This window comes from Methylophaga sp. F-2, from assembly GCF_056859315.1.
In genome coordinates this window covers 1-230,686 of record NZ_JBSXOF010000018.1, presented here as the reverse complement: position 1 = coordinate 230,686, position 230,686 = coordinate 1, and the positions used below count along the sequence as shown (strand labels likewise).

The following is a 230,686-nucleotide window of genomic DNA, read 5'->3' as shown; positions in this document are numbered from 1 at the left end:
GCATTATTCTTGTTTGCCCCTGCTTTATTAGGCTTTTTGGGTCTGCGTAGAAAAACAGCTGTTGCAGCATAAAAACAATGTTTTTGATAAAAAAGGGAGCTTAGGCTCCCTTTTTTATATCCATTAGCGAATTGATTTTAAATTCCAATAGCAAAATTGTACCAAGGTACAATAGACACGGGTGGACAATGCTCCATATCATTCACTCATCTGAAAAAGTCAGATAGGTGATTATCATATCTTATGGATATGGTAATTTAACAAAAGCCAAACTCGTCGTGAGGCGGGGTCGGAAAGCCACAGATCTTTAATTTAAAGATGGCTGGGTTGCATTGCTTGTTTTTTCAACTTATGCATAAGGAAGTTTATTATGAAAAAGGCGATGCTATTTTTAGTAGCTCTCATGTTTTCGGTTGGTGTCAATGCTGCAACATTGACTCTTACTGGTATCGGATCAAGTGGCGCAACACAATCTGTTGATGTAAATAACAACAGTACTGTACTCGCTGGTGGTACTGTAGGTGAGGTTGGTAACTGGTATTCACAATTTGATCTTACCTCTGATACAGCTACCAACGTGAAAATTGAATGGTCTTTCAATCCATTCACAGCTTTAACAGGCGCAACAGTAAAATTCGGAGAAATCACCGGCCCTAACGGCAGTTACTTACCAGGTGCACAAACCTTTGTTATCACTGGTGATTTTAGTTTCACTGCATTTTTAGCTGCGAACGTTTTCTACGGTTTAGATATTATTGATGCTGCATCTAACATTTTGAAATATGATGTATCAGTATCTGCTGTACCAGTACCAGCCGCATTATTCTTGTTTGCTCCGGCCTTATTAGGTTTCTTAGGGCTTAGAAGAAAATCAGCAGTTGCTGCATAAGAACTAAGATTTAAGTTAACAGTAACTTAACTGTTACAAATTGAAAGGGAGCAAAAGCTCCCTTTTTTTTTGAAAAATAGAGTGTTAATATCAATTTTGAATGTTAATTATAGATAAGGATTTTCCCTCATGCTTAAGCGCTTCCTTGTACTTTTTGTTGCACTTTTTTCTCTATTTTCTTCAACGACGTTTGCTGCAGAACGCTATTTATTGAATTCAGGCGACGTCTTAGACATTTCAGTATGGAATGAAGAGTCTTTGCAAAAACAAGTAACGGTCCTGCCTGATGGAGTTATCACCTTTCCTTTAGCAGGCGAAGTTGTCGCTAAAGAAAAAACGGTGGCAGAAGTTGAAGAAGAATTAACTAAAAAACTCAGTGAATACCTGGCAGATCCGGTTGTTACGGTCTCTGTCACAAATGTTGAAGGTAATAGAGTTCATATTTTAGGGAAAGTACTCAACCCAGGCTCTTTTGTGATGAATCAACCGTTAGACGCCATGCAAGCGCTAAGTTTAGCCGGTGGTTTATCGCCTTATGCAGAAGAAAACAACATTATCGTGCTTCGCAGAGATGGGGCTAAGCAACAAGTCTTACCCGTGAAATATGCAGAGATAAAAAAAGGCAAAGCACTAAATACCAACATTACATTGGAAAGTGGCGACGTTATTATCGTACCTTAAGCAAAATAGCCGAGACACATGTCCATGAGAAAATATATTCCGCTATTATTGCCTTGCCTGCTGATAAATACAGCATCAGCAGCAGAATGGGTATTTAATGCACAGGCTGATCCTAAGTTTAAATATGACGATAATGAGCTACTTCGTGAAGATAGATTAGATGATTTCAGTTTAAATATTGATCCTACACTAAGCTTAACGCGATCATTAGAAAACTCAACATCAGAAGTTCGTTTAGGTTATAGAATAAGCAGATATCAAGATCTAAAAGACCTCGATAAAGAAAATCCCTTCGCCAGTTTTAGTACCTCTTATGCTAATGAGAGAAGTACCTATGGTCTCAATTTAAATTATGCAGAACGTGAATCACGCGATATTGCAGAAGAAGATACGGCCGATTTTAGTAACACATCCACCACAATTACGAAAAGTATCTCGCCATCATATAGCTACAGATTGACGGAATTAGACACAATAAGTTCTAGCTTCTCATACCAAACTCGAAAACAGTCAGATTCAGGAAGCAATAACACTATACTGGGTTCATCGTCTAACCTAACAGATAATGAAACGGCTAGTCTTAACCTGGCCTGGCAACATCAATATACAGAACGGTTAAACGCGGGTTTGTCAGTCAGTTATGTTAACTATCAAGCTGAGTCTGACAGACTGGATAATGAATACGACTCTTACTCATTAGGACTCACAAGTGAATATCAATTGTCTGAACTTTGGTCAGTAAATGGTTTATTGGGTGCACGTTATTTGGATAGCGAAAATAACCCTGCAATTGGTCCGCAAACATCTGATCAAAGTTCAGGTTTAAATTACTCAATCAGTACAACAAGAGAAGATGAGTTAAATAGTTACACATTTTCAGCAAGTCGCTCATTAACGCCATCAAGTGAAGGTGATGTAAATGAACAGGATGCCTATACGTTCACATATCGGAGGAGCTTTACCGAGAAAGTTTCTGGAAGTTTATCAGCAAGCTATCGTAAATATCGCAGCGCCGATGATTTAGATAGTACAGAGACAAAATACATTGATTTTTCACCCAGTCTATCGTGGAAACTAGCTGAAGACTGGGCACTTGTTTTTTCATACCGATATCGTAGTGTTGATGAGTCAGATGGCAAGGATGTCGACAGCAATGCGCTTTCATTCAACATCGACTACAATTGGGATGGAATTCGTTTTTCTCGCTAAATCTACAGCAAAGAGCAATAATAAATGGAAGAAGAAGTAAAAGGCTTAGGGGATTATCTTAATCTTCTCTGGCGCAGGAAGATTTGGGTTATTATTCCTGCTACGTTGTTAGCCATAGCGACATTTATAGTGGTATTTTCACTCCCTGCCACCTATAAATCTCAGGGCACCATCCTGATTGAATCACAAGAAATTCCAAATGATTTAGTTCGTTCAACCGTCACAAGTTATGCTGACCAACGTATCGAAGTCATCAAACAACGATTGATGACGACTTCCAGAGTGATGGAGATGGTCAGTAAATATGATCTATACAGGCCTGAACGTCAAAAAACGGCAGCTACTTCTACTATTGTAGAGTTGTTTAAGTCCAATGTCAGTGTGGATTTAGTCCAGGCGAATGTTACTGATCCAGTGAGTGGTCGTGCTAAAAGAGCCAGTATCGCTTTTACCGTCTCGTTTATGGATAAATCGCCCCAAAAAGCACAACAGGTCGCGAATGAGCTGGTTACTGAGTTTTTGAATGAAAACGTCAAAGCCCGAACAGATCGTGCGGCAGAAACGAAAGACTTCCTGAAAGAAGAAGGGGATAAGTTTCAGGCAAAGGTGCGTGAACTGGAAAAACAAATTGCAGAATTTAAAGACCGCTACAGTGGCAGCTTACCAGAGTTATTACAGTACAACCTTTCAATGATTCAAAGATTAGGAGATGAACAAACCTCCAATCAAAACGAAATATTACTATTAAAAGATCAAATCACGACTCTGAGTTTGCAACTTTCAACTGTCCCGATGTATTTGCCTTTAGGTGTGACAGCAAGCAGTTCGAATGAACCAAGCAGTTCTGAAGTGAGGCTAGAACAATTAAGAATTGAATATAGCACCTTATTATCAAAGTATGAGCCAACTCATCCTGATGTGGTAAGAGTCAAGCGACAAATTGATGCGTTAGAAAAAGAATTAGGTGTCACGGGCAATGATGCTCAAGTGATTCAGACTGAATTAGAACAGGCTAAAACGGAGTTGAATACTCTAAGTGAAAAATATGCTGATAGTCATCCTGATATAAAAGCGCAAAAAAATAAAATTGCCAGTCTTGAGGAGCGCCTTAAAAAAGCAGATAGTCAGCCTGCTGAAACAAAATCATCTAATGACCGATTGAACCCAGCCTATGTACAGCTTAAGTCAAAAATTGACTCTACTGAGAATGAGGTGTCTAGGCTTCGTAGCAGGCAAGAAGAAATTAAAACCAAACTGGCCGAGTTTGAGCGTCGGGTATCTGAAACATACCAAGTACAACGCGCTTATGATGAGCTGACACGTGATCATGAGAATACTGTCGCAAAATATCGTGAGTTACGCTCTAAGCAGTTACAGGCTGAGCTGGCTCAAAATCTTGAGTCTGAAAATAAAGGTGAAAGCTTTACCTTGATTGAACCTCCTGCGGTTCCATCAAAAGCCGAAAAGCCCAACAGACCAAAATTGTTAGTGTTGGGATTAGGCGCATCAGTAGGTGTAGGGCTTGGGTTGGCATTTTTAGTTGAGATGTTTTTTGGTGGTGTCAGAGGCTACACACAGGTGGCCCATATAGTGGGGAAATCGCCACTTGTTGTGATTCCGATGATTACGACCACCAGAGAGCTTGCTCGTAGGAAAACATTAAGAAACCGCTGGATTATAGTGGCTATCATCCTCACGATAATTTCAATCATTGCAATACATTTTTATGTCATTAATCTCGAAGTGCTCTGGTATCGGTTGATGCGTAAAGTCAGCTTGCTGTAATCGTGACGTTATACTTCTGAGTAGGAAATAAGAATGGATAGAATTCAAAAAGCCTTAGATAAAGCCAAGCAGAAGCATGCGGGGATCGAGGTCGAACCAGATAACACAGTCATTCAAACGGAGACACAGGAAAAGACATCTTTTCCCGAAGATCCGCTAGCGCCACCTCTACAGAATATTGAATATACGCAAACAAAAGTCGTTAAAACGCCTCAAAGTGTTTTAGAAAACAATAGAGTCATCGCTGGACATTACAATAATCCACAATCCGCTGTCTTCAGGATGTTGCGTACCCAGGTTTTGCAGAAAATGCGTCAGAATGATTGGCAGACAATAGCCATTACTTCCCCCACTGCGGGAGAGGGTAAATCATTGGTTTCAGCTAACCTTGCTGTAGCAATTGCCATGGAGTTAAACCAGACAGTCTTGCTGGTAGATATGGATTTAAGAAATCCTTCCATTGCCAGCTATTTTGGCTTAAATGTGGAAGCGGGCTTAAAAGAATACCTGGAAGACGATTTGTACCTCCATCATGTTCTGGTCAACCCTGGAATAGAAAGACTGGTTATCCTACCTGGTATGGGAAGGGCTGAAGACTCTGCCGAGTTATTGTCCAGTCCGAAAATGGCCTCGTTAGTGAAAGATATTAAGTCACAATACAATTCACGTTTGATTATTTTTGATGTACCCCCTCTATTACAAACGGATGATGTATTAATGTCCTCAAACTATTTTGACTGCACATTGTTAGTACTGGAAGACGGTAAAAACAATGAAGAGAACATCAAAAAGTCATTGCAGCTTTTAGAGGGCACGCACCTAGTCGGTACTGTTCTTAACAAGGCAGAAACACATCCAACCCATCAGAATTATTGATTCATGTATACAGAACATTTTGGTCTGAACTTCAAGCCATTTAACCTGGTACCCGACCCTAAGTTTTTATATCTTAGCCCAGTACATAAAAAAGCTCTGACCATGTTGGAATATGGCTTGATGAGTCAGGCTGGCTTTACTGTGGTCACCGGTGAAATTGGTGCAGGGAAAACAACCTTAGTGCGCTCCTTGTTAAACAAATTGGATGACGAATATCTCATTGGGCTGATCAATAATACCAGTGAGTCTTTCGGACAATTAATGGAATGGGTGCTTGATGCTCTGGAGATCCCCTCATCTGCTACTGATAACGCCGGGCGTTATCGTGACTATGTCGACTTTGTTATTGAACAACACGCTAAAGGTAAAAAAATTGTTCTGATCGTTGATGAAGCACAAAACCTATCGGTTAAAGCACTAGAAGAGCTAAGGCTACTATCAAATGTGAATATCGATGCTGATATTTTTATGCAATTGGTATTAACGGGCCAGCCTGAGCTCAGTGATAAATTAAACCTACCTGAACTTGAACAGTTCGCACAGAGAATTGGTGTTGAGTATCACTTGAGAGCTTTAAGTTATCCTGAAACGCAAAAATATATTGAGCATAGGATGGAAGTTGCTGGCGCTGATCACAAAATTTTTACCAATGAAGCCTGTGCTGCCATTTTTTGTTATAGCGAAGGTGTTCCAAGACGTATTAATAACTTATGTGATTTTGCTTTGGTCTATGCATTTGCTGACGACTCTAAAGAGGTGAACGTCAATACGGTGATTGACATGATCAAAGACAAGCGATCATCTACGATTATTAAAATGAAAGAAAGCCAAAACCCTGATGTTAAACGTGTTCGTAGTTGGCTTTTAGAGCTTTACAATATACATTTAGTCTAATGTCTGACCATGTGTGAAATAGATCACATATAACAGTAACTAAGCACGATAAATTATCACTGTAGTTAAAAAAACTTTCTGCCCCCCAGAGAGTTTTTTAGCCCGGTGGTGACACCGGGCTTTTTTTGAATTGAAGCTCGAACTTAATATCCATTATGTGATGGTGAGATTATTAATAACCAGTTTTATTTTTACAATAAGAACTTCTTTGCGGATATATAAATAATGCTTCAAGTCGACATTGGCGTTTTTGTTCATAACGAAGAGAAAAATATTATTCGGATGATTCATGAGTTATCTGAACAAGATATTTTAGAAGATAAGCATTTTTCTGTACGTGTTACTTTCTTGGCAAATGGCTGTAACGATAATTCTGTTCCAATAGCGATTAACTTAATTGAAAAGCTTGGTTTGAATGAAACCCTTCAAGTATTAAATTTTGACGAGGGAGGGAAGTCCAGAACTTGGAATAAATTTGTACATGAAGTAAGCAGAAAAGATAGTGACTATCTCATCTTTGCTGATTGTGATATCTATTTTACCCGAAGTGATGTTCTGTCAGCACTTGTTAGAAAGCTCGAGTCTGATAGTGAATTAAAAGCAGTCAGTAGTCGACCAGTAAAAGATCTTGCTATAACAGAGCAGCATTTATCCCTGCTTGATAAAATTATTTTATCTTCCGGGGGAGCTTTAAATGACTGGCGACACTCAATTTGTGGTCAGTTGTACATTACAAAGGCTATTGTGGCAAAAAGTGTTTATATGCCAATCGGTTTGCCTGTTGAAGATGGATATATGAGAGCAATGATCCTCACTGATGGATTAAAGGCCGAAGAAGACACAACAAAGATTGATGGTGATGAAAATATTTTTCATGTTTACGAGTCAGAGAGAACAATAGGAGCTCTCATAAAACATCAATCAAGAATCGTTATTGGCAGTGCTATCAATGCTGTTATATATAAACACCTTAGATCGTTTAAAGCTTCTGAAAGACAAGAAATATTAAAACAAGCAAGTATGGATGAGCTTTGGCTGCAATCGCTAATTAAATCTGAATTACCAACTTGGCCATTTGCGTGGGTGCCTTTTTCTTTTTTAACCAAAAGATTACGCCGAGCTTTGGAACAACCGACGCTTATAAATACTCCAAAAAAAATAATAACGCTCTTATTCGGACTTATATTCGATGCCGTGGTTTATTTTCTTTCTCAGTATAAAATGGCCAGGGGCAATGGTGTTGGATATTGGTAAAGATTTGTTATTAAAAGTGTCGATAGGATCACTAATTTTTATTGTTGATACACATAATATTGACGATAAGCTTAGTACTCAATCACTGAGTCAAGCAATGTAGTGTGGGGGGGAATTATGAAACACTATCTTACAACAGTTTTTGTTATTACTTTATTAGCCTTATCATCACCAAGTTTTGCGACTGACTATTATGTCTGTGATTCTGGTGGAGACGATGGTAACTTTGGAACAACGGTCGACAAACCATTTAAAACTTTTAGTAAAGCTTCCGAAATTATTCGTTTAAAAATGAAGGGAGGCGATACCTTATCCTTTTGTCGCGGGGGTAAGTTCGAAGTTACTGAGTATAAACCATTTGACTTATATAAGGTGTCAGCTGATATTCCCGGGGAAATAAAAGATTATTATCCACCGGGTTCTAGTACTGAGGCTCCGCTGCCTATCATTTACAATAACTCAGGTGGTGCACTTTATTTTGGTAACAGAAATTATGAAAAACCTAATGGAGGTATCATTGTAAGAAATTTATATTTATTAGGTAATGGTGATGGCGTTGGAGTCTTCTTCTATAATGGCTTTACTGATGCTGTTTTTGATAACGTGATTATTGATGGTTTTAGCGTTGGATTCAGTTTAGGGGGAGGAAGCAGACTCAGTAATAATATAATAATAAAAAATTCACAAATATTAAATAATCACTTACAAGGTTTGCTGGGCGGAGCTAACAACCTAAGTTTGATAAATAATCAATTTGTGAATAATGGCTTTGGCGGCGCTAAAGAATCTTTCCTTTATCATAATATCTATTTGAATGATCCTTCAGCAACTTTAGAGCCAATCCAACAAATAAAAAATGTCAAGATCATTGATAATTATCTCACTCAGTCTGCTATGGATAATGGTCAGTGTGGCGGTGCTTCTTTAGCTATTCACGGACGCGTCGACAATATAATTATCAAAGGTAATGTTGTTGAGGAAGGTGTCGGTAAGGCTAATAAATATTGCTATGGTATTGGCCTGGGTACTGGATATTCGCGAGGTGAGTACTTTAGAAATGCTGTAGTCGAAGATAATATAATAAAAAATGTCGGTGGCATAGGTCTGGCTGGCGGGGCTATCCAGAACTCAGTCTTCAGGAATAATGACATCATTGATGAAGGCGGAGCTGTATTATACGGAATAGCCGTGCCAGATAAGCCTGATAAATTGCCTGATGCAATTACTGAAAATATTGAAATTACAGGAAATAATGTTGCTCTTTCTAATCCTTCTGGAATCGGTATAAGAATTGGGGGGATAAACCCAATATCAACACTTTCCAACCATATATACATGATTCAAGATAGTGCTGCAAAATGTTTCAAAGATATTGATATTAATAGCATTGTTACTGATTTTTCAGCCAATTCCTGTTTTTTGCAGCAAAGCATTGTGATTAAAGATGCTAATGAACAGAATCTTACTCCTGTTGCTGAAGCAATAGAAAAGACGGTTGAAGAACAAAAAACTTCAGAGCGTACTATTACTAGCGGTCAAGTAAGTAATGTTAGTGATCCAAATGCTAAAGTTAGAATATCTGATTCTTATGATAGGCATAGTCCATCAAACACTGGAACTTCTGGAACGGTTTCTTCAACAATTAGTTCAAGTTCAAGTTCAAGTTCAAGTTCAAGTTCAAGTTCAAGTTCAAGTTCAAGTTCAAGTTCAAGTTCAAGTTCAAGTTCAAGTTCAAGTTCAAGTTCAAGTTCAAGTTCAAGTTCAAGTTCAAGTTCAAGTTCAAGTGATCCATACTCAAGATATAGAGACACTAACAATGTAGAAAGCACAGCAACGGTTTTGTCTAATGAAGTTGAAATAACAACAGAAGAGACAACTCTGAGCCCATCTATAGTAGATGGTCGTTATGACAGAGGGAGTGGGGCAAAAAGCACAATTAAAAGTGTGACGATTGGGGATGTTCTAGAAGCTACAAGAGAAGACAAAGCTGATGTCGATGTTTCTACCTGTAGGGCATATTCTAGAGGTGTATGTCTAATGCGTTAGTTTCTTATGTTTTACCTTGAATAAGATTAGAAAAATGCCCACATGAATTTGTGGGCATTTTTATTTAGTTAATTACTAGAAAGATTCTTTTTCAGTTTTATTCCACGGTTTTTCAGTCACTATAAATAGAATGTAAAGTGGGTCCACCTTTGTTACTTTCACAAGGTGCCAAAAAAACTTTGCAACTTCGTTTGGCCTATATGATAGGTGATAATAGAATGTAGAGAACCAGTATCGGTATCTATGCTTTTTTAGCCTTTTATCTAATAATTTAGATACTTCATAAGAATTTGAGAATTCATTTTTTAACTTTCTTATAAGTTTAAGGGCATAGTAATGTAGTTTTCTTCCATTCTTGGTTATGGAATTCTCAACTGGCCGATATGTTGCGTAACCTCCTTTAGTTCTGACTACTTGACCTTTATTTAGAATAATTCTTATACGTAATATAGAGTCAGCAAAAGCTCTCATCTCCTCATCATAGCCTCCTAATTTTTTTACAGTTGAAGTACGATACATCTCACATGCTGGAAAGGGAGGTGGGGAGAGAAGGAATAGTTCTAATGGGGTGGATGGCTTTTCAGGCCAGTTCGACTTTTTTATTGTGCCGTTAATGCTTGCCGCACTGGTAGAATCAGCACAACTTATATCAATATTTTCGTATTGTTTAAATGTTTTTACATGCTGCTCTATAATGTCATTTGACAGCCAATCATCTGAGTCTAGAAAAACCAGTAGTTCTCCTTTTGATGCCTGAATGCCTCTGTTCCGCGCAGCACTAACCCCAAGGTTTTTTTGTTTTATGAGAGAAATTTTTGGTAAATAGCTTTCGACTACTCTAACCGAGTTATCTGAAGAACCATCATCTATGACGATGATTTCAATATTCTGATATGTTTGTGTCAAACAACTATCTATAGCTTGCGAAATATACTTCTCTCTGTTGTAGCATGGGATAATAATACTGACTAAAGGTAGGTTTTGCATAAGGGAGTTTCTCGCACTAGAAAATTGATTGTTAAAAGTTCTTTTAATTCTGGAATGTCTGTTTTTATCTGCTCTTAAATTTGTATATATACTGATATCTAGAACTAGCACCATTCTTCTATTGGATTTAAATGTAAATGACCGGTATTGAAATCAGCAAGAAAATCATCATTATAAACTCAATAAGTTCAGCTCTAGCGCTGCTTATAAATATGTCGGTGCTGATTTGGCTTCAACAATACCTTTTAAATCATATTTCAGCTAGTGAATATAGCCTGATCCCTATAGTGTTGTCAGCAATGGCATTTGCACCGCTTTTAACTACTGTCTTGACAGGTGGACTGTCAAGGTTTGTTACGGCGGCTTATGCTAAAGGTGATTTGGAGCAGGTAAGTACGATATGTTCGACCATGTTTCCCATATTGTTACTGGCTGGGGTATTCTTTCTTTCAGTGGGTTGCTGGGTTGCTTGGCATATTGATTCTTTTCTTAAGATAAGTCCTGAATATTTAACAGACGCCAAGCTAATGCTTGCACTAATGGTTTTTTCAACTGCCATTAGGCTTCCTTTATCTACTTTTTTGTCTGGCTTTATGGTTAGACAGAAACTAGTTTGGCAAGACTTGATAGATATTACATGTAATGTTTTTCGAATTATTTTGCTATTTATTCTTCTATTTGGTCTAAGCACGAAAGCTTTATGGGTTACCGTTGCATTAGTTTGTAGTGAACTTTTAAATTTGGCTATTTCCACCCCTATTTCTTTAAAGTTGTTACCGGCGCAAAAAGTTTCGTGGAAAAAGTTCAAAAAAACTCTAGCTAGAGAGATTACGTCCTTTGGTAGTTGGTGGTTTATTGGTAGTCTCGCTGATGTAATAAAAAAAGCGATGGATCCATTAATTCTCAACCGTTTTTCGACAGCTGTAGAGGTGACTATATTTTATGTGGCTGACTTGGTCCCCAGAACCATGATCCAAATTCTTACACCGATTAGTAAACCATTCTTCCCTGTGCTCGCAGGGATGGTCGCTACAGAAGATTATACAAGATTGAGAAATACCTACACCAGGACATCTCGATACCATACTTGGGTTGTTTTAATGATAGCTATTCCTGCAATGAGTTTTAGTACTGAACTAATGCATCTCTATCTGAATGGTAAATATGATGATGCGGGTGGAGTAATGAGCATTCTATTGGGTGTAAGTATAATGAATGCATTAAATGCATTAGGCTCTGCTGTTGCTCTAGCTTCTGGTGATATGAGGGGGCTGTCCCTTCGAGTAATAATTATTCAAGCCACAAATTTGCTTTTGACTTTTCTTTTCGTTGTGTATTTTGAGCAAGGCGCTTATGGTTCAGCTTATGCGTCCATTATTGCTGTGGTGATACTTGACATAGCATTAAAATGGCCTTTTTGTCGTAGACTCGCGCATACTCCTTTTTTATATTGGTTCAAAGAGACTGTATTACCTACTTTTGTTCCAGCAATTCCAAGCTTTATTTTTTGCTTAATTGTTAAGTTATTTATCGATATTAATAGTTGGTTTATGCTTTTAACAGTTTCAGCAATAAGCGCTATTATCTATATTTGTTTTATAGTTCAATATGGATTGAGAGAACAAGATAAGGTTGATTTATCGCGTTTGTCAGATGTGGCAAGAGTACCATTACCTCTTAGGAGATTACTTAAGCATCTAGCAAGTTAATTACTAAATATAATTTAAAGAAGAAGCTATTAAGGATGAAAACTGAACAAAAAAGTGTATTAGCTTATTTGCCACATCATGTGAAGTCTTATGGGATTGGTTATGCTGCTCATTCAATTGCTATGAGGATGAATTCAAACTCCTTAGTTTCAGAACTATTATCAGTTAAGTCAGATTTTGCCCAGCTTGATAGACATGTTAAGGAATCATATCCAATTAATTGGTTATATAAGTTAGCTGTTCGATTTCACGACGAGCAGCATTTAATAAAAAAGTCCGAGCGTATATTAAGAAAAATTTCTGATAATTATTCCGTATTGCATTTGTGGCCAGGAAGTTCATTAGAAACGGTTAAATATATAAAAAATAATGGTGTTAAGTTAATAATAGAAAATATCAATTGTCATCATAAATCCTCAATTTCTATATTAAATGATGAATATAAACGGATAGGACTGGATGACAGCTATAATATCCCTGAGTCGAAATTAATATCCGAAAACGCTATTTTAGATCATGCAGACTTTATTTTTAGTCCTAGTCCGCAAGTGACAAAATCTCTTGTGGAGGCTGGCATTTCTCTTGAAAAGATATTAAGCACTTCTTATGGGCTTGATACTGATGACTTAGTATCAACAGTTGGAATAGAGAGTAAAAGCCATAATGAGTTCACAGCACTATTTGTGGGTAGTGTTATTCCTAGAAAAGGGGTTCACCTTCTTCTGGAATACTGGCAAGCATCTAAGATTAAAGGAAAACTGAAGATTATAGGTAAAGTTGATAGCGTTATGAAGCCTATCCTAGCAAAATATGAAACTGATCCATCAATAGAGTTTATATCTTTTACGAACGATTTAAAATCTCATTACTCAACTGCCGATGTGTTTCTTATGCCAAGCTTAGAAGAGGGAAGCCCACTTGTGACTTATTTAGCGATAGGGGCTGGGGTACCATGCTTAGTTTCCCCTATGGCTGGCGAAGGTATCATTAGAGAAAATATCGAAGGTTATATTATCGAGCCTCATAATAAGTTAGGTTGGATAGATAAATTGCAAACGATCTATGAAGATAGACAAATAAGAGTTAATTTAGCACTTGCTGCTAGGCAGCGGGCTCAAGAGTTTTTATGGACCAATGTAGCAGCTAAGAGAGCTCAGCAAATTCTAACTAAAGTGATAAGCTAATTGTGAATGTTTTAATATTGGGTGGGACAGGTTTTCTTGGGAGCCATGTAACTGATGCCATCGTTGCCCAGGGACATAATGTTCGTTTATTTGATAAATCAGTTATCGAACGCGGTGATGTAGAATTTATTAACGCCGATTTCTCAGACAGAATGGCTTTATCAGAAGCATTGATAGGTATTGATGTCGTCATTCATATGATCAGTACATCGGTGCCAAGTACATCTAATCATGATCCAATTAGTGATATAAATGGTAACTTAGTAAACACTGTAAATCTTTTGGACTTGATGCGGCAGTCAGATGTATCCAATCTTGTCTATTTCTCTTCCGGCGGAACCGTTTATGGTATTCCTGACTATTCACCGATGGATGAAAGTCATAAAACAAATCCGATTTGCAGCTATGGTGTCGTTAAGCTAGCAATAGAAAAATATCTCTATATGTACCATTCTTTATATGGGATAAGCTCAACTATTTTAAGGCCATCTAATCCTTATGGCCCTGGGCAGAAACGAATGGGGGTCCAAGGGTTCATTGGTACCTGCCTTAAAGCAGCAGTTAACAATTCAAAGCTGACTGTTTGGGGCGATGGCAGTGTTATTCGTGATTATATTTATGTATCAGACATGGTAAGTGCAACCATCAAGGCGATGGAGCTACTGCCTCAGGGAATTTTTAATATAAGTAGTGGGGAAGGATACTCAATTAATGAAATTATTTTGGCGGTTGAAACATTAATCCAAAGAAAAATAAATGTTGAATATCAGCAACATCGAAACTTTGATGTGCCAGAAATGATTCTTGATAACAGCAAAGCGATTAAAACCTTAGATTGGAACCCATTAGTCAGTCTTGAAACTGGCTTGACACAATCTTTAATTTTTTTTGAAGATCACTAACTGATGCCTAATTTTTTTGCTTATTTTGCTATATGTTTTTGGCCTTTAGTTATTATTTTCCTGATTCGACGTTATGGGTATGGAATAGGCAGCTTTCTGAGTTATCTCTTGGGATATATGTTTTTGCCGGCATCTTTTGCTATCAATCTGCCGGGAATGCCATCGCTTGATAAATTTACCATAACCAGTATCACGATTATTATCTATTTTTTAGTGAGCGGGAAACGATTAGGCTTTCATTATCTAAATAAACCGATGATGGTTGTTTTTTTTAGCTTTATGGTTGCTCCATTTTTTACTTCACTCACTAACAAATCCCCATATTTATTTATGCCAGGCTTATCAATGTATGATGGGTTAAGCCAATCAATAATGGGGTTCTTGTATTTCTTTCCCTTTTTTATTGGAATAAGCTTTTTCCGTGATGAAATAAATCAAGTAAAGTTATTTCAGTATTTAAGCATAGCAGCCTTTTTTTATGCGTTTTTAGCCTTGTATGAGATAAGAATGAGTCCACAATTACACGTGGACTTATATGGTTATTTTCCACATTCATTTCTACAGCAATACCGTGAGGGCGGTTTCAGGGCTGTCTTATTTATGGGGCATGGGCTTTTGGTCGCCATGTTTCTGGCTCTTGGGTTTGGAACAATGGGGATTCTGAGAAAAGCTAAAATTAGAATCTTTAACTTTAGTACAAACCTTGCGATAACATTACTTCTTATTACTCTAGTTTTATCCAAAAGCTATGCGTCATTTGTTTTTGCATTATTTGTCTATCTATCAATCCACTTTATTAATACAAAATGGATACATCGTGCATCAGCAATGATTGCAATTATGTTTATTACCTATCCATTTTTAAGTACGGTGAATTTATTTCCTCATGATGGAATCGTTAAATTCGCAGAATATTTTAGTAAAGATCGAGCTGGATCTTTGGAATTTCGCTTTAAGAACGAAAAAGCCTTACTTGCCCATGCGAATGAAAAATCATGGTTTGGTTGGGGGGGCTGGGGGCGAAATAGGATTTACGATGAAGAATCTGGAAAAGATATAAGCGTTACAGATGGAACATGGATTATTACATTAGGAACATATGGTTGGTTAGGTTTTTTATCTCGCTTCTTATTTATTGTCGTCCCGTTATTATATGCGTATAGAATACAGCGACGAACTCAAAATATCACTGAACGAGAGAAGCTTCTCCTTGCCGGGCATTCTCTTCTTGTATCAATTATTTTATTAGATCAGATTCCAAATTCCTCACTCAATTCACTCTACTGGCTTATCGTTGGCAGTTTGTTTGGACGGGTTCAGTCTATATCTGAGAAGCCAAAGAGTTCTGATTTCACTTTAAAAAAACCGAATCATGTGAATGCCGAACATCAGGGAGCGTATATAAAGTAATGAAAAAAATCATAAATTACATCGTGATGACAACTGGCAGGTTTAAAAAGGTTTGGCTTAAAGTTTATAAACCATCTGGTGAAGAATATGCTGATTATTTACGGAAATAGGGAAAGTTTTACGCTATAGGTGAACACTGTGCGATATACCCATACACAAATATTACCGATCCAGAATATGTTTTAATTGGGAATAATGTAAGGTTATCGAACTGTACTGTTCTTGGCCATGATGCTTCTGTTGTTATGTTAAACCGAGCCTTTGGTACAAATCTAGATAGAGTCGGAAAAGTTGTTCTCAATGACAATGTCTTTGTTGGTCATGGGGCAATCATTCTTCCAGGAGTAACTGTTGGTCCTAATGCTATTGTTGCGGCTGGTGCAGTTGTTAGTAAAGATGTACCAGAGAATAGTGTTGTAGCCGGTGTTCCTGCTAGAGTTATTGGTGATGTAGATCTTCTGGTAAAAAAACTAGAATTAGAAACAAAGAAAGTGCCTTGGTATTCTTTGATTATTGAACGAGGGAATTGTTTTGACCCCAAAATCGAACCTCAATTAAAAGAGTTGAGAGTAAAATATTTTTTCTCTAAAGATAATAACTAGTCTGTTCAAATTTTAATATGGATCGTTTTTGTGGGGAGAGGGAGGAATGAAAAGATGGCAGTCACTGGATCTTTTAAGAGGGTTTGCCGTCATTTTTATGTTGGTTAATCACTCATTAGTACAATGGTTAAATAAATCTGACTTTAATTATGAGTATATAACCAGTATTAGCTTTATTAGTAGTTTCGCTCCTGTTTTGTTTTTCTTTGCAACTGGTGTGGGGTTTGGTCTTGCTCATGAGCAAGGACGACCAGCAGCAATACGGCCGCTTTTGATTAAAGTCATTATTTTGATTGTGGCAGATATTTTTATGCGAGGTGGTGACCTACATTCTTTTGGCTGGGATTTCCTAGCATTTATTGCATTTTCTATGCTTTTTCTTCATTTCTTTCGTGGGAGAAACAATGCCATAATTAAAGCTTTTATCTCCATATTAACCTTATTTATTATCAGATATGGCGTGGGGGGGCTATTATAGTGGACATTATAGCAATAACGATTGGATAGCTGTCATCATTGGAATAAAAGCTATAGACGGTGTCTCCTATTGGTTTACACCATGGTTAATATATCCTTTGATAGGCTTCATATATGGGGCGATGTATAAATTTCATAATGAAAAACATAAACGGTTATTGTTGCCATTAATTTCATTAATGCTAATGTCTGGACTAATAATTAGCTTCATTAGTTTTGTAATGAGTAATCATGGTTCTATCTACTTCAGATGGGGCACCGTATCTGTTAATTTCTTTATAGCTAGCATTGCTTGTCTCTTATTTTGCGTAGCCTTAGCTAATATAATCAGCGAGTTCTTCGCTATGAGATTTATTTCAACCAGTTTGTCTATGCAAGGAGTAAGTAGTTTAGCTATTGTCCCTGTTCATTATCTATTTCTAAACATCACAAATATCCTAGATGTGAAAATGAGTGCCGAGATATATTTATTTTCTCTTGCTCCGTGGTTAGTCGTTTGTTTTTATATTGCAAAGCGTACGGATTCTTTTGCAAAGTATTTGGCTTTGAAGCAGAACAATACATATATATTCTTTTTTTGTTTATGTATTCTTATTTTCGCTATTCTTTGTAGTACGTATCCAGAATTTAAGGGAGTATTTTTATTAATGTTTTTAGCACAATATTTATTATGCTTGATGTTGGCATTTTCTTATTCAAGAAAATACTCGAATAACACTAGGTGAAATTATTTTTTTAGAGTGATACATTTAAGATTCCATGGCGTAGCTGTTTTGAATTTTGATAAGGATTTTATATGTGGGAATTGGTTAACCCGATTAATGTTGAAGAATTCAAAAATAGGGTACAAAATGCACCGGAATTTCCCCATTTTTGTTTAGATGACTTTCTCAAGGAAGAGTTTGCTGAAGCAATATTTGAATCTTTCCCCGATTACCAGTATGCGCAAAAAGTTGGGCTAGAGTTTAAGGCAGTCAATGAGAAGAAAAAAGTTCAAATAACCGATTCCAAGCTATTTCCTCCCCCGATTAAACAATTGAATGACCTTTTAGCATCTGCTGAATTTGTCGAAATGCTGAGCTACGTTTTTGATATAGACTCACTTCAATCTGATCCGACCTTAATTGGTGGGGGCATACATCAAACTGACTCCGGAGGTCGCTTGGATGTTCATGTCGATTTTAACTTTGTTGAAAAGAATCAAATGCATAGAAGGCTCAATCTTCTACTCTATTTCAATAAAAATTGGAAAGAAGAATATGGTGGATATCTTGACCTATGGGATAAAGATGTAAAAAATAGAATAGGTTACTTTGAACCAAAGTTTAATCGCTTATGTGGCTTTGTAACGAGTGATATTAGTTTTCATGGAGTAACTCCAATTCATTGTCCTAAAGGTGTTGTAAGACAATCGTTTGCTACATACTATTACACAAAAGATGCACCAGAAGGGTGGGATGGTAAAAAGCATTCAACAATCTTTAAGCCAAGACCAGATGAATTTATCAGAGGGCATGTTTCTATGCCTATCGAAAAACTGGGCAAACGCTTTAAAAAAATCATCAATGCCATTAAATATAAACTTATTAGCTAGCTATATTAGTATTTTGTTCTGATTATTTTTAAACTTATGCCTGGAAATTTAATGTATTTAACACAGGCTGTCATTGCACTTTAAACTTTAGGCTGATAGTTAAAAATGGAAAGCAATTTAGAAACGTTTCGATTAGCCGTAAGTATTGTTAACTATAAATCATCGCAGCTGGTATGTAATCTTCTACCAACACTTATTTCTCAACTTGATCTAGATACTGATCGTATTATTATTATTGATAATAAGTCACCAGATAACTCTGTATCTGAAATACAAAGTTTTATAGACAGAAGTAATTGGCAGGAATTTGTGAAGCTTATTCCTGCTGAAGTGAATGGTGGATTTTCTTATGGCAATAATCTTGCGATAAAGACTGCAATAAATTTTTACAATAAAAAGCCATTATATGTATGGTTTGTGAATCCTGATACACAAATTAAATCAAATGCTTTGAAGGCCTTATTGGCTTTTTCTGACGAAAGCCCCAAAGTTGGGATAATTGGAAGTAGGCTTGAGAGTGAAAATGGTTCAGTTCAAGATTCCGCATTTAGATTTTGTAGCATTTCTAGTGAATTATTATCTTCATTAAGCATTGGTATTCTTAATAAAAAATTTCAGCGTTACCTTGTCAGCCTGCCTGAAATGCCGGATACGAGCATTGAATGTGATTGGGTTGCTGGTGCCAGTATGTTTGTCCGATATAGAGTGTTTGAAAATGCAGGAATGATGGATGAAACGTACTTTCTCTACTTTGAAGAAACGGATTTTTGTTTACAGGCTAAAAGAGCTGGATGGGAATGTTGGTATGTACCAGAAAGTCGTGTTTTGCATTACGTCGGACAAAGTACTGGAATTGTAAGTGGGGATGTTCAAAGAAGAAGACGTCCTAAGTACTGGTTTCAGTCCAGACAACATTATTTTATAAAAAATCATGGCATTATCTACACGATGTTTGCTGACTTAGCGTGGGGACTTGGGTTTAGCTTATTACAGCTTCGATATCTGATACAGGGAAAGAAAGGAACTGATCCCGAATACATGCTCAGAGATTTTTGGCGAAATAGCATTTTTTTGTCATGGTTGGATAGGTTCTAACATGGTTTTCTCTAATATCAGGGATGACCGTGAAGCAAATAATAGAGCGATTAACCATGCTGGTTTTAGAACATTAATTGTTTATCGCTTTGGCCGCTGGCGTATGTCTGTTCAGCCTCGTTTCTTAAGAGCTGGGTTGAGTCTGATATATCGAATGTTGGAAAGGCATGTCCGATTTAAGTATGGCATAGAATTACCTTACACAGTAGAACTAGGTAAAAGAGTTGTGTTTGAACATCAACACGGCATTGTGATTCACGGTCAGGCCAAAATTGGTGATGGGTGTATTATTCGCCAGGGCGTCACTATTGGAAACAAAAGTCTTGACGCACCACATGATGCGCCGATTATCGGCAATTATGTGAATATTGGCGCTGGAGCTAAAATACTCGGTAAAGTGACTATTGGACATCATGCCAGTATTGGTGCCAATGCTGTTGTAACACGTGACATACCTGATTATGCTGTTGCTGTTGGTATTCCTGCGGAGGTAATAAAAATAAAAGTCAGAAGTGAGGAGATATGAATAATATCTCATCTGACATACCTGACTGGACACGTGAAAAGCTTGGATCTTTTTGGTCACCTTCAAAAAAATTATTATGTGCAATACGGGATTATCAGAGATATACAGCCAAAACAGGGTTTTTGAATAAATTATTAAAAAAACTTGCTGTTTTACGTCACAGGTTCTGGACGGTGATTACTGGAGCTGATATTCCATTGAATTGCCAGATAGGTGGCGGTGTGTTGATGCCGCATCCAAATGGGATTGTTATTCACTCTGCAGTTATCATTGGGCCTAATTGCCTGATTCATCAGCAAGTCACGATTGGTGTTAAGTCTAGCAATGACGGTGCACCTAAAATTGCAGGGCATGTGGATATTGGGGCAGGTGCAAAAATAATCGGGCACATCACTATTGGCAAACATGCTCAGATTGGTGCTAATGCAGTAGTAACGAAAGATGTTCCAGACTTTGCTATTGTTGCTGGTGTTCCAGCAAAGGTCATTGGTTCTACAAAAGAAATGGATAGTTGATTTTGAATAACAATTCGATAGGTGCTGTTGTTATAGGTCGAAATGAAGGCGAGCGCCTGAGAGTTTGTCTCGAGTCAATTAGGGAACAGTTGAAATATGTTACCTATGTAGACTCGGGCTCTACAGATTCTAGTGTCGAATTAGCCCAGTCATTAGGCGTTCATGTAGTTAATCTTGACCTTACTATTCCATTTACCGCTGCACGAGCTCGTAATGAAGGGGCAAAAGCTTTACTAAAGATCAACCCACAAATTGAGTTTATTCAGTTTGTCGATGGTGACTGTGAGGTTCAAGCTGATTGGCTAGACAAAGCATATGCTTTTCTTAAAGAATCAGATCCTTATGCGATCGTTTGTGGAAGACGCCGGGAACGCTATCCAGATGCTTCGGTATTTAATCAACTTTGTGAGATTGAATGGAATACGCCTGTCGGTGATGCAAAGTCTTGCGGTGGTGATGCTCTGATAAGAGTTAAAGCATTCCAGCAAGTGAATGGCTATAACGCAAGTCTGATCGCGGGTGAAGAGCCAGAAATGTGTTTTCGTCTACGTCAGCAGGGTTGGAAAATTAGGCGTTTAGATGTTGAAATGACACTGCATGACGCTGCTATGACTAAAGTCTCACAGTGGTGGAAACGTCATAAAAGAGCTGGTCACGCTTATGCTGAATCGTTTTATCTTCATGGTGGTACTCAAGAGCTGTTTAGATATAAAGAAGTCAGAAGTAATATTTTTTGGTCGCTCCTTTTACCTACAGTGCTCTTGTTCTCATTATGGCAGCCGTTGATGTTATGGCTTTTGTTTGTATATCCGCTGCAAATATTAAGGCTGACAATACGTGACAAGAGCAAGTATGCTTCGATTTCACTATCTTTTATTGTTGCCTGTTCAAACGTATTATCTAAATTTCCACAAACATTAGGCATCATGACGTTTTATAAAAACTTTTTAACAGGTAAACGACAGAAAATCATCGAATACAAATAACTCTCAGATTCGACTGAATTTCCGACTACTTAAATATAATGAGAATAATTTATGAGTTATCTACTGGTTTCACCGTGTCGCAATGAATCTGACTATATGCGGATAACATTGGATAGTGTCGTGAATCAGTCCATCCAGCCTGATCTATGGGTGATTGTTGATGATGGTTCTACTGATGCGACGCCACAAATTTTGGCTGATTACGCAGAGAAATATCCATTTATCAAAGTGATAACACGTGAGAATCGAGGCCATCGTAGTGTCGGTCCTGGTGTGATCGAAGCCTTTTATTATGGCTATGATCAGGTGGATGTCAGTCAGTTTGATTTTATCTGTAAGTTTGATCTGGATTTAGATTTACCCCCACGTTATTTTGAGATTTTGATTGACCGCATGAAACAAAATCCACGTATTGGTACATGCAGTGGTAAAGCGTATTTCAGAGATAAAAAATCTGGTGAGCTCATTAGTGAAAAATGTGGTGATGAGATGTCCGTTGGTATGACAAAGTTTTATCGCCGAAGCTGTTTTGAAGAAATTGGTGGCTTTGTACGCCAAGTGATGTGGGATGGAATCGACTGTCATAAGTGCCGTCAATTGGGGTGGATAGCGGTGAGCTGGGATGAACCTGATTTAAAATTCATTCATCTAAGACCTATGGGCTCAAGCCAGAAGGGAATATTTACCGGGCGTATGCGTCATGGGTTTGGTCAGTATTTTATGGGAACTGGACTGATTTATATGACCGCTTCCTCGATCTTCCGTATGTTGCATCCTCCTTATTTTCTTGGTGGTGCTGCTATGTGGTGGGGATATGTGAAAAGCATGCTGACCCGGCAGCCACGCTTTGCTGACAAGCCACTTGTTACGTTTATTCGTCATTACCAATGGCAATGTCTTGTCAAAGGGAAAGCTGAAGCAACTCGACAGTTAAACGAACAACAAACAGTTGTTTGGCAACAATCTCACGGTTAGAAGGGAATACGTTTGAAACTGGCATATCTGGCACCTGAGATTCCTGCGTTATCCGCCACATTTGTATATAACGAAATTCTGGCGTTGACTGAACTAGGCCACGAGATAATACCGTTCTCTGTGCATAAACCGATCATGCCAGCCACTGATCAACACCTTGATGAATTGAGGTCGAAGGTTATATACCTTTATGCGATGCCAAAAAAGACTGTTTTTTTTAGTCATCTCAAACTACTGACTAAAAAACCTATTCACTACATCAAAGCACTTAGTGAGTGTGTGAAAGATATGTTCCAAGTGAACATTCTATCGCGTGATGCACGAGGTCTTTTTTATCGCTTCTTCTATGCAGCTAAGCTGGCACAAGATTTATTAGACAATGATATTCAGCATTTACATGTGCATTTTGCACATGTGCCCACTGATATTGCGATGTATGCCAGTATGCTTTCAAGTATTCCTTTCAGTGTAACAGCTCATGCCAACGATATATTTGAGCGTGGTTTATTGTTAGATAAAAAGGTCGAAAGGTCAGGTTTTTTTGCCACAATTTCTGATTTTAATCGTCACTACATTCAGCAGACCTATCAAGTTGATCCTGGTAAATTAGAAATTATTCGCTGTGGCGTAGATAGCCGTGTGTTCACTCGCAAGACTTCAATCGCATTATCAGATCCTGTTCGGATCGGTGTGGTCGGCAGGTTGGTAGAAAAAAAAGGCATTGATACGCTTATTTCTGCTCTAGCTATTCTGCAAACTCAATTTTCTGATTTTAAAGTGGAGATTGCTGGTTCAGGTCCACTGGAAGAGCAATTAAAACAGCAAGTCAACCAACTTGAGCTGACCGATAAAGTTACATTTTTAGGGGCATTACCTCACGATCAGGTGGTTAAATTTGTTACTGGATTGGATTTGTTTGTCTTACCCTGTAAAAAAGACAAACAGGGTGATATGGATGGTATCCCGGTCGTGCTGATGGAAGCTATGATGGTGGGGACGGCCGTTATATCCGCAAAGATTTCAGGTATTCCTGAGCTGGTGGTTAATGAACAAACCGGTATGCTGATTGAGCCTGACAACAGCGAACAATTGGCTGTAGCGATGCTCGGGCTAATAAAGGACGAGGCTTTAAGGACGACACTGATCAGTAATGCTGAGAAAAAAGTTCAACAAGAGTTTGCACAGGATATCAACGCCAGGCGTTTGCAGACATTATTTACTGAAACAATCGGTCGTTTTTAGATGCAAAAACAGGGACGGTTTTTCAGACGACGATATATTCTTGTTCCTACGCTATGGACAGTGATTATTACTATATTGTTATTGCTTAGCATAACCGTATTTCTTGTAAACAATGTTGCGTTCTTTTTAGCGAAACAAGAGCCAGTTGAAGCTAATATTCTAGTGGTAGAAGGCTGGCTTGAGCCAGCCGCACTCAGTCAGGCTTACACTGAATATAAAACAGGTCATTATGATTTTGTCATTACTACCGGTGGCCCTGAAGCAAGAAATTTTACCGACCAGTTCGATTCATATGCCGAACAATCGGCATATCAGCTAGCCTTATTGGGGCTTGATGAGAATAAGTTACAGGTTGTTGCCACCCCAGCTTCTGCTCAGGATAGAACCTATTTAAGTGCCGTTATGGTGAGAAAGTTTATTGAGTCATCAATTGTCGGAGATAAAGTGATAGGCATTAATGTATTTTCTGCTGATGTTCACAGCCGTAGAACTCAGTTTTTATATCAACAGGCCTTTAATGCTTTGCCCATACCCATTGGTATTATCCGTGCTGTGCCTGAGGACTTCACTTTGCAATATTGGTGGCAAACCAGTGCCGGAGCCAAAACGGTACTGGTTGAATTAATCGGCTGGATTTATGCACATTGTTGTTTTGATTTACCAGCCAAGGATTCTCACCAAGAAATGTGGGGGAGGAACAATGAAACAAAAAGATAATAATGTTGGTTTATTTATTATTTCCAATTTTAGTGGGTGATATGTATGCTCAAAAAAATCATAAGAATGGTGGCATTCAAAACAGGCAGGCTTAAAAGTCTATATCTGAAAATTTGCAAACCTAGTGCTGCTGAATATTCAGAGTATATAAGGAAATGGGGCAATCTGTATCACATGGGAAAAGATGTAGTGTTATGGCCATATACAAATATAACTGACCCTGAATATACATCTCTTGGTGATAACGTAATGTTAACAAATTGCACAATATTGGGTCATGATGGCTCTATCGCTGTATTAAATAAGGCTTTTAATAAAAAGTTAGACTCAGTCGGTAAAGTGGATATTAAAAATAATGTTTTCGTTGGTCATGGAGCAATAATTTTACCTGGAGTTACCATTGGACCTAATGTTGTAGTTGGGGCCGGTGCTGTTGTAACTAAAGATATTGAAGAAGACTCTGTTGTAGTTGGTGTTCCAGCAAAAAAAATATCAACATTAGAGCAGTTTGTAGAAAAGTTGGAGAAACAAACCGATAGCTATCCATGGAATTATCTAATTCAGATGCGTGATGGAGATTATGACTTATCTATAGAACCAAAACTTAAAAAGATGAGACAGAAATTCTTTTTTCCAGAACAACTGGATCAGTAACAATGAAAATAGAGGCTAAGTTAGCCAAGAATTGCCCTAACCCTTCGAGAAACCGGAGGAAACAATTTGTTTTAATGGGGCTACCTTTTGATTTTGTCAGTATTGCTCAATCTGCAAAGCTAATTGAGCAAGCCATTTCATCTAACAAACGCTGTTTTCTATCGACGCCGAATATCAACTTCACGATTGCTGCACACGAGGATGAGGCTTTTTATCAATCTGTTGCTATTAGTGATTTGTCTGTCATTGATGGTATGCCTTTAGTGTGGTTAGCCAAGATAATGGGCTTACCTATCATGGAACGTGTAGCCGGCTCTGACTTATTTCAATTTTTGTCTGACACTCATCGACACCAACCGATACGTGTATTTTTCTTTGGTGGCGAACCAGGTGTTGCTGAACAAGCTCATGAGCAACTCAACAGTTATTCTAAAGGTATGGTGAGTGTCGGATTTTATGATCCTGGCTTTGTGAGCATTGAAGAGATGAGTCAAGACAACATTATTGAGAATATCAATGCCTCTCAAGCTGATTTTGTGCTTGTCGCGCTGGGTGCCAAAAAAGGTCAGGCCTGGATTATGAATAATATGGCGAAGCTAAACGCGCCAGTGATTAGCCATTTGGGGGCGGTGATTAATTTTGTGGCTGGTTCAGTTGTCAGAGCGCCTGAGAAATGGCGTAAATTCGGACTGGAATGGCTTTGGCGTATAAAACAAGAGCCAAACTTGTGGAAACGGTATGTAAAAGATGGCTGGAGTTTGAGTTGGTTATTACTGACAAAGCAACTTCCCTATTATTTTGTGAATAAAAAGTATAGGCGTGGTGTGAGTCAGGATAATGTCGTCAACTGGCAGCCAAACACATACACCTTATTTTTAGCCGGCTGTTTTCAGTCTGATAATCTTGAAAAATTAGATGCATTGATAAGTACCATGGTGCTAGCTAATCATTCTCAATTAAAGATCGATTTGTCTGGTGTTAGCTATATTGATAGTAAATTTATGGCGAAGTTATTGACACTTCAGGGCAAGCTTAATTTGGCAGGTTGTGATCTTATTGTTTTGAATCCCAAACAGAAAATAAAACGATTAATGTCATTAGCTGGTGTTTTAAAACGATTCAAGGTAATCTCAGGCTAATTCATTACATGAAACAGCAAGGAGCGGGCACAGTGTTAAGCTATCAAAAAGCAAGTGTATTTATAGTCACGCTTGTGTTGGCTTTTATCACCTATTGGGGGGGGATTGCTGAAGCATATACGCGGTGGAATACACAGGAAGAGTATAGTCATGGTTTCCTCATTCCATTGGTCAGTCTGTATATACTTTGGGAGAAAAAAGATCTGATTCTCTCATCGGTCACTCGGCCTATGTGGAGTGGCTATTTTTTAATTCTTCTCTCACTACTCGTATACATACTTGGAGAATTAAGCGCCTTATTTATTCTGATTCAATATTCCTTTGTTCTGACTCTGGTTGGCTTGTCCATGATTTTTCTTGGCAAAGCCAGTCGATATACACTTGCTCCTATCTTGCTACTGTTATTTGCCATACCTTTACCTTACGTCATTGAGGTTGTGCTGACGGCCAAATTGCAGTTGGTGTCATCCTGGTTAGGGGTTCAGGTCATTCGCCTTTTTGATATTCCCGTGTATCTGGAAGGGAATATCATTGATCTTGGCGTCTACAAACTTCAGGTGGTTGAGGCCTGTAGTGGTTTACGCTATTTATTCCCGTTGATGAGCCTTGGGTTTATTGCCGCTTATTTTTACCGTGCCAGCTTCTGGAAAAAAGCCGTCGTTTTTCTGGCAACCATCCCCATCACGATTTTGATGAACAGTTTCCGAATTGGTGTGATTGGCGTGCTGGTGGATAACTGGGGTATTGCCCAAGCAGAAGGTTTTTTACATGATTTTGAAGGCTGGATTATCTTCATGGCCTGTGCTGGTCTGCTTGCATTGCTGATTTGGTTAATGGAAAAGCTGACAACGGGCTATTCGTTTGCCGATGTCTTCGGGGTAGAGCAATACAATAAAACCAAACCAATATTTTATGAAAATAATGCTTCGTCATCGGGTAATCTGATAATTTTTTCTCTGACAGTTCTCACCCTTTTATCCAGCTATGGTGTAACACACTATATTGATAATCGTCAGGAAATCATTCCAGAACATAATGCCTTAGTAAATTTTCCGATGAAACTGGATGAGTGGACAGGATATCAAATGCCTTTGGATGACAGGGTTGAGTCCAAATTGGCCATGACCGATTATTTATTAGCAAACTATCAAAATAAGCAGAAACAAACAGTCAACTTTTATGTGGCTTATTATGAAACGCAACGTAAAGGTGAGTCACCGCATTCACCACGCGTATGTATTCCTGGCGGTGGTTGGGAGATAGCTGCATTTGACCGAATCGAAGCGAATGGCCACCCCGCCAATCGTGTGATCATTAAAAAAGGCACACAAGAACAACTCGTGTATTACTGGTTCCAGGGGCATGGTCGTATTGTCGCGAATGAATACATTAACAAGTGGTATTTATTACAAGATTCAATCATTAAAAATAGAACTGATGGCTCATTGGTGAGAATGGTCACCATGGTGGCGGACAATGAAACAGTGGCGCAGGCAGAACAACGAATATTGTCGTTTATGCAGGTCGCCGAGCCAAAGTTAAAACAATATATTGCGGAATAAGGTAGGGATATGAAAGCGAGTAAAGGTTTATTGCTGGTATTGATGCTGGGGATGGCAGCGGGATGTGGAAGTTCTGCTGATAGTGCAGCGGATTATGTTGAAAGTGGTAACGAGTTTTTTGATAACGGGAATTATGACAAAGCTCGGTTAGAATATAAAAATGCTATTCAGATTGATCCCCGACAAGCAGAACCATACTATCGATTAGCCCTGTTAGACGAGCAAAGCAAAAACTGGAAGCAAATGTTTGCTAATCTGACCACGGTTGAACAGCTGGACCCCAACCATGTAGATGCTCAGATTAAACTTGGAAGACTTTACCTGCTGGGCGGTAAACTCGATGAAGCGATGACCAGAGCCGACAAAGCGCTGTCTTTAAAACCTGAGAGTTTTGATGGTCGAATTCTCAAAGCCTCTATCCTGGCTAAGGAGCAGAAGTTTGATCAAGCATCCAAACTGCTTACTGAAGTAGCAAAAGATTATCCTGATCATAAAGACATTCTGTCTTTAGAAGTTTTAATCCTGAAAGACAAAGGCCAGTTACCTGCCGCACTGGCAAAAGCTCAAGAGGCTGTTGAAAAATATCCTGAAGATCTGTCGTTGCGATTAATCGAATTAAGTCTTTATAACGAAATGAAAGACTACAAGGGTATGGCTAATGTCTATGAAGAGATTTTAGAGCGAAAGCCTGATGAACGCGAAGTGGTATTGTCTTACGCTAAACTTTTAGTCTCACAGTTGGATAGATATGACGATGCGCTAAACATCTTACAGTCTTTCCTGAAAAACCATCCTGATGACGCTGAAGCTCAGCAATTTTTACTGGGACTAATTAATCAGAAAAATCCTCAAGAAGCACTCACTAAACTGGACGAGATGATTAAAGCCGCACCCGAGAACTATGACTTGCGTTTTGCTAAAGCGGCCTTGTTAGATAAAAATGGTGATGTGGATGGTTCTGTCAGCGAACTTAACCGTATTGTTGAGGAAGACCCTCAGGGTATTAACGGAAATAAGGCGCGGGTGATGTTAGCGTCTTACTATGCGTCAAAACAGGATTTCAACAAGGCACGTGAATTAGCACAGGCGGTTCTTGATGTTGCTCCTGAGGAAAGTGGTGCATTGTTGGTCAGAGCCAAACTGGACTTAATCGATCAAAAGTATGATCAGGCAGTCACGGATTTAAGAACCGTATTAAGAAACTCGCCTGATTCTGATGAAGCTATGATATTACTTGCACAAGCCTATCAGAAACAAGGTTCTGAAGCTCTGGCAGAAGACAGCTTCCGACAAGCTTTAGCAGCCAACCCTTATAACGCAACTGCTGCATTAACAGTATCGAGTATGTTGGTTCAAGAAAGTAATTACGATAAGGCTGAACAAGTTTTGGTGACGGCTTTAGACAAAAATCCGACCAACGCTACATTGCTGCAACAACTGACAGAGGTCAGAATTCTTAAGAAAGACTGGAAAGCAGGCATTGAAACCATTGACCTTCTTAAAGACCAGCAAGGTGATACCTTACTTTCCCATTTATTATCTGGACAGTTATACGAAGGGCAGGGTGACTACGCGCTTGCCAAGGCCGAGTATGAAGCTGCTCTTGAGTTGGAACCTAATTCAAGTCGTGCAATGCAGGGACTGGCTACCAGTATGGAAGCATTGGATGAAAATGAACAACTAGAAAGTTATTTGAACAATTTCAACCAAAAATACCCTAATTCGATGAATGGTTATGCCACTCTGGCTATTCACTACTTTAGGGTCGACAAAGCGGAACAGGCTGTCAGTATTCTTGAGAAAAAAATTGCTGAACAGAAAAACTGGACGCTGGGTTACTCGCTCTTAACAGATTATTACTTACGTAATGACAAATTAAATGACGCTGCAAAGGTATTGAAACAAGCGGTTGATAATATAGATGACAATATCCGTTTTTCACTACAACTGGCTTCTATTGAAGAGTCGCGAGGTAATTATGGTGAAGCACGTAATTTGTATGATGCAATTCTGAAAAAGAATAATAATGTGGATATTGCTGCTAATAATTTAGCCAGCTTATTAACCGATCGGTTCGAGTCGCCAGAAAACTTGAACCGTGCGTTGGAAATCACCCAACGCTTTAAGTCTTCAACACAACCTTATTTTCTGGATAGTTATGGTTGGGTCAATGTAAAACTGAATAAGCTCGATGAAGCAAAACCCGTGCTGGAACAGGCGGTTTCATTAGAGCCGAATGTTGCGGTATTTAATTATCACCTCGGTGTTTTACATGCGAAACAGGGCAATGATGATTTAGCCAGACAATATCTGAACACGGCTAAGCAACAAGCATCACAAGATAATGATAGTACTTTAATGGCCGATATTGACACGGCATTGAGTGCACTAGATAACTAAAGCTATTAACTTGTTAAAGCGGAATTTTAAATGATACCTGTTGTAATGTCTGGAGGAAGTGGTACGCGTTTGTGGCCACTTTCACGTAAACATAAACCCAAACAATTTTTGAATTTGTTTGGTGATGACTCTATGTTTCAACAAACTATTCTTAGACTGAAAGGTTTAGATAGTGCATCTCCTATAGTGGTATGTAATGAGAGTCACCGGTTTATGGTGGCGGAGCAATTACTAGAAATTGGTATTGAATCTCCCAGTATCTTACTGGAGCCTGCTGGTAGAAATACAGCGCCTGCTATTGTGAGTGCTGCATTTCAAGCACTTTCTCGTGAACAGGATCCGGTACTGTTAGTTTTGGCTGCTGATCATGTCATCGCCGATATTGAAGCCTTTCATCAGGCAATAAAAGTTGCTGAACAGCAAGCATTAGCGGGAAATTTAGTGACATTTGGTATTGTTCCGAATTGTGCCCATACAGGTTATGGCTATATACAGGCTGAAGAAAAAGAGACGATTTCTGCAGTTAAACAATTTGTTGAAAAGCCAGATTTAGAAACCGCTGAGCAATACCTGGCCTCTGGCGAGTATTACTGGAACAGTGGGATGTTTATGTTCAAAGCTTCGCTATTGATCGAAGAAATGAACAAATTCAATCCTGATATCGTTGAAAAATGCCGTTTAGCCGTATCACAAAGTGAACAGGATTTAGATTTTGTCCGCTTGAATAAAACCGCTTTTGAAGCCTGCCCATCGGACTCCATTGATTATGCTTTGATGGAGAAAACCAATAAGGCCGTCGTCGTGCCGCTTGATGCTGGCTGGAATGATGTCGGCTCCTGGTCATCGTTGTGGGAGTGTTCACAACAGGATGAGAACAATAATGTACTGAAAGGCGATGTCGAAATACAGAATGTGAAAAACGCTTATATTCATAGCGAGCACCGACTTGTTTCCGCAATTGGTGTTGAAGATCTCGTAATTGTAGAGACGGCGGATGCGGTGATGGTCGCCAGTAAAGCACAGGCACAGGATATCAAAGATATCGTTGCAAAACTCAAATCACAATCACGCCCTGAAGCTGAAAATCATCGTCTTTGTTACCGCCCGTGGGGATATTATGATTCTATTGATTTGGGTGAACGGTTTCAGGTCAAGCGTATCCGAGTAAAACCGGGTGCATCACTTTCTCTGCAAATGCATCATCATCGTGCTGAGCATTGGGTGGTAGTCCAGGGGACGGCTGAAGTAACCAGAGATGATGAGGTTTTCTTACTTTCTGAAAATGAATCAACTTTCATTCCTGTCGGACAAAAGCATCGACTGCATAATCCGGGGCGAGTGCCTTTAGAAATTATTGAAATTCAATCCGGTGGCTATCTTGGTGAAGACGATATTGTTCGCTTCCAGGATAATTACCACCGCAACTAAACTATCGAGATGAAAATTCATATTGAACAATTGATGTCAGAATCTGGCGTCAAATTTGGTACCAGTGGTACCCGTGGTCTGGTTACTGATATGACAGATCGTGTTTGTTTTGCTTATACCGCAGCATTTTTGCAGCATCTGATTGCTGGTAATCAGATACAAACAGGTGATGAGTTCGGTATTGGTGGCGATCTGAGGTTAAGCAGTCCGCGTATTATGAATGCCGTGGCTAAAGCCTGCCAGTATTATGGTTTACGTCCCGTTAACCTGGGGTTTATTCCGTCTCCAGCGGTTGCTTTGTACGGTATCCAACATAAAATGCCGACCATTATGGTGACCGGAAGTCATATCCCTGATGACCGCAATGGCATGAAATTTAATTTGCCGATTGGGGAAATACTTCAGGCGGATGAACAAGCCATAAAACAACAGTTTGTTGATATTCCTGATGAGTTGTTTAATAACGACGGTCAGTTTATCAAACAAGATGATGTTTTTGCTGAGCCATCTTTATTAGCTGAAACGCTCTATATCGAACGCTTCTCACATTTTTTCCCAGAAAATTGCTTGTCAGGCATGACTATTGGTATTTACCAGCATTCTGCTGTGGGTAGGGATTTACTTCAACAGATTTTATCTGTGTTAGGTGCAAACACTATTTGTCTCGGGCGAAGTGATCAATTTGTATCAGTGGATACTGAAGCGATTCGTCCTGAAGATGTTCAACTTGCTCAACAATGGGCTTCTAAACATGAGCTGGATGCGATTGTGTCCACGGATGGTGATAGTGATCGACCGCTTATCAGTGATGAAAAGGGGCGTTGGCTTAGAGGTGATATTGTCGGTTTGTTAACGGCGATCTATCTTGCTGCTGATATTGTCGTGACCCCTGTAAGCAGCAACTCCGCTGTCAATGCTGACTTTTTTGAGCAGGTCATACGTACCCGAATAGGTTCACCTTATGTTATTTCAGCCATGCAAACGGCCGTCGCAGAATCAAAAAAACGTATTGTGGGTTATGAAGCCAATGGTGGTTTTTTACAGCAATCAGCCATTGAATTAGCAGGAAATACATTAAGCCCTTTGCCTACAAGGGATGCGGTTATCGTTATTTTAAGCGTGTTGTTATTGGCCAAACAACGACAACAGAGCGTGTCTGAACTGAATTCTTCTATGCCTGCGATTTACACCAGTAGTGATCGACTGAAAAACTTCGCACTGGAAAAAAGTCGTTTACTGCTTGAAACATTATTACCTGATAATGAGCTGAGTCGAGAGCAGGTTAAAAAGCTATTTCCATTCATGGGTGAGGTCAAAGCTGTTGATACAACCGATGGTGTGAGAATGTCTTTTGCTGATGATGAAATCATTCACATCAGGCCCTCTGGCAATGCCCCGGAACTGCGTTGTTACATTGAAGCCAGTCACGAAAAACGTGCAATAGCGTTAAACCAGCAGGCTTTAGACGCCATACAACACTGGGCAGGGTCAGTTTAACTTGTACCTGTTTAGGGTGACTCAACTGAGCTTAGTGTTTGATAGATTTTTCTATGGCTTGGTTGATAGTTTCAATTAACAGTTCAAAGTTAAGCGGCTTAGTCAGATAATAATCAAAACCTGCTTTCAAGCCTCTATCAATGTCTTCTCGCATGGCGTTAGCACTTAACGCAATTGTTTTGATATCGCGAGTGATGGCAGAACGTTTCAGGTCTTTTAATGCCTCGAAGCCATTTTTGCCTGGTAAGTTAATATCCATCAGAATAACTTGAGGCTCAAATTGTCTGGCTATTTCTAATCCTGATTCTGCATCGGCGGCGGTTAACAAAACAAATTGCGAGTACTGTCTAAAAAACCGCTGCATCAGGTTTAAGTTGGTAGGATTGTCTTCTATACATAACACTTTGATATGCTGAGTCTGCTCACCATCCAATTGATCAGACTGGTTATTTGCAGCTGATAATATCGAGCTATTGTTGACGGATGAGCGCTGAAGCTCTATCCAGAATGTCGATCCTATATCTCGCTTGCTTTCAAAGCCAAACCGTCCATTCATTAGCTTAATCAGTTCACGGCTAATAACCAGCCCTATTCCTGTTCCCTGTATATCAGAGGTGTCTTTATCAAGACGGTCAAAGGGCTCGAAAAGACGTTGCTGTAAATTCTCATCAATACCGTAGCCCGTGTCTTTGATAGCAATGCGTATCGAGTCACTATCCGTATGGCTGACAATAATTTCTATACTTCCATTAGGCTTATTGTATTTTGCCGCATTGGATAATAGGTTAAGCAATACCTGTTTTAATTTAATGTGGTCGGCACGGACAAATAGAGAAGAGGCTTGTTTTGGGTAACTTTCGGTAATACGTAAATCAAGCGCACTAAGTTGATTATGAATGAATGGTAAAATATGTTCGATGAGTGGTTTTAGTTCGACATCTTCCACTGAGACTGACATATGACCACTCTCTATACGTGACAGGTCAAGCACCTCATTGATTAATGACAGCAAATGATTACCTGAGCTTTCAATCATACTGACCGATTCGCGTTGATCATCATTTAACTTATCCATCTGTAACAGCTGAGAGAAACCGATAATGGCATTGAGCGGTGTTCTCAGCTCATGACTCATCTTGGCAAGAAACTCACTTTTAGCCTGATTAGCATGTTCAGCCTGCTGCATGGCTTTGATCAGTTCTTGCTGATATTGATAACGTTCAGAAATATCACGAATCACGCCGATATAAAATTTACGATGGCCAAACTGCATCGGGCTGACATTGAGTTCAATCGGAAATTGACTACCATCTTTCCTGCTCGCTGATAATGAGCGGGTCCGATGAATAATTTTCGGTTCATGTATATCAGCTTGTTTCAGATAATTATCATGTTTATGTCGCTGTTCTTCATCTATTAAAATAGATACCGGCTGGCCAATCAATTCGGCTTCCTGATAGCCAAATAGTAAACAGATGGCGGGATTGACCATGGTGATTCTTCCCTGATCATCGATGGTGACAAAACCATCATCTGTTTGTTTAATAATGGCATCTCGTTGTTGCAGTGAGACAATTTGTTGCTGGGTGGAACGGCGATAGAAATAGGTACCAAATGCCGTCATAAAAATGATAAACACAATACTGACAATGACGCTGAATAACAGCGAACGGTATAGTTTGTATACTTCGGAAACCTCTGTTTCTGTGACAATCCCCATATTGAGTTGCTCATCCCAGCGCCAGCTGCCGATGACTTTGACGCCACGATAATCACGATAGCCTTTCAGGTTGACTCCAGTTTTATGCTGAGTCAGCGACTTAGCCATCAGTGTCAATGGCATAGGGCTTTTCACTTTTTTGTCGGGTGACTCCAGTAAATCAAAACCGGGGTCACGGACTTCGAGTTTCAACTCAGTGAGCGGATTCGAAGCATCGATTAATCCTGCACGAATTAATTGGTTAGTAAATTTACTTTGGGTCAGCATCCGCCCTTGTTCATCTATGGCATAGGCTTGACCGGTTTGTCCGACCTGATTTTCATGAAAAGCCGGGTTAAACAGCTTGTCTGGATTAATTTCAAACGCAAAAAAAGCGACTGTTTTTCCCGCCCAATCATGGATAGGAGCAATAAATAACATGGTTGGTAAGGGATATTGATGACGTAACGTTGATTGCCATACGGATGAAGGCATAAATGGATGAGAGGTATAGACATCCTTTTTCGATAATGCAGCAAGAATATTATCTGGCAGGGTAATATTCTTTTCAGGCTTTGCGAAACCGCTGATGCCTGACAAAATCAACTCACCGTTGAGGTTAAATAATTTGTAGTCTCGGTAACCTTCATTGGTGATCGTTGCTTTCAGACTGCCATCAACGAGTTGATATAAATCCTGCTGCATCGCTCTGTTTTCGTGTTTATTAGCCAATAAACACTATTTCGCTGGTGATTGGTGAAAGATTGTTTGACTCTGTTAATGGAAGTAACTAATGCCGTATTTAGACGTGACGTGACATCCTCCTGAATCAGTGAGAATAAATGTGAAGCTGCCACACCAGCAGCTATTAAAGCCGCTAATAAAATGATGATCGCTACCACAACAGGTGTACTTAACCACTTATTCTTATTCACCTGAAATGATGCACCTTATTGTTTTTTTATCTGAGACATTGGTTGAATGGGAATTGAGCATTGCTCAAATCAAAGTAAGGCATATTCGAGCACAATCTATTCAGTTCTGTCCAGTCTCATAAGCTTGGTAAAAATCGTTATTTATCAAATATTGTGACTTCTCATCAGCGTTTTTAGTGTGTAGTATCAATCCTGATGATTGCGGTCATAGTTGATAATGCAATCAGGGGCATGAGCAGTGACGCAAGTCCCTCATGCTGAGTTGTCGAGACATCGTAAGGAAGCGCAGCATGCTGGAGAATTATCTCCCGATTTTGTTGTTTATCATTATCGGCATCGGCTTTGGTGTTCTGCCATTGCTGGCTGGTTTTGTATTAGGACCTCGTCATCCGGATAGTGAAAAACGCTCAGCGTATGAATGTGGGTTCGAGCCTTTTGAAGATGCTCACATGAAGTTTGATGTTCGTTATTATCTCGTCGCTATTCTCTTTATTATCTTCGATTTAGAAATCGCATTCCTGTTCCCCTGGGCCATCGTATTAGATGAGATCGGTGTATTCGGACTCCTAGCCATGTTCTTATTTCTGGGTATTCTGGTGGTTGGGTTTGTGTATGAGTGGAAAAAAGGAGCGCTGGAATGGGAATAGAAGGTGTTCTTGAAAAAGGCGTTGTCACCACCTCTGCTGACAAGCTGATTAATTGGGCAAGAACCGGATCCTTATGGCCAATGACATTTGGCCTGGCCTGCTGTGCTGTGGAAATGATGCACGCGGGTGCTGCACGTTATGATCTGGACCGATTTGGCATTGTATTCAGAGCCAGTCCTCGTCAATCTGATGTAATGATCGTTGCCGGTACACTGGTAAATAAAATGGCGCCGGCACTTCGTAAAGTATACGACCAGATGTCTGAACCACGCTGGGTGATTTCAATGGGTTCCTGTGCTAACGGCGGCGGTTATTATCATTACTCTTATTCTGTAGTCCGTGGTTGTGACCGGATTGTACCCGTAGATATCTATGTTCCGGGCTGCCCCCCAACGGCTGAGGCATTACTGTACGGAATATTACAACTGCAGAAAAAAATTCACCGTACTAATACCATAGCCAGACAACCCTGAAAGCGACCTGTTTTATGATGCAAACCCTAAAAGCTAAACTTGAACAGGATTTTTCAGAAGCCTTGCTGGACTGTGAGCTGGTTCGAGATGAAATCACTTTGCATGTGGCTGCAGAGCACCTTATCAACGTTTGCACAACACTACGCGACGACTATCAATTTGAGCAATTGATGGATTTGGCGGGAGTGGATTACTCAGAGTACGGTGGTAGCAGTTGGGAAACGAAACAATCAACAGAGTTTGGCTTTAGCCGGGCTGTAGATGGATTGGGTCATGCAGAACCGGTGACGGATGGTTATCGGTTTGCTGTGGTTTATCAGTTGCAGTCAATCAAACATAACCAACGCTTACGATTAAAAGTCAGACTGGCTGCCGAACAACCCCTCGTCGACAGCGTAACAAGTGTCTGGGCAAGTGCGGATTGGTATGAACGTGAAGCCTTTGATATGTTTGGTATTTTATTTGAAGGTCATCCTGATTTACGTCGCATTTTGACCGACTACGGCTTCGTCGGCCACCCGTTTCGCAAAGACTTCCCACTTATTGGCAATGTTGAGATGCGTTACGATGAAGACAAGAAACGCGTGGTGTATGAACCGGTCAGCATTGAACCAAGAACCCTGGTACCCAGGGTGATTCGTGACGATAACCGTTATCTCAGGGATGAGAAATAATGGCTGAGATAAAAAATTTCACACTGAACTTTGGTCCGCAACATCCGGCTGCGCATGGTGTGCTTCGCCTTATTCTGGAAATGGATGGCGAAGTCATTGTCAGAGCGGATCCGCATGTTGGTCTGCTGCATCGGGGTACCGAAAAACTGGCTGAATCCAAGCCGTTTAATCAAAGCATCGGTTATATGGATCGTCTCGATTATGTATCGATGATGTGTAACGAACATGCCTATGTGATGGCTATCGAAAAACTGATTGGTATCGATGTGCCCATCAGAGCGCAATACATCCGCGTCATGTTTGATGAGATTACCCGGGTGTTAAATCATTTGATGTGGCTGGGAGCGCATGGCCTTGATATTGGTGCGATGACTGTTTTTCTTTATTGCTTTCGTGAACGTGAAGATTTGATGGATTGTTACGAGGCGGTATCTGGGGCAAGAATGCATGCCACCTATTACCGTCCCGGCGGCGTTTACCGCGATTTACCCGATAAGATGCCTCAATATCAAACATCTAAATGGCACAACGAAAAAGAGATAAAGAAAAAGAATCAAAACCGAGAAGGCAGTCTGCTCGATTTTATTGAAGACTTCACACAACGATTTCCTCATTGTGTCGACGAATACGAGACCTTATTAACCGACAACCGTATCTGGAAACAACGCACTGTCGGTATTGGTGTGGTTAGTCCGGAGCGAGCCTTGCAACTTGGTTTTTCAGGGCCAATGTTACGAGGTTCAGGTATTGAATGGGATTTACGCCGTAAACAGCCTTATGAAGTCTACGACCAATTGGACTTTGACATTCCGATAGGTAAGGAGGGCGACTGCTACGATCGTTATTTAGTCCGCGTAGCCGAGATGCGTGAGTCTAACCGCATTATCAAACAATGTGTGGATTGGCTTAAAGCGAATCCGGGGCCTGTGATCGTTGACGATACTAAAGTCGCTCCACCCAAACGCAGTACGATGAAAAATGATATGGAAGCCTTGATCCATCATTTCAAATTATTTACTGAAGGTTATTGTGTCCCTGAAGGTGAAGTCTACAGTGCGATTGAACATCCCAAAGGCGAGTTTGGTATTTATATGATTTCGGATGGGGCCAATAAGCCTTATCGTGTAAAAATTCGCGCGCCAGGATTCCCACATCTGGCGGCTATGGATGAGATGGCAAAAGGCCATATGCTGGCGGATGTGGTTGCCATTATCGGTACGATGGATATTGTGTTTGGTGAGATTGACCGATGACAGAAATGGTATTAACCGGACCTAAACAGACTTTATTCACGGAGCAGCTGCGTGCTGAGTTGGATAAGTGGATAGCCAAATACCCGATAGGCCGGGCTCAGTCGGCAGTCATTCCATGTTTACATATTCTGCAAGAAGCCAATGGTGGCTGGCTTTCCAGAGCCATTATGGATGCGTTGGCGGAATACTTATCCATGTCAAACATCAGTGTCTACGAGGTGGCTACCTTTTACAGCATGTTTGAAATGGAGCCGGTTGGTAAACACAAGATCAGCCTGTGTACCAATATCTCTTGTATGTTGTGCGGATCAGAGGAAATTCTTGAACATTTGCAGCAACGCTTATCCATTAAGCCAGGGGAAACAACAGAAGATGGTTTGTTCACGTTAAAAGAAGTGGAATGTCTTGGCGCTTGTGTCGGTGCACCAATGCTGTTGATGGATAAGCAATATCATGAGTACCTCACCAAAGAAAAAATTGATGCTTTAATTGACGGGGTTCAGTCATGAAGCTGGATCAAGTCTGCTTTCGTACCAGCCATCTGTCTCCTTCGTGGACCTTGGAGGCCTATCGTCAGGTAGGTGGTTATCAGGTGCTTGAAAATATCTTGAGTAATAAGCTCAAACCTGAATCTATCATCGAACAGATTAAAAACTCGGCATTACGTGGCCGTGGTGGCGCCGGTTTCCCTACCGGTTTGAAATGGAGCTTCATGCCCAGACGTTTGCCCGGCGATAAATATATTGTCTGTAATTCTGATGAAGGTGAGCCCGGCACCTGTAAAGACCGTGACATTCTCAGGTTTAATCCACACCAGGTGATAGAAGGCATGATTATCGCCGGTTACACCATTGGTGCCCAAACGGGTTACAACTACATCCGTGGTGAATTTTATGAGCCAATAGAACGCTTTGAGGCGGCATTGGAAGAAGCCAGAGAGGCAGGTTATCTAGGTAAGGATATTCTGGACAGTGGCTTTAATTTTCAGTTGCATACACATATCGGTGCTGGCGCTTATATTTGTGGGGAAGAAACCGCCTTACTCGAATCACTGGAAGGCAAAAAAGGTCAGCCTCGTTATAAACCCCCTTTTCCTGCCGGTTATGGCTTATATGGCAGGCCGACCACGATTAACAATACTGAAAGTCTGGCGTCTATACCCGTGATTTTGCAGCATGGTGCTGACTGGTTTCATGACTTGGGAACACCGAATAATGGTGGCAGCAAAATTTTCTGTATGACCGGCCATGTCAATAAACCCGGTAACTATGAAGTACCGCTCGGTACTCCCTTTGCTGAGTTATTGGAATTAGCCGGTGGCGTCAGACATGGCCATCAATTAAAAGCGGTGATTCCTGGTGGCTCATCCACGCCTGTGGTGCCCGCTGATATCATGATGGGACTGGATATGAGCTATGACGGCATTGCAAAAGCACGTTCAATGCTGGGTGCTGGTTCGGTGATTGTTATGGATGATTCAACTTGTATGGTGAAGGCCTTACAGCGTATTGCTTATTTTTATTATGAGGAGTCGTGCGGTCAGTGTACGCCATGTCGGGAAGGTACTGGCTGGTTATATCGGGTTGTGAAACGGATTGAAGAAGGCCAGGGCAGACAAGAAGATTTAGATCGGCTGGTGGATGTTGCTGAAAATATTAATGGCAATACGATTTGCGCCTTGGGTGATGCTGCCGCGGCCCCGGTTGTCAGTTTCATCAAACATTTTCGTGATGAATTTCAATACCACATCGATCACGGTCGGTGTATGGATAACACAGCGTGAAGGCTGAGTAGACATGGTTAATATCGAAATCGACGGTATTCCGCTGAAAGTGGATTCAACAAAAATGATTATTCAGGCTGCTGATGAGGCGGGCATTGATATTCCGCGTTTTTGTTATCACAAAAAGCTGTCGATAGCGGCGAACTGCCGGATGTGCCTGGTTGAAGTCGATAAGTCCCGTAAAGCGCTGCCAGCCTGCGCGACTCCCGTTACGGAAGGCATGAAGGTGTTTACTCATTCCAAAGTGGCGGTCAATGCTCAACGCAGTGTAATGGAATTTCTGCTGATTAATCATCCACTGGATTGCCCTATCTGTGATCAGGGGGGGGAATGCGAGTTGCAAGATCTTTCCATGGGGTATGGCGAAGGCGTCAGCCGCTTTACAGAAGGCAAACGTGTTGTCAAAGACAAGGATATCGGACCTTTGATTCGTACCGATATGACACGTTGCATTCATTGCACTCGTTGCGTTCGCTTTGGTGTGGAAATCGCCGGCGTTAAAGAGCTTGGGGCAACTGGGCGTGGCGAACATATGGAAATCGGTACCTATGTCGAGCACAGTCTGGTTTCAGAGCTATCCGGCAATATTATCGATCTGTGTCCTGTGGGTGCTTTAACCTCAAAACCGTTTCGTTATAAAGCCCGTGCCTGGGAAATGAAAGCCCATCCTTCTATCGCGCCTCATGATGCCATTGGTTCCAATATTGAGCTGCATGTCAGACAAAATGATGTGATGCGTGTGGTGCCAAGAGATAACGAGTCTATCAATGAGGCCTGGTTATCAGATAGAGACAGGTTCTCTTATCAAGGGTTGGCACATTCAAAACGACTCACTGATCCGATGATTAAGGTGGAGGGTGACTGGCAGGTGGTTGATTGGCAAATCGCGCTGGAAACAGCGGTAAAAGGTTTGCAAACCGTTATTAACAAACATGGAGCAGAAGAGGTGGGGGGCTTAATTTCCCCCACAGCGACCCTGGAAGAAGCGTTTCTTTTTCAGAAATGGCTGCGGGGCTTAGGTGTTGATAATATTGACCATCGCCTGCGTCAGCAGGATTTTTCAGATCATCCAGAACAGTACCCTCTGGATAATTGGACATTGGCAGAAGTGCAGGAAAGTGATGCTGTTGTCTTGATTGGCAGCAATATCCGGGCTGAACAACCTATCCTTGCTCATCGGATAAGACAGGCGGCCTTGGCTGGAGCGGCAGTAACTAATATCAACTTTTTCCTGACCGATATGCTGATGCCGGTTGAGTATGAAATGGCTGTTGATATCAATGCAATGCTCACAACATTAGCCGGTGTTGCCAAAGTATTATCGTCAATTGCCAATGACACTGATGATCAATGGCAGGCTTTATATCCGGAACGTACGCCCAGCGCGTTTGAGCAAAATGTGGCAATGCAATTATCCAATGCCACTAATGCAACACTTATTGTGGGAGATTTAGCCAATCAGCATCCCAATGCAGCGAAAATTCGTGCTCTAGTGCAGAAGATTGCCGAGTTATCTGGCAGCCGTTGTGTTGTGATGCCATCAGCCAATAGTCAGGCTCATTTGATTGCCAATACGCTACCCGGTGATGCAGCTAAGAATAGTCTGCAAATGTGGCAACAGAGTCTGCGGGCTTATGTACTGATGAACTTTGATGCATTACAGGATACTGCGGTGCCAGCAATAGCCAAACAGGCATTAAAACGCGCTAGTTTTGTGGTGGGGCTGCATAGTTTTGACAGTGAATTTTTAAGACAAACGGCCGATGTGATATTACCCACGGCCTGTTTTACTGAAACATCGGGCACGTTTGTCGGAATGGATAAACAATGGCAGCAGTTTGCTGGTGCTGTTGCCCCCAGAGGCGATAGTCGGCCTGGTTGGAAAATTCTGCGTGTACTGGGCAATGTCAGTCAAATTGAAGGGTTTGACTATATTTCATCACAAGATGTGGTGGATGAGATTCGACAAAGCCAGACCGACATACAGACTAAGACGGTTTCACCTTATATCCCTGATTCATTGACGGCAGAATCAGAGTTGATGATGATTTCTGAAGTGCCAATGTATCGGACTGATGTGTTACTAAGACACAGTGACGCATTACAAAAAACGCCTGAAACTCAGCGTGCCCAGTTTGCCCGTATCAACAGAAAAGAAGCAGAAAAATGGGGTTTGAACCATCAAACGCCGTTGACGCTGACACAAGAAGAGAAAGTGGTACGCTTACCATTAGAGATTGATGACAATATTGCAGATGGCTGCGTGTATGTCGCCGCCACTACAGATGCGGCTAACCGCTTAGTCAGCTTATTTGGTCAGGTCTTTGTTTCTCAAAGTGAGGCAGCCACATGATCGATATGTTTTTACAGGATATCTTGCCGAATCTGCTGAAGATCTTATTAATTATTGTGCCTTTAATGCTGTCAGTTGCTTATCTGACTTACGCCGAGCGTAAAGTGATTGGTTATATACAAACGCGGATTGGTCCTAACAGAGTCGGTCCATGGGGATTATTACAACCGATAGCAGATGGCCTGAAACTGTTACTTAAAGAAGTGATTTTCCCAGCAAAATCCAATTTATATTTGTTTCTGATAGCGCCTGTTTTGGCGATTGGTCCGGCGCTGGCGGCCTGGGCGGTAATGCCGTTTGATGATGGCATGGTGTTGGCTGACATTGATGCTGGTCTTCTGTACATCTTAGCGATCACTTCAATGAGTGTATATGGCGTGGTGGTGGCAGGTTGGGCATCTAATTCTCGTTATGCCTTTTTAGGCGCATTACGTAGTGCTGCACAAGTGGTGTCGTATGAAATTGCTATGGGATTTGCTTTGGTCGGTGTACTCATTGCGGCTGGTAGTCTGAATCTCGGTGAGATTGTGCTGGCTCAGCAAGGTGGCTTCTGGCACTGGTATTTCATACCGCTGTTTCCGTTGTTTATTGTTTATTTTATCTCCGGGGTGGCCGAGACCAACCGGGCGCCGTTTGATATTGCTGAAGGGGAGTCTGAAATCGTCGCCGGTTTCCATGTGGAATATTCCGGGATGGCGTTTGCTATTTTTTTCCTCGCTGAATACGCCGATATGATTTTGATTTCCATGCTGGCTGCGACGCTATTTATGGGCGGCTGGTTATCACCATTTGATGGTATCCCTGTGTTGGAAACGGCTTTTGCATGGGTGCCTGGTTTGGTGTGGTTATTAGCAAAAACCGCCATATTCTTGTTTATGTATCTGTGGTTTCGAGCAACATTTCCGCGTTATCGTTATGACCAGATTATGCGTTTGGGCTGGAAAATATTTATCCCGGTGACACTTGTTTGGTTGGTGATTGTATCGACGGCTCAAGTGTTGGATATCGGGCCTTGGTTTACAGAAAGTGCAGTATTAACTGCGGGAGGGGGATGATGTCAGGTCTCCGTCATTTTTTTAAAAGTTTTTTATTGTGGGAGCTCAGTCAGGGACTTCGTTTAACTGGGCGTTATTTATTTGCTGGTAAGGTGACGGTTCAATACCCTGAAGAAAAAACACCTCAGTCACCCCGGTTCAGAGGACTTCATGCATTAAGGCGTTACCCGAATGGCGAGGAACGCTGTATTGGCTGTAAATTATGTGAGGCTGTCTGTCCGGCATTAGCCATTACTATCGAAACCGAGCCCAGAGATGACGGCAGTCGTCGCACCACACGTTACGATATTGATTTGTTTAAATGTATTTATTGTGGGTTTTGTGAAGAGTCCTGTCCGGTCGATTCCATTGTCGAAACTCGTCATTTTGAGTTCCACTTTGAAAATCGAGGCGAACAAATTATGACTAAAGATAAATTACTGGCAATAGGGGATAAGTATGAGCCAGAGATTGCTGCTGATCGTGCGGCTGATGCACCATATCGTTAGGATGACTGACTAGTGGAAAGCATTATCTTTTATACCTTTTCTGCAATTTTATTGTTTGCTGCAACGATGGTGATAACAGTACGTAACCCAGTGCGGGCAGCGTTATTTCTGGTGTTAGCCTTTTTCACCAGTGCTGGTATCTGGCTAATGCTAGAAGCAGAGTTCCTTGCCATTAGTCTGGTCCTTGTCTACGTGGGGGCGGTGTTGGTGCTGTTTCTCTTTGTCGTGATGATGCTGGATATTGATCTGGCTCCACTCAAAGAAGGTTTCACGCGTTATTTACCACTCGGCATTATTGTGGCGGCGTTGATTGTGGTGGAGATGATTGCTGTGTTGAATGCTCCACAATTTAATATTAGCGCCGCTGCAGAGACTGATGCCAGCAATACCAAAATGTTGGGACGATTGTTGTATACCGTCTATGTGTATCCGTTTGAAATTGCCTCTGTCATTTTAACGGTTGCCATTGTGGCGGCCATCACACTGACATTGCGTGAACACCATCGTAAATTGCAGGATCCGGCTAAACAGGTGACAGTTAAATCTACAGATCGGCTCAGAATGGTGGATCTTCGGCAAAAACAGCAAGGAGAGGGGAGAGAGCCATGATTGTGTTATCTGACTATCTTATTCTCGCTGCCATATTGTTCAGCTTGTCTTTAGCGGGCATTTTTTTGAATCGTAAAAACATCATTATTTTATTGATGTGTATTGAATTGATGCTGTTAGCGGTAAATCTTAACTTTATTGCTTTTTCACACTTTCTGGGAGACCCCGCCGGTCAGGTGTTTGTGTTCTTTATCTTAACGGTGGCAGCAGCGGAAGCGGCTATTGGTCTGGCTATTTTGGTGGTTTTATTCCGTAATCTCAGCACCATTAATGTGTCTGACCTTGATAGGTTAAAGGGGTAACGAATGCCACAGAGCTTGCTGCTTGCCATTGTTATCGCGCCTTTGTTTGGCAGTATCGCTGCAGGTTTGTTTGGTCGCCATTTGGGACGAAGCTGGACGCATCGGATTACTATTTTTTCTGTAGGCGTTGCTTTCTTTTTATCTGCCTGGGTACTGAAGCTCGTTACTATTGATGGGTTGACCTATAACGGTATGGTTTATCAATGGTTACAGGCTGGCTCATTGCAGCTTGAAGTCGGTTTTATGATTGATAGCTTAAGTGCTGTGATGATGACCGTGGTGACCTTTGTTTCGCTGATGGTGCATATCTACACCATTGGTTATATGCACGATGACGATGGTTATTGTCGTTTCTTTAGTTATATTTCGTTGTTTACCTTTGCCATGCTGATGCTGGTGATGGCGAATAACTTTATGCAGCTATTTTTTGGTTGGGAAGCCGTAGGGCTTGTGTCCTACCTATTAATTGGTTTTTGGTATAAAAAACCGACGGCGATTTATGCCAATCTTAAGGCTTTTCTGGTCAATAGAGTCGGGGATTTTGGCTTTTTACTGGGCATTGCTGCGGTACTGATGTATGCCGGGAGTCTGGATTATGTGACGGTCTTCCAACAAGCGCCACACATGGCAGAAGAAACCATTAGCCTGTTTCCTGATGTGACATGGTCAGTAATGACACTGACCTGCATATTATTATTTATCGGTGCTATGGGTAAGTCTGCACAAGTACCATTACATGTTTGGTTGCCAGATTCGATGGAAGGGCCGACGCCTATTTCAGCACTGATCCATGCGGCGACCATGGTGACGGCCGGTATTTTCATGGTGGCGCGTATGTCACCTTTGTTTGAGCTTTCAGAAACGGCATTGTCATTTGTACTGATTATTGGCGCCATTACTGCCTTTTTTATGGGGCTGCTGGGGTTAGTTCAAAACGATATTAAGCGTGTTATCGCTTATTCGACCTTGTCACAATTAGGTTATATGACGGTGGCATTAGGTGTGTCAGCCTATGCCGCTGGTGTCTTCCACCTGTTGACGCATGCTTTTTTCAAAGCCTTACTTTTCTTGGCGGCAGGTTCGGTGATTATCGCTATGCATCATGAGCAGGATATGCGCAAGATGGGCGGGCTGAAAAAGTATATGCCGATAACTTACTGGACCAGCCTGATTGGTTCCTTAGCGTTGATCGGTTTCCCTGGTTTTGCCGGCTTCTTTTCTAAAGATGCCATCATTGAGGCTGTCCATGCTTCGAATATACCCGGTCATAGCTTTGCCTATTTTTCTGTGTTATCGGGCGTATTAATCACATCCCTTTATAGTTTCCGCCTGTTTTTTATGGTGTTCCATGGTAAGCCACGATTTAACACTGAGCACGGACATCAGCCTAAGGAGTCTCCATGGGTGGTCACCTTGCCATTGATACTGCTGGCAATCCCTTCGGTTATTGCTGGTTACTGGATCGGTAGCGTGGTCTACGGTGAGTTTTTTGCGGATGCTATTTATGTGGCAGCAACTCATGAAATTCTAGCTGAGCAGGCAACAGAATTTCATGGTGTGTTGAGCTTTATATTGCACGGGCTCACGGCGGCTCCGTTCTGGTTGGCCATGGCGGGTATCGTGATAGCTTGGTTTTTATATTTACGGCGACCTGATTTACCGGCTGTTTTACAGAATAAAGGTCAGTTTATTTATCAAATCCTGATCAATAAATATGGTTTTGATGACTTTAATCAGACGGTGATTGCTGGTGGCTCCCGTCAACTAGGCCAGCTTTTATGGCGAGTTGGTGATCGTATTCTAATTGATGGTGCCCTGGTGAATGGTTCAGCCAAGACGGTGGCATGGTGTTCACGTTTAGCCAGACAGATACAGACTGGCTATTTGTATCACTATGCCTTTGCAATGATTATTGGTGTGGGCCTGTTACTCACCTTTTTTGTAGCATGACAGGGACGGAATAGAAACCATGCTGACACAACTCCCATTGTTAAGTCTGATTATCTGGTTCCCCATTGCTGCAGGCTTGTTATGCCTGTTTTTGAATGATCGGGAATGCCTGAGTAAATGGCTCGCGGTGGGGACAGCGTCACTGACTATTTTATTATCCATCGCTCTGTATATCGGTTTTGACAATACCTCATATCAAATGCAGTTTGAGGAGTTGCATCCTTGGATTGCGACGTTTGCTATTAATTATCACCTTGGTATTGATGGGTTTTCTTTACCATTAATCATTTTAACAACGATTTCGACATTGCTGGTTGTAGTGGCGGGCTGGCGTGTCATTGAATATCGCTTAAATCATTACCTGGCAGCCTTTTTGATTATGGAAGGTTTGATGCTGGCGGTATTTTCAGCATTGGACGCCATATTGTTTTATGTGTTTTTTGAAGCCATGCTGATTCCATTGTTTTTGATTATCGGCATCTGGGGTGGGCCGAATCGCGTTTATGCCACGATCAAATTCTTTTTGTATACGTTTTTTGGTTCGGTGTTTTTATTAATTGCTCTGCTGTATTTGCATCACGTTGCAGGCAGTTTTTCATTGCTGGATTATCATGCGGTCACTTTATCCATGACCGAGCAAACCTGGCTGTTTTTTGCCTTTTTGATTGCATTTGCAGTCAAAGTACCGATGTGGCCAGTGCATACCTGGTTACCAGATGCACATGTTGAAGCCCCTACCGGCGGTTCAGTCATTTTGGCGGCTATTACCTTAAAGATTGGCGGTTATGGTTTTATCCGATTCGCCTTACCTATTACACCGGATGCCAGTATGGTTTTTGACTGGTTATTGATTACCTTGTCATTGATTGCTGTGGTTTATATTGGTTTTGTGGCACTGGTACAGAGGGATCTGAAAAAATTAATTGCCTATTCGAGTATTGCTCATATGGGCTTTGTGACGCTGGGCTTATTTATTGTTTTCAGAATATTTTTCAACTCAGCAACAGGTAGTGGCGCAGTGCTGGCAGTGGAGGGTGCCATGGTGCAGATGGTGTCACATGGCTTTATTTCCGCAGCGATGTTTTTGGCTGTCGGTGTGTTGTATGACCGGATGCATACCCGTGAAATTAGTGCTTATGGTGGGGTTATTAATACCATGCCGACATTCACAGCGTTTGCGGTATTTTTTGCCATGGCAAATGCCGGTCTTCCAGGCACATCAGGTTTTGTGGGTGAGTTTATGGTGATTCTGGCTGCTTTTCAGGCGAATTTCTGGTTTGCTTTTCTGGCAGCGACAACCTTAATTCTTGGTGCAGCCTATACCTTGTGGATGGTGAAACGGGTCTTTTTTGGTGAAGTGGCAAATCAACACGTTGCTGAACTGGAAGATATTAATACTCGTGAATTTATGCTATTAGCGAGTTTAGCGGTGATTGTTTTAGTGTTAGGTCTCTGGCCTGATCCATTGTTAGACGTGATGCACGCTTCTGTTGAAAATTTATTAACACAAGTGTCTCAATCCAAGCTCTAAAAGGACAACTCATAATGAACTACCAAGTGCCAAATATGTTGTTTGCATTACCTGAAATGGTCATGCTGGCAATGGCTTGTGTTGTCTTATTATTTGTTGCTTTTACCGGCAGTAGAAAAGTGAGTTGGGTCTATGGGCTCAGCCAGTTAAGTTTACTTGCTGTATTGATTATCCTGGTTTCTTCCTGGGGCGAAGCCGGAAAGACCTTTTCCGACACCTATGTCAAAGATGGCCTGAGTGATGTATTAAAAATAGCCATCTGTCTGGTGAATATGTGTGTCTTGTTATATTCCGTTGAATATTTACGGGTACGCCAATTACTTCAAGGCGAGTTTTATGTCTTAGCCTTGTTCGCCACGCTGGGTATGTTCATTATGGTGTCGGCGAATCACTTTCTGACTTTGTATTTAGGACTGGAGTTATTGTCCTTGTGTCTTTATGCCATGGTGGCAATGCATCGTGATTCGGCGATTGCGACTGAAGCTGCGATGAAATATTTCATCCTCGGTGCGATTGCTTCGGGAATGTTGTTATATGGCATGTCTATTATCTATGGCATTACAGGAAGTTTGATGTTGCAGGATATTGCTACAGCTGTGTATTCATCGTCCAGCAATGACACAATCCTAAGCTTTGCACTGGTTTTTATTATTATTGGTATCGGCTTTAAGTTTGGCGCGGTGCCGTTTCATATGTGGTTACCGGATGTCTATCATGGTGCACTGACAGCGATGACGCTTTTTATCGCCGCCGCACCTAAAATTGCTGCTTTTGCTTTGTTGATTCGATTATTAGTCGATGGACTGATAGACTTACAAAGCTATTGGCAACCGATGTTGATGTTGATGGCTGTTTTATCGATGATAATCGGTAATGTTGTGGCTATCGCTCAGACCAATATTAAACGCATGCTGGCGTATTCTACGATTTCTCATGTCGGTTTTTTATTGATGGGTGTACTTGCCGGTACGCAAGCGGGTTATGCCGCTTCGATGTTTTATACCTTGGTATATGCCCTCATGACATTAGGCAGTTTTGGTGTGATTTTGTTGATGAGCCGTTACGGCTTTGAAGCAGATAATATTGATGACTTTAAAGGACTGAGCAAACAACATCCGTGGTTGGCTTTGTTAATGCTGATTTTGATGTTTTCAATGGCAGGCATACCACCATTAGCAGGTTTTTATGCCAAATTAGGTGTAGTTAAAGCGGTGGTAGATGCAGATATGTTAGCCGTTGCGTTGGTTGCGGTGGTGATGTCAGTGATTGGTGCTTTTTATTATTTACGTGTCATAAAAGTCATGTATTTTGATGATGCCGAACACCATCATGAAGCGAATACCTCAGGTTCAGCTGGTTTTGTATTGAGCATTAATACTTTATTGGTGCTAGCAATGGGGATATTTCCAGGATTATTAATGTCGGTTTGTTCTACCGTTTTTTCTTAGGAAACAACATGTCTATTTGGCTTATGTTAGGGCTGTTTTTTATCTTGGCAAATCTACCGTGGATAGGCGAACGTGTATTTTTTGTTTATGCACTGGAACAAAAATCCAACTGGATACGGTTACTTGAATTAGTCGTGTATTTTTTTATCAGCCTGCTTATCGGTATTGCTTTTGAAATCCGCTTTTCCGGAGATGTTTACTCACAAGGTTGGGAATTTTTTGTGACAGTGTTGAGTTTGTTTTTGGTGCTGTCGGTACCAGGGGTTGTATATCGTTATCAATGGGTACCGATGCAACACAGGTTTAAATAGCCTTTATAGATTCCGCAAATAATTTAACATCACGCTGTCATTACCCGATAGTAGATTTATTGAATGGCGACATAGCAGTCTTTGTCGCTTTTTTACTTATAAATGTGTGCATATACAAAGATTCTAGTTTAGAATTGGCGGGTTTAACTCCGTGTAAATGCACGAATTGTTCATTTAAATAATAGAGACAGGATTATGGCTTCTGATTTATCCAAGTACAGAAATATAGGTATCTTCGCCCACGTTGATGCGGGTAAAACCACAACAACTGAGCGTATCCTGAAACTGACCGGTAAAATTCATAAAACTGGTGAGGTTCACGAAGGTGAATCAACTATGGACTTCATGGATCAGGAAGCTGAACGTGGTATTACCATTCAGTCTGCTGCTACCACGTGTGCATGGAAAGGTTACCGTTTAAATGTTATCGATACACCGGGACACGTTGACTTCACTATCGAAGTATATCGTTCATTAAAAGTACTTGACGGTGGTATTGGTGTTTTCTGTGGTAGTGGTGGTGTTGAGCCTCAATCAGAAACTAACTGGCGTTATGCTAACGAATCAGAAGTATCTCGTCTGATCTACGTTAACAAACTTGACCGTATGGGCGCAGACTTCTACCGCGTTGTTAAACAAGTTGAAGATGTTCTTGCTGCCACACCTTTAGTTATGGTTCTGCCTATCGGTATCGAAGATGAGTTCAAAGGTGTTGTTGACCTGTTAACGCGTAAAGCATGGTACTGGCCTGACGAAAAAGATCCTGAAAACTACAGCATCGAAGAGCCACCTGCAGAGATGGCTGACCAGATCGAAGAATGGCGTGAAAAACTCATTGAAACTGCGGTTGAGCAGGACGATGATTTGATGGAAAAATATCTTGAAGGTGAAGAGCCTTCTATTGATGAACTGAAAAAATGTATCCGTAAAGGGACATTAGAATTAGCGTTCTTCCCAACTTACTGCGGTAGCTCGTTCAAAAACAAAGGTCTTCAATTAGTATTAGATGCTGTTGTTGATTACCTGCCTGATCCAACCGAAGTGGATCCACAACCAGAAGTCGATTTAGAAGGTAACGAAACTGGTAAAGTCGCTACAGTTGATATTAACGGTCCATTACGTGCACTGGCATTCAAAATTATGGATGACCGTTTTGGTGCACTGACCTTCGTTCGTCTCTACTCTGGTGAAATTCGCAAAGGTGACACCATTCTGAATACCTTCACAGGTAAAACAGAACGCGTTGGTCGTATGGTGGAAATGCATGCGAATGACCGTAACGAACTTGATTACGCTCACGCGGGTGACATCATCGCTATTGTAGGTATGAAAGATGTTCAAACAGGTCACACATTATGTGATCCGAAGAACGCAGCAACACTTGAACCAATGGTCTTCCCTGATCCTGTTATCTCAATCGCTATTGCACCTAAAGATAAAGGTGCGGCAGAGAAATTAGGTATCGCTCTGGGTAAAATGATTAAAGAAGATCCTTCATTCCGTGTTGAAACCGATGAAGATAGTGGTGAAACCATCATGAAAGGCATGGGTGAGCTACATTTGGATATCAAAGTAGATATCCTGAAGCGTACTCACGGTGTGGACGTTATTGTCGGTGAACCGCAAGTGGCTTACCGTGAAACTATCACGCAACGTGTTGAAGACAGCTACACGCACAAGAAACAATCAGGTGGTTCTGGTCAGTTCGGTCGCATTGATTACATCATTGAACCAGGTGAACCAGGTAGCGGTTTTGCTTTTGAATCCACAGTAACTGGTGGTACAGTTCCTCGTGAATTCTGGCCTGCCGTTGAAGGTGGCTTTAAGAAAATGATGGGTAGAGGTGTATTAGCCGGCTTCCCATTACTGGACGTTAAAGTGAATTTATTTGATGGTTCATTCCACGCCGTTGACTCATCTGCCATCGCGTTTGAATTAGCCGCAATGGGTGGTTTCCGTCAGTCTATTCCTAAAGCGGGTCCTCAGTTACTTGAGCCGATCATGAAAGTTGACGTGTTTACACCAGAAGATAATGTCGGTGACGTTATTGGTGACTTAAACCGTCGTCGCGGTATGATCAAGTCTCAGGATGCGGGTGCAACGGGTGTCCGTATTAAAGCTGAAGTACCACTGAGTGAAATGTTTGGTTACATCGGTTCACTACGTACAATGACATCGGGTCGTGGTCAGTTCTCTATGGAGTTCTTACACTACATGCCATGTCCACGTAACGTAGCTGATGAAGTTATCAAAGAAACTAAAGAGCGTGAAGCTGCTAAGAAATAAGTTATTATTTCTAGAGAAAATAAAAAAGGGCTGATTTATCAGCCCTTTTTTTATGCTTTAGATTTAGTTAACTAGACTTTGTATCGGAGATGGAATACGCCCACCTAGTCGAACAAAGCGGTTCTCATGACTACCCATGTTAACAGCCATGACAGGGCCTTCACCTAATAAACCACCATAGACAACATGATCACCGGCTTTCTTGCCTGGCGCAGGAATCAGACGTGCTGCCGTGGTTTTTTTGTTGATAACACCAATGGCCATTTCATCTGCAATAATGGCTGAAATCATCTCTGCAGAGGTGTCACCAGGTATAGCGACCATATCCAAGCCAACAGAACATACGGCTGTCATGGCTTCCAGTTTTTCCAGTGATAATGTGCCATTCACTGCGGAATCAGCAATCGTCAAATCTTCACAAACCGGAATAAAGGCGCCACTGAGTCCGCCGACGTGTGAACTGGCAAACGCACCACCTTTTTTAACCGCATCATTCAACATTGATAAAAAGGCCGTACTACCCGGTGCGCCTATCGCAGGTAAACCGATAGCCTCAAAAATTTCACCGACGCTATCGTTTTTATTCGGCGTAGGGGCGAGTGAAAGGTCAACAATACCAAAGGGTAACCCTAATAATTGAGCGACTTCACGGCCAACTAATTCGCCCGCTCTTGTAAGGCGCGCTGCTGTCTGTTTAATCACATCTGCGGCACGACTTAAGTCCATGCCGTCTTCTTCTTCAAGAGCACGTTCCAGGGCCGCTTTGACGACACCTGGGCCACTAACACCGACACTGACAACGGCATCAGCTTCACCAATGCCAAGATAAGCACCGGCCATGAATGGCACGTCTTGTGGGATATTGGCAAACACAACCAGTTTTGCTGCTGCCAGGCCATCGTCTTTTGCTGTCATCTCAGCCGCTTGTTTGATGATGACGCCCATATCTTTGATGGCATCCATATTAATACCGGCACGGGTGCTGGCGACATTGACTGAAGAGCAGACGCGCTGACTTTCAGTTAATGCTTGTGGAATAGCATTGATGAGTGCTCTGTCACCATGTGTCATGCCTTTTTCCACTAGAGCGGTGAAGCCACCGATAAAGTCGATACCTAATTCCGAGGCAGCTTTATCAAGTGTGAGCGCAATTTCCACCATTTGATCAGAGTTAAAAGGGGCAGCCACTACTCCGATGGGGCTGATAGAAATGCGTTTATTAGCCACTTCGATGCCGTAGCGTCTTTCAATACGGTTACAGGTACTGACAAGATTGCCGGCGATACGGGTGATTTTGTCGTAGATTTTGCGTTTAAAAGTATTAATGTCGTCACTGACACAATCAGCAAGACTGATCCCTACGGTCACAGTGCGTAAATCCAGATTTTCTTCACGTACCATTTGTAAGGTAGAAATAATGTCTTTGGGATTAATCATTTTATGTCCTGATATGAACGGGTAAGAATATAACGGCGATTAATTAAGTATATTGCTCACGGAATCAAAAATTTTACGATGTTGCACGCTGACTTCCAGATCCAGTCGTTCTGAGATTTCTGCAAGCGCATCACGTAAATCATTCATGATCGTGGCTTTAGGTACATCAATTTCAAATACCATTAAATTATCCATCGGGTTTTTACCACCCTTGAAAATGGCTTGCATATTGGTGATATTCACACCGTGTTTAAACAGTTGTCCAGCCACTTCAGCCACAATGCCCTGACGATCTGGCCCAATAACCGTGACAATATAGGGTTGAACCTCAGGTTTATTTTGATACCAGTCTGATGCTTTTTCATTCCATGGATGTACACGGATGAATAGCCCCATGTTGTTACAGGCGTTTTCTAATGCTGTTTGAAGTTCTTCAGCCACTTCCTCATGCGGAACATCAACAAGTAATAACGCACCAAAAACAGAGTTGAGCAGAGTTTGACTCAAATTCTCAATATTGCCATTGCGCTGATTAATCACATCTGCAATAACGGCCATGATTCCGGGTTGATCACTTCCCAGAACAGAAATTAATACTTTATTCATTTTTCACCTTAGAGAGGTTTGCAGGATCTAGCGTTATATGATCGCAACATTATTGATCATAGACAAATACAAAAATGCCGGGATGAGTCCCGGCATCAAAAAATTTTCGATTTTGACGTGATGCCTTGATTACAAAAGGCATCATACTCGGTATTAACGCTTGGCAATGATCCATACTGCGTGAACAATACCTGGAATATAGCCGAGAATAGTTAGCAGGATATTTAGCCAGAAAGCACCACCGAAGCCGACTTGTAAGAATACGCCAAGCGGTGGTAACAAAATAGCAATCAGAATTCGTATTAAGTCCATAATAACTCCCTTTTATTGATAGTTGTTTTTCTTACTATGATTGAAACAATGCCGTCCAGATTAAGCTGATAATCCAGCCGACAAAGGCTACCGCCAGGCCAATCATGGTGATTAAGATAAGAATAATAGCGATATTTTCCAGCAGTGTTTTACGATATACCTGCCGGGGTTGCTGCTCATACTCGCTGAGTAGAGCGACATTTCTCCGGTTAGCTTTCCAGACAAAATCAAAGACATCACCAATGACCGGAATAGCACCTAGTGTGGTATCAATTAACATATTGATAGCCATTTTTAACAGAATCGTTTTTGGTGCACCTAGCTGATGAGCCTGATAAATAATCACACTAGAAAGCAGGCCACCAATAAAGTCACCAAAGCCAGGAATAAGACCTAGAAATCCGTCAGCGCCGATTTTATAGCCACCGGGTAAGGTGATCGATTCATCTAAAAACCAACTAAGTCGGTGTATAAACCGTGTTCGATTACTCATGCATCTCCATCCTTCGCATCTGGAACAACAACATTCAGGCTATCGCGTTTGAAACGATAGTGTAATGGTGGTTTGAGTTTGATTAACTCCCCATCAACAGCGACAGTAAGCCATTTCTTACGTGAACGCAGGGTCACTTTCACCTCGTCAATAATGGCATTATCGACAAGCTTTGCTTTTTTTAAGGGATCAATTCCCATTAACATCGCACTAAAAATGAGTTTGATAGCTGACCAGCTACTGTTGCAGCGAATAACAATAAGGTGCAGACCTTCACGGCCACCAGCTTTAACTTGTCCTGCTGATGGGATTTGAAGATCGCGTTCACCGACGCCAACAAACACCAGAGGCGTTTTGATTTTTTGTTCATTCAGAATAATGTGAGTATGGCGAAAATGGTAGAGTCTTCTGATACCTGCCAATATGCTGGCCATCATATATCGCATCTTTCGTTCCAGATACTCACGGGTGCGAACAAAAGTCACATAAGAGCCAACAGAGCTTGTGTTGAGAAATATCTGATCATTAACATAAGCGACATGTGTGCTAACCACTTTACCATGAATAGCCAGTTCGATGGCTAAAGAGGTGTCGGTCGGAATGGATAAGCGCTGGGCAAAATGGTTGAGCGTGCCACCTGGAATAATGGCCAGTTCAGTTTCAGTACCGGTGATTATCCCAGCAGCTAATGCCAGCGTACCATCACCGCCTGATACGATAATGCGTTTATGACCATCATCAATGGCATGTTGAATAGCCGTTTGCATATCGCTGGCAGATAAGCTGTGGAGAGTAATGCTGTCATGTGCTGTTAAGCTCTTTATAACGGCTTCAGCACTACCTGCGTGTTTATTCACAAAAACCGGTATTTTGGTTTCGGGCCTTGCGTTTTGATTAGGCTTCATGCCATCGCCCGTTTTTACGATGAAAAGCCTGTGACTGAGATAACTGAAATTCACCTTGCTGCCAATGGTGACGGGCAATAGTCAAACGGTTTTTATCACCTTGAATCATGTTAAAACTATTTGGCGTATCGGGTAGAAGTCTATCTGATGTGGTGGTGCCAGCATGAGAGATGATCATGCCGTCAAGCACGTGACAATAATCAATATGTACATGACCACTGAGTATTAAATCAAGACCAGTGCCTTTAAATGATGCTAACGCTTCATCGCGACCGCCGATGAGATGCCTGGCTTCATATTGCGGAGGTAGCCAGAAAGGGTGGTGTGCCACAAGCAGTTGAAGTTGGTGCTGCGGTGCATGACTCATCTGCTGTGTAATTTGTTGTATTTGTGAAGGACTGATTCGCCCTCTGGACCAATCCATATAAAAACCGGCTTTTCTGGCAGTGTTAATACCCATAAGCTGATAGTTTTCTGTTGAAAACTGGGGCTCTAAATCAGACTGAATCCACTTTTTCCAATTACGCCATGGACAGATAAATCGCTCGACAACTCGGAATGTACTGAGATCATGATTGCCGGGAACGATAAAATAAGGTGTATTGAGTGAGCTAAGAAAGTCAGCGGCTTGCTGATATTCTTTGGCTGTTGCACGCTGGGTCAGATCACCACTAATGATAATCATCTCGGGTGCTAAAACACGAATACTACGTTCTAAGCCTTCTAAAACATCAGTCAGAATACGTCCAAAGTGTAGGTCGGATATATGTAAAAGAGTTGTCATAGAAGGCTAACTACTAGCTTGTCGGTTTAGTCATGATGTTTGACCAGGCCATGTGTTTTGAGTTGTTTCACGGCTGACTCTTGTGAGAGTAAGGCAATCAACTCAACGGGTTCTAATGTCTTCTCCAGTTGTTGCAGAGAGGAGGCATGTCGAATTTTCCATTCGGCCGTTACTGTTGGTGCATGGAATTCGTCAGGCTTTGGCGCATCAATTAACGGTAACTGAGCCAGATGCCATTTACAGAGTCCGGCATGTTGATCCAGACAAATAAGCGGAGTATCAATAGGCTCTTGTTTAGGCGTGTTGTTAATCTGTTCAAGTAGGCTTTTGACAATGGCGCTAGGGCGTTTTTCTTCTGGTGCCCTTAGGAAGCCGAAAATCGTAAAGGGTCTCGCCCGTTTTGCTCCTCCACTTAACCATGAAAGAGGAATAGACAGCATCAGTCCACCGGATATGGGTAACAGCCAATAAAACATTTCGATGCTTAAGCCGTAAGAAATACCTGCCAGGATAAAACCAAACAAGGTATGGCCGCGGTGGGCACGGGTAACTTGTCCTAAACTCAGGGCACCATCATCTCGCGACTGAGGGTTCCAGCCACTGTCTTTGCCCATAAGGATATGACAGACAACACCAAACTGAGCAACCATCAGAATAGGCGCATAGAGTGCCGACATTAACGTTTCAAAAAGCGTACTCAGGGTTAATAAAATTGGTCCGCCAAATTGTCTGCAACGGCGCCAATTCACCAAAGCAGCAAACCAGCCAAACAGTTTTGGTGCCAGAACAATCGCCATAGACACAATAAACAGCTCCAGTGCACGTTCAGCATCAAATACTGGCCAGATAGGGAACAGTGACGGGTTTGCAAAATATTCGGGGCGAACTAACTGAGCCTGAACAGCAATGGCCAAACCGACCATGATTAACGATAACCAGAGCACAGCGCTGAGGTAGGACATCATGCCAGAGAAAATATGCAGTCTGGTTGGAAATGCCAGATCATGCGCAAGCAGAATGCGCCCATGCTGTAAGTTACCCTGACACCAGCGTCTGTCACGCACAATCACATCGGTTAATGACGGAGGTGCTTCTTCATAAGAGTGTTGAATATCGGTATCAAATCTGACGCCCCAGCCTGCACGTCGAAGCAGCGCTGCTTCTATAAAGTCATGACTGAGGATATGACCACCAAAAGGGGCTTTACCGGGTAATATCGGTAATGAGCATGATTCAGCAAACGCTTGAGTGCGAATAATGGCGTTGTGACCCCAAAAGTTGGAAGACAATCCATGCCATGCGGCCAGGCCTTCAGCGTAAATAGGACCGAAACAGTGATTGGCAAATTGTTGTAACTTGCCATACAGGCTACTGGCGCTAATTAAAGTGGGTAGCGTCTGGATTAATCCAACACCGGGCGCTGCTGCCAGTCTGCGAGATAATGTGAGCATGCTTTGTGCACTCATCAGGCTATCTGCATCCAGCACGATCATCGCTTCATATGCACCACCCCAGTTAGTGACCCAATGCGCAATATTACCGGCCTTACGCTCCTGATTATTCGCACGGCGGCGATAATAAACCGGGCAGTTTTCATCCTGCGTTTCAAATAATTCAATAAACGCTTTTTCTTCTGCCAGCCAGGCATTAGCTTGATTCGTGTCACTTAATATAAAAAAAGCATATTTACCGGGTGCCTGTTTTAATAAATCTTCACGCATGGCTTTTATTGCTGCCACAATTCGGCCGGGTTCTTCTTTATAGACGGGAAATAAAATGGCCGTTTTGAATGCGGGGTCTGTCTCGGCTTTTTTAATAAGGCGTGGTTTGAGATTAATTAAAAACCCCAATAAAGCCTGCGAGAAAGCAAATGATATCCAGATAAAGTTCAGACTGAACAAAAACAAAAACACCCACTGTAATGACGTAATGCTATTGGTGCTGAGCACGCCATGCATTTCGATAATACCGTAGCTCGATAAGCCAACCGTGACCAATAAAATAAATAACCGTGAAAAAACAGTACTTAATGAATAAAAAAAGGAGACTGAATTTTGACGTAAGGCTTGACCGCGTTCATTAACACGGTGACGTGGCATATCTAGTGGTGCGCGTTCAGGTAAAACTTTATGTGCTTTCATTATTCGCCTGTAAATAGACCTGGCTTAATCCAACGATATAGCCATGTTTCGCTGATAGGGATATTTTTATTCATTAATTGCAATCGTAATTCGGCAACATCTGCATTTTCCGGGTTGAAGGTCAAAAACACACGAGCACCGTCGATATTAGGGTTAGCTATCAGCTTTGTTTTAACAACTTTTCCATGATTGCTGGATGCATTAATGCTCAGCGTTTTCAATTGTTCGGCACTAATGTGACTAAAATCGATAATCATCACTCTGTTGCCATCTTCTGACGATTGTCCTTTGGTACTGCGCACAATCTTTGTTTTGCCGGGCATTGGATTGATATCGTTTAACCAGATAAGACGGTAGTTGTAACTAAAGGTCTGGCCTTTTTTTAATCCGCCTTCCGGGCGCCAGTAAGCCACAATATTGTCGTTGCTATCCGCATTAGAAGGGATTTCAAATAGTTGAACCTGACCCTTACCCCAGTCTTCAATAGGCTCTACCCATAAAGAAGGGCGAAGTTCATAATGTGCTTCTAAATCCTGATAATTCACAAACTGACGATCACGCTGAATCAGTCCAAATCCTTTGGTGTGTTCATCCATAAAGCCACTGATCTGTAGTGAACTAGGGTTATTCAGGGGGCGCCATAAATGTTCGTTATTCCCTGTGGTGATGGCCAATGCTTGTGAATTATGCACTTCTGGCCGGTAATCCGTTGATTTCGCAGGCACCATCCCGCCATGTAAGAACATTGAGGTCAGCGGTGCTAGACCAATATGTGGGATATCAGCACGTGGAAATAAAGTAACTTTGACATCCATATGGGTGGGATCATCAGGATAAATCCCAAAACGGTATGCGCCGGTGACACTTTTACTATTAAGTAGGGCATGAACAACGATCGCTTTTTGCTCTCTGCCTGGACGTTCTATCCAGAAGTGAGTGAACGTAGGGTGTTCTTCACCTTTGGGCTCTGCTACATCAATGGCTAAACCTCTGGCTGAAATACCGTAAAGCTGACCTTTTGAGACGGCTCTGAAATAGCTGGCACCCTGAAAAATAATGAACTCATTTTTATCCTGACTATTATTAAGCGGGTAGTGCAGACGGAATCCAGCATACTTCCCTACTTGAGCAAGCGCCTTGGCTATTTCTGGATTAGGTACTTTGAAGGAAGATTCGGTGACATTAATTGGTACACTTTTTCCACTTTCCACAATATCAATATTCACCAGGTTCTTGTATAAAAAACCGGGAGCAAATAGTTGGATAGAAAAGGGGGAGGGTGTGTTACCCCAAATAGCGGCATGTTGCTGGAAGCGAATTTTCTGATAGGTCTCGGCATCCAGGCGGGTAAGTGAAATGGGCGCTTGTTTAGGAAGCTTATAGGGCTCCTTAGCTAATTTTTTGGCTAAATCAAGCACTGTTTGATGACTGAACTTTGCGTCTTTGACATTCTCAGCTGATGCCAGGCTGGACAGGCTAAAGAAAAGCAAAAAAGCATACAATCCTGCTTTAATGAGAGCAGATAGAGATGGATATAGATGATTCACAGTCATCACGCTGTATTGTCTCCTTGATGAGATAATCTGAATACTAATGGCGTACCAACTGATGTATGAATTGACTCATGACCGTGAAGTATTGTCCACGACAGAGAATTCAATGCAATGTCATAGGTTAAAGTCAGTCAATCATTTCTGCATCAGCTGCCAGAGCATCCACCAACTGTTGCATATCATCAGGTAAATCGATTTGCCATGACACTTCTTCGCCAGTCGTTGGATGGATAAAGCCAAGTAAACCGGCATGTAACGCTTGTCTGCGGAAATTCTGAATGACTTCTCGGCAAGACTCGGTCATGCCTTTTGCCTGTTTAAATCGGCCCCCGTAAACCGGATCTCCTAAAAGAGGGTGTCGGATATGAGCCATGTGTACGCGGATCTGATGGGTGCGACCGGTTTCAAGCTTGCACTTAATCAAGGTATGCGCACGATAACGTTGTTCAACACGATAGTGGGTCACTGAAGGTTTCCCTGTTGCGCTGACTGCCATTCTTTTGCGATCAATACTATGACGACCAATTGCTTCATCAACAGTTCCTCCGGCGGTGAAAACACCACAGGCGACAGCCAGATATTCACGTTTAACGCTACGAGCCTGAAGCTGGGAAACCAGTGAGTTATGCGCAGTTAAGGTTTTGGCGATCATCAATAAGCCGGTTGTGGCTTTATCGATTCGATGCACGATGCCGGCACGAGGAATATTGGCCAGTTGTGGCGCATGGGCTAATAACGCATTGACCAGCGTGCCTTGGTGATTTCCAGCGCCGGGGTGTACGACCATACCGGCTGGTTTATTGATAATGATGACATCGTCATCTTCGTAGATGATATCTAAAGCAATTGTTTCAGCCAGCCAGCTTTCATCCTGGACTTGCAGTTCTGTACCGATAGTGACTTTCTCACCACCCTGAATACTTTCCTTAGGTTTAAGTAACTGCCCATTGACCAGCACATCACCGGCTTTAAGCCACTTTGTCAGTTGTCCGCGTGAATATTCGGGAAACATTTTGGCGAGCGCCTGATCGATGCGCATACCCATCAATTCATCCGGAATGATATCTTCTAATTGAATTTTTTCTGACATGGAAACTTAGCTGATGATTAAAGCGACATTATAACGTAGGCTTATAACTGGCGTTGGATTATGGAGACAAAAATGCGTTTTTCTCATTTTATGGTAGCTGGGATCATGTTGATTTCAATTCATACTGCACAGGCTGAACCCCGTAATGTCGCGTTATTGGCATCTGCATGTGCTGTTTGTCATGGTACCAATGGTCATAGTCAGGGAGGAACACCTAGCCTCGCTGGCTTAAACAAAAATTATTTTGTTCAGCAAATGCTGGCTTTCAAGCATGGGCAGCGAGAGGCGACTGTGATGACACAGCATGCTTCTGGCTATACTGAGGAAGAGATTCGTTTGCTGGCGCAGTATTTTTCCGAGCAAAAATAATCAGTGAGGCTGACATTGGGGGCAGAAATAAGTAGCTCTTTGCGCTTGTCTGATACTGTTTATCGGGGTGTGGCAGCGTAAGCAGGCTTGCCCTTCCCGTCCATAGACATGGAGTTCTTGTGCGAAATATCCCGGATTGCCATCACTTTTTCTGAAATCACGTAAGGTTGTTCCTCCTGCGAGCAAGGCTTTTTCCAATACTTTTTTGATGGCATCGACTAATTCAGCAAGTTGTTTTTTGCTGATCTTACCGGCAGCAGTACTCGGGTGAATGCCCGCCATAAAGAGGGCTTCATTAGCATAGATATTGCCGACGCCAACCACCACTTCACCATTCATGATAAATGTTTTTATAGGGCTGGTCCGACTTTTGGCACGCTGATGAAGATAGTTAAGATCAAAGGCATCTGACAAAGGCTCTGGCCCTAAATGGGCAATGAGTGGATGGTATTCATATGATTTCTCTGTCCATAAAACGGCACCGAAGCGGCGTGGGTCGGTAAACCTCAACACGTAACCGTTGTGAAAAAAGATATCGACATGATCATGTTTATTGATGTTGTCATCATTATCGAGCACACGTAAACGTCCGGACATACCTAGATGGATTATCAAGGTGCCGGTGTCACAGTGTAAGAGTAAATATTTTGCTCGGCGCTCAATTGTGTGCACAGTTTGATCTTTTACGATGGATTCCAGCCCTTCAGGAATCGGCCAGCGTAATCCGCGATGACGCACCACCATTTTGGTAATGGACTGGTTTTCAATAAAGGGCTGAATACCACGCCGAGTGGTTTCTACTTCAGGTAGTTCAGGCATAGTCGATTAATTTGTTTGAGTCGGTGTGTCCGGCAACAATTGCGTGCTCATTGCCATAGGGAAAATATATTCCAAACCTGAGTCTGGATTAATCAGAGTAAGATTATTATCTGTGGTTTGCAGGATAAGAGAAACAGGCTGTTGCTGATCCTTGAGCCATACGCGTATTTGAGGACTAGGCAACGCAGTTAAAGCCTCTGGCGCGAGTTTTCTTACCTGAGTGGCGTAGGCAAACTGCCAGCCATCTATCAGTATTTTTAATTGGTCAGCCGTGAGTTTTTTATCATCGCTATGCCATTGCCCATCGACATTATCAATCTGAACTATATCTGAGTTACTCAGTGAGTGGGGAAGGCTGAGTTTTTCAATCGTATTATTTTCAGTAATCAGTCTGTTATCAATAAAACTATCAGCACTTGCTGTTAATAAAGGGGTGACATCATCCTCAATCAGATAAATCATATGCTGATATAGAACATAACGTCGTTTGCTGATTGATTCCACATCACCAAAAGCAAAACTCTCATTATTCATGCTGACAATGACGGCGGGTGTATTCAGACCAAACTGGGCAAGTGATGAAGTGTCCATTGGCTGAAACTCGCCATGCACCGGCGTTTTTAACAAGCTCAGAATAAGATTAATACGAGTTTGACTCACCGGGGCAGGGTAAGGCGACATCAGTTGCCAGGACTGATTATTGCGTATTAGTTTTATATCGTCTTTTTGAGGTTGTTGGATATCAATCGTGTTGATATCTTCTGGATTTAAAGAGGTTAATAACTGAACTGAGTTGTCAGCTTGCTTGTTAGTGTTATGTTGCGAAAACCAGAACAACCCGACAACTAATAACAATAAAATGAAGTTTGTAAAATAGCTGCTTTTCATCGACGTTTTCTCCGCCACCACAAGGTCAGCCCGATAGTGAGGAGGAGTAATGGCACAGCAAATAAAAAGCCAAAACCAATAATAATAGATTGTGTTTTTGATAAGGTAAGCTGCGTGCCGATACTGGTTTTTATTGGAATAGAAATGAGACCATCATCTTCAACTAACCAATTAATCAGCGCCATACCTAAGTCCAGATTGGCAGCGTTACCGATATAACTATTGGCGACAAAGTCGGCATCACCAATAACAGCGACGCGCTGTTGCTGGCTATCATCCTTGTCTGTATCACGGTCAATTAGCATGCCGAGTGAAACTGGACCTGATACATCAGCACCCTCGTTATATTTTTGCTGGCTAAGATTGGCTTGTGTAATGGGTGTTGATTCTACCCAGGCGTTAGGCTGACTGTTGAGCAAATTAATGTAGTGCCACGGACTTTCTGTGTTTTCATCACGTTTTTGCATGGCTGTCGCTTCTGCCAATAAGGTCACACTTTTCACTGCCTGCCCGACAGGATGGTTCGCATAATCAGTAATCAGAACAAATCTTGGATCTTGAATTCCCAGCATGCTGGAGTTGGGATCGAGAACCGTGCCCGGCACGAATTCAATGCCTAACTGCTCAGCTAAAGGCGCTAATGATTTCGTCTGAGTCGGGTCGGCTAACCATAAGAGGTTACCGCCTTTATCTAAATAGTCACGAACGATTTTGATTTCACCTGGTAGCCAGTCTTTTTCTGGGCTGGCAATGACTAAGGCCGCTGTATTATCTGGTAGTTCGGGCGCTTCCAGAAGATTCTGTGACCGCAGTTTTATACCCTGACTTTCCAAGTTTTTCGCCAGTGTGTCGAGGCCAAAATCACTTTTGTCATAAGGGCTTCTCTCACCATGACCTTCGATAAATACTAACCAGGGTTGCGATTGTCTGGAGACAGTGACAATGGCATTGGTCAGTGATTGTTCCGAGAGATCAAATACATGCTGATTTTGTTCACCACGGCTGATGACCATTTCGCCTTGCTGTTGAATATTAAATTGTCTGACGATATCCGGTGAGAAGCTGGGATCAACAAACTGGATTTTCAGTTTATCGCTGTGTTTTTGATAACGTTGTAGCAACTCAACGATAGCTGAACGGTACTCATAGTCAGGGCTAACAAAGACCTGGATAGTGATGCTGTCTTTTAAGTTATGGAGAATAGTTAAACTGGTGTCAGATAAGGTATGCCGATGATTCTGAGTCCAGTCAAACTGTTTATTAGTTGAAATAGACAGCTGACTCAATAAGACCACAGCAGCAATTAATAAGGCATAGAAAACGATTTGCTGAAAACGAATCAGGTGTTGTGCGCGTTTGGTGATTTTCATTAGTCTAAACGCTCTCTATCCAGTCGACGTACAGTCAATAATAGAAAAGCCGCAATAATGATTAAAAAGTAGCTGATATCTTGTGTATTGATTTGTCCCTGCATCATCGGTTCAAAGTGCTTTAGCAGGGATAACCAACTAAACAGTGAGAATTCGGTGGTGCTGTGGCTTGCCCAATCGATAATCCAGAATAAAAAGAGAATGGCAAACGTACTGATGGCCGCGATAGTTGGCTGTCTGGTCAGACTGGACATATAAATACCAACAGCGGTAAAGCTGGCAACTAATAAAACAAGCCCTAGTACACCGGCGCTTAACTGATAAAAATCTAGTGTGGTGCCAACAGCCAATGAACAAATCATGAATACCGTGAGCAATGTCATTAATAGGAAAAAGGTTAAGGTACCAAAGAATTTTCCAATCACAATATCGAACATGCTGAGTGGCGCTGATGAAAGCAAAGGCAAGGTCTCGTTTCGTCTTTCTTCAGCAAGGGTGCGCATCGTTAATAATGGGCTGATAAGCAAAGCAATAATTGCGGCATTACTCAACAGAGGCATAGCAATAAGTTCTGTCACACCGGGAGCACCTGGAATAGCAGAAATTCGACTCTGGATGCTGTTGAAATAATCCATATGCGTTAAAAACAGGTAAGCCAGCAATAACTGACTCAACGCTAACATCACCCAGGCAAGTGGTGATAAAAACAAGCGATGTAATTCATTACGAGCAATGTTAAGCATGGGCATCTTCTTCACGAATAATTTTCATAAAGACATCTTCTAAAGAATGCTGCTCTGGTATTAATGACGTTAACGGCCAGTTATTTTCAACAGCATTTTTTAATAGGGCTTGTGTTGGGTTTTGCTCAGGAAGATACGCCACTCTGTAGCGATGACAATCCATTTTTTCTACATCGATCACACCAGGAAGTGAAGTCAGAGATTGTTGCCCAATACTTTGCGAAAAACCAACAACAATAGCGGTAGATTGCATTTGCTCAGTAAGCTTTTGCAGACTGTCATTAAATAATAACTGGCCTTTTGAAATGATCTGCACCCGGTCGCATAACATCTGCACCTCAGGCAGAATATGGGTAGACAGGATAACGCTGTGTTCATTGGCAATATCGCGGATAAGCTGACGTATTTCGCGAATTTGTATGGGGTCCAGTCCCGATGTCGGTTCGTCCAGTATCACTACGGCTGGTGAGTGAATAATCGCTTGAGCGATACCAACACGTTGTTGAAACCCTTTTGATAGATTTGCAATTAAACGCTTACTGACGTCAGCCAGACCACAACGTTCAATCACACTGTCGACAGCGGTTTTTTGCTGCTTTTTAGCTATGCCATTGAGGCGGGCACAAAACTGTAAAAATTCGGTGACAGTATGCTCTTTATATAGTGGTGGCGTTTCGGGCAGATAGCCAATGCAGGCTTTTGCCTGTTTGGGATTATCCAGTAAATCAATGCCATTGATAATTATCTGTCCATTATCAGGAGCAAGGTTGCCGGTTAGCATACGCATGGTGGTACTTTTTCCGGCGCCGTTTGGTCCCAAAAAACCAAGCACCTCACCTTGTTTGATATTAAAACTGACGTTGTTAACAGCTGCAGTATCGCCGAAAAAACGGGATAGTTCTTTCGCTTCGAGTAAGAGTATGGGATCAATCATTTACACTAAATCGTATCGAGAGTAATTGTGGCCCAGTGACAGGCTTCAGTATAGGCACTGCTCATCACTTCCAGTGATGGTCCGGTACTATCGGCTACCTTATTCCAATGTCCTTCACAATAATCAGTAACACAGTTTAATAGTTGACCTTTTATACCACCACGACTAATCAGTGCAAGGCTCGATTCATTACTGAGTGGGATTGATTTAATAATTTCGTCCATCGGTTTTGACAATATGGTGTCAATGGTTGAAAACAAGCCTAATAAAAAGCCACTATCCGGTGAGCAGCCAAATTGAGCTGCTATCTTTTCTGCCATTTTTGCTCTGACCAATGTCATATGGATTAGTTCTGCCGGTCCAGAACTCATTTCACTCATCACAATCAAAGTTGTCCAGGTTTTTATTGCTTTTAAACCTAAAATAACGAGGCCTTCACGCAATGAGTTTATCTGTCTTGGAAACCCTATTGCAGCTGAGTTGAGTAAACGTAACAGCTTTAAACTGAGACCAGAATCCTGACGAATGATTGCTTCTATCGTTTTAAATTCAATATCTGGATCTTGTAGTTTACCTAATAACTCGAGCAGTTTAATCTTATTATCAGGGATGGGATTATCTTTAATGATTTCAGGTCGACAGAAAAAATAACCCTGAAAATAGTCAAAACCCAATTCCATGCACAGTTCAAATTCAGCCTTGGTTTCAACTTTTTCTGCCAGTAGCTTGACTGGAAACGCTCGAAGCCGCTCGACATGATGCCTTAATTCAGACTCTGATAAAGAAAGTATATCGACTTTGATGATGGAAGCTAACTCAATAAGTGGCTGTAATGATTCATGGAAAATAAAATCATCAAGTGCGATGTGATAACCACTCAATGCTAGTTTTTTAACCGCATTAATCAGTTCTTCATCAACCTCAATATTCTCCAACACTTCCAGGACAACACGCTCACCACCAAAAGGTATTGGGTCATCACTTAGTATAAAATTCCGGGTCAAGTTGACGAAAGCCAGGTGATTGCCGATAACGCGCTCTATACCCAGTTCAAGAAAGCTGTAATTGATAACACGTGTGGTGGCGATATCGCCAGAGTAATAATCTAAATCAGCTGATTGTGATGTTTGGTGATTACGGAATAATAGTTCATAAGCATAAGTATTATAGTGACGATCAAATATAGGCTGCCTAGCGATAATGATAGAAGATAAATCAGCGTCGTCACTCATGTATCAGAACTTATAATAAAGAAATAACCATAATAGTGTGATTTCAGACATAAAAAAACCCGCGAAGGCGGGTTTTTCTAAAATAATATTGTGAACAACATTATTTGATTTTAGCTTCTTTGTACATAACGTGTTTACGCACAACTGGATCAAACTTTTTGATCTCTAGTTTTTCAGGCATAGTACGTTTGTTTTTGTCTGTGGTGTAGTAGTGACCAGTACCCGCAGATGAGACTAATTTAATTTTATCGCGCATGTCTTACTCCTAAATTTTTTCGCCACGGGCGCGGATGTCAGTAAGAACGGAATCAATCCCTCTCTTATCGATGATGCGCAGACCATGGTTGCTGACACGCAGCTTAACCCAGCGATTTTCAGACTCAACCCAAAAACGGTGTGAGTGAAGGTTGGGTAAGAAACGACGTTTTGTTTTGTTATGAGCGTGTGAAACATTGTTACCGCTCATAGGGCGCTTGCCCGTTACCTGACATACTCTGGCCATTTTAAAACCTGCTCCTGATACACTTTTACCACAGGGCGCCGATTTTGGTCCCTGCCTGCATTTACAAAGCCGTACTTTATACCATATAAGACTATAGAAGTGTAGTGTAAATGTATTAGAATTTGCTATAGCCCCATACTGCTGAGTTTCTCGCTGAGCATTTCTTTTGACACACTACCGATTTTGCGCATAACAACATCACCATCAGCGGAGTATAAAAAGTGAGTGGGGGTAACACGCACATTATTAAAAGCATCCGCCAATTCACCTGTTTTATCCCAGCTAATCAGATAAGGGATCTGTTTTTCAAGCCGCATTGCCAGTAAATGTTCAGGTTTATCATGTGCTAAAGCAATACTGACAACACCTAAGCCTTTAGGTGCGTACTCTTTATAAACCGCTTTGAGTTCGGGTAGCTCTTGGACACAGGCAGGACAATCCGTCGCCCAGAAAATAACTAATAATGGTTTCCCTTTAAAATCCTCAAATGAATGTGTCTTTCCATCCAAATCCGTAAAGGTTTGCTCAGGTAGTCCTTGTTTTGTTTGGACGACATTAAAAATAAGTACTGCGATGATCGCAAGAGCGATGACGCCAATGGCGGGTTTTATAAACTGTGTCATGTGAAATTAAATCGTTAAGGTTAGTTGGCCTAATGCTTCTGTTAGTTTGAGGTTCTCTCGATAATCAACCGGGCAATCAATAACCGTCACGGTATTTCTGTCTAAGGCTTCTTTTAGAATGGGCATTAATTGCTCTGTCTTCTCAACTCTGACACCAAACGCACCAAAAGATTGCGCGTATTGAACAAAATCCGGGTTGGTGAATTGTACATGACTGGTCCGGCCAAATTGATTTTGTTGTTTCCACTCAATCAGGCCATAACTGGCATCGTTCCATACCAGAATAACAATGGCAATATTCAGCCGCATGGCTGTTTCGATTTCTTGTGAATTCATCAAAAAGCCAGCGTCACCAGTGACGGCTACAACTTTGCGTTGTGGATTGGCTAACTTAGCAGCAATCGCCCCCGGTACGGCAATACCCATGCTGGCAAATCCATTGGATATGATGCAGGTGTTGGGGTATTCGCAGCGGAACATCCGAGACATCCACATTTTATGGGCACCGACATCACAGATCACAATATCCTGCAAATCCATCGCGGTACGTAGATCCCAGATAATTTTTTGTGGTTTAACCGGAAACTCAATATCGTCACGGTGAATATTCATCTCAGCGATCAGGCTGTCACGCAGGGTACGCATAGCCTTGCCCTGATGCGGTGTCGTTAATGCAGCCACTCGGTTGAGACTGTGGCGAATATTACCAACAACCGCCAGACTGATACTGTAATGTGCATCGACTTCTGCATGTGTTGTGTCGATATGGATGATGGTTCTGTCACGTGATGGATGCCATAGATAAGGGTGGTATTCCACAATATCGTAACCAATACAGATAATGACATCAGCATTAGCAAAACCACAGTTAGCATAATCATTAGATTGCAGGCCAACACTACCTAATGCCATTGGGTGACGAAAAGGAACAACCCCTTTCGCCATAAAGGTATTGGCGATAGGAATGCCCAATTTCTCTGAAAACTCGGCCAGTTCATTACAGGCATCGGCACGGATCACACCATTACCAGCGAGAATGATCGGGCTTTTTGCATTGGAAATCACTTCTGCCGCACGTTCAATTTCTTCTGCAGCAGGTTCCGGAGCGGAGGCATTTTTGACCCGTAATGGGACATCATCAATCTCCATCTCAGCAATATTCTCAGGAAACTCAATAAAGCAGGCTCCGGTTTTTTCTGTTTGAGCGACTTTAAATGCTTTTCGAACCACTTCTGGAATGACTTCAGGACTAACAATACGCGAGGCGTATTTAGTAATCGGCCGAAACATCGCTTCCAGATCTAATACTTGATGAGATTCTTTGTGCAGGCGGTGTGTGGATGCCTGACCAGCTATAGCAATTAATGGTGCGTGATCCATATTCGCATCCGCAACCCCGGTGATCAGATTTGTAGCTCCCGGACCCAAGGTAGCAATACAGACGCCAGCACGACCGGTAAGACGACCATAAACATCCGCCATAAAAGCAGCACCTTGCTCATGACGAGTCGTAATAAATTGGATATGTGAATCCAGCAAGGCATCCATCACATCCAGGTTTTCTTCTCCCGGAATACCAAAAATATATTCAACACCTTCATTTTCAAGTGCTTTGACAAATAGCTCTGCTGCCTTCATCGAGCGGTTTCCTCATACCCAGATTGATTATTCAAGCAAGAATAACAGAAATAGACCTGGCTTAGGCGTAGAAAAAAAGGGGCGATGAGCCCCTTTAATTTCTTATTTAAATGCATCCGGTATACGTTGATGCCAATCTGTTTCTTGTTGGTAACGATGACCAATATTTAATAATCTCGCCTCATCAAAATAGTTACCAATAATTTGTAAACCGACGGGTAAATTATCAACAAAACCAGCAGGAATTGACATGCCGGGTAAGCCCGCCAGATTGGTATTGATGGTGTAGATATCTTCCAGATACATGGCAACCGGATCATCGGTTTTTTCACCAAAACGGAAAGCGGGGTTGGTGGCTGTCGGTCCCATAATCACATCGACTTCTTTAAATGCTTCCTGGAAGTCATTACTGATAAGACGACGACATTGCTGTGCTTTTAGGTAATAAGCATCATAGTAACCCGCTGATAGGGCATAAGTACCAATCATAATGCGACGTTTGACTTCTTCACCAAAGCCTTCGCCACGTGAACGGGTGTAAAGATCCATTAAGTCTTTCGGATCTTCGGCACGGTGACCAAATCGTACACCATCCATTCTGGACAGATTTGATGAACACTCTGCAGGGGCAACCACATAGTATGTCGGCACAGCCAAACCGGTATTCGGTAAGGTAATTTCTTTTAATGTCGCGCCCATTTTTTCGTAAGTTTTGATAGCGGCTTCAACAGTTGCTGCTACACGAGGATCAAGACCTTCGCCAAAATATTCTTTAGGCAGGCCAATGGTCAGGCCTTCCAGTGAATCATTCAAACTGGCCGTGTAATCAGGTACATCACGATCCACACTGGTCGAATCTTTCTCATCAAAGCCTGACATAACGTTCATTAACCAAGCCGCATCTTCAGCACTGTTAGCCATCGGCCCTGCTTGATCCAAACTGGAAGCAAAGGCAATCATGCCGTAGCGAGAAATACGTCCATAGGTGGGTTTCAGACCAGTAAGATTACATAAAGAAGACGGCTGGCGGATGGAACCACCGGTATCAGTACCAGTGGCAATAGGCGCTAAACGCGCTGCCATAGCTGCTGCTGAGCCACCTGATGAACCACCCGGCACACGGTCAGTATCCCATGGGTTTTTTACTGGGCCGTACCAACTTGTTTCATTAGACGAACCCATAGCAAATTCGTCCATATTGGTTTTACCCAGAGTGACCATACCTGCCTGATCGATTTTTTCAACGACGGTGGCATCATAAGGCGCAATAAATTTATCCAGCATTTTGGAACCACAGCTGGTGCGGATACCTTTTGTGCAGAAAATATCTTTATGGGCGAGAGGAATCCCGGTTAGCGCGCCGGCTTTTTTTTCTGCCAGTAATTTATCTGCCGCTTTTGCTTGTTCTAGTGCGCGTTCTTCGGTGACCGTGATGAAAGCATTTAAGGTACCGTTGTGTTGATTGATACGGTTCAGATAATGCTGTGTGAGTTCAACACTGCTTATTTCACTGTTGTGCAGGGCTGCCGATAATTCTGAAAGTGATTTGTTATGCATGTGTTTGCCTGTGTTGCTTTATTCGATGACTTTAGGAACCAGATAGACACCGGCTTCAGTTTTAGGAGCAATCGCCTGAAATGCTTCGCGCTGATTAACTTCGGTAACCGCATCAGGTCGTAAACGTTGATGTGCATCAAGAGGATGGGCCATAGGAAGTATGTCGTTTGTGTCAGCTGCGCTTAACTGGTCAACTAAATTGAGAATATTATTTAAATCCCGTGCATAATGAGGGATGTCATCTTCCTGTATCGACAGGCGTGCGAGGTGCGCGATTTTTTCTACATCGTGTTTATCTAAACTCATCGACAGTTCCAAAGGTTAATTGCTTCAACAAAGCAGTAAGTTTAAATGATTAGTTGCTTGCCCAACAGCCCAGAGCATTGCTAAAGTATCTATTTTACCCCTTTCAGGTGTGGTTTCTTCAATGTTTGAACGTTTACGTGGAATTTTCTCCAACGATCTGTCGATCGATCTTGGAACAGCGAATACGCTGATTTATGTGCGCGGCAAAGGTATCGTACTAGACGAACCTTCAGTTGTTGCTATTCGTCAGGATAAAGGTCCGGGAGGCCCTCGTTCTATAGCTGCGGTCGGTGTCGAAGCCAAACGCATGCTGGGACGAACGCCGGGTAATATCACCGCAATCAGGCCATTAAAAGATGGTGTTATCGCTGATTTCACGGTAACGGAAAAAATGTTGCAGCATTTTATTCGTAAAGTGCATGAAGGGCGCTTCTTAAAACCAAGTCCGCGCGTTTTAGTTTGTGTACCCTGTGGTTCAACTCAGGTTGAGCGTCGCGCAATTCGTGAATCTGCCGCAGGTGCAGGGGCACGAGATGTCTTTTTGATTGAAGAACCGATGGCCGCAGCGATTGGTGCGGGCATGCCGGTAGATGAAGCCAGTGGTTCAATGGTATTAGACATTGGTGGTGGTACTACAGAAGTCGCTGTTATCTCATTAAACGGTATCGTCTATTCAGCCTCTGTACGTATCGGTGGTGATTTATTTGATGAAGCCATTGTTAATTACGTTCGTCGTAATTACGGCACGCTCATTGGTGAATCCACCGCAGAAAAAATTAAAAAAGAAATTGGTTCAGCCTATCCAGGTAACGAAGTTCGTGAAATGGAAGTGCGAGGACGTAACTTGGCTGAAGGTGTGCCGAGAAGCTTCACATTGAATAGCAATGAAATTCTGGAAGCCTTGCAAGATCCGCTTTCAGGTATTGTCGCAGCAGTTAAGACAGCGCTTGAACAAACGCCACCAGAATTAGGTGCTGATGTCGCTGAGCGTGGTATCGTGTTAACCGGTGGTGGTGCATTATTGCGCGACTTAGATAGACTGCTTATCGAAGAAACTGGTTTACCAGCAATAATTGCAGAAGATCCACTTACTTGTGTCGCTCGTGGCGGTGGTCGTGCACTTGAGATGATTGATGAAAAAGGTACTGACGTATTTACCTTTGAGTAATTGTGACTAGATTGAGTAGCAAGACCTTTGCAAGTGTTATTCATTTGCGAAGGTCTTTTAGTTTTTGGACTTTGAGTTATTAAACCTTTATTCGCCCATACACCTTCTTTAAATACCCGGATGATGCTGGCTGTTATCGCATCAATTCTGGTGTTTTTTCTCGACACACGTCTGGATTATTTCAAGCCAGTTCGTTCGGCTTTGTCGACGGCTGTTTATCCAATGCAGGCGGCTGCCTCCTTACCCACAGATTTAACGGATTGGGTTAATGACTTTTTTCTGGATCGTAAGCAACTGCGTGAAAAAATTACCGTGATGGAAGCGAATAACATGTTGCAGAGTATTCGTTTACAGAAACTACAGTCCTTAGAACGAGAAAATATGCGATTGAAAGAGTTGTTAGGCTCTTCATTTCGTCTCCAAGAGAGAGTTCAGGTTGCTGAATTGTTGACGATTGACCTTGATCCCTTTTCTCAACAGGTGGTGATTGATAAGGGTAGGAATTATGGTGTCTATGTTGGTCAACCGGTATTAGATGCCACGGGCGTGATGGGACAGGTGACGGAAACATCAGAAGTGTCGAGCCGAGTAGTGCTTTTAACTGATCCCAGCCACAGCATTCCTGTACAGATTAACCGTAATGGTTTACGAGCTGTCGTAACGGGACGTGGATTAGGTGAATATCTGCAGATGGACTTTTTGCCTCACAATGCGGATGTCCGTGAAGGTGATTTATTAGTGACATCTGGCCTGGGAGGACGCTTTCCGGTCGGTTATCCAGTGGGTAAAGTGGTGTCAGTCGAATTTCCCCAAGGTAAACCGTTTGCGGATATTAAAGTTGAACCTGCGGCGAAGCTGTCTACCAGTCGTGAGGTAATGTTGGTGCTGCCAGGTGAAAAAATTCAAACAGAGCGTTTACCAGCTAAACAAGCTGATGTTGAGTCGTCAAAAGCGGAGATAGAGCATGGCGACGACAATTAAAACGCGTAACGGCTTTGTGATCGTTATTACACTCATTATTGCCATTTTGATGATGCTTGTGCCATTACCTGATTATGCGCGTTTTTTTCGTCCGGAATGGGTCGTCATGACATTAATTTACTGGGCAATGGCTTTACCTCATCGTGTCAGTATCGGTGTTGCCTGGTGTACTGGATTCATAATGGATGTGACGATGGGCGGTATATTAGGCGTGATGGCTTTTAGTTATGCATTGGCCATCTATTTAATAGCCCGTTTCCATCTTCAATTACGTCAATATCCGCTATGGCAACAGGCTTTGACCATTCTATCTGTTGTATTTTTGGTTGAATTTATTGATGTGGCGGTAGCGCGGGCAACATTACATTGGGAAAGCTGGATGCCAGTGTTAACCAGTACACTTCTGTGGCCATTAATGTATGCGGTGTTACGTAAAATTCGTCGCACATTTCAGGTGACGTGAACTTGATATGGCATCAAAGTTCACCCTTAAAGATCATTTTCGTGAAAGTCGCCTGGTAAACGGACGTTTATTATTTTCCGGCCTACTCTCGGTCATTATTTTTGGCATCGTTATCTTTCGTTTGGTTTATCTGCAAGTGTTTGAATATGAACACTTTGATTCTTTATCAAACCGCAATCGTGTTGATATCGAACCGCTGCCACCACAGCGCGGACTGATTTATGATCGTAACGGTGTTCTGCTTGCCGAGAATATTCCAACGTTCAGCCTGGAAATGGTGCCGGAAAAAGTCCCAGATATTGACCAGACACTGAGAGAGTTAAGTCAGCTTTTAGCTTTATCTGACGAGGATATCGATGCCTTTAAAGACCGGATGAAACGTCAACGCCGTTTTCATCATGTAGTTATTCGGCAGCGATTGACAGAAGAGGAAGTCGCTAGATTTTCTGCTAACCGTTATCGATTTCCCGGTGTGGACATCGAAGGCCGGTTGATTCGTCACTATCCGCAAAATAATCTGTTTGCCCATGCTGTTGGTTATGTGGGCCGTATCAATGAACGTGATATGGAACTCATTGATCAGAAAGATTATAAAGGTACTTCTCAAATAGGTAAGACAGGTATTGAGAAACAATACGAAGATACCTTGCATGGCAGCGTTGGTTATCGTCAAGTTGAAACGAATGTGCAGGGGCGTATTGTTCGAGAATTAATGTCGGTACCTTCGCAATCGGGTGATGATTTATTTCTGAATCTGGATATTAATTTGCAGCGAGTGGCTGCTGATTCTCTGGGGGATTACAACGGCTCCATTGTCGCTATTGATCCGCGAAATGGTGGGGTTTTAGCCTTGGTCAGCAAGCCTGACTACAATCCAAATTCGTTTGTTTCAGGTATCAGTAGCAAGGAATATGGCGAATTGAGAGATTCGCCTGACCGTCCTTTATTTGACAGGGCACTTCGTGGGCATTATCCCCCTGGTTCAACACTGAAACCATTTGTTGCGCTTGCTGGCTTGGAACTTGGCGTTGTGGATGAGCATTCAAAAACCTATTGTCCCGGCTGGTATAGCTTGCCTGGCAGTAGCCATCGCTATCGCTGTTGGAAGAGTTATGGCCATGGCATGGTGGATATGAAGGATGCTGTTGCTCAGTCCTGTGATGTTTATTTTTATGACCTGGCGCATACATTAGGCATTGATCGCTTACATAACTTTTTAGACTATTTTGGCTTTGGGCATCGCAGTGGGATTGATTTACCTAATGAAAGTGAAGGCTTGTCACCTTCCAGCGAGTGGAAACGAGCCAGTCGTAACCAAGCCTGGTTTCCTGGGGAAACCTTGATTTCAGGTATTGGACAAGGCTTTAATCAAACCACCCCCGTACAATTGGCTCATGCTACTGCGACACTGGCCATGCGTGGGATTTCGATGCAGCCACAGGTAGTCAGAGCAACCCGTCCTGCCGGGCAAACCGATATGAATCTCAGAAATAGCGAGATCATGAACAATTTGCCGATGCAAAATAGTCAGAACTGGGAAAATGTGGTGCAGGCGATGGTAGAAGTGATTCATGGCGCGCGGGGCACAGCCAGATCGGTAGGAAAAGATATGCCGTTCAAAGTGGCTGGTAAAACGGGCACCGCTCAAGTCTTCGGTATTGCTCAGGATGAAGAATACGACGCTGAAACGTTGGAGCGAAAACTGCATGATCATGCCTTATTTATTGCCTTCGCACCTGCAGATAAACCCGAGTTTGCGGTCGCTGTTGTAGTCGAAAATGGTGGTAGTGGTAGTAAAGTGGCCGCACCGATTGCCAGAAAATTAATTCAACAATATTTTGGACTTAAAGTCGATGAGTAGCCTGCTAACAGACAGTAGAAAATCACAACAGTGGCAACTGTCATCGATGCTGAGACGTTTTCATATCGACCCGTTATTATCGCTTGGCTTGCTGGTTCTGATAGGAGCTGGTTTGATGATGTTGTTTAGTGCCGGAGGCCAGGACTTTGGCATCATTCTGCGGCAGCTGGTCAGGATAGGTATGGCCTTAACAGTAATGATAGTGATTGCACAGATTGATCCGGATCGGCTGCGCGATAATGCCTATTGGCTGTATGGGTTTGGTTTGATTTTGTTGATTGCGGTTTTACTATTCGGTCATGAAGGTAAAGGTGCTCAACGTTGGCTTAATCTGGGATTCTTCCGTTTTCAGCCTTCTGAAATTATCAAGTTAGCGGTACCTATTTTAATAGCAGCCTATATTGCTGAACGGCCTTTGCCGCCATCAGCCTGGCGCATTCTTTCTGGCTTGATACTGATCGGTTTACCATCATTCTTAATTGCCAAGCAGCCTGATTTGGGGACAGCCATTCTGATTGCCAGTTCGGGACTGATTGTGTTGTTTCTAGCTGGAATCAGCTGGAAGATTATCATTAGTTTTTTAGTGGCATGTGCATCAGCTGCGCCGGTTTTATGGTATTTCATGCACGATTATCAGCGGCGTCGTGTTCTGACTTTTTTAAATCCGGAAAATGATCCTCTGGGTGCCGGCTACCATATCATTCAGTCTAAAATTGCGATTGGTTCAGGTGGTTTATTTGGTCAGGGCTGGTTGCAGGGAACACAATCGCATCTGGAATTTTTGCCTGAACGATCCACCGACTTCATCTTTGCGGTCATCTCTGAAGAGTTCGGCCTGGTAGGGGTGGCCATTTTACTATTCATTTATTTATTGGTTGCCAGCAGAGGACTGTATATTGCCAGTCAGGCGCAAAGCAGCTTTGCCAGATTACTGGCAGGAAGTATTTCTATTACTTTCCTTGTCTATGTGTTCGTTAATGTTGGGATGGTAACAGGATTGTTACCCGTTGTAGGGGTGCCGTTGCCCTTAATCAGTTATGGGGGAACGTCTATGGTGACCCTGCTGGCAGGCTTCGGTATCCTGATGTCTATTCATACTCACCGAAGGATGATGTCACCGTGAAAAAAAAGCTATTCAGTTCTTTGCTGCTGCTTGCCAGTCTTAATTTGCAAGCCAATGACCAATTGCCAGATGTCGAGCAATTTATCGATGAAATGGTCGCTAAACACGGTTTTGATCGTGCTGAGTTAGAAAATGTCTTTGATCAGGTCGAAGTGAAGGATGCCATTCTTAAAGCTATTTCCAGACCGGCAGAAAAAAGTAAACCCTGGTATGAGTACCGGAATATTTTTATCACTGACTCGCGGATTAATGGCGGGTATGAATTCTGGCAACAGCATAAAGAAGCCTTGGAAGCGGCTGAAAAACAATATGGTGTGCCTGCAGAAATCATTATCGCGATATTAGGCGTTGAAACCCGCTATGGTCAGCATATGGGCGGATACAGAGTAATTGATGCCTTGTCGACCTTAGCTTTCCGTTATCCTCCTCGCAGTCCTTTCTTCCGTAGTGAGCTGGAAAAGTTTTTAGTTTTGACACATGAAGAGAAAATATCAGAGCTTGAACCCGTAGGTTCATATGCCGGTGCCATGGGGCTTGGACAGTTTATGCCAAGTAGTTATCTTGCCTATGCTGTTGATTTTGATGGTGATGGACATCGTGATATCTGGACGAACCCAACAGATGCCATTGGCAGTATTGCCAATTATTTGAAGTTACATGGTTGGGTGCCCGGTCAGTCGATTGTACATCCTACTCAAGCCAGTAAACTGCTTCCACAAGCGATGTTAGCTAATGATCTTAAGCCAGCGTTCACACGACAACAGCTGCAGGAAGCAGGCTTTTCACTGTCACAATTGCCAGCTGGTCAAGATGTTTTATCCGTTGTTGGTTTAACTCAACAAGACGGTGAAGAGTATTGGTTAGGACGTCAAAATTTTTATGCGATTACCCGCTACAATCACAGCCGAATGTATGCCATGGCTGTGTATCAATTAGCACAAGCTATTCGAGAAAAAATGGATAATACAAAATGAGGTTAGTGGTACACCGGTCAGCGATATTATTGCTGATCGGCTTTTTAACTTCTTGTGGTGGGGGTGTTGGTGTTGTCAAACAGGATCAGGATAGTGCACCGACTCGTGTTCCGGATCTCAGTAATGTGCCTGATGCCGTTCCTAAAAATGAACCCTTAAGTAAATATGGTAATCCACGTCAATACAAAGTATTAGGTAAAAACTATTACACCCTAAGTAGTGCAGAGGGGTACCATGAGAAAGGTATTGCTTCATGGTATGGCACCAAATTCCATGGACGCAGAACATCGAGTGGTGAAATTTACGATATGTACAAAATGACGGCTGCGCACAAGACTTTGCCGTTGCCAACTTATGTCGAAGTGACTAATCTGGAAAATGGTAAAAAAGCGATTGTGAAGGTCAACGATCGCGGTCCATTTCACGAAAACCGTCTGATTGATTTATCATATAGTGCAGCGACCAAACTCGGTATCATTGCGAAAGGTACTGGACTTGTGGAAATCCGTGCACTGACAACACCTGGCAAAGCCAATACGGTGACTCCAGTAGTAAAGGAGCCAGCATCTGAGGTGACTGCTTCGGTAAAGTCAATAAGCTCAGCAGAAATGTTCCTGCAAGTGGGGGCCTTCAGTAGCCTTAGCCGTGCTGAGCAAGTTAAACGGAAATTACAGCATGAAATTACAGGTGTGATTACGATCACGCTTTTTAAAAGTTCGCAGGGAACCCTATATCGTGTGCGTATAGGGCCATTAAGCAGCGTTGACCAAGGTGATAGCCTTGCAACGAAAGTCGCTGGTCTTGGCTTTCCCAATTCGCACATCGTTATCGATTAAACATTTAGATTCAGAGAGTTCAATATGCTGAAAAACACGAAAGTTGTTTTATTTCTGTCCTTTTTATTTGCTTTTACCCAGGTTTTTGCAGGTGCAATCACACCTCAGCCGTCTGCGCCGAGTGTCGCGGCAAAATCCTATATTTTGATGGATTACGATAGCGGTCGAATTCTTGCTGAAGAAAATGCCGATGAAAAATTACCACCGGCAAGTATCACCAAACTGATGACTTCTTATGTCGTGTCTCATGAACTACATGCAGGCAATATTCATCTGGATGATGAAGTGTTGATTAGTGAAAAAGCCTGGCGTATGCAAGGTTCACGCAGCTTTATGGAGGTTAATACTAAGGTCAGTCTGGAATCTTTAATGCGCGGTATGATTGTGCAGTCAGGTAATGATGCGGCTGTCGCTTTAGCTGAACATATTGCCGGTAGTGAAGAAACCTTTGCTCAGATGATGAATCAGTATGCTCAGCAGCTCGGCATGTACAACACCAACTATATGAATGCTACTGGTTTGCCTGACCCTGATCACTACACAACAGCTCATGATATTGCGATTTTATCAGCCGCTTTGATTCGTGATTTCCCCGAACATTACGAATGGTATTCAGAAAAAGAATATACCTACAATGGCATTACTCAGCATAACCGTAACAAACTGTTATGGCGTGATAATAGCGTGGATGGCTTAAAAACAGGTCATACAGAAGAAGCCGGCTTTTGTCTCGCTGCCTCTGCAAAGCGTGGTGATATGCGTTTAATTTCTGTGGTACTTGGCACTCGAAGCGAAAACGCGCGTGCACAGGAAACACAAAAATTACTGAACTACGGTTTCCGTTTCTTTGAAACACACCAGTTATACAAAGCCAACACCGGCATTATCGATACCAAAGTATGGAAAGGCGCAACGGATCAATTATCACTGGGCCTGGCTAAGCCATTATCGGTTACCGTACCTCGTGGTCAGTATGATCAGCTTCAAGCGACGACAAATATTCAGCAACCGGTTATTGCGCCTGTTAAAGCCGGTACAGTATTAGGTGAAGTCGATATTCGTCTTGGTGATGAAGTGGTAGCAAAACAACCATTAGTTGCATTAAATGATGTTGAGCAAGGTAGTTGGTGGCGTCGTCTGATTGATGAAATCATGCTGTGGATCTGGGGTTAACAGTCCATGGCAACGGTTTTCTTAAACGATACCTTTTTGCCTGCTGAGCAGGCAAAGGTATCTGTTTATGATCGGGGGTTTTTATTTGGGGATGGGGTCTATGAAGTGATCCCTGTCTATGGTCGCCAACCTTTTCGTTTAAAGGCACATTTATCCCGACTACAAAGCAGTCTGGATGGCATCCTTCTAACAAATCCGTTTGATGATGAGCGTTGGACACAATTAATCACGCAGCTGATTGAGCAGAATGACAGTGATAATCAGGCGATTTATTTGCAGGTAACACGGGGCGTGGCTCCGCGGGAACATGTCTTTCCGGAAGGGGTTAAGCCGACTGTATTTATGATGAGTAATCCGCTTAATTCGGTACCCGAGTCATACAAAGAACAGGGGATCAAAGCGATCACTGTCGACGATATTCGTTGGCAGCGCTGCGATATCAAAGCTATTGCTTTGTTACCAAACACGATGCTGAGACAGCAGGCGCACGAGAAAGGAGCTGGAGAAGCCATTTTGATTCGCGATGGTGTGATGACTGAAGGCTCAGCCAGTAATAGCTATGCTGTTTTTGATGGTGTGATCTATACGGCAGCAAAAGATAATACGGTTCTACCCGGTATCACCCGTGACTTCGTGTTAGAGCTGGCTGCTAAAGCCAATATTCCTTACAAGGAAGAATCGGTGACAGCAGACAGGCTTACCCAGGCTGATGAGATTTGGATTAGTAGCTCAACGCGGGAGTTATTAGCGGTGACGACATTGGATGATAAGCCCGTAGGGCATGGAATTCCTGGACCCCTCTGGCAGAAACTGGATGCACTATACCAACGTGATAAGTTGGAGGCGAATCAATGAGTGAACAAGAACAACAAGACACATTATTAGAGTTTCCTTGTGACTTTGCTATTAAAGCCATGGGGGAGTCTAGTGAAGAACTTGATAGCATCGTGGTGGAAATCGTCAGGCGTCATGTTGATGATATTGCTGAAGGAGCTGTCAGCCAGAAACAAAGTTCTGGTGGCAAGTTTACCTCGGTCACAGTAACAATAAGAGCGACAAGTAAACCTCAGCTCGATGCGATTTATCAGGACTTGAGTGATCACGACGCAATTAAATACGTACTTTAACGTTCATGCAGATTAAAGATCTGGGGCTGGTTGATTATCTGCCAACAGTTGATGCCATGCAGTCTTTTACGCTCGAACGACAGGCTGACACAGAAGATCAGTTATGGTTACTGGAACACAGTCCCGTATTTACCCAAGGGGCAAATGGTGATGCTGCCCATATTTTGATGGATTCTGCGATTCCCGTTGTATCCACAGATCGTGGTGGCCAGGTGACCTATCATGGTCCCGGACAACTGGTTGTGTATACCTTAATTGATTTGCGCCGAGCTGGGATTGGCGTAAGACAAATGGTGACGAATATTGAGCAGACAGTCGTGAATCTGATCGCGCAATACGGTGTTGATGCCTATGCCAGACAGGATGCGCCTGGTGTCTATGTTGATGAGCGAAAAATCGCTTCGCTGGGTTTACGAGTGAAACGAGGGGCCTGCTATCACGGCGTCAGTCTGAATATTGATATGGATTTAACACCCTTTAGCTACATTAATCCATGCGGTTATGCTGGCATGGAAGTAATTGATATGAGATCGCTGGGCATTGATATAACAATCACAGAAGCGAAACAACAATTTGTGTCTGCTTTTCAGCAGCAGACGCAATTAGGATAAAACATGACTGAAACACTTGACGGAAGACGAGATGTTCGCGCTCTGAAGGGCGAATCAAAGGTTTCCCGTATTCCCATAAAAATTGAACCGAGCGAGCCAAAACGAAAACCAGAGTGGATTCGGGCCAAATCGCACGGTGATCCGAAAGTAAAACATATCAAAGATATGTTACGTGAGCACAAGCTGCATACCGTCTGCGAAGAGGCTGCATGTCCTAATTTAGGGGAATGTTTTTCGCATGGCACAGCGACGTTTCTGATTATGGGCAATATCTGTACCCGACGCTGCCCGTTTTGTGATGTGGCGCATGGTCGTCCTGATCCATTAGATGAGAACGAACCAGCACATCTGGCAAAAACCATTGCTGCTATGCAACTGAAGCATGTTGTGGTGACCTCAGTCGATCGTGATGATCTACGTGATGGTGGAGCGGCCCATTTTGTTCGTTGTATCGATGAAATTCGTCAACAGTCACCGCAAACCAATATTGAAGTACTGGTGCCAGACTTTCGCGGTCGTATGGATGTGGCGCTCGATATTCTGAAACAAAGTCCGCCGGATATCTTTAATCATAATCTGGAAAGTATTCCACGATTGTATAAGGCCGTCAGACCAGGTTCTGACTATCAGTGGTCCTTGGATTTAATCAAACGTTTCCAGGAAATGCATCCCGATGTGCCGACCAAATCTGGTTTGATGCTGGGCTTGGGTGAAACCATCGATGAAGTTAAACAGGTCATGCAGGACTTACGTGACCATGGTTGTCGCATGCTGACTTTGGGACAATACCTGCAACCCAGCAGACATCATTTAGCCGTTGAGCGCTTTATTACGCCAGCCGAGTTTGATGAACTTGCCGTGACAGGTAAACAAATGGGCTTTGAGCATGTTGCCAGTGGTCCGATGGTACGTTCTTCTTATCATGCCGATTTACAGGCACAGGGTGAGCACGTTTCTTGATTAAGTAGGGGAGTTATTATGGCCATTAATCGCCGGCAAGTGATGAAAAGAGCTATAACGGTATCTGCGTTAGCCGCATTTCCGAATATAAGCTCAGCCATGATGACTCCGTATAGAAAGCCTCAACGTGTTGTGATCATTGGTGGCGGGTTTGCGGGTGCCACTGCCGCCAAATATTTACGCATGTGGTCACCGGATCTGGAAGTGATTCTGATCGAAAAGAAAAGCGCTTTTGTCTCCTGCCCGCAGAGTAATTTAGTGCTAAGCGGTCACCGAACTCTACAACAATTAACCTTTGATTATCACACGCTGACTTCTCACTATGGCGTTAAAATGATTCAGGCCACAGTAAATGCGGTTGATGTCGATAAGAAAAATGTTCGGCTCAGCGATGGTTCAGTCGTTGACTATGATCGTCTGATTGTTGCGCCTGGCGTTGATTTTATCTATGACCAACTGAGTATGCTGACGCCGGAGATTGTTGAGACCAAAATCCCTCATGCCTGGAAAGCCGGACCACAAACCCAGTTATTGCATGAACAATTAAAAGCGATGCCTAAAGGTGGAAAAGTGGTGATGACTATTCCACAAGCGCCATTTCGCTGCCCTCCCGGCCCCTATGAACGTGCCTGCCAAATAGCTTTATTTTTGAAACATCACAATCCTACGGCAAAATTAATTATTCTGGATGCTAATGGTGACATCATCTCAAAAAAAGCCTTATTCAAAGGGGTATGGGATGATTTATATGCTGATATCATTGAGTATCAGCCCAGCAATGCAGTTGAAAATATCGATGTTGATTCACTGATGGTTGAAAGCGTTTTTGATAGTGTTCAGGCGGATGTTTTGAATGTGATACCCCCACAAAGGGCGGGTAAGGTCGCTGAGCTGGCAGGCGTGATTAATGTGGATAAACGCTGGTGCGAGGTTGATTTCAGAACATATGAGTCAACCGCTGTTAAGGATGTTCATGTGATAGGAGATGCAGTAGCATCTACCTTACCCAAATCGGGTCATATTGCGAATGTGCAGGCAAAGGTATGTGCAGCGGCGGTCATTGCATTATTGCTTGAGCAGGATGTTGAACCTGAACCGGTATTTGGTAATACCTGCTATAGTTTTACTGACGGAGAAAAAGCAGGCCATGTCGCGGCTGTGTTCAGATATGATCCAAAGACGGAAAAAATGGCGGTGATGCCAGGTGGGGGGATAACACCAACACCTACGTTGTTAGAAGGCGAGTTTGCCGATGCGTGGGCACATAATATCTGGTCAGATATTCTTAGATAACCCCGTAAAATCAGTAGTTAAGAACATCGGTGATGCTGCTGTATCCGCAATGCAGTATAATGCCAGCTTTTCCGATAATCTCCACCATCAAGATAATTATGAGGTTGTAGATGAGTGATTTTTTACCAGGCCTGGAAGGTGTACCCGCAACAAAGTCAGCCATTTCATTTATTGATGGTGAAAAAGGCATACTGAGTTATCGTGGTTATCCACTCGAAACTCTTGCTGAAAACAGTACATTTGAAGAGACCACCCTGCTTTTATTAGATGGCGAGTTACCTACTAAAAAAGCATTAAACGATTTTTCCCAACAGTTAAAAGATAATTACCGCATCAAATATCACATTCGTCAGATGATGCGGCATTTTCCCCATACAGGTCATCCCATGGATATGTTGCAAACGGCTGTATCCAGTCTGGGAATGTTCTATCCAGGCACGGAATGTCTGACAGATGCTAACAGCTGTGAAGACTTGGATTACGTGCGTAATATGACGGTGAATATCATCGCTCAAATGGCACCACTGGTGGCGATGTGGGAACACATCCGTAATGGCTGGGACCCGGTTAATCCAAAGCACGATCTCTCCGTCGCAGAAAACTTGTTATATATGTTTAACGGTGAAGAACCGGATCCATTAATGGCAAAAATTATGGATGTGTGTTTGATTCTGCATGCAGAACATACCTTGAATGCTTCCACTTTTGCGGCATTAGTCGCAGGTTCGACACTTGCTACACCGTATAGTGTTATTTCAGCTGCTATTGGTACCTTATCTGGACCATTACATGGCGGTGCCAATCAACGTGTCGTTGGCATGTTGCAGGAGATAGGCTCACCGAAGAATGTCGAAAGCTGGGTTGATCAGAAGCTGAAAAACAAAGAAGTTATCTGGGGAATGGGCCACCGTGAGTACAAGGTCAAAGACCCACGTGCCACCATTTTGCATAAACTGGTTGAGCAGTTAGTGGCTGAACGTGGTGGTCATCTGGACGATATGTTTGATACCGCATTAAAACTGGAAGAAGTCTGTGCTGATCGTCTGGGACATAAGGGTGTTTACCCGAATGTCGATTTCTATTCAGGCATTCTTTATAGCGAAATGGGCATTCCTGAAGACGAATTCACCGCTTTATTTGCTGTCGCTCGCTCTGCAGGTTGGTTGGCTCACTGGCGTGAACAAATCTGTGATAATCGCATTTACAGACCGACACAAATTTATGTGGGTAGTGATATGCGTGATTACACACCAATAGACAAGCGTTAGTCTAGCTAATCACGGTTTTACTGGCTTCACCTTGTTGCTCACGTACCAGACGGGGCACAAGGTAGCCAGGCAATTGTTTTCTCAAAGTCTCAATCAAATTAACCGCTATTTGTTCATCCACATCAAAATGATGGGCACCTGCTACTTTATCCAGTAAATGTAGGTAATAAGGTTGCACATTGACTTCATTTAAACGTTCACTCAAATCTCCAAGTGCCTCAACAGAATCGTTAATCCCTTTTAATAAGACTGTTTGATTCAGCAATTGCACATCAGCTTGCCTTAGGGCGGACAGCACTTGTGCTGCTTCTTCATCAATTTCATTAGCGTGATTCGCATGAATCACCATCACCACTTTCAGATGGGTATTTTGCAGACAGTCCAACAGCGAGTCTGTGATACGTTCTGGCAATACTACGGGTAGCCGGGTATGAATTCGAAGCCGTTTTAAATGCGGGATTTTATTCAGATCGCTTATCGCCTTATTTAGTTTTTCATCATTCAGTGAGAGCGGATCGCCACCACTGAGGATAACTTCAGTAATTGACGTATCGGCTTTTAATACATCCAGCGATTGCTGCCATTGACCAGCCAGCGGATTGCTTTCTGAATAGGGAAAGTGACGACGAAAACAATACCGACAATGGATGGCACAAGCACCTGTCATCAATAATAAAGCGCGTCCCTGATATTTTTGCAAAATACCGGGGGACTTAACCGCCAAATGATCACCCACCGGATCGCTATAAAATCCATCGACTTCATAAGCTTCATCAAGCAAAGGAAATACCTGACGAAGTAGGGGATCGTTCACATCACCGTAGCGCATCTTTTTAATGTAACTGAGCGGAACGCGTACAGGAAACTGGCGTATTTTATCTTTATCAATCGCCGACAGTTGGCCGCTAAGCCCTAATAGTGCTAATAACTGGTCGGCATTGTTTACGGCGTTAGCAAGTGAGTGCTGCCAGTTTTGTTTTGTCTTTACGGTGGTGGTTTGCGGTATCATAGTGGCTTTTCTTTTGAAGCAAGCGAAGATCGTCCCCTAAAAGAGGTTAAGATGGCAAGTTATAGTACAAATGAATTCAAATCCGGCCTGAAGTTTATGCTTGATGGTGATCCATGCAGCATCATTGAAAACGAATTTGTTAAACCGGGTAAAGGCCAAGCATTTAATCGTGTTAAGTTCCGTAACTTGAAAACTGGCCGAGTGAATGAGCGGACGTTCAAGTCTGGCGATACAGTGGAAAGCGCTGACGTGATTGAAGTCGATTTGGAATATTCATACACCGATGGTGAGTTTTGGTATTTCATGGATCCAACCTCATTTGAACAATATGGTGCCGACGCTAACGCCATCAGTGAAAGTAAAGACTGGCTGAAAGAACAATATGTCTACACCGTGACATTATGGAACGGCACGCCTTTGTTAGTGACACCGCCTAACTTCGTTAATCTCGCTGTGGTTGAAACCGATCCAGGTGTACGTGGCGATACTTCAGGCGGTGGTGGTAAACCCGCAACACTGGAAACAGGTGCGGTTGTTCGTGTGCCATTATTTATTGAAATTGGTGAAGTCCTGAGAGTTGATACTCGCTCTTCATCCTATGTTGAACGCGCAAAAGACTAAATCCTCATATGTACGATAAAGACTGGCAACCTTCTGCAAGTCTGGATCATTTAAAGCGACGGGCTCAGTTTCTGACTGAGATCCGTCGTTTTTTTTATCAGCGAGATGTGCTGGAAGTCGATACGCCCATTCTGTCTCATGCGGCGCCTACCGCACCGTACCTTGATAGTTTCACTACGGAATATATTGCCGCTGGTGGACAGAAAACCTCATGTTATTTACATACTTCACCTGAATTTGCGATGAAACGGCTGTTAGCTGCTGGTTTGGGGGATATCTATCAAATAGCAAAAGTGTTCCGTAATGGTGAACAGGGCCGACACCACTCTCCAGAATTTACGATGCTGGAATGGTATCGTCCTAGTCTGAATTATCACCAGCTGATGGCTGAAGTCGATGATTTATTACAAAGTGTCGTGGGCTTACCGGCTGCGGTTAAATTGAGCTACCAACAGGTGTTTTCTCAGTATCTCGCTATTGACGTGAGTGATGTGAGTGAACAGCAACTCAAACAGTTTGCTATATCCAAAATAAAGACTCTGCCTGATAACTGGCAAGCTGACAAAGATGGTTGGCTGGAACTGTTGATGAGTGAACTGATTGAACCACAATTAGCCTTGTCGGGTCAGCCCTATATTATTTACGATTTTCCTGCCTCACAGGCACAATTAGCAAAGTTACATCGGTCAGATGATGGAGCAGTAGTGGCTGCCAGATTTGAAGTCTATGCGCGAGGACTTGAACTGGCGAATGGCTATGACGAATGCCTGGATGCTAACGAACTGAGTCAGCGGTTTGCCAAAGATAATCTTATCCGTCAGCGACAAGGTAAAGCTATGATGCCAATGGATCAGCATTTAATTGCGGCCGTCAATGCAGGGTTACCGGCTTGTACTGGCGTGGCTATCGGTGTCGATAGACTATTGATGTTAAAGCTTGGTGTAAATGATATAAATGCCGTCAGCAGCTTTAGGTTTGAGCAGAGTTAATGCCCGACATTTTCTTGGGTGATGAGTTTATTAGTGAGTTTTGATAAAAGGATCATACCTATGGGCGATATGGATACTTCTATTACCCAGAATAATGATGTTTATAAAACATTATTAGAATCTACAAAAGCTATTCCCTGGCGTATTGACTGGAAAACCATGCGTTTTTCCTACATCGGACCACAAATAGAGAAGTTATTAGGCTGGTCGCCGGAAAGCTGGCAAACGGTCAATGAGTGGGCTGAAAGAATGCATCCTGAAGATCAACAATGGGTGGTCGATTTCTGTGTTGCCCAGTCAAAAGCCGGTGTTGATCATGAAGCCGATTATCGGGCAATGACCAAAGATGGGCATTATGTGTGGATTCGTGATGTTGTTCATGTGGTCAGAGATGAGCAGGGTGAAGTCGAAGCTTTGATTGGTTTTATGTTTGATATTACTGAACGAAAAGAAACCGAACAAAAATTGCTGGATTTGCAAAAAGAGCTGGAAGAACTGTCTTTTAAAGATGGTCTGACCGGTATACCTAACCGACGAATGTTGGACAAAGTGTTAGAAGAAGAATGGATGACGGCTAAACGTCACCAGCAACCCCTGTCTCTGCTGGTAATGGATATTGATTTTTTCAAACAATATAACGATTGTTATGGCCATATTCAGGGCGATGATTGTTTAAAACAGGTTGCCCAGACGCTCACTTCAGCTGCTACGCGATCCAGAGATTTTTTTGCCCGATTTGGTGGTGAGGAATTTGTGATGTTATTGCCGGAGACTGATAATCCTGCTGCAGTAAAAATCGCTGAGCGCTGCCAGCAATTAATGATGAAATTACAAATTAGCCATCAGCAATCTGAGGTTTCACAGCTGCTGACCATCAGTATCGGCATCGGTACGATTGTTCCAGGTCCTCACGATCAGCTTGTCGATTTTGTCGAACAAGTGGACCAGGCCTTATATCGTGCGAAAGAGTCAGGCCGTAATTGTATCAAGGCAGCCTAAACAGATTTGGAGTCTTTAACTCAAACCTGTTTAGGCCGTTCAGGATTATCTTTATAAAGTAGTTTTAAATGACAAGGTGATTAAGCGCGGATCACCTGGATAAATTTTACTATCGTTAGAGCCACCCGTGTAATAGGTTTCATCAAACAGGTTTTCGATATTCAGTGCGAAACGATACTGTTTGATATCGTAATAAAAGCCGAGATCGACGCGTGTATGGCTTGGCAGTTCAACGCGTTTTTCTTTATCCGAGCTGGTGTACTGTGAGGATTGATAGTTTAGTCCCAATGAGGTGCCGACCTTTCCACCCCAGACAGGTTGCGGGACGTTATAGCGCGTCCAGATAAAGCCATTATGTTTGGGCGCAAACGCATTTCTGTTACCTACTGTCTCGCTATCAAGGCTATGAGAGATGAACGAGTCAACATTGGCGTAACCGACACGAATCTGCCAGTTTTCGATGGGCAGTGCTTGTATTTCAAATTCTGTGCCTTTGCTTTCCAGTTCACCTACTAATCGGTTTTCATCAGTAACGCTATCTTTTTCCGTAATATTGGTTTTGATGATTTTAAAACTGGATGCGGTGAAGTTGAGTTTGTCATCGAATAAAGCCGCTTTAATACCAAACTCATTTTGTTTACCTAGCTCTGGATCAAAGCTTTTACCATCGGCATTTCTACTTTCAATGCTGTTGGGATTAAATGATTCAGAATGACTTAAGTAGAGCGAGATTTCATCTGTCGCTCTGAAAACAAGGGCAGCTTGAGGTAAGAATTTTTTGGTATTTTGTTTCTGAAATTCATCGTCCTTACCGACATTTTTCTCCACAAAACGTGTTCGCTGTGTATCAAAGCGTCCACCAAGCATCACAGAGATATAATCATTCAGATCTACCGTATCCTGAGCGTACAAACCCAGATTGTAATTATCGGTAATCCGGTGATTGCCGGAATCTTGTGCGAGAGGGGTTCCACTGTCTGATGTGGGATTAAACACATTCAAGTTAGGTGTAATACGGTTTGTTGGACCAAAACGTTTTCTGTCAAAATCAGCACGTTCAAAACCGCCATTGATACCAATAAGGGTGTTATGGAATAACTCACCAGTTTCAAACTTATGAGATAAGTTGGCATCAAAGAAATGATATTGGCGTTTATTAACCTGATAACGGTCACGTCTTCTCAAGGTTGAGTCCACAATGTTCGTGGCATCTATCACGGCATTATTTTCATAGAGTTCGCGCTCATCTTCATGATAAACACTTCTCAGATTCAGGCGGAATAAGGTGCTGTCATTAATCTTGTTTTCCAGTCGACCAAATAACGTTAATCCGTCATCATTATCCGAATCACCGTCTCTTTGATAGCGAGTCGATAATGAAGCTGTTTGATCAATATCGTTATTGACGGCGACCAGGCCATCATCGGCATCACGACGTTCACGGATATACTCCATGCCAATGGTGGCATTCATATCCGGATTAATCTGGTAGGAAAGGGTGGGATAGAGATAGAGATTATTATCATTGACACCATCACGGAAGGAATCAATGTTTTCGACACTGCCAATAAAACGGTAGAGTAAATCTTTATCCTCAGTGAGTGCACCAGTAGAATCGTAGGTAAACGTGCCACCGACATCTGAACCAAACCCTGAGTCACTTGATGCATAAGTGCGACCACTTACGCTGAGACTGGTTTGTGCTTCTGCCTGTGGTTTTTTGGTGACGATATTGACCAGGCCACCCGGTTCCATCAAACCATAAAGCACAGAAGCGGGTCCCTTGAGTACTTCGACGCGTTCAATATTGGCAGTGGAGGGAGAACCAAAGCGGGAGGCAAGGCCCGGTAAGCCATCAATCTGCACATTCTGTAAGCTCGAAGATAAACCCCGTAAGGTAAAACTATTGGCATTGGTGCCTGATTGACTTAGTCCGACAATATAGGGATAGACATCAGCTAGCGTTTCAGCTTGCAAATCCTGAATAAAGTTCTGGTTAACAATATTGACGCTAAACGGTGTGTCTAATAAATCCTGATCGGTTTTGGTCGCTGTTTCCGAGAGTCGGATATAGGGTGTTTGTTGACCGGTGACGACAAGGGTGGATAAAGAGGCGGAATTATCTTCGGCCATCACCGATTGAAAAGATAATAAGCTACAGCTCAGGCAAAAAAAGGGAGTGATTGGTTTCATTTTAATCTAAATGTTAATAGTTATCATTAACGATATAGAATAGGTTTTTTAATAAAACTTTACAATTTAAATCATGATGTCCAATTTCTGGTGAGTAAGATTTAGCCCGCTAACGTAAGCCGGTGCAGAGATGGAGATGAAAACTCCAGCTCTGCAATAGGCCAGTTATTTGGACATGAGCTCGGGCAACCAGAGGCTGATTTGCGGAAAAGCGATGATTAAAGCCAAAACCACAATTTGTATTGCTACAAAAGGCACAATGCCTCGGTAGATTGATTCCAGTTTTAAGGAAGGGGGCGCACTGGCTTTTAGATAAAATAGTGAAAAGCCAAAAGGGGGGGTTAAAAATGAGGTTTGCAGGTTTAAGGCTATCAATAAAGCAAACCATAATGGATCAATGCCCATATGAATGGCTACTGGAGCAATCACCGGTACAACAATAAAACAAATTTCAATGAAGTCCAGGAAAAAGCCTAAGAAGAAAATAAGTAACATACTGAGTACCAGAAATGTCCATTTTCCTCCCGGTAGGCCTGTGAATAAATCCAGAATCAGTTTATCACCACCCATACCAACAAAAACCAGGCCGAATGCGGTGGCGCCGATAAAGATAATAAATACCATACTGGTTAATCGGGTTGTACGTTGAAGTGCTTCACGTAAATTCGCTAGGTTCATCCGTCGGTGAATAGCAGCAAGTAGAATCGCACCCAGAGCGCCAACAGCAGCTGACTCTGTTGGAGACGCGATACCAAAGAAAATAGAACCTAATACCGCGAGAATTAATAACATCGGTGGTACGAGACTTTTAATGACACTAAAAACTAAATGCGTAGAATCATCGGCCGAATTAGTGATTGCTGGTGCGGCTTCCGGATGTCGCCAGGCGGTCCAGATGACATAAAGAATATAGGCAAGAATTAATAAGGTGCCTGGTACCGCGGCTGCCATAAACAATTCGCCTTCAGGTACACCGACTACATCACCTAATAAAATCAGAATAATACTAGGTGGAATGATTTGGCCTAATGTGCCAGAAGCGGCAATGGTGCCACTGGCTAAAGCAGGTGAATAGCCACGTTTTAGCATAGACGGTAAGGCAATCACCGTCATTGTGACTACAGAAGCACCAACCACACCGGTTGTTGCTGCGAGAAGCGCACCCACAACAACCACTGAAATAGCCAGCCCGCCTCGCAGATTACCAAACAAGCGCCCCATGGTATCAAGCAGTTCTTCTGCTATCCCAGACTTTTCGAGAATTACTCCCATAAACACAAAAAGCGGCACGGCAAGCAAAGTGAAGTTTGTCATCACCCCCCAAATACGTAGCGGTAACAGACTAAAAAACTCGAAACCTAAAAATATACTGCCAAAACCAAGCGCGATAGCACCTAATGTAAAGGCGACGGGATAACCGATTAACAGCAGTAAAAACAACACCAGAAACATGGCCAGAGCCCAATACTCCATTATTTGGACTCCTTGTTGCAGATAATTTTCAGATTCTTAAGTATGTCAGCTATACCTTGCAGCATAATAAGTGCAAAGGCGACTAAAATCGCCCCTTTGAGAATGAAGCGATAAGGCAGACCGCCGGGGTCAGGTGAGCCTTCATTGTAATAAAATGCATTTTCAGCAAATGGCCAGGCAGTTAATACAATCATCATGCAAAACGGGAATAAAAAGAAGAGCGTGCCTAACAGAGAGATCCAGGCGCGTCCTAAATCAGAAACGAACCGGCTTTGATAGAAAATATCAACTCGGACATGTGCGTCATGCCGAAGGGTATAAGCTCCACCGAGCAGAAAAACCAGCGCAAATAAATGCCATTCCAGTTCCTGCAAGGCGACAGAACCATAGTTGAATAAATAGCGCATAGCTACGTCATAACAAATGAGTAACACCATGGCCAGTATCAGCCATGATACTGCTCGACCAGTCAGGTCGATAAAATTTTCAATGACGGAAATGAATGGCTCAAAGCGTGTTTTCATGTCGATATGTCTATGTGCTCTACAATCGAACAAGTTTCCCATAAATCACAGTTAAGCTCTAGTTTCTGTCATAGACCTTCAATGTTCTTACTCATATAAAGAGGGAAGTGATAAAGTTGTCTCTGGAATAATTTCAGGAGAGGGAGCATGGATAACGAGCAAATTAAACAAAATATGAGTGATAAAAATCAATGGACACGGATCCTGTATATGGTTCTGTTTGCGATCATTCTTTATTTGAGCATGATGGTGGTCTGGCTGGTGGTATTGGTTCAATTACTGTTTGCATTAATAACAGGTAAACCACATCAGGATATTGCTGATTTTGCAGCGGATTTGAGCCAATATGTCTATCGGATTGTGGCGTTTTTAACTTATACCAGCGAGTATCGCCCCTTTCCCTTTAGTGACTGGAAAAGTGGTGGCTCTTTAAGAGATGTGACACGCAATGATAGCGATGTTAATTGAAGCATTTAACGTTTTTATTTTTTGAATTTATGCAGGAAATTTTATGCTGACTGTTATTTCACCGGCGAAAACTCTTGATTTTGATACGCCGCCAATCACACAAACTTACTCTCAACCGCGATTTTTGACGCAGTCAAAACAACTCATTGATACATTGCGCAAGTTAAATGTGGCGGATATTGCCAGTCTGATGAAACTCAGTGATAAATTAGCCGGACTGAATGTAGCGAGATACGAGTCGTGGCATACCCCTTTTGATTTGGATAATGCTAAACAAGCCGTTTTAGCGTTCAAAGGTGATGTTTACACAGGTTTAGAGGCTGAGACACTTGACGAAAAACAACTGGCATTTGCTCAAAAGCATCTCAGAATTCTGTCTGGTCTTTATGGCGTATTAAAACCGTTAGATCTGATTCAGCCATATCGTCTTGAAATGGGCACCAAGCTGGAGAATGCACAAGGTAAAGATCTTTATTCCTTCTGGGGCAGTGATATTCGTGAATCACTACAGGCCGAAGAGTCGCTGCAGGATGAAGTGCTGATTAACCTGGCCTCAAATGAATATTTCAAAGCTGTTGAAGCAAAAAAGCTGACTGCACGAATTATTACCCCCGTATTTAAAGACTGGAAAAATGGCCAGTACAAAATGATCAGTTTTTATGCCAAAAAAGCACGGGGCATGATGAGCCGATATATCATTGAACATCAGATACAAGATCCTGATAGAATTAAGAATTTTGACACGGATGGTTATCGTTACAGCGCCGATATGTCGAAAAAAGATGAGTGGGTTTTTATTCGTGACCATGAATGATTCGATGCTATAAGTGATATGAGGCTATCAAGGAAGATGAAGTTGAGCTTACGGTTTTTACTGTTACTTTGTGTTTATATCTCGGTTCAAGCTCCCTCGTTTGCTCAACAAACACTTAATCTGACAGTATCAGAGCAAGCCTTCCTTGATAAAATCGACGAGATTCATCTTTGTACCGATCCAGATTGGATGCCTTACGAAGGGATTGATAAAAGCGGCCATTACACTGGCATCATGTCGAGTTTTCACCAATTATGGTCAAGCATGATTGGTAAGCCGGTAGTGCTGGTGAAAACGGTCAGCTGGGATCAATCACTCGAATTTATTCAGCAAAAAAAATGTGATGTGTTATCCAGTGCCCAGGATATCCCTGAAAGACGCGATTATCTGACCGTTACTAAACCCTATATAACCTATTCACTTGCGTTGGCGACTCACCCTGATATTCCATTTATTATTAACTTGTCTCAAGTAAAAGATAAAAAATTTGTTATGGTTAGAGACTACGCTGCCATAAAACTTATCAGGGACAATTATCCTGGATTGAATATTATTGAAGCCGGTAGTGCTGTTGAGGGTCTGAAACTGGTAGAACGCGGGATGGCGTTCGCATTTATTGATACCGTGCCGAGTATCAATTATCAAATGCTGGCACACGGTATTTCTCATCTGAAAATCAGTGGTGTGCTTAATGAACAGTACAATATGTCTGTTGGTATTCGTAGAGACCTTCCTTTGTTATTGTCGATTTATAACAAAGCAATCAATGCAACTAGTGAAGCCCAACGCCAACAGATTTTGAATAATTGGCTATCGGTCAAATTGGAATATGATGCTGACTATAGTTTGTTATGGAAATTACTTGCTGGTTTATTCATCATTCTCCTCTTGTCTCTTTATCGTTATCGCGTTGTTCATCGACATAATAGGGAGTTGAAAGCGGTCAATAAAAAACTGGTGTATATGTCACAAAATGACCAGTTAACCGGATTACCCAACCGTTACTATCTGCATGAGGCATTTCAGGAAGCATTGCAGACTTACCATCGATATCAACATCAATTTTCGGTCATCATTATGGACATTGACCATTTTAAGAAAGTGAATGATACCTATGGTCATGTCATTGGTGACCAGGTTATAAAAAAAATTGCTGATATGTTGTCTGAGAATTTGAGAGACACAGACATCGTTGGCCGTTGGGGTGGCGAAGAATTTTTAATCGTCTGTCCCGAGACGAACAATCATGGAGCTAAGGCTGTGGCAGAGCATATGCGACGATTGATCGAGAAAGCGGATTTTGGGGTAAATGATCTGCAGGTGACGGCAAGCTTTGGTGTGACTGAATACAATGAACATGAAGCGGTTGATGACTGTATAAAAAGGGCTGATATGGCCTTATACCGTGCAAAAGAACTCGGTCGTAATACAACGATTGTGTTTTAGCGATCTAATATGCGACGTGTGTTTTTTGCACTTTGGCCTGATGATACGATACGCACTGAGGTGAGTCAGTTATCTGAGCGTCTCGAACAGCCGGGTTTAAGAAAATTAAAGACGACCAATTTACACGTTACATTAGCTTTTTTAGGGAACGTTGAAGAGGCCGTTATTCTGACCTTAAGACAGAGGGCAAGAGCACTGAAGTCATCTCCAGTCGCACTTCAGTTTAATGAAATTGATTACTGGTCAAAGCCTCGTATTGTTTGCCTGACCTGTCAGAAACAGCCATTATACTTGTATCGACTAGTCAATGCTTTAAACCACCTGATACGGGATTTACCTGTTCATAGAGAAAACCGCCCGTTTCGTGCTCATATGACATTGGCAAGAAAAGCACAATATCGACCTCAGATCTGCTTTAACGCGATTTCAATGCGAGCAAAAAAATTTGCTTTGGTTGAGTCAGTTTCTTTAGCATCAGGGGTGGAATACAGGCTAATAGAAAGTTGGGAGCTACAAGCATAAGCATCACTATTTTGCTAGCAGTGGTTGCTTATTCCAGGTAGCTGATTCCGTAAACCAATATTCTTCTTTGATACCCAGAAGCCGGTATAAGCCTTCAGGCAGATCTTTTCTTACGGTTGAAATATCAGTCTGAAGGTGAGCAAAGCTCATTACACCGTGAATATAGGTGTACATCATGCGGCCTAAACTTTCTGGATCGGCCTTGTAATTGAGATAGCCAGCTGATGACAGCGCTTTAACCAGAGCAATATCATAGTTAATGGCTGTTTGGGACAGCGATCGTAAGGCTTCCAATACCTGTTCATCATCCGTACCAATTTGTGCTCCGGCGTTAAAGAAGGGACAGCCTGGTATCGGTTTATTACGTGTACTTATTTTCGATTTAAAAACAAACTCGATGAGATTCTCAAGTTGTTGCAGAGGCGAGTTGATAGGTGAAAAAACAGCATCTAGGTCGGTTTTTATAACTTGCCAGTAATAGCTTGCGGCTTCACAGAATAATGATGCTTTAGAATCAAAGTGATGATAAAACGCGCCTTTGGTCACGCCAGCCTGCCGACAAATATCATTGACGCCAACGCAGTTGTAGTTGCTTTGCCAGATCAGCTCCAGTGCTGTTGACAATAGCTTTTCACGAGTTTCTGTGACAGACATATTTTATAAACCATTCATTCTAATAATACAGTATAGATACCGCTCGGTTTGTGTGACAAGTTTCTTACAAGAAACTATCCAAAATGAAAGCATACTTTAATTAAGATGAGTTACCGTGATGGTGATTTAGATCGTTGTTTTATATGAATCTTGTAGAAAAGTTGACTATTTTCTCGGTCATATTGACTAACATACCGGTCGGTATGTATTCTATTGCAGTTTATCCTGAACAGGATAGTTTTATCAAGGACCTGCTAGGCTTATCTGGCTCACGGAGATTTCCATGTCTGAAGTATCATCAAACCGTCAAAATCGCGGTGGATTAAAGCTACTTATTTTTATTCTTGTGTGCATCGCAGCGGGATTTGCCTATGTGATGTTTGCACAGCAGGGTGAGAAATCTGCACAAGCCGCAGCGCCAAATACGCCGCCGCCACCTGTCGCTGAGGTGATTACCGTACAACCAGAGAAAGTCCGCATCTGGACAAGCTTTTCTGGTCGATTGAGTGCAGTTGATAGAGCGGATATCAAACCGCTCGTTGGCGGCGAACTTCAACAGGTATTGTTCACTGATGGCCAGTTAGTGGAGAAAAATGAGCTACTTTTTGTTATCGACCCACGTCCTTACAAAGCGGCTTTAGCCAGTGCCGAAGCGCAATTGGCATCTGCTAAATCGAAAGCGACTCTGGCCAAAGATGAGCTCGCTCGTACAGAAAAACTGGTCAGAGATAAATTGGTGTCTGATAGTGTGTTTGATGCCGCTAAAAATGAAAATCAGGTTGCCATTGCGGCTATTCGCGAAGCAGAAAGTGCTGTCTCGCAGGCAAAACTGAATCTGAATTATTGCTATATCCGTGCGCCATTTGCTGGTCGTCTCAGCCGCGCTGAATTGACGGTAGGCAATATCATCGAAACGACACCGAGTGCGCCCGTATTAACCACCATTGTGGCCAATGATCGTTTTTATGCTGAGTTTGATGTCGATGAGCAAACGTATATAAAGATGATGAGAAATACGGAAAAAGAACACACAATGCCTGTTGATATGACTCTGGCGGCAGATGAAAGCGTTGTCTATCACGGTGATATTTATTCATTAGATAATCGTTTGGATATCGCCAGCGGCACCATTCGTGCCCGCGCTATTTTTGATAATAAAGATGGTGCGTTGACGCCGGGTATGTATGCCAATGTAAAAGTCGGTTCACCTGATAAACAAGATGCATTGCTCATCCCTAGCAGAGCGATTGGCACCAATCAAAACAAGAAGTTTGTGTTTGTGATCAATGATGAGAATCAGGCGGTTTATCAGGAAGTTGTGTTAGGTGGACATCACCAGGACAAGCGTATCGTGTTATCGGGCTTAAAAGCCGGTGATAAAGTCGTTGTAAATGGCCTGTCTCACATTAGACCAAATATGGTTGTTTCACCGAAAGCTGTGGCTGAAACAGATGCTCCGGTGTCAGAAAAATAGCTTTGACAATAAGTTAAGTCGCTAAATAGCGTAACGAAGGAACGCAATGAATATTTCCAAGTTTTTTGTGGACAGACCCATATTTGCGGGTGTTTTATCCATTCTTATTTTTATTGCCGGCTTACTGTCGATGTTTCAGCTGCCGATATCCGAATATCCTGAGGTATCGCCACCCTCAGTTGTCGTCAACGCTCAGTTTCCGGGTGCCAACCCTAAAGTCATTGCTGAGACGGTAGCCAGACCACTGGAAGAGCAGCTGAGTGGTGTAGAAAACATGATCTATATGTTTTCACAAGCTACCTCAGATGGTCGCATGACACTGACTGTGACTTTTAAAATAGGCACCGATCCGGATTTAGCTCAGCAGATGGTGCAAAATCGTGTCACGCAGGCAACACCTAGATTGCCAGAAGTGACTCGTCAACTTGGTGTGACGGTGGTTAAAAGCTCTCCAGATCTGACCATGGTTGTGCATTTAACCTCTCCTGATAAACGCTATGATGAGTTATATCTGCGTAACTATGCCGTTCTTCATGTTAAAGATGAGTTAGCCAAAGTTGAAGGCGTCGGACAAGTTCGTCTGTTCGGTTCAGGTGACTATGCCATGCGTATTTGGCTCAACCCTGAAAAAGTAGCCGAACGACAATTGACGGCGATGGATGTGGTCAACGCGATCAGAGAGCAAAATGTTCAGGTAGCTGCCGGTATTATCGGCGGCGCGCCGATGACCGAACCGGTTGATGTGCAATTACCGATCAATGCAAAAGGTCGTCTGGAATCACCTGAAGAGTTTGAAAACATCATTATCAGAGCTGGTAGTGATGGTCAGGTGACACGTCTGAAAGATGTGGCCAGAGTTGAATTACAAGCGGCTGAGTTCAGCTTGAACTCAATGTTAAATAATCAGCCTGCGGTAGCGATTCCTATCTTCCAGTCACCGGGTGCGAATGCCATCGAGATTTCCGACAATATTCGCAGCACCATGGCCAAGCTGAAAAAGAATTTCCCTGAGGGCGTCGATTACAGCGTGGTGTATGACCCGACCGTATTCGTTCGTGACTCCATTCATGCGGTCATTAAAACCTTACTGGAAGCGCTTGTCTTAGTCGTTATCGTCGTGGTCGTGTTCTTGCAAACATGGCGTGCCTCATTAATTCCATTATTAGCCGTGCCGGTTTCAATTATCGGTACCTTTGCGTTGATGCATGTGTTTGGCTTTTCCATCAATACCTTGTCCTTATTCGGTTTGGTGCTGGCCATTGGCATCGTGGTGGATGATGCGATTGTGGTCGTGGAAAACGTCGAACGTAATATTGAGAATGGTTTATCTCCGCTTGAAGCAAGTTACCAAGCCATGCGAGAGGTCAGTGGGCCTATCGTCGCGATTTCGTTAACGCTGGTTGCCGTGTTTGTACCTATCGCTTTTGTGAGTGGTTTAACCGGGCAGTTCTACCAACAATTTGCGTTGACGATTGCTATCTCTACAGTGATTTCAGCCGTTAACTCCTTGACCTTGAGTCCAGCATTATCGGCGCTGTTGTTGAAAGGGCATGATGCGCCTAAAGACAGACTCACCAGAATCATTGATTTTCTGTTTGGCTGGTTCTTTAACATCTTCAACAAGACGTTTAAGAAAGCATCAAATGGTTATTCTGGTTCAGTCGGTGGTTTGTTAAAACACAAAGTCATCATGTCTTTTGTGTACATCATCTTATTAGGGATGACGGTCTATGGTTTGAATATATTGCCAAAAGGCTTTGTACCAGCACAGGATAAACAATACCTGATCAGTTTTGCCCAGTTACCAGATGGTGCATCTCTAGCTCGGACACAGGACGTTATCAAAGAAATGGGGCGTATTGCACTGAATGAACCAGGTGTTCAGAGTGCTGTGCAGTTCCCGGGATTATCCGTCAACGGTTTCACTAATAGCCCAAGCGCGGGGATTGTGTTTGTTACTTTGGATTCATTTGATAAACGTAAGTCACCTGACCTGTCTGCTGCGGCTATTGCAGGTCGTTTGCAAGCGAAATTTGCTCAGGTAGAAGAAGCCTTCATCGCCATTTTCCCGCCACCACCTGTACGTGGTTTGGGAACGACAGGTGGTTTTAAATTGCAGATTGAGGACCGCGCAGATCTGGGTTATGAAAAACTCGCTGAAGTAGTCTCTCAGGTACAAGGTCAGGCATGGCAGAGTCCAGCGCTTACCAGCGTTTACTCGAACTATAAAATTAATGTACCTCAGCTTTATGCTGATTTAGATCGGACAAAAGCCAAACAGCTTGGACTGAACATCAAAGATATTTTTGACACCATGCAGATTTATCTCGGTTCACTCTATATCAATGATTTCAATCAGTTTGGTCGTACCTATCAGGTGATTGCTCAGGCGGATTCTGATTATCGTAATGCACCGGATGATGCGTTGAATCTAAAAGTACGGAATAGCAATGGCGATATGGTGCCATTAGGCAGCGTATTACAAATGCAAGAAAGCTATGGTCCGGAAAGTGCGGCTCACTATAATGGTTATCTGGCGGCTGACTTGAATGGTAATGCCGCACCGGGTTACTCAAGTGGCCAGGCCCAAGATGCGATTAGTGAGATCCTGGAAAAAACCTTGCCTTCGGGAATGGAATTTGAATGGACTGATTTAACCTATCAACAAGTGATTAGTGGGAATACTGCGTTATTCATTTTCCCTTTATGTTTGTTATTGGTTTTCTTAGTGTTAGCTGCACAATATGAAAGTCTTATCTTGCCGCTGGTGGTGATTACCATTGTGCCGCTATCGATTCTGGCAGCAGTGACGGGTGTATGGTTAACCGATGGCGATAGCAATATCTTCACGCAGATAAGTTTCTTTGTGCTGGCGGGACTGGCCAGTAAAAATGCCATTTTGATTGTTGAGTTCGCTCGCGAGCTTGAGATTGATGGCATGGAAACAGTAAAAGCGGCAATCAAAGCCAGTCGTATGCGTTTAAGACCGATTTTGATGACATCCTTTGCGTTCATTATGGGGGTTGTACCGATGGTGCTATCGACCGGTGCAGGTTCAGAAATGCGTAATGATATTGGTGTCACCGTTTTCTCAGGCATGCTCGGGGTCACATTCTTCGGCTTGTTCTTTACCCCAGTTTTCTATGTGATGTTACGGAAGCTGGAAGGTAATCGCCGTTACCATAGTCACAATCATGTGGTAATGAAATAAAGCCCGGCTTTATCAGCGACGGGCGGTAATCGTCCGCCCGTCTGCTGTTTTCAAAATCAAAGCGCCGTTTATGCTGATATCCAGCGATTCTACATCCGTCAGTATCGACAAAAATAATTTTTCCTGATTCATAATAGCCACCGGACACACTTTTTGTGTGGTAATCGCTGAAGCGATATCCAGTCGTTCATTAAATTCATAAGCCGTACTGTACTGGTTACATGAAGTAAATCCTGATAAACGCCCCTGATCATCAAAGGTCATGGTCAGGCGTGAAAAATCAATCACACCTTGTTGATTTAAGTCCTGAACTATCCATTCCTGACCTACGAGTAAATCACGACTATGGCCCCCGCAGCCCTGAAAATCGAGATTGTCCAATCGCACGCTAACCTGATAAGGGTAGGGTAATCCCGACATATCATCACGGCATAAAGTAGCTAAGGTTTCTACTTTGATATAGCGGGTGTCAGAGTAGGCTTTGAGTTCAAAACCGGTGTGGTAAATATTCAGTTCTGTCTCAGCTAGCACGCTCTGTTTCTGTCCTTTATCCCACGTCATAATCACCTGGTCATACGTTGCAGAAAGCGACCATTCTGGCTCGTGGCCTTGAGCCCGGAAAGGCAGTTGTTCCAGTTGATCCTGATTAACAGCAGTACAATGACTCCAACTCATATCAGCAATGGTCAGAATCCCCTGATGACCTTTACTCCAGAAACTGACTAATTTATCTTTAGACTGATATTTGGCACCGGAAGCGGTTGGCACCTGAAATAGCATATACAAATCATCGTTCATCTTGAGCTGCATAGACTCATTTTTGATGACGGTTCTGATCTGTTGTTCACCACATTGAAACAGTACCGTGTGACTATTATCATTCTCAGGCTGTTGAAATTTCACCAGATTAAGTAGGCCGAGCGAAACTTTATCGGTATCTGTAGGAACCAGATTCAGTTCATCGGTGGTCCAGAGTAATTCCCCACTTTTATCCTGAATAGAGGCACGCAGTGCATAATTTTCATCTTTATTCAGCTGATCTTTAAACACCTGTAGCTGAAAATCGATGGGCACTTGACGGTTGCCAAGGGATATCGTTTTTTCGGCAATGATTTCGCCATTTTTTTGTGCGCTGGTGATATTTTCCAGTTTAATAATGAGTTGGGAATTTTTGGGGAGTGCAATACGTTCGCGATAACTGATCTGACCACTGATATTCAGTTGTTGTTGCTTGAGTGTCCGTTGCGCCGAGTCAGAATCACATGCAGCCACCGTCAGGCTGATTAACACAAATATGAAGAAACGGTACAAGGGCATAACATGTCATCCTGAATATAAGTCCTGAGTATGCATCATAATGTGAATCAGCACTGTCTTGCCACCACTGATAGTCGTCATCCATGACGCTCTGTTATGTCAGACTTTGAACTGAGTAATCAGTTTTTGCAAGTCTGCTGCCAGTCCAGCAAGGCCCTGACTGGTTTCCGTTGTTTGTGATGTGCTTTCAGCATTTTCTTCGGCTACTTGTGCAATGTGATTTACATTACGGTTAATGTCTTCAGCCACGGCACTTTGTTCTTCGGCGGCACTGGCAATATGTGTGTTCATATCCATAATCGATCTGACACGTTCTGAAATCATACTGAGACTTTCGCCAGCTGCGCCAACTTTAGTCACGGTGGCTTCTACATATTCTTTGCCTTTCATTGTAGCTGTCACACATTGATTGGCTTCATTTTGCAAACGCTCGATAATCGTTTTAATTTCTTCTGTTGACTCTTTGCTGCGTTGTGCCAATGTTCTGACTTCATCTGCGACAACAGCAAAACCTCGACCAGACTCGCCAGCACGTGCCGCTTCAATCGCTGCATTTAATGCTAGTAAGTTGGTTTGTTCGGCAATACTTTGGATGACGGTTAATACGGTGCCAATGTTTTCACTTTCTGCCTGCAGGTTTTTAATGGCATCTGCGTTACTTGAACTCTGAACAGCCAATTGTTTGATGGAATCAATGGTGTCTTTGACCAATAATTGTCCCTGACTGGTCTCGCTATCAGAACTTTTAGATAAACTCGCTGCTTCAGCCGCATAACGTGCGACTTCCTGCACAGTCGCGGTCATTTCATTCATGGCTGTAGCAACTTGCTCACTACTGCTTTGTTGGTTGATAACACCTTTTTTGGTTTGTTCAGCCACTACAGAGAGTTCCTCAGCTGCGGCACTGACGGTGAGAGCAGAGGTCATGACCTGTTGAATCAGCTTTTGAAATGAGGCCGTCATTAGGTTAAAGGAGTGTGCCATTTCGGCAATTTCATCTTTACCACTATCATCAACACGCAAGCTTAAATCGCGATTTTTTTCGACTTCTTGCATGGTTTCAGACAGCTTATGAAGTGGAATGATTATACTCTGGCTTAATAGCCTGATAAGCCATAAAATCAGTGCTGCCAGTGTCAATGCGATAACAAAAACAGTGATTTTTGCATTTTGTATCGCTTTAGGGATTTCATTACTGATATGTTGTTCAAGCGTATCAAGTTCACCTTCACTTCGATGGATCGTGCTACGTAACTCTCCCAGCAATCCTGATTCAGAATTCATCCCACGTGTTTCATAACCTTTCACTAAAGATAGAAAATCAGCACGATACTTTTCTATTTCATTGCCAATCTGTTTTTTCATATCCGTGGAAATATAACTGTCATCCAGGCGGCGATTAAAATCAGTATAGGATTCTTCAAATTTACTGACATATTTGATGTCTGAACGCAGCATAAAATCTTTTTCATGACGTCTCAGCATCAGCATGGCGGCAAGTAAAGTATCGTCATTAAATGTGTTGATGGTCTCCTCAACCTGATGCACTGTTTTTCGAAGGTTGCCATATAAACCATCGGTAGGGGTTAATCCTATGGTTTGTTCAACGGCTGCAATTTCATCAAATTTTGTGCCGTATTCAATCAGCACATCATGAAGTGCGTTGAGTGATTCGTGTGACTGATCAAGCTGCTCCAGTGACTGAGAAAGTTGTTCAAGATTACTGAGAAAAATCTGTTGTGTTTGATGAAACTCATCTTGATATTTCAAATCAAGTCGTTTGAGAAAGTCTTTTTCATGTCGACGTAACATCAACATATTCGTTTCTAACTTAACAGCTTGATGAGCGGCATTTTCTAAGTGAATAATTTTGGATAGGAATATCTGCCCGAGAATAATCATCACTAATATTGTCACACCGACCAATACTGACAAAATGAAGAGTTTCTTTTTCACAGTGAGTTGATTAAGCATGCGGTTTTCCTTAAAAAAACATGAAGTTGTCATGTTGATTGATAATACTATTCACCTTAGCGGACAGGCGCTTACTTTCCTTAGCTTTTTTCACTGTTTTTTTGGATGATTTTTTTCTGAACTCCGGAGAGTTGCCAATGGGGCAATGCCCACTGCCATAAAGTTGAAACCGGCATCGCTGAAGACAGAGCTGTTACATCAAGCCCCAAAAAACATAGGGCGTTAATTAACTGTGCAGTTGCCTCCTTGTCTTTGATTGCTGGTGCAGCGGTTTGTTTACTCAGCTTTTCACCTTGAGCATTTTTTACTAGAGGAATATGGGTATAGCTTGGTGTCGAAACACCTAGTTGCTGCTGCAGATAAATCTGGCGACTGGTCGAATTTAATAAATCTGCACCTCGAACAACATGACTGATACCTTGCTCGGCATCATCCACTACCACGGCTAACTGATAGGCAAAGAGCCCGTCAGCGCGTTTTAATATAAAGTCACCAAAATCATTCTTTAGATGATGCTGGAAGTTACCATAGACCCGATCACTAAAAACCAGTCTGTCGCTATCTACTCGGAGTCGCCAGGCTATCTGTTGCCGGTCTGATGACAGACCATGTCTACATGAGCCTGGGTAGATAGGACCTTCTATTCCTGCATGGGCAATGTCGGCAATTTCGCGGCGGCTACAATTACAGGGATAGACACGTTGTTTATCAATGAGTTGGTCAAGATAAGATTGATATAAGTCACTACGTTGGCTTTGATAAACAACCTCTCCATCCCATTCAAAGCCATAACTTTCCAGCGTACGTAATATCTCATCTGCTGCGCCAGGCATTTCTCTGGGTTTATCCAGATCCTCCATTCGCAATAGCCATTTGCCTGACTGGGTTTTAGCCTCAAGATAGCTGGCAACAGCAGTGACCAGTGAACCAAAGTGTAGTGGTCCAGTGGGAGAGGGGGCATATCGCCCGATATAATCGGTCATCGTAGAATCTTATTGTTCGTTAACCACTATTTTTGCCACTCAGACTCAGGAATACGCTGCAGGTGAATATGCGAGGCTAAACGTAAAGTGGGCCGTAATAAAAACTGAAAACTACCAATAATGAAAAGCCATACTGCGGTATTTTCGTACTCGGGATACAGAAAGAGAATACTGCCGATCAAAAACCAGATAGCAATCAGAAAATCATTGAGAATACTGACCACTTCATAGCGTCGACGAATCTGTAATTGTTCGTGGCCTATAGTGAAGGTAATCGGATTATCGAGTTTTGTTGACTCAGACATTGGCACCTCAGATAAAGACGGTTTTTCAAAGAAAAGTAATCGCTGATCGAGTTATAAACCGAATCATTAAATGAAAATTACCTTATCTCTGCAAGTTCATGCTGCCTCAAAAATACTGTTCAAAGTAGGGCCAGGCTAAAGAGAGTAGCCAAACAGCCAGCAAACACCAAATGATGATAATACCCCACACGATCCATCGGTTACGCGGCAGTTGAATAGAACGATGTTGTGCTTTTTCCTGACAATCGAGCCAGATGGCAGAAGGTATTAAACGAATAGCCAGCCAGCAGCCAAGAGGTAAAAGCAGAAGTTCATCCAACCAGCCCAAGACGGGAATAAAGTCGGGAATCAGGTCAATCGGGCTGACGGCATAAGCGATGACAAGACTAATAATGATTTTACTTAGCAACGGTACATCAGGACGCTGATAGGCGATATACAATGCGGTAATTTGGGTTTTTAATGCAGTTGCCCATTTTCTGAGCTGTTCGATGATTTTCATCCTTAAAGCTATCGACTCAGGGTAAGTTAAAAGCAGCGATAAGTGGCGCGTGATCGGATAATTGGTTCCATGCCGAATGAGGTGGTCTGCCACATAAGGTCGGCTCCATGCCCCGATAATAAATACGATCCATTTTCAACATTGGCATCCATGAGGGCCAGGTTCGCGCATAGCGATTATGCAGGGTACGGTAAGCTTCTTTTAAATCAAGACGCTGTGCAAGACGTTTTTCAGCCTGACCAGTCCAGTCATTAAAATCACCGGCGACAATGAGTGGTGCGCTATCCGGTACATGCGCCTGTATACGATCACATAACAAGCCAAATTGCTTGCGACGTTCTATACCGGTTAAACCCAGGTGAATACAAATGATATGCAAAATCTCATCTGACCAGGGCAATTGAATTTCGCCATGTAACAGACTACGGCTGGCCCAACTGAATGGAGAGACATTGATATTTTCCCAGCTGACAAGTGGATATTTGCTGAGAATAGCATTGCCATGGTGGCCGACTTCATAAATGGCATTCTTGCCGTAAGCATGATGAGGCCAAACATCTTTTGCCAAAAACTCAGAGTGTAAACCTTCCGGCCAAGCGTCATGAGTTAAACCATGTTTACTGTGCTCGCCCTGAATCTCCTGCAGCAGCATGATATCGGCATTGGTTTCCACCAAGGCATCTCGGATCGGATGCAACGTGAATTGGCGGTTACTGGTGTTAAAGCCTTTATGCAAATTGTAGGTTAGAATGCGGAGCTGGTTTTTTGACATGTATGAAGAATCCAATGTACTTGTGTCAACCGAGCACTATCCGGCTTTAGAAAATTATTCACTATTATGGTTGGCTGGGAAGAAAAATCCAAGTCACAGATATTCTTCATTTGCTCTTGATTTTAAAAAAGCCGACCCCATCTGCTTCCCACGTCCAAACAAATAGCCATACGGAGGCATTTTTTCAATGAGTGTTGATGCACATAAGGAAACGCTAGGTTTTCAAACTGAAGTCAAACAACTATTGAATCTGATGATTCACTCTTTGTACTCCAATAAAGAGATCTTTTTACGCGAATTAGTTTCAAACGCGGCCGATGCAGCTGATAAATTGCGTTTTGAAGCGTTATCAGACGATGCACTTTATGAAGATGATGCGGAATTAAAAATTCGTGTCGAGTTTGATAAAGATAAAAATACCGTCACTATCAGTGATAACGGTATTGGTATGACGCGTGAAGAAGTGATTGAAAATATCGGCACCATTGCTCGCAGTGGTACTCGTAAGTTTTTTGAAAAGCTCACAGGCGATCAAAGTAAAGATTCACAATTAATTGGTCAGTTCGGTGTCGGTTTCTATTCTGCCTTTATCGTGGCTGACAAAGTCACATTACGAACACGCCGTGCTGGTCTGACGGCTGAGCATGGTGTGCAATGGGAATCTGCCGGTGAAGGTGAGTTCACCATTGAAACCATCGAAAAACCACAACGCGGTACAGAAATCGTGCTACATCTTCGTGAAGGTGAAGAAGAGTTCGCTAACGGCTGGCGTCTGCGTAATATCATCACCAAGTACTCAGACCACATCAACCTGCCGATTGTGATGGCAAAAGAGCCATTACCGAACCAAGATGGCGAAATTGATGAAGCCGATAAAGGTGATGAAACCATCAACAAAGCGACAGCCTTATGGTCTCTGTCGAAAAATGACATCACCGACGATCAGTACAAAGAATTCTATAAACAAATCGCTCACGACTATCAGGACCCCATGCTGTGGAGTCATAACAAAGTCGAAGGCAATATCGAATACACCTCACTGCTCTACATTCCATCAAAAGCCCCATTTGACTTATGGGATCGTGACCGCATGCACGGCATCAAGCTGTATGTAAAACGCGTCTTTATCATGGAAGACAGCGAACAATTGATGCCACGTTACCTGCGCTTTATTCGTGGTGTGGTGGATACTAACGACTTGCCATTGAATGTGTCACGTGAAATTCTGCAAAGCAGTAAAACCATCGATACCATCCGTGCTGCGTCAGTGAAAAAAGTCCTGAGCGAATTGAGCAAACTGGCGAAAAACGAACCGGAGCAATATGCTGAGTTCTGGAAAGAATTTGGTCAGGTGTTAAAAGAAGGTCCGGGCGAAGACTTTGCTAATAAAGAAACATTGGCGAAATTGTTCCGCTTTGCCACTACCGAATCTGGCTCGTCAGACCAAACGGTTTCTCTGGAAGACTACGTCAGCCGGATGAAAGACAAGCAAGAGAAGATTTACTACATCACTGCAGAAAGCTACGCGGCAGCGAAAAACAGCCCGCATCTGGAAGTTTTCCGTAAGAAAGGGATTGAAGTCTTATTGCTGACAGATCGTGTGGATGAATGGTTAGTGAATTCGCTGACGGAGTTTGATGATAAACACCTGCAATCAGTCGCTAAAGGTGACCTGGACTTAGGTGAGCTGGAAGACGAAGAAGAGAAAAAAGCGCACGAAGAAACCGATAAAAACTTCGAAGACTTAGTGGAAAGAGTGAAAAAATCACTGGAAGACAAAGTCAAAGATGTACGTATCACGCATCGTTTAACAGACTCTCCAGCCTGTTTAGTCGCAGATAACTACGATATGAGTATGAATCTCGAACGTATGTTAAAAGCAGCCGGTCAGGATGTGGCAGGGACTAAACCGATTATGGAGCTGAACCCTGAGCATCCGATGGTCGTGAAACTGAAAGATGAATCCGATGAAAGTCGCTTTACCGACTGGACATCGATTCTGTTTGACCAGGCATTATTGGCAGAAGGTGGGCAACTGGAAGATCCAGCCACCTATGTCAAACGTATCAACGAGATTTTGTTGAAGATTGCTTAGTTAAACACCGCAGATGCGATAGAATAGCCGGGCAAACATTTGTCCGGCTTTTTTATTGGATGAGCGAAATGTCATTATTTCGTTTTAGCCATTTGTCGTATGACACCCATTCCCAAACTTAAAGAAATAGGTATCACAGCAGTGAAATCAGATTGTTTACAACGTTTTATTTTTGACAATGCAGCGATTCGCGGTGAGTGGGTCAACTTGCAGGAAAGTTGGCAGGAAGTGTTAAATCGCCGTGACTACCCTCAAGCCTTACGCAATGTCTTAGGTGAAATGATGGGGGCGGCAGCACTGTTAGCCGCCACAGTCAAAATCACTGGCCGACTGGTATTACAAGTGCGTTCTGAAGGCCCTGTTTCATTGATGATGGTGGAATGCACCAGTAAAGATACCTTACGTGCACTCGCTCAGTGGGATGGGGAGATCGCCGACGATGCCAGCCTGACTGATATGATGGGTGGCGGTACCTTAGCAATTACCATTGAGCAGGAAGGAGCCAAACAACCTTATCAGGGCGTAGTCAGTCTGCAAGGAGTTAACTTAGCTGAAACCCTGGAAAACTACTTCGAAAACTCCGAGCAATTAGCCACTAAAATCTGGCTGTCAGCGAATGAACATAATGTCGCAGGCTTATTCTTGCAGCAGCTACCCAGCGAAGAAAATCAACGTGAAGATGCTCAGGAAGACTGGTTCCGTATCAGCCAACTGGCAAGCACGATTACCGATGAAGAATTGCTGACATTAGAGTCAGAAACTTTGTTACACAGACTGTTTCATGAAGAGCAGGTCAGATTATTCGAACCAACTGATTTACGTTTTTCCTGCACCTGCTCACGTCAGCGCGTAGAAGAAACCATTGCCATGTTAGGGCAGGAAGAGGCCGATGATATTATCGCTACCGAAGGTGAGATCGAAGTCGCCTGTGAATTCTGTAATCAACACTACACCTTTGATAAAGTCGATGTCGCCAAGTTGTTTAATGACACCATCGCTTCAGCAAGTGATCCAAATACGTTGCATTAAGAGAAACCAATCATTTGATGATGAAAAAGGGGGAGTTAGCGGGTGCTGATTCCCTTTTTTATTGAGCCAAGATTGAGCAAAAATGTACCGTCGTTATGCATTATGGTTAGATAAAAAATCTCATAAAAAGACTTGAAATTTGTAGAGCTCACCCTTATTAAACATAGCGTGAGAGGCCGCCCATAAAGGGGCACTCACCATTGATTGTTTTTGTTTTATATTGCTTCTAACGGAGGATATACCATGAATGCAATTGATCTAACCCCTCTTTATCGTAGTAGTGTTGGCTTTGATCGTTTGGGATCACTGATTAACCATGCACTCACTGCAGACTCCACTTCCAGTGGATACCCTCCCTACAATATCGAGCTTATTGAGGACAACCGCTATGCCATCACACTAGCCGTTGCCGGCTTTACCCAAGAGGAGCTTGATATTCAGGTTGAAAATGGTGTGCTGACTGTAAGAGGTGAAAAAGCGGCTAAAGAAGAGCGTAAATACCTCCATCAAGGTATTGCTTATCGTTCATTTGAACGTAAGTTCAACCTTGCTGATTACGTCGAAGTGACTGGCGCTGATCTTTCCAACGGCTTACTGACTATCAGCCTTGTGAAAGAAATTCCTGAAGCGATGAAGCCTAAATCGATTCCGATTAATCAAACGGTTAACAAAGCTTTGGAACATGATGTGGAAGATAAAAAAGCCGACACTTCTAAAGCAGCCTAACTCATCCGGGGTGCGCGCAAGCGCACCCTTCTTTAAACTATAAGAGAATATGTTAATCTGTATAATGGTTTGATTTTTATAATAAAAACTATGGGGTATGTAGTATGTAGGTTGGGTAGAGGAACGAAACCCAACGAATAGTTTCTTTGTTTAAAACGACAAGCTGCCGCAAGGCGTTCATTTATTTTGCATGCCCAAAATAAACGAACCAAACAAAAGGGCACCCGATATTGCCTTTCATCCAAAAATTAACTTTGCTTGATGGCGTGGTCGATAACTCCCTTCGGTCAGACACTCGACCACTTAGTCCATCAATCAACCCTAATTTTTGGCGGCAATAGACGGGGGGTTAGGAGCTTTTCAAATTTCCGATTTGTGCTGATAAGTTCTCAACTTAATGCTAATGCTTTTTTTAGCGTCAGAAGTATTTTGTTTCTTGATTTCGACTTTCTATTTCCCCAGCGCCATCTCTATTTTTCCTCTAGTACCACATCAGGTTTCTATGTCGGTATTTTCTGGATGAAAGTTTTCACTACCGCGTGCCGAGAGAAAAGTACCAAATGCTTGCAAGCTGGGGATATGTTCGCAAAAGGTGCGAACAGCAACCAATAATGGCACTGCTACTAACATACCCACAATCGACCACAGCCAGGCCCATAATGCGACCGAGAGGAAAATCACGACGGGGTTCATTTCTAAACGCCGACCAACGAAATAAGGTGTGGCAATCTGCCCTTCAAAAATAGTTAAGATCAAATAAGTGAGGGCCGGAAGCAGTGCGGTACCGGTATGGTCAAAGGTAAGCAATCCCACGAGAGCCGCGATCACAACGCCGACAATAGCACCAAGGTAAGGCACAAAATTAAAGGCGAACGCTAACACTCCGAATAAGATGGCATTTGGCATGCCCAGTAGCCACATTGATACGCCAACCGTTATACCAAGCACAGCATTAATAAGGGTGATAGTGAATAAGTAATTCGACAACTTACGTTCAATGTCATAGCTAATTTTGATCGCGTTACGTTTATCTTTAAACGTCGGCATGATGTGTACTAGCTTTTCGTAAAACATATCACCTGAGGCCAGCAGAAAGAACAGCAACACTAAGGTAAATAGCACTTGCGCCAGAATTTCAGGCACCGAAGTGGCAAGTTTGACAAGCACGCCAGGTTCGCGTGGTGAGACCTTCTGTACTTGCTCTGTCTCGTTTTCCAGGGAGGCGATCTGCTCAATCTGTTTACCAGCATCAATGACTTCTTTCGCTGATTCGTTGGCACCACGTAATTTCTGTTCTATTTTATAACCGATGGTGGGTGCTTCTTTAATCCAACGCTGTACGGGATCGGCGAGCGTGCTTAAGCCCAAACCTATTAGCGTCATCAATCCGCATACAATAATAAAAGCGGAGACAGCTGGTGGTAGCCGTCGGCGCTCAAGGAAGCGTCGCACCGGACTAAATACCAGTGCCAATAACACACCAAGCGCTACCGGCACGAGAAAATCACGGGCGTGAGCAATACTGCCTAGTAATAGCAGTAAAAATATACCAACTATTGCCCAGTGCGACGTCGACTTAAATATGGTGGTAGCAGGCATATCGTTTGACAGTAACTCGGGGCTGGTATCTGCTGGCATGGCGTGGTTATTTTGTATATCGTCTAACATGTCAGCCTTGCCTCGGCTCGAAACCAATTGGGTCAGAGTGTTTGATATTTTTTCTGGACTTCATATGACTCTTTTCTGTTCAATATTTCTATTTTTAGTTGATATGTAGCATGCCAGACTTTTAAATGTATTTGGAAAAAATAGAGTCGATTTTACTGTTCACTTTGTCTCAGTCTTATACCGAGTTGACTGAACACGCGATTTTTATTGATTTTCAGTAGCCGATTTGTAATATTCTTCTCTTAAATTTAGAAAATTATGAAAATTTGATTAATAAAGCATGGTGTACTTTAATGAAAATATTTAATAAACAAATCATTTTACTGGCAGCGCTTTCAGCACTTCTCTTATTCACTACAACTGCTAAATCAGCAACTTACAAATTTAATAAAGATGCATCAAGCTCATATCTTTCAGGTGAGGTGACAGTTGATGGTACTGCTTGGGATTGGACAAAATTAGTCATTACCCCAATAAGCTATTATCAAACGATATATTTCGGAACACCTAGCTTAGCTACGCTAAGCGATAGTAATACCAATAAACTGTCCTGGTCTAAAAATGGTTATAGTCCATACAAGTATTATTCAACAGTTATCACTGGATGGGTCGTGTCTGATGGGATCTGGTTAAGTTGGGATCAGAGAACAGTGAACCTTACCGGTTCACCAAATACTTCTACACAGAGTGGTTCTGCTTTCTTTGCTGAAGTATCAGCAGTGCCTGTTCCAGCCTCAGCTCTTCTATTTGCTCCAGCATTATTGGGCTTTATTGGTCTGCGTCGTAAAGCCCAAAAAACAGCCGTATAATCTATAAGTCAATATGTGTATTCAAGCCGAAATGATTAATTTCATTTCGGCTTTTTATTATCTGCTGACATAGGGTCGATAAGTATGAATAGCCCGACCCAACTTTGTTGGGGGCCTGTAATTCTTTTGCCAATGATTACTGAATTTCCGTTTTACTGTGGTGATAATAAAGATAGACCAAGCCTACTGGTGCAATAAACACTGAAAATGCCCAACATATTGTCATCGTGATGAATTTCACTATGAGCATCAGGATGGCATTAACGAGAAAAACATTTTCGCCTAAGAAAAAATTCATCACACTCTCATACACAAAACGTGCGTATGGGTAAAGAAGGGTGTTGATAAGAATAAAAAAGAGAGTCCCATTTTGTATTTCATTTTTTCCACCATGCGTTGACATGTAGTAAATAAATGCCGAAACGATTAATCCAAAAATGAATTGTCGAGCATAGTACTGTGGAGAAAGACCGCCAAATGTTTTTTGGATAATTGGATGCATAAAATTCCTTTTATTTAAATCAGAAAATTTGAAAGCGTGTGATTTTAAAACAGGAATTGATGTTTTGCTTCAGTGATTAGATATAACTGTGATGAGTTTCAAAAGTCTGTGCGTAATTAAACTCATCAGATAAATAACGTGAGTACGAGATGACTCTTGCTTAATTGGAACGAATATTTAAATTGTCATAGACAATACGAAGTAGCACTGTAGGTTGGGTTGAGGTACGAAACCCAACATATATTCAGGTATGGGATATGTTGGGTTTCACAGGTTCAACCCAACCTACGTTTTTAAGCAAATTTATTTTTTGGTCAGATGTTACTGGACTAGCTCTTAGTTGTGATGCTTAAGGTCTGGAAAATAGATAGGCATAAAAAAGGGCATCCAGATTGGATGCCCATAATTTATTTTATCGATAAAGCTACTTTTTCAACTTCCAGTCTTTACGAATCCAATGACAGGTATAGCCATTGGGATAATGTTGTAAATAGTCCTGGTGTTCAGGTTCGGCCTCGTAAAATGGACCGGCTTTGCTGACTTCGGTGGTGATAGGGCCGGGAAGAATGCCGCTGGCATCGAGTTCTTTTATTAACTCATCAGCGACTTTGGCTTGTTCACTATTTTCCACAAAAATAGCCGAGCGATAACTGTCACCGATATCATTTCCTTGGCGGTTTTTGGTGGTGGAGTCATGCACCATAAAGAAAAACTCCAGGATGTCACGGTAGCTGGTTTGTGAAGAATCAAACATCACTTCAATCGCCTCAGCATGTCCGGTGTTGCCTTGTTTCACATCTTTATAGGTGACATCGGGCACATGGCCGCCGGTGTAGCCAACGCGGGTATTGATCACGCCGGGTTGATGACGGAACAGTTCTTCCATTCCCCAGAAGCAGCCACCGGCTAAGATGGCGGTTTCAATGGTGTCGGTATCCGTTGATTCGTCATTATCAAACAAGGGCAGGTAGTCAGCGTAACCTTCAGTGGCTAACTGGTCTTTTGGAATAAAGCGTAAGCTGGCCGAGTTAATGCAGTAACGCAAGCCACCATGTTCTTCAGGGCCATCAGGGAAGACATGACCCAGGTGCGAGTCACCGTATTTTGAACGCACTTCGGTTCTGACCATACCTAGTGTGTTATCACTGTGTTCAGTGATATTGTTGGCATCCAATGGGCGGGTAAAGCTGGGCCAGCCGGACATTGAGTCATATTTGTCTTTTGAGGTAAATAAGGGCTCGCCAGAGACCACATCCACATAAAGGCCAGGTTCTTTATTATCCCAGTAGGCATTGTTAAACGGGGGTTCAGTGCCACATTGCTGAGTGACGTGATATTGCAGTTCATCAAGCTCAGAAATGGCCGCGTCGTTTTTATGATATATCTTCGTCATATTCGTCCTTTGATTATTTTGCTGTAGGTGTATTGACACATAATGGCTGTGAAAGTGGCATAAATAAACAGAAATAACCAAGAATAAAGCGCCATCTTTTTGGGCAAGTCTTTATGATTTTATTTGAAATGCGGTTTGATTCTGATCGCTTTTTTCATTTTAGCGTTAATATTTGCCATAATTTGTGTCTGCTTTATATCCTTCTACCATCGTATATCAATTGAGTTCGCTGACATATCATCTATGTCAGTTTTAAACAGTGAGTGTGTTTTGTTACCTGATCTTCGTACTATCATCCTTGTTCTGGTTATTACATCGTTTATTTCTGCCATTGCCTTATTTTTATTCTACCGGCTGTTGAAAGATGTAAAAGGTTTACAGTATGCCGCTGTAGGTGCGGGTTTTCAGGCCGTTGCTTCTTTCTTTTTACTGCTTCGTGAGAGTATTGATGTCACCTTATCGATTATGGTGACAAATATCAGTTATTTCCTGGCGTTTGTTTTTTATTATCAGGCATCAAGACAGTTAACTGACTCAAAACCTGCATGGTCGTTTCCCATTGCAGTCGTTATTGTTTTATCCCCGTTTTTTTGGTGGCTGCAAGACAGTCACTATCTTGCCGAGAGAATCATTGTTTCATCGGTAGGTGTGTCGACACTGACCTTTATTACCAGCTATGTCTTATGGAAAAATGCCCAAAACCTGCCTGGCCGGTTGGGCGTCTCTCTGACTTTTCTATTGCTTTCTATAATCAGTTTCTGGCGGATAGTGAGCATGACTTACACCCCTGTTGGCGACATGACATTTTTTGATTTCAACTCGGGTTATGCCATCTTTCTGATGGGGATTATCAGTAGTTTTGTTATCACCGTCGGTTTTATTGTGCTGACCTCTGAGAAATTACATGGCCAGCTTCGCCATCAAGTCAATCAAGCGAGTTATGCTCGTGATATCGCTCAACAGTCACTCAAAGAACAACAGCACTTTCTTTCTATGCTATCGCATGAGTTCAAAGCGCCTATTGGTGCCATTAAAGCCAATGCTGATGCTGTACTTATGCTGCCGAAAGAGAAAACACCTATCGTTGATGAAAGCATGCAGCGTATTAAGCAGGTGACGGAGCGCTTAACCTCATTAGTGGATCGTTGTTTAAATGATGAATGGATGGCTCACTCGATTGAACAAGGTGAGCATGAGTTATATGACCTTTCCTTATCAGACGTGTTGAACAATATATCTGCTGAGTACGATATTCCTGTTATCAGGGCTTTGAATACTGATGCCAGAGTTACCGGCGATGCGATGTTTCTCAAGGTGCTGTTTTCTAACCTGGTGGCAAACGCACTTAAATATGCTGAACATAGAGCGTCGGTCTCTATGGAACTGTTGGAAACAGAAGGTGAATACATCATTAACGTGAAGGATGACGGTCCCGGTATTTCAATACAGCATCAACCGTATCTCTTTGATAAGTATTTTCGGGTTGATAATGCCAATTCAACGTCTGGCTCAGGGCTGGGCTTATATTTTGCTAAACGTATATGTGAAATGCATAAAGCGGTCATCTCTCTTCATTGTGAACAATACACCACATTCACTGTAAAGATAGCAAAGAGCAGGGTGGAATATGCATAAGCCGAAGATATTGATTGTTGATGATGATGCTGATTTTCGTGCGCCGATAAAAGCCATTTTGATGAATGAAGGCCTGCAGGTGGAAGAGGCCGCCTCGGCACAAGAAATGGAAAAGATTTTGGCTGGTTTTGATGTCGATATGGTGCTGCTCGATGTTAACCTGCCGGATGACAGTGGCCTCAATATTGTTAGTCGTCTAAAGCAAAATCGGCGTATTGATGTGGTGATGCTTTCTGCATTGGGTGAAGTTGAGCATCGCGTCAATGGTCTTACTTCTGGTGCCGATTATTATTTGGCAAAACCCGTCGATATTCGTGAACTCCTGGCCGTTATCAACAATCGCTTTCAAGCACTAACAACGCATCAGCCTAAGCAAACACATGCCTGGCAACTGGATACGGTAAATTGGTTATTGATAACACCTGATGGTGAAATGCACCCACTCAACAATAGTGAACTGACCATACTTTCACTATTAGCTAAACAGTCCATGCATGATAAAGCGACCTCACGTGAGGCACTTTATAGTGCACTGGGTAATCCTAACTATTCACCTGAGAGTCGAAGCCTGGATTTACACATCTCACGGATGCGCCAACGCTTCAGTTCGAATGACTTTCAATTTCCCATCAAAACCATACGTAACGTCGGTTATCAGCTGACCAAACCGATCGCGATTCTCTGATACAAATTGATACAAAAATAAGCTTAAAAAAACCATTTCTATTGATTAGTGTTTATCTGTTTTTAACGTTTTTTTACAAACCATAAACTTCGTTTAGTAAGAAACGTTTTTGGTAGCCCCTTAATTACAACAGGAATGGAAAAGTAGTATGAACCTAGCATATCGCATCGTTTGGAATGTCAGCAGGCAAGCATGGATGGTAGCCTCTGAGTTCACATCAGCTAAAGGTAAAACAAAAACACAAAAGACCAACGTACAGAGCAAAAGGGTCGGTCATGCCGTTGTGTTATCAACTGCACTTCTGGCGACAACACCGCTGGCAGTGCAGGCAGCAGGGATAAACAATTGGGTTGGTGCTGATGGCGAATGGTCTACAGCGACGAATTGGGACAGTGGTGTAATACCTACTGACCTTGCCAATATAGATAATGGCAGTACAGTATCTATTAGCGATGGTTCATCACAAAGTCTTACTAGTAATTTATATCTTGGTAACTCAGATGGGTCTACTGGTAATCTGACAATTACAAATGGTTCTCTCACAACAAGCTGGACAAACATTGCTGTGGGATCAGGATCAACCGGCACATTAATAATCGACTCATCAAGTGCAGCATTGACAGCTAATTATCTACGAGTCGGTTTCACGGGTGAAGGTACGTTAATCGTAAAAAATGGGGGTAGATTAGAGTCATCAAGCTTACTTCTCGGCTATGATGATGGGTCAATTGGCAATATGCAGGTGACGGGCACTGGAACTTCTGTTCAAGCAGATGGTGCGACTGCGATAATTGGTTACAGGGGGGAAGGAACTTTAAATCTAGCTGAAGGTGCTAATTTCAATATAAACAATGGCACTGGCACACTCATTCTAGGTGATCAGGCGACTGGATCGGGGGTACTTAATATTGGTGCAGCGTCTGGCGATACTGTTGTAACAGCAGGTACCTTAGGTGCATCATCTGTTGAACTGGGTGCTGGCAATGGCATTATTAACTTTAACCATAACAATACTAACTATGTATTCTCCCAAGAAATTGTAGATACCAACGGTAAGGGGTTTATTAACTTTTTATCAGGTTCTACAACTTTAACCGGTGACCTGGAAGGCTTTTCAGGAAATGTGAATGTGGTTGGTGGCACCTTATCGATTGCTGCTAATAAACCGTTAACACTCGGTCAGGCTGGAGCAACGGCGGACTATACTCAAACGTTGAATGGCCTTCTCAGGCTGGGACTTATCGATGCAAGTCATTACGGTAAGTTAAATGTGACGGGTACAGCCACTTTTGCCGATGGTTCGAAGCTTGACGTAGATGTTAAAGGTGCACCATCGCTCGCTAATGGGAGCCTTCTCAGCAATGTGATTAGCGCAGGCACCTTGGATGCAGGCAGCTTTGAAGTGACGGATAATTCATTACTGTATTCATTTGCTGCAGAAAAAGCAGGGAATACTGTCGGCTTACGTGTAACAAGAGACGGCAATACCAGCGTAGTTCAGAGCGTCAACAGTGAAGGTTTTAAATCGGGTCGTGGTGCAGCACGCGTATTAGATGGTTTTGTGAACGGCGGCTCTACAAATACTGATATTGCAGACGTGTCAACAGCATTTGGGCGTCTTTCCAATGACCAGGAAATCACAGAAGCGGTAGCGGAAACTCTGCCTTTACTGGTGGGGGGCACCACAAAACTCGCTGCCAATACCCTGCACAGCACCAACCGCGTGATTCAAAGCCGTCAGGCCAATACCCGTGGTTTATCATCGGGTGATGCCTTCCTGACTGATAAAAACATGTGGTTAAAACCCGTGGGTAGCTGGACTCGTCAACAAGAACGTAATGGCGTTAGTGGTTATGATGCCGACTCTTACGGTTTTGTGGTGGGGATGGATGGTGATGTCAGCCAATCTAGCCGTTTAGGTCTTGCTTTGTCATATATGAACACCCGCGTTGATGGTAATGGCTTGTCATCCGGTAATAAAGCCGATATTGATGCCTATCAGTTGATTGCCTACGGTAGCCACGACTTAGCCCAGTTTGAAAATGTGGAACTGAACTGGCAAGCCGATGTGGGCATGAATAAAAACGACAGCAAACGCCAAATTAGTTTTATTGGCCGTACTGCTGAATCAGATTACGATAGCTACACCGCCCATATCGGTGTCGGCGTTGGCAAACGTTTTGAGCTGAATGAAAACAGTACGGTAATGCCAAGCATTCGTGCCGATTATGCGTATATCCGTGATGAAAGTTATACAGAAAAAGGCGCAGGGGCGATTAGTCTTGATGTGGATAGTGTGCACACCGAGGAATTTATCTTAATGGCACAAACTGATATCGACCACCAGTTAAATGATAAGACCACCTTACTAGCGAATATGGGTATCGGTTATGACCTCATCAATGACGATACCAGTATGACGGCATCGTATACCGGTGGTGGTACTGCCTTCACAACAGAAGGTATTGACCCTTCACCGTGGTTAGCCAGAGCCGGTGTTGGTGCCACCGTTAACATAAATGACTACACCGATATCACGGCTCAATATGATGTTGAAGGTCGTGAAGACTTTTTAAATCAAACGGCTTCTGTGAAATTACGTTTGTCGTTCTAAGCTAATTTTTGTCTGAAATAAGAAACGCCTCAGCAGTGATCTGTTGAGGCGTTTTGTTTGTTTTATATGCCATAAGTAATTGAATTAAGGTATATTCATTGGCTACCTTCTTTTATGGCTTTTTCTTCGAATGCTTAGTTCATATACCTGTGCCAACACATTAACATGATACCGACACAAGCTCTTGTGTATTGTGATCAGCCTTTGTTTGATGCTTATGAACAGCAGCTTGTACAAGACTGGTTACCGATTGAGATTAACCAGTTATCCGCAGGTCAGTTTTATGGGCACTACCGTGAAGTGGGTAATGAGGCGTTCAGAGTGGTGTTCGAGCAGCAAAATCAGGTAGTACATAAACGCGCCATCATCGAAAAAGACTTTTGTACCATCTCCTTCGAACGTACCACACAAAATCAGGTACGAGTATCTGAATATAATGCCTTTGAGAATTCACTATTTTTCTTGCCAGCTAATGTTGAAGTCGATATCCAGGCTGAGGGAAATGCTGAAACGGTTTATTTTCGATTTGAACAGTCGGTTTTACTTGAGTCTGCCAGAGCCATGAATCCACGGCAGTGGGAAATGCCTGTGGACAGTGTTTTAGTATTTGATGGTGTAAATCGACAACCGTTAGAGTTGTTTACTGATTACCTTTATCAATTATCAGCGATGTCTTCGGATGACGGTCAGCCAGAGCAGCAAAAACATTTAAATACTTCTGTGATGGAACATGTGCTGCTATCTTTAGATTCATCCTTACTTTTTGATGGGCAAGAAACTGATGTCGTGGCACGGCGAAGAGCGGCTAAATCAGTGAGATTAGCTATCGACTATATTCACGCTAAGCTGGACAGTCATATTTGCCCAACCATTATCGATATTTGTAAAGATGTCTGTATCAGTCAGCGTAACTTGCAATATCACTTTAAAAAAGTAATGGGCATCACCCCTAATGCCTACCTTTATCGCTTGAGATTAAATCGAGTGCGATCCCAATTACTCAGGCCTACAGATATTAATATGACGGTGACGCAAGTAGCCAGCGACTGGCACTTTTGGCATTTAGGGCGGTTTTCTAATGATTATCTACAGTTATTCGGCGAGCTACCGTCAGCGACATTACGTCGTGCATTTAATTAAGGGGCAGATTTCTTAGCGGCAGATATTTCCTGCAATAGCTCTGGCCAGTGCTCAACCCAGCAGCAATGATGAGTCATACCGGTGATTACTCTTACAGTGGGGCGTTTTGATTGAGGAAAATGTTGCTGGTATGCATTAGCCACAGCAACGGGCATGATCTTATCTTCACTCCCCACAAAATGAATTTGTGGAATGGCCTGTAATGAAGGCCACTGGTCTGCTGGATTTAATGAGCCTGTTAACGGTGAAATATGCTGTAATGTCGTCCAGTAATCAGTATCAATATTACCTGCCACAGTGACTAACTGAGAAACATCGTCTCGCTTAGCCGCTAATAACGTCGCGACAGCACCCCCACCAGAGTAACCAATAAGCCGTAAAGAAGAAGCCTGATATTGGGCTTTTAACTTATCCACGGCTTGATTCATCGCTTGTAATACCTCAGGAGAAAAGCGGGCTGAAGTCCACAGATGCTGTTCACAGCCTCCAGACCACACATATTGGCATGGGCGGGCCAGATAGACGGCATGGTTATCGAGGAGTGCGAGCTTGAGTGTTAATGGATCGATAGGGGTCGGATCTGAAGACTTTTTTCGTCGACTCAACCAGGCTAAACCATCACCTTCTATGTAAATGGTTAACTCTTTGGACGGTGAGATTTTTTCAGGGATAAAGCTTTGCAAGTTAAATGAGGCTGTAGTGATGATCTGGGATTGCCAGCCATTGAGCTGAGCTAAACGAACTGCCGTATCAGTGCGGTTTTGTGTGGTGGGTATGGATGAGCAGGCCTGTAATATCAAAAAAAGCAGGCAAATAAAGTAACGAAAAACCAAAATAGCTATCCCTTATTATTCCATCTTAGGTATGTGAAAGCACATCATATACGAGTCAGAAAATATTATCCTTAATGCCCGTCTCTCATTAATTTATACGTTTGCGAAAATCGGATAGTGCCGTTGTAGCTGTCTCTATATCATCAATCCTGGCTGGGTTGGATGCCCATATCATTATTGCCAAACTCAGCGTGAGCTGAGGACGGAAAGCTACAGACCTTAAGCTCTTAAGGTGGCTGAGTTACATAGACCGAGAGAGACTCAGAACATGCATACTCAATTTCTAAAACGTTCTTTATTCACGACCTTATTTACATCATCACTCCTATTAAGCGCTGCCGCCAGTGCTGATGGTGTTTTATCTGGAATAAACACTTCGCCTTTAACGATTGATGATGCCACGACAAGCATTGTGTCCGGAACACAGTTTCAAAATGATAGTGAGTTGTCAGTGATAGGCTGGCCTTTTTCTGTAGATCCTGTTTTAGCTAATCAGGGTACCTTTATTAATAATGGTACTTTTTATGGTAAATACAGTGATTTAAATAATTCTGGCATCTTGCTAAACACGGGAAGCCTGACCACGCATGTCAGTGATTTGAATAATGCAGCAAGTGGTCAGATTACCAATACAGGCTATATAGAGAATAAAAGTGGCAGATGGATCAATGATGGCCAAATTGATAATCAGGCTGAATTTCTGAATCAGGGCACCTTTAGCAATAACGGACAGTTGACCAATAACGATATTCTCACCAATACCGGTACTTTATCGAGTTACAGAGGCGGGACTGTTACTAATAATGGCATTTTGACCAACAGCCGGGCGGGTAAATTAAATAACTACATTGATTCTACCCTGGTGAATAATGGCACGCTGAATAATGAGGGCACATTCACTAACGCAGGTCGCTTAATTAATCAGGGTTCAATGACGAATAACTATGTCTTGACCAATGCTATTAATGACACCGTGGTGAACAATGGTGTGATGACGAATAATAAATCGATATATAACCAGAACGCCTTCGTTAACACTGGCACGTTTATTAATAATGAAAAAGCGAAATTGGTCGGTAGTGGTGCCTGGGGTGGTGATTACACTCAAACCGCAGGTCAAACCATCAATAATGGTGTCATGAGCCAAACCAGCGTCAATATTAATGGGGGTAACTTGTCAGGAACCGGCACCATTAACAGCCATGTGACGGTAAATGGTACCGGGTATGACAACTATGCCAGTCTGACCGCTGGTAACTCTATCGGTACGATGACGATTAATGGTAATTACACGCAAGGTGAATTTGGTTCGATGGTTGTGGAGTTTGATGAAACGCACTCCGATCTGCTGGATATTTCGGGTGTCGCTTCACTAGCTGGTTTATTAAGCTTTGAGTTTATTGGTGATGATGTGCAAGAAGGTACATTTAACTTCCTGACCTTTGCCAGCATTGTCGGTAGTTTTGACAGCATTATTTTACCGGCGATAAGTGGTTTTAATTTTGAAGTGGTATTTGGCGATACCTTTGCGAATCTTGTTGTAAGTCAGGCTGTGAACGCTGTGCCTATTCCTGCCGCATTTTTCTTGTTGGCACCGGTCTTATTCGGCTTTTTGGGTTTGCGTCGTAATGCGAGTTTAGTTGCATAAACATCACATATAAAGTTAAGCAAAACCGATAAAATTCAGGGCCAGTTTAAACATCTTTTTTCGTGTTTAAACTGGCCCTGAATACTGCTTATGCTGCTGTCAGTGTTTAACCATAACTGAACTAGGCCGCTTTAGAACCTGTAAGACGTGAACGACCCGCCCACATGCCAATCAGACCAAAAGCAAACAATGGCAGTGCTGCAGGTAATGGTACGGCACTAGGGTTAGAGAACTGGCTGGCAAGATACTCAGTAGAGAACATGCCATCACCAAAACCCCATGATGAGAAGTTTTTGAACTTGCCTGATAACAGCTCGCCACTATCGACGCCTAATGACAGGTAGACAAGTGCATCTGATATTTCAAATGACAAAATATCTGATAGATCAAAGTCCTTGAAGATAATGCTGTTATTACCCAAGCTGCCATCGAAGATACCTGAACTCAGCTCACCTGTGGCAGTGAGTCCGTCAACGATCACCATATCGTCACCGCTACCGAACATCACATCACCGATAATTTCACTGTTACCTGTCAGTGTCAGGCTGCTGTTACCTTGATTGGGCGCAAAATGGATAGCTGTGCCTGAACGACCGACTAAAGTACCACTGTTGGTGACGGTAACTTCAGAAGTACTGGCATCATCCGAACCAATGGCATGAACGCCTTCGATGTAACCCTCGTTGATGATGGTCAGTGGACCGGCTGTGCGAACATCACCTACATTCGGTTCGAAAAGTGGATCAATATCAATACCATTACCCCCATTTAAAGGGTCACTTTCTGTACCGGTTGAAACAATCACACCAGTAGCATGGTTGTGTACTTTGCCTTCGTCGATGTCGATACCGTCATCGGTGCCCAAAATCACACCATAGTTATCTGCGGTGCCACTGGCAAATTGCACACCATCTTCATCATCCGTGGCGCCAGTATTTGTCCAGGTTTTTGTTGCTGCGTTCCATGACAAACCATTCAGGGCGATGGTGCCGTGATTTTCAAGGGTGAAGTCTTCGCGTGCTTCAACCACTTCTTCATTACCACGTAATGTCCCGTAGTTAATGACTGTTGTGCCTGCACCACGACTCTGAATAGCACGACCTTTTTCACTCTCGATCTGACCATAGTTAGTAATGTGTGCATTTTTCAGTTCGGTGTCATCATCTAATCTTACGGCTTGATTTTCAGCGAAGATTTGTCCTGTTTCACGATTAATTAAGGTGAAATTGCTTGCTTTGTCCTGCAGACGAATACCGCGATCACCACCAATAATCATGCCTGAGTTATCAATGGTCAGGTTGGCGCCTTTAGCGCGAATAGCATCATCATCGCCGCTTTCGATAAGGCCATAGTTATAGACAGTCTGGTTTGACCCTTTCAATTGCACAGGTCGATCTTTTTCATCGACGATTTCTGCACCATTTTCAACGGTCACTGATAAATTATCACGCTTGTCATCAATATTATTGCTGTCAGCTGAAGTACAAGTCAGGGTAGGGGAGCCAGTTGTACCACCGGCAACACAATCTTCTGCTAGCACGGGTGCGTTGTATAAAGCGGTTAATATCGAAGCAATCAGTAGTTTGTGTGTATGTTTCACGTTAACTCCAAGTCAGGTAATAGAGATGACGCTCAAGATAATGATGGATTATGACAATGTGATGAATTTTCAAAATAATGTGAGGTATGCCACAAACAAACATCATAGAAAATGCTATGCAAGCTCGAATGGGCGCGATGACCTGAGGCTTGGCTGTTCAGCTGTTTTCTATAAAGCAGATAAGCCCTGATTTTTAATGGTGTTAGCTTCAGCCGTTGCTCTGACATTCAAAGCAGTTTGTTTCAACCGCAACATCCCGTAATATGTGGCTTTTGACGTGAAGGAATCCACATGCTGAAGATGGTTTACAGTAATGACAGCAGACAACTGGCTGCCTGGCTTGCTGAACAACTTCAGTCCGCGCCGCTCAGTCCGTTTGAGCAGGAAAATATTATTGTGCAGAGTAACGAGCTGGCTCGCTGGTTGTCACTGTATCTAGCCAATGAGCACGGTATTAGTGCCAATACGGAGTTTCCTTTTCCCTCTGCCTATATCTGGCGTTTATTTCGGCAAATCTGGCCGGATATTCCTCTGCATTCACCTTATGCCAAAGCACCGATTAGCTGGCGTTTATTTGCCCTGTTGCCCGAGTTAACAGATGAGCCGGAATTTAGTGCGATTGCCGCTTATTTAGGTGAACAAACGGATGAATTAAAACGCTTTCAATTAGCCGAACGGCTGGCGGATACCTATGATCAGTACCTGATGTACCGACCAGACTGGATTGCAGAATGGGAGCAGGGAAAAAGCGATAACTGGCAAGGGCTTCTCTGGCAAAAAATCACGGCGGATGATCCCGAACCTATGCATCGGGCCAGATTGTTAAACCAGCTTAATCAGCTACTACAGACGGCGACAGAAAAGCCGGCCGGCCTTCCTGAACGACTCAGTATTTTTGGTATCTCCTCGTTACCGCCTGTGTATTTGCAGACCTTTGCTTTAATGGCGAAATTTGTCGATATCACGCTGTTTTATTTATCCCCGAGTCAACATTATTGGGGCGATTTAATCGATGCTAAACAGCAACAGCGTCAGCAATTGGAACTCATGCTGGAAGAGCCCGAACCAGAACTGAATGCCGATGTCGGTCATCCTTTATTAGCGAGCCTGGGCAAACAAGGGCAGGAGTTCTTTCGTCAGTGTCAGGAACTGCCTCATGAGGCGGAAACCTGTTTTGCAGAGCCACACCCCGACACCATGCTGGGCATGTTGAAAGCGGATATGTTTGAGCTGGATGTTGGACAGCAGCAAACAGTGAGTGCTGATGATAACTCTATCCTGATTCAAATCTGTCATAGCCCGATGCGAGAAATGGAAATTCTGCAAGATCAGCTGTTGGCGATGTTTGAACAGCAGCCCGATTTATCACCTACGGATATTGTGGTGATGACGCCCGATATTGATGTGTATGCCCCCTGGATTGAAGCGGTATTCGGTGCGGCTGATCCGGCTCATGCGATTCCATTTAGTATTGCTGATAGCAGCGGTCAGCAAGAAAGTATTTTACTCAATGCCTGGTTCAGTATTTTAGCGTTGCCACAGTCACGGTTTGATGTGGAAAGTGTACTGGCTTTGCTGGAGTGTCCGGCCATTCAACAGCGTTTTCAGTTAGATGAAGCGGCTTTATTATGGTTACGCGAATGGTGTCAGCAAACTCGGATTCGTTGGGGCCACGATGCCAAAGATAAAATGGCATTGGAGTTACCAGCTAATGATGCCAATACCTGGCGAGCCGGCTTAGACCGTTTATTACTGGGGTACGCTATGCCGCTGACCGAGCAGGGCGAACCCTGGCGCTTGTTTGACGGCCAACTTGCTATGGATGGCATTACTGGTGATAAAGCTCGGATTGTGGCGGCAGTATCACAGTTTATTACTGCACTGGATGACTGGCGACAACAGCTCAGCCGTCCACGCACCCCCCATGATTGGCAACAGCATTTAAACCGCTGTCTGGACACCTTCTTTGAGTCAGAACAGCTGGATGATCCTTTGGCCGAACGCGAGCTGATTTCCATCCGTAGCCAGCTTGATCGGATGATTGAAAGTACTGATTTAGCTGGCTTTGAGGAAACGGTTAGCATTGATGTGATCTTAAGCTGGCAGCAATCCCATCTGGAACCTTTAGATAATAGTCATCGTTTTATGGGGCATGGCGTCACCTTCTGCGGCATGGTGCCGATGCGTAGTATTCCATTTGATGTAGTTTGTCTGATTGGTATGAATGATGACGTGTTCCCACGTCGTCAGCCGAGTTTAGGTTTTGATCTGTTGGCGCACCATCATCGCGAAGGTGATCGTTCACGTCGTGATGATGATCGGTATCTGTTCCTGGAAGCCTTATTGTCTGCTCAACAAACGCTTTATATCAGTTATATCGGCGCCAGCATTACCGATAATGCGGAGATTCCACCGTCTGTGTTGATTAGCGATTTGCTGGATTATCTGGATGAACGGTTTGTCACTGAGCAGGGCGATTCAGTCATAAAACAGCTGGTGACACATCATCCACTGCAAGCCTTTAGTCGCCGTTATTTTGATCAGCAGCATGACAAGCTGTTTAGTTTTAATGCCTTGCAATGTCCCAAACCAGACACAAAAACTGAATCTACATTATGGTTTGCAGAACCATTACCAGAACCTGATGCGTCATGGCGAGACATTAGCTTGATGCAACTCAGCCAGTTTTTTATGCATCCGGCCCGGTTTCTTTGCCGTGAACGTTTAGGCGTCAGACTGGAACTGGATGAAGATGAATTTAGTAGTCGTGAACCGTTTGAGTTAAACGGGCTGGAAGCCTGGCAGCTCAGACAATGGCTGCTGGAAAGTAAACTCAGCCAAACCACTGAAACCCATATTTCTGAACTAGTACACGCCACTGGCATGTTACCTCAAGGTGAGTTTGGCGAAGAATGGCTTCATCAGGAAAACCGTAAAGTTGAGGCATTTGTAGAGACATTAATGCCCTATCTGAGTGATGAACGTTTACCTGCTTTACCCTTTGAACTTGAGATAGGTGAGTTCAAACTCACTGGTCAGCTCGATAATCTGAGTGCAGCAGGGCTATTGCGCTATCGTTTATCACGTAAAAAAGGACGCGATCTGATTAATGGCTGGTTGGAACACTTGATCCTCAATATTCTGAAACCAGCAGGCATGAGTTTAACCACCCAACTGGTCTTTGAAGATGATGAGCTGTGTTTCACACCGGTAGATAATGCGCGTCAATTACTGGAGCAATATCTCAACTTATATTGGCAAGGCTGCCAACAACCTTTGCCACTGTTTGATAAAACCAGTCTGGCGTATGCCAAACAAGCACTGAGTGATAAACCGGAGAAAGCCCAGCAAGCGGCTGAAAGAGCTTGGGCACCCGCCGGTGAGTTTGTGATGGCTGAACAGGACGATGCTTATTATCAATGTTGTTTCCCGGCAAACCCTCTCGATGAAAACTTTGCTGAGATTGCCTTGCAAATCTATGGGCCGATTCAGCAGCACATTGAAGGAGGGCAATTATGAGTGCCCAATTTAATGTGGACACGGTTGCACTCAAAGGCATTAATCTAATTGAAGCCAGTGCCGGCACCGGTAAAACCTTTACCCTGGCAGAACTGTATTGTCGTTTAGTCGTTGAGCAGAAACTGGAAGTCAGCCAGATTCTGGTGGTGACTTACACTCGTGCAGCTACCGAAGAGTTACGTGGCCGTTTAAGGGCACGACTGGTTGATGAACGTAAACAACTGAGCCAACAAGAGCAGGCAGATCCTCAGGCGATAAAACGTTTACAACTGGCGATTCAGAGTTTTGATGAAGCCGCTATTTACACCATTCATGGTTTTTGCCAACGCGCTTTACAGGACTTTGCCTTTGAAAGCGGTCATTTTTTTGATATGGAAATGGTGGCCGATGAACAAGAACTCAAACAAGCGGTTGCCGATGATTTCTGGCGTCGTTATGTCAGCTCGGCAGATAACGCTTTTGCCCGTTATTTATTACAAAAACGCCAAAGCCCGGAAGTGTTATTGCAGTCAGTCAGCAGCTTGATTGGCAAACCCTATCTTGAAGCCATACCGCTGCCGGAAATGGCGGTGGAGCCATTACAAGCTCTATATGATGAGCAGTTTGAACACGTTCAGTCGCTGTGGTGGCAACAGCGTGATGAGGCGATTGTGGTTTTGCAGGATAAAAACGTGCTCAACGGTAATAAATATCGTGCGGCCAGTGTCAGTGGCTGGATAGCTGAAATGGACAGCCTGATGCAGGCCGGAAAACAAGCAGGATTGTTTGAGAAGTTTGCCAAGTTTGGTCAGGCTGAACTGACGCAGGCGCTGAAAAAAGGCCAGGAACTACCTGAGCTGAGTTTATGGCGGGCATGTGATGCCTTGCTAGATACCGACCAACAACTGCAAACAGCGCGTTCACTACAATTACAGCAACTACGTCAGCAATTATCAGAGTATCTCGCCACTGAGTTACCCAAACGTAAACAGCAATTAAAACTGCAGGCCTTTGATGATTTGTTACTTAATCTGCAACAGGCCTTACATGGCCCGCAAGCCGATAAGCTGATCGCCAAAATTCGTGAGCAGTTTCAGGCGGCATTGATTGATGAGTTTCAGGATACTGATCCCATTCAATACGACTGTTTTCATACGATTTTTGCTAATACCGAGCAGCCGGTGTTTTTTGTTGGCGACCCGAAACAGGCAATTTACAGCTTCCGTGGCGCCGATATTTTTACTTACCTGAAAGCTAAACATGCAGCTGGCAATGAGTTTAATCTGGATACCAACTGGCGCTCGCATCCACGTTTGGTGAAGGCAGTTAATCATTTGTTCGAACGTGTGCCACAGCCGTTTTTATATGACGATATTCCGTTTTATCCAGTGAAAGCGGCCCGTCCTGATGAGGCGTGTTTAACGGTGTCAGGCCAGGCTTTGTCGCCGCTATCATGGGTATGGATGTCATCTGACACGCCATTTAATGTCAGCGATATGATGCAAAATGCGGCAAATGTGACTGCCGATCAGATCGCAACTTTGTTAAATCAGTCAGCCAGCGATGAGGTAATGCTGACCGATAAAGATGGCCGTCAACGTCAGCTCAATGGCGGCGATATTGCCGTCTTAGTCAGAAGTCATAAACAGGCAACAACCATTCAGCAGGCATTACGGGCACGTGGTGTGAACAGTGTGCAGCAGTCACGTGACAGTGTGTTTGAAACACCGCAGGCGGTGATGCTGGAACGGGTGTTAATGGCGATTGCTCAGCCCAGTAATGACAGCCTGATTGCCACGGCTTTAGCAACACCCATATTTGCCAAAACTGCATTAGACATTTATCAGGCTCAGCAAGACGAACAGCAGTGGCTGCAGCAAACAGACTTTTTTGTCTCGCTGCATGAACAATGGCAGCAGGCCGGTTTTATTGTGATGTTCCGTGCCTTACTGGCTGCACTGGATGTACAACGTCGCTGGTTAGCCTTAGCTGATGGTGAACGGCAATTGACTAATTTATTGCATTTGGCTGAATTGATTCAGGCGCATGCAACGCGACGTAATAATACGATGGAAGCTATTTTGATGTGGTTAGCTTCACAGCGACAGGCAGCCGATAAAAGTGGCGATGCCGCTCAGATTCGGCTGGAAAGCGATGAGCAGTTGGTCAAAGTGATTACCATTCACACCAGTAAAGGCTTGGAATACCCGATTGTGTTTTGTCCTTTCCTCTGGCATCAAAGCCAGTTCAATCAACAGCCGACGGTGATGACATTTCATCGAGCAGACGATAATCAGGCCTGTGTTGCCTTTGGCGAGCCTGGTTTTTCTGAAGCAGAACCGATTATGGCTGAAGAGCAGCAAGCTGAAGACTTACGTCTGCTTTATGTCGCATTAACCCGTGCTCGTGAACAGTGCGTGATTGTGTGGGCAGCCGTGAAAAACGTTCAGCAAAGCGCCTTATTTCAGTTGCTTCATCCTGAGTTAGAACAAGTTAATGCTGGTGAAATGCAACAAAGTTTGCAGCAGATGGTGGCATCACAGCAAGACAATATGAACGTGATTACCTGGGATGGGGATGTGCCACCGGTTGTCAAACAGGCGGATATTTCAGCAGAGTCATTACAAGCGAGGCAGTTTGCAGGACAGATTCAGACACCCTGGCATATTGGAAGCTTTACCGGCCTGAGCCACGGGCAGCATATCGAGTTACCGGATCATGATGCACCCTTGCTGCCAGTAGACATGCCAAGCAGTGAACCACGTCAGGATCGGTTTGGGTTTCCAAAAGGTGCGAATGCCGGTACCTGTTTACATAGCTTGTTTGAACACTGGGACTTCCAGCAGCAGAATGAAGAACTCACCAGTTTGGTAGACAAAACGTTAAGCCAGTTTGGCATTGATAATGAGTGGTCAACTGTCGTTTCATCCTGGTTGGATGCCGTGGTCAGTACTAAATTAAATCAGCAAACCGGGCTGACTTTACGTGATATTCAGGCGCAGCAGCGTTTAGATGAAATGGCATTTTTCTTTCCGGTAAGGCAGTTAACAGCAAAACGTTTAAAACAGACATTAATGCCTTTTGTCGACGATTACCCGATTCTCAGTCCGGTGGTGAAGTCATTACAATTTGTCGATCTTAGCGGCTTTATGAAAGGCTTTATCGATCTGGTGTTTGAGAATGAGGGCCGTTTTTATATTGCTGACTATAAATCCAACTGGTTAGGAACACAGCCTGATAATTATCAGCAGGCAGCGTTAGATGAGGCCATGGTGGCTCATAGCTATCCGCTGCAATATTTAATTTACAGCTTGGCATTGCATCGTTATCTGCAAACGCGTCTGCCTGATTACGATCCCGAACAGCATTTTGGCGGTGTGTATTACTTATTTATACGGGGTATGCATCCGGATTGGGGGCAAGCGGGTGTATATTTTGAACGTCCATCCACTGCCTTATTAGAAGCGCTCGACCGTTGCATGTCTGAGGTGGACGATGTCTGATTTGCTGAAGTTTTTACGTCAGCACGGCTTAAGCGAATTAGCCTGTCAGTTTGCCGCCTATATCGATCGTAAAGAACAGGGCATGCGTCCCGTGGTGAGCATGACGGCAGCCATATTGTCAGAAGCGATTGCTGAAGGACATGTGTGTCTGAATTTGCATCAACTCCCCACATTTTGTCAGCCCTTAAAATCGGTATTACCTGATTCTGTTGCTGACTGGATGGAAATATTGTCACAGGCCAAAACAGTCGGTCAGCCCGGTGATTACACGCCACTGATTTTGACTGAACAAGGCCTGGTTTATCTTTACCGTTATTATCGTGATGAGCAGGATGTGGCCCGGCTGATTCAGCAACGTTTACAGCCGATTGATAAGATCGATATAGAACAACTCAATGCTGATTTAGGGCGTTGGACCAGTGTGATTGACGGTACAGACTGGCAAAAAGTCGCTGTCGCTGTGGCGTTGACCAGACAATTTGCTGTTATCTCTGGTGGCCCCGGCACGGGTAAAACCACCATTGTTTTAAGTATGCTCAATAGTTTGCAACAGCAATTTCCTGATCTACATATTGGGCTGGCGGCACCCACAGGTAAAGCGGCTGCCAGACTGCAGCAATCGATTAGTGCCCAGCATCCCTATGAAGTAAAAACGTTACACCGCTTATTGGGAATTACTGAGCATAATGATCAGGGGCGTTATCATGCTGAGCGTCATTTACCGTTAGATGTGTTGATCATTGACGAAGCCTCAATGATCGATATCAGTTTGATGGCGAAATTAATGCGGGCTTTATCGCCTTCAGCCAGACTGATTTTATTAGGTGACAGCCAACAATTGGCCTCAGTTGAGTCTGGTGCGGTGTTAGCGAATTTGAGTGATGAACAACAAGGCCAGTTTTCGGCTGAGTTCAGTGAGCAATTTCCCGAACTAGACATTCCGGTCAAAGAAAACTCAACGCCATCCACACTGCTAAATAGCTTTGTGCGTCTGCAACACAGTTATCGTTTCGATAAAGACAGTGCTATTGGCCAATTAGCCAAACAGGTGAATGAAGGTGATGTGCTGGCAGCGCTCGCTTTATTAAATCCAAGCGTGAATGATATCTGGTCGGATAGTGATGAAAAACAACAGCAAAGATGCTTTATGGCTGGATACCAACGCTTTATTGAGGCGGTGGAATCCAAACAGTCACCACAACAAGTAGTACAGGCCTTTGATACGTTCAGAATTCTGGCTGCACTAAAGCAAGGGCCACAATCCGTGTTATCAGTGAATCGTTTGCTGATGCGCTTATTAGCACAACGCGGTTGGCGAACCAGCTTACCGTTTTACGCTGGCAGGCCGATTATGATCACCCAAAATGATTACCGGCAACGACTGTTTAATGGCGACACGGGCATCATTCTGCATGATGAGACAGGACAACTTCGCGCCTGTTTTTGTTTTGATGAGGAAGTGCGTTGGGTACCCATTAATCGACTCCCTGCTCATGAAACCGCCTTTGCGATGACGGTGCATAAAAGTCAAGGCTCTGAATTTGATAGCGTTAGTATTTTATTGCCGGATGAAATCAGTCCTATCCTTAATCGTGAACTACTTTACACCGCGATTACCCGAGCCAAACAGCAGGTATTTATCCTTAGTAAAGAAGTGACATTACGTCACACGATTCAAACCCGACATCAACGTGAGAGTGGCTTGAAAAGGCACTTGATGGATGAACATCAAAATCACTGATAGCTGGTTTGATAACGCTTTATCCATACAGATTTTTTTTGTGCAAAACAGTGTCGTTTTTGTTGAGTTGAGTGCTACTATACGAAAAAGGATGAAAATCACAAATAACACTTGGAGATGCCAGTGAAGTATTTGTCTTTTATAGGTGTTTATCGATTTTTCTTGTTGCCGGTTATTTGGTTTTTTGTCTCGACAGGTGTGTATGCTCAGGATTGGATTTATACCGTCGTCGAAGGAGATAATCTCTGGAATTTGAGTGAACAGCATCTTGATAAAGTCACTCGATTTGAGCAGTTACGTAAACTCAATAATATTGAAAATCCCAAGCATCTACAGCCAGGCACCAGGATACGTGTACCTCTAGCCTGGATTCGCAGTAACCCCGTCGCCGCCAAGATTGTTTCCATTACCGGAATTGCTGAAATTCAGCGCGCCAGAAGCGCTTCCACTGAGCCTGCAAAAGTCGGCTCTTTATTGCAGCTTGGTGATCAATTAATGACGACGGATAACAGCAGTATTGCCATTGAGTTCGCTGATAAGTCCATACTATCCCTTCATGAAAAAAGCATCGTTCACTTCGATCATTTAAGTGCACATGGAGTGACTGGTATGGTCGATTCCAGGCTGAACTTATTAAAAGGCCGAATGGATACCAAAGTGACTCCGGCCGTAGGTCCTGGTTCACGCTTTGAAATTGAAACGCCGTCTGCTATCAGTGCCGTTCGTGGCACGATTTACCGAGCACTCGTCATGGAAGAGGGTGATGTCTCAAATATAGAAGTACTTCGTGGAAAAGTGGCCGTTTCCGGTGCCAATAAACAGTTATTGGTGAATAAAGGTTTCGGTACTCAGGTTGTGTCAGGTAAACCGCCTATTCCGCCTCGTGAACTACTACCTGCGCCGGTTTTTGAGCCAGTGCCGAATACCATCACAGAAATCAATTGGCGATTATCCTGGTCAAAAATTGCCGGTGCTAGCCGTTATCGGGTTGAAGTAGCAGCCAGTGATGATTTTGAAACGTTGTTATGGCAAGAGCTGACGCCGCATAACCGTATTGCCTTTCCTGATTTGAGTGATGGCAATTATGCTGTGCGAGTTCGGGCGATTGACACACTCGGGCTTGAAGGCATGGATCAACAGGTGCTGATTAGACTTAATGCTCATCCACAACCACCGATTGCACTCAAGCCGGTTGAAGCCCAGGTCTTACGTGAACAGTCACCCGTATTGCAATGGACTGCAGCTGAAGAAGCTTCGGCTTATCGTCTGGAAATTGCCGCTGATAAAAACTTCTCGCAGTCACTATTGGAGCGGACCGTTACAGAAACACAGTTTGATACAACATCTTTGTCAGCGTTAGGAAATTATTATTGGCGTTTATCCAGCATTGCAAATGATGGCGAAGTGGGCCCTGTAGGGCCGATACGCTCCTATCAAATCAAAGCGATTCCAGAAAAAGTAGATGCATCGCTGTCTGCTGAAGAAGACGGCCTGTTAATGGCCACCTGGAATGCCAGTTCAACTGAACAGCACTATCAGGTGCAAATTGCTAATGACAAGGCGTTTAGCGACATCATTATTGATAAAACGGTAAAAGAGCCACAGTTTGCATTTGAACCGTTTAAAGATACTCCGCGATATTTACGCGTGAAAAGTATTGAACAGGATGGTTATGAAGGTCCCTGGGGGGCAACACAAACCATTGAACCGTTGCCCAAGGAGCCATTTAATTTCTGGCCCTTAGGCTTATGGACAATTTTTACAATCATTTTAATTTAGTATAGCCGTGAGCATGTCTGACTATCAGCGTAGTTGGATTGTTGGCTTTTTTTTAGTTATCTGTTTGGCTTTAGCTGGTTTTTTTCTTTCTGCGAATAAATCACTGCAGCGTTTAGATTTACTTATTTATGACCTGATGCTGCCGTTGCAGGCCCCGGCAATGAGTGATGATATTGTCATCATTGCCATTGATGATGCGACTATCCATGCCTTAGGCAGATGGCCATGGACCCGACAGCGTCATGCTGAATTGCTTGATAAGTTATTGGCTCTGTCACCACGGGCCATTGGTATAGATTTGTTATTTTCTGAACCAGAAAATAATAGTGATGCTGATCAGTCTCTTGCCAGGGCGATGACGGAGAATAATCGCACTGTTCTGGTAGTTGCACCTATTAAGGAAACGCCGGATTCCATCATTATAGAACGATTACCTATTCCTGTGCTGGCCTTAGCCGCTGAAGCTTTGGGGCATGTTGATGTGGAATTGGATATTGATGGGGTGAATCGTCATTTTTATTTGTATGGCGGTATTGCTGATCCACATTGGCCGAGTATGGCGCTGGCAATGTTGAATGTGGAGGGTGACAGGCCCATCAGAATGCCACCATCCTATGCAGACAAAGCCGATAAACAGACAGGAACTGGCTGGCTTCGTCGTCATAAGGTGATGCTCTCATTTACATCGCCAGAAGATAAAGCACAGCGAATTTCTTATGTAGATGTCCTTGCTGGTCGGGTTGCTGCTACTGCTATAGAAAACAAGTATGTATTAATCGGGGCCACTTCAGCTGGTATCGGTGACATGATTTCAACTCCGGCGGATCGTTCTCATCAACGAATGCCCGGTGTGGAAGTGATCTCTCAGGAAATGAATACATTACTTCAGGATAAATGGTTGTATGAGTTAGCACAGCCGATTCAGTCGGTATTAACGGTCATCTTGATTGTGTTCAGTGTCACGACATTGTTTTGGCTGCCGCAGCGTTTTTCACTCATTACTATGATTGTGGCATTGCTTCTTATAACAGGCTGTTCTCTAGGCTTGTTGCTATGGCCAAAACTCTGGTTTGCACCGGCAAGTGCTTTGACGATGACACTATTATCCTGGCCTTTGTGGACTGTCTGGCAGTATCAGCTTAACGATCGCTTTACAAAAAAGCTCATGTCTCAGCTAGAAAAACAGTCCCGTCAACATATCATCACAGGTTTGCCGAATCATGGTGTGTTACAGGAACAGTTGCATAAATTAAAAAATCTAAGCCAACCCAGTTCATTGGCAGCCTTGTTTGTTATTCATGTGACTCGACCTGATTCAGCCATCAGTGTTATTGATCGTTCGATTAGTGATTCTCTGTTGTTAACGATTTCTGAACGCTTAAAGCTAGCCACGGACTACGATGCGTTTATTGCGCATTTAAATGAAGATGATTTTGCTGTCTTGCTCACCGAGCAGCAAGATATCGACACAATCCAATATACAGCCAATAGGCTGTTATTTCATTTGCAAACACCCATCGATGACTTTGGTGAAGAAATTGTTCTAACACCCAATATCGGTCTCAGCATCTGGCCAACAGACAGTCGTGACAGTACAGAATTACTCCGAAAAGCCCACACTGCGATGTTTAAGTCACGCCTCGATAAGACGCTGCCTATTTGCATTTACACTGCTGATATTGGGCAAGAGATCGAATCCCGTGCTGAGTTGGAGCGAGCAATGAGTGGAGCTTTGGGGAGAGGTGAATTTGAAATTTATTATCAGCCTCAAGTTGAGGCACTGACCGGTCGGTTGGCTGGGGCTGAAGCACTATTACGCTGGCATAGTCCGGAGTTAGGTGATGTCGGCCCAGAAGCATTCATACCCGTTGCTGAGCAATCCGGATTGATTAATGCTATCGGCCAATGGGTACTCAGAAAAGCCTGTGAAGATCTGAAGTTAATGAAAGAGATAGGCTTGGAGCATATCAGAATTGCTGTGAATTTATCGCCACTGCAGTTTTCGGATATGACACTTGCTGATGAAATTGCAGAGACATTGCGAAATGCCGATATTGAACCATCCAGACTTGAGTTGGAAGTCACGGAAAGTACGCTGATGAATAATATGAGTACCGCTGTTGAGGCCATGACGAATATTAAAAAACACGGTATGAGCCTGGCGATTGATGATTTTGGTACCGGTTATTCCTCACTGAAGCACTTGCAGTTGTTTCCGTTGGACTGTTTGAAAATAGATAAGTGTTTTACTCAGGACTTAAGCCATAAAAGTACGGCGGAAATTACCTTGTCTATCATTGAGCTGGCCAGACGACTTAATCTTCGCATCATCGCTGAAGGAGTTGAGAGCCGTGAACAAGCGGATTTTTTCCGTCAACATAACTGTGATGAGTTGCAAGGGTATTTATACAGCAAACCCGTACCTGCAGAAGAGCTAATTGAATTGATGAAACAGCAAGCCAGCACCCGCATACATTTCAATGCTTAATAATGCCGTAGTCGTCACTTTAAGTTTAATGCCGGCTTGGCTACCTTCTTATTTTTCCCTTGAACCATTGGGTTTTCTTCCTGTCACTAGACTGATGGTGCGGTTTTATTGACTTTAACCATATAATCTGTTGAAAGAAAAGCTGAATAGGTAAAACGATTCGTCTTTATTTCAATTTAAGAGAGAGAAGTTTTATTGACTATAACAAGAGGAAACGTGTTGCATGTCTAATGAAAACAACAAGACTTCACTGCCGCACTGGGCAAGTATCCTCGGTGTTGTCGCCATTATGCTGGGCGTTTTTTTAACGGCTGTGCAGGGTAATGAGGCGATGAAACAAGCCGTGGTGACCAGCAATATGCCAGCGGATGGTGTGATGCCGGCAGCTGACTGTCCGGAGGAAGAACTGGAAGAGGAGGGGATCACAGTAGCTGAATGTGAATACCTGATTGAGCATGTTAAAGGCGTAGCGCTTGCTGCACCTGACTGGTTCCCTAATGTGCAAATGACCTTGGCGGGTATCGGGGCCGTGTTGGCGTTTATCTCCGTGATTATCGGCGGAGCATTGGTGAATTACACGCCGTGGGCATCAAAAGCCGCTTTTGTCGTATTTAGCGGTCTTGCCGCCATTGATCTATTGCAGTTTGCTGCCGTGGTAAATACCGGCCCAACCCTGCGAGAAATCTATCTGGGCAGTATTTTACTCTGGTTCATTCTGCATTTGATGTTAGTCGTGGGTACATTAGCTGGCAGACACAGTGAAGCCAGTGCCTAATTTTCTAAATTGCAACGAAACATAAACGGAAGCTGTTATGCAAAGACAAGGTTTTAGTAGAACGGCGGTAATCCTGCATTGGTTGCTGGCTGTTTCAATTTTCTTTTTATTTATCTCAAGCTGGTGGATGATGGGCTTACCTTTGCCATCACCCGAATTACAATTTCGGGCATTTCCCTTCCAGTTACATAAAAACATTGGCATCACTCTAGTGATAATCATTCTGATGCTGCTTTATGTACGTCTCAGACATCGGCCTGCGCCACCAGATTCAAGTGATATGGCGCCATGGATGCACTGGTTAGCGGTGGCGGCCCATGTCGCAGTCTATGGTTTGGTGTTAGCCGTATGTATTACCGGTTATATGTCATCCGCCCATACACGTTGGGATACCGTATTCTGGTGGACGATTGAGTTTCCACGTATTGCAGCGCCCAGTGAAGAGCTGAATGAGTTCTGGGGGGAGTTACATATGTGGACGGCATGGGCACTACTCGGCATTATTGCCGTGCATGTGAGTGGTGCTATTTATCATGCTTTCCGTAATGATGGCATTGTGCGTCGTATGATGCGTTGGTAATCCCATCATCATTACATTGAGCTAAAAATGGGTCCTTTGGGGCCCATTTTTTTTGTTTTTCATCTTTTTGTCATACTAGCTCTATGATGATTATTTGCATTACAGTAGCTCGGCATAATTGATTTATGTTGTCAGCAAAGTCAGGGAGCAATTCGCTCGGATCACTGAGATATGGAAGATGTGAGGCAGTTGAGAATGAAGACATCAAAAAACAGCGTTTCTGCATGGCATACTTTTAGTGTCGAGTCTTCATTTGAAACAGTCAATACGTCAGCGACAGGACTGAAGCAGCAAGAGGCTGAAGAGCGTCTCAAACGCTATGGGAAAAATAGCCTGCCCAAAGCAAAAAAACGCAGTGCGTTTATCCGATTTCTGAGTCATTTTCATAACATCCTTATTTATGTTTTGCTGGGATCTGCTGTGGTTACGGCAGCCCTTGCGCACTGGATTGATACGGGCGTGATCCTTGCGGTTGTGATGGCTAATGCCATTATTAGCTTTATTCAGGAGGGTAAAGCAGAATCAGCCATGGGGGCGATTCAACAGATGCTGGCACCCATTGCTCATGTCATACGCGATGCTGAGCGAGTCAGTATTGACGGCGAAGAGCTGGTGCCGGGTGATATTGTCTTGATTGAAGCCGGTGATAAAGTGCCTGCTGATTTACGCTTGTTTGATGCACATGGATTATCCATACAAGAATCGATTTTGACAGGTGAATCGGTGGCGGTAGAGAAACTGACCAGCCCTATTGATGAGCAAGCGGCGTTGGGTGACCGAACGTGTATGGCATTTTCTGGGACACTGGTGTCCTCTGGGCAGGGAAAAGGCGTTGTTATGGCTACGGGTGGCAATACTGAGATTGGCCGTATCAGTAGTTTGCTTTCAGAGGTGGAAACGCTAACGACGCCACTTATCAGACAGATGAATGTGTTTGCTAAATGGTTAACACTGGTTATTTTAGTGCTCGCTTCAATATTGCTGGTGTTTGGCTATTTCTCCGCTCAGCATGATTTTGCCGAGATGTTTATGTCTGTCGTGGGCTTGTCTGTAGCGGCTATCCCAGAAGGTTTACCCGCTGTGCTCACCATCACACTGGCCATTGGTGTGCAGGCCATGGCCAGACGTCAGGCCATCGTTCGTCGCTTACCTGCGATTGAAACATTAGGATCGGTGTCAGTGATTTGTTCTGATAAAACCGGGACACTCACACGTAATGAAATGATGGTGGCCTCCGTTCTGACACAGCAACATCTGTTTACGATAGAAGGCGAAGGCTATAGACCAAAAGGGGCGTTGAAGTTAAACGAGCAGCAGATTTCGCCATCAGAGCACAGTGTCTTAGAGGAAATGGCCCGAGCAGCAATACTGTGTAATGACGCTTCATTAATAGAAAGAGAAGGTGTATGGCGAACCGAAGGTGACCCGATGGAAGGGGCTTTACTCTCTTTTTCAGCCAAGATGAATGTGGAGGCTCGAACTGAGCTGGCTTTATGGAAACGAACTGATGCCATTCCCTTTGATGCCCGCCACCGTTATATGGCGACCTTGAGTCATGATCACCAACATCATGCCTGTATTTTTGTAAAAGGTGCACCAGAACGCATTCTGGAAATGTGTGATAGTCAGCGCAATGCTAGCGGACAAAACGAAGCTTTAGACAGGGAACATTGGCAGCAAAAAATGTTGACGATGGCGGCCAAAGGCCAGCGTCTTTTAGCTTTTGCTATGAAGCCTGTTGATGCGAATTACACTGTGCTGGAACAGGATGACCTTCATCATTCGCTGATTTTGTTGGGTATAGTTGGTCTGATTGATCCTCCCCGCTCAGAAGCAATAAAGGCTGTGGCTGAATGTCATGAGGCTGGTATCAGAGTGAAAATGATCACGGGCGATCATGCTGAAACAGCCGCGGCTATTGCCAAACAAATTGGCTTGAAGAATTCACAAAATGTGTTGACCGGCAAGGAGCTGGACGGCTTGGATGAGCAACAGTTAAAAGCACAGGTGCTTGAATGTGATATTTTCGCCAGAACCAGCCCTGAGCATAAGTTACGCTTGGTGACGGCAATACAGGCACATGGTCTGACAGTGGCGATGACGGGGGACGGTGTAAATGATGCACCGGCTCTTAAACGTGCTGATGCCGGTATTGCCATGGGCCTTAAAGGTTCTGAAGCCGCAAAAGAAGCAGCCGAGCTGGTACTGGCAGACGATAATTTTGCCACGATTGTCTCAGCCGTCCGCGAAGGACGCACTGTCTATGACAATTTGAAAAAGATTATTAGCTGGACCTTACCGACCAATGCGGGCGAAGCCATGACAATCATTGTGGCTCTGCTGTTTGGTATGACATTACCTATTACGCCGGTTCAGATTCTTTGGGTTAACCTCATAACAGCAGTAACTTTGGGGATTGCACTGGCTTTTGAACCGACAGAAGAAAATACCATGCGCCGGCCGCCACGTTCACGTAATGAGTCTTTATTAAGCGTCGAACTAATGTGGCATATTGTCTTGGTCTCTATGCTTTTTTTATCTGGTGTATACGGTATTTATCACTATGCTATTAATCAGGGCTACTCGGTTGAACTTGCCCGTACATTGGCCGTCAATACGCTGGTGGTGATGGAAATTTTCCACTTATTTTTTATTCGTAATATTCATGGCACATCGCTCACCTGGAAAGCGATCTGTGGCACAAAAGTTATCTGGCGTGTCGTTTTCGTGATTAGCTGTGCACAGTTTGCCATTACTTACCTGCCGTGGCTTCAGGCTATTTTTGGTACTGAAAGTATTGCTTTCTGGGATGGCATTCTGGTGGTTGCTATCGGAGCGATGCTATTTGTTGTGATTGAAGTGGAAAAACAACTGCGGCTTCTTGTGGGACGGGTCAGAGCATAAAAGAATTTACCTTCATCATTCATTAAAATGGACGTTGGGATGATAAATGTTTGAACGATGGAAGAAGAAAATCGAGCTTAGAAATGAGCGTGATAAGAACGGCCTTCGATTTCTCGGTGCAGAAATTCAGCCTAATGGCGATCTGGTTTTTAATGGTCAAGACATAGGGCCAGGTGTTGAAAAGGTGTTAGGTTCGTCTGAATATGAGTGGTATTGGACGGTAAAAGCAGAGCATATTTCGAGCTTACAACAAGCACTTGGTGGCGGCCATATAATCACATTACTCGAAAGCCATTTTAGTGGTGAAAAAGCGGCTGGTCTGATGCCGTTTATGGAAGCGCACAACATCCCATTCGAATCATGGTACCGTCAGGGCGATTAGCATTTACCCCAAATAAGGTATAAGTCGGGTTTAGTCTTGGTGATGTGATATGCCATAAAGAGATGGGAAATCAGTAAATAAACTATCGCTTATTGATAATTGAGCCCATACTGGGCGTCTATGTACCAACATTGATTGGCATTGATGTTTCTACCTAGAACATGCCCTCAAATCAGCCAACAAGCCGTTGAGGTTAATGCATTCACCCAAAGGGAAATATCATGAGTAAAGGTCAGGACACTAAAAAGGACAAGAAAAAGGCACCGTTGCTAACACCGAAAGAAAAGAAAGCAGCAAAAAAAGCCAAGCAAACGGACAAGAATGTTTTTGGACATTAATCAAAAAAGGCTACTCATAAATTGAGTAGCCTTTTTTCTGCCATCACTTATGACAACCGTCGGTGATAACACTATTTTTATTTAGATTCTTCCAAAAGTGGCAACAACACCGGCTTAATATTCTGTAACACAACCGGTTGTCCCTCTTTGTTTGGATGTAGGCCATCGGCTTGCATCAACGCTTTATTGAGTGCGACACCTTTGAGCATAAAGGGCACATACGCCAGCTCATATTCCTCGGCCAACTCTTTGTATAAATTAAAAAACATTTCGGTATAACGTTTGCCGTAATTCTGTGGAATCTGGTTGCCCAGCAATAGCACTTTGGCGTCAGCCTGATGTGCTTGTTCAATCATGGATTCAAGATTGTTTTTGGTTTGAGTAAGTGGATAGCCTCGCAAGGCATCATTGGCACCTAGTTCTATGATCACCCAACTGGGTTTATGCTCAGAAAGCAGTTGTTTAAAGCGGGACAAACCACCCTGTGTGGTTTCACCACTGACACTGGCATTGACGATGGTGATTTCCGGATGAGACTCTGAAAGTTGATTTTCCAGTAAACTAACCCAACCTAATTCGGGTCGTAGATTGTAGGCAGCGCTGAGGCTGTCCCCCATAACCAGCAGTGTTGATGCAGATGCAAGGTTACTCATGAATAAACTGATGAGTAACACAAACCAATATTGTCTTTTTAAAAACATAAAAACCTTCAAGAGTGGAAAAACATGGCAGTCAAAACTGCAATCAAAGTAAGCAATTTAACTCATACCATATCAGCAAATACAGGCGATTTGACCATACTGAGAGGGATTAGTTTAAACATTAATGAAGGGGAGTCAGTCGCTATTGTCGGCGCGTCTGGTTCGGGTAAGTCGACCTTACTGGGCTTACTGGCAGGATTGGATGTGAATACTTCTGGTGAGATTTATCTCTACGACCATGCTTTCTCAACAATGGATGAAGAACAGCGGGCGTTATTACGCGGGCAATATGTGGGGTTTATCTTTCAATCGTTTCACTTGTTACCCAGTTTGCAGGCGGTTGAAAACGTGATGTTACCGGCGGAGTTAAAAGGTGATAAAGACGCACGACAAAAGGCAGAAGCCTTGTTGGACAAGGTGGGGCTTTCGCATCGCTTAACGCATTATCCAAATCAGTTATCGGGTGGTGAGCAACAACGTGTCGCCATTGCCAGAGCGTTTGCTTCCAGTCCGAAGATTCTGTTTGCTGATGAACCTACTGGTAATCTGGATGAAGGCAATGGACGCATCATCATCGAACAGCTTTTTGAGCTGAATAAAGCCCAAGGCACCACACTGGTGATGGTCACACACGACAACCATCTGGCAGAGAAGTGTGATCGTCAATTAGTCATGTCTGCTGGTCAGCTGGTGGAAAAAAACTGATGCGTTTTGCCTTACGATTATTACTACGCGATATGCGTAGCGGCGATATTCTGACCCTGATTTTTGCATTGATTATTGCAGTGAGTACGGTCACAGCAATTACGCTATTTATTGACCGCTTGCAGCTATCATTTGAAAGCGAGTCTGCCAGTTTGATGGCCGCTGACAGACTGATTAGTTCTGATGATGAGATTCCTCAAGACTGGCAAACTAAAGCAAATGAGTTAGGGCTGAAACAAGCTGAGCGGACTTCATTCAGAACGATGATATTTGCCGGTGACAATCTACAACTGAGTCAGGTCAGTGCAGTTACGGATCTTTATCCGTTAAGAGGTGCCTATCTGGTTGACGATACCTTATTTGGTACCGGCACGGATTACACAAAACCTCCGCAACCGGGAAAAATATGGCTGTCCTCACGCTTGGCAAGTTTATTGGGCGTCACTATTGGTGATCAGGTTGAAGTGGGTGAGACAACCTTAACGGTCAGTCACTTTCTGGTCAGAGATCCTAATGCCAGCAGTTCGGCTTTTGCTGTGTCACCTCGTGCAGTGATTAATATGGCCGATCTGGCTGCAACAAAGGTGATTATCCCTGGCAGTCGGGTTCGTTACAGCCTATTGCTGGCGGGGGATAAACCTGCATTGGATGACTATGAAACTTGGGTAACGCCCCAACTTAATGAGGGCCAACGCTGGCAGACACCAACGCAGAAAGGCGAGCGTATTGGTGACACCATTAGTAAAGCACAATCATTCCTTTTATTAGCGGGGACACTAGCGGTTATTCTGTCTGGCATTGCGATGGCCCTGGCCTCATCACGTTTTGTAAAACGGCATTTAATGCAGGTGGCTGTCTTAAAAACACTAGGTGCCACGCCAAGAAAGTTGATCCATGTATTTTTAATTCAATTTATTGTCTTATTTGTACTGGGGGCTGGGATTGGACTCGCTATTGGCTGGGGACTTCAACTCATTATTTCCTCATTGCTGGCGGGATTGATGTCAACGGCATTGCCTGAGCCTTCCATCAGCCGCTTATGGCTGGGAGTGGCGACGGGGTTGGTTTCCATGCTGGCATTCTGTTTGCCACTGATGCAGCGTCTGATCAAAGTGTCACCGATGTCAGTGTTGCAGCCGGGTTTTAAAGTAGAACAAAACACCGTCATCATTTATGGCATCGGCTTTATTGGTATGTATGGCCTGATGTGTCTATACACGGGGGGATTTATTCTGCCCAGCATCATGATGTTAGCTATTGTCGGGATTGGGATAGTTGTCGCTTTACTGGGTTATGCTGTATTCAGTTTAGGCCGTTCGCTAACCTCCGGGGCAACGAGTGGCTGGCAGATAGGCTTTGCCGCCTTGTATCGTCGCTTATTACCCAACTTATTTCAGTTATTGGTCTTCACGCTGATTATTATGCTGGGCTTGATATTGGTGGGTGTGAAATCAAACCTGATTTCAGACTGGCAACAGCAATTACCTGCTGATGCGCCAAACCATTATCTGTTTAACGTTCAGGTAGACCAGATTAAGCAGATAGATCAGGTTACGGATGATTTGGGGATAAAACGATCTGACTGGTTCCCGATGGTTCGCGGGCGAGTCATCACCATCAATGGCACGTCGGTACAGACGCTTTATCCTGAAGATAAACCTGAGCCGGAATTGTTTGAACGTGAATTAAACCTGACCTGGTCTGATGAAGTAGGCAAAGGCAGTAAGCTGATTGAAGGTGACTTTGCTGCCGATGGCTTATCTATTGAGCAACGGGTGATGCAGGAAGCGAATTTGAAAATGGGGGATGAGCTCACCCTGAATATCGGTGGTAATGAGGTTACTTTACCTATCACTTCTGTGCGCGAGGTCGATTGGGGATCCATGCAGCCGAATTTTTACCTGATATTGCCTAAGCATGCTATAGCAGACTATCCCGCTAATTTTGTGAGTAGTGTGTTTATTAGCCAGAAAAATGCCCAACCTTTTTATAAGGCGATGTCTCAGTTTCCAACCGTGTCGATGTTAAATGTCGGTGATTTATTAAAACAAGTGCAAACGGTGATAGGACAATTGTCACAGGCAATTCAACTAGTACTTCTCTGCATCTTGAGTGCCGGTGCTCTTGTGTTATTAGCGAGTGTTCGTTCGACATTGGAAGAACGTTTGGAGGAGGGCGCATTATTACGCGTGCTTGGTGCCAAGAAAGCCCTGGTACAGCAGGCACTATTTGTTGAGTTTGGTGCACTGGGATTGTTTTCAGGACTGATTGCCGCCGCCGGTGCCGAAGCCTGCCTGTATGGTTTACAGGTATTTTTATTTAAAGCAGAAGCAAGCTGGCACCCTTTGTTATGGAGTCTTGGTCCTTTGATTGGTGTGGTGGTAATTTCAGCCATTGGTTTGTTTGCCAGCAGAAAGGTGTCGAGTGTGCCACCGATGCATTTGTTACGGGAAGTGTAATTAAGAACTAAACTAACAAGTTTATGTGTATAAACCAGTATCTGAAGATACTAAAGGACGGGCACTATTTTTCGTCAGCAGTTCAAGACTTTGGCCTAATAATTCCATGGATAAGAAATTACTTCCATTAATAATCAATATGTTAAAGTCATTGAAAATGAATTATAAGGCCGCCTGTTTAATATTTATTATGAGGCTATCGGCCTTATAAAACATACTGTTAAGCATCAAGAAAGAGAATTGAGAAATGGAAGTTGTTGGAACAATACTCGGTGTAATTTTGGGTGGTTTAATTACTTGGTTCATAGGTAGTGAACAGCGTAAACATGATTTAAGTAAAGAAAAGCGGGAACTACTGTTATCAAAATACGAAGAACTTCATAGTTTGCTCGGGAAATTACAGGGACATGTAAATGAAATGGTCATGCAAATAGTAACTGAAGCTTCTACTAATTCTAAATTTGATCCGAAGGCAATAAAAAGTCAAATGCCTTTGGAACAAATCACAATGCTAATCGAGTTTTATGTACCTGAATTAAAAAAAGATCACGAATATATAAAAAAACAAACCAAATTTCTAATTGAGCACGTTTGTAAACATATAATGGAAGTTGATAAAACAAAAGAATTTTTAACCGAATCAGCAGTAATGGCTCATGAACTATCAAAGGCAACGAATAATACTGTGACATCAATGAAGTCTATATTGGCTGCAAATGCCAGTGCGTTGTTGGAAAATGCTTAACAAGAAAGCGACCAATGGGGTCAGACTCGATTGGTATGATTGATGTAGTTAATAAAGTTATTTAGACTCAAACTATTCTCATTATTCAAGGATTGAACAATGGCTCGCTTACCCCGCTTTGTTATTCCCGACCATCCTCAACATGAACCAATCGAGTCAGACCCCTTTGGTTTGCTTAACGAGCAAAAATGAAGATCTTCACGCATGGGCTAGAATGTGAATTCTATTTCTCCCAGCCAGATAGCGAGGGCTGGATGCGAACTACTGTTCATGTCAAAGCCGCAGCATTTGATGGCAGTTTTACATGTGGGGTCGAGGAAGAAGAATGGAAAGCCTTTGTTGAGTTACTCAAGCATCTCGAGACATCAATTGGAAAGGATGTGGAAGCTTCTTGGAGCAATATGGAAGATAACATTGAATTCCAGTTCAGACTGAGCAGCCGGGGAACGTTGGAGGGAACCTATAGGTTTAGCCCTGAGGGTTCCGGTCTTGGTCCCACGCTGTCGGGCAATTTTCAGTTAGATCAAACATTCTTACAGCCCTGGGCTAGGGCTGCACAACAGGCATTGCCAAATGCTCGCTAACAAGGCCAAGCACAGCGACAACTTTTCCGTTACGAGTATTAGGAAAAACTAAGTGGTTAAGAGAGTATTAATAGCTCTTGCCCTTCCACCTCTGGTATTTGCCGCGTTAGTTGGCTACGCACTTTACCGTGAAGAAGTCCATAGAGATTGTGGCTTAACTGTTGAGCAGGCAAGAGGCGAATCAGAAAGGTTCTTAGTTCAAAAAGGATTGCCAACTATTTACCTTGAAGGCCCTACAAGTAGTGACGGTTCATGCCGCTATGACTTTTATTACAATGGAGAAGGAGAAGAGTATAGTTTTATCATCCTTAGTACTTGGATCCATGGAGTAAAACTAACTTTCTGGGACCACAGCCGTGGTGATGGGCCATGAATAATCATAAGGATATTTGGGCTCAGGTTAAAAACTATTAAGAGTCGCCATACGACACCGTAGCCTGGTAGCAGAGAGTAAGCTATTTTTACATTGCATCTAAATACTTGAGTGACGTTGATATCACCTTTTTCATCATTGTTGCGTTGTTTCTGCAATCTTTGAATACGCCGTCACGCGATTGCGTCCATTATGCTTAGAGTAATACAGCGCTTTGTCTGCGTGAGCCAATATTGAGTCTACCGTTGGCGTAGTTTGAGTCGCCTCAACCATGCCTAAACTCGCTGTAAACTGAACGATAGATTGCTCATGTGGCAGTGTGATTTGGCTGATTAATACGCGTAGCGTTTCGGCAATTGTGATGGCGTTTGCTTCGTCAGTATTTGGTAGAAAAACGGCAAATTCTTCGCCACCTAAGCGGCCTATGATATCGCTCTGACGCAGGTTACTTGTAAGGGTATCGGCGAACGCTATGAGCGCTTGATCGCCAAGTGCATGGCTATAGTGATCATTCAGTTTTTTGAAGAAGTCGATATCAATCATAATCAAACTTAGGGATGCACTGTGCTGTGCGGTTTGATTGATTAACTTCTGGCCATACTCAAAAAATGCACGGCGATTATAGAGGTGAGTCAGCGGATCTTTATACGCTAAGTGCTCTGCTTTTTCTTTGGCCAGTTGGAGGTCGTGCGTCCGAGATTTAATTTTCTCATCTAGCTCTTGGTTGAGTTCTAGCAGTTCGCGCTGGTGCTTATTCACACTCTCAATCATCTGATTGTAACTGTCTTTTAAGATGATCAATTCGTTTTTATCTGTCCAATTAATGTCTAGGTCAATCGTTTTAGGGGATTGAGAGTCTTGTTGGTGTATCTTGAAGGTGAACTCTTTTAGAGGCTTGCCAAGGTATTTATTAATAAAGAAATAAATAATAAACCACAGCATAAAGGTTTTGATAATGGAGTTGACCAAAATAAGAATGAAGCCATATTTCAATCGTTCGAAAACCAGTTGGTCATTTGAGTAGAGAGTCACCGTACCTAAGGGAATATTCTGGTCAAATGCAGGACCTTGGTAAGAGATCGGAAACTCGTGTTCGAAAAGGGCATTTGAGCCTAGCCCCGTGAGTGCTTGTTCCGTCGGTTGGCCCTTTGAGTTGTAGTACTCAACCTGATTTTGCTCATTGAACACAGCACCGATTTTAAAGTCCATTTTGTCATCCAGTGACTGTACTTTGATACCGACCAGGATGGGCAGGTTGTACATACCTTGTAGAATGGATTGCAGCAGTTCTTGATTATAGGTCCAAACCGAATCGGATATTCCCTTGCCGAACGTAGCGGGCAAGGTTTGAATCTCGTTATAAAACTCTTTTTTGGTGTTGTCGTACTCTTTGTAAAGCTGTACTACTGTCACCAGTACCGCTACCAAAAAATACACACCAAAGATCACAAGTAGCAGGTGCAGGGCAATGGAGCGACGGTAGTGGTTTAACAAGGATTGCATGTGAAAGCCCTTCGCTGTTTAGGGGCAACGTTTACTGGACTTGCCAATCTTGAATGCCATAACGTTCTAATAGTTTTGCCAAACGCCCGTCTTCACGCATTTTCAGCGTTTCTTCTGACATTATATTGGCGTACTCAGCGGATTTTGGATTTTTAGGTGAAAAACTGCTGTAAACATCGATTACCACATCGGTGGTGCCTGATACCTTCAGTTGGTCGGCTTTACCTATTTGCTGGGCTTTGTATTCCAATACGCTTTTGTCTTCAATCACAGCGGTTAGGCGTCCATTGATCAACATTTCAAGTAATCTTTCTAGAGGCTTCTCGCCAGTAATCGCAATCACGTTGTCTGGATTTTGATTGAAATAATCCATTACTGTTGGATCAACGTAGTCGTATCCTTTGATCATGCCAATCATCTTGGCCTGTTCAAGGGACTCTTTACCAGTGTAGCGCCAGTTTGAGTCTTTATGACTAAAGAATGTGCTATTGCTTTTGCCTAGAGCAAAGTCTGGAAACACAAAGTCGGGCGCGTCTTCACGAAAGCAAGCCATTGTACCGTCGAGCTTGCCTTCTCTGACCAATTGCAGACCACGAGAGTAAGACACTTCCACAAACTCTACCGTATGCCCTCTGGCTCCTAAGGTTTCAACCAGCAAATCACCTAGGTAACCCACTTTGCCTTGATTTTGACTGGCGACACAGTCGTAAGGGCACCATTCATCGGTGGCGATTCTGAGCGTATCTGAAAAAGCGGAACCGGAGAAAAGTGTGAAAAAACAGACTACTAAGAGACTAAAGGTCAGAGACCTTTTAGCTTGGTTTGTTTGTTGATTTTGTAACAGCAAATTATGACTCCAGTACCATTAGTGCCAAATAATATATTAGATCATTGCAATAGTACCGTTTCATCGTAAGTCTTTCAGTGATTCAGTGAACAATTGTATGTCATTCTACGCAGATGCTGGTTTATGCCAACAAGTCTCAGCATGATCAGGCTCTGTTGAATCAAACCTAACAAGCTAATCAGCTTAAAAAGTAGCCTTGTCTTGGGATATTCTCCAAATAAAAAAAAGCGCGACGAACACAACGTGAAGCACAGAGGATATTTGGGGTGAGGTTATAAAATATTAATAGTAGCCATACGACAACCTGGCCTAGCAACAGAGAGTAAGCTATTTTTACACGGACCCTAAATATTTTGTTCGCCAGTAGAAAAGTGTCGAGTGTGCCACCGATGCATTTGTTACGAGCAGTTTAGTTTGATAAGGATAAAATGAATTGAAGAGGATGCGAAAGACGATATTAGTTATGATGGGGATGGGACTGATTTCATCTATAGCCCATGCTGAATATGAGACTCATCCATGTCAATCTGCCAGTGATGAAAAAAGCATGTACGACTGTTTGCAGCAAGAACTTAAACAAGCAGAAGCCAAGTTGAGTGATGTCTATGACAGACTGGAAACGCGTTATAAAGAGGATGCATCCGAGCTGATGGATAATCCATCACAGGCCGACTATCTCGCTAAAGCACAGGATGCCTGGCATCAATATCGTCAGACAAGCTGTGATTTTGAAACCTATGAGTCCAGGACGGGTACTGGCTTTGGTAGCATCTATACCGCTTGTCTTCTGGAGAAAATGCAGCAACGTACCAACTACTTACAGTGGTTTGTTGACAACCCTTAATGCATTGACCGCAAAAGAAGTGAAGTGCTTTTATGATGTAATGCGGTTAGCGAAATTCACTGGCTTGTAATCGTCAACAAATTTTAATTTGATAGCGCTACACTTATCACTGTTGGTCATCAGCAATAAGTCTATGTTTTGTGCGGAATACAATGGAGGTGTTGATATGCTTAACGAGCAAGCCAGGGCTGTAATCCCCCACCAATTATTGGTATTTAATCTGCTGGTGTTTAATCTGTTATTGCCGATCGGTTCTCTATTGATGGGGTTGGAAATATTACTGTTACCAATCGCCATCGTTTGCTCATTATCAGTGATTTTTTATATTTGGTATCGGGCAAAACATGTACATCAAACCCCGCTAATCAATGCACACTGGCATATTGTCTGGAAACGATGTCGTATAGTTTTAATTGCTTACTCTATCTCGATTTCGATAGAGCTGCTCAGTACTCTGATGATATCGTTTCAAAAAGATCCGCAATTACGTTCCATCATGATGATCGCCTTCACACGCATTGCCATCGTACCGACTCTCTTGGTGGTGACACCATTACTGATTTCGTCGACGATCGCGATGACCAAAGTGCGGCGAGGAAAGTTGAAAGTAGCCGGTATTACGCCGCAATAAAAAGATAGTTTTAGCGTGAGAATCTTAGGATAGAACCTTTATAGCTCTCTTTTAAGTAGTCGGTGTGTTCAGGTTTTATGTAACTACTGGTAAAGCCAAATGCGATCATTTCCCGATCCAGTTTGTTTTTTCGGCCCCTGTCGGGATCGACCAGAATAATGTCACAGTGCTGATTCGCATGGTTATTGATGAAGTTGGCCAGCAACAGGACGTGCTCATCTTCATAAAGCAGATCACTACCGATAATTAAATCAAACTTGCCTAAATCACTTTCATCATTGGCCCAGTCCACTTGTTCGAAAGCAATATTTTTCCCACTGTTGAGATCGGTGTTTCGATCAAGAAAATGATTCACTTCAGGGTGGTAGTCAGTCGCGGTGATATCGGCCATGCGTTCATTGAGTAATAAGCTGGATAAGGCCATGCCACAGCCAATTTCAAGGATACGTTTATTCCTAATATCGTAATCCAACATATGATTGGCGAGCACAATGCTGGAAGGCCAGACAACACCAAACAGGGGCCAGGTAGCTGAAGAGATACCCATATCATCCGCTTCACCCTCGGGATCACTAAATTGCTGTTTGTCACGAAGAGTACAAAGGTGAATATCCATGTCACCGACTTCAATTGTCTGGTAACGAACACGAACGGGCTTGGTCATCATTTATCCTGATAAAGCAATGGGAGCTGAGCCAGTTATATGGGATAAATGACAAAACGAGAGTTAGCCAGAATATAGTAATTATCGATAACTGCAAGTTTCTTATTTTAATTCAGTGATGTAGTCATGATGTTTGTTTTTTTGTCAGGGGTCTTGTGATACATCAATCATAGAGTAGAAATACAAACCGTATAGGTAAAAAAAAGCCCTATGACACTTTTCACAGACGTGCATAGGGCTTGTTTTTAAGTATTAATGTTGTGATTCGATAAGATGCGATTCTGCATATTCCAAAGCAAGGTCATAATCAAATTTCGCGCCTGCTTCGATAAGTTCATCTAATTGGGATTTAGCATGTTCTTTGTTGACGTGGTCTGAATCTATCACCGCCAGATACGCATACGTGCCCGCGACTTCTTCTGGCGAGTCACTGTTTGTTCCACCATGATCGATTAATTGAACAACATCTTGAATTGACCGAGCTTCCTTAATTTCAGTTGAAATCATTTCAACCTCCTATTTAATTGGCTGGACTTTCAGTGAAACGCGATAGCCTGTTTGAGTCAAGTCGATGCCTGGTTGTTTTACCTATTTTTACAACCGATAGTTTTGTGAAAATAGGTTTTTATCAATGTGCGATGATGCTAAGCGTGCAGTCATAAAAACTGTCCGCAATCAGTTTGAAGTGAAGTAGAGGTATGTTTTCAATTTCTTGGTGGTTATCTTGGTCATTTGACGTTATGGTTTAACCTCACTGTAAATCTTGAGTGGAAGAGCGATTTGATATGTCTTATTTAGATGATCCGAGAGTATTGTTTGCTGCGGAACGCACATTATTAGCCTGGAACCGCACCAGTCTTGCCATGATTGCCTTTGGCTTTGTTGTTGAGCGGGCCGGTCTGTTAATCGCAGTCATGCAAGGGCATCAGGCACCTCATACAACATCTTCAACTTTTATACTTGGTCTCGCTTTTATCCTGCTTGGTGCGGTATGTGCGCTTATCTCGTCCTATCAGTATGGCGTGGTACTCAAGCAATTAAGCGAAGCTGAAATTCCGAAAGGTTATAAAGCGCGCTGGGGCGTGCTGGCTAATCTGGTTGTGGCCGTGTTGAGTCTGGCCTTGGCAGTATCATTGTTTAATGTAGCGAGCTGATGAAACATCTTAGACTTTACGGGCAGAGTAAACTTCTTGGGGTTTTATCACTGCTGTTTTTATCAAGCAGTCTTTACGCTGAAAATGTATGTCACAAACAGGAAACGATTTCCTTTAGTTGTCATATCCAGTCTAAAGCAGTGTCAGTCTGTGTCAGTGCACAGGACACGTTAATCTATCGCTTTGGTAAACCGGAACAGATTGAGCTGGAACTCCACGCTCCTGTGCAATTCAGTTCGACAGCATACAGTGGCGGTGGAGAAGGACGCCTGCGGTTCTCAAACGGGCGTTATGACTATATCGTTTATTCCGGCATCAGCAATGGAGAATGGATTGATGTAGAGGCCGGTGTCAGAGAAAAACGTGAATTTGCCGGGATTTATGTCGTGAAAGATAAACAGGTGCTGGCTGATCTCAAATGTACGGATTATGCAGATAAACACTATATTCATGACTTACCTGCACATGAACAAGAACCTTTTGTTTATTTCGACTAGGCAATAATTGGGGTCAATAAAAAAGCCCTGCTCAGAGGTATGAACAGGGCTGGTTTTGCATATTTTCAACGGCACAGTGCCGACTTTATAGGCCAAGCTTTTTGTGTTCACCCATCATCTCCGGCTCAACTTTGCCATCGGTGAACAGTTTAAATAAACCTTTAATACTCGGATCGGAGATCCATACCTCCGCATCATCCAGCTCAAAACGCATCATTAGTAATGAAGGATCTTCACGACCTTGTTCATACCAGGATGCCGCCATTTTTGACCAGTATTTATCGATCACAGCCTCATCCGTTTCTGGTTTTAATGTGCCTCGAATAGAAGCAAAGACTTTATGATCTTTACTGACAAAATTGGCTTTGGCCGGGCCGCCTTTCGCTATACGGTTGGTTTTTGTAGTGTAAAACCAGAATTCACTATCAGCGTTTTCATCTAACTGTGCTGTCATGGGCTCACTATGCTGGAGCGTGTTATCCAGCCCAATCATTAGAAATGGGCTGTCACTCATCGCTTCCCACATGGTTTTTCGAATATCGTTACTCATCTGTTATCTCCTTGACAGTTATAAATTCAAATATGGATAAAGCTAACAAAGCACGTGTCTTTGTCGTGTGAAATGACTATTTATGTGATTGGCGTTATTTGAATTCTTAGCTTAAAAAGTCATTCCCTTATGAAATAGCGACTTCAGTAAAGCGGCTTTGTTTCTGAATTCAACATGAGATAGAGATAGATCAGCTCAGAGTTAGGCGTTAGCCGCGTGCAGCTGGGCGCCTCGATCTTTGTAAAGGTTTGTAAAAAATAACGGCATAGCTTGCATTGACTTCGTCTAACTTGAAGTCAATGAATAGTTATATCTAGCTGACATTAAAGATAAAAGAGCTTAACAAGCCGCATAGGTATGTCTCTTCACAGAGAAAAGACGGAATACACCTTATAGTTAGCCAACGAACTATTTACTGGTATGTGCATCAAACCAGTTATCTGGACAACAAAGGAGGAAGTGTATGAATGATTTATTCAGCCCTGTGAAGATGGGCTCAGTGGAACTCAAAAATCGTATTTTTATGGCACCACTCACACGAAACCGAGCTCACGATGATACGGATGTGCCCACCGATCTCGCCATCGAATACTACTCACAACGTGCCAGTGCCGGTCTTATTATTGCTGAAGGTACTCAGATCAGCAAAATGGGCAAAGGTTATATCAAAACCCCTGGTATTTACTCTGATGAACAAGTGGCGAAATGGAAAGAAATCACCGATGCAGTGCATAGCAAAGGTGGAAAGATTTTCCTGCAACTCTGGCATGTTGGTCGAATCAGTTATCACTCTGTTCTGCCAGAAGGTGAGAAGCCGCTTGCTCCTTCAGCGATTCGTGCTGAAGCACAAACCTTTGTAGACGGCCAAATGGTCGATGTGTCAGAGCCACGCGCGATGACAAAAGATGACATTAACAATCTGATTGAAGAATACAAAACAGCTGCACGTAATGCCGACAAAGCCGGTTTTGATGGTGTCGAAATTCACTCTGCCAATGGTTATTTATTAAACCAGTTCATTTGTGATGGCAGTAATCATCGCACTGATAATTACGGTGGTTCAGTTGAAAATCGTATCCGCCTGGTGAATGAAGTGGTCGAAGCCGTGCTTGAGGTGATGGACGCTGGCCGGGTAGGCATACGACTATCTCCAACCGGTACCTTTAATGATGTTAGTGATAGCGATCCGCTGACAACCTACTCCGCACTTATCAATCACCTCAACCAACACAAACTGGCCTATGTTCATATCGTTGAACGCTTTCCAGGCATTGATGTCAGCAATAAAGATCTACACATCGTTGAGCAACTTATCCAGCAATGGCAGGGATTTTACATTGCCAATGGCGACTACAATCTTCTGACAGCACACGATGCAGTGAAAAGCCAACGTGCTGACGCGGTAGCCTTTGGCCGTCAATACATTGCCAATCCGGATCTAATGGAACGCCTCAAAGCCGGTGCAGCACTTAATACACCCGATCAAAATACCTTTTATGGCGGTGGCGCTGAGGGATACACCGATTATCCCTTCATGGAGGATGCTCGTTAATTTTCAATCTGCAAAAAGCGTTATTTTTCTTACTATCAAAGAGGATAAAACATGACACAAGCAGAATTGAAAACTACCACTATTTCTCGTCAGACGATTGATACCTATAACCCCGCTACAGAAGAGGTGTATAAAACTTACTACCTGCACACAAAGCAGGAAGCAGAAGCCTTAATTGAACATTCTCACCAAGCTTTTCAAAGTTGGAGAAAAACCTCACTGCAAGAACGTGCCACCATCATCAAAAAAATTGCTGAATTACTGCGTCGAGACAAAGCCAATTTAGCTCAAATGATGGCAAAACAAATGGGTAAACCCTTAGCTTTAGGTGAAGGTGAAGCCGAGCAGTGTGCTGCTATTTGTGAATATACGGCTGAGCATGGCATTGATGCATTAGCCGATGAAGAGCGTGAAATTTCAGGCGGTAAAAAAGGCATTATTACTTATCAGCCTGAAGGTGTGATTTTGGGTATGCAGCCCTGGAATTTCCCACTTTATCAATGCATCCGCTACAGCATCGCTGTGATTATGTCAGGCAACACAACGGTCTTTAAGCATGATGAGTCTTGCTTTGAAACAGCAGAGGCTATTCAAAAGATTTATGAAGAAGCCGGTTTGCCTAAAGGCGTATTTAGCTGTTTATTTGTCGATGGTGAAACAGCGGATGAACTGATTGCTCACCAACATATCCGTGGGGTGACGTTTACCGGTAGTGCCAGCATTGGTCGATTGATTGCTAAAATTTCAGCCGAACATCTGAAGAAAAATGTACTCGAATTGGGTGGTAGTGATGCCTATCTCGTTCTTCGCGATGCCGATATCGATCTGGCGGTGAAAACCTGTGTGCAGGGGCGGGTGATGAATAGTGGTCAAACCTGTATTGCGGCTAAACGTTTTATTATTGAAGCGCCTGTCTATGATGAATTTAGAGATAAATATGTTGCTGCGATGAAGCAGGTGACTTTCGGTGATCCCACCGACAGTCAGAATGATATGGGCCCTCTGGCTCGTGTCGATCTCCGTGACAAACTGCATCAGCAGGTTCAGGAATCTGTAATGAAAGGGGCCAGCTGTTTATGTGGTGGTGAAATACCAGAGCAGAAAGGGGCCTATTACCCCGCCACAGTGTTGGAAAACATCCAGCCCGGTACGCCAGCTTATGAGGACGAGTTATTTGGTCCGGTGGCTTCATTATTCAAAGTGGCGGATGAAGCTGAAGCCATTGAGCTTGCCAATTCGCATCGATATGGTCTTGGCGGTGGCATATTCTCTAAGGATGAGAAACGTGCTACTCGAATTGCTCGGGAAGAACTCGACACGGGCATGGTTAACATTAATGGTTACGCCGGTCCTCAAGCCAATATGCCTTTCGGTGGAGTTAAAGAAAGTGGCTATGGCCGTGAGCACGGTGGCTTTGGTATGAAAGAATTTGTGAATGCCAAGTCTTTATTCATTTCATAAATAACTTTCGCTATTACTCAGGTTTAATGAATCCCGGGTCAGCATGCTGGCCCGGGATTTTTTATAACAAGACTTTTGTGCTGAGATTAATGTACGCTGGCAGGCGCTTTGATGTCTGATTTCTGTGGTTTTTGAATTAATAACACCATCGGCAGCATCGCAAAGGCCGCAAGTCCAGACAACAAAAATGCATCCTGAAACGCTAACATCGACGCTTGAGCTAACACTTCATTGGCTAATACTTTTGCCCCTTGTCCAGACATCGGGGAGAGCCCCAGAGGCGCTAAGTAGGCGCTAACCGCAGGATTGAAAGGCGTAATTTGTTCAGTGAGAATGGCGTAGTGAAGATTCGTTCTTCGCGCCAATTGCCAGCCAATAATGGCAATACCGACGGATGAGCCCAGTGACCGCATCACACTGTAGATACCGGAGGCTTCATCTTGTTTTTCTCTAGAAATATTCTGGAAAGCCAGTGTCGACATGGGTACAAAAAACAGTCCCATGCCTAAACCTGATACCACTCCTGGCCATGATAGTTGCCAGAAACTGACCTCCAGATTCAGATTGGCTAGCATGAAGTTACCACTGCCTGTGAGAATTAATCCAATGGCTAATAACATGCGTGGATCAAAGCGATTCACCAGAAATGAGCCGGTCACCACCATGGAAAAACCAGCAGCGATGCCTCGTGGAATAAACAGCTCACCTGATTCCAATACCGGATAATCTAACAAGCCTTGTACAAATAACGGCAAAATAGCTATCGCGCCAAACATCGACACACCAAAGCCGACAATGGCGACATTACCCGCCGCAAAGCTTCTGTCCTTCAGTAAGGAAAAGTCGATGATATTGAGCTTACGGCCTATGCCACGAGTGAAGAAAATAAGTCCGGTAACGGCTGAGGTGATCGCTGTGATTTGAATCAGGTGAGAATCAAACCAGTCATGACTTTCCCCTAAATCCAGCGTCATTTGTAACGCACCAATAGCGGTAACCATGAGTAATAGCCCCACCCAGTCGATATCGACATGCTGCGTCTCTTCTTTTTCAAGTTCGCCACTGACCATTAGCAAAGCGATAAAGGCGATTGGCATATTGACGTAAAACACCGCACGCCAAGAAAAGTGCTCAGTTAAAATCGCACCAATGGTGGGGCCGAGTACAGGTGCTACGATGACCCCCAACCCAAAAATGGCCATAGCTTGTCCACGCTTTTCTCTTGGAAAGCTGGTAAACAGAATTGCTTGAGAAAGCGGGATCAAAAAAGCCCCAAAAAAGCCCTGGCCTAAGCGAAAAAATACCAGCATTTCGAAGTTTTGAGCCATGCCTCCCAATGCTGAGAAAAATGCAAAGCCAACAATGGCGGTGATAATTAAACGACGGCGACCAAATTTACGTGAGAGCAAGCCCGTCAGAGGCATGACAGCAATGGAAGCGACAATGTAACTGGTGACAATCCAGACCGTTTGATCGCTGGTAATACCAAATGCGGCTTTGATGTGAGGTAAAGCCACATTGACGATGGTGGTATCCAATACTTCAAGTACGGCTGTGAGCACCACCGCAAATACGATTAACCATTGAACAGGCTGTTTTTCTGCCTCAGTCATTGGCTGTATCTAAATTCGTGGTATCCACTGTAGCCGTGACACTGGCGCCGGCTCGCAAACGTTGTTGCTGGTCTGGCGAAGGCTGATAGTCTAAATGAATCCGTACTGGAAAGCGCTGAGTTACATGCACCCAGTTACCGGTCGCATTTTCAGGAGGAAGCAAAGAAAAAATAGCCCCTGAGCCCATGCCCAAACTGGCGACTTTGCCGCTTAATTTCAGATCAGGGTACATATCAACTTCAATGCTGGCGGGCTGACCTGGCTGAATACGAGAGAGGGCGGTTTCTTTAAAATTGGCAGTGACCCACCAATCATTTTTTTCAACAAGGGAAAATAGTGACTGACCTGCTGTAATGACATCTCCCGGGCGCAGAGTCAGGTTAGCAATCCAGCCGTCAGCCGGGGCATAGATGACGGCATGACTGAGTGCAATCTGTGCACGTTTTAATGTGGCACGAGCAGCACGCACCGCCGGGTCTTCATCGGTTTTCCCACCTAGTTGAGTCTGAGCAGTATTTAACGCTGCTCTGGCACTGTCTCTGTCGGCTTTGATTTTATCGAGATTAGCTTGAGTTTTATCTAAGGTGGATTTAGAAATAATCCGGCGTTCATACAAGGTCTGCTGACGTTCAAATTCGAGTTCTGCATCGCGTAATGTGGCCTGTACAGCATTGAGATTGGCGATAGCTTCGCTGACATCTGAACCGGCCATCATGTGTTTTTGAATCGTTTTTTCCAGCTCTGAGGTGGCCTCATCAACAGCACTTTGTAAATCACTGTCATCAATTTTAAGAAGCACATCTCCGGCTTTAACATAAGCATTTTCAGTAGCATTAAGCTCAGTTATCCGACCAGACTCTTGTGATGATACGGTTAATATATTCGCTTCGACATAGGCATCGTCGGTAGAAGGATAGGTTTTTTGGTGCTGCCACCACAGGCCAAGTCCAACAATAATCCCTATAAGGCAGATACTCAGTAAGCCTAACTTAGCCCATTTCATGCGGTGTCCTTTTTATTTTTCTATCTGCTATGAGGTCAACAGGGACTTAGTATAGTGAATGGTGTGAGCTTAACCAGTCCTGAACACTTGTTTGTTTTAACAAAAAATATGGATGAAAACCTATTTAGGCAAATAAATTTTGCTAAGGGAATATGGTGCTCATCACATATTTCTCATGAATCTGTGTTTTAACCGATAACTTAAGGTGTATAGTCAAATCCTGGACCTACCCGCATGACAACAAGTGCGGGTAATTTGATGTGATGTAGCATTTAGCGATACGGACACTGCGAATGGCAGAACACAGACAACACCCCCGTCGGTTTAAACTGACGATACGCATCACCGTGGTGATGACCTTTATCATTGCTACCGTGCTCACAGCCTCTGCGGCTTTGCTTTTACAATATTTTTTCATGCAGCAGATGGCCACGGAAAATGCCACAGAACGGTTCAATAATCTGGCAGATAAGACCAGCCAATTACTCAACACGATTGACAGCCAGGCAGTCGAAACCACACGAATTCTTGCCAGTTATCCTGGCTTGGTGAATGGCAATAACGTTACTAAGGATGCCAGAGGCATTTTTTCCTCCCTGATGCTGAATCGCGATATGTTGTATGCGATTTATGTTGGTTTACCGAATGGTGATTTTTATGAAGTCATTAACCTGAACAGTGGTGATGATGTTCGTAAGCAGCTCAATGCAGATCCTGAAGATCGTTGGGTGGTGGTGACAATACGTGGTGACGAAGCTCAGCGTAGCCGAACGTTTGAATATTATTCCAGCGACTTTCAGCTCAGGTTTAAACGTAGCGAACCGAGTAATTATTTATCTACCATCCGACCCTGGTTCGTGAACGCCGATAAAGAAACGATAAGAAAAACAGACCCGTATTTATTCCACAATATCCAAGCACCCGGCCAGACGTATTCCAAGCAGCTTGAAAGTGGTGCAGTGATAGCGGTTGATATTGCTTTGAGTTCCATGTCTGATTATCTAAGTCAGCATGAACTCAGTGATTATGGTCAGGTATTTTTATACCGTTCAACGGGCGAGTTATTAGCTTCTAACTTGCCCAGTAATGAAGCCATTTTGATTCCAGAAACACGTACACCGCTTGATTTAACAGAAGAAGAAAAAGCGCTGATTGCTGAATCGAAACGTTTAACCGTTTCGAATGAACGAGACTGGGCCCCCATTGATTTCTCCAGCTCTGGGCAACCAAAAGGTTACAGCATTGATTATCTTTCCATCATCGCTGATATGACAGGATTAAAGTTTGACTATATCAATGGCTATTCATGGAGTGAGCTGGTTGCACAGTATGAAGCTGGTCAGATTGATATTTTGCAGTCGGTATTTGATACCGGTCAGTCACTCTATTCTGGTCGCTTTACCGATCCTTTTGTAAATTTACCTTATTCATTGGTGACAAAAAGTGGCAATGCGCCCATTACCCATATTCAACAACTAAATGGTAAAACCGTTGCTATACCTGAGGGCTGGTCAATCATTCAGGTCGTCAAACAGGCTTTCCCTGAAATAACGATTAAAAAAGTCCCATCAACCCGGGCGGTGTTTGAAGCAGTAAGTGATGGCGAAGCCTTTGCTGGCCTTGATGTAGCTGAGATTCTACATTATGTGGGAGAACGGTTTTTCTATAATGACGTGCAATACCATGATGATATTGATTTCTCGCCGACACCTTTCCCCGGTGCATTAAAAATATTGGTTTCAGATAAAAATCAGGGCTTATTAAGTATTTTTAATAAAGCCATAGCTCATGTGTCAGATGAGCAAAAAATAGCGTTAGCACATAAATGGTTTCTCAGTAAACAGCAGGGTTTATTAAGCGTACCTTACTCACCTTTATTGGATTATGCAGGCCAACAAAGCGATCAACGTCAGTTAAAACAAACCACTCTAAACGGTCAGGATTTTTATGTGTATGTCTCGCCATTTGGCAGTTATGGCGCCAGAAAAGACTACCTTGGGATCGTGATTCCAGTTAAAGCTGTATTGAGCGGTGCACAAGAAAAAGTGACATGGTCTTTATGGATGTCGATTGGTGTGCTGTTGCTGTTATTACCTGCACCCTGGTTATTTGCCTCACCGATTGTGGCACCGATTAAAAAGTTAGCAGAAGAAAATCAGAAAATCCGTGAACGCCAATTCGATAAACTGGATATTCCAGATAGCTTTATTCGTGAAATCGATGAGCTGGGGCATTCTATGGAAGATATGTTGGCAGCCATTCGTCAGCATGAAGCAAATCAGGATCGGTTGATGGATTCCTTTATTCAGTTAATTGCTCAAGCCATCGATGACAAGTCACATTACACGGCCAGCCATTGTGAACGTGTTCCTGAATTAGCTTTCATGTTGGCAGAGCAGGCTGAAACCTCTCTGGCACCAGCTTTCCGTGAATTTCGTTTCCACTCTAAGGAAGAATGGCGTGAATTCAAAGTCGCTGCCTGGCTACATGATTGCGGCAAAATAACCACACCCGAACACATTGTTGATAAAGGCAGCAAACTCGAAACCATCTACAACCGTATTCATGAAATACGTACCCGTTTTGAAGTCTTATGGCGTGATGCTGAAATCATCTATTGGCAGAAAATGACACAATCACCTGAAAACGAAGTGCAACATCAGGCCGAGCTTGAACAAACCCATCGGCAGCTTAAGGAAGACTTTGCCTTTGTTGCCGAAATGAATGTCGGTGGTGAAGTACTGAGTGAAGACAAAAAAATACGGCTCGACTTTATTGCCCAAACCACGTGGCTTCGGCATTTCAGTAACCGACTCGGCTTATCACCTGCCGATCAGGAGCGGATATCATCAGAAGAAGAAAGTCTGCCTTGTGAAGAACAGCTATTGTCAGACAAGCCAGAACATATTATTTCCCGTAAGAGTGGGACAAGTTATGAGCCACATCTGGGCATAAAAATGACGGTCCCTGAGTATCTGTACAATCAAGGTGAGCTCTATAACCTCAAGGTCGAGCGGGGCACGCTAACCGCCGAAGATCGTTTTAAAATTAACGAACATATCATCAGCACCATTCGTATGCTCGATGCGTTACCTTTCCCCAAAGAACTAGCCCGTGTACCACGTTATGCCTCCACCCATCATGAAAAAATGGATGGCACAGGTTACCCCAGAAAACTCACAAAAGACCAACTTTCTATACCAGAACGCATCATGGTACTGGCCGATATTTTTGAAGCACTCACTGCCGCAGACAGACCGTACAAAAAAGCCAAAACAGTCAGTGAAGCCATTGATATTATGGCCAAAATGGTAGCAGACGAACATATCGATGCAGACGTATTCGCTTTATTCCTGACCACCGAAACTTACAGAGTCTATGCCGAAAAATTCCTGGCACCAGAGCAGATTGATGAAGTGGATGTGGCGCGGTATCTGAAAAAGTAGCCGCTAAATGATTGCCACAAAAAAAATAGGTCAGAGTTAAATCAAGTTCAGAAAAAATGGAAGATTTCATGAATGCAAAAAATTTGGCTCTATTTTCCAAAAAAATTAATCACGTTTTTCTTAATAAACAGATGCTTGGAAAATATAACCCCGAACTATGAAGCGACTTCTTTAATATTTATTATGAAGCCAGTGGCTTCATAAAAGACACTGTTATATGCAACCATGATTACAGATATCGAGCAAAAGCAAATTGATCAAATTCAATACGAAGAAGATCTTAAAAAGATTATTCGTATTGCAAAGGAATCAAGCAATCCAGTCTTTCTTCAACAATATGCAATCAATTACAACTGGGATGATGGCATGGCTTTACCGTACGAAATTGCAAACAATGACCATTGCGATCTCGGTACGGCGCTTACCTTGTTTTGGCTTGCAGAGGGCATGAGTTATTTTTCGGGTGAAGTAGGAAAAAATGAATACAACAAAGAATGGGCCGAGCTATGCGATATGCTCATTCAGAGACTAGCCAACAATTTTTACACAATTGGTCCTGTCAGTTTCAAGCCAAACATAAACAAGCTTACAGCCTTAAAATATCAAAAGGCCGGTGTTCCATTAGCATTGTTTCAAGAGGTTCAAGGTGAAAGCATATAACAAGTCGTGTCTGTACGCGCCTTCGGCGCCGGACAGCCTTTTGCTGCGTCGTTCCTCCTACGCAAAAGTCTGCCGCAGCACTCGGCGTTAGATGAGCATGAAAGAAAACAAGAATAAACCATTTATTCCCAAAGATAAGCCACGGTCATGGGACACTGGAGTTTTGGCTGCCTTAATTGCAGTGCTTTTGGCCGGTCCAATCATGTTTATTGGGACTTACCTTCAAATCAACTTTATCAAAAGCGTTGGTATCATAATTTTTGTTCTTTGTTGGATAGCATTTTTTCTCAGTTGGTTAATTTTTGTTTTTGGTTTATCCCAAAGTAAATACCAAAAATTAACTGAGAGGCCATGGAGTGAACAGGTTTGGTAGTCGTTACTCCTAACAAGTTACTGCAGCCGACTGCTACCGCGTCGGCTGAATGAAGCGTTATGTTTGATTTAGGAAATGTATTAAACACGTTGGCAGGCACAGCGTTAATTATCGGAATTGCATGGTTACTGCTTACTATGCATGTACTTCACTATTCTGAATTAAAGCATGGTAGGTTCAATGGATGGTTTCAGTTTTGGCCGTTCTACAAAATAATGAAAGAAAATTATCCAGACAGCAGTCGTGCTGGAAGGATACTCTTTATTTCTGGAAACCTTCTTGTATTTCCATGGTGTGTTGGGAAATTGATGGGTGTTTGTTAGTGAGTCAATCGCACGAACATAACAAGTCACTGCAGACGAACGCTAACGCGTCGGCTGAATAAAGCGTTAGGTGATTAATGAGAACAACATTAGCAACTTTCTTTTTCATGCTACCTGCAATTGCTTACGCAGAAGTTATGGATAAGGAGTTTTCCCTAATAACTGTTTTGCTTTGGGGTATTGTGAGTGCAATTCTCGTTTTTTATCGGCACGTTTAAAGCCGATTCTTTTATTAGCCCTTTTGCCGGTGATTGGCTTTTTTTTCTTTGCCCATCTGTCAGAGCTTACAGATCCATATGTTGGGCCGGCCATTGCTGCCGAATCAGGTCAGTTCTATTTTTTCATTTCCTGGGCGACTCCAATTTTGGTTTTTATAGGTGTTGTCCTAGGCTTTATTTTTAGAAATCAATAGGGTCAAAATCAATAGGGTCAGATCGTTTGATTTTACCCCTATAGATTAAATTAAAAAGTTATTTAAGCCAGGATTGCTCAAGGTTATGTGGGGTCAGGTTAAAAACTATTAAGATGAAACTTTCTAAACGAGGCTGAATAGCGAAGAGTGAGCTATTCTTACACTGACCTAAATACCTGAAGTCGAAAAAATGCGTTTGAATTGATGGCATTTATTGACTTTGTGAAAGACGGTTATCCCCTGACTATTTGATTGAAAATAACGGATATGTACTACAGAAGAAAACATGGCACGGGTTTTACCTACATTGATGAACAGAATAAAACGGTAAAAGATAAATCCATAAGAGAGTGGTTCACCAGCTTGATCATACCGCCTGCCTGGACTGATGTTGAAATATCAGAGGATAAAAAAGCCGATATCTTAGCGACTGGAAGGGATGCTAAAAATAGAAAACAATATATTTACAATCCTGATATTCAAGAAAAACATAACCAAGAAAAATTCGACCGTATCATTCGTTTTGCTGAGCAATTAGAGCATATGCGGCGTGTCACAGGCCAACATTTACGACAACGTAAGATGTCGAGAGAAAAAGTATTATCGACTATGCTACGTCTAATGGACCAAGCGTATTTTCGACCTGGTAGCCCTAGATATACTGAAGAAAACAATACGTATGGTTTAACCACGCTACGAAAAAAGCATGTAGAAATTAATGACGACGAAATTATATTTTCGTATCTGGGTAAGTCTGGTCAGGAACAGGAGCGTCATGTCGAAGATAAAAAGTTAGCCAATGCTATTAAAAACTTAGATGATATTCCCGGTTATCGTCTGTTTAAATACTATGATGAAAATAACAATAAAAAAGAAGTTGAAGCCAGTGAGCTAAACGATTTCATTCATGAGTGTATGGGCGAGGAATTTTCAGCGAAAGATTTCAGGACATGGGCAGGCACTATGATCGCTGCATTGGCTTTTGATGAGCTCGGCACAGTCAGCAAAGAAGACCAAGCATCGCTTGATAAGAATATTAAATCCGTGGTCGTCAGTGTTTCAGAGCAGCTGGGCAATACTCCAGCTGTTGCAAAAAGTGCTTATATTGATCCCAGAGTCATTGATAATTACATTGAGGGTAAAACAGCACATTATTTCTTAGATCAAGTGAAACACTTAATAAAAGACAATCAAAATTTGTCGGAAGAAGAGTTAAGTGTGTTGTGTATGCTAAGAGAGAGTTTAAAGAAAAAGTCTTAATCCATTAGAATCAACGGAGACAAGGAATCAATAGCGTTATATCGTTTTATTTTATAGAGATAGATTAAATTAATTTTAATAGTCATTTAAGCAAGGATTGCTCATGGCCAGATTACCAAGATTATTCATAAAAGATTGTTCTCAACATCTCATTCAACGCGGCAATAACCGTCAAGCTGTTTTCTTTTCTGATGAACATTACACAGCCTATTTAGTTAAGTTCAAAGATTTCTCCGAGCGGTTTGAAGTAAAAATTTATCCTATAAAAATCAAACACGCTGATCGTATTGGTTCTTAAATTTTTCCATACTAACATTGCAATTCTGAGTAGACCCCATTGCATTTTCATCAAGGTAATTAAATGCGTTTATTAAAAAATATCTGGCAGCAAGTCATGGATATTAATCCATTTAAAGGTGATGTTTTACCTTCACGTGTATATCTATTTGAGAGAGGGCGGCCATGTCTCCCTTTTCCTCATCTTTTAAACTATAAAACGCCTTTGTCACTCTTCGATGCTTTTTATACAAACGCTAAATCATCTGATTTATTTGAGCGTGATAACCGCTATTTATATGTGATGGGTATGCCGCCGGTTTTCATTACCCGTGATCCAGCCGTCATTAGAGCTATTCTACTTGCTACAGGCGATAAGCCTGGGCAATTTGATCGTGATACGACACCAATGACTGGAATTGCCCGTGTAACCGGGGTTAATTCTCTATTGTATGCAAACGGCAAAGTATGGCGAAAACAAAAACAGATGTCAGCGGGGCCTTTTGGAAAAGGCTCTCTGTTCCAACCTGAAGAGTTTCATGAGTTTGAGAAAACCTTTCGTAAAACGATAGAGAAACGATTACTCGTTTTACGTGATGCGCAGAAGATGAGTAAGAAAAACATTTCTCGTGTCGAAATTGAGCGGGAAATTCAACCTATTATGCTGGAAATGTTAGTGAATAATTTCTTTGGTGGTTCGGTTGAGTATAAGGAGTTACGCGAACGTTATGTCCCTGCGTTACTTTCGTTAATTGATTACATGATTACCAATACCGTGGCACCTAACCTGTCGGTTATTCATCAATTTATTACCGGTAAAGGAGCTGATGTAAAGCGTTGGCGGGAGGCCCTTGAGGACTTAACTGATATTGCACTTTCTGGCAGAGGTGAAAAGTCAGGACATTGGAAAAACTTCATTGATAACGTTGAAGATGAAGAAGCATTGCGGAGCAATATCAGAGTATTTTTAGCCGGGGCTTTAGAAGCGACCTCCTCGTTTGCGACTTGGACATTATCTCATTTGTCACGACAACCTGAGTTGCAAGAGCAGATATATAGCGAAGTAAAAGACATTGATGTTTACGATCCTGAAAGCTTAACCGAAGCAAAATTGCTTAATCAGTGTTTGAATGAAACCTTACGTTTAACCCCTTCACTTTATTTCTTTCCCCGGAAAGCCACAGCCGATACTTGGCTTAAATTAGATGATACAAGAAAAATAATGATTCCCAAAAATACCACCATCCGACTGGATATTTGGAATGCAAACCGCAACGAAGCTTTTTGGGGCAAGGAGATTTCTGGATATCCGGCAGACACTTTTTCACCTTTACGCTGGGATGAACTTACGCGTCGAGGCATAACGCGTAAAAATTTAACCCATTTTGGATTTGGTTTAGGAGCTCGTGTATGCCCTGGTCAATTTCTTGGTCAGTTAGAAGTGGGTCTAGTCGTCGGTGCCTTTATCAAGGTATTCAAATTTAAAGCTGTTAATAATGCACCTGGAGTGCGTGCTGGTGTTACAACCAAACCAGATGATGGGACTTTAATGGATCTCGAACTGAGATAACGCTTATAGCCCACGATGTTGGTAAATTAATATGTTTTGGGTCAGGTGCAAAACTTATAAGAGTAGCTTTACCAAACAGTGGTCGAATAGCGAAAGTAAGCTATTTCGATCTGATCAAAAATACTATTGGAAAGAACCATCCTTGTGAGTGGTGTCACAAAACTGCAATATTTGTCCTCTTATGCAGTAGAAATCATTTTTTTGATTTGATTAAATTGATCACGCTGTGCATGGATGCACACCAAAAAAACACTTCTAAACCGTCATGGAGGACAGTCAGAATGAATCAACTCCCCTTTAATTCTCAATTTGCTATTCATCGCGTTTAATCGCGATGTTATTATCAAAATCTCTACGGCATATAGCCATATGCTACTTTTTGTTATGTTTGTGGTTTTTGAGTTTTCCCGTCGTTTCTGAAACATTGCCTGAAATTGATGCTCTCAAAGAGCAACGTCAACAAGAGCAATTAGAAGCGCTACGCAAACAACAGGAATATGAGCCGGACGTCAGATTAGAAAGTGACAAGCCAATACAGGCCAATGTTATCCCGTTTGATGAAAAGCCATGTTTTGTCATTGAGCAGATTTCATTAGATGGTGATGAATCAGCTAGGTTTCATTTCGCTATTTCAGAAACGCTTCATCAACATCCTGATTTACTAGGCCAATGTCTTGGTATTAATGCTATCAACCAGATTCAGTCTGAGCTTCAAAACAGCATCATAAAGAAAGGCTTTATTACGACTCGCGTGCTGATAGAACCTCAAGATTTAAATTCTGGGGAATTAAGGTATAGCCTGATAACCGGGCGAATTAGCATTGTCGATTCTGATAATTCGGTGTCTAGGTTAACACTATGGTCAGCTTTACCGAGTGGTGAAGGTGATTTGCTCAATGTGAGAGATCTCGAGCAAGCGATGGAAAATATGAAACGTATTCCAACTGTGGATACCAATATTGATATCAAACCTGATGATACGGAAAACAGTCAACCGGGGGATAGCCAGCTTTTATTGGATTACCAACAGTCGAAGCCTTTCAGGTTGACTCTGGCATTTGATGATAGTGGTTATGAGTCGACAGGGCGTTATCAAGGTTCGGCTACTTTGTCTCTGGATAATATTTTGGGACTTAATGACCTTATTTATATGAGTAAAAACAAGGATTTTGGCGGTAAGGAGAATGTCGGCGGCAGCCATGGGGAAACGGCCCATATTTCTATTCCTGTCGGCTACTGGTTATTCTCATTTACAAATAGTGAATATGAATATGACCAGCGTGTGGCCGGACTCAACCAGACCTATGTTTATCAGGGTAAGAGTGAAAGGCAAGAGCTTGCCATGAGTCGGGTTTTATATCGCGATCAGTTTTCGAAATTAACCACTTCATTGACTGGCTATCATCGACGTTCACATAACTTTATTGATGATACCGAAATTGAGGTTCAACGCAGAAAAAGTGCTGGCTGGATTGCCGGTGTTGATTACCGTCGTTATATCGGCAAAGCAACCATAGATGCGGGTGTTTCATATCAGCGGGGAACAGGTGCATTTGATGCCATCGCTGCACCAGAGGAAGCCTTTGGTGAAGGCACTTCCAGACCAAAAATTTTTAATGCTTATTTTAATTGGTTCATGCCCGTTCAGTTCACTGACTATCAGATTCAGTTGCAGTCAGAGTGGCGGGCGCAGTGGAATAAAACACCGTTGGTTCCTCAGGACAGATTCTCGATTGGTGGGCGATATACCGTCAGGGGATTTGATGGTGAACAGTCTTTATCTGCCGAGCACGGTTGGCTTAGCCGCAATACGATTAGTTTCACTTTGCAAAACCAACAACAAATTTATACCGGAATAGATTTTGGTCATGTCAGTGGTCAATCGGCGAAGTATTTATTGGGACAGACTTTAGCTGGCGCTGTGATTGGCTTAAGAGGTCAGTGGCACGGCCTTTTTTATGATGTGTTTGCGGGGAAATCATTATCAAAACCCGATGGCTTTGAGGATGGACGGCATCTTGGATTTAATTTGACCTATCAATACTGAACGGATTCAGGAGATATGATCATGGAAGATCGTTTCAACAGAAAATATTTAAGCATTTTGATTTCGGTGGCACTCTGTGGCGCATCACTTTATCAGGACAATTTATTAGCTGCTGGCATTGCTGTTGACCCATCTGCGCCGGCTAATCAACAGGCCATCATTACGCAAACAGCGAATGGTTTGCCACAAGTGAATATTCAGACACCGAGTTCGGCTGGGGTATCCAGAAATAAATACAGCCAGTTTGATGTGGACAAAAACGGTGTGATTCTTAATAACAGTGCCAATAATGTACAGACACAATTAGCAGGATGGGTCCAAGGAAACAGTCTGCTTGCAGGTGGCACAGCCCGAATTATTCTTAATGAAGTGAATTCACAACATCCCAGTTATCTGAACGGACCAATGGAAATTGCAGGAAGCAAAGCACAGCTTGTGATTGCTAATCCTGCTGGTATCAGCTGCGATGGTTGTGGTTTTATTAATGCAGACAGAAGCACATTAACCACCGGTCGAGCTCTGATGAATAATGGCCAGTTAAGCGGTTTTCTGGTGGAAAGAGGCAATATCAGTATTGATGGGGCAGGTTTGGATGATAGCGCCACAGCCTATACGGATCTGATAGCAAGAGCCGTGTCAGTCAATGCCGATATCTGGGCAAACAATCTCACTGTCACTACAGGAAAAAACCGTGTTAGCGCCACCAACGACATCATAGCTAAACTGGATACGGATGCTGACCAACCTAGCTTTAGTGTAGATGTCAGTGATATTGGCGGCATGTATGCAGGTAAAATTCGTTTAATCGGCACGGAAGATGGCGTCGGTGTTAAACAATCTGGGGAGATAAAAGCTAAGCAGAGTTTGACGCTGACAACGGATGGTCAGTTGGTTAATACAGGAACCATTAGGGCTGAAGCAGCGAGTGCTATCGAAACGTTTGAACTTCACAATATGGATTCTGGTGAAATTGTCTCTGATGATTTACACATACTGGCTGATTCAACGATAGAAAATAAGGGATTAATTAATGTCAATCAGCTGCTGATCGATGCGGAGAGATTAAACAATCAGACTGGTGCCCGTATTTATGGTGATAACACCACCTTCAACACGACAACGCTCAATAATTATTCCGTTATTGCGGCCAGAGAAAATTTGTCGATATCGACCGAAACCGTATTCAATGATCAGAATGCTGAGATTCTCAGCCAGGGCAATATAGATATTGCTGGAGGCTATTCCGGGGATGCTTTGACATCAGCTAGGCAGGTCATTAATTCAGGCGGCCGGATCGAAGCTTCAGGTGATATATCGATATACGCTGATGAACTTCAAAATCTTAATGCCGAGATGATCACGGAATGGGTAACCGATAGTGTTGAGCGAATCATTGAAGTACAGCCTGAGGGATGGGCACATAAATATGATGTCAGTCGTTTTCCCTTAATCAACAACCATAACGTAGAAAAACAGCCTTTCACTGATGAGAACGGCAATATCATTCGCTACTTCGAAGACTATACCTATTACGACTACACAGCTAAAACACAAAGTACTCATATTGTCAGTTCTTCCCCGGCAAAAATCATGGCGGCAGGGAATATTCAGATAACAGGTGATGTGCTTAATAGCGATAGCCAAATTGTGGCAGGACAAACGCTGACTGTGACAGGTGGAAGCTTGCAAAACATAGCTACACCTGGACAAAAAAGCGTCAGTTATAGCGGTACACGCCAGTTCAGAGACTGGGATGGCAATGATGAAGAACTCGATTTTGGTGGTATAGCACCTTACAGTCCGGCAGCTAAAAACACTGAGTTTAATTTAGGCGTCAGTCTACTGGAGGATAGTCATGCTGATATCCAAAATCTGTCTAACATTCAGACTATGACGCTGCCAATCATTAATAGCGCTATGTTTAAACTAGTGGACAATCCGACTCATTTTTATATTGAAACTGATCCACAGTTTTTAGATTACAGCGATTGGTTGAGTTCTGACTATATGTTGCAACAACTCGCTTTTGATTCCACTACAGTTATGAAACGACTAGGGGATGGGTTTATTGAGCAACGATTAGTCACTGACCAAATTGCCCAGTTAACCGGGCATCTTTATATGAGTGAATACAATGACCAGCAAACACAGTTTATGGCATTGATGGATGCGGGTGTGAGTATGGCAGAAACACTTCAGTTAACGCCTGGTATTGCCCTCAGCGCTGAACAAATCGCTCAATTAACGACTGATATCGTTTGGTTAGTTAATACAGAGGTGACGTTGGATAATGGCGAGCTTATTACCGCTCTGATTCCAAAGGTATATATCAAACCCGAAAAAGATGACTTGATAGCAGAAACAGGCTTACTTGCTGGTAATGAAGTGAACTTTGAGATCGACGGGCAGACATTTAACGCTGCCAGTATCAGAGGCAAAAATACCGTTTCGATGAACAGTGAATATTATCAACAGCTTGGCGGTGATATTCAAAGTCAATCTATTGCACTAAATGCGACAGATATTTCAATAGAGGGTGGCACATTATCCGCCAATAAGTCACTTTCGCTCTCTGCTGATAACGATATAAACATAAGCAGCTCAATGTCGCATAGCGAGCAGAATCAAGCTAATAGTTACTTCAAGCGCGATAATATTAAGCGATATGCCAATCTCTATGTGTCTGATGAAACAGGTAAATTAATAGTTGATGCCCAGCGTAATGTTGCACTCAATGCAGTGAATATCAATGTGTCAGGAGAACAAAGCCAAACGCAAATATCTGCTGGACAAAATTTAACACTGGGCACGGTCAAAGAGTCTGAAACAAACCTGAGTATATTGAATGCTCGTGATTTCAATAAGATGAATGAGCAAAAAGACAGCGGCACATCCATTAAGACAAACGGTGATGTCAGCATGAAGGCTGGTAATACACTTCAATTAACAGCTGCCGATATTAACTCGCAACAAGGTCATCTCGACCTGACAGCAAGACAGATCAATATTGAAAATGGTGAAGCGACTTATCAATCAGATATTGCCACCTATACGAAACGTTCAAGCGGATTTAGCTCGCGAAAGAAAGAGCAAAGAGATATGTTCAGCCAGCAAACGTCTGTGGCATCATCAGTAACAGCCAAAAATATTTCAATTGATTCTGCTACCGATATTAATGTGAAAGGCAGCCAGATTCTGGCAGATGAGAGCATTCAATTAAATGCGACGAAAGATATTAATATCACGGCTGCAGAGCAGTCTTTTGCTGAGTCTTATTATATAAAAGAGAAAAAATCAGGACTTTCAGGTACAGGCGGTGTTGGTATCAGCATTGGCACCCGAGCAATGAATACGCAAACTGAGATCAAGCAGCTTATTCACAATAAATCGACGATAGGTGCACTTAATGGGGATATTTCAGTGGTCGCCGGAGAAGCCTTTGAACAGGAAAACAGTGATCTGATTTCAGTGAAAGGTGATATCGACGTTAAAGCAAAAGATATCAATATTACGAGCCTTTATGATAAAAGCGAGACGAAGCAGGTAACCGAATTTTCACAAAGCGGTTTGTCACTATCTTTGAAAGCGCCAGCCATTTCAGTTGCCACTCAGGCTTATCAGCATGCTCTGGGAAGTGTAGAAGAAGATAAAAAGAAAAACCGTGTTCTGAATGGTATTACAGCCTATGTCCAAGCTAAGCAACTCGCTGAGATGGGGGAAAACACGCTAAATCTCATTAATGAAGGCAAAGCAGATGAGGCGATATCTTCTTCAGGTTTAAAAATAAGCATCAGTATTGGTAAGTCAGAAAGTAAAACTCAGACAGAGACCAAATCACAAACCTCACAGGCCAGCACAATTCGGGCTGGTCAAAATGTGCGTTTAACAGCAACAGATAAAGATGTGGTTGTCACTGGTAGCGATATTTTAGCGGATGGCGATATTAGCATTAATGCTGCTAATAATATTGATATCTTAGCCAGTCAAAATACCCAACAGCAACATACCAAAATGGCATCAAGTAGTGCCAGTATAGGCCTGTCTTTCGGTATCGGTGAGAATATAGGCGTCAGTCTTGATATGGCGATGAGTAAAGGAAAAGGTAAAACAAATAGTGAGGGTGTGTTTTATCAAAATAGCCATATCACGGCAGCAAAAGACTTATCCATGACGACAGGTAATGATCTCAGTTTGATTGGCGCAGAAGCCAAAGGCGATAAAGTCTCAGTAAACGTCGGTAATAACTTAACCCTTTCTAGCCTGCAAGACAGTCATTATTTAACGGGGAAAGAGTCCAATTCTGGTGGTGGCGTTGGTATTGGTGTGGGTACAGCTACCTCGTCATTTAATCTTTATCACAACGTCCAAAAATCAAATAGCGATTACCTTAGTGTAAATCAGCAAACCGGCATTATGGCTGGACAAGAGGGTTTTGATATCAATGTAGGCAGGCATACCGAACTGAACGCTGCCCTTATTGATAGCCAGGCACAAGCGGGTAAAAACCAAATCACTACCGCCACCTTGCATACGTCGGATAAACAAAACGCAATGAGTGCCGAAGTCAGCCAACAAGGCTTTAATATTAGTTCTGATGCCTTCTCGGGAAAATATGGCTTGTTAAAAACTGCGTCTCAAAATTTAAGTAATAAAGGCGAAGCCAGTGTGGATGATGCAAGTTCAACATTAAGTGCCATCGCCCCTGCTGAGATCACAATAACCGATGCTGATGAACAATTAGCGGTGTATGGTAAAACAGCAGAAGAAACGATCTCCGATATCAATAGAAATACTCAAAATACCCATCGAAAACTCAATCTAGCAGATATAGAACTCCTCAAAGATGAGGCAGAAGCAGATCAACTTTCTAAACAATTACTCTATGAGGCCGCGACGGCGTTTACCGATGAAGCATTCAGAAAAATGTTTCTTACCAAGATCGAGTTTTATCAAGTGATGCGCGATGAAAATGGTGAAGTGATCAAAGATGAAAATAATGAAGCGATATGGAAAAAATTAACTGATGAGGAAAAGCAAAATTTAAAACCGGGTAAAGATAATAAGGTACATATTTTTAATAACGGCATGTTTAATTCAGTCGATGCGGCTAAAAAACTGGCACTACAAAATCATCAATCAGACTATTTGATTCATTTCCCATTAACCAATAATGCCTTGTCGGAGCTAATGGTTGCCGGCTACCAGAAATTTCTTGAAAGCGAAGGTTTTGGACTCACCAATGCTGTTAAAGAAAATATTAAGGTGATGGCTAAATACGGTGATAAAGGACTAATAATTGATGCACATAGTCGGGGTGGGATGACTACAGGGAATGCTTTGGAGGTAATAGACAGCAGAAATACCAACGATAGTTCAATGCTTCAATACATGGATATATATACAGTTGGTTCAGCATTTAATAATCAAAAAATGGCAGATTTATTAAATAAAAATTCTGGTCAAAATGGTAATGTTTATGCCCAAGTTCACAAGGACGATTTTGTTGGTACTTTAATCGGTGGTAACGAGGCTACTGGAGGCACTACTCCTGATGGCAGTACCAGCTTTATTGAAGGGCTGAAATCAATCTTTTTTGATGTCACGGTGCATAATAGCTACGGGGAAGGAAAGCCTAATGGTGCCAGTAAGAAATATTGGCAGGATAGTCCCGATGGGAAAGCTAAATTTATCTTAATACCAGCAAGTAATAACAAGGAAGTGTTAAATAAATGACAGAAAAACTAATAGTTATACTGATCTGCTATATGTTTGTAACTGCATGTAGCTCTGTATATCAACAACAAGATTGTGAAAAAAAAGGAAACAATGAATGCCAAAATGGAGCTGGTGGATATGTTCTTATAGAACCAAAGATTGATGAGGACTATGTCAGAAAATACAATATCCCGTCACTGGAGTTATACAAAAATCAACTAAGCATTATAAAGACCAGCAATTGGCAAAAAGATGATTTAACACGTCAAGAACGTGATGAGGCACTTTTAGAATGTGGCTCTAGTGATATATGGATGTCAAAAAACTATGCCTTAATGAAGACGTTAACTCCTGATGAATATAACGGCAAACTGTTATTAATCAAACGCTGCATGTTGAATGATGGCTTCACTTTCCTTGGTGATTTTTCACCATGTGAGAGTAATCCCATTCCAGCATGCGATTTACCCGTACCTAAACGAGAAACGGAAAGACGACTTAATAGTGAGTACTGCATAAAAAAGGCCTATGTAGATGCATGTCAGCCTCAATCCCGAGAACGAATTTTGAATACAGAAAAGTGTAAACTTTATCCAAAGCTATATTTTTGTGATATTTGACTACTGGCTTTGTTAAGGCAATTTATTTTTCAAAACCACGATACATGGAGGTATCAGATGACCTATTTTTCGAGAATTATTTTCACTCTTTTTATGTTTAGTTTGACGGGCTGTTCTCTATATCAGGTTGTTCCAGACCCTCTCTGGGATGCTTGGTATAAACGAGGCAGTGATAAGGAAACAACTATAAAAGACATGAGAGAGTGCGGGTATGGTAAAGACGTGCAGAGTGGAGCAGATTTACCTAACAGCAAGATTGCTCCTCTTCACCTTTGTATGGAAGAAAAAGGCTATAAGTTTGATTTTAGTAGTTTTAGAGCGAATAACTGTTACGGCACAAACGCTCCGTATCCTTGCCGAGCTTACTGGGGCGGTGGTAACGCTCAATGGGAAGAAGTAAAACCGACTAACTAAAAAGAGTTTATTAGATAGGAATCAATGGGTTTAGGAACTTAGCTCCATTGATTCCTATCACTAAAACTATTTAGAGTATTATCCTGGTGAGTTTATCAAGGCTGAAGCTTTACTCACTTAAGCTCGCTCTAATATCGGCAATGGTGATAAAGAGTTTGTGCTCAGCATCTTGAAACGCTTGGAAGCCATAACGTTCATAGAAGTGTTTTGCTCCGTCTTTGGCGTCTACGATAATGACTGGAAACGCTACACTATCGCTAGCTGTTAGTAGCTTTCTGAGTGCGTCGACCAGTAACCACTCGCCAAAGCCTTTTCCTTTGTATCTCTCGTCGACGGCTAAACGAGCAATCAGACCTCCTGAAGTAGATGGGTGATGTTTCTTTTGTAACTTATCGGGCAATGCCTTTAAGTCAATTGGTGTCATTGTTAGCGTATAAAAACCGATGATATACGAGTTGTCTTTATCATCTTCCAAAACGAAAGTTCTGGTGTTGTCTTTCTTTGCTTGCTGACTGGCCATTACTTTTAAGTAATTATTAAGAGCTTTGATACCACAATTGAATCGGTTTCTATCGTGTTTGGCTTTGTCTAGAAGTACCGTCTTCATTGTTGAGTTTTGTTCTCGTAACGTTCAGAAGCGCCTTTCAGTTTTGAGTGCGATTTAGTCGGACGGTCTAAAGCCTCCATCAACAACATAGCGTCAGCTTGACTTAGTTTAAGCGACTGCTCACGCTCGATCACTTGTTTGGCTTTTTCAATTGCAGCACTTAAAACAAAAGAGTTAATGCTAGACATGCCTGCAATCGCGGCAGCTTCTGTGAGTAAGTCTTGTGTTTCGGTATCTACTCTAGCGGTGATGCGAGGCAATGTAGTAGCCATAATGTAATCTCCTAATGTGTCAAAATGTCACGCGAGTATTATGGTATTAAAAGGTGAAACAAGCAATATGTGTGTCACTTTGGCACGTAAGATAACAAGCTTTGAAGAAGGATTCACAGCGCTTGGCAGTTTTGCTTTGAATCAGCTTTAGTAATTACGGCACATGTTTTGGGCAGGTGGCAGCTTTGCTCACTAGTTAATTGGGAGTTGTGCTCAAAGCGTTTTGTCTTCTATTCATCTTAGAATAAAAGGAAAAAGCTATAAGTCGGATTTTATTAGTTATTGAGACACCTATTCAGACCTCCATGTTATTCTTAGAAAAGCTATTGGCTTCATCCAATAGCGATTTCATAAAACCATTCTGACTTTTACCGCTATTTTTAACTTAGATTAATCCATTCATTTTGCTGGGTTGTTATATTGCCTCACTATCGTTTTGAACTTATCTCTGTGATTTTCTGACAAACAAATAATTGCTGGTGATAAGCCTTTCTGTAAGGAGGCACTTTGTATTCCATTACTTATGTCAGTAAAGCCACAGAGGATTATTCTCAGGCTCAGCTATTAGCTTTGCTTGAGGTGTGTCATAGAAATAATCTTAGGGATAAACTCACAGGTCAGCTTCTTTATAAAGACCGGGAGTTTATGCAGGTTTTGGAAGGCGATGAAATGGTATTGAAACGTGTCTTTGAGAAAATCTGCCGCGATAAGCGACATAAAAATATACTCATCTTGGATGAAGGTTTTATCCAGCAACGTGAGTTTGATGACTGGACAATGGGCTTTAATAATCTGGATGAAGAGTTACAGCATCACATTACCGGTTATAGCCATATTCTTAATTATCCATTGACGGGGCATGAGTTTCAGGCTCAGCCGTCTTTAGCTCAAAAGTTATTACTTTCGTTTAAAAGTCCACCGCCGCCGGTGTAAGGTTTTTTAATAATATTTATTTATCTTTGATATGGGGAAAGTCTAGGTATAAGGTGGCTAAACCCTATCCATTCTAATTATCAGATTTGTTTCAGCACCGCCGCATCGTTCTTCAGGTGTTCTTAATACGGTTTAAGAGAGGAGAAAAAAATGAGCAGGAATGATAACAATCGCACAACGACTGATTCAGGGATGCCTGTTTCCAGTGATGAACATTCGCTAACCGTTGGCCGTGATGGGCCAATTTTGCTACATGATTTATATTTAATTGAGCAAATGGCCAATTTTAATCGTGAGCGTATTCCAGAACGACAACCGCATGCTAAGGGCTCTGGTGCATTTGGTCATTTTAAAGTGACACATGATGTCAGCCAGTTCACAAAGGCGGCGGTGTTTCAGCCTGGTACTGAAACCGAGACCTTGATGCGTTTTTCCAGCGTGGCGGGTGAGCGTGGAAGCCCTGATACTTGGCGTGACCCGCGTGGTTTTTCCATTAAGTTTTACACGAGTGAAGGCAATTACGACATGGTGGGCAATAACACACCGGTGTTTTTCATCCGTGACCCACTGAAGTTTCAACATTTTATTCGCTCACAAAAGCGTCGTGCCGATAATGGGATGCGCGACCATGATATGCAATGGGATTTTTGGACCTTATCACCAGAGTCAGCTCATCAGGTCACATGGTTAATGGGCGACCGAGGGATTCCCAAAACATGGCGCAATATGAATGGTTACTCGAGTCATACCTATTTATGGGTGAATGATAAGGGGGAAAAGTTTTGGGTGAAATATCACTTTAAAACTAATCAGGGCATTGATTTTCTGACTCAGGATGACGCAGACATGCTCGCGGGTAAAGATGGAGATTATCATAGACGCGATTTATTTAATGCGATTAAAGAGGGGAATAACCCAAGCTGGACCATGAAGGTGCAGATCATGCCGTTTGAAGAGGCTAAAACCTATCGTCTGAATCCGTTTGATTTAACCAAGGTCTGGCCTCATGACGATTATCCACTGCATGAAGTTGGGCAACTCACGCTTAATCGTAATCCGACCGATTTTCACACTGAGATTGAACAGGCCGCATTTGAGCCAAGTAATTTAGTCCCTGGTATTGGTATCAGTCCTGACAAGATGTTGTTGGGCCGGATGTTTTCTTATGCCGATGCTCATCGTCACCGTTTAGGTGTGAACTACAAGCAGATTCCGGTGAATTCGCCAAAATGTCCTGTGAACAGCTACAGTAAAGACGGTGCGATGCGCGTGCAAAATGTGACCGATCCGGTTTATGCACCGAACTCGAAAGGTGGGCCAAAAGCCGATCCTGAAAACTATCCTGAAGACACTACCTGGGCTGCCAGTGGTGAATTTACACGTGAAGCTTATACCTTACGTGAGGATGATGATGATTTTGGTCAGGCCGGCATTTTAGTCCGTGAAGTGATGGATGATGCACAACGTGATCGTTTGGTATCCAACGTAGTAGGTCACGTCAGTGATGGTGTTGAAGAACCCGTATTATCACGAGTGATTGAGTACTGGAAAAATATTGATGGTGATATTGGTGAACGTATTGCCAAAGGGTTAGGCAAAGCCTGATTACATCGTTTTTCCGTTAAACAAAAAAGCCAGCTCTAAGCTGGCTTTTTTATGCGAGTATAAAGACTTTCTATCGTGTTAACGCGTCTTCATCACCTTTATGGTTTGGATGAATAAAGTTCGATTCTTTTGCTGTATGGGTATCCGGCCCATCTAAAAGTGCGCCGGCACGTTCTGGTAAAACGCGCTGGTCGGAAAAGTTACCCAGTTCTTCATAACCATGAGACAGATGATCAAATAATTCTTTATATGAACCGGCCATATCTTTGAAGGCTTGCGCTGTTTTATCGTAATGGGCGTGCACTTTTTGTTTGTAGGCGTCGAGTTCGGCTTGTTTATCGGCCAGTTGGCGGTCGTATGACTCAGCGATTTCTTTCATTTGATGATCACTGCCAGGAGCTTGGCGACGTCCCACAGCAAAGCCGATTAATGCAGCAATAATAGCGATGACAATAGTGAGTGCCCAGATTTCCGTTGAGGTCATAGTTATTTCCAGTAGATAGTGAATAAGGTCTAGTCTAGCCACTGGCAGAGCACATGACAAACCGTTTTCTTTATCGTGTTTATTTTATGATTTAATAAGTCATCGTCATCATTTATCTCCGCCATAACAGGAAGGATACAGCATGGTTTCACCTATCTTTTTAGGCCAGTCAACGTCTGCAGTGACCTTATTACCGAATATGGCCAATCGCCATGGTTTGATCGCTGGTGCGACAGGAACGGGAAAAACCGTCACCTTACAAGGGCTGGCGGAAAGCTTCAGTCAGATCGGTGTACCGGTTTTTGCGGCAGATATTAAAGGTGACTTATCGGGTGTGAGCCAAGCAGGGAAACCGCATCCGAAAATCAGCGAACGTGTAGAAATAATGGGGCTGTCAGATTTCGGTTTCACTGGGTTTCCGGTCACTTGCTGGGATGTGTATGGAAAACAGGGGCATCCGCTCAGAGCGACTATTTCAGATATGGGACCACTGCTGTTATCTCGCTTGATGAATTTGAATGATACCCAGCAGGGCATTCTAAATCTGGTATTCCGGGTGGCAGATGATAACGGCTGGTTAGTGCTGGATTTAAAAGATCTGCAAGCCATGCTGCAGTTTATTGCTGAGAATGCGGCTGAGTTCAGAACGCTGTACGGTAATATTTCTGCCGCCAGTGTGGGCGCCATTCAACGGCGTTTATTGGGGCTTGAGGAGCAAGGCGCTGCCCAGTTATTTGGTGAGCCGATGTTAAACCTGGATGATCTGTTGCAAACAGATGAGCAGGGGCGCGGTGTTATTAATTTGCTGGCGGCTGATAGTCTGATGCAGTCTCCTAATCTTTATAGTGCGTTTTTGTTATGGCTGTTATCGGAGTTATTTGAGCAATTACCGGAAGTGGGCGATCCGGAAAAGCCGAAGTTGGTACTGTTTTTTGATGAAGCCCATTTGTTATTTGATGACGCGCCCAAAGTTCTGCTGAATAAAATTGAGCAAGTGGTTCGACTGATTCGTTCAAAAGGCGTCGGTGTTTATTTCGTGACGCAAAACCCCACTGATATCCCGGATAGTGTGCTTGGACAATTGGGTAACCGGATTCAACACGCCTTGCGTGCCTACACGGTAAAAGATCAAAAAGCCCTAAAGGCAGCAGCAGAGACTTTCCGTGATAATCCGGCATTTGATACCCGGGAAACTCTGACCAGTTTAGGAGTGGGCGAAGCATTGGTGTCTACGCTTGATGAAAAAGGCCGACCGCAGATCGTGCAGCAGACACTGATTAAACCACCACAAAGTCAGATTGGACCTGTTACTGAACAGCAAAGGCAGACCTTGTTAAGGACTTCTTTGGTGGCTGGGGTCTATGACAAGACATTAGATAGAGAGTCGGCGTATGAAGTGCTGGCAGAGCGTGCATTAAAAGCTCAGGAGGCTGAACAGAGTCAGCCAGCGGATGTGCCAAAAACAACGGCAAGAAGGCGTGAGACTGTCCTGGAAGCCTTTGCCAAAAGTACGATGCGTGCTATTGGCAGTCAATTAGGTCGGCGAATTGTCAGAGGTATTTTAGGATCCTTGTTAGGCAAAAAATAACAAATTGAGTCTGTTTTTAAATGCCGTAGAATAGTCATTGAGATATAAGGGGAAAAATGATGATTGATACCAAAAAAATTGAAGAAGTTGTACAAAGCATCAGCAAAGCATTACCACCAGGTTTAGTACAAATGCAGGAAGATGCTGAAAAGAATATCCGTGCAGCCCTCACCGCGACATTTACCAAACTGGATTTGGTCACGCGTGAAGAATTTGATGTGCAAGCTCAAGTGTTGTTACGTACCCGTGAAAAGTTGGAGGCACTGGAACATCGTGTCGCCGAGTTAGAAAACCCACCTAAATAAGAGAAAACAATATGTCTGAATTTACTAATGTCACGGTCACACGTGAAGCAAACGTTTATTTCGATGGTAATGTGACCAGCCGTAAAGTGACATTTGCTGATGGCAGCTACAAAACATTAGGCATTATGATGCCGGGTGAATTTACCTTTGGTACAGAAAAAGCAGAATTGATGGAAATTCTGGCCGGTAAATTGACTTATCGTCTGAAAGGCGATGCTCAGTGGATTGATGTAAGCGCTGGTGAGTCATTCAATGTGCCAGCTAACTCATCATTTGATATCCAGATCTTAGAGTTAGTCGATTACTGCTGTAGCTATTTAGATTAATACGCTATCAGCGATAATAAAAAAGGCGCCTCAGGGCGCCTTTTTTATTTCAGACTACTTTAATTAGTCCCAGTCATACACCAGATTCATCTGGTAGGTGGTGTCTGTGCTTTCAGCATCTTGTGCTGGCTGGCTGTTGTACTTGCTACGTAGGCTAGCACGTACTTTCCAGTCTTCTTTTTCCGTAATCGGCATTTCGCCACCAAAGTTAGTCACGATCAGATAGTTTTTACCTGGGCTGCTAAATGAGGGGTAATAAGTGAAGTCGTGGAATAGACTCAGTTTGCTATTCATTTTGTATTTCACATCGTAACCCAGCACACCCGTTGGGTCTTTTTCATTGGTGCCGTCTGAGTAGCTCTCAAAACGATAACCGAGACCAGCAAAACCTTTGAATTTCAGATCATCTTCACGAATGAAAAATCGACCTAAACTCGCTGCGGCGATGGCACGAAGATCCAACTCTTCAAAATCATCAATTTCAAAGTCGGCGGAGCCTCTGGCAAACCACATTTCGCTGATATCACGTTCCAATGAAAGTCCAGCCAGTTTTTGATTGGCTGTCTGCTCGCCATCCTCTTTCTGGAAGTTAACTTCCATGTAGATGTTCATACGCTCTTGATCAGTTTCACGGTTTAATTCACCCCGTCCATGTGCGCCAAAACGGTTGGTGTTACCTGAGGCACCGGTGATACCCATCGCGATGCTGCCGCTCCAGGGATCACGTAAACGATTACGTTCTTCTCTTAAAGCTGTGAGAGCAGTTTCATAGGAGGATTTCAGATCTTCTACTTCTTTTTCTTTGTCCGCTTTCAGTGTTTTTATTTCATCTTGGTATTCCTGCTGTACAGCAAGAATTTGTGGTTTGGTAGCATCCGTCGCCCAGACATTTTTTATATTTTTAGGATCGATATTCACTGAGCCAAAAGCGGTATCGCTCAGTTGCGACTGGCCATTACTATCCACACTGAGTTTACCTACGATACGATCACGACTTTCCAGTTCAACCAAAAACTTTTTGTCAGTAGTGATTTGATTCACCCGAGCATAATCAATGGTTACTTCGTTGGCGAAGGCGGTATCCATGATTAGCTGACCATTTGCGACTTGTTTGACAGTCCCTTTCAGCAGACTGCCATCGTCAAGAACGACTTGGTCAGCGATGGCGATATTGGTGAAGGTGCTTGAAATTAATAAAAAAATAGTCCTCAAGCTAGGCTTGTGCATAAAAACTCCGGAGTTTTGTATTGGATGGGTTGTGCGCTACTAAATTAACATAAGCAACCGCTTTCGTAAAAATCTACGCTTTTTTCGTCCGTTATTTATCCGACAAGTTTCACGACAATAAAAAAAAAGATAGGCTAATATTATTTTTCAAACACGCTCAACCAAGGATGGAATATGAGTATCGCTAAGGTCTATAGCCGTGCGGTGACAGGTATACATGCCCAGTCAGTCACCATAGAAGTGCATTTATCGAATGGTTTGCCCAGTTTGTCGATTGTGGGGATGCCTGAAACCGCAGTCAAAGAAAGCAAGGACAGGGTGCGTTCTGCTATTTTGAACTCACAGTTTAATTTTCCTCAGCAACGCATCACCATTAATTTAGCACCCGCTGATTTACCTAAAGAAGGCGGGCGATTTGATTTGCCTATTGCGTTAGGAATACTGGCGGCATCAGGGCAAATTCCCTTAAAAGCGATTGCTGACAAAGAGTTTATTGGTGAATTAGGTCTGGCCGGAGAGTGTCGTTCTGTACGTGGTGTTTTGCCAACAGCGCTGGCTACTTCTGCAGCTCAACGTGTTTTGATTTTACCCTTAGCCAATGCCAGTGAAGCGGCGCTAATTGAACAATGTCAGTGTTTTGGTGCGGATAGCTTGCTGGCCGTATGCGCTCATCTGCACGGACAGCAATTACTGAATCTGGCCGAAATACCGGATGATATATCAACTGAACCTGAGTATCCGGATTTGATTGATATTCGTGGGCAGTCACATGCGCGTCGTGCTTTAGAAATTGCAGCTGCCGGCTCACACAGTCTTCTTTTTTGTGGGCCACCAGGAACCGGCAAAACGATGCTGGCTAGCCGACTGCCCGGTATATTAACCTCCATGTCAGAAGCTGAAGCTATGGAAACAGCCGCAATACATTCTATCGCCTCGAATGGTTTTGATCCGGCTCAATGGCGTCAGCGGCCATTTCGATCACCGCATCACACTGCATCAGCCGTGGCATTGGTGGGCGGTGGCAGTCAACCCAGACCGGGAGAGATTTCGTTAGCGCATAATGGCGTACTTTTTTTAGATGAACTGCCCGAGTTTGACCGCCGCGTATTGGAAGTACTGCGCGAACCGATAGAATCTGGCAAAATCTCGGTTTCAAGAGCGGCACAGCAGGCGGAGTTTCCAGCGCGTTTCCAACTTGTCGCAGCGATGAACCCTTGCCCTTGCGGCTATCTTGGCGAGTCGCGTTGTCGATGTACAGAAGAGCAAGTTCGTCGCTATCGTGCTAAAGTCTCCGGCCCGTTACTGGACCGAATCGACATGCTGGTCGAGGTACCTGCAGTGGATAAACGTTTATTACGAAATCAAGCGGCTGATGCTACTGCAGAGCATTCTGAGCAGGTTCGCCATCGAGTAGAAAAGGCGCGCCACAGACAGCTCGACAGGCAGGGTAAAGCGAATAATTTGCTGGAACAAAAAGAGATAGAGGAAGTTTGTCTGTTGACTGAACAAGATTATCAACTGGTAGAAAAAGCGATTATTCGTCTGGGCTTATCAGCCCGTGCCTATCATCGCATTTTAAAAGTCGCCAGAACGATTGCTGACCTTGCTGGAAGTCGTCAAATACAAACTGAACATCTTAGCGAAGCCATCAGCTATCGCCGGCTTGATGTAGGTTATTAATGTCCATATGTTTCACGTTATCACTGAGTGGCAACACTCGGTTGCTCATGTTGTTTTTCAGAGGCGTTGATGCTGAATGATCTTAATCCGCAGCAGCAGGAAGCTGCGCGTCATATAGATGGACCTCTTCTCGTTTTAGCCGGTGCCGGTAGTGGTAAGACGCGAGTTATTACCCGGAAAATTGCTTATCTGATTGAGCAATGTGGCATTTCTGCAAAAAATATCGCTGCGGTGACTTTCACCAATAAAGCCGCACGTGAAATGAAAACCCGGGTTTCTGAACTCATGGCCAGTCGCCAAAATTCGGCGGCAGCACGTGGTTTGATGGTGTCGACTTTTCATACCTTGGGATTAAATATTCTGCGCCGTGAATATAAATCGCTGGGCTATCGCAGTGGATTTTCTATTTTTGATGCGCAAGATAGTCTGGCGGTTTTACGTGATCTGATGGGGCGTGATTTTGCTGCTGATAGTGAACATGCAGAACAAGTGCAGTGGCAAATTTCAGAGTGGAAAAACCAGCTGATTCTGCCTGAGAAAGCGATGCAAATTGCCGAGGCCGGTACCCAGATGGCTGCGGCGAAAGTGTACCCGCTTTATACCGCTGCTTTGCAGGCATACAACGCGGTTGACTTTGATGATCTGATCCTCAAACCCGTGGTGTTATTCCGTGAACATGATGATGTTTTAAAAAAGTGGCAGGCACGTATTCACTATCTGTTGGTGGATGAGTATCAGGACACCAATGGCTGTCAGTATGAGCTGGTTAAACAACTGGTCGGTATACGGGAAGCGCTGACCGTTGTGGGGGATGATGACCAGTCGGTGTATTCATGGCGTGGTGCAAGGCCAGAAAATCTGGCGCAGTTGCAGACTGATTATCCGCGTCTGAAACTGATTAAACTGGAACAGAATTATCGTTCCATGAGCCGGATTCTGCGTGTCGCGAATACCTTGATTCGTAATAACCCCCATGTGTTCGAAAAGCAATTATGGAGTGCGTTAGGAGAGGGCGATCCGATTCGGGTTATTGGTTGTCGTGATGATGATCATGAGTCGGAAAAAGTCGTCTCTGAGCTGCTTTATCACAAGCTGAAACATCAGGCGAATTTCAAGGATTACGCGATTCTTTATCGAAGTAATCATCAATCCAGACCGATTGAACGTGTATTACGTGAACATAATGTGCCTTATTTTCTAACGGGCGGAACGTCGTTTTTCTCACGGATTGAAGTCAAAGACATCATGGCCTATCTGCGCCTGCTGGCCAATCAGGATGATGACAATGCCTTTCTTCGGGTCATTAACACCCCGCGTCGTGGTATAGGTTCAAGTACATTACAAGCTCTGGGTAATTATGCTTCTGAACGTAAGACCAGCTTGTTCGGTGCCTGCTTTGAGATGGGCCTGGCAGAAAAGCTGCCTGAAAAAGCCATTATCAACCTGACGCATTTTGCTAATTGGCTAGTCGATATTGCTGACCGGGCAAAACGTGGTGATTTAATGAGCGCCATTCGCGATATGGTGGAAGAAATCGAATATCGCGGCTGGTTGGAAGAAACCAGTGGTGATCCAAATAAAGCCGAACGCCGCATGGATAATGTGCTCGAGTTACTGAGCTGGATCGAACGTATTATTGAAAACGACACAGAAGAGAAAAGTATTGGTGATATTGCAGCCAGGCTAACGTTGATGGATATTCTGGATCGTCAGGAAGACGAAAATCAGGCCGATGCCGTGCACTTGATGACCTTACATGCAGCAAAAGGTCTGGAGTTTCCTCATGTATTTATGATTGGCATGGAAGAAGAAATTCTGCCTCATCGCACCAGCATCGAAGAAGGCACCATTGAAGAAGAACGTCGCCTGACCTATGTCGGCATTACCCGAGCACAGCGTAGCCTGGTCATGACTATGGCCAATACGCGTAAACGCTATGGCGAAAAGATGGAGTGTGAGGAAAGTCGTTTTCTTCGTGAACTACCGTCTGATGATCTGATCTGGATGTCTGAAAAAACACAGGCGGATCCGGAAGAACGTAAAGAGCGCGGTAAAGCCCACTTATCGAATATCCGTCAGATGCTGAAATAAAAAAAGCCCGGTTTCAAACCGGGCTTTTTATTTTATGCCATACGACGCAGGGTATCGTCTTTTCGAATAAAGTGATGATAGAGAGCGGCACCAATATGACCAACCACCAAAATGGCAAGTACGATAGCTAATATTGAGTGTAACTCGCCGATGTCATGTGCCCACTGTACTTTATCAGCTGGCTTTTCGATGAGTACCTGACCAAATACTTTCACCGGATAACCATGACCGTGAATATAGAGTGCGCCGAGCGGTGGCATGGCAATCAGGCAGAAGTACATGATGCCATGAACCGTTTTTACCAGTTTACTGTTGGCACCTTCAATAATTGGCCGTTGGTTTTTTTGTTTCATGCTCCATAACAAACGCAATATGGCGAGAATCATAATGATTGCACCTATCGAGACATGATAGGGACCGAATGTATCCCCCAACCAATGTTTACCATCGTTAATACGGTCAGCAAATTTGAAGAATTGCTGGAAAACCAGAACAGCCACTAACCAGTGGAAAAAACGGGTGATACTTCCGTAACGGTCTATTGAATCATTTATCATTTCTCTCTCCTTTGTGAAAACCATCGCTAGGACAGAATTATCAATAGGGATGTTCCGATTATTCGGTTTTTTTGTTAAAGAGACGATTGAATAATTTTGTCTAGCTGGTTGGCAAATTGCATTCTGTCACGATGATTAAATGCGTTTTGACCGCCAGTATCCACACCACTTGAACGCATGGTATCCATAAAATTACGCATGGTGAGACGGGCGGCAATATTACTTTTATCCATTAACTCACCACGGGGGCTGAGACAGATGCCACCGCGGTCGATGACATCATTGGCAAGTGGAATATCAGCCGTAATGACTAAGTCTTTCGCCTGAACACGGCTGGCAATTTCATTGTCGGCCATATCAAAACCGGAGGCGACCTGAATAAACTGGATCTGGTTATCTGCCGGTACCTTAATAGCGTGGTTAGCAATAAAGGTAAGTGGTAGCGAGGTGCGTCTTGATGCCCGAATCAGGATTTCTTTGATAACAGCCGGACAGGCGTCTGCATCGACCCAGATATGCATTACTGCTCCTGATCAGATTTATTGAGTGTACGTTTTTCTTGTCTGACTTTGATATGAAGTGCTGCCTTTGCCATCAAATGTGCACTGACCGGGGCTGTGATAAATAAGAATAAGGTGACAAGGATTTCATGCAGGCTGATATCACCTGTTTTCACACTGAAATGAATAGCCGAAGCGACCAGCACTGCACCAACGCCGAGTGTGCTGGCTTTGGTGGGCCCATGTAAACGCATATAAAAATCAGGTAGCTTAAACAAACCTAATGAGCCAACCAGTGTGAAAAAACCACCCAGAACAATCAGAATAGATAATAAAATTTCTAACATGGCTTATTCCATAATGTCGCCGCGAAGCAGATATTTACTGAGCGCGAGTGTGCCCATAAAGCCCATTAGGGCAATCAGCAAGGCGGCTTCATAATAAAGATTACTTCGCAGAAAAATGCCCAGCAGGATAAGCAGCGCAATAGAATTGATATAAAGCGTATCCAGAGCCAGGATTCTATCTGGCACGCTAGGACCGATAAGAAGACGATACAGGCTCAATAAAAGAGCTGTACAGACCATAACACAGGCGGTAATGATGGCGATATTCAGCATTAGTTGAAAATCTCCTTTAACGGTTTTTCAAAGAGCTGTTTGATTTCATCAATGGTGCTTTGGGCATCATCAATATGTAGGGCATGAATCAACAGGCTTTTCTGATCTTGAGACAAGTCACAGGTGACCGTGCCAGGTGTCAGTGAAATAGTATTGGCAAGAATACTGATAGCTAGCGGTGAGGTTAAATCCAGCGGGACTTCAACAAAGCCGGGTCTCAGTCTGTCTGAAGACATCAGAATTAAGCGCGCGACATGAATATTGGCAATAATGATTTGCCAGAGCACGGAGGCAAAAAACTTCACCATTAGCCATGGTCGACGGACACTGATGCGTTCTTCCCAGAACCCGGCACTAAACCAGGGAATAAAGATTGCGAGAAGTCCTCCCAAAATCATCTGACCAGCAGAAAGGGTATTGTTCAGTAATAACCAAATGACCCATAACGCTAGGGTCAGAAAAGGATGAGGAAAGCATTTACGCCACATCTTATTTTCCTCCCTGATAGGCTGGCTGGCTCATCACCGCATTGATATAACTTTGATGATTGCTGAGTTGTGAAGCCACGCTTTGGGTAAATTCAGAGATGGGCCCGGCAGCGATGACTAACACAGGACTGGCGAACACTAAAATTAATGCCATAGCCGTGGCACGAAGATTTAACTTCTCACCATCGTCATCCAGAGAGCTGTCTACCTGATAAAACAGGATCGAGCCGGATCGCGCCATTGCCATAATCATCAATAAACTACCCACCAGAATAACGGCATAAATCCAGGTACTGAAAGCACTGCTCATCGCGGCTTCCAAAATCATAACTTTGCCAATGAAACCCGACAACGGTGGCATGCCGACAATAGCAATCGTGGTAATGAAAAAGATAGAACCCAGGAAAATAGCCTGTTTGATAGGGGCGCCTGCCCGTAATCTATCTGAATAAGAGCCTCTTGCTCTGGCTATGATGTCTGCCAATAGGAATAAGCCAGCACCAATCAGCGTGGAATGAATAAGGTAATACAAAGTGGCAGCCATAGCATCCGTGGTGTTAATACCGATACCGATTAATAAAGTGGCTACCGAGGCGAGAATCAGAAAAGCTGTTTGTTCTTTTAATGAACGAGCGGCATATACACCCAAAACGGCCATAGCCAATGTTACCAGCCCAAGCGTTAATACCACATCGGCATGCAGCCCAGCTAAGTCACCTGCTTGCTCTGAAAATAAGGTGCCGTGAACCCGAATAATGGCGTATAAACCCACTTTGGTCATAATGGCAAATAAAGCAGCTACCGCAGCTGACGTATTTGCGTAGGCTCCGGGCAGCCATAAATAGAGTGGGAATATGGCCGCCTTGATGCCAAATACCACCAGAAGCAGCAGGCCAGCTGCTGCGACAATACCCTGGTCCATCGAATCCAATTGAGCGATATGTGTCGACATATCGGCAATATTGAGTGTACCCAAAATGCCGTATAACGTACCAACCGCAAACAAAAACAAGCTGGAACCGACCAGATTAATCACTACATAGTGCAGTCCGCCTTTGGTACGCAGACGACCGCCGCCATGCAGCAATAAACCATAAGAAGCTAATAACAATACTTCAAAGAAGACAAACAGATTAAATAAATCACCTGTCAGAAAAGCCCCGTTTAATCCAAACAGTTGTATTTGATATAAGACATGAAAGTGTTGCCCATTTTTGTCGGTATTCTGACTGATGGCATAAGCGAGGGCAACAACGGCCAGAATAGAGGTCAGCAATACCATCAGGGCTGACAGTTTATCCAGTACCATCACAATGCCAAACGGTGCTGTCCAGTTACCCAGTAAATAAACAGAATAGCCACCACTATTAGCAATGGAGACCGTATAAATACTCAGTAAGAGTAGGGCAACTGTAAAAAACAGACTGAGTAGGCGTTGTAAGGCTATTCCTTTAGGGCGGGCAAATAGGGTCAATATACCGCCTAATAAGGGTAAAAGAATGAGCAGGATAGGAAGCTGAGACAGCATCATTTTGATTGGCCTCCAGCTGTTTTCTTCTCTTGTTCCTCAGCCACATAACTCATGCCATCGACATGGTCATTACCCAATTCGCTACGCGCCTTTAAAGCCAGAACAATAAGAAATGCCGTCATACCAAAGGCAATCACAATCGCGGTTAATACCAGTGCCTGAGGTAGTGGATCGGTATATTTTGTTGTTTCAACAGAAATAATGGCGGCTTCGCCAATCTGTAAACGGCCCATGACGAATAAAAATACATTAACGGCATAGGAAATCAGTGTTAACCCGAGTACCAGAGGAAAGGTACGGGCGCGAAGCACAAGGTAGACACCACATGATGTCATGACACCTATCGCGATGGCGACTAACCACTCCATCTATTTTTTCTCCTGTTGAGCTAAACTGTGTGATGCATGACTGAGCTTACCCAGTTCGACCAGAATGAGGACAGTGGCGCCGACCACAACGAGGAATACCCCCAAGTCAAAGATCATGGCGCTGGCGATTTCAAATTTACCGACAATCGGCCACTTCAAATATGTGAAGGTGGTGGTCAGGAATGGGTAAGACAAGAACATAGCGGCCAAACCAGTGACAAAGGCAGCGGTTAAACCGAGAGCAATCACCTTATGCATATCCACTTTAATTCTGGCATTGGTCCAGGCAATACCGTTAGCAAGATATTGTGAAATCAAAGCCACAGCAGCAATTAAGCCTGCGATAAAGCCACCCCCTGGCAAATTATGACCACGCAGGAAAATAAACACCGCCACCATTAACATTAATGGGAACAGCAATCGGGTCAGTGTTTGCATAATTGGAGGATGGGGATCATGGCTCCATCCACGACCGTCTATATCACGCAGTGGTGCTGGGAGTTTCAGGTTTTCCAGTAAAGCAAAAATACCCAGGCCAGCAAGCGCCAGTACCACGATTTCACCTAATGTATCAAAGCCACGGAAATCGACCAGAATGACATTGACCACATTCGTACCACCGCCTCCCGGTTTACTGTTCTCAAGGAAGAAACCTGAAATGGTGCTGTAGTCACGCGTCATTACCGCCATAGCTAATAACATCACCGTGACACCGGCAGAAACAGATAAAACCAAATCACGGGTCAGGCGTTTATGACTTCTTTCCTGAGGACTGTGCTGAGGCAAGAAAAACAGAGCCAATAAAAGAAGCACAATGGTGACAACTTCGACTGATAACTGAGTTAAGGCTAAATCAGGTGCTGAGAATTTCACAAAACCCAAAGATACGATCAAACCAATAACACCGATAATAATGAGTGCTACCAGTCGGTTATGGTGCATCACAGCCGTTAGAATGCTCGCCACAACCAGAATACCAACTTGGATCATGGTAAGTAGGTTAGCATCCAGTAAGTTTCTGTCACCAAACAGTGGACTATCAAATTGTAAAAAGCCATATAAGGTCGCAGCGACACCGGATAACAATACCCAGCTGATGGCATTTTGTAAGGAACCACGATCGAATAGACGACTGATTTTACCGCTCGATACTAATAAACCATGTGTGACCCGGTTGAATAGTGTTTTCGCATCCAGACGGGGTAGATTTGTATCATGCCAACGGAATAATTTTTCACGGTAGAAATAAACAATGGCGCCGAAAACCAAAGCAATAAAACTCATCAATAAAGGAATATTAAAGCCATGCCAGATGGCCAGACTATAGTCCGGCGGTACACCTTGCAGACTGGCCGCCACAGCCACACTCAAAATAGGGGCTACAATCAACATGGGTACCATACCGACACCCAGACATAGCAATACCAGAATATCGACGGGTATTCTCATAAAGCGTGGGGGTTCATGCGGTGTTTTAGTTAATCCCTGAGGTTCACCATTAAAGAAGACGTCGTGGATAAAACGCAGTGAGTAAGCGACTGAGAACACAGCACCAAAGGTTACGATAATAGGGATTGCCCAGCTTAATGTATGGTGATCCGTAGCCGTCAGCGCCTGTTGGAAAAACATTTCTTTACTTAGAAAGCCGTTCAGCAGTGGTACACCGGCCATGGCGGAGGCTGCAATCATCGCCAGTACGGCAGTATGCGGCATATATTTCAATAAGCCATTTACTTTACGCATATCGCGGGTGCCACACTCATGATCAATAATACCTGCCACCATGAATAATGACGCTTTAAAGGTGGCGTGATTAATAATATGAAAAATCGCGGCGACAGCAGCCAGTTTGGTACTAAAGCCAAATAACAGGGTAATCAAGCCCAGGTGACTTATGGTTGAATAAGCTAAAAGGCCTTTTAGATCATGTTTGAAAAGGGCCGTGTACGCACCTAATACCATAGTGATCATACCGGCACCACCTACCAGCCAACCCCACGCTTCAGTACCTGACAGTACTGGAAACAGTCTTGCCAGAATAAAAATACCGGCTTTGACCATGGTGGCTGAGTGTAAATAGGCTGATACAGGTGTGGGGGCTGCCATGGCATGTGGCAGCCAGAAATGAAATGGGAACTGTGCTGATTTGGTAAAGACGCCTAACAGAATCAAAACCAAGGCTGTCAGGTAATGTTCATTTTGACGAATCAGGTCGCCCGAGGCTAAGACATCGGTCAGATTAAAACTACCGACCATATTGCCAATCATTAACACACCAGCCAGCATAGCCAAACCACCGGCACCAGTGATCGTCAGCGCCATTCGGGCGCCATCACGTGCGTCCTGGCTGTATTGCCAGTAGCTAATCAATAAAAACGAAGTAAGCGAAGTTAATTCCCAGAAAATGACCAGCTGAATTAAATTTTCTGACAGCACAATGCCTAACATTGAGCCCATAAACATAAGTAAATAGGCAAAAAAACGGCCCATGCAGTCCTGAGCCGATAAATAATAGCGTGCATACAAGATGACCAGTAGGCCAATCAGTAAGATCAAAAAGCTAAACAGCAGAGAGAGGCCATCAAGACGGAATGCAAAATCTAATCCGAGCGTAGGTAGCCATGACCAGCTTTGAATTAAGGTTTCATTGTTAAAAGGAATATGCACCGCTGGCATTAATGTCAGCAGGGATAAAAAGGTGACAGCACCCGCGACCCAAGCTGAGGCGACACGATTGAATCTAGCAGCCCATGCGGCAATCGGTGCGCCTAGAAAAGGTATCAGAGCAACTAAAGGTAAGTTGAACGTCAATAAATTCATTGATTTTCCTGTTATCTAACGGATGCTCGTATACTGTATTTATACATGAAAAAGCACTGTCGAGCAGTGCTCGACAGTGCTTTTTTATTCATTAATGGCCAAACGTTATTTTGATTGTGACACCATATAATCAACAGCTGCCATGACAGCCTCGTCACTCAGGTCAGCACGACCGCCTTTTGCCGGCATCATATTGAAACCTTCAATAGCATGTTTGTGCAAAGTATCCATACCTTTTTCAATACGTGGCGCCCAGTCTGCAGCATTACCGATTTTTGGCGAGCCCATTAATCCAGCACCGTGACATGCAGCACAAACCTGTGTCACGATTTGTTGACCGGGTCCACCCGCAGTGTCAGATTCTTCTTCAGCGGCTGGGGCTTGTACTGCAGGCGGTTCACCGATGTTAACTTCAGCAACAGGTTTGATGCGTTCAGCAACAGCATCTTCTTCCATACTGGCAGGGGCTGTAGCGTCTTTTCCTAATTCGAGGGAGTTATTCAGGATGATTAACACTAAACCGTAAAGTGCCAATATGGTGACGATACTACCGATAAAAAATTGACCAGATTTCTTATTCATTACTAACCTCTGCTGATTTTAAATAATGGCGATGATTATACGGTTAACGAACACGCTGCGCTACGAAAAGCGGCAGAAAGGATTAGTCCTCTATAGCAGAAAGGCTTATTTTCCCTATCGTTCTAGCCGTCAATAATAACTGATGAGCTTGCTCAATATTACTGGCAGAAATCGGCCCCAATGTTTGTTTGTGAGTACATTTGAGTATTTTATTCTCAAGCATTTCGGAGACTTTATTGAGGAGATGGTGTTGCTCGATCATATCGGCTGTCTGGTACATCGGTCTGGCAAACATAAACTCCCAGACGATGCCTGCACTTTTATTTTTTAATTTATCAATATTGTGATGCTGCTGGCTGGTGACAACAAAACAAATCAGACCTTGAGGGGCTATTAGGTCAGTTAACTCTTCGTAATATGGATCAGTATCAGCCAGACATAAAATATAATCAGGCGCCGGAATATTTAATGTTGAATAATGTTCACTTAATTGCTGGTGATTAATCACATGATCCGCACCCAGTTCATAACACCAGTCGATGGATTCCTGACGTGAAGCTGTAGCAACCACATTCAGCTGGCCCACCTGTTTAGCAAGTTGAATAGCAATTGAACCCACACCACCGGCACCGCCAACAATTAGGATCGTTTTGCCTTTATCCAGCTCCGCTCGAATTCGCATTCTTGAGAATAATGCCTCCCAGGCGGTAATACTGGTGAGAGGCATTGCTGCTGATTGTTCAGCACTTAAGTTTTTGGGCGCTTTACCAACAATACGTTCATCCACTAACTGGTGAGAAGCATAACAGCCGTCGCGGGTCACATCACCCGAGTAGAAGACTTTATCACCGGTTTTGAATAAGTCGCACTCACTGCCTGTATCGATAACGGTGCCACATGCATCCCAGCCAATGATTCTGGCTTGCCCAACCCCATCACCCAGACTGGCTTTTATTTTTGTATCAACCGGGTTGACGGCAATCGCATCAATTTTAATCAACAGATCGCGGCCTTTTGCTGTTGGTGTTTCCCGTTTGATGAATTGTGCTTGTCCATTGGCTTGGAAAAATCCGTAGGCTTTCATATCGCTATTCTCCGTGATGCATTAAGACATTGATGAATTGATAGAGTGAATTAAGTTGATCTGAGTTTATGACAATAATTGTTTAAGCGTGTTTAGATAGGTTTCTTCTGATGGTGGAATACCATCTCGTTGTGCTTGCCATATGGATTCAGCCAGACAGTCCATCATCAGATGGTCACAGTGGTGCTGATCCTGTTTGATAACCAGTAATTGCCGATAAATTTCACGAATACCAGAGGGTCTGTCCGTTTGGATTTGCTCATGCAATGCCAGATGTAATCCCATATGCAAAAATGGATTGGTATCACCTGCTTCCACAAAATAGTCCTGATGGATGTTTTCTGGCTGGTTAAATAGGGGGTGATATTCTGGGTGTAGTTCTATGATATGAGCGATGTATTTCTCAAGCTCAGATAAAGGCTGGCCTGAGTGACTTTTTGCCCAGACATCAAAATAGACTTGTCTGATTTCTTGTCTGTTTTGTCCAAACATCATGACACTGAGAGTGACTGACGACGTTGCTGATCGCGGTAGTAGTCACAGTATTGAGTAACACAACATGTGTCACATTTCGGTTTACGTGCCAGGCAAACATAGCGACCATGCAGAATCAGCCAGTGATGCGCATCTAACAGATATTCTTTGGGGACGACTTTCATCAGCTTATCTTCAACGGCTTTAACGGTTTTACCTTTAGCCAGACCTGTTCTGTTGGAGAGTCGAAAGATATGTGTATCAACGGCAATAACCGGGTGTTTAAAAACGGTATTCAGAATGACGTTTGCTGTTTTACGGCCAACCCCTGGTAACGCTTCAAGTGCTTCTCTGTTTTCCGGTACCTGGCTGTTATGCTGCTCAATCAGTATTTTGCAGGTTTTAATGACATTTTCGGCTTTGCTATTGAATAAACCAATGGTTTTTATGTACTGCTTTAAACCGTCTACGCCGAGGGCCAGAATTTTTTCGGGGGTATTGGCGACGGGGTAGAGTTTGTCGGTCGCCTTATTGACACCCACATCGGTGGCCTGAGCAGACAAAATAACCGCAATCAATAACTCAAAAGGCGAAGAATAATTGAGTTCAGTGGTAGGCGCCGGATTGTGTGCTTTTAGCGTGGCAAAAAAGTCACGCCGTTGAGCCTGATTCATTTTAGCTGCTCGTAGCCACTTCAGCCGTAGCTTCTACTTGGGCTGTTTGTTGTTTACTGAGTCTGGCATCAATGACATTTTTTAATGCGACGATTAATCCCAGACCAATAAATGCACCAGGTGGTAACAAGGCCAGTAAAAAACCGCGGTAATCATCAATCACTGTGATGCTGAAATTTTTCGCTACATCACCAAACATCAACTCTGCCTGAGAGAAAAGTGTGCCCTGGCCGATAAGTTCACGCATGCCACCTAATACAACTAATACTGCAGTGAATCCTAAGCCCATCATTAAGCCATCAAGCAGGGCGGGACCCACAGAGTTTCTGGCAGCGAAGGCTTCAGCCCGACCAATAATCGAACAATTCGTCACGATTAACGGAATAAAAATGCCCAGGATTAGGTACAGATCATGAAACCAAGCATTCATTGATAATTCGATAATGGTCACAATCGAGGCAATGATCATCACAAACACGGGGAGTCGCGCTTCATCAGGAATCTGATTTCTCAATAAAGAGATAAAACCGTTGGAGGCAACCAAGGTTAATATCGTCGCTAAGCCTAATCCTAAACCGTTGATGACAGTATTGGTGACGGCAAGAAGGGGACATAAGCCCAGCAACTGTACCAGCGCTGGATTATTCTTCCACAAGCCTTCTTTAACTATTTGGTAATAAGGATTCATGATTTTTCCTCATTTTGGGCAAATAATGCTTCACGATGATTTTTAAAATATTCTAGTGAGGCTTTAACAGCTTTGACTACGGCCCTTGGTGTAATGGTGGCCCCGGTGAATTGATCAAAAGCCCCGCCATCTTTTTTGACTTTCCATTTCGCTGATGAAGGATTTTCTAATGACAAACCTTCAAACTGCTTAATCCAGTTTGAACGACTGGCATCAATTTTATCACCCAGTCCCGGTGTTTCTTTGTGATTAATAACACGGACACCAGCCAGAGTACCATCGTTATAAATCCCCACTAACATTTTAATTCGACCCGAGTAACCATTAGGAGCAACAACGGTCAGCACAACCGCCACCGGTTGGTTCTGTTTACGGGCACGGTACACTTGTGTAGTTTCTTCCGTACCGAGCTCTTCGGTTTTAGGCAGTGCTAGAGTGTCTTGCAAAATAGCATTATCGTATTGCTCATGCGGTATTAAGGTGTTTATCGCATCCAATAATGCCTGGCGTTCATTTTCCTTGATTTGCTGACGAGTATTTTGCTCTGTAAAAGCCACCATGGTGGTTGCCACGATAGCAAAAAGACCAAGAACGGCGCCTACTCTTAATACATGTTTTTTGAAATCAGCCATTATTTCGTGGCCCCGTAGACTTTGGGTTGTGTGTAATAATCGATCAAGGGTGCCAGCATATTCATTAATAAAACAGCAAAAGCAACACCATCAGGATAACCACCCCAGACACGAATAATGTAGGTCAACGCGCCAACCCCAGCGCCGAATACTAATCGACCTTTAACTGTGGTGGAACCGGAGACAGGATCAGTGGCAATAAAGAAAGCGCCAATCATGGTGCCACCGCTCATCAAATGAAATAGGGGTGACCCCGTTATTTCTGGTGCGAATAAATAGGTAACGCCGCTCAACACAAACATCGTCCCAATCATGGCAACAGGCACATGCCAGCTGATAACGCGACGATATAGAAGATAGAGCCCACCAACGGCAAACCAGATATTGATCCATTCCCAGCCAAGTCCACCTAAGCTGCCAAACAGGTTCTGATTCACAATATAAGCGGGTGCAATCGATTGGCCTATCTGGGTTTTCATGGTATCTAGTGGCGTGGCACCGGACACGGTATCAGCAACCCAACCGGCATTGGTCTGACCATAAAAAATCAATTGAAAGGCGGAATGTAAGTCAAGGGGGTTATCTGTCAGTGATTTAACAGGTAACCAGGTTGTCATTTCAAGGGGGAAGGAAACCAGTAACAATACATAACCTATCATCGCCGGATTAAACGGGTTATATCCCAGGCCGCCATATAGGTGTTTGGCAAACACGATCGCAAACAAAACGCCAGTGACGGTCAGCCACCATGGCGACAGTGGCGGGATAGCCACGGCCAGCAGTATGGCGGTAACGGCAGCACTACCATCTGTAATAAACGGTTTAACAGGACGTTTGCGAAGCTTTAATAAAATGGCTTCCGCTAATAAAGCGACCGTCAGCGCCAGACTGATATTGATTAAAACCGCTGGGCCAAAGAAATAGACCATAGCGGCTATCGCTGGAATCATCGCAAAGATGACTTGCAGCATTTGGATGGTGACGCGGTTAGTGCCTGCCAAAAATGGCGGGCTCATTCGGAATATCGCCATTTTTACTCTGTCTCCTTATTATCCGCGTCAGCGGTTTCTGCAGTCTTTTCCTGTTCTTTTTTGGCTTTTGAGGCTGCTAGAGCGGCTTTACGCTGACGTTGACGTTCTTCTTTTTCGCGTTGTTCACGTTCTAACCGTGCCTGACGCGTTTCAAAACGATCTCGGGCAAGATCTGATTTTTTGCGTTCACGCTCCTGATTCATAATCTCAGTTTTGGCAAAGCGGAAATAAGAAACAAGCGGAATTTTACTTGGGCAGACATAATCACAGCAGCCACACTCAATACAATCGAATAAATTGTAATCGCGGGTCTGGTCAAAATCTTTTGCGCGTGAATGCCAATAGAGTTGCTGAGGCAGTAAGCTGGCAGGGCAAGCACTTGCACAATCTCCACAACGAATGCATGGCAAGGGTTCTTGTGCCGGAGCAGCATCATCTACACCAGCAAGAATACAGTTTGCTGTTTTTGTCACTGGCAGGTTATCACCTGACAAGCTAAAGCCCATCATCGGCCCACCAAGAATAAAGGCTTCATCCGGTTCCCGTTTCGTTTCGGCGTAAGCTAAAACTTCTGAGATAGGGGTACCGAACAGGGTTTCAAAGTTACCGGCATGGGTCACATCTTTACCGGTGACCGTCACGATTCTTGAAATTAAAGGTTCGCCGTGGTGAATAGCACGACCCACCGCATAAGCCGTTCCCATATTGTGGCTAACAATACCTAAATCGATAGGCAAACCATTGCTGGGGACTTCTTTACCCGTTACCACTTGAATAAGCTGCTTTTCACCACCGGTTGGATAGCGTGTTGGAACAACAACGAGCCGGGTATTTTGCAAATGTGGTCGAGATGCTAAAGCCAGTTCCATCGCTGAAATGGCTTGCGGTTTATTATCTTCTATCGCCAGGATGACTTCGCGAGCCCGAAGTGCATATTGCATGATTTCGACGCCATCTATAATGCCGTCAGCCCGTTCACGCATCAGCATGTCATCGCAGCTGATATAAGGCTCACATTCTGCCCCATTCAGTAGAAGTGTTTCGACGGTATGGTGCACGCCGGGGTTGAGCTTGATAAAGCTAGGGAAGCCCGCGCCGCCAAGTCCCACAATGCCAGCATCGCGTACAATTTGACGAATCTCATGGGCAGAAAGTGAGCGGTAGTCTTTTACCGGATGACGTTCTACCCAGCAATCTTCCCCATCTGTTTCGATGGTGATGCAGGGTGCTGTCAGACCTGATGGATGCGGAATAGGCTGATCTTCAATAGCGATAATGGTGCCTGAACTTGGCGCATGTAAACAGACCGAAACATGACCATCGGCGCGAGCAATTTGCTGACCTTTAAGCACCTTGTCACCCACTTCGACAATAGGAATGGCGGCACTACCAATATGCTGTTGCAGCGGTAAGGTCAGCCTTTTAGCTAAAGGTGTTTTACGGATAGGTGTTTGCGTTGACCGCTTTTTATGACCGGGTAATTTCAAGCCACCTGGAAAAGAACCTAAGGTTTTTGTCATATTCTTTCTCCACGCTCCAGTTGGACGTGAGAAGGATCTGGCCAGCGCCAGGTATTGGGATTAGGTGTCATTTCAACCATATCAATACAATCCACCGGACAAGGCTCTAAGCATAGTTCACAACCCGTACACTCATCGGCGATAACCGTGTGCATATGTTTTGCTGCACCCAAAATCGCATCGACAGGGCAGGCTTGAATACATAAAGTACAGCCAATACAACGTTGTTCATCAATCACCGCAAGCATTTTGGGTTTTTCGACGCCACATTCTTCATCAAGTGGTTTTGGTTCAACATCCAATAGATCGGCAAGCGCTTGAATGGTGGATTCGCCACCAGGCGGGCAACGGTTAATATCCACTTCACCGGCAGCAATGGCTTCAGCATAAGGCCGGCAACCAGCAAAACTACATTGACCACATTGAGTTTGAGGAAGAATTTTATCGATCTGGTCGACAATTGGATCGCCTTCAACTTTGAATTTGACCGATGCAAAGCCTAATAGCAAACCGAGAATCAACGCCAGAAGCGTTAAAGCAATTACTGCAGTCAACATGGGCTTATCCTTTCACCAGTCCGGTAAAACCCATAAAGGCCATAGACATCAGGCCTGCGGTAATAAGCCCGATAGCAGCACCTTGGAAAGGAACAGGCACATCGGCTGCAGCAAGACGTTCACGCATACCCGCGAAAATTATCAACACCATTGAAAAACCTAAAGCCGCCCCAAAACCATACAGCGCTGATTCAATAAATCCATGTTTTTCTTGGACATTCAGCAAAGCAACACCCAGTACGGCACAGTTAGTTGTAATCAATGGTAAGAAAATACCTAGTACCTGATAAAGCAGAGGACTGGTTTTGTGAACGACCATCTCAGTGAACTGAACAACTACAGCAATAACGAAAATAAAACTGATGGTACGCAGGAATTCAATACCAAATGGAGCAAGTAAATATTCATTAATCAGATAGCTACTGATCGATGACAGTGTCAACACAAAGGTTGTGGCAAGCGCCATTCCCATAGCTGTTTCAAGCTTACGTGAAACCCCCATGAAAGGGCATAGTCCCAGGAATTTGACGAGGACAATATTATTGACCAGTATCGTACTTATGAGTATGAGGGCATAATCTGCCATTTAATAACCTACTGATTTTCTCAGGAATTAGTTGTCATTTCAGCACGGATTTATTTCGGCTGTAAACGGTAATCAGTAATTATAGCTTAAAAAGCATGAATATCGAAGCTATAGCAACGATATTAATGCGTTATCTGTGAGCAACTTATCAGACAAATCAACAATGATGTTACGCATCAATATGGTTTACTGTTCTCGACGTTGCCGAACTGCCTGAGCCAGCTCTCTGAGAAGATCTTCTGTGTTGTCCCAAGCCATACAAGCATCTGTAATACTTTGTCCATAGACTAACTCTTTACCTGTCTCGGCATTTTGTCGGCCAGCGACCAAGTTACTTTCTAACATTAGTCCGATGATTCGTTTCTCTCCAGCGGCAATCTGGATGGCGACTTCACGGCACACGGTTTCTTGTTGAATATGATTTTTGCCACTATTGGCATGACTACAGTCGATCATGATTCTGACATCTTGACCTGAACGAGTAATGACTTCGGCGGCAGCATTAACACTGTCGTTGTCAAAATTAGGTTCACGGCCACCACGTAAAATAATGTGACAGTCAGGGTTGCCAGTAGTGGAGAAAATGGCGGAACGACCTGCTTTAGTCAACGACATGAAATGATGAGGTTTTGAAGCCGAAAGACAGGCATCGACAGCAATTTGCACTCCACCATCGGTCGCATTTTTAAAGCCAACAGGGCAGGAAAGACCGGATGCAAGTTCACGATGAGCCTGACTTTCAGTGGTTCTGGCGCCAATGGCTCCCCAGGAGACTAGATCAGCGATATATTGTGGGCTGATTAAGTCAAGATATTCTGTGGCTGAGGGTACTCCCATCTCAGCAAGATCCAGAAGTAACTTGCGGGCGATGTGAAGTCCATCGTTGATTTTGAAGCTGCCATCAAGATACGGATCGTTGATCAAACCTTTCCAACCAACGACTGAGCGCGGTTTTTCAAAATAAACTCGCATGATGATTTGTAAGTCATCTTTAAGTTCTTCGATTAAAGGTTGGAGTCTTGTGGCATACTCACGAGCAGCAAGAGGATCGTGTATAGAGCAAGGACCAACGATGACTGTTAAGCGATCATCGCGTTTGTGCAAAATATCCTGTGTCGCTTTACGAGCATGGAAAACTGTTTCCGATGCCTGATCGGTAATGGGTAATTCCTCATGAAGTTGAGCCGGTGGGATCACTTCTTGAATGCCAGTGATTCGCAGATCGTCTGTGCTGTAGAGCATGGTATCTATGGTATCGATGAAATAAACACAGAATTGTAACCGCTGAAGGCGTTTTGTGCTATCTCAAGCATGTAACAAATAATGATGAGATCCTTCAAACGTGGGTTCGGAACCTGTGGCACACTATATGCAGAAAAACTTATGACTACGGAATAAGTCAAATATATGGCGTTAAGGTTTGGAAGAAAGGATCAACTATGCGGCTGGTAGAGTCATTTAAGCAGGGTCAAGAAAAGCTTGAGTCAATCAATTCAGAAATAAAGAATCGAGTAGAAACAACACTAAAAAGCTGGCCGGAAACCATTAATAAAAAAGTCTCTGATATCCGAAACTTCTCCCTGCCATGGACACAATACTTCCATTTCTTTCATGATAGTGAAGAGCCTGTTATCAATGATATCGAAACGGCTCCTAAGTTAAGTGAGAAGTTTACCGATTTACACAGACGCATTGAGTCGAATCTGGGTGTTGAAAATTACATCGGAGAGTGGTTTCTGGTTGATCAACCTTGTATCGACCAGTTTGCACAGGCCACCGGCGATCATCAATGGATTCACACCGATCCACAAAAAGCGAAAAATGAATCACCTTTTAAATCAACTATTGCCCATGGCTTTTTGACACTATCCTTGATTCCGAAATTGACCGATACCGTTAACCCAGAAAAAAATGACTACCCTGAAGCCAGAATGCTGGTCAATTATGGGATGAATAAAGTAGTTTTCCCTTCACCAGTCAGAGCTGGCAAGCGCATACGGGCTCGAACTCGTATTATTGCTGTAACACCGCTTAGGCGTGGTTTGGAATTAGTGCGTGAAGTCACAATTGAAGTGGAAAATAGTAAGCGACCAGCCTGTATAGCAGAAATGTTATTACGCTTATATGAATAACAAAAAAGGCGGTTTTCAATCACCGCCTTTTTATTTTACTGATCTGTAATTTCGATCAGAACATTGCACTATTCAGCCAGAGATGAACATAAATACTAGCGGCATAACCCAGAGCAATAGCCCATATCCACTTGATATGGGAGAAGAATGTGTAAATGCCTCTGGCTTGACCCATCACAGCGACACCTGCTGCAGAGCCAATTGATAACAGAGAGCCACCGACACCAGCTGTGAGTGTTACTAAGAGCCATTGTCCCTGACTCATATCAGGATTCATTGACAGTACGGCGAACATCACCGGAATGTTATCAACAATCGCTGAGACAATACCGACTAAAATATTCGCGGTAGTTGGACCTAAATCCCCATACATCAGCTGTGAACCAAGGTTTAGGTAACCAATTGTTCCTAAGCCACCGACACATAGAATGATGCCGTAAAAAAACATCAACGTGTCCCATTCTGCTCGTTCAACCTGTTGGAAAATATTAAATGGTTTGCGTCGATCTAAACCTTCCACTTTGACACCTGCTGAGCCTTCTGCATCTGATGTCGTATTGATAAAGGTGCGTCTGTCACGCATTTTTAGAGTGTAACCATAGAGTTTCAATAAACCTAGTCCTGTCATCATGCCAATAACTGGCGGTAAATGAAGGAAATTATGTGCACAGACGGCCATTGTGATGGTGACTAAAAACAAGCCAATAACAACAAGAGCACCTTCCTTGAGTTCTGCCGCATCTGAATTAGCTTGGGGTTGTCCGTTTTTTATCGCCAAAGACATTAAAAATGCTGGTATAAACCAATTCACTACAGAGGGAATAAATAATTTAAAGAACTCCTGAAATTCGACCATACCTTTTTGCCAGACCATTAAAGTAGTGATATCACCAAATGGACTAAAAGCACCGCCCGCATTGGCTGCAACAACAATATTGATACAGGCGACAGACACAAATTTGATATTGGTACCACCTACGGCCATAACAACCGTCGCCATTAATAAGGCGGTGGTCAGGTTATCTGCAACTGGCGATATAAAGAAGGCAAATAGTCCGGTGATCCAAAAGATACTTCGTAAAGAAAAACCTTTATTGATTAACCAGGCGCGGAGACTGTTAAATACGCCGCGTTCTCCCATGGTGTTGATATAGGTCATCGCTGCCAACAAGAACAATAATAACTCGCCATATTCTTCCAGGTTATGGCGAATCATTAAGCCTGCTGTGTGGTGATATTCTGAGTCGGGTTGTTGAGCGTAAATAAGTGCAATCAATCCCCATATGACACCCGCTGCCACCATCACAGGCTTGGATTTTCGCATATGAATTTCTTCTTCAACGATGACCAAAGCATACGCAACTACAAATAAGAAGATAGACACATAACCCACCCAATGAGAGGTCAGATCCAGCAGCTTGGCATTTTCTGCAGCAAAAGCAGAGTGGGGTAATATTAAAAAAGTGGCAAAACTAAGCAGGAGCCATGAGCGTCCTTGGAGAAATGATTTCACGACTAAAATCCTTATGAATGACGAGACTCGGCAATAATACGCCCGAAAACAACGTGAACAAATGTTTATTAGTTAACGACGCTATCGTGAAATCCTTTAGAGGCATCTGCCACCAGATCAAAAACATGATTAAAGCCATTTTGACCACCGTAGTAGGGATCGGGCACATCAGATTCTTCACGTTGCGGCGCATAGTCTAAAAACATTTTGACTTTGTGTTTGTAAGCATCAGGACAGGCATTTATCAAAATCTGATAATTACTACTATCCATAGCTAAGATGTAATCAAACTCTTCAAAATCTGCCTGATTAAATTTTCGGGCACGGATGTATGACAGATCGATTCCACGTTGTTTTGCTGTTTGTTGAGCCCGGCTGTCAGGTTCTTCACCGACGTGATAAGCATGGGTACCCGCCGAGTCAATCAGAAAACGGTCGCGCGTACCCAAATCCTCCGTTAATTTTGTGAATACCCCTTCAGCGGTTGGTGAACGACAAATATTACCCATGCAGACAAAAAGTACTTTTATTTGATTCATTGTTTATTTCTTTTGCTTAACTAGTGAAAAAATTCAGATTTAGGATTAATGAAATCAATCAATTATCGATTTAAATTTCAGAAAGAAGCTGGTCTATCATTGACTCAGCCTGACCCATATAACCACCGCCAAATAAATTGAGGTGATTCAGAATATGGTAGAGGTTATACAAGGTTTTACGTGTTGCATAGCCTGAGTCGACAGGATAGATAGCATTGTATGCAGCAAAAAAATCCCGGCCAAAGCCACCAAATAATTCTGTCATCGCCAAGTCAGTTTCACGGTCGCCATAATAGCAGGCCGGGTCGAAAATAACGGGTTGTCCAAGATCATCAGCTGCCGCATTTCCACCCCATAAATCACCATGCAACAGTGATGGTTGCGGGTGGTGGTTCTCAAGCAGTTTGTCCAGGTTATCAAGGAGTTTTTCACCATGAGATTGTAGACGACCTGTGTAACCATTTTGAGCTGCAAACTTCAGCTGTTGCCCTAAACGATGTTCGCGCCAGAACCCTAACCAATGGTGATTTTGATCATTGATTTGTGGTGTGCTGCCAATCGTATTATCCATTTGCCAGCCAAAAAAGGGCTGTTTTACTTTGTGCATGTGGGCCAGCTGTTCACCCAGTGTGATATTGCCATCGCCGCGTAAACTTCTAAGTGGAATGTATTCCAAGACCAAATAACTGTGTTGATGATTTGTTCCTTGGCAGATGACCTCTGGAACCCGAATGCTTTTAGTCGCTGACATCTCTTGCAAGCCAAGTGCTTCGGCTTCAAACATTAGCGATAAAGAAGGCTGATTCACCTTTATAAAATAAGCTTGCTGTTCTGTTTTTAGTTGAAAGGCGCTATTAATACAACCACCACCGATACTGTTCAGTTGATATGGCTGAAGACTCTGATTGGTGGTCGATTCAATATGTTCAACAATGGAGTCGAGCTGTGCCATTATTTTTCCTTACCAGATTTGAAAAAAGAGTTAGCTGCTATAGCTAAGGATATGAGCTAAGCACTGAGGCATCAAGTTTTACATGGTTGAGCATACGTTATGAAAATGTGAATAGTGCGTGCAGAACACGATGAAAGAACCATCAACCATATGGATTGTCCGTTTTTTTATCTGTCATTGCTATGTAAGCTGAACAGTATTTACGGATGGCATAAGGAGTTTGTCTATGGCTATGAATCCAAAACAACGAGTAGCACTGCATGCAGCCAATTTAGTTGAGCAGAATATGATAGTGGGATTGGGCACTGGTTCCACCGCCAATTTCTTTATTGAAGCTCTGGCAAAACGCTGTAAGACTGAAAAACTAACTATTCATACCGTGAGTAGTTCTGCGATTAGTGAGATTAAAGCGCGTGAAGCGGGATTGCCCGTGCTGTCTATTGCAGAACTTGATGCGCTGGATATGTATGTGGATGGTGCCGATGAGGTCACACCGGATCTTACTTTATTGAAAGGACGCGGTCAGGATTTAGTGAATGAAAAATTGTTAGCTTCAGCAGCGGATCAATTTTTTGTTTTAGTTGATGAGTCAAAACTGGTCGAGCATATCGGACAAAACTTTCCGATTCCGGTGGAAGTCATGCCTCAGGCATGGCGTTTGGTTCTGACCCAGCTTAAACAACAAGGTGGTCAAGGCCAGCTTCGACTAAATGCCTCGGGGGATAATGTTGCTGTTACAGCAAGTGGTAGTCTGGTGCTTGATATGCAATTTAAACAAATGGATAGCTTAGAGCTAACCATGATTCTGGATACCATTCCCGGCATAGTCGAGCATGGGATTTTCAGTGACACCGCATCAGCCATTTTTATTGGTGGTGAATTTGAGGTGGAAGAACACTGGCGATAACGTTAGCCATCAGTGAATGAGAAAGGGGAGTGAAACTCCCCCAACTCAAATATTTGTGATGTTGCTTAGGATTTTTTTAGTTCATCCAAAATGGTTTCTGCTTTAGATTTACCAAACTCGCCTGAGCCTTCAACGCCGATATAAGTCACCACACCATCTTTCAGGATGCAGGCAAAGCGATAACAACGTACACCCATTCCTCCGGCAGTTAAGTCTCTATCTAAGCCCATGGCTTTGGTCAGCTCGGCACTACCATCAGCCATCATTCTGACCTTGCCTTCATTATTTACTTGTCGGCCCCAGGCGCCCATGACAAAAGCATCGTTAACAGCCATGCACCAGATTTCATCGGCGCCAGCCGCTTTGATCTCATCTGCTAATCGGATAAAGCCAGGTAAGTGTTCTTCAGAGCAGAGTGGGGTGAATGCACCCGGAACACCGAAAAGAACAATGGTTTTTCCTTCAGTCAATGATTGAACATTCTGTGGTTGAGGGTTGACAGGGCAGCCACTGCTCGCCGAAAAATCAACACACTCAGAAAGTGTCGCTGCGGGAATTTTCTGTCCAACTTCGATTGTCATAATTGCTCCTTAATCCGTTATTTTTATTTACAGGGTGTCTAGCATAAGGCAATCGCTGACAGATAAAAACACTATGAAACATGCGGTTTTATGAGTTTGGAATTGTGCTGTCGAGTCGATATCATGGTGATCACTAAATTGAATTAAAGGGATATAAACACATGGCTGAAAAACAATTACGCTGGGGAATTTTAGGTGCTGCTCGTGTTAACGAAAAACTACTGCCCGCTATTGTTGAAGCAGCTAATGCGGAGCTGGTAGCTATTGCCAGTCGTCGTCCTGGGGCGGCGGCAGAAGTGTTGCAAAAACTGGCACCACAACAAACGTCGGTAGAAACGCTGGATGATCCGGAAGCATTACTTTCTCATCCAAATATTGATGCCATCTATCTACCGATGTCGAATGAAGAACATGCCGAGTGGGCACTCAAAGCCATCAATCATGGTAAACATGTGTTGATCGAAAAACCGATGGCGCTGACAGTAGCCGATATTGACGCCATTGAAGCCGCTGCAAAAGCAAATAATGTAACAGTCATGGAAGGCTTTATGTATATCTTCCATCCTCAGCATGAGTATGTAAGACAGTTAATTAATGACGGCAAGGTCGGTGACGTGCGTACGGTAAAAACGGCGTTTGCATTCCCGATGAAACCAGCGCGAATGTATCGTATTGATCGTGATATCAATGATGGTGGCGGTGCTATGTGGGATATTGGTCCTTATGCCATTCATACGGCAAGATTGTGGTTTGATAATGAGCCTGTCGCTGCCATGGCAATGGCTAAGCTTAATGACAGTGGTGCTGATGTTAGCTTAAGCGGGGTGTTTGATTTTGATGATGGTAAGTTTGCTCACTTTGAAATGAGCTTTGAACATGCCAGACGAAGTGAATATGAAATTATTGGTACCAAGGGTGGCATTAAATGTCACACCGTTTGGCAACCTGAAACTGAAGAAGCCACGATTAGCTGGTGGAATGATGAAGAAGAACAAACCGTATTAATACCAAAGGCTAATCATTTTAACCTGGAAATAGAACACTTCTCTGGTTGCATCTTAGAAGGGAAAGCCCCCAAACTGTCATTAGCTGATGCCAGATATAATTGTGCCGCAATTTGTGCTGCCATTGCCTCCGTTCGACAGTCAAAAAAAATCTACATTGATTGAGTCTATGAAGTAAATTGCAAATCCCTCACAGCACCATTTAGTTGAATAGTAAAAATTTTCAAACATAAACGAACATTTGTACATGCACTTTTAATTAAGGCCTAATTAATGGTAGGGTAAATTAACAACAATGTTTGTTGTTATATATAACTTGTTGTCTATGTACTTTCGTACAATCAATTCAACAGTTATCTCGACTCAACACATTCGTGATGGGTTGTTATAGCCAAACTTGTCGTGAGGCAAGGACGGAAAGTTACAGATCTTTAATCTTTACAAAGATGGCTGAGCTGCATTGCTTTGTAACAATCAAGGAGTACCAGATATGAAACAAGCGATGCTATTCACAATAGCTTTATTTGCTACAACATCAATTAACGCAGCTACACTAACTATTCAGCCTACAGGCTCAACTAATGCCACTCAGACAACGTCTGTAGATACGGGAACCACGGTATTGGGTAGTGGTACAGTTACTAGTGGTGACGAACCATGGAGTTCTACCTACGACGTTACTACAACGGATGATACATCTACCGTTATTGAGTGGTCATTTAACCCAGTAGCGGCACTCACTCAAGCTACTCTCTCGTTTGATAATGGTGTTGACCCTGTCCAAATATTTGATATTTCAGGCGATTTCAGGTTCACAGGTTTACTCTATGCTGGAACAGTTGCCTCTATTGACCTACTCAACGGCAATAGAAATGTATTCAAATATGATGTCTCACTTCAGTCCGTTTCTGAAGTGCCTGTTCCTGCTGCATTTTTTCTTCTAGCACCGGCCTTATTAGGCTTTATTGGCCTTCGTAGAAAAAGCGCACTTTAGTGTGGAAGGTCTGAACCATCTGATGGAAGACATTTCGATATCTAATTTAGATGTCGAATGTCAGCAAAAAGCCGTGGTTGATACTACGGCTTTTTTATTGTGTAAGCGATTTGAATCAAGACGAATGAGTTTGTAGAACTTTCATCTGGAATTCACAGTTACTACTATGTTTTCGTTCGCTGGCTTTAGCGGTAAAAAATATCAACTAAATTGGACAGACTTAAAATTCACAACCAGTTCACAGTTTTATTGTGATAATGTTCACGCGATCAGACAAATGCTGTGAGTTACGTCCCAGATTTAACTAATAGAGCTGGTAGTCTCCTACTGTGATTTGTACTATCGACTCGTCTGAAATGGTTCAGACGAACACATCATTAAAAGTCTTAATAATGTGATTTTTTAAAGCCAAACTCGTCGTGAGGCGGGGTCGGAAAGCCACGGGTCTCTGGTTTGATTGGAGATGGCTGGGTTGCATTGCTTCATATATTAAATAGGAATTTATTATGAAAAAAGCGATGCTATTTGTTGTAGCTCTTTTGTTTTCGGTCAGTGTTAATGCCGCTACGTTGTCTATGTCTACTGCTGGTTCTTCTTTTGACCAGGATGTCGATGTATCAAACGGTAGTGTAGTTTTAGGTGGTGGCACAGTAAGTGAAGGACCTGGTACATGGTTCTCACAGTTTGATGTTAGTACAGACGCTGATACAGCTGTTAAAGTTGAGTGGTCGTTTAATCCTACTAGTTCATTAGCAGGGGCCACATTAAGATTTAACAACGGTGTTGATGGTATTCAGTTGTTTAACATTACCGGTGACTTTAGTTTTACAGCAATGATTTACCAAGGGTACACAGCATGGGTTGACATCATTGATGCAACTAGAAATGTATTTAAATATGATGTTTCTGTGTCAGCTGTACCAGTACCTGCTGCATTGTTTTTATTCGCACCAGCCCTATTAGGTTTCTTGGGTCTGCGTAGAAAAACAGCAGTAGCTGCATAAAACTTGAAGTAAAAAATCAAGTTAACAATTGTTAGTTAGATTGAAAGGGGAACTTCGGTTCCCCTTTTTTATGGCTACTAAATATTTTCTTTTTAAAACAAGCTCATTTGCTTTGTTGGTTTATGAAATAAGTCGGTTCTCAGAACCGCTGGAGACTTGTTTAATGGGTATTTCTTGACCGCAACTTCGAATCGTTTTTTGATCATTTCTGCATATAGCCCCTGACCTTCAAGCCTGTAACCAAACCTTGGATCATTTGTTTTGCCATTTCTGGAGTCTTTAATACGATTTATGACATGCTCTGCCTTGTCAGGATAATGAGTATGTAGCCAATCATTAAAGAGGGGGCTGACCTCTCTTGGTAATCTAACGAAAATATAGTCTATATTTTCAGCCCCTGCTTGTGCCGAAGCATCAATAATATTTTCTAGTTCTGTATCAGTCAGAACAGGAATGACTGGGGCAATAAGCACAGATACAGGAATTCCATTTGCCTTCAATGTCTCAACTGTTTGCAGTCGACGTTGTGGACTGCTGGCGCGAGGTTCGAGTTTCCTGGCAAGTGTTTTATCCAGTGTTGTAATGGATAGATGAACATTTACCAATTGCTTCTCAGCGAGCTGTTTGAGTAAATCAACATCACGTTCTATCAATGAAGATTTAGTCACAATATTAACTGGATGACTGAACTCAATCATCACCTGAAGTAGTTCCCGAGTAAGGTTGTAGTGGCGTTCGATGGGTTGATAGGGATCGGTGTTGGCGCCTAATGATAATGTTGAACAGCGATAGTTTTTTGCCATCAACTCATCTCGCAGTAATTTTGCGGCATTGGGTTTGATGGTTAACTTTGTTTCAAAATCGATCCCTGGTGAGAGTCCCAGATAAGCATGTGAAGGACGGGCGTAGCAGTAAATACAGCCATGCTCGCAGCCACGATATGGATTAATTGATTGCTGAAAGGGAAGGTCAGGTGATTGGTTTCTACTAATAATACTACGAGGGGATTCTACACTCACTTCTGTTAAGTTGTTGGCTGGTCCATCATGAAACCAGCCATCATCAATTTCAGTGCGTTGAAACTTATTGAAACGGCCATCGATATTATTAAGCGTTCCCCGGCCTTTTTGTATTTTTGCGTTTTCTGACATTAGTCAGACAAGTAATACTCTATCGTTGACACAACACGAACGTTTTTGATCTGTGGATTATTATTATCGCGTGCACTAATGCTGAACTGGCCTTGGCTAGCTTTACGGATCTTGCCGAGTGTACTATCTGAATCCTGCGCAAATTTTTCAGCAACTTCACGTGCTTTTCTGGTTGCTTCTTCAATCATTTGCGGTTTGACTTCATTAAGACGAGTAAACAGATATTCAGGTTGGGCAGCGTAGTTATTGCCTGTTAAAACGATACCTTGCTTACCCAGTTCAGAAAGTTGCCCCATCACTTGTCGGACGGTATCAATGGCATCCGAATAAACCGTGACGGTTTGAACCGCCGTATAACGAAATTCAGCACGCTCATTACCCCCATATTGCTGGGCAGATTTATCTGTAATGGCAGGTGCACTGATAGTGACATCAGCACGTTTGATTCCAAGTTTAGTCAGGAAGGAGATGATGGTATTGGTATTGGCATCAACATCATTGTATAAGGCTTGCAAATTATTACTTGCGAGCGTGAATTGGATAGGCCATATCACCACATCTGCAGTGAACTCTCTTTCAGCCAGGCCTTTCACTGTCACGGTTCGCTCATATTCTTTGTATTTGATGGCGGCATTTGAGAGAAACCAGCCTAAACTGCTCAAACCAAGAACTAAAGCAATTCCAAGAATCAGACTGCTGGTTTTATTTACCGATGACATAAGAAGCCCCTCAAAAAAGGAAATGTTTACCAGCAGTGTAAATCAAAAGTTGCTTATGATCGACGAGAAAAATGCTCTTTTGAAAATGCGATTCGCTGTTCAATAGTCATTTTCTTTGTATTGGTCAATGCTTCAACTTTTTTCAGCCTGGGTAATAAACCTGAACCATTTGCGACTTGAATACTCAGTCCTGGACGGGCATTGAGCTCAAGCAGCATGGGGCCTTTTGTCCTATCCAGGACAATATCTGTACCTAAATAGCCTAAGCCTGACATTTCATAACAGGAAGCAGACAAATGCAGTAACTGATCCCAATGCGGTACTTGAAGATCGAGCAGGTTTCTTCCTGTATCAGGATGTAACATAACCGGGCGATCAAACTGTACAGCGCGTACCGCACTACCATTGCCAATATCCAGTCCCACCCCAACAGCACCTTGGTGAAGATTGGCTTTACCGTTAGAGTCAGCGGTTGATAAGCGCATCATCGCCATCACAGGAAATCCCTTGAAAACGATAACGCGTGTATCAGGCACACCTTCAAACGTATAACCATTGAAACAATCATCAAATTGGATTAATGCTTCAACAATGGCAACATCAGTTCGACCGCCCAATGAAAATAAGCCGGCCAGAATGTTAGAGACATGACGCTGTAGATCGGCCAGTTTTAAAATTTGTCCATTCGCTTTGTGATAACCAAAATCATCAGAACCTGTGACAACTAAAATCCCTTTGCCACCAGAACCATGAGCGGGTTTGATGCAAAAACCCGCTGTATTTTTGATAATCTCGAGCAGATCATCTACCTGGTGTTGTTCAGTAATGGTACCAATAAGATCGGGCGCATTAACGCCAGCTTCCAGCACAATTTCTTTTGTCTGTAACTTATCATCAACCAGAGGATAGAGTCGTCTTGGATTATAGCGGCTAATGTAAGCAATATTCCGTTCGTTCATTCCAAGCACACCAATCTTGGCAAGCTTGTTTGGGTGAACGTACCGAGATTTGACGTCTTTCAGCCAATTCAGCACATTCAGACTCATAGGTGATCCTCAGTTAAGGGTTTAAAGCGCTTCAATTCCAGCAAGCGATAGCCGGTGTAATTACCTGCCATTAATACTAATCCCATCAAAATAAGCTGGATGCCTAGGAAGTTGAACGTTAAATGACGAATTAATTCGTTATTCATGGCTAGGTAAGCCAGCACAGCCACTAACAGCGAACCACCACCTTGAATCACTACTTGATGTGGACCTTCTTCTTCCCATAAAACCGACATTCGTTCAATGGTCCATGCCAGAATAATCATCGGGAAGAAGGTAATTTTCATACCCTCAGTTAAACCAAGCTTGTAGGCAAGAATAGAGAATATCGCGATGATGCCTATAACCATAATGATGACCGCGGATATTCGGGCAACAAGGAGTAGGTTGAGATAGGACAGGTATGAGCGAATTAATAAACCAGTACCAACAATCAGTAAGAAACCAACAAGGCCGGTCACGAGGCTGGTCTGAATAAAGGCCAGGGCAATCAATACTGGCATAAAGGTACCAGATGTTTTCAGACCGACCAAAATACGCATCAATACAACGACGAGCACACCGACCGGTATCAACAAAATACCTTTAAACAAGGCTTGTTCTTCGAGTGGTAAGGTATAAAGCGAGAAGTTTATTAAGGTCTCATCAGCAAATTTTTGGTTTAGAGCCACACCAAAAGGCAGCTCTTGTTGAATCATGGAGAAAGTCACATGTGAGTTAGTACCACCAATCAGTTCAAGAACCGGACCTGAATGGTATTCCCACAGTAATAAATTATCTGGCCGGCCTTGTTCACCCGTTTCAGGATTAAATAATTGATAGTCGTTACCATCAAATACTTGAATATAGGTGACTAATTCCTGTCTTCTACGACCATCTTCAAGGAACAGAGCGTGAACTTGGCGCGCCGGAACACCAGCTTGTTGTAATAACTGAACTATCCATTGAGTTTGTGTTTTCAATTGCGCCAGTAGTTCGGCGTTTTGTGATTGGTTTTTGAATTCCTGAATTAACTCTCTGGCCAGCGTGTAAGGGGTGGAAGAGCGTTCCTGTGCACGATCAAGCAGCTGGTTGGCAGACGTTGCATAAGGTTCTTTTTCAATGCTGACTTTTAAGGCGGGTGGCTGACTGGGTTCAGGTGGCACAGCATAAGGATCCAGCAGCATATCAACCTTGTAATATAAGGCTTGTTCACCATTCGCATGACGGATTGACCATTCAGCACGGTGGCCACCATTATCTCGTTTCGTATAAGCAAGACCATAACCAGGACTGGCGGTTTGCTGACTCAGCTGGGTGAAACCCGGTTGTGTGCCGGGGATGGCAAGTGATGCCAGCACTTCTTTATCTTGCGCATCAAACTCGACTTTGGCCTCAATCGACCAGGTTTGGCGCTGCTCCCCTGGAAGCCAGGGGATGTCAAAAGTGTAGTGTCTATGTAAGGTTAATCCCAGGCCTGAGACAATCAGCAAGCCCACTAACAGATAAAATGCTTTACGAGATGTCACGGCCTGGATTCCTTATTTTTTCTTCGTTTTGCTGACAGATGGCGCTTGAGGTTGGTTTTGAACAATCTCAGGTTTTGGCTGAACATTGTCTTTCGCTACATCAACTACAGCTACATCTCTTAAGAATTCACGACCTAAAAGAATCGGGTAAGTCATTTGGGTACGATCATTTAATGTGAACTCTGCTACTTCCGTCATTTTGCCCAGACGCACAGTCAGCGAAGCAACTGGTCTTTTGTCCAATGTATCGGCTGAAGCCTGGCGAATTTTCACGTAACGAACCAGAGGGGCTTCTACGATAAAGCTGTCATCACCATCATCTGGTGCTAAGCGGAAACGCACCCAGTTTTTACCATCTTTTTCAAAGGGGGTGATATCTATAGCGCTGATAGAAGATGTGGTGGCACCGGTATCAACACGGGCTTCATAAACGCGGTTAACGGCTTCGATCCATAACCATTCTGTTTTACCGACAACCAGCTTATTACCAATATTGTTAGTACTGACAGCTGCTGCAGGCTTAGGACACAGCGGGGGAGCAGCATCACCTTTGTGTTGTTTGACGATAACCGTGTCAATCTTACCTTCAATGACATCCATGCGGCCTTCAAACTGACGTTGTGTTTTGCTGATTTTTTGTAGCTCATCTGCCTGAGATTTTTCTTGTTTACTCAGCACGTCACATTGTTGCTGGATTTGTTGAGTCAGGCGAGATTCAGTTTGTTGTAGAGAGTCGGCTAACTCAGTAGCAGAAACGGGTGGCGTTTGTGGACCTTGTTGAATACAAGCGCTTAAAAAAACAGTTGAAGTTGCAATCAGAACGAATAGTCTAGACATAATAACCTTGTAAGGATAATTGATTAGATTCACTAAAAAATAGCGGCTATTGTAGCAGACACAGTGGCTTTGATAAGCAGACTATTAATAAATCTTAAGATTATATTTGGCGTTTTAACAGCAAATGGATGTAACGTCCCATATCCCGATAGACCGGCATACGACAATACTTATGCTCAAGTTCGAATAACACAGCCTGGTCACTATTGTCTCTAGCTTGTTGGCTCATATAGTCGTTGAAAATGCGCACGCCCGTGTGCGTCTCCACAGTAAATCCAGCATGATGAATAACATCAATAATCTCATGCGGGAATTGTGGATTCGGCGGTGTTAACTTATTGCCTTTGCCAATATAACTATCATTAAGAATAGGTGGCAGGCGCCAGCCGCCCTTTAGTACATTGCTGTAAACCATAGCATTTCTGTTGTAGAACAGTAATGACAAATAGCCGTTGGGCTTAACCTTATCTATAATCATCTGCAAAGACGATATCGGTTCACTTAACCACTCGAGAACAGCATGACAGATCACCAAATCAAATTGAGGAAGCTCTGTGGCGAGTGACTGTGCTAATTGTTGATAAAAGTTGGCCGTAATATTGGCCTGTTCAAAATTGACTTTAGCGGTATTAAGCATTTTTTCAGACAGATCACACAGCGTCAGCTGATGACCTTGTTCTGCCAGCCAGAGGCTGATTTGTCCCTGGCCACAGCCTGCATCCCACACATCAAGCGGGGATGCGCTGACAAACTGTGCCAGATCTTCTTTTAACAATCGTAGTCGCCACTCACCTTTGACCGTGTCGTAGATTTTGCTATCGAACCTGTCGAATAAATCATCAAAATTACGATCGTGTTTGATGGTCATACGCTTTTGTTCAGTAAGGCATCTAACAAGTTATCAAGTGCCACGATACGATCCTCTGCTTCAGGCATGTCTTCGACAAAGCGTAATTTGTCCTGACCATCCAATTTGAACTTCTTCGGTTGTTTTTGAATGAGATTGATAATGGTCATCGGATCAACATTGGGTGATTCTTCAAATAACAAACGACCACCTTGATCGTAGACATCGATTTTACGAATACCGATTTGTTTGGCCTTAAAGCGAAGTTCGTGAATAGCAAACAAGGTTTTGACCTGATCGGGTAATAAACCAAACCGGTCGATCATTTCCACTTGTAATTCATGTAAGGCTTCGTTGTCAGCCGCCGCAGAGATACGTTTATACAAAACCAAACGTGTATGCACATCAGGTAAGTAGTCTGATGGAATCAGGGCGGGGACGTGCAAATCAATTTCGACAAAGTGACGGTCTGATTGATTCAGACTTGGTTCTTTACCTGATTTCAATGCTCTGACGGCGCGTTCCAGTAATTCGTTATACAGATTAAAACCAATCTCCTGCATCTGGCCACTTTGCTCATCACCTAATAACTCGCCCGCGCCACGAATTTCCATATCGTGTGTGGCTAAGGTAAAGCCTGCGCCTAAGTCTTCGATAGACTCAATGGCTTCCAGACGTTTCACCGCGTCTTTGGTCATGGCTTTTTGCGGTGGCGTGATGAGGTAAGCATAGGCCCGATGATGAGAACGACCCACGCGACCACGGATTTGATACAACTGAGCAAGCCCCAATTTATCCGCACGATCGATAAAGATAGTATTGGCGGTCGGAACATCAATACCGGTTTCAATAATGGTGGTACAAACCAACACATTAAAACGCTGGTGATAGAAGTCGAGCATGACTTGTTCCAATTCCCGCTCACGCATTTGTCCATGCGCCACAGCGACCTTGGCTTCTGGCAGAATCGCTTCTATTTCCCTGGCAACCCGATCAATATCTTCTACTTTATTATGTAAGAAATAAACCTGGCCGCCACGTTTGATTTCACGCAGCATACCTTCACGGACTTTCTCAGCATCCCATTGTAAAACAAAGGTTTTAATGGCTAATCGACGTGCTGGTGCGGTGGCGATAATCGACAAATCACGAATACCGGAAATCGACATATTCAATGTGCGTGGAATAGGCGTCGCCGTCAGCGTTAGTACATCAATATGTGCCCGGTATTTTTTTATCTGTTCTTTCTGAGTGACACCAAACCGATGTTCTTCATCCAGAATAAACAGGCCAAGACGTTTAGGATCAATATCTTGCTGCAATAATTTGTGTGTGCCGATAATGATGTCGGCGTTGCCTTCACTAATCCCTGTTTTGACTTTATCCAGGGCTTTTTTAGATTGGAAACGCGATAACACTTCGACTTTTACTGGCCAGTCAGCAAAGCGATCTTTGAAATTCTCATAATGTTGTTGAGCGAGTAAGGTGGTCGGCACCAACACCATCACTTGTTTACCAGAATGCACCGCCATAAATGCCGCACGCATAGCCACTTCGGTTTTACCAAAACCCACATCACCACAGACCAGTCTGTCCATCGGCTGTTCAGACAACATGTCTTTAATAACAGCGTCAATCGCATCTTGCTGATCGGGTGTCGGTTCAAAAGGGAAGGCCGCGGCGAAAGCCGCATAGTCTTCATCAGGCATGCCCATCGGTTGTTTTTTATTGGCTGCCCGACGAGCATAGATATCTAATAATTCTGCCGCCACATCGCGTGCTTTTTCAGCTGCACGTTTACGGGCTTTTTCCCATTGCCCTGTGCCCAGCTTATGTAATGGAGCCAATTCAGGCGCCGCGCCAGAGTAGCGACTGATTAAATCGAGAGACGCGACAGGCACATAGAGCTTATCGCCCTTGGCATATTCCAGCGTGACATATTCCGCAGTGACATCGCCGATATCCAGCGTTTGTAAACCAAGATAACGTCCGACACCATGATCTTCATGGACAACAGCATCACCGACGGAGAGTTCAGCAAGATTACGGATAATGGCATCGGTATCACGCTTTTTACGACTGCGACGACGGCGTTGCATGACCTGTTGGCCGAACAACTGCGTTTCAGCAATAACGGCCAGATTTTCATTACCCAGCAATAAACCTTGTTCAAGTGGCGCAACCGTAATCGTTAAAGCGTCATTACTTTGAATAAAGGCATCCCAGTTACTGACCGGCTGACATTTGATATCGTGCTGACGCAGCATATCCAGTAATGTTTCCCGGCGTCCGGCACTCTCGGCTGCAAATAAGATTCGTCCTTTGAACTGATCGATAAATTGCTGTAAGGCTTCGCAGGGTTTGTCCTTACGCACATTCATCGTTAATTGTGGTGGCATGCCAGAGCCATAGTTGATATGACCGGCTTTATCCTGATGTTCAAAGCTCTGCAGTTGCAGACGTTGATAGGATTTGAAACGACTAAATAACTCTTCAACAGGAATGAAAACATGCTGAGGTTCGAGCAAAGGCCGTTCTGGATTCACACGATGATTACGATAGCGGTCACTGATTTCCTGCCAGTAGCGTTCAGCACCAACATGTGGATCAGCCACACTGACAATCAAAGTGTTATCCGGCAAATAGTCGAGCAGACTATTGGTTTCTTCAAAGAATAAGGGCAGATAAAACTCAATACCGCCAGGAACATTACCGTCACTCACTTCACGGTAAATAAAGCTTCGCTGTGGGTCACCCTCAAAATGGCGACGGAATTGTTGCCGGAATAACTGAATGCCGTCTTCGGTCATCGGAAATTCACGGGCAGGCAATAGCTGAATGCTATCAATGGTATCTATTGAACGCTGAGTTTCTGGATCAAATGTTCTTAAAGTATCGATTTCATCATCAAACAGATCAATACGATAGGGGAGTTTGCTACCCATTGGGTACAAATCAATAATCGCCCCACGAACAGTAAACTCACCATGTTCCATCACCTGTGAAACATTACGATAGCCGGCTTTTTCCAGCTTTAAACGCCAGCTTTCAATATCAAACTGATCACCCGTCTTGAGAATCAGCGTGTTGCCTTCGAGGAAGGCGCGAGGCGCGATACGCTGCATTAATGTCGCGATGGGCACCATCAACAAACCTTGCTTGAAGTCAGGTAATTGATGCAGTGTTTCTAAGCGTTCTGAAACGATATCCTGGTGAGGAGAAAAGGTATCGTAAGGCAGCGTTTCCCAATCGGGGAAATGTAAAACTGGCCGCTTATCTTCACCAAGGAAAAATTTAGCTTCTAATTCCAGCCGATGTGCACTATTCATATCATCGGTGATGACCAATAGCGGGCCGTCGTGCTGCTGCGCCGCTTTTGCTAATAACAGGCCTTGTGCGCTGCCATAAAGTTGGCCAGCAAACAGGACTTCTTTATTGGATGACGGTAACTTGGGATTGAGCAGATTAGGCTGAGTATGATTCACTAGACTGGATTCGTTACAAAAACGTCTATTTTCACATAAAACGAAGAAGTCTTGTCACAAAGACCTGAATAAGGCACATTATCCCTTATAATTTATAAGTGATTATATGCTTGAATAAACTAGCAAAGGTGCGGGAGAATAATAATGAAGCGAATTGAAAATGTCGTGTTGTTAAAAACAATAGGAAGTGCCGAGTTGTTGGCAGCCTTGGCGATGTTTTACTTTTTTTATACTGATGTGCCAGCCTTGATTGGTGGTTTTATTTTGCTGGGCCTGTCAGCAAATAGCTTTTATCAAGCGCATAAATGTTATCAACGTCAGTACGCACCCAGACAAAACGACCAAACTTGAAATGAAACATGGCTGAAGCAGTTAAGCAAACAAAAACGAGCGAATTTGATTCAGCCTCATTCCTGAAAAATCTGACCAGCCGTCCCGGCGTCTATCGCATGATTGATGATACCGGGACGGTGATTTATGTCGGTAAAGCCAAAAATCTTAAAAAACGGGTTTCCAGTTACTTTCGCAAAACAGGTTTAACCTCCAAAACCCGTGTCATGGTCGCTCAAATAGCGTCCATCGAAACCACCGTTACCCACACTGAAAACGAAGCCTTAATCCTTGAAAATAATCTTATCAAGGAGCTGATGCCACGTTACAACATCTTGCTTCGTGATGATAAGAGCTATCCTTATTTATTAATTTCAGGCGATAAATTTCCACGGTTAAGTTACCACCGTGGCGCAAAGCGCAAAGCTGGTCGTTATTTTGGGCCATACCCCAGTGCCGGGGCAGTACGCGATAGTCTTAACTTGCTGCAAAAACTGTTTCCGGTGAGACAGTGTGAAGACAGTTATTATCAAAATCGCTCCCGTCCTTGCCTGCAATATCAGATAAAACGCTGTACCGCGCCCTGTGTTGGTCTGATAAGTGAAGAAGAATATAAGAAAGATGTCGAACACACGATCATGTTTCTGGAAGGCAAAAACAAACAGGTGATGGATGATCTAAGTGCTGAAATGGATGCTGCATCACAACGGCTCGATTTTGAACAAGCCGCGGTTATTCGGGACAAAGTCATTGCCTTACGTCGGGTGCAAGAGCGTCAATATGTTAGTTCAGATCAGGGTGAGTTTGATGTGCTGGCCGCCATTGTCAGAGATGGCATGGCCGTGGTCGAAGTGTGTTTTATACGCGGCGGTCGCAACCTCGGCAGTAAAAGTTATTTCCCTAAAGGGTCGGGGGATAGTAGCCCCGAGGAATTATTGTCTGCCTTTGTGCCGCAATATTATCTTGGCAAAAATATTCCTACAGAAATTTTGCTCAGCCATGAACCAGAAGACCAAAGCCTGCTACAGGACGTACTGCAAACTGAGTCCGGACATAAAGTCAGTTTAAGAAAGCCGCAACGTGGTCAGGGTGTTCGCTGGATGCAAATGGCCTCAACCAATGCTGAGATCAGCCTCACACAGCGCTTAAGTAGCCGCTCCAATTTATTGCAGCGTTTCGAAATGCTGCAAGATGCACTAAGCCTTGATGAGTTACCCAAACGTATCGAATGTTTTGATATCAGTCATACCCGTGGTGAACGCACGGTCGCATCATGCGTCGTATTTGGGCTTGAAGGCGCTATCAAAGCTGACTATCGCAAATTTAATATTGAAGGCATTACGGGCGGTGATGATTACGCGGCCATGAATCAGGCCTTGACCCGTCGTTTCACGCGTTTGCAGAAAGGCGAAGGCAAAAGACCAGACCTCTTATTAATTGACGGTGGTAAAGGCCAGATTAAAGAAGCACAGGAAGTGCTGGAAGAACTCAATTTATCTGACCTACCTATATTAGGTATCGCAAAAGGACCTGAGCGCCGACCTGGTGAAGAAACATTATTTCTTGTCGGTAGAGAAGGGGAAGTCACTCTGTCAGCCGATTCACCTGCCTTACATCTACTCCAGCAAGTCAGGGATGAGGCCCATCGTTTCGCCATTACCGGACATCGTCAGCGGCGTGCTAAAGCGCGTAAGACCTCAACACTTGAGCACATTGAAGGCTTAGGGCCTAAACGCAGACAAAAACTGTTACAACAATTTGGTGGCCTGCAGGAAGTACAACGTGCCGGTGTGGAAGATTTAGCCAAGGTAGACGGTATCAGTAAATCGCTGGCCCAAAAAATCTACGATGTTTTTCATGGCGATCATTAGGTCTGCATAGTGATACCATAACCATGATTTTAATTTTAAGTGACACAAGATGTTGAATTTGCCAAATATTTTAAGCTGTTTACGGATTCTCTTAGTTCCCGTTTTGATCCTGTTTTATTTTTTACCCATGCCATCAGCATCAGTCTGGGCAGCGTTGATATTTGTCATTGCCGCATTTACCGATTGGCTTGATGGCTATTTAGCCAGGAAGTGGGAGCAAACCTCAGCATTCGGTGCATTTCTTGATCCGGTAGCCGATAAGCTCATCGTCGTGATGGCACTTATCATGGTGCTGTTTAAAAGTCCGGATTGGTACATCCTGATACCCGTCACTTTAATCATCGCACGTGAATTAATTGTTTCCGCATTACGCGAATGGATGGCCGAATTAGGGCAGAGAAATGCCGTTAAAGTATCTCAGATGGGAAAATGGAAAACCACCTTCCAAATGCTTGCGATTGCCTGCTTGATTTACTATAAGCCCTTATTTGGATTACCAGTTTTTGAAATTGGTGTAGCTCTCTTGTACGCGGCAGCCTGGTTAACGATACAGTCAATGTACTACTATCTTTTAGCTGCCTGGCCAATGATGCGAAATAAGGGTTGACATAAAAAATGAAGTGCCTATAATGCACGACTTCCTCAGCGGGAATAGCTCAGCTGGTAGAGCACAACCTTGCCAAGGTTGGGGTCGCGAGTTCGAATCTCGTTTCCCGCTCCAAGAATATAAAAAGCCGCGGTCAGTCAAGTCACTATCGCGGCTTTTTAGTCTTAGACTTAATGAAAAATGGCTGGGTGGCAGAGTGGTCATGCAGCGGACTGCAACTCCGTGTACGCCGGTTCGATTCCGACCCCAGCCTCCATTTTCAACCCCGCATAAATAAATCAGCATCAGGCGCTTTTAAGCGCTTTTTTTTATGCCTGTTGTTTCTGTTTAACCATCACTAAATGATTACCTGCATATAATCTCTGAGAGACGCTTTCGTTTGTTGAGGTATACGCCTTCAAGCTTTACTGCCTATAGTATAACTGACAGAGTGAGAAGAGCTGCCAATACAGGTTTTGCATTAGCTTTAGGCAATGATAAGTTCAGACAATAGATTGAAATGTTGATAGGGATAAAAGTGACCGTACTAAAACCTACCCTCAGAATCGAAAAATAAGCTATTTTTACTCTAACCCTCAATATCTCAAAAATCTCATAAAGTCACACTAATCTAGTTTGATGTCGCCAGGTAGTACTTTAGGTTTTGCTATGTTATCTGGTACTGAATATTCAGAGTCAAGTGATTTCAAGAATAGAACTAATTTTCGGATTTCATTATTTGTGAGTGGTGCTATAGAACCCAGCAATTCTGAGCGTGATACCAAGATTGAACTCACATAACTAGACTGCTCCGGTTCATCGACTTGGGCTTTGAAAAGAGAAGGTATAGGATTGAAATGATGCTTGATTATTGAGTCAAGATCTTTAAAAGCCCCATTATGTCCATATGGTGATGATTTACTTACGTTTCTCAGCGGAGGTGTTCTAAATAGATACAAATCTGAAGCTTTAGATGTAGCTGCTGCTCTACCATAATCTAAGTAATTACCATTTCTTCCAACTTTCCCTTGTGGAATAGCCAAGCTATGGAACTCCATGTCAGTGAAGTATTTTCCAGAGTGACAAGCGTAACAGCGACCTTTACCTAAAAATATCATTGCTCCTTGCTTTGTTTCGGAGCTGATATAGTCGTATCTACCCGAAAGGTACTTATCCCAATGTGAAGGGGATAAAGCAAAGGCAAATTTTATATATTTAGCTAAAGCGTTTCCAACATGTGTTATGTTGAAATCATTAGCTGATACGTTGGGGTAGGCAGCAGTAAATAAGTCTAGGTATTGTTCTTGATATGCTTGTCTATTTTGATTCTCAGACCCAACAAGTCTGGGAATGATATTATCAAAGACATTAAGCGTCCTTTCGATATAGTTATGATCGGCTTCTGTAGTAATCAACCCACCGTGATAATATTGGTGGTGAGAAGTAACTTCAGCTCTGCCCAACATTTCATCCTGCTCAGAGATAGGCAGAACTGCGGCAACTGCAAGCTGGTCTTCAAAGCCCTCTGGTAATTTTTCTCCGAGAGGACTTTCTATAACTCCGTATTGGTTAACCTGAACTCTTCCATCCCAGAACAATCTGGTAAATTCTTTTTGTGATCTATCATCAAGTGCAAGTGTGTTCCTTGGTACCAAAAGTGCCTTTACTGGGTTTGAGTTTTGCCTGTCTTTTCCAATCCCATTCCCACCTATCCCAATAGCGAGGCTATTACCATCAGTTGAACCTAAGTCACGGCTGTGGCATGTGGCACATGAAACTTCTCTTGTTCCACTCAGCCTGCTGTCAAAAAAAAGAGCTCTCCCAAGTTCTTCAATTGAACCAAATTTAAGTTGTTTCTTTGTTGAGGTTATTGGAGTTATTTCAAGTGCCTCAGTGGCCTTATGTAAGAAAAGGTCATCCTGTAGTGGTTAACTGATCCCGGACACCATTTTAGGAGGTAATATGACCTCCAAAGAGGTGTTCAATGACAAAACAAAGAAGAAGTTTTACCCCTGAGTTCAAGCTGGAAGCAGCCAGTCTAGTTGTCGACCAGAACTACAG

205 protein-coding genes, 2 tRNA genes, 1 pseudogene and 4 riboswitches (1 of these 212 cut by a window edge) are annotated in these 230,686 nt (G+C 43.1%); of the genes and pseudogenes, 125 read left to right on the top strand and 83 right to left on the bottom strand.

Annotation, left to right across the window (positions count from 1 at the left end; translation table 11 throughout):
* The 9 genes from AC13DA_RS08115 to AC13DA_RS08075 all read left to right on the top strand — a co-directional run.
* Positions 1-72 carry the 3' portion of a hypothetical protein gene (locus AC13DA_RS08115; RefSeq protein ID WP_482945888.1) on the top strand. 417 nt of this gene lie to the left of the window's left edge, so 72 of the gene's 489 nt are visible here — the last part of the coding sequence; the start codon falls outside the window, past its left edge; the stop codon is at positions 70-72.
* 184 nt (positions 73-256) lie between these two features.
* Positions 257-335, top strand: a riboswitch (cyclic di-GMP riboswitch).
* 35 nt (positions 336-370) lie between these two features.
* Entirely contained in the window at positions 371-889 is a 519-nt protein-coding gene (locus AC13DA_RS08110; RefSeq protein ID WP_284723065.1) for a hypothetical protein, read from the top strand.
* A gap of 129 nt (positions 890-1,018) precedes the next feature.
* Positions 1,019-1,570, top strand: coding sequence for a polysaccharide biosynthesis/export family protein (locus tag AC13DA_RS08105; protein ID WP_482945887.1), 552 nt, complete (start codon positions 1,019-1,021; stop codon positions 1,568-1,570).
* Between the two features lie 18 nt (positions 1,571-1,588).
* Complete coding sequence (locus AC13DA_RS08100) at positions 1,589-2,779, top strand: hypothetical protein (RefSeq protein WP_482945886.1); 1,191 nt, start codon at positions 1,589-1,591, stop codon at positions 2,777-2,779.
* A 24-nt stretch (positions 2,780-2,803) separates the two neighbouring features.
* Positions 2,804-4,564 (top strand): Wzz/FepE/Etk N-terminal domain-containing protein, encoded by a 1,761-nt coding sequence (locus AC13DA_RS08095; protein WP_482945885.1) that lies wholly within the window; start codon positions 2,804-2,806, stop codon positions 4,562-4,564.
* A 33-nt stretch (positions 4,565-4,597) separates the two neighbouring features.
* Positions 4,598-5,440, top strand: coding sequence for a CpsD/CapB family tyrosine-protein kinase (locus AC13DA_RS08090; RefSeq protein WP_007146587.1), 843 nt, complete (start codon positions 4,598-4,600; stop codon positions 5,438-5,440).
* Between the two features lie 3 nt (positions 5,441-5,443).
* The gene (locus AC13DA_RS08085; protein WP_007146586.1) at positions 5,444-6,334 is read left to right on the top strand and encodes an ExeA family protein; all 891 of its coding nucleotides are present in this window, start codon (positions 5,444-5,446) and stop codon (positions 6,332-6,334) included.
* Between the two features lie 225 nt (positions 6,335-6,559).
* The gene (locus tag AC13DA_RS08080; RefSeq protein ID WP_482945884.1) at positions 6,560-7,588 is read left to right on the top strand and encodes a glycosyltransferase family 2 protein; all 1,029 of its coding nucleotides are present in this window, start codon (positions 6,560-6,562) and stop codon (positions 7,586-7,588) included.
* A 117-nt stretch (positions 7,589-7,705) separates the two neighbouring features.
* Positions 7,706-9,634, top strand: coding sequence for a hypothetical protein (locus AC13DA_RS08075; RefSeq protein ID WP_482945883.1), 1,929 nt, complete (start codon positions 7,706-7,708; stop codon positions 9,632-9,634).
* Positions 9,635-9,709: 75 nt separating this feature from the next.
* On the opposite strand, the gene AC13DA_RS08070 is transcribed toward AC13DA_RS08075, so the two are convergent.
* A complete protein-coding gene (locus AC13DA_RS08070) occupies positions 9,710-10,621 on the bottom strand; it encodes a glycosyltransferase family 2 protein (RefSeq protein ID WP_482945882.1) in 912 nt (303 codons plus the stop codon).
* A gap of 137 nt (positions 10,622-10,758) precedes the next feature.
* Between AC13DA_RS08070 and AC13DA_RS08065 the strand changes: the two genes are divergently transcribed.
* From AC13DA_RS08065 to AC13DA_RS07970, 20 genes are all read left to right on the top strand, one after another.
* Positions 10,759-12,330 (top strand): lipopolysaccharide biosynthesis protein, encoded by a 1,572-nt coding sequence (locus AC13DA_RS08065; protein WP_482945881.1) that lies wholly within the window; start codon positions 10,759-10,761, stop codon positions 12,328-12,330.
* Between the two features lie 35 nt (positions 12,331-12,365).
* Positions 12,366-13,514: a glycosyltransferase family 4 protein gene (locus AC13DA_RS08060; protein ID WP_482945880.1), complete on the top strand. Its 1,149-nt coding sequence runs from the start codon at positions 12,366-12,368 to the stop codon at positions 13,512-13,514.
* A gap of 2 nt (positions 13,515-13,516) precedes the next feature.
* Complete coding sequence (locus AC13DA_RS08055; RefSeq protein WP_482945879.1) at positions 13,517-14,416, top strand: NAD-dependent epimerase/dehydratase family protein; 900 nt, start codon at positions 13,517-13,519, stop codon at positions 14,414-14,416.
* Positions 14,417-14,419: 3 nt separating this feature from the next.
* Positions 14,420-15,826 carry a hypothetical protein gene (locus tag AC13DA_RS08050; RefSeq protein WP_482945878.1) on the top strand — a complete coding sequence of 469 codons (1,407 nt, stop codon included), beginning with the start codon at positions 14,420-14,422 and terminating at the stop codon, positions 15,824-15,826.
* A gap of 245 nt (positions 15,827-16,071) precedes the next feature.
* Positions 16,072-16,428 carry an acyltransferase gene (locus tag AC13DA_RS08045; protein WP_482945877.1) on the top strand — a complete coding sequence of 119 codons (357 nt, stop codon included), beginning with the start codon at positions 16,072-16,074 and terminating at the stop codon, positions 16,426-16,428.
* A 46-nt stretch (positions 16,429-16,474) separates the two neighbouring features.
* Positions 16,475-16,906, top strand: a complete 432-nt coding sequence (locus AC13DA_RS08040) for a heparan-alpha-glucosaminide N-acetyltransferase domain-containing protein (RefSeq protein WP_482945876.1) — start codon at positions 16,475-16,477, stop codon at positions 16,904-16,906.
* A 795-nt stretch (positions 16,907-17,701) separates the two neighbouring features.
* Positions 17,702-18,499: a 2OG-Fe(II) oxygenase gene (locus AC13DA_RS08035; protein WP_482945875.1), complete on the top strand. Its 798-nt coding sequence runs from the start codon at positions 17,702-17,704 to the stop codon at positions 18,497-18,499.
* A 105-nt stretch (positions 18,500-18,604) separates the two neighbouring features.
* Positions 18,605-19,594, top strand: coding sequence for a glycosyltransferase family 2 protein (locus AC13DA_RS08030; protein ID WP_482945874.1), 990 nt, complete (start codon positions 18,605-18,607; stop codon positions 19,592-19,594).
* A 1-nt stretch (position 19,595) separates the two neighbouring features.
* Positions 19,596-20,120 carry a serine O-acetyltransferase gene (locus AC13DA_RS08025; protein ID WP_482945873.1) on the top strand — a complete coding sequence of 175 codons (525 nt, stop codon included), beginning with the start codon at positions 19,596-19,598 and terminating at the stop codon, positions 20,118-20,120.
* The gene (locus AC13DA_RS08020; RefSeq protein WP_482945872.1) at positions 20,117-20,635 is read left to right on the top strand and encodes a serine O-acetyltransferase; all 519 of its coding nucleotides are present in this window, start codon (positions 20,117-20,119) and stop codon (positions 20,633-20,635) included. Before AC13DA_RS08025 ends, AC13DA_RS08020 begins: the two co-directional genes overlap by 4 nt.
* A 2-nt stretch (positions 20,636-20,637) precedes the next feature.
* Positions 20,638-21,621 carry a glycosyltransferase family 2 protein gene (locus AC13DA_RS08015; RefSeq protein ID WP_482945871.1) on the top strand — a complete coding sequence of 328 codons (984 nt, stop codon included), beginning with the start codon at positions 20,638-20,640 and terminating at the stop codon, positions 21,619-21,621.
* A gap of 51 nt (positions 21,622-21,672) precedes the next feature.
* Positions 21,673-22,596 (top strand): glycosyltransferase family 2 protein, encoded by a 924-nt coding sequence (locus AC13DA_RS08010; protein WP_482945870.1) that lies wholly within the window; start codon positions 21,673-21,675, stop codon positions 22,594-22,596.
* A 12-nt stretch (positions 22,597-22,608) separates the two neighbouring features.
* Positions 22,609-23,838, top strand: coding sequence for a glycosyltransferase family 4 protein (locus AC13DA_RS08005; protein ID WP_482945869.1), 1,230 nt, complete (start codon positions 22,609-22,611; stop codon positions 23,836-23,838).
* Positions 23,839-24,555 carry an ElyC/SanA/YdcF family protein gene (locus AC13DA_RS08000; RefSeq protein ID WP_482945868.1) on the top strand — a complete coding sequence of 239 codons (717 nt, stop codon included), beginning with the start codon at positions 23,839-23,841 and terminating at the stop codon, positions 24,553-24,555.
* 45 nt (positions 24,556-24,600) lie between these two features.
* Positions 24,601-25,209, top strand: coding sequence for an acyltransferase (locus AC13DA_RS07995; RefSeq protein WP_482945867.1), 609 nt, complete (start codon positions 24,601-24,603; stop codon positions 25,207-25,209).
* A gap of 74 nt (positions 25,210-25,283) precedes the next feature.
* On the top strand, positions 25,284-26,348 hold the full coding sequence (locus tag AC13DA_RS07990; protein ID WP_482945866.1) for a WecB/TagA/CpsF family glycosyltransferase: 1,065 nt from the start codon (positions 25,284-25,286) through the stop codon (positions 26,346-26,348).
* An 8-nt stretch (positions 26,349-26,356) separates the two neighbouring features.
* Positions 26,357-27,910, top strand: a complete 1,554-nt coding sequence (gene xrtD / locus AC13DA_RS07985; protein ID WP_284450656.1) for a VPLPA-CTERM-specific exosortase XrtD — start codon at positions 26,357-26,359, stop codon at positions 27,908-27,910.
* Between the two features lie 9 nt (positions 27,911-27,919).
* The gene (locus AC13DA_RS07980; RefSeq protein ID WP_482945865.1) at positions 27,920-30,310 is read left to right on the top strand and encodes a tetratricopeptide repeat protein; all 2,391 of its coding nucleotides are present in this window, start codon (positions 27,920-27,922) and stop codon (positions 30,308-30,310) included.
* A 30-nt stretch (positions 30,311-30,340) separates the two neighbouring features.
* Complete coding sequence (locus tag AC13DA_RS07975) at positions 30,341-31,738, top strand: mannose-1-phosphate guanylyltransferase/mannose-6-phosphate isomerase (RefSeq protein ID WP_482945864.1); 1,398 nt, start codon at positions 30,341-30,343, stop codon at positions 31,736-31,738.
* A 9-nt stretch (positions 31,739-31,747) separates the two neighbouring features.
* On the top strand, positions 31,748-33,235 hold the full coding sequence (locus AC13DA_RS07970) for a phosphomannomutase (protein WP_482945863.1): 1,488 nt from the start codon (positions 31,748-31,750) through the stop codon (positions 33,233-33,235).
* A gap of 31 nt (positions 33,236-33,266) precedes the next feature.
* On the opposite strand, the gene AC13DA_RS07965 is transcribed toward AC13DA_RS07970, so the two are convergent.
* The gene (locus AC13DA_RS07965) at positions 33,267-35,666 is read right to left on the bottom strand and encodes a PAS domain S-box protein (protein WP_330110223.1); all 2,400 of its coding nucleotides are present in this window, start codon (positions 35,664-35,666) and stop codon (positions 33,267-33,269) included.
* Entirely contained in the window at positions 35,600-35,869 is a 270-nt protein-coding gene (locus AC13DA_RS07960; RefSeq protein WP_482945862.1) for a hypothetical protein, read from the bottom strand. The genes AC13DA_RS07965 and AC13DA_RS07960 overlap by 67 nt, the downstream gene beginning before the upstream one ends.
* 290 nt (positions 35,870-36,159) lie before the next feature.
* Here AC13DA_RS07960 and AC13DA_RS07955 point away from each other — a divergent pair, with 290 nt between their 5' ends.
* The 16 genes from AC13DA_RS07955 (at position 36,160) to fusA (ending at position 53,032) form a co-directional block, all read left to right on the top strand.
* Positions 36,160-36,516, top strand: coding sequence for an NADH-quinone oxidoreductase subunit A (locus tag AC13DA_RS07955; RefSeq protein ID WP_007146561.1), 357 nt, complete (start codon positions 36,160-36,162; stop codon positions 36,514-36,516).
* Complete coding sequence (locus AC13DA_RS07950; RefSeq protein ID WP_007146560.1) at positions 36,507-36,989, top strand: NuoB/complex I 20 kDa subunit family protein; 483 nt, start codon at positions 36,507-36,509, stop codon at positions 36,987-36,989. Before AC13DA_RS07955 ends, AC13DA_RS07950 begins: the two co-directional genes overlap by 10 nt.
* A gap of 14 nt (positions 36,990-37,003) precedes the next feature.
* A complete protein-coding gene (locus AC13DA_RS07945) occupies positions 37,004-37,663 on the top strand; it encodes an NADH-quinone oxidoreductase subunit C (RefSeq protein WP_273179990.1) in 660 nt (219 codons plus the stop codon).
* A complete protein-coding gene (locus tag AC13DA_RS07940) occupies positions 37,663-38,916 on the top strand; it encodes an NADH-quinone oxidoreductase subunit D (protein ID WP_473799001.1) in 1,254 nt (417 codons plus the stop codon). Before AC13DA_RS07945 ends, AC13DA_RS07940 begins: the two co-directional genes overlap by 1 nt.
* Positions 38,913-39,425, top strand: coding sequence for an NADH-quinone oxidoreductase subunit NuoE (nuoE, locus tag AC13DA_RS07935; protein WP_284450661.1), 513 nt, complete (start codon positions 38,913-38,915; stop codon positions 39,423-39,425). Before AC13DA_RS07940 ends, nuoE begins: the two co-directional genes overlap by 4 nt.
* The gene (gene nuoF / locus AC13DA_RS07930; protein WP_284450662.1) at positions 39,422-40,699 is read left to right on the top strand and encodes an NADH-quinone oxidoreductase subunit NuoF; all 1,278 of its coding nucleotides are present in this window, start codon (positions 39,422-39,424) and stop codon (positions 40,697-40,699) included. The genes nuoE and nuoF overlap by 4 nt, the downstream gene beginning before the upstream one ends.
* Positions 40,700-40,712: 13 nt before the next feature.
* Complete coding sequence (nuoG, locus tag AC13DA_RS07925) at positions 40,713-43,052, top strand: NADH-quinone oxidoreductase subunit NuoG (protein WP_284450663.1); 2,340 nt, start codon at positions 40,713-40,715, stop codon at positions 43,050-43,052.
* Positions 43,049-44,107: an NADH-quinone oxidoreductase subunit NuoH gene (gene nuoH / locus AC13DA_RS07920; protein WP_273180004.1), complete on the top strand. Its 1,059-nt coding sequence runs from the start codon at positions 43,049-43,051 to the stop codon at positions 44,105-44,107. Before nuoG ends, nuoH begins: the two co-directional genes overlap by 4 nt.
* On the top strand, positions 44,104-44,595 hold the full coding sequence (gene nuoI, locus AC13DA_RS07915; RefSeq protein WP_284450664.1) for an NADH-quinone oxidoreductase subunit NuoI: 492 nt from the start codon (positions 44,104-44,106) through the stop codon (positions 44,593-44,595). Before nuoH ends, nuoI begins: the two co-directional genes overlap by 4 nt.
* Before the next feature lie 12 nt (positions 44,596-44,607).
* Complete coding sequence (locus AC13DA_RS07910; protein WP_284450665.1) at positions 44,608-45,204, top strand: NADH-quinone oxidoreductase subunit J; 597 nt, start codon at positions 44,608-44,610, stop codon at positions 45,202-45,204.
* A complete protein-coding gene (gene nuoK / locus AC13DA_RS07905) occupies positions 45,201-45,506 on the top strand; it encodes an NADH-quinone oxidoreductase subunit NuoK (protein ID WP_091712823.1) in 306 nt (101 codons plus the stop codon). The genes AC13DA_RS07910 and nuoK overlap by 4 nt, the downstream gene beginning before the upstream one ends.
* Before the next feature lie 3 nt (positions 45,507-45,509).
* Positions 45,510-47,456, top strand: a complete 1,947-nt coding sequence (gene nuoL / locus AC13DA_RS07900) for an NADH-quinone oxidoreductase subunit L (RefSeq protein WP_284450666.1) — start codon at positions 45,510-45,512, stop codon at positions 47,454-47,456.
* Positions 47,457-47,475: 19 nt separating this feature from the next.
* The gene (locus AC13DA_RS07895; protein WP_284450667.1) at positions 47,476-48,987 is read left to right on the top strand and encodes an NADH-quinone oxidoreductase subunit M; all 1,512 of its coding nucleotides are present in this window, start codon (positions 47,476-47,478) and stop codon (positions 48,985-48,987) included.
* Positions 48,988-49,001: 14 nt separating this feature from the next.
* Positions 49,002-50,435, top strand: coding sequence for an NADH-quinone oxidoreductase subunit NuoN (nuoN, locus tag AC13DA_RS07890; RefSeq protein WP_284450668.1), 1,434 nt, complete (start codon positions 49,002-49,004; stop codon positions 50,433-50,435).
* An 8-nt stretch (positions 50,436-50,443) separates the two neighbouring features.
* A complete protein-coding gene (locus tag AC13DA_RS07885) occupies positions 50,444-50,746 on the top strand; it encodes a DUF2818 family protein (protein WP_007146547.1) in 303 nt (100 codons plus the stop codon).
* 195 nt (positions 50,747-50,941) lie between these two features.
* On the top strand, positions 50,942-53,032 hold the full coding sequence (gene fusA, locus AC13DA_RS07880) for an elongation factor G (RefSeq protein WP_007146546.1): 2,091 nt from the start codon (positions 50,942-50,944) through the stop codon (positions 53,030-53,032).
* Between the two features lie 63 nt (positions 53,033-53,095).
* On the opposite strand, the gene AC13DA_RS07875 is transcribed toward fusA, so the two are convergent.
* From AC13DA_RS07875 to rluD, 9 genes are all read right to left on the bottom strand, one after another.
* Positions 53,096-54,469, bottom strand: a complete 1,374-nt coding sequence (locus AC13DA_RS07875) for a PFL family protein (protein ID WP_007146545.1) — start codon at positions 54,467-54,469, stop codon at positions 53,096-53,098.
* Between the two features lie 39 nt (positions 54,470-54,508).
* A complete protein-coding gene (locus AC13DA_RS07870) occupies positions 54,509-55,075 on the bottom strand; it encodes a glycine cleavage system transcriptional repressor (protein WP_284450669.1) in 567 nt (188 codons plus the stop codon).
* Positions 55,076-55,228: 153 nt separating this feature from the next.
* Complete coding sequence (locus AC13DA_RS07865; RefSeq protein WP_007146542.1) at positions 55,229-55,387, bottom strand: YqaE/Pmp3 family membrane protein; 159 nt, start codon at positions 55,385-55,387, stop codon at positions 55,229-55,231.
* Positions 55,388-55,421: 34 nt separating this feature from the next.
* Positions 55,422-55,880 carry a DUF4112 domain-containing protein gene (locus AC13DA_RS07860; RefSeq protein WP_273180024.1) on the bottom strand — a complete coding sequence of 153 codons (459 nt, stop codon included), beginning with the start codon at positions 55,878-55,880 and terminating at the stop codon, positions 55,422-55,424.
* Positions 55,877-56,785, bottom strand: coding sequence for a diacylglycerol/lipid kinase family protein (locus tag AC13DA_RS07855; RefSeq protein WP_482945861.1), 909 nt, complete (start codon positions 56,783-56,785; stop codon positions 55,877-55,879). Before AC13DA_RS07855 ends, AC13DA_RS07860 begins: the two co-directional genes overlap by 4 nt.
* Positions 56,775-57,569 carry a metallophosphoesterase family protein gene (locus tag AC13DA_RS07850; RefSeq protein ID WP_273180030.1) on the bottom strand — a complete coding sequence of 265 codons (795 nt, stop codon included), beginning with the start codon at positions 57,567-57,569 and terminating at the stop codon, positions 56,775-56,777. Before AC13DA_RS07850 ends, AC13DA_RS07855 begins: the two co-directional genes overlap by 11 nt.
* Positions 57,570-57,595: 26 nt before the next feature.
* Entirely contained in the window at positions 57,596-59,710 is a 2,115-nt protein-coding gene (gene mdoH, locus AC13DA_RS07845) for a glucans biosynthesis glucosyltransferase MdoH (protein ID WP_007146538.1), read from the bottom strand.
* Entirely contained in the window at positions 59,710-61,263 is a 1,554-nt protein-coding gene (locus tag AC13DA_RS07840) for a glucan biosynthesis protein G (RefSeq protein WP_273180221.1), read from the bottom strand. The genes mdoH and AC13DA_RS07840 overlap by 1 nt, the downstream gene beginning before the upstream one ends.
* A gap of 127 nt (positions 61,264-61,390) precedes the next feature.
* On the bottom strand, positions 61,391-62,353 hold the full coding sequence (gene rluD / locus AC13DA_RS07835) for a 23S rRNA pseudouridine(1911/1915/1917) synthase RluD (RefSeq protein ID WP_273180033.1): 963 nt from the start codon (positions 62,351-62,353) through the stop codon (positions 61,391-61,393).
* 72 nt (positions 62,354-62,425) lie between these two features.
* Here rluD and AC13DA_RS07830 point away from each other — a divergent pair, with 72 nt between their 5' ends.
* Positions 62,426-62,722 carry a c-type cytochrome gene (locus AC13DA_RS07830; RefSeq protein ID WP_273180035.1) on the top strand — a complete coding sequence of 99 codons (297 nt, stop codon included), beginning with the start codon at positions 62,426-62,428 and terminating at the stop codon, positions 62,720-62,722.
* Here AC13DA_RS07830 and mutM read toward each other — a convergent pair whose 3' ends face one another.
* The 12 genes from mutM to gatC all read right to left on the bottom strand — a co-directional run bounded on the left by mutM (position 62,723) and on the right by gatC (position 73,334).
* A complete protein-coding gene (gene mutM, locus AC13DA_RS07825; protein WP_273180037.1) occupies positions 62,723-63,541 on the bottom strand; it encodes a bifunctional DNA-formamidopyrimidine glycosylase/DNA-(apurinic or apyrimidinic site) lyase in 819 nt (272 codons plus the stop codon). It lies immediately after the preceding gene.
* 6 nt (positions 63,542-63,547) lie between these two features.
* A complete protein-coding gene (locus AC13DA_RS07820; protein ID WP_273180039.1) occupies positions 63,548-64,429 on the bottom strand; it encodes a DUF4340 domain-containing protein in 882 nt (293 codons plus the stop codon).
* A complete protein-coding gene (locus AC13DA_RS07815; RefSeq protein WP_284450670.1) occupies positions 64,426-65,799 on the bottom strand; it encodes a GldG family protein in 1,374 nt (457 codons plus the stop codon). The genes AC13DA_RS07820 and AC13DA_RS07815 overlap by 4 nt, the downstream gene beginning before the upstream one ends.
* The gene (locus AC13DA_RS07810) at positions 65,799-66,542 is read right to left on the bottom strand and encodes an ABC transporter permease subunit (protein ID WP_284450671.1); all 744 of its coding nucleotides are present in this window, start codon (positions 66,540-66,542) and stop codon (positions 65,799-65,801) included. The genes AC13DA_RS07815 and AC13DA_RS07810 overlap by 1 nt, the downstream gene beginning before the upstream one ends.
* A complete protein-coding gene (locus tag AC13DA_RS07805; protein ID WP_284450672.1) occupies positions 66,535-67,476 on the bottom strand; it encodes an ABC transporter ATP-binding protein in 942 nt (313 codons plus the stop codon). Before AC13DA_RS07805 ends, AC13DA_RS07810 begins: the two co-directional genes overlap by 8 nt.
* Positions 67,477-67,481: 5 nt before the next feature.
* Complete coding sequence (locus tag AC13DA_RS07800) at positions 67,482-68,708, bottom strand: EAL and HDOD domain-containing protein (protein ID WP_284450673.1); 1,227 nt, start codon at positions 68,706-68,708, stop codon at positions 67,482-67,484.
* 100 nt (positions 68,709-68,808) lie between these two features.
* Complete coding sequence (gene rpmG / locus AC13DA_RS07795; RefSeq protein WP_007146528.1) at positions 68,809-68,964, bottom strand: 50S ribosomal protein L33; 156 nt, start codon at positions 68,962-68,964, stop codon at positions 68,809-68,811.
* A 9-nt stretch (positions 68,965-68,973) separates the two neighbouring features.
* On the bottom strand, positions 68,974-69,210 hold the full coding sequence (gene rpmB / locus AC13DA_RS07790) for a 50S ribosomal protein L28 (protein WP_007146527.1): 237 nt from the start codon (positions 69,208-69,210) through the stop codon (positions 68,974-68,976).
* Between the two features lie 125 nt (positions 69,211-69,335).
* A complete protein-coding gene (locus AC13DA_RS07785; protein ID WP_284450674.1) occupies positions 69,336-69,833 on the bottom strand; it encodes a TlpA family protein disulfide reductase in 498 nt (165 codons plus the stop codon).
* Between the two features lie 6 nt (positions 69,834-69,839).
* On the bottom strand, positions 69,840-71,471 hold the full coding sequence (locus AC13DA_RS07780) for an acetolactate synthase large subunit (RefSeq protein ID WP_284450675.1): 1,632 nt from the start codon (positions 71,469-71,471) through the stop codon (positions 69,840-69,842).
* A gap of 102 nt (positions 71,472-71,573) precedes the next feature.
* Positions 71,574-73,028, bottom strand: a complete 1,455-nt coding sequence (gene gatA / locus AC13DA_RS07775) for an Asp-tRNA(Asn)/Glu-tRNA(Gln) amidotransferase subunit GatA (protein ID WP_284450676.1) — start codon at positions 73,026-73,028, stop codon at positions 71,574-71,576.
* 18 nt (positions 73,029-73,046) lie between these two features.
* The gene (gene gatC, locus AC13DA_RS07770) at positions 73,047-73,334 is read right to left on the bottom strand and encodes an Asp-tRNA(Asn)/Glu-tRNA(Gln) amidotransferase subunit GatC (protein ID WP_273180059.1); all 288 of its coding nucleotides are present in this window, start codon (positions 73,332-73,334) and stop codon (positions 73,047-73,049) included.
* A gap of 121 nt (positions 73,335-73,455) precedes the next feature.
* On the opposite strand from gatC, the gene AC13DA_RS07765 reads away from it, so the two are divergent.
* The 14 genes from AC13DA_RS07765 (at position 73,456) to AC13DA_RS07700 (ending at position 87,172) form a co-directional block, all read left to right on the top strand.
* Complete coding sequence (locus AC13DA_RS07765; protein ID WP_091715336.1) at positions 73,456-74,502, top strand: rod shape-determining protein; 1,047 nt, start codon at positions 73,456-73,458, stop codon at positions 74,500-74,502.
* A gap of 78 nt (positions 74,503-74,580) precedes the next feature.
* Complete coding sequence (gene mreC, locus AC13DA_RS07760) at positions 74,581-75,483, top strand: rod shape-determining protein MreC (RefSeq protein WP_272941599.1); 903 nt, start codon at positions 74,581-74,583, stop codon at positions 75,481-75,483.
* Entirely contained in the window at positions 75,467-75,946 is a 480-nt protein-coding gene (gene mreD, locus AC13DA_RS07755; RefSeq protein ID WP_007146519.1) for a rod shape-determining protein MreD, read from the top strand. Before mreC ends, mreD begins: the two co-directional genes overlap by 17 nt.
* Before the next feature lie 7 nt (positions 75,947-75,953).
* Positions 75,954-77,807, top strand: a complete 1,854-nt coding sequence (mrdA, locus tag AC13DA_RS07750; protein WP_284450677.1) for a penicillin-binding protein 2 — start codon at positions 75,954-75,956, stop codon at positions 77,805-77,807.
* A complete protein-coding gene (gene rodA, locus AC13DA_RS07745) occupies positions 77,800-78,930 on the top strand; it encodes a rod shape-determining protein RodA (protein WP_007146517.1) in 1,131 nt (376 codons plus the stop codon). Before mrdA ends, rodA begins: the two co-directional genes overlap by 8 nt.
* Positions 78,927-79,904, top strand: coding sequence for a lytic murein transglycosylase B (gene mltB / locus AC13DA_RS07740; RefSeq protein ID WP_284450678.1), 978 nt, complete (start codon positions 78,927-78,929; stop codon positions 79,902-79,904). The genes rodA and mltB overlap by 4 nt, the downstream gene beginning before the upstream one ends.
* Complete coding sequence (locus AC13DA_RS07735) at positions 79,901-80,740, top strand: septal ring lytic transglycosylase RlpA family protein (RefSeq protein ID WP_284450679.1); 840 nt, start codon at positions 79,901-79,903, stop codon at positions 80,738-80,740. The genes mltB and AC13DA_RS07735 overlap by 4 nt, the downstream gene beginning before the upstream one ends.
* Before the next feature lie 24 nt (positions 80,741-80,764).
* Positions 80,765-81,913: a D-alanyl-D-alanine carboxypeptidase family protein gene (locus AC13DA_RS07730; RefSeq protein WP_284450680.1), complete on the top strand. Its 1,149-nt coding sequence runs from the start codon at positions 80,765-80,767 to the stop codon at positions 81,911-81,913.
* 6 nt (positions 81,914-81,919) lie between these two features.
* Positions 81,920-82,768 (top strand): D-amino-acid transaminase, encoded by an 849-nt coding sequence (gene dat, locus AC13DA_RS07725; protein WP_284450681.1) that lies wholly within the window; start codon positions 81,920-81,922, stop codon positions 82,766-82,768.
* Positions 82,765-83,040 carry an HP0495 family protein gene (locus AC13DA_RS07720; protein WP_007146512.1) on the top strand — a complete coding sequence of 92 codons (276 nt, stop codon included), beginning with the start codon at positions 82,765-82,767 and terminating at the stop codon, positions 83,038-83,040. The genes dat and AC13DA_RS07720 overlap by 4 nt, the downstream gene beginning before the upstream one ends.
* Positions 83,041-83,045: 5 nt before the next feature.
* Positions 83,046-83,651 carry a lipoyl(octanoyl) transferase LipB gene (lipB, locus tag AC13DA_RS07715; RefSeq protein WP_284450682.1) on the top strand — a complete coding sequence of 202 codons (606 nt, stop codon included), beginning with the start codon at positions 83,046-83,048 and terminating at the stop codon, positions 83,649-83,651.
* Positions 83,652-83,654: 3 nt separating this feature from the next.
* Entirely contained in the window at positions 83,655-84,611 is a 957-nt protein-coding gene (gene lipA, locus AC13DA_RS07710; protein ID WP_284450683.1) for a lipoyl synthase, read from the top strand.
* 18 nt (positions 84,612-84,629) lie between these two features.
* Positions 84,630-85,904 carry an NAD(P)/FAD-dependent oxidoreductase gene (locus AC13DA_RS07705; protein WP_284450684.1) on the top strand — a complete coding sequence of 425 codons (1,275 nt, stop codon included), beginning with the start codon at positions 84,630-84,632 and terminating at the stop codon, positions 85,902-85,904.
* 110 nt (positions 85,905-86,014) lie between these two features.
* The gene (locus tag AC13DA_RS07700) at positions 86,015-87,172 is read left to right on the top strand and encodes a citrate synthase (RefSeq protein WP_007146507.1); all 1,158 of its coding nucleotides are present in this window, start codon (positions 86,015-86,017) and stop codon (positions 87,170-87,172) included.
* A 1-nt stretch (position 87,173) separates the two neighbouring features.
* Here AC13DA_RS07700 and epmB read toward each other — a convergent pair whose 3' ends face one another.
* Complete coding sequence (gene epmB / locus AC13DA_RS07695) at positions 87,174-88,181, bottom strand: EF-P beta-lysylation protein EpmB (RefSeq protein WP_284450685.1); 1,008 nt, start codon at positions 88,179-88,181, stop codon at positions 87,174-87,176.
* Positions 88,182-88,232: 51 nt separating this feature from the next.
* Between epmB and efp the strand changes: the two genes are divergently transcribed.
* The 3 genes from efp to AC13DA_RS07680 are packed head-to-tail and all read left to right on the top strand — an operon-like array spanning position 88,233 to position 90,790.
* Positions 88,233-88,802: an elongation factor P gene (efp, locus tag AC13DA_RS07690; RefSeq protein ID WP_007146505.1), complete on the top strand. Its 570-nt coding sequence runs from the start codon at positions 88,233-88,235 to the stop codon at positions 88,800-88,802.
* Positions 88,803-88,810: 8 nt separating this feature from the next.
* Positions 88,811-89,791, top strand: coding sequence for an EF-P lysine aminoacylase EpmA (gene epmA, locus AC13DA_RS07685; protein WP_284450686.1), 981 nt, complete (start codon positions 88,811-88,813; stop codon positions 89,789-89,791).
* A 60-nt stretch (positions 89,792-89,851) separates the two neighbouring features.
* Complete coding sequence (locus AC13DA_RS07680; protein WP_007146503.1) at positions 89,852-90,790, top strand: GGDEF domain-containing protein; 939 nt, start codon at positions 89,852-89,854, stop codon at positions 90,788-90,790.
* 51 nt (positions 90,791-90,841) lie between these two features.
* Here the strand turns inward: AC13DA_RS07680 and AC13DA_RS07675 are convergent, their stop codons facing one another.
* The 3 genes from AC13DA_RS07675 to AC13DA_RS07665 all read right to left on the bottom strand — a co-directional run bounded on the left by AC13DA_RS07675 (position 90,842) and on the right by AC13DA_RS07665 (position 94,980).
* Entirely contained in the window at positions 90,842-92,983 is a 2,142-nt protein-coding gene (locus AC13DA_RS07675; protein WP_284450687.1) for a TonB-dependent siderophore receptor, read from the bottom strand.
* Between the two features lie 165 nt (positions 92,984-93,148).
* Complete coding sequence (locus tag AC13DA_RS07670; RefSeq protein ID WP_284450688.1) at positions 93,149-94,456, bottom strand: TRAP transporter large permease; 1,308 nt, start codon at positions 94,454-94,456, stop codon at positions 93,149-93,151.
* Complete coding sequence (locus AC13DA_RS07665; RefSeq protein ID WP_007146500.1) at positions 94,456-94,980, bottom strand: TRAP transporter small permease subunit; 525 nt, start codon at positions 94,978-94,980, stop codon at positions 94,456-94,458. The genes AC13DA_RS07670 and AC13DA_RS07665 overlap by 1 nt, the downstream gene beginning before the upstream one ends.
* Positions 94,981-95,127: 147 nt before the next feature.
* On the opposite strand from AC13DA_RS07665, the gene AC13DA_RS07660 reads away from it, so the two are divergent.
* The 4 genes from AC13DA_RS07660 to thpR are packed head-to-tail and all read left to right on the top strand — an operon-like array spanning position 95,128 to position 98,230.
* Positions 95,128-95,448 (top strand): DUF4389 domain-containing protein, encoded by a 321-nt coding sequence (locus AC13DA_RS07660; RefSeq protein ID WP_284450689.1) that lies wholly within the window; start codon positions 95,128-95,130, stop codon positions 95,446-95,448.
* A 43-nt stretch (positions 95,449-95,491) separates the two neighbouring features.
* Positions 95,492-96,262 carry a peroxide stress protein YaaA gene (gene yaaA / locus AC13DA_RS07655; protein WP_473796781.1) on the top strand — a complete coding sequence of 257 codons (771 nt, stop codon included), beginning with the start codon at positions 95,492-95,494 and terminating at the stop codon, positions 96,260-96,262.
* 36 nt (positions 96,263-96,298) lie between these two features.
* Positions 96,299-97,708, top strand: coding sequence for a diguanylate cyclase (locus AC13DA_RS07650; protein WP_284450691.1), 1,410 nt, complete (start codon positions 96,299-96,301; stop codon positions 97,706-97,708).
* A gap of 9 nt (positions 97,709-97,717) precedes the next feature.
* Positions 97,718-98,230 (top strand): RNA 2',3'-cyclic phosphodiesterase, encoded by a 513-nt coding sequence (gene thpR, locus AC13DA_RS07645; RefSeq protein ID WP_284450692.1) that lies wholly within the window; start codon positions 97,718-97,720, stop codon positions 98,228-98,230.
* A 6-nt stretch (positions 98,231-98,236) separates the two neighbouring features.
* On the opposite strand, the gene AC13DA_RS07640 is transcribed toward thpR, so the two are convergent.
* Positions 98,237-98,884 (bottom strand): TetR/AcrR family transcriptional regulator, encoded by a 648-nt coding sequence (locus AC13DA_RS07640; protein WP_284450693.1) that lies wholly within the window; start codon positions 98,882-98,884, stop codon positions 98,237-98,239.
* Between the two features lie 283 nt (positions 98,885-99,167).
* Between AC13DA_RS07640 and AC13DA_RS07635 the strand changes: the two genes are divergently transcribed.
* Positions 99,168-100,358 carry an efflux RND transporter periplasmic adaptor subunit gene (locus AC13DA_RS07635; RefSeq protein WP_284450694.1) on the top strand — a complete coding sequence of 397 codons (1,191 nt, stop codon included), beginning with the start codon at positions 99,168-99,170 and terminating at the stop codon, positions 100,356-100,358.
* Between the two features lie 46 nt (positions 100,359-100,404).
* Complete coding sequence (locus tag AC13DA_RS07630; RefSeq protein WP_007146493.1) at positions 100,405-103,569, top strand: efflux RND transporter permease subunit; 3,165 nt, start codon at positions 100,405-100,407, stop codon at positions 103,567-103,569.
* Positions 103,570-103,581: 12 nt separating this feature from the next.
* Here the strand turns inward: AC13DA_RS07630 and AC13DA_RS07625 are convergent, their stop codons facing one another.
* The 6 genes from AC13DA_RS07625 to AC13DA_RS07600 form a co-directional block, all read right to left on the bottom strand.
* Positions 103,582-104,886 (bottom strand): YbaY family lipoprotein, encoded by a 1,305-nt coding sequence (locus tag AC13DA_RS07625; protein ID WP_284450695.1) that lies wholly within the window; start codon positions 104,884-104,886, stop codon positions 103,582-103,584.
* A gap of 99 nt (positions 104,887-104,985) precedes the next feature.
* Complete coding sequence (locus tag AC13DA_RS07620; RefSeq protein ID WP_284450696.1) at positions 104,986-106,860, bottom strand: methyl-accepting chemotaxis protein; 1,875 nt, start codon at positions 106,858-106,860, stop codon at positions 104,986-104,988.
* Positions 106,861-106,940: 80 nt separating this feature from the next.
* Complete coding sequence (gluQRS, locus tag AC13DA_RS07615; RefSeq protein WP_284450697.1) at positions 106,941-107,843, bottom strand: tRNA glutamyl-Q(34) synthetase GluQRS; 903 nt, start codon at positions 107,841-107,843, stop codon at positions 106,941-106,943.
* A 26-nt stretch (positions 107,844-107,869) separates the two neighbouring features.
* A complete protein-coding gene (locus AC13DA_RS07610; RefSeq protein WP_007146489.1) occupies positions 107,870-108,148 on the bottom strand; it encodes a YrhK family protein in 279 nt (92 codons plus the stop codon).
* 106 nt (positions 108,149-108,254) lie between these two features.
* Positions 108,255-108,650, bottom strand: a complete 396-nt coding sequence (locus AC13DA_RS07605; protein ID WP_284450698.1) for a YkvA family protein — start codon at positions 108,648-108,650, stop codon at positions 108,255-108,257.
* Between the two features lie 16 nt (positions 108,651-108,666).
* Complete coding sequence (locus tag AC13DA_RS07600; protein ID WP_284450699.1) at positions 108,667-109,422, bottom strand: endonuclease/exonuclease/phosphatase family protein; 756 nt, start codon at positions 109,420-109,422, stop codon at positions 108,667-108,669.
* A 187-nt stretch (positions 109,423-109,609) separates the two neighbouring features.
* On the opposite strand from AC13DA_RS07600, the gene htpG reads away from it, so the two are divergent.
* From htpG to AC13DA_RS07585, 3 genes are all read left to right on the top strand, one after another.
* Entirely contained in the window at positions 109,610-111,517 is a 1,908-nt protein-coding gene (htpG, locus tag AC13DA_RS07595; protein ID WP_284450700.1) for a molecular chaperone HtpG, read from the top strand.
* Between the two features lie 141 nt (positions 111,518-111,658).
* The gene (hslO, locus tag AC13DA_RS07590) at positions 111,659-112,546 is read left to right on the top strand and encodes an Hsp33 family molecular chaperone HslO (protein ID WP_284450701.1); all 888 of its coding nucleotides are present in this window, start codon (positions 111,659-111,661) and stop codon (positions 112,544-112,546) included.
* A 243-nt stretch (positions 112,547-112,789) separates the two neighbouring features.
* Entirely contained in the window at positions 112,790-113,272 is a 483-nt protein-coding gene (locus AC13DA_RS07585) for an Hsp20 family protein (RefSeq protein ID WP_348530027.1), read from the top strand.
* 492 nt (positions 113,273-113,764) lie between these two features.
* Here the strand turns inward: AC13DA_RS07585 and AC13DA_RS07580 are convergent, their stop codons facing one another.
* Positions 113,765-114,967, bottom strand: coding sequence for an AI-2E family transporter (locus AC13DA_RS07580; protein ID WP_482945860.1), 1,203 nt, complete (start codon positions 114,965-114,967; stop codon positions 113,765-113,767).
* A 266-nt stretch (positions 114,968-115,233) separates the two neighbouring features.
* Between AC13DA_RS07580 and AC13DA_RS07575 the strand changes: the two genes are divergently transcribed.
* Positions 115,234-115,749, top strand: a complete 516-nt coding sequence (locus tag AC13DA_RS07575) for a hypothetical protein (protein WP_284450703.1) — start codon at positions 115,234-115,236, stop codon at positions 115,747-115,749.
* Between the two features lie 136 nt (positions 115,750-115,885).
* Here AC13DA_RS07575 and AC13DA_RS07570 read toward each other — a convergent pair whose 3' ends face one another.
* A complete protein-coding gene (locus tag AC13DA_RS07570) occupies positions 115,886-116,251 on the bottom strand; it encodes a hypothetical protein (RefSeq protein WP_284450704.1) in 366 nt (121 codons plus the stop codon).
* 424 nt (positions 116,252-116,675) lie between these two features.
* Positions 116,676-117,644 carry a bifunctional methionine sulfoxide reductase B/A protein gene (locus tag AC13DA_RS07565; RefSeq protein WP_284450705.1) on the bottom strand — a complete coding sequence of 323 codons (969 nt, stop codon included), beginning with the start codon at positions 117,642-117,644 and terminating at the stop codon, positions 116,676-116,678.
* Positions 117,645-117,887: 243 nt separating this feature from the next.
* Between AC13DA_RS07565 and AC13DA_RS07560 the strand changes: the two genes are divergently transcribed.
* The 4 genes from AC13DA_RS07560 (at position 117,888) to AC13DA_RS07545 (ending at position 123,718) form a co-directional block, all read left to right on the top strand.
* Positions 117,888-119,279 carry a sensor histidine kinase gene (locus AC13DA_RS07560; RefSeq protein WP_284450706.1) on the top strand — a complete coding sequence of 464 codons (1,392 nt, stop codon included), beginning with the start codon at positions 117,888-117,890 and terminating at the stop codon, positions 119,277-119,279.
* A complete protein-coding gene (locus AC13DA_RS07555) occupies positions 119,272-119,964 on the top strand; it encodes a response regulator transcription factor (protein WP_284450707.1) in 693 nt (230 codons plus the stop codon). Before AC13DA_RS07560 ends, AC13DA_RS07555 begins: the two co-directional genes overlap by 8 nt.
* Positions 119,965-120,112: 148 nt before the next feature.
* Positions 120,113-122,578 carry an autotransporter domain-containing protein gene (locus AC13DA_RS07550; RefSeq protein ID WP_284450708.1) on the top strand — a complete coding sequence of 822 codons (2,466 nt, stop codon included), beginning with the start codon at positions 120,113-120,115 and terminating at the stop codon, positions 122,576-122,578.
* A gap of 165 nt (positions 122,579-122,743) precedes the next feature.
* Positions 122,744-123,718 (top strand): helix-turn-helix domain-containing protein, encoded by a 975-nt coding sequence (locus tag AC13DA_RS07545; RefSeq protein WP_284450709.1) that lies wholly within the window; start codon positions 122,744-122,746, stop codon positions 123,716-123,718.
* Here AC13DA_RS07545 and AC13DA_RS07540 read toward each other — a convergent pair.
* The gene (locus AC13DA_RS07540; RefSeq protein WP_284450710.1) at positions 123,715-124,551 is read right to left on the bottom strand and encodes an alpha/beta hydrolase; all 837 of its coding nucleotides are present in this window, start codon (positions 124,549-124,551) and stop codon (positions 123,715-123,717) included. The two genes, AC13DA_RS07545 and AC13DA_RS07540, sit on opposite strands and share 4 nt — an antisense overlap.
* Positions 124,552-124,720: 169 nt before the next feature.
* Positions 124,721-124,800: riboswitch (cyclic di-GMP riboswitch) on the top strand.
* Between the two features lie 19 nt (positions 124,801-124,819).
* On the opposite strand from AC13DA_RS07540, the gene AC13DA_RS07535 reads away from it, so the two are divergent.
* Positions 124,820-126,199: an autotransporter outer membrane beta-barrel domain-containing protein gene (locus AC13DA_RS07535; RefSeq protein WP_284450711.1), complete on the top strand. Its 1,380-nt coding sequence runs from the start codon at positions 124,820-124,822 to the stop codon at positions 126,197-126,199.
* 121 nt (positions 126,200-126,320) lie between these two features.
* Here the strand turns inward: AC13DA_RS07535 and AC13DA_RS07530 are convergent, their stop codons facing one another.
* Positions 126,321-127,799 (bottom strand): hypothetical protein, encoded by a 1,479-nt coding sequence (locus AC13DA_RS07530; protein ID WP_284450712.1) that lies wholly within the window; start codon positions 127,797-127,799, stop codon positions 126,321-126,323.
* 291 nt (positions 127,800-128,090) lie between these two features.
* Between AC13DA_RS07530 and recC the strand changes: the two genes are divergently transcribed.
* The 9 genes from recC to AC13DA_RS07485 all read left to right on the top strand — a co-directional run bounded on the left by recC (position 128,091) and on the right by AC13DA_RS07485 (position 145,449).
* A complete protein-coding gene (gene recC, locus AC13DA_RS07525) occupies positions 128,091-131,318 on the top strand; it encodes an exodeoxyribonuclease V subunit gamma (protein WP_284450713.1) in 3,228 nt (1,075 codons plus the stop codon).
* A complete protein-coding gene (recB, locus tag AC13DA_RS07520; RefSeq protein WP_284450714.1) occupies positions 131,315-134,800 on the top strand; it encodes an exodeoxyribonuclease V subunit beta in 3,486 nt (1,161 codons plus the stop codon). Before recC ends, recB begins: the two co-directional genes overlap by 4 nt.
* On the top strand, positions 134,793-136,541 hold the full coding sequence (recD, locus tag AC13DA_RS07515) for an exodeoxyribonuclease V subunit alpha (RefSeq protein ID WP_284450715.1): 1,749 nt from the start codon (positions 134,793-134,795) through the stop codon (positions 136,539-136,541). Before recB ends, recD begins: the two co-directional genes overlap by 8 nt.
* A gap of 123 nt (positions 136,542-136,664) precedes the next feature.
* Entirely contained in the window at positions 136,665-138,320 is a 1,656-nt protein-coding gene (locus AC13DA_RS07510) for a FecR domain-containing protein (RefSeq protein ID WP_482945859.1), read from the top strand.
* 13 nt (positions 138,321-138,333) lie between these two features.
* On the top strand, positions 138,334-140,808 hold the full coding sequence (locus AC13DA_RS07505; protein ID WP_284450717.1) for a putative bifunctional diguanylate cyclase/phosphodiesterase: 2,475 nt from the start codon (positions 138,334-138,336) through the stop codon (positions 140,806-140,808).
* 223 nt (positions 140,809-141,031) lie between these two features.
* Positions 141,032-141,583, top strand: coding sequence for a hypothetical protein (locus AC13DA_RS07500; RefSeq protein ID WP_284450718.1), 552 nt, complete (start codon positions 141,032-141,034; stop codon positions 141,581-141,583).
* A gap of 37 nt (positions 141,584-141,620) precedes the next feature.
* Positions 141,621-142,163: a cytochrome b gene (locus tag AC13DA_RS07495; RefSeq protein ID WP_284450719.1), complete on the top strand. Its 543-nt coding sequence runs from the start codon at positions 141,621-141,623 to the stop codon at positions 142,161-142,163.
* A 195-nt stretch (positions 142,164-142,358) separates the two neighbouring features.
* Positions 142,359-145,067 carry a cation-transporting P-type ATPase gene (locus tag AC13DA_RS07490; protein ID WP_284450720.1) on the top strand — a complete coding sequence of 903 codons (2,709 nt, stop codon included), beginning with the start codon at positions 142,359-142,361 and terminating at the stop codon, positions 145,065-145,067.
* Between the two features lie 46 nt (positions 145,068-145,113).
* The gene (locus AC13DA_RS07485; RefSeq protein ID WP_284450721.1) at positions 145,114-145,449 is read left to right on the top strand and encodes a hypothetical protein; all 336 of its coding nucleotides are present in this window, start codon (positions 145,114-145,116) and stop codon (positions 145,447-145,449) included.
* Positions 145,450-145,864: 415 nt separating this feature from the next.
* Here the strand turns inward: AC13DA_RS07485 and AC13DA_RS07480 are convergent, their stop codons facing one another.
* A complete protein-coding gene (locus AC13DA_RS07480; protein WP_284450722.1) occupies positions 145,865-146,488 on the bottom strand; it encodes an arylesterase in 624 nt (207 codons plus the stop codon).
* 24 nt (positions 146,489-146,512) lie between these two features.
* Between AC13DA_RS07480 and AC13DA_RS07475 the strand changes: the two genes are divergently transcribed.
* The 5 genes from AC13DA_RS07475 (at position 146,513) to AC13DA_RS07455 (ending at position 151,354) form a co-directional block, all read left to right on the top strand.
* Entirely contained in the window at positions 146,513-147,193 is a 681-nt protein-coding gene (locus AC13DA_RS07475; protein WP_284450723.1) for an ABC transporter ATP-binding protein, read from the top strand.
* On the top strand, positions 147,193-149,652 hold the full coding sequence (locus tag AC13DA_RS07470; protein ID WP_284450724.1) for an ABC transporter permease: 2,460 nt from the start codon (positions 147,193-147,195) through the stop codon (positions 149,650-149,652). The genes AC13DA_RS07475 and AC13DA_RS07470 overlap by 1 nt, the downstream gene beginning before the upstream one ends.
* A gap of 247 nt (positions 149,653-149,899) precedes the next feature.
* Complete coding sequence (locus AC13DA_RS07465) at positions 149,900-150,397, top strand: hypothetical protein (protein ID WP_284450725.1); 498 nt, start codon at positions 149,900-149,902, stop codon at positions 150,395-150,397.
* Positions 150,398-150,585: 188 nt separating this feature from the next.
* A complete protein-coding gene (locus tag AC13DA_RS07460; protein ID WP_284450726.1) occupies positions 150,586-150,981 on the top strand; it encodes a WapI family immunity protein in 396 nt (131 codons plus the stop codon).
* A 52-nt stretch (positions 150,982-151,033) separates the two neighbouring features.
* The gene (locus tag AC13DA_RS07455; protein ID WP_284450727.1) at positions 151,034-151,354 is read left to right on the top strand and encodes a hypothetical protein; all 321 of its coding nucleotides are present in this window, start codon (positions 151,034-151,036) and stop codon (positions 151,352-151,354) included.
* A gap of 135 nt (positions 151,355-151,489) precedes the next feature.
* Here AC13DA_RS07455 and AC13DA_RS07450 read toward each other — a convergent pair whose 3' ends face one another.
* Positions 151,490-152,857: a diguanylate cyclase gene (locus AC13DA_RS07450; RefSeq protein WP_284450728.1), complete on the bottom strand. Its 1,368-nt coding sequence runs from the start codon at positions 152,855-152,857 to the stop codon at positions 151,490-151,492.
* A 31-nt stretch (positions 152,858-152,888) separates the two neighbouring features.
* Positions 152,889-153,704: a substrate-binding periplasmic protein gene (locus AC13DA_RS07445; protein ID WP_284450729.1), complete on the bottom strand. Its 816-nt coding sequence runs from the start codon at positions 153,702-153,704 to the stop codon at positions 152,889-152,891.
* A 442-nt stretch (positions 153,705-154,146) separates the two neighbouring features.
* Between AC13DA_RS07445 and AC13DA_RS07440 the strand changes: the two genes are divergently transcribed.
* Together AC13DA_RS07440 and AC13DA_RS07435 are read left to right on the top strand one after the other, a co-directional pair.
* Positions 154,147-154,548 (top strand): lysozyme inhibitor LprI family protein, encoded by a 402-nt coding sequence (locus AC13DA_RS07440; RefSeq protein ID WP_284450730.1) that lies wholly within the window; start codon positions 154,147-154,149, stop codon positions 154,546-154,548.
* Positions 154,549-154,714: 166 nt separating this feature from the next.
* Positions 154,715-155,179, top strand: a complete 465-nt coding sequence (locus AC13DA_RS07435; RefSeq protein WP_284450731.1) for a hypothetical protein — start codon at positions 154,715-154,717, stop codon at positions 155,177-155,179.
* A gap of 10 nt (positions 155,180-155,189) precedes the next feature.
* Here the strand turns inward: AC13DA_RS07435 and AC13DA_RS07430 are convergent, their stop codons facing one another.
* Both AC13DA_RS07430 and AC13DA_RS07425 read right to left on the bottom strand, forming a co-directional pair.
* On the bottom strand, positions 155,190-155,843 hold the full coding sequence (locus tag AC13DA_RS07430; RefSeq protein WP_284450732.1) for a class I SAM-dependent methyltransferase: 654 nt from the start codon (positions 155,841-155,843) through the stop codon (positions 155,190-155,192).
* 252 nt (positions 155,844-156,095) lie between these two features.
* Entirely contained in the window at positions 156,096-156,350 is a 255-nt protein-coding gene (locus AC13DA_RS07425) for a hypothetical protein (RefSeq protein WP_284450733.1), read from the bottom strand.
* Between the two features lie 278 nt (positions 156,351-156,628).
* Between AC13DA_RS07425 and AC13DA_RS07420 the strand changes: the two genes are divergently transcribed.
* The gene (locus AC13DA_RS07420; RefSeq protein WP_284450734.1) at positions 156,629-156,997 is read left to right on the top strand and encodes a YidH family protein; all 369 of its coding nucleotides are present in this window, start codon (positions 156,629-156,631) and stop codon (positions 156,995-156,997) included.
* A complete protein-coding gene (locus AC13DA_RS07415; protein WP_284450735.1) occupies positions 156,997-157,494 on the top strand; it encodes a hypothetical protein in 498 nt (165 codons plus the stop codon). Before AC13DA_RS07420 ends, AC13DA_RS07415 begins: the two co-directional genes overlap by 1 nt.
* 85 nt (positions 157,495-157,579) lie before the next feature.
* Here the strand turns inward: AC13DA_RS07415 and AC13DA_RS07410 are convergent, their stop codons facing one another.
* Positions 157,580-158,044, bottom strand: a complete 465-nt coding sequence (locus tag AC13DA_RS07410) for a pyridoxamine 5'-phosphate oxidase family protein (protein WP_284450736.1) — start codon at positions 158,042-158,044, stop codon at positions 157,580-157,582.
* Positions 158,045-158,507: 463 nt separating this feature from the next.
* Between AC13DA_RS07410 and AC13DA_RS07405 the strand changes: the two genes are divergently transcribed.
* Both AC13DA_RS07405 and AC13DA_RS07400 read left to right on the top strand, forming a co-directional pair.
* Entirely contained in the window at positions 158,508-159,596 is a 1,089-nt protein-coding gene (locus AC13DA_RS07405) for an alkene reductase (RefSeq protein ID WP_284450737.1), read from the top strand.
* A 51-nt stretch (positions 159,597-159,647) separates the two neighbouring features.
* Entirely contained in the window at positions 159,648-161,057 is a 1,410-nt protein-coding gene (locus AC13DA_RS07400; RefSeq protein WP_284450738.1) for an NAD-dependent succinate-semialdehyde dehydrogenase, read from the top strand.
* 86 nt (positions 161,058-161,143) lie between these two features.
* On the opposite strand, the gene AC13DA_RS07395 is transcribed toward AC13DA_RS07400, so the two are convergent.
* Positions 161,144-162,670 carry a DHA2 family efflux MFS transporter permease subunit gene (locus AC13DA_RS07395; RefSeq protein ID WP_284450739.1) on the bottom strand — a complete coding sequence of 509 codons (1,527 nt, stop codon included), beginning with the start codon at positions 162,668-162,670 and terminating at the stop codon, positions 161,144-161,146.
* Positions 162,663-163,673: an HlyD family secretion protein gene (locus tag AC13DA_RS07390; protein WP_284450740.1), complete on the bottom strand. Its 1,011-nt coding sequence runs from the start codon at positions 163,671-163,673 to the stop codon at positions 162,663-162,665. The genes AC13DA_RS07395 and AC13DA_RS07390 overlap by 8 nt, the downstream gene beginning before the upstream one ends.
* A gap of 293 nt (positions 163,674-163,966) precedes the next feature.
* Here AC13DA_RS07390 and AC13DA_RS07385 point away from each other — a divergent pair, with 293 nt between their 5' ends.
* The 10 genes from AC13DA_RS07385 to AC13DA_RS07340 all read left to right on the top strand — a co-directional run bounded on the left by AC13DA_RS07385 (position 163,967) and on the right by AC13DA_RS07340 (position 180,789).
* On the top strand, positions 163,967-167,119 hold the full coding sequence (locus tag AC13DA_RS07385; RefSeq protein ID WP_284450741.1) for an HD domain-containing phosphohydrolase: 3,153 nt from the start codon (positions 163,967-163,969) through the stop codon (positions 167,117-167,119).
* Positions 167,120-167,344: 225 nt separating this feature from the next.
* The gene (locus AC13DA_RS07380) at positions 167,345-167,779 is read left to right on the top strand and encodes a DUF4274 domain-containing protein (RefSeq protein ID WP_284450742.1); all 435 of its coding nucleotides are present in this window, start codon (positions 167,345-167,347) and stop codon (positions 167,777-167,779) included.
* 97 nt (positions 167,780-167,876) lie between these two features.
* Complete coding sequence (locus tag AC13DA_RS07375; RefSeq protein ID WP_284450743.1) at positions 167,877-168,152, top strand: hypothetical protein; 276 nt, start codon at positions 167,877-167,879, stop codon at positions 168,150-168,152.
* Between the two features lie 1,002 nt (positions 168,153-169,154).
* A complete protein-coding gene (locus tag AC13DA_RS07370; protein WP_284450744.1) occupies positions 169,155-170,147 on the top strand; it encodes a DNA topoisomerase IB in 993 nt (330 codons plus the stop codon).
* Between the two features lie 103 nt (positions 170,148-170,250).
* Entirely contained in the window at positions 170,251-170,445 is a 195-nt protein-coding gene (locus tag AC13DA_RS07365; RefSeq protein ID WP_284450745.1) for a hypothetical protein, read from the top strand.
* Between the two features lie 63 nt (positions 170,446-170,508).
* Positions 170,509-171,993, top strand: coding sequence for a cytochrome P450 (locus tag AC13DA_RS07360; protein WP_284450746.1), 1,485 nt, complete (start codon positions 170,509-170,511; stop codon positions 171,991-171,993).
* A 397-nt stretch (positions 171,994-172,390) separates the two neighbouring features.
* Positions 172,391-174,040: a ShlB/FhaC/HecB family hemolysin secretion/activation protein gene (locus tag AC13DA_RS07355; protein WP_284450747.1), complete on the top strand. Its 1,650-nt coding sequence runs from the start codon at positions 172,391-172,393 to the stop codon at positions 174,038-174,040.
* A gap of 21 nt (positions 174,041-174,061) precedes the next feature.
* Positions 174,062-179,773, top strand: a complete 5,712-nt coding sequence (locus AC13DA_RS07350; protein WP_284450748.1) for a two-partner secretion domain-containing protein — start codon at positions 174,062-174,064, stop codon at positions 179,771-179,773.
* Positions 179,770-180,375, top strand: a complete 606-nt coding sequence (locus AC13DA_RS07345; protein WP_284450749.1) for a hypothetical protein — start codon at positions 179,770-179,772, stop codon at positions 180,373-180,375. The genes AC13DA_RS07350 and AC13DA_RS07345 overlap by 4 nt, the downstream gene beginning before the upstream one ends.
* A gap of 57 nt (positions 180,376-180,432) precedes the next feature.
* Complete coding sequence (locus AC13DA_RS07340) at positions 180,433-180,789, top strand: hypothetical protein (RefSeq protein WP_284450750.1); 357 nt, start codon at positions 180,433-180,435, stop codon at positions 180,787-180,789.
* A gap of 109 nt (positions 180,790-180,898) precedes the next feature.
* Here AC13DA_RS07340 and AC13DA_RS07335 read toward each other — a convergent pair whose 3' ends face one another.
* Both AC13DA_RS07335 and AC13DA_RS07330 read right to left on the bottom strand, forming a co-directional pair.
* Entirely contained in the window at positions 180,899-181,396 is a 498-nt protein-coding gene (locus AC13DA_RS07335) for a GNAT family N-acetyltransferase (RefSeq protein ID WP_284450751.1), read from the bottom strand.
* The gene (locus AC13DA_RS07330; protein WP_273181250.1) at positions 181,393-181,668 is read right to left on the bottom strand and encodes a type II toxin-antitoxin system TacA family antitoxin; all 276 of its coding nucleotides are present in this window, start codon (positions 181,666-181,668) and stop codon (positions 181,393-181,395) included. Before AC13DA_RS07330 ends, AC13DA_RS07335 begins: the two co-directional genes overlap by 4 nt.
* A gap of 507 nt (positions 181,669-182,175) precedes the next feature.
* On the opposite strand from AC13DA_RS07330, the gene AC13DA_RS07325 reads away from it, so the two are divergent.
* Positions 182,176-182,601: a BLUF domain-containing protein gene (locus AC13DA_RS07325; protein WP_284450752.1), complete on the top strand. Its 426-nt coding sequence runs from the start codon at positions 182,176-182,178 to the stop codon at positions 182,599-182,601.
* A 150-nt stretch (positions 182,602-182,751) separates the two neighbouring features.
* Entirely contained in the window at positions 182,752-184,206 is a 1,455-nt protein-coding gene (locus tag AC13DA_RS07320; RefSeq protein WP_284450753.1) for a catalase, read from the top strand.
* Between the two features lie 70 nt (positions 184,207-184,276).
* Here AC13DA_RS07320 and AC13DA_RS07315 read toward each other — a convergent pair whose 3' ends face one another.
* Entirely contained in the window at positions 184,277-184,690 is a 414-nt protein-coding gene (locus AC13DA_RS07315; protein WP_273181244.1) for a ZapG family protein, read from the bottom strand.
* A 142-nt stretch (positions 184,691-184,832) separates the two neighbouring features.
* Between AC13DA_RS07315 and AC13DA_RS07310 the strand changes: the two genes are divergently transcribed.
* Genes AC13DA_RS07310 through ppnP form a run of 3 tightly spaced genes read left to right on the top strand, consistent with a single transcriptional unit; the run spans position 184,833 to position 186,909 of the window.
* Positions 184,833-186,278 (top strand): helicase HerA-like C-terminal domain-containing protein, encoded by a 1,446-nt coding sequence (locus AC13DA_RS07310; protein WP_284450754.1) that lies wholly within the window; start codon positions 184,833-184,835, stop codon positions 186,276-186,278.
* Between the two features lie 59 nt (positions 186,279-186,337).
* Positions 186,338-186,583: a ubiquinone biosynthesis accessory factor UbiK gene (ubiK, locus tag AC13DA_RS07305; RefSeq protein ID WP_007146397.1), complete on the top strand. Its 246-nt coding sequence runs from the start codon at positions 186,338-186,340 to the stop codon at positions 186,581-186,583.
* A gap of 11 nt (positions 186,584-186,594) precedes the next feature.
* The gene (ppnP, locus tag AC13DA_RS07300) at positions 186,595-186,909 is read left to right on the top strand and encodes a pyrimidine/purine nucleoside phosphorylase (RefSeq protein ID WP_007146396.1); all 315 of its coding nucleotides are present in this window, start codon (positions 186,595-186,597) and stop codon (positions 186,907-186,909) included.
* Positions 186,910-186,972: 63 nt separating this feature from the next.
* On the opposite strand, the gene AC13DA_RS07295 is transcribed toward ppnP, so the two are convergent.
* Entirely contained in the window at positions 186,973-188,136 is a 1,164-nt protein-coding gene (locus AC13DA_RS07295; RefSeq protein ID WP_007146395.1) for a DUF481 domain-containing protein, read from the bottom strand.
* A gap of 174 nt (positions 188,137-188,310) precedes the next feature.
* Here AC13DA_RS07295 and AC13DA_RS07290 point away from each other — a divergent pair, with 174 nt between their 5' ends.
* Positions 188,311-189,816 (top strand): YifB family Mg chelatase-like AAA ATPase, encoded by a 1,506-nt coding sequence (locus AC13DA_RS07290; protein WP_284450755.1) that lies wholly within the window; start codon positions 188,311-188,313, stop codon positions 189,814-189,816.
* Between the two features lie 69 nt (positions 189,817-189,885).
* Complete coding sequence (rep, locus tag AC13DA_RS07285; RefSeq protein ID WP_007146393.1) at positions 189,886-191,907, top strand: DNA helicase Rep; 2,022 nt, start codon at positions 189,886-189,888, stop codon at positions 191,905-191,907.
* Between the two features lie 32 nt (positions 191,908-191,939).
* On the opposite strand, the gene AC13DA_RS07280 is transcribed toward rep, so the two are convergent.
* From AC13DA_RS07280 to AC13DA_RS07190, 19 genes are all read right to left on the bottom strand, one after another.
* A complete protein-coding gene (locus AC13DA_RS07280) occupies positions 191,940-192,464 on the bottom strand; it encodes a cytochrome b (protein WP_007146392.1) in 525 nt (174 codons plus the stop codon).
* A gap of 74 nt (positions 192,465-192,538) precedes the next feature.
* Entirely contained in the window at positions 192,539-192,985 is a 447-nt protein-coding gene (locus AC13DA_RS07275; RefSeq protein ID WP_284450756.1) for a YaiI/YqxD family protein, read from the bottom strand.
* Positions 192,985-193,311, bottom strand: coding sequence for a Na+/H+ antiporter subunit G (locus AC13DA_RS07270; RefSeq protein ID WP_284450757.1), 327 nt, complete (start codon positions 193,309-193,311; stop codon positions 192,985-192,987). The genes AC13DA_RS07275 and AC13DA_RS07270 overlap by 1 nt, the downstream gene beginning before the upstream one ends.
* 3 nt (positions 193,312-193,314) lie before the next feature.
* A complete protein-coding gene (locus AC13DA_RS07265; protein ID WP_007146389.1) occupies positions 193,315-193,584 on the bottom strand; it encodes a K+/H+ antiporter subunit F in 270 nt (89 codons plus the stop codon).
* Positions 193,584-194,072, bottom strand: a complete 489-nt coding sequence (locus AC13DA_RS07260) for a Na+/H+ antiporter subunit E (RefSeq protein WP_284450758.1) — start codon at positions 194,070-194,072, stop codon at positions 193,584-193,586. The genes AC13DA_RS07265 and AC13DA_RS07260 overlap by 1 nt, the downstream gene beginning before the upstream one ends.
* A gap of 1 nt (position 194,073) precedes the next feature.
* Complete coding sequence (locus AC13DA_RS07255; protein WP_284450759.1) at positions 194,074-195,603, bottom strand: monovalent cation/H+ antiporter subunit D; 1,530 nt, start codon at positions 195,601-195,603, stop codon at positions 194,074-194,076.
* On the bottom strand, positions 195,600-195,971 hold the full coding sequence (locus AC13DA_RS07250) for a Na+/H+ antiporter subunit C (RefSeq protein ID WP_284450760.1): 372 nt from the start codon (positions 195,969-195,971) through the stop codon (positions 195,600-195,602). Before AC13DA_RS07250 ends, AC13DA_RS07255 begins: the two co-directional genes overlap by 4 nt.
* A complete protein-coding gene (locus AC13DA_RS07245) occupies positions 195,972-198,791 on the bottom strand; it encodes a monovalent cation/H+ antiporter subunit A (protein WP_482945858.1) in 2,820 nt (939 codons plus the stop codon).
* 105 nt (positions 198,792-198,896) lie between these two features.
* Complete coding sequence (locus AC13DA_RS07240; RefSeq protein WP_284450762.1) at positions 198,897-199,373, bottom strand: c-type cytochrome; 477 nt, start codon at positions 199,371-199,373, stop codon at positions 198,897-198,899.
* A gap of 82 nt (positions 199,374-199,455) precedes the next feature.
* On the bottom strand, positions 199,456-200,457 hold the full coding sequence (locus AC13DA_RS07235; RefSeq protein WP_284450763.1) for a zinc-binding alcohol dehydrogenase family protein: 1,002 nt from the start codon (positions 200,455-200,457) through the stop codon (positions 199,456-199,458).
* Between the two features lie 66 nt (positions 200,458-200,523).
* A complete protein-coding gene (locus tag AC13DA_RS07230) occupies positions 200,524-200,949 on the bottom strand; it encodes a DUF1841 family protein (protein ID WP_348638096.1) in 426 nt (141 codons plus the stop codon).
* A complete protein-coding gene (nth, locus tag AC13DA_RS07225) occupies positions 200,949-201,605 on the bottom strand; it encodes an endonuclease III (protein WP_284450765.1) in 657 nt (218 codons plus the stop codon). The genes AC13DA_RS07230 and nth overlap by 1 nt, the downstream gene beginning before the upstream one ends.
* Before the next feature lies 1 nt (position 201,606).
* A complete protein-coding gene (locus tag AC13DA_RS07220) occupies positions 201,607-202,293 on the bottom strand; it encodes an electron transport complex subunit E (RefSeq protein WP_007146380.1) in 687 nt (228 codons plus the stop codon).
* Positions 202,290-202,925, bottom strand: a complete 636-nt coding sequence (gene rsxG / locus AC13DA_RS07215) for an electron transport complex subunit RsxG (protein WP_007146379.1) — start codon at positions 202,923-202,925, stop codon at positions 202,290-202,292. The genes AC13DA_RS07220 and rsxG overlap by 4 nt, the downstream gene beginning before the upstream one ends.
* On the bottom strand, positions 202,925-203,956 hold the full coding sequence (rsxD, locus tag AC13DA_RS07210) for an electron transport complex subunit RsxD (protein WP_284450766.1): 1,032 nt from the start codon (positions 203,954-203,956) through the stop codon (positions 202,925-202,927). Before rsxD ends, rsxG begins: the two co-directional genes overlap by 1 nt.
* Before the next feature lie 2 nt (positions 203,957-203,958).
* Positions 203,959-205,476, bottom strand: a complete 1,518-nt coding sequence (gene rsxC / locus AC13DA_RS07205) for an electron transport complex subunit RsxC (protein WP_284450767.1) — start codon at positions 205,474-205,476, stop codon at positions 203,959-203,961.
* Positions 205,473-206,033, bottom strand: a complete 561-nt coding sequence (gene rsxB, locus AC13DA_RS07200) for an electron transport complex subunit RsxB (RefSeq protein ID WP_007146376.1) — start codon at positions 206,031-206,033, stop codon at positions 205,473-205,475. Before rsxB ends, rsxC begins: the two co-directional genes overlap by 4 nt.
* A gap of 4 nt (positions 206,034-206,037) precedes the next feature.
* Entirely contained in the window at positions 206,038-206,619 is a 582-nt protein-coding gene (rsxA, locus tag AC13DA_RS07195) for an electron transport complex subunit RsxA (RefSeq protein ID WP_040576593.1), read from the bottom strand.
* A gap of 186 nt (positions 206,620-206,805) precedes the next feature.
* Entirely contained in the window at positions 206,806-207,861 is a 1,056-nt protein-coding gene (locus AC13DA_RS07190) for a 3-deoxy-7-phosphoheptulonate synthase (RefSeq protein WP_284450768.1), read from the bottom strand.
* 197 nt (positions 207,862-208,058) lie between these two features.
* Here AC13DA_RS07190 and AC13DA_RS07185 point away from each other — a divergent pair, with 197 nt between their 5' ends.
* On the top strand, positions 208,059-208,751 hold the full coding sequence (locus tag AC13DA_RS07185; protein ID WP_273181215.1) for a MaoC family dehydratase: 693 nt from the start codon (positions 208,059-208,061) through the stop codon (positions 208,749-208,751).
* A 55-nt stretch (positions 208,752-208,806) separates the two neighbouring features.
* On the opposite strand, the gene nhaD is transcribed toward AC13DA_RS07185, so the two are convergent.
* The 3 genes from nhaD to AC13DA_RS07170 form a co-directional block, all read right to left on the bottom strand.
* Complete coding sequence (nhaD, locus tag AC13DA_RS07180) at positions 208,807-210,264, bottom strand: sodium:proton antiporter NhaD (protein ID WP_284450769.1); 1,458 nt, start codon at positions 210,262-210,264, stop codon at positions 208,807-208,809.
* A 68-nt stretch (positions 210,265-210,332) separates the two neighbouring features.
* Positions 210,333-210,803 carry a low molecular weight protein-tyrosine-phosphatase gene (locus AC13DA_RS07175; protein ID WP_007146371.1) on the bottom strand — a complete coding sequence of 157 codons (471 nt, stop codon included), beginning with the start codon at positions 210,801-210,803 and terminating at the stop codon, positions 210,333-210,335.
* A gap of 70 nt (positions 210,804-210,873) precedes the next feature.
* Positions 210,874-211,755, bottom strand: coding sequence for a fructosamine kinase family protein (locus AC13DA_RS07170; RefSeq protein WP_284450770.1), 882 nt, complete (start codon positions 211,753-211,755; stop codon positions 210,874-210,876).
* A gap of 226 nt (positions 211,756-211,981) precedes the next feature.
* Here AC13DA_RS07170 and rpiA point away from each other — a divergent pair, with 226 nt between their 5' ends.
* The gene (rpiA, locus tag AC13DA_RS07165) at positions 211,982-212,662 is read left to right on the top strand and encodes a ribose-5-phosphate isomerase RpiA (protein ID WP_284450771.1); all 681 of its coding nucleotides are present in this window, start codon (positions 211,982-211,984) and stop codon (positions 212,660-212,662) included.
* A gap of 65 nt (positions 212,663-212,727) precedes the next feature.
* Here rpiA and AC13DA_RS07160 read toward each other — a convergent pair whose 3' ends face one another.
* Positions 212,728-213,243 (bottom strand): peroxiredoxin, encoded by a 516-nt coding sequence (locus AC13DA_RS07160; RefSeq protein WP_007146368.1) that lies wholly within the window; start codon positions 213,241-213,243, stop codon positions 212,728-212,730.
* A gap of 161 nt (positions 213,244-213,404) precedes the next feature.
* Here AC13DA_RS07160 and AC13DA_RS07155 point away from each other — a divergent pair, with 161 nt between their 5' ends.
* The 3 genes from AC13DA_RS07155 to AC13DA_RS07145 all read left to right on the top strand — a co-directional run bounded on the left by AC13DA_RS07155 (position 213,405) and on the right by AC13DA_RS07145 (position 216,245).
* Entirely contained in the window at positions 213,405-214,412 is a 1,008-nt protein-coding gene (locus AC13DA_RS07155) for a Gfo/Idh/MocA family protein (RefSeq protein WP_284450772.1), read from the top strand.
* Between the two features lie 215 nt (positions 214,413-214,627).
* Positions 214,628-214,710: riboswitch (cyclic di-GMP riboswitch) on the top strand.
* Between the two features lie 27 nt (positions 214,711-214,737).
* Entirely contained in the window at positions 214,738-215,241 is a 504-nt protein-coding gene (locus AC13DA_RS07150) for a hypothetical protein (RefSeq protein WP_284450773.1), read from the top strand.
* Between the two features lie 397 nt (positions 215,242-215,638).
* A riboswitch (cyclic di-GMP riboswitch) is annotated at positions 215,639-215,721 on the top strand.
* Positions 215,722-215,747: 26 nt separating this feature from the next.
* Positions 215,748-216,245 carry a hypothetical protein gene (locus AC13DA_RS07145; protein ID WP_284450774.1) on the top strand — a complete coding sequence of 166 codons (498 nt, stop codon included), beginning with the start codon at positions 215,748-215,750 and terminating at the stop codon, positions 216,243-216,245.
* 92 nt (positions 216,246-216,337) lie between these two features.
* Here AC13DA_RS07145 and AC13DA_RS07140 read toward each other — a convergent pair whose 3' ends face one another.
* From AC13DA_RS07140 to mfd, 7 genes are all read right to left on the bottom strand, one after another.
* Positions 216,338-217,396, bottom strand: coding sequence for a PA0069 family radical SAM protein (locus tag AC13DA_RS07140; RefSeq protein ID WP_284450775.1), 1,059 nt, complete (start codon positions 217,394-217,396; stop codon positions 216,338-216,340).
* A complete protein-coding gene (locus AC13DA_RS07135) occupies positions 217,396-218,115 on the bottom strand; it encodes an SIMPL domain-containing protein (RefSeq protein WP_273181202.1) in 720 nt (239 codons plus the stop codon). The genes AC13DA_RS07140 and AC13DA_RS07135 overlap by 1 nt, the downstream gene beginning before the upstream one ends.
* Before the next feature lie 53 nt (positions 218,116-218,168).
* Positions 218,169-219,161 carry an alpha-L-glutamate ligase-like protein gene (locus AC13DA_RS07130; protein WP_284450776.1) on the bottom strand — a complete coding sequence of 331 codons (993 nt, stop codon included), beginning with the start codon at positions 219,159-219,161 and terminating at the stop codon, positions 218,169-218,171.
* A complete protein-coding gene (locus AC13DA_RS07125) occupies positions 219,158-220,669 on the bottom strand; it encodes an inactive transglutaminase family protein (RefSeq protein WP_273181199.1) in 1,512 nt (503 codons plus the stop codon). The genes AC13DA_RS07130 and AC13DA_RS07125 overlap by 4 nt, the downstream gene beginning before the upstream one ends.
* A gap of 12 nt (positions 220,670-220,681) precedes the next feature.
* Positions 220,682-221,506, bottom strand: a complete 825-nt coding sequence (locus AC13DA_RS07120; RefSeq protein ID WP_284450777.1) for an ATP-dependent zinc protease family protein — start codon at positions 221,504-221,506, stop codon at positions 220,682-220,684.
* 100 nt (positions 221,507-221,606) lie between these two features.
* Positions 221,607-222,374: a methyltransferase domain-containing protein gene (locus AC13DA_RS07115; protein ID WP_284450778.1), complete on the bottom strand. Its 768-nt coding sequence runs from the start codon at positions 222,372-222,374 to the stop codon at positions 221,607-221,609.
* Entirely contained in the window at positions 222,371-225,838 is a 3,468-nt protein-coding gene (gene mfd / locus AC13DA_RS07110) for a transcription-repair coupling factor (protein WP_284450779.1), read from the bottom strand. Before mfd ends, AC13DA_RS07115 begins: the two co-directional genes overlap by 4 nt.
* Positions 225,839-225,982: 144 nt before the next feature.
* Here mfd and AC13DA_RS07105 point away from each other — a divergent pair, with 144 nt between their 5' ends.
* The 5 genes from AC13DA_RS07105 (at position 225,983) to AC13DA_RS07085 (ending at position 228,902) form a co-directional block, all read left to right on the top strand.
* Entirely contained in the window at positions 225,983-226,189 is a 207-nt protein-coding gene (locus AC13DA_RS07105) for a hypothetical protein (RefSeq protein WP_007146357.1), read from the top strand.
* Between the two features lie 8 nt (positions 226,190-226,197).
* Positions 226,198-228,039 (top strand): excinuclease ABC subunit UvrC, encoded by a 1,842-nt coding sequence (uvrC, locus tag AC13DA_RS07100; protein ID WP_273181193.1) that lies wholly within the window; start codon positions 226,198-226,200, stop codon positions 228,037-228,039.
* 49 nt (positions 228,040-228,088) lie between these two features.
* Complete coding sequence (gene pgsA / locus AC13DA_RS07095; RefSeq protein ID WP_284450780.1) at positions 228,089-228,646, top strand: CDP-diacylglycerol--glycerol-3-phosphate 3-phosphatidyltransferase; 558 nt, start codon at positions 228,089-228,091, stop codon at positions 228,644-228,646.
* A gap of 38 nt (positions 228,647-228,684) precedes the next feature.
* Positions 228,685-228,760 (top strand) — tRNA-Gly (locus AC13DA_RS07090).
* 68 nt (positions 228,761-228,828) lie between these two features.
* Positions 228,829-228,902, top strand: a tRNA-Cys gene (locus tag AC13DA_RS07085).
* Positions 228,903-229,251: 349 nt separating this feature from the next.
* On the opposite strand, the pseudogene AC13DA_RS07080 reads toward AC13DA_RS07085, so the two are convergent.
* Positions 229,252-230,523, bottom strand: a pseudogene (locus AC13DA_RS07080) (His-Xaa-Ser system-associated MauG-like protein); the annotation flags it as partial.
* Positions 230,524-230,686 lie beyond the last annotated feature (163 nt).

Excerpts from the sequence above, each read along its gene's own strand:
- AC13DA_RS08110 (WP_284723065.1), top strand. The coding sequence starts at position 371 with ATGAAAAAGGCGATGCTATTTTTAGTAGCTCTCATGTTTTCGGTTGGT.
- AC13DA_RS08105 (WP_482945887.1), top strand. The coding sequence starts at position 1,019 with ATGCTTAAGCGCTTCCTTGTACTTTTTGTTGCACTTTTTTCTCTATTT.
- AC13DA_RS08100 (WP_482945886.1), top strand. The coding sequence starts at position 1,589 with ATGTCCATGAGAAAATATATTCCGCTATTATTGCCTTGCCTGCTGATA.
- AC13DA_RS08095 (WP_482945885.1), top strand. The coding sequence starts at position 2,804 with ATGGAAGAAGAAGTAAAAGGCTTAGGGGATTATCTTAATCTTCTCTGG.
- AC13DA_RS08090 (WP_007146587.1), top strand. The coding sequence starts at position 4,598 with ATGGATAGAATTCAAAAAGCCTTAGATAAAGCCAAGCAGAAGCATGCG.
- AC13DA_RS08085 (WP_007146586.1), top strand. The coding sequence starts at position 5,444 with ATGTATACAGAACATTTTGGTCTGAACTTCAAGCCATTTAACCTGGTA.
- AC13DA_RS08080 (WP_482945884.1), top strand. The coding sequence starts at position 6,560 with ATGCTTCAAGTCGACATTGGCGTTTTTGTTCATAACGAAGAGAAAAAT.
- AC13DA_RS08075 (WP_482945883.1), top strand. The coding sequence starts at position 7,706 with ATGAAACACTATCTTACAACAGTTTTTGTTATTACTTTATTAGCCTTA.
- AC13DA_RS08070 (WP_482945882.1), bottom strand. The coding sequence starts at position 10,621 with ATGCAAAACCTACCTTTAGTCAGTATTATTATCCCATGCTACAACAGA.
- AC13DA_RS08065 (WP_482945881.1), top strand. The coding sequence starts at position 10,759 with ATGACCGGTATTGAAATCAGCAAGAAAATCATCATTATAAACTCAATA.
- AC13DA_RS08060 (WP_482945880.1), top strand. The coding sequence starts at position 12,366 with ATGAAAACTGAACAAAAAAGTGTATTAGCTTATTTGCCACATCATGTG.
- AC13DA_RS08050 (WP_482945878.1), top strand. The coding sequence starts at position 14,420 with ATGCCTAATTTTTTTGCTTATTTTGCTATATGTTTTTGGCCTTTAGTT.
- AC13DA_RS08045 (WP_482945877.1), top strand. The coding sequence starts at position 16,072 with ATGTTAAACCGAGCCTTTGGTACAAATCTAGATAGAGTCGGAAAAGTT.
- AC13DA_RS08040 (WP_482945876.1), top strand. The coding sequence starts at position 16,475 with ATGAAAAGATGGCAGTCACTGGATCTTTTAAGAGGGTTTGCCGTCATT.
- AC13DA_RS08035 (WP_482945875.1), top strand. The coding sequence starts at position 17,702 with ATGTGGGAATTGGTTAACCCGATTAATGTTGAAGAATTCAAAAATAGG.
- AC13DA_RS08030 (WP_482945874.1), top strand. The coding sequence starts at position 18,605 with ATGGAAAGCAATTTAGAAACGTTTCGATTAGCCGTAAGTATTGTTAAC.
- AC13DA_RS08025 (WP_482945873.1), top strand. The coding sequence starts at position 19,596 with ATGGTTTTCTCTAATATCAGGGATGACCGTGAAGCAAATAATAGAGCG.
- AC13DA_RS08020 (WP_482945872.1), top strand. The coding sequence starts at position 20,117 with ATGAATAATATCTCATCTGACATACCTGACTGGACACGTGAAAAGCTT.
- AC13DA_RS08010 (WP_482945870.1), top strand. The coding sequence starts at position 21,673 with ATGAGTTATCTACTGGTTTCACCGTGTCGCAATGAATCTGACTATATG.
- AC13DA_RS08000 (WP_482945868.1), top strand. The coding sequence starts at position 23,839 with ATGCAAAAACAGGGACGGTTTTTCAGACGACGATATATTCTTGTTCCT.
- AC13DA_RS07995 (WP_482945867.1), top strand. The coding sequence starts at position 24,601 with ATGCTCAAAAAAATCATAAGAATGGTGGCATTCAAAACAGGCAGGCTT.
- AC13DA_RS07990 (WP_482945866.1), top strand. The coding sequence starts at position 25,284 with ATGGGGCTACCTTTTGATTTTGTCAGTATTGCTCAATCTGCAAAGCTA.
- xrtD (WP_284450656.1), top strand. The coding sequence starts at position 26,357 with ATGAAACAGCAAGGAGCGGGCACAGTGTTAAGCTATCAAAAAGCAAGT.
- AC13DA_RS07980 (WP_482945865.1), top strand. The coding sequence starts at position 27,920 with ATGAAAGCGAGTAAAGGTTTATTGCTGGTATTGATGCTGGGGATGGCA.
- AC13DA_RS07975 (WP_482945864.1), top strand. The coding sequence starts at position 30,341 with ATGATACCTGTTGTAATGTCTGGAGGAAGTGGTACGCGTTTGTGGCCA.
- AC13DA_RS07970 (WP_482945863.1), top strand. The coding sequence starts at position 31,748 with ATGAAAATTCATATTGAACAATTGATGTCAGAATCTGGCGTCAAATTT.
- AC13DA_RS07955 (WP_007146561.1), top strand. The coding sequence starts at position 36,160 with ATGCTGGAGAATTATCTCCCGATTTTGTTGTTTATCATTATCGGCATC.
- AC13DA_RS07950 (WP_007146560.1), top strand. The coding sequence starts at position 36,507 with ATGGGAATAGAAGGTGTTCTTGAAAAAGGCGTTGTCACCACCTCTGCT.
- AC13DA_RS07945 (WP_273179990.1), top strand. The coding sequence starts at position 37,004 with ATGATGCAAACCCTAAAAGCTAAACTTGAACAGGATTTTTCAGAAGCC.
- AC13DA_RS07940 (WP_473799001.1), top strand. The coding sequence starts at position 37,663 with ATGGCTGAGATAAAAAATTTCACACTGAACTTTGGTCCGCAACATCCG.
- nuoE (WP_284450661.1), top strand. The coding sequence starts at position 38,913 with ATGACAGAAATGGTATTAACCGGACCTAAACAGACTTTATTCACGGAG.
- nuoF (WP_284450662.1), top strand. The coding sequence starts at position 39,422 with ATGAAGCTGGATCAAGTCTGCTTTCGTACCAGCCATCTGTCTCCTTCG.
- nuoG (WP_284450663.1), top strand. The coding sequence starts at position 40,713 with ATGGTTAATATCGAAATCGACGGTATTCCGCTGAAAGTGGATTCAACA.
- nuoH (WP_273180004.1), top strand. The coding sequence starts at position 43,049 with ATGATCGATATGTTTTTACAGGATATCTTGCCGAATCTGCTGAAGATC.
- nuoI (WP_284450664.1), top strand. The coding sequence starts at position 44,104 with ATGATGTCAGGTCTCCGTCATTTTTTTAAAAGTTTTTTATTGTGGGAG.
- nuoK (WP_091712823.1), top strand. The coding sequence starts at position 45,201 with ATGATTGTGTTATCTGACTATCTTATTCTCGCTGCCATATTGTTCAGC.
- nuoL (WP_284450666.1), top strand. The coding sequence starts at position 45,510 with ATGCCACAGAGCTTGCTGCTTGCCATTGTTATCGCGCCTTTGTTTGGC.
- AC13DA_RS07895 (WP_284450667.1), top strand. The coding sequence starts at position 47,476 with ATGCTGACACAACTCCCATTGTTAAGTCTGATTATCTGGTTCCCCATT.
- nuoN (WP_284450668.1), top strand. The coding sequence starts at position 49,002 with ATGAACTACCAAGTGCCAAATATGTTGTTTGCATTACCTGAAATGGTC.
- AC13DA_RS07885 (WP_007146547.1), top strand. The coding sequence starts at position 50,444 with ATGTCTATTTGGCTTATGTTAGGGCTGTTTTTTATCTTGGCAAATCTA.
- fusA (WP_007146546.1), top strand. The coding sequence starts at position 50,942 with ATGGCTTCTGATTTATCCAAGTACAGAAATATAGGTATCTTCGCCCAC.
- AC13DA_RS07875 (WP_007146545.1), bottom strand. The coding sequence starts at position 54,469 with ATGATTAATCCCAAAGACATTATTTCTACCTTACAAATGGTACGTGAA.
- AC13DA_RS07870 (WP_284450669.1), bottom strand. The coding sequence starts at position 55,075 with ATGAATAAAGTATTAATTTCTGTTCTGGGAAGTGATCAACCCGGAATC.
- AC13DA_RS07865 (WP_007146542.1), bottom strand. The coding sequence starts at position 55,387 with ATGGACTTAATACGAATTCTGATTGCTATTTTGTTACCACCGCTTGGC.
- AC13DA_RS07860 (WP_273180024.1), bottom strand. The coding sequence starts at position 55,880 with ATGAGTAATCGAACACGGTTTATACACCGACTTAGTTGGTTTTTAGAT.
- AC13DA_RS07855 (WP_482945861.1), bottom strand. The coding sequence starts at position 56,785 with ATGAAGCCTAATCAAAACGCAAGGCCCGAAACCAAAATACCGGTTTTT.
- AC13DA_RS07850 (WP_273180030.1), bottom strand. The coding sequence starts at position 57,569 with ATGACAACTCTTTTACATATATCCGACCTACACTTTGGACGTATTCTG.
- mdoH (WP_007146538.1), bottom strand. The coding sequence starts at position 59,710 with ATGAAAGCACATAAAGTTTTACCTGAACGCGCACCACTAGATATGCCA.
- AC13DA_RS07840 (WP_273180221.1), bottom strand. The coding sequence starts at position 61,263 with ATGACTGTGAATCATCTATATCCATCTCTATCTGCTCTCATTAAAGCA.
- rluD (WP_273180033.1), bottom strand. The coding sequence starts at position 62,353 with ATGTCAGAAAAAATTCAATTAGAAGATATCATTCCGGATGAATTGATG.
- AC13DA_RS07830 (WP_273180035.1), top strand. The coding sequence starts at position 62,426 with ATGCGTTTTTCTCATTTTATGGTAGCTGGGATCATGTTGATTTCAATT.
- mutM (WP_273180037.1), bottom strand. The coding sequence starts at position 63,541 with ATGCCTGAACTACCTGAAGTAGAAACCACTCGGCGTGGTATTCAGCCC.
- AC13DA_RS07820 (WP_273180039.1), bottom strand. The coding sequence starts at position 64,429 with ATGAAAAGCAGCTATTTTACAAACTTCATTTTATTGTTATTAGTTGTC.
- AC13DA_RS07815 (WP_284450670.1), bottom strand. The coding sequence starts at position 65,799 with ATGAAAATCACCAAACGCGCACAACACCTGATTCGTTTTCAGCAAATC.
- AC13DA_RS07810 (WP_284450671.1), bottom strand. The coding sequence starts at position 66,542 with ATGCTTAACATTGCTCGTAATGAATTACATCGCTTGTTTTTATCACCA.
- AC13DA_RS07805 (WP_284450672.1), bottom strand. The coding sequence starts at position 67,476 with ATGATTGATCCCATACTCTTACTCGAAGCGAAAGAACTATCCCGTTTT.
- AC13DA_RS07800 (WP_284450673.1), bottom strand. The coding sequence starts at position 68,708 with ATGAGTGACGACGCTGATTTATCTTCTATCATTATCGCTAGGCAGCCT.
- rpmG (WP_007146528.1), bottom strand. The coding sequence starts at position 68,964 with ATGCGCGATAAAATTAAATTAGTCTCATCTGCGGGTACTGGTCACTAC.
- rpmB (WP_007146527.1), bottom strand. The coding sequence starts at position 69,210 with ATGGCCAGAGTATGTCAGGTAACGGGCAAGCGCCCTATGAGCGGTAAC.
- AC13DA_RS07785 (WP_284450674.1), bottom strand. The coding sequence starts at position 69,833 with ATGACACAGTTTATAAAACCCGCCATTGGCGTCATCGCTCTTGCGATC.
- AC13DA_RS07780 (WP_284450675.1), bottom strand. The coding sequence starts at position 71,471 with ATGAAGGCAGCAGAGCTATTTGTCAAAGCACTTGAAAATGAAGGTGTT.
- gatA (WP_284450676.1), bottom strand. The coding sequence starts at position 73,028 with ATGCATAACAAATCACTTTCAGAATTATCGGCAGCCCTGCACAACAGT.
- gatC (WP_273180059.1), bottom strand. The coding sequence starts at position 73,334 with ATGAGTTTAGATAAACACGATGTAGAAAAAATCGCGCACCTCGCACGC.
- AC13DA_RS07765 (WP_091715336.1), top strand. The coding sequence starts at position 73,456 with ATGTTTGAACGTTTACGTGGAATTTTCTCCAACGATCTGTCGATCGAT.
- mreD (WP_007146519.1), top strand. The coding sequence starts at position 75,467 with ATGGCGACGACAATTAAAACGCGTAACGGCTTTGTGATCGTTATTACA.
- mrdA (WP_284450677.1), top strand. The coding sequence starts at position 75,954 with ATGGCATCAAAGTTCACCCTTAAAGATCATTTTCGTGAAAGTCGCCTG.
- rodA (WP_007146517.1), top strand. The coding sequence starts at position 77,800 with ATGAGTAGCCTGCTAACAGACAGTAGAAAATCACAACAGTGGCAACTG.
- AC13DA_RS07735 (WP_284450679.1), top strand. The coding sequence starts at position 79,901 with ATGAGGTTAGTGGTACACCGGTCAGCGATATTATTGCTGATCGGCTTT.
- AC13DA_RS07730 (WP_284450680.1), top strand. The coding sequence starts at position 80,765 with ATGCTGAAAAACACGAAAGTTGTTTTATTTCTGTCCTTTTTATTTGCT.
- dat (WP_284450681.1), top strand. The coding sequence starts at position 81,920 with ATGGCAACGGTTTTCTTAAACGATACCTTTTTGCCTGCTGAGCAGGCA.
- AC13DA_RS07720 (WP_007146512.1), top strand. The coding sequence starts at position 82,765 with ATGAGTGAACAAGAACAACAAGACACATTATTAGAGTTTCCTTGTGAC.
- lipB (WP_284450682.1), top strand. The coding sequence starts at position 83,046 with ATGCAGATTAAAGATCTGGGGCTGGTTGATTATCTGCCAACAGTTGAT.
- lipA (WP_284450683.1), top strand. The coding sequence starts at position 83,655 with ATGACTGAAACACTTGACGGAAGACGAGATGTTCGCGCTCTGAAGGGC.
- AC13DA_RS07705 (WP_284450684.1), top strand. The coding sequence starts at position 84,630 with ATGGCCATTAATCGCCGGCAAGTGATGAAAAGAGCTATAACGGTATCT.
- AC13DA_RS07700 (WP_007146507.1), top strand. The coding sequence starts at position 86,015 with ATGAGTGATTTTTTACCAGGCCTGGAAGGTGTACCCGCAACAAAGTCA.
- epmB (WP_284450685.1), bottom strand. The coding sequence starts at position 88,181 with ATGATACCGCAAACCACCACCGTAAAGACAAAACAAAACTGGCAGCAC.
- efp (WP_007146505.1), top strand. The coding sequence starts at position 88,233 with ATGGCAAGTTATAGTACAAATGAATTCAAATCCGGCCTGAAGTTTATG.
- epmA (WP_284450686.1), top strand. The coding sequence starts at position 88,811 with ATGTACGATAAAGACTGGCAACCTTCTGCAAGTCTGGATCATTTAAAG.
- AC13DA_RS07680 (WP_007146503.1), top strand. The coding sequence starts at position 89,852 with ATGGGCGATATGGATACTTCTATTACCCAGAATAATGATGTTTATAAA.
- AC13DA_RS07675 (WP_284450687.1), bottom strand. The coding sequence starts at position 92,983 with ATGAAACCAATCACTCCCTTTTTTTGCCTGAGCTGTAGCTTATTATCT.
- AC13DA_RS07670 (WP_284450688.1), bottom strand. The coding sequence starts at position 94,456 with ATGGAGTATTGGGCTCTGGCCATGTTTCTGGTGTTGTTTTTACTGCTG.
- AC13DA_RS07665 (WP_007146500.1), bottom strand. The coding sequence starts at position 94,980 with ATGAAAACACGCTTTGAGCCATTCATTTCCGTCATTGAAAATTTTATC.
- AC13DA_RS07660 (WP_284450689.1), top strand. The coding sequence starts at position 95,128 with ATGGATAACGAGCAAATTAAACAAAATATGAGTGATAAAAATCAATGG.
- yaaA (WP_473796781.1), top strand. The coding sequence starts at position 95,492 with ATGCTGACTGTTATTTCACCGGCGAAAACTCTTGATTTTGATACGCCG.
- AC13DA_RS07650 (WP_284450691.1), top strand. The coding sequence starts at position 96,299 with ATGAAGTTGAGCTTACGGTTTTTACTGTTACTTTGTGTTTATATCTCG.
- thpR (WP_284450692.1), top strand. The coding sequence starts at position 97,718 with ATGCGACGTGTGTTTTTTGCACTTTGGCCTGATGATACGATACGCACT.
- AC13DA_RS07640 (WP_284450693.1), bottom strand. The coding sequence starts at position 98,884 with ATGTCTGTCACAGAAACTCGTGAAAAGCTATTGTCAACAGCACTGGAG.
- AC13DA_RS07635 (WP_284450694.1), top strand. The coding sequence starts at position 99,168 with ATGTCTGAAGTATCATCAAACCGTCAAAATCGCGGTGGATTAAAGCTA.
- AC13DA_RS07630 (WP_007146493.1), top strand. The coding sequence starts at position 100,405 with ATGAATATTTCCAAGTTTTTTGTGGACAGACCCATATTTGCGGGTGTT.
- AC13DA_RS07625 (WP_284450695.1), bottom strand. The coding sequence starts at position 104,886 with ATGCCCTTGTACCGTTTCTTCATATTTGTGTTAATCAGCCTGACGGTG.
- AC13DA_RS07620 (WP_284450696.1), bottom strand. The coding sequence starts at position 106,860 with ATGCTTAATCAACTCACTGTGAAAAAGAAACTCTTCATTTTGTCAGTA.
- gluQRS (WP_284450697.1), bottom strand. The coding sequence starts at position 107,843 with ATGACCGATTATATCGGGCGATATGCCCCCTCTCCCACTGGACCACTA.
- AC13DA_RS07610 (WP_007146489.1), bottom strand. The coding sequence starts at position 108,148 with ATGTCTGAGTCAACAAAACTCGATAATCCGATTACCTTCACTATAGGC.
- AC13DA_RS07605 (WP_284450698.1), bottom strand. The coding sequence starts at position 108,650 with ATGAAAATCATCGAACAGCTCAGAAAATGGGCAACTGCATTAAAAACC.
- AC13DA_RS07600 (WP_284450699.1), bottom strand. The coding sequence starts at position 109,422 with ATGTCAAAAAACCAGCTCCGCATTCTAACCTACAATTTGCATAAAGGC.
- htpG (WP_284450700.1), top strand. The coding sequence starts at position 109,610 with ATGAGTGTTGATGCACATAAGGAAACGCTAGGTTTTCAAACTGAAGTC.
- AC13DA_RS07585 (WP_348530027.1), top strand. The coding sequence starts at position 112,790 with ATGAATGCAATTGATCTAACCCCTCTTTATCGTAGTAGTGTTGGCTTT.
- AC13DA_RS07575 (WP_284450703.1), top strand. The coding sequence starts at position 115,234 with ATGAAAATATTTAATAAACAAATCATTTTACTGGCAGCGCTTTCAGCA.
- AC13DA_RS07570 (WP_284450704.1), bottom strand. The coding sequence starts at position 116,251 with ATGCATCCAATTATCCAAAAAACATTTGGCGGTCTTTCTCCACAGTAC.
- AC13DA_RS07565 (WP_284450705.1), bottom strand. The coding sequence starts at position 117,644 with ATGACGAAGATATATCATAAAAACGACGCGGCCATTTCTGAGCTTGAT.
- AC13DA_RS07560 (WP_284450706.1), top strand. The coding sequence starts at position 117,888 with ATGTCAGTTTTAAACAGTGAGTGTGTTTTGTTACCTGATCTTCGTACT.
- AC13DA_RS07555 (WP_284450707.1), top strand. The coding sequence starts at position 119,272 with ATGCATAAGCCGAAGATATTGATTGTTGATGATGATGCTGATTTTCGT.
- AC13DA_RS07550 (WP_284450708.1), top strand. The coding sequence starts at position 120,113 with ATGAACCTAGCATATCGCATCGTTTGGAATGTCAGCAGGCAAGCATGG.
- AC13DA_RS07545 (WP_284450709.1), top strand. The coding sequence starts at position 122,744 with ATGATACCGACACAAGCTCTTGTGTATTGTGATCAGCCTTTGTTTGAT.
- AC13DA_RS07535 (WP_284450711.1), top strand. The coding sequence starts at position 124,820 with ATGCATACTCAATTTCTAAAACGTTCTTTATTCACGACCTTATTTACA.
- recC (WP_284450713.1), top strand. The coding sequence starts at position 128,091 with ATGCTGAAGATGGTTTACAGTAATGACAGCAGACAACTGGCTGCCTGG.
- recB (WP_284450714.1), top strand. The coding sequence starts at position 131,315 with ATGAGTGCCCAATTTAATGTGGACACGGTTGCACTCAAAGGCATTAAT.
- recD (WP_284450715.1), top strand. The coding sequence starts at position 134,793 with ATGTCTGATTTGCTGAAGTTTTTACGTCAGCACGGCTTAAGCGAATTA.
- AC13DA_RS07505 (WP_284450717.1), top strand. The coding sequence starts at position 138,334 with ATGTCTGACTATCAGCGTAGTTGGATTGTTGGCTTTTTTTTAGTTATC.
- AC13DA_RS07500 (WP_284450718.1), top strand. The coding sequence starts at position 141,032 with ATGTCTAATGAAAACAACAAGACTTCACTGCCGCACTGGGCAAGTATC.
- AC13DA_RS07495 (WP_284450719.1), top strand. The coding sequence starts at position 141,621 with ATGCAAAGACAAGGTTTTAGTAGAACGGCGGTAATCCTGCATTGGTTG.
- AC13DA_RS07490 (WP_284450720.1), top strand. The coding sequence starts at position 142,359 with ATGAAGACATCAAAAAACAGCGTTTCTGCATGGCATACTTTTAGTGTC.
- AC13DA_RS07485 (WP_284450721.1), top strand. The coding sequence starts at position 145,114 with ATGTTTGAACGATGGAAGAAGAAAATCGAGCTTAGAAATGAGCGTGAT.
- AC13DA_RS07480 (WP_284450722.1), bottom strand. The coding sequence starts at position 146,488 with ATGTTTTTAAAAAGACAATATTGGTTTGTGTTACTCATCAGTTTATTC.
- AC13DA_RS07475 (WP_284450723.1), top strand. The coding sequence starts at position 146,513 with ATGGCAGTCAAAACTGCAATCAAAGTAAGCAATTTAACTCATACCATA.
- AC13DA_RS07470 (WP_284450724.1), top strand. The coding sequence starts at position 147,193 with ATGCGTTTTGCCTTACGATTATTACTACGCGATATGCGTAGCGGCGAT.
- AC13DA_RS07465 (WP_284450725.1), top strand. The coding sequence starts at position 149,900 with ATGGAAGTTGTTGGAACAATACTCGGTGTAATTTTGGGTGGTTTAATT.
- AC13DA_RS07460 (WP_284450726.1), top strand. The coding sequence starts at position 150,586 with ATGAAGATCTTCACGCATGGGCTAGAATGTGAATTCTATTTCTCCCAG.
- AC13DA_RS07450 (WP_284450728.1), bottom strand. The coding sequence starts at position 152,857 with ATGCAATCCTTGTTAAACCACTACCGTCGCTCCATTGCCCTGCACCTG.
- AC13DA_RS07440 (WP_284450730.1), top strand. The coding sequence starts at position 154,147 with ATGCGAAAGACGATATTAGTTATGATGGGGATGGGACTGATTTCATCT.
- AC13DA_RS07435 (WP_284450731.1), top strand. The coding sequence starts at position 154,715 with ATGCTTAACGAGCAAGCCAGGGCTGTAATCCCCCACCAATTATTGGTA.
- AC13DA_RS07430 (WP_284450732.1), bottom strand. The coding sequence starts at position 155,843 with ATGACCAAGCCCGTTCGTGTTCGTTACCAGACAATTGAAGTCGGTGAC.
- AC13DA_RS07425 (WP_284450733.1), bottom strand. The coding sequence starts at position 156,350 with ATGATTTCAACTGAAATTAAGGAAGCTCGGTCAATTCAAGATGTTGTT.
- AC13DA_RS07420 (WP_284450734.1), top strand. The coding sequence starts at position 156,629 with ATGTCTTATTTAGATGATCCGAGAGTATTGTTTGCTGCGGAACGCACA.
- AC13DA_RS07415 (WP_284450735.1), top strand. The coding sequence starts at position 156,997 with ATGAAACATCTTAGACTTTACGGGCAGAGTAAACTTCTTGGGGTTTTA.
- AC13DA_RS07410 (WP_284450736.1), bottom strand. The coding sequence starts at position 158,044 with ATGAGTAACGATATTCGAAAAACCATGTGGGAAGCGATGAGTGACAGC.
- AC13DA_RS07405 (WP_284450737.1), top strand. The coding sequence starts at position 158,508 with ATGAATGATTTATTCAGCCCTGTGAAGATGGGCTCAGTGGAACTCAAA.
- AC13DA_RS07400 (WP_284450738.1), top strand. The coding sequence starts at position 159,648 with ATGACACAAGCAGAATTGAAAACTACCACTATTTCTCGTCAGACGATT.
- AC13DA_RS07395 (WP_284450739.1), bottom strand. The coding sequence starts at position 162,670 with ATGACTGAGGCAGAAAAACAGCCTGTTCAATGGTTAATCGTATTTGCG.
- AC13DA_RS07390 (WP_284450740.1), bottom strand. The coding sequence starts at position 163,673 with ATGAAATGGGCTAAGTTAGGCTTACTGAGTATCTGCCTTATAGGGATT.
- AC13DA_RS07385 (WP_284450741.1), top strand. The coding sequence starts at position 163,967 with ATGGCAGAACACAGACAACACCCCCGTCGGTTTAAACTGACGATACGC.
- AC13DA_RS07380 (WP_284450742.1), top strand. The coding sequence starts at position 167,345 with ATGATTACAGATATCGAGCAAAAGCAAATTGATCAAATTCAATACGAA.
- AC13DA_RS07375 (WP_284450743.1), top strand. The coding sequence starts at position 167,877 with ATGAAAGAAAACAAGAATAAACCATTTATTCCCAAAGATAAGCCACGG.
- AC13DA_RS07370 (WP_284450744.1), top strand. The coding sequence starts at position 169,155 with ATGTACTACAGAAGAAAACATGGCACGGGTTTTACCTACATTGATGAA.
- AC13DA_RS07365 (WP_284450745.1), top strand. The coding sequence starts at position 170,251 with ATGGCCAGATTACCAAGATTATTCATAAAAGATTGTTCTCAACATCTC.
- AC13DA_RS07360 (WP_284450746.1), top strand. The coding sequence starts at position 170,509 with ATGCGTTTATTAAAAAATATCTGGCAGCAAGTCATGGATATTAATCCA.
- AC13DA_RS07350 (WP_284450748.1), top strand. The coding sequence starts at position 174,062 with ATGGAAGATCGTTTCAACAGAAAATATTTAAGCATTTTGATTTCGGTG.
- AC13DA_RS07345 (WP_284450749.1), top strand. The coding sequence starts at position 179,770 with ATGACAGAAAAACTAATAGTTATACTGATCTGCTATATGTTTGTAACT.
- AC13DA_RS07340 (WP_284450750.1), top strand. The coding sequence starts at position 180,433 with ATGACCTATTTTTCGAGAATTATTTTCACTCTTTTTATGTTTAGTTTG.
- AC13DA_RS07335 (WP_284450751.1), bottom strand. The coding sequence starts at position 181,396 with ATGAAGACGGTACTTCTAGACAAAGCCAAACACGATAGAAACCGATTC.
- AC13DA_RS07330 (WP_273181250.1), bottom strand. The coding sequence starts at position 181,668 with ATGGCTACTACATTGCCTCGCATCACCGCTAGAGTAGATACCGAAACA.
- AC13DA_RS07320 (WP_284450753.1), top strand. The coding sequence starts at position 182,752 with ATGAGCAGGAATGATAACAATCGCACAACGACTGATTCAGGGATGCCT.
- AC13DA_RS07315 (WP_273181244.1), bottom strand. The coding sequence starts at position 184,690 with ATGACCTCAACGGAAATCTGGGCACTCACTATTGTCATCGCTATTATT.
- AC13DA_RS07310 (WP_284450754.1), top strand. The coding sequence starts at position 184,833 with ATGGTTTCACCTATCTTTTTAGGCCAGTCAACGTCTGCAGTGACCTTA.
- ubiK (WP_007146397.1), top strand. The coding sequence starts at position 186,338 with ATGATTGATACCAAAAAAATTGAAGAAGTTGTACAAAGCATCAGCAAA.
- ppnP (WP_007146396.1), top strand. The coding sequence starts at position 186,595 with ATGTCTGAATTTACTAATGTCACGGTCACACGTGAAGCAAACGTTTAT.
- AC13DA_RS07295 (WP_007146395.1), bottom strand. The coding sequence starts at position 188,136 with ATGCACAAGCCTAGCTTGAGGACTATTTTTTTATTAATTTCAAGCACC.
- AC13DA_RS07290 (WP_284450755.1), top strand. The coding sequence starts at position 188,311 with ATGAGTATCGCTAAGGTCTATAGCCGTGCGGTGACAGGTATACATGCC.
- rep (WP_007146393.1), top strand. The coding sequence starts at position 189,886 with ATGCTGAATGATCTTAATCCGCAGCAGCAGGAAGCTGCGCGTCATATA.
- AC13DA_RS07280 (WP_007146392.1), bottom strand. The coding sequence starts at position 192,464 with ATGATAAATGATTCAATAGACCGTTACGGAAGTATCACCCGTTTTTTC.
- AC13DA_RS07275 (WP_284450756.1), bottom strand. The coding sequence starts at position 192,985 with ATGCATATCTGGGTCGATGCAGACGCCTGTCCGGCTGTTATCAAAGAA.
- AC13DA_RS07270 (WP_284450757.1), bottom strand. The coding sequence starts at position 193,311 with ATGTTAGAAATTTTATTATCTATTCTGATTGTTCTGGGTGGTTTTTTC.
- AC13DA_RS07265 (WP_007146389.1), bottom strand. The coding sequence starts at position 193,584 with ATGCTGAATATCGCCATCATTACCGCCTGTGTTATGGTCTGTACAGCT.
- AC13DA_RS07260 (WP_284450758.1), bottom strand. The coding sequence starts at position 194,072 with ATGTGGCGTAAATGCTTTCCTCATCCTTTTCTGACCCTAGCGTTATGG.
- AC13DA_RS07255 (WP_284450759.1), bottom strand. The coding sequence starts at position 195,603 with ATGATGCTGTCTCAGCTTCCTATCCTGCTCATTCTTTTACCCTTATTA.
- AC13DA_RS07250 (WP_284450760.1), bottom strand. The coding sequence starts at position 195,971 with ATGGAGTGGTTAGTCGCCATCGCGATAGGTGTCATGACATCATGTGGT.
- AC13DA_RS07245 (WP_482945858.1), bottom strand. The coding sequence starts at position 198,791 with ATGAATTTATTGACGTTCAACTTACCTTTAGTTGCTCTGATACCTTTT.
- AC13DA_RS07240 (WP_284450762.1), bottom strand. The coding sequence starts at position 199,373 with ATGAATAAGAAATCTGGTCAATTTTTTATCGGTAGTATCGTCACCATA.
- AC13DA_RS07235 (WP_284450763.1), bottom strand. The coding sequence starts at position 200,457 with ATGAAAGCCTACGGATTTTTCCAAGCCAATGGACAAGCACAATTCATC.
- AC13DA_RS07230 (WP_348638096.1), bottom strand. The coding sequence starts at position 200,949 with ATGTTTGGACAAAACAGACAAGAAATCAGACAAGTCTATTTTGATGTC.
- nth (WP_284450765.1), bottom strand. The coding sequence starts at position 201,605 with ATGAATCAGGCTCAACGGCGTGACTTTTTTGCCACGCTAAAAGCACAC.
- AC13DA_RS07220 (WP_007146380.1), bottom strand. The coding sequence starts at position 202,293 with ATGAATCCTTATTACCAAATAGTTAAAGAAGGCTTGTGGAAGAATAAT.
- rsxG (WP_007146379.1), bottom strand. The coding sequence starts at position 202,925 with ATGGCTGATTTCAAAAAACATGTATTAAGAGTAGGCGCCGTTCTTGGT.
- rsxD (WP_284450766.1), bottom strand. The coding sequence starts at position 203,956 with ATGGCGATATTCCGAATGAGCCCGCCATTTTTGGCAGGCACTAACCGC.
- rsxC (WP_284450767.1), bottom strand. The coding sequence starts at position 205,476 with ATGACAAAAACCTTAGGTTCTTTTCCAGGTGGCTTGAAATTACCCGGT.
- rsxB (WP_007146376.1), bottom strand. The coding sequence starts at position 206,033 with ATGTTGACTGCAGTAATTGCTTTAACGCTTCTGGCGTTGATTCTCGGT.
- rsxA (WP_040576593.1), bottom strand. The coding sequence starts at position 206,619 with ATGGCAGATTATGCCCTCATACTCATAAGTACGATACTGGTCAATAAT.
- AC13DA_RS07190 (WP_284450768.1), bottom strand. The coding sequence starts at position 207,861 with ATGCTCTACAGCACAGACGATCTGCGAATCACTGGCATTCAAGAAGTG.
- AC13DA_RS07185 (WP_273181215.1), top strand. The coding sequence starts at position 208,059 with ATGCGGCTGGTAGAGTCATTTAAGCAGGGTCAAGAAAAGCTTGAGTCA.
- AC13DA_RS07175 (WP_007146371.1), bottom strand. The coding sequence starts at position 210,803 with ATGAATCAAATAAAAGTACTTTTTGTCTGCATGGGTAATATTTGTCGT.
- AC13DA_RS07170 (WP_284450770.1), bottom strand. The coding sequence starts at position 211,755 with ATGGCACAGCTCGACTCCATTGTTGAACATATTGAATCGACCACCAAT.
- rpiA (WP_284450771.1), top strand. The coding sequence starts at position 211,982 with ATGGCTATGAATCCAAAACAACGAGTAGCACTGCATGCAGCCAATTTA.
- AC13DA_RS07160 (WP_007146368.1), bottom strand. The coding sequence starts at position 213,243 with ATGACAATCGAAGTTGGACAGAAAATTCCCGCAGCGACACTTTCTGAG.
- AC13DA_RS07155 (WP_284450772.1), top strand. The coding sequence starts at position 213,405 with ATGGCTGAAAAACAATTACGCTGGGGAATTTTAGGTGCTGCTCGTGTT.
- AC13DA_RS07150 (WP_284450773.1), top strand. The coding sequence starts at position 214,738 with ATGAAACAAGCGATGCTATTCACAATAGCTTTATTTGCTACAACATCA.
- AC13DA_RS07145 (WP_284450774.1), top strand. The coding sequence starts at position 215,748 with ATGAAAAAAGCGATGCTATTTGTTGTAGCTCTTTTGTTTTCGGTCAGT.
- AC13DA_RS07140 (WP_284450775.1), bottom strand. The coding sequence starts at position 217,396 with ATGTCAGAAAACGCAAAAATACAAAAAGGCCGGGGAACGCTTAATAAT.
- AC13DA_RS07135 (WP_273181202.1), bottom strand. The coding sequence starts at position 218,115 with ATGTCATCGGTAAATAAAACCAGCAGTCTGATTCTTGGAATTGCTTTA.
- AC13DA_RS07130 (WP_284450776.1), bottom strand. The coding sequence starts at position 219,161 with ATGAGTCTGAATGTGCTGAATTGGCTGAAAGACGTCAAATCTCGGTAC.
- AC13DA_RS07120 (WP_284450777.1), bottom strand. The coding sequence starts at position 221,506 with ATGTCTAGACTATTCGTTCTGATTGCAACTTCAACTGTTTTTTTAAGC.
- AC13DA_RS07115 (WP_284450778.1), bottom strand. The coding sequence starts at position 222,374 with ATGACCATCAAACACGATCGTAATTTTGATGATTTATTCGACAGGTTC.
- AC13DA_RS07105 (WP_007146357.1), top strand. The coding sequence starts at position 225,983 with ATGAAGCGAATTGAAAATGTCGTGTTGTTAAAAACAATAGGAAGTGCC.
- uvrC (WP_273181193.1), top strand. The coding sequence starts at position 226,198 with ATGGCTGAAGCAGTTAAGCAAACAAAAACGAGCGAATTTGATTCAGCC.
- pgsA (WP_284450780.1), top strand. The coding sequence starts at position 228,089 with ATGTTGAATTTGCCAAATATTTTAAGCTGTTTACGGATTCTCTTAGTT.